Raw genomic sequence first — 224,957 nt, 5'->3', positions numbered from 1 at the left:
CGCCGACAGCTCCAACGAGGTGCGCCTGCGCATCAAGCTGGCCCAGGGCGGCGATGCGCATACGCTGTCGCAGGGGCTGGAGGGCGTGGAGCTGGAGGAATCCCGCGATCGCCAGCAGTTCGGCGGTGGATTGCTGCAGCGCTGACCGGCTCGCGCCGTCGGCAAGGAAAAAGGCGCCCCGGAGGGCGCCTTTTTCATGGGCGGATGCCGCCCGGTCAGTCGTCGTGGCCGGTGATCTTCAGGCCGCTGGTGTCGACGCTCTTCACGCCCTTCACCTTCATCGCCACCTCCTTGGCTGCGGTGATCTCCGAGTCGCCGGAGACGGTGCCGCTCAGCGTGACGTGGCCGTGCTTGGTGGTGACCGAGATGTCGGTGGCGTCCACGCCCTTGGTGGTGGCGAACTCCGACTTCACCTTGGTGGTGATCCAGGTGTCGGACGTGGCGCGCTCCATCTGGTGCATGTCGGACTTCATCTCGGTCTTGGCCGAGGTGTCCTGCGCGCTTGCCTGTGTCACGGGCAGGGCGCCGAAAGCCGCGATCAGGGACAGGGCGATCAGGTTCTTGCGGATCAGGGAATGGCGCATGGGGACTCTCCTTCTGTCGTGATGGCTTGGCCCGGAGGCCACCGGATGCCCGGTTGGCGTCCGTGGAGCCATGGCAACAGCGGCGCCGTGAAGGCCTCGTCGCCCGCCACCGGCGGCGTTCAGCGGACCATCAAGCATGCGAAGACGCCGGTCACGCCGTGCTCACGAAAAAACAGGGGCGCCCGAAGGCGCCCCTGCAGTGCGTTCCAGCGAGGCCGGAGTGTCGTTATTTCCACTCGGTCTGGCTGGTGATCACCAGGCCGTCGCCATCCACGTGGGCTTCCGAGGAGATCGACTGGACGCGTGCCGCCTGCGCCTGCATCGCCGACAGCTGCGCGTGGGTGCGGGCGGCTGCCTGCTGTCGTGCGGAGGCCGCGGCGGCGGCGTCCGCATCGTTGCCGCCGGCCTTGGCCATCGCCTCGCTCATCGCCGCCAGGCTGTCGGCCTTGTCCATCATCAGCTTCACCCAGGACTGGTACATCGCGCCGTCCAGGTGCAGTCGCATCATCTGCCCGGCATCGCCACCGGGCTGCTTGAGCGTGTCGGCCAGCTTGGCGTCCTCGCCCGTGCCGATGCCCAGTGCGAGCGCCTTTTCGCCCATCGCGATCCAGCCCGGCTGCGACAGGATGCGGGTCATGTCCGCTGGCAGGGCGACCGGCGTGCCATCGGGGCTCACCTTCAGCTGCGCCAGCGCGGGCGTCATCATCTGGCCCATCGCCAGCAGGCCGGTCGGGTTCTTGGTGCCGACCACGATGCGGCCAGTGAAGCTGGGCATACCCTGGCCTTTGCCGGCATCCAGGCTGTCCAGCGCGATGCGCACGCCAAGCAGGTCGCCAAACGGCGGGATCGCGGCTTTCTGCATCGACGGGCCGAGCTTGGCGAAGCCGTCGTTGAGGTCGGCCAGGGCCGGGCAGGTGAACGGCTTGGCCGCCACCGCATCGGCCTGTGCGCTCCAGAACGTGCGCAGTTCGGTCACCGGCAGCGCGAAGCTGACGTCGAACGGCGCGCTGCCGTCGGCGCCGAGGCCGGGCAGGGCGACCTTCAGCCCGGAGAACGCCTGGGTGATGTCGCTGGCCAGCGACAGGTCCATGCGCATGTCCTGGTGCTTGGCGTCCAGGCGGGTGTAGCCGAAGCTCAGCGCGGGCACGCGCGCGGCGATGCGCGTGGCATCGGTCTCGCACGAGGCCGGGATCTGCATCTGATTGGCCACCGGCTCGCCGGTCTTGGCCGACTCGGTTTCGGCGTGCGCCTTGAACATGGCCAGGAACAGCGGATCCTTGCCGCTGGCGATCAGCGGCAGCAACCGGGTCAGATCGACCAGGCCGACGGCCTGCTTGCCGTAGCCCTTGGCCTTGGCCAGCGTGGCCAGACGGCCGTCGTCCTGCAGGCTCTTGGCCGGACGATCCAGCCCGAGTGCCTCGCGCAGCAGGTGGTCGGAGACGTCGGCCGGCAGCAGCGCGGCGACCGCCTGCTTGCCGACCACGGCGAGGATCAGCTCGGTGCCGGATTCCTTCGACACGTAGCGGCGATAGCTGGTGCTGCCGACCTTGGCGACCTCGAGCTTCTTGCCGTAGGCGGCCTCAAGGCGACCGACAAACGCGTCGAAGGCGGCCGGGTCGCTCAGCTGGAAGCGCGCCACCGGGGCCAGCCCGAGACCGTAGAAGGCCGAGTAACCCTTGGTGTCCAGCCCGGTGTTCTTGGCGAACTGCTCGATGGTCTTGCCGTCGAATTCGCCGGCAAAGGCGTGCAGCAGATTGGCGGCATCCGGATCCTTGGCCTTCAGCTCGTCGGCCGCCGCCTTCATCTGGGCAACCTGGGCCGGCAGCTGGGCGTTGGCCTGGGCGAACAGCGCCTCGCGCGTGCTGTCGTCGAGCACGTCGAGGTTGGCGGCCACGTACGGCGTGTCGGCCGGCACGAACGCCAGCGGTGCATCCTTGTCCTTGTGGCTGCAGGCGGCCAGCAGGATGCCGGTCACGCCCAGCGCCAGTGCGCGCTTCATCGGTCGCATAGTCTTCCCCAGTTGAGTGTGGTCTTGCGGCATCCATTATGCCGCCTCGTGGTTTGCCCTTCGTGTCTCAGCGTGCGAGCAGCTCGCTGAGCACCGCCATGCGGGTGAACACCCCGTTGCCCACCTGTTCCAGGATGCGCGACTGCGCACCGTCGGCGACATCCGGCGCGATCTCGATGCCACGGTTGATCGGCCCCGGATGCATCACCAGGCAGCCCTTCCGGGCCAGCGCCAGGCGGCGGGTGTCCAACCCGAACTGGCGGAAGTAGGCCGCTTCGTCGGGCAGTTCGGTCTGCGCCATGCGCTCCTTCTGCAGGCGCAGCATGATCACCGCGTCCACACCTTCGATCGCCCGGTCGAAATCGTCGAAGAAGCGGCACTGCGGGAACTCGGCCGTCTCCGGCATCAGCGCCGCCGGGCCGCACAGGCGGATGTCGGGTACGCCCATGGCGGCCAGTGCATGCACATCCGAGCGCGCCACGCGCGAGTGCTTGACGTCGCCGCAGATGACGACGCTGAGGTTTTCGAAATCGGGGCGGTGCTGGCGGATGGTCAGCAGGTCCAGCAGGCCCTGGGTGGGGTGGGCGCGGTTGCCGTCGCCGGCATTGATCACCGACACGCCGCTCATCGCGTGGCGCACCAGCTCGTCCGGGGTACCGGACTCCTTGTGCCGCACCACGATCGCGTCCAGGTGCATGGCCTCCAGCGTGTGCAGGGTGTCGTACAGCTCCTCGCCCTTGTTGGCGGAGGAAAAGCCGATGTCGAAATTCACCACGTCGGCACCCAGCCGGCGCGCCGCCAGCTCGAACGAGGTGCGGGTGCGGGTGGACGGCTCGAAGAACAGGTTGAGCACGGTGCGGCCGGACAGCATGTCGATCTTGCGGGTGCCGTGCGCGCAGGCGTCGCGCAGCGCCACCGCGCGGTCCAGCAGGCGCTCGATGGTCGAGCGCGACAGGTTTTCCAGCGTGGTGAGGTGGCGCAGGCGTGAGCTCATGGCGGTCCGGTCGGCGATGTAAGGGTCAGTGGGAAGAGCCGGCTTCGGCCAGCCAGCGTTCGAGGATGACGGCGGCAGCCTCGGCGTCGATCCGTGCGCCGTCGCGTCGCCGCTTGAGCCCGGCGGCGCGGGCGTCGGCGAAGCGCCGCGAGGCTTCGCGGGAACTGTGGCGCTCGTCGACCAGGGTGACCGGCATGCCGTAGCGCTCATGCACGGCTTCGGCGAAACGCCGCGCCAGCCGGCTGGCCGGCTGCTCACGGCCTTCCAGGTCCAGCGGCAAGCCCACGACCAGGGTATCCGGCGACCAGCCCTGTTGCAGGCGGTCCAGTGCGTCCCAGTCCGGCTGTCCTTCACGCATGGCGATGGTGTCCAGCGCGCGCGCGTTGCCGGTGATGCGGTTGCCGACGGCCACGCCGATCAGCTTGCTGCCGACGTCGAAGCCCAGCACGCAGCTCATCGGGATGCGCTCACGCGTGTCCGGCGTAGCCGGGCAGCTGCAGCGGGTCCAGGCCCATCAGGCCGGCGGCCGCGCTCCAGCGTTCGTCCAGCGGGGTGTCGAAGATGACCCGGTCGTTCGCCTCGACGGTGAGCCAGGCGTTGTCCTTCAGCTCCTGCTCGAGCTGCCCGGCGCCCCAACCGGAGTAGCCCAGCGCGAGCAGCGCCTGGCGGGGTCCCTCGCCGGCGGCCATCGCCACCAGGATGTCGCGCGAGGTGGTGATCGACCAGGCCTCGTTGACGCGGAAGCTCGACTCCCAGTGTCCGTGCTCGCGGTGAAGCACGAAGCCGCGCTCCTGCTGCATGGGACCGCCGATCAGCACCGGGGCGTCGGCCAGGTCGAGATCGGCGCATTCCAGCTTCATCTGCGCCAGGATGTCACCCAGGCGGTATTCGGACAGCTGGTTGATCAGCAGGCCCAGCGCACCGTCCTCGTCGTGCTGGCACAGCAGCACCACGCCGCGCGCGAACGGCCCGTCGGTGAGGCTGGGCATGGCGATGAGGAAATGCCCGGCGAGGGAGGAGGGAGGCGAGAGCTGCATGGCCGGCATTGTAGTCGCCGGCGCGCCGCGCTGCCTGCATGGCGGGAAAATCACTTGTTGCGCAGAACGTCGCCGGGCAGGAACTGCCAGGTGCGGGTGATGTACAGCTCGTCCACCCCCTTGTCGCTCGGAATCGGCGGGAACGGTGCGGACAGCCGCACGATGCGCTGGGCCGCGGCGTCCAGCAGCGGCGAGCCGGAACTCTGGATCACCTTGATGCTGATGACGCTGCCGTCCCGGTCCAGACCGACGGTGAGGATCAGCTCGCCGTGCAATTGGCGTCGCCGGGCCTCTTCCGGGTAGTTCAGGTTGCCGATCCGCTCGACCCGGTCGGACCAGCCTCGGATGTAGCTGGCGTAGGCGTATTCGCGGGTATTGGCCGAGATGTATTTCTTGCGCGGCCGCTTGGCGTAGGCCTCGTTGCGGTTGCGCAGTTCGGCGGCGAGCTGGGCGATCTCCTGGCGGCGCTGCAGTTCCGCCGCGCGGTCGGCGGGATCGCTGTCCACCGGGCGCCGCTCGCTGCCGGCATCCACGGTGAAGCGGCTGTCGCCGCGGGTGGTGACCATGCGGTCCGGCCGCGGCGGCTGAGGCACGGGGTTGGCGTCGTCCACCGGCGCCGGTGCCACGCCCGGGGTCGGCTTGGGCAGCGGCCCGCTGAAGGCGTTGGAGGGGCGCTCGGCGCGATCGCTGGTGCCGCCGCCACGGTTGTTCGCCTGGGCCAGGAAGTCGGCCTTGTCCGGCGCTTCCCGGTTGGCCACGTTGACCAGGGTCACGTCCAGCGTGGGCAGGCTCGGCTTGGGTTTGACGAAGTCGAACGTGATGCCGAGCAGCAACACGCCGTGCAGCACCAGCGAGAAAAGCAGGGTGGCCCCGATCATGTCGGGACCGGTGGCGCGTTGGACGGGGCGACTCACTTAGGCACGGCTTCCTGGGATGTCCGTTCGATCGCGTCGAACAGGGTCCCGGCAATGTTAAGGCCGAACTGGGCGTCGAGCTCACGCACGCAGGTCGGCGATGTGACGTTGATCTCGGTCAGGTAGTCGCCGATCACATCCAGACCGACAAACCGCAGGCCGCGGCGGCGCAGTTCCGGGCCGATCTCGGCAGCGATCCAGCGGTCACGGTCGGACAGCGGCACGCCCTCGCCGCGGCCGCCGGCCGCCAGGTTGCCGCGGAACTCGCTGCCCTGCGGGATGCGCGCCAGCGCATAGGGCACCGGCTCGCCATCGACCAGCAGCACGCGCTTGTCGCCGGCGCTGATCTGGGGAATGAATTTCTGCGCCACCGCGAACTGCCGCCCCTGCCCGTGCGAATCGCCGCCCAGCAGGGTCTCCAGCATCGAATTCAGGTTCGGGTCGCCGGCTTTCACGCGGAAGATCCCCCGCCCACCCATGCCGTCCAGCGGCTTGAGCACCGCCTCGGCGTGTTCGGCGACGAAGGCGCGCAGTTCGGCCGGATCGCGTGCCACCAGGGTCGGCGCCATGCATTGCGGGAAATGCAGGGCGAACACCTTCTCGTTGCAGTCGCGCAGCGAGCGCGGGTCGTTGATCACCTGGGTGCCGGCGCGCTGCGCAGCCTCCAGCACCATGGTGTCGTAGAGGAACTGCTGGTCGACGGGGGGATCCTTGCGCATCAGCACCACGTCGATGTCGCGCAGATCCTGCCACTGCGCCGCTTCCAGCTCGAACCAGCCGGTGGGATCGTCCTTCACCCTCAGTGGGGCCAGTCGCGCCCATGGCAGGCCATCGCGCAGGGCGAGGTCACCCTGTTCCATGTAGAGCAGCCGATGGCCCCGCCGCTGCGCTTCCAGCAGCATGGCGAAGGTGGTGTCCTTCACGATCTTGATGGCGCTGATGGGGTCCATCAGCACGGCGACCGAGAGCGGCATGGGCTTCTCCGGGGTGGGGCAGGGCCGTTGTGGGGACGGGCATGTTCGCCGACCCGCCGGTGCCGGGCAAGGCGCGCCGGCCCCCTCGAAGGAGCCGGTTGACCGTTTTCGCAAGCGCGACACACTGGGCAGCCAGCAGCCTTTCGGCTTGACGGGCCGGGGGGCAAGCGGTAAACAGCAACGACTGATCGGCGTTCTACGAAAAAACGCGTCATAACAACACCAAGCTGGACATTTTTAATCTGCTGCGATAGCGCCGAAGGCTGCCAAGGCGCTAACGCTGCTTCACCTGAGCCTGGGGCGGGCCGCAGGGGGATTGAGTGAACTTGAACGTGAGTGCTAACGGTCTGGCCGGTCTGAAGGTCATGGTGATCGACGACTCCAAGACCATCCGGCGCACCGCCGAGACCTTGCTGAAGAAGGAAGGCTGCGACGTGCTGACCGCCGTCGACGGCTTCGAGGCGCTGGCCAAGATCTCGGACCAGAAACCGGCGATCATCTTCGTCGACATCATGATGCCGCGCCTGGATGGCTATCAGACCTGCGCGCTGATCAAGAACAACCCGCTGTTCCGCTCCACGCCTGTCATCATGCTCAGCTCGAAGGACGGCCTGTTCGACAAGGCCCGCGGCCGCATCGTCGGCGCCGAGCAGTACCTGACCAAGCCGTTCACGCGCGACGAGCTGCTCGGAGCGATTCACCGTCATGTCGGTGCGGCGGCCTGACATGCACGACTACGGCGTCTGAGGGGAGGCCTGTGGCAAAGATTCTCATCATCGACGACTCGCCGACCGACGTGCGGGTCTTCACGACCCTCCTGGAGGGGGCCGGCCATGCCGTCTCGGCGGTCAGTACGGCCGAGGAAGGCATCGAGCGGGTGCGCGGCGACATGCCGGACCTGGTGATCATGGACGTGATCATGCCGGGCATGAACGGCTTCCAGGCGACTCGTACGCTGACGCGCGATCCGGCGACCTCGAACATCCCGATCGTGATGATCACCACCAAGTCGATGGAAACCGATCGTGTCTGGGGGTTGCGCCAAGGGGCCCGGGCCTTCATCACCAAGCCGGTGAAGGAAAAGGAATTGCTGGCCTGCATCAACGACCTTTTGCCGAGTGCTGCATGAACGAGGCGGCCAATCTCTCCCCATTCGAGGTTCTTGCCCGCTACGAGCGTCTGTCGCTGGCCCACACCTCCGATACCCGGCAGACGATGGAGGCGCCCGGTCTGTGGCGCGGCATCGGCTATCGCGTGGGCTCACGGCTGTTCGTGAGCAGCATCGACGAGATCAATGAACTGCTTGCGGTACCCGTGATGACCACGGTGCCGGGCACGCAGCCCTGGCTGCTGGGCGTGGCCAATGTGCGCGGCAACCTGGTCCCGGTGATCGATCTGGGCCGGTTCCTGTTCGATGCGCGCACCCAGGTCACCGAGCGCACCCGCCTGCTGATCGTGCGGCAAGGCGGCGGCAACGTGGCTTTGATGGTCGACGAGGTGTTCGGCCAGCGCACGGTGGACGAGATCCAGCGCCGTGATGCCGAGCCGGAAGACGATCCGCGCCTGGCACGCTTCGTCGACGATCGAGTCGGCGAGCAGAAACTGGCGCTGTTCAGCATGGGGCGGCTGGTACGCGCCCCGGATTTCCGTCAGGCCGCGGCTTGACGGACGGAACGATGGTTGGGACGGCGTCTACCGACGCCGGAACAGGGGCGGCAAGTCTCGGGTTCGGGCACCTGGCAGGGCTGGCGCGCAAACCCACAAGCTGTGGAAGGGTGAGGTGAACATGAGCACTACAGGGGGCATCGGCAAGGAACGCGGCTATACCGGCCTGATCGTTCTGCTGCTGATCTCGATCGGTTTGGCGGCCGTGGACTTCGTGCTGCTCAACCAGAAGAACGCCGAGGATCGCGAGGCGGTTGGCCTGACCACGCAGATCCAGGTGCTTTCGCAGCAGACCGCGAAGTACGCGATCGAATCGGCGGACGGTAACGTCAATTCCTTCCAGGAGCTGGCCAGCACGCGCAATGCCATCGACTCGGCGGTGCAGCGGTTGACCAAGGGCGATCCTGCCGGCGGCATGCAGCCATACGCGGACAACAACACCTCGCCGGCCGGCCGGGCGGTGACCGCACTGCAGAATGCCTGGTCCCAGCTCGACGGCGATATCGGCAAGATCCTGTCGAACAAGGCGGTCGTGCTCGATTCGGCGAGTCGCGCCGACACCCTGTCCAAGCAGATCCCGCTGCTCAACTCCAGCACCGAGCAGGTGGTGAACATCCTGCAGCAGCGCAACGGCAGCGCCGACCAGATGCTCGGTTCGTCGCGCCAGATGCTGGTGGCCGACCGCATGATCCGCCGCGTGCAGGAGGTGCTGCAGGGCGGCGACTCCGCGCAGTCGGCCGCAGACGGCCTCGCCCGCGACGCCCAGCTGTACGGAACGGTGCTCAACGGCCTGCTGGAGGGCGACAGCGCCGCCGGCATCCGGGCGATGAACGACGCCAACGCGCAGAAGATCCTCAAGGGCATGCAGCAGAGCTGGACCCAGCTGCAGGACCCGGTGTCCAAGCTGGTGTCCGCCGCCGGCAACATCATCGACGTGAAGAGCGCCGGCAACCAGGCTTCGCTGGACTCGCAGAACGTGCTGCTGCGCGCCAACGAGCTGGCCGACCAGATCGGCAAGCTGCCGCTGCGGCGGCTGTTCCCGAACCTGTGGTGGGGCATCTTCGGTGCGATCGGCACCGTCGCCTTCGCCCTGCTGCTGGTGTTCCAGCTGGTGCGCGACCAGCGCCGCCGCTTCCAGGACTCGGCCGAGCTGAACCAGCGCAACCAGGAGGCGATCATGCGCCTGCTGGACGAAATGGGCTCGCTCGCCGAAGGTGACCTCACGGTGAAGACCACCGTGTCGGAGGACATCACCGGTGCCATCGCCGACTCGGTGAACTACGCCATCGACGAGCTGCGCACCCTGGTGACCACCATCAACGAGACCTCCGAGCAGGTGTCCTCGTCGGCACAGGAAACCCAGACCACTGCCCGCCAGCTGGCCGAATCGGCGCAGGCGCAGGCGCAGCGCATCAGCACCGCGACCTCGGCGATCAACGAGATCGCCAGCTCGATGGACGGCGTGTCGAAGGATTCCGCCGAGTCGGCCGAAGTGGCCGAGCGCTCGGTGCAGATCGCCTCGCGCGGTGCCGAGGTGGTGCGCGAGACGATCTCGGGCATGGACTCGATTCGCGACCAGATCCAGGAGACCTCCAAGCGCATCAAGCGCCTGGGCGAGTCGTCCCAGGAGATTGGCTCGATCGTGGAACTGATCAACGACATCGCCGAGCAGACCAACATCCTCGCCTTGAACGCGGCCATCCAGGCGGCGTCGGCCGGTGAAGCCGGCCGCGGTTTCGCGGTGGTGGCGGACGAAGTGCAGCGACTGGCCGAACGCTCGGCGAGCGCGACCAAGCGCATCGAGACGCTGGTGCAGGCGATTCAGTCCGATACCAACGAAGCGGTGAGCTCGATGGAGCAGACGACCGCCGAGGTGGTGTCCGGGGCCCGCAAGGCCGAGGACGCCGGCAGCGCGCTGGGCGACATCGAACGTGTGTCGCACGATCTGTCGGCACTGATTCAGAACATCTCCACCGCGGCGCGCGAGCAGTCCGCGGCGGCGACCGACATCTCCCAGTCGATGAACGCGATCCAGGAAATCACCTCGCAGACTTCGCAGGGTGCCAGCCAGACCGCGGACTCGATCGGTTACCTGGCGCAGTTGGCGAGCGATCTGCGCCGCTCGGTGGCTCACTTCAAGCTGCCGGGTTGATTCGGGCATTCACGACAGGGGGCAACCTCGCCGGTTGCGCTATGCCTTAAAGGCGCAGCCGCAGAGAGGGGCGCATGAGACTTCAAGACCACATCGATTTCACCACCCTGCAGTGGGTCAAGCCCGAGCTCGACGACACGCTCGCGGCCGCCCGTGACGCACTGGAGTCGTACGTCGACAATCCGGGCAACCGGGATGCGATGCGCTCGTGTGCGGACAGCCTGCACCAGGTGCACGGCACCCTGCAGATGGTCGAGCTGTACGGCGCGGCGATGGTTGCCGACGAAATGGAGACGCTCTCCATCGCCCTGCTCGAGGACCACGTCGCCGAACGCGAGGAAGCCTACGCCGCGCTGATGCGCGGACTGATGCAGCTGCCGGACTACCTCGAACGCCTTTCCAGCGGGCATCGCGACGTGCCGGTGGTGCTGCTGCCGCTGCTCAACGATCTGCGCGCCAGCCGCAAGGTGGCCGCGCTGACCGAGGTGGCGTTGTTCAGCCCGCGGCTGGACAATCCGCTGCCGGCCGAGGCGCCGCCGGCGGTCAGCGAGGCCCAGGCACATGCGCTGCGCAGCCGGGTCGCCGACCTGCGTCTGCGTTTCCAGCAGCATCTGCTCGGCTGGTTCCGCGGCCAGAATCCGGCCCAGCAGCTGCAGGGCATGCGCGACACCCTCAACGCCATCACCGGTTGCTGCCACAGCACCGCCGGTCGCCGGCTGTGGTGGATCGCCGCCGGTACCGTCGAAGGTCTCGAGCAGGGTTGCCTGAAGGAACAATCGGCCGAAGTACGCCAGCTGATCGGCAAGGTCGATCGCAGCATCCGTCAGATGCTCGAGCATGGCGAGGAAAGCCTGCGTGGCGGCGATGCCGACGATCTGGCCCGGAAGCTGCTGTTCATCGTGGCGCAGGCCAAGCAGCGCAGCCCCCAGATGGAGCTGCTGCGCAGGACCTACGCGCTGGACAGCCTGCTGCCGGACGCCGCGGAGCTGGAGCACGCGCGTGGCTCGATGGCCGGCCACAACCGGGCACTGCTCGATTCGGTGTCGCGGGCGCTGAAGGACGACCTGCTGCGCGTGAAGGAGGCGCTGGACCTGTTCCTGCGCCAGAGCGACGCCGACCCGTCCCAGCTGGCCGCGCAGAGCGAGGTGCTTGAGCGCGTCGGCGACACACTGGGCATGCTGGCACTCACCGTGCCGCGCCGGGTGGTCAACGAGCAGCGCCGCGTGCTGGAGGAAATCGCCAGCCGCATGCGTGCACCGGAAGACGAGACGCTGCTCGATGTCGCGGGCGCACTGCTCTATGTCGAGGCGTCGCTGGACGATCACATCGAAAGCCTGGGCAGCAACGAGGACGAGCTGGCTTCCGACGCCCAGGCAGCACCGACGCTGCCGCGCAGCGAGGCCCGTCATATCCTGTCCACGCTGATGCAGGAGGCCACCTCCAACACCACGCGCGTCAAGGATGCGATCGTCGGTTTCGTGGAATCCGGGTGGCAGCACCAGCACCTGAAGGACGCGCCGGCGCAGATGGACGAGGTGGCCGGCGCCCTGCGCATGCTCGCCAACAGCCGCCCGGCCGAACTGGCCGAGGGTATCGGTCGCTTCATCGGCAACGAGTTGCTGGTCGACCGCCGTGTACCCGGCAGCGCCCAGATGGATCACCTCGCCGACGCGCTGGCCGCGCTGGAGTACTACCTCGAAGCAGCGCGTGAGCATCGCGGTGGACTCGAGCACATCCTCGATGTCGCCGAACACAGCCTGCAGATGCTCGGTTACTGGCCTGTGCCGCCGGCACGCGAGCCGCTGGTCGCCGAAGTGGACGAAACCGACGGTGTCGCCGTTGGCGACCACGGCGCGAGCGAAGTTCCCTCCGCGCTGGCCGGGCTCGACGAAGAGCTGGCATCCCAGCCGGCACTTTCGGAATCGGTCAGCCTGGCCGGTGGCGATGATCTTGGGGCGCTGCTCATCGGTGAGGCCTCTGCGCCCGCCGAGCCGGCAGACGACGTGGCCGGTCTGCGCCTGGCGGAGACCGAGCACTCGGTGATGCCCGGTGACACGACACCGGATGGCGGCGACGAGTGGGTGGAGGTCGAGGAGGAGGTCGTCGAGCAGCAACAAGCCTCCGATCCGCTGGCCTCCCAGGCCGGTTTCCAGGACTCCTCCGACGGTATCGACGACGACATCCGCGAGATCTTCCTGGAGGAGATGCAGGAAGAGATCGACAACCTGATCAAGGCCGAGCAGGCCTGGCTGGCCGATCCGTCCCAGATTGCCGCGCTGACTCCGATCCGCCGCTCCTTCCACACCCTCAAGGGGTCCGGCCGGCTGGTCGGCGCGAGCGTGCTGGGCGAGTTCGCCTGGCGCGTGGAGAACATGCTCAACCGGGTGCTCGACCATACCGTCGAGCCGCACGAGGGGGTCGTCGCGGTGGTGCGTCACGCCATCGAGGCGCTGCCGCAACTGCACGTGGCCCTGCGCGGCGAGGGCATGCCGACTGCGCCGCTGAGCGGGATCATGAAGGCGGCCGATCAGGTTGCCGCCGGGGAGCACCCGGATCTGGCCGACCTGCTGGCCACCCGCAGCGAGACGGTTCGCCGGGTCGTGCGTCGCCGCGTGCCGAGTTCGGCCGCTGCCGCCGCCGAGATTCCGGCGGCCGCGCTGACCCATGTGGAGGATTCCGCGCCGCCCGCGACCGCCGCACCGGAAGAGAGCATTCCGTTGCCGGTGCTTCCCCCGGTGGACTCGGTCCTGCTGGAGATCCTGCGCAGCGAAGTGGCGCAGTACCTGCAGACGATCCGCTCCTACGTCAGTCGCAGCAGCGACGAGCTGCGCGTGGAAGACGGCCTGTTGCGCGCGGTGCACACGTTGCACGGCGCGATCGCCATGGTCGACATCCCGCTGCTGACCCAGTTGCTGTCGCCGCTGGAGAGCCTGCTCAAGCGCCTGCGCGCCGCGCGGGTTCCGCTGTCTTCGGAAGGCGTGCACCTGTTGGCGCAGTCGGCCGATGCGGTGGATCAGGTGATGGCGCAGTTCGATGCCGCCGATCCCCAGCTGCCCGATTGCGACACGCTGATCGCGCGACTGACCGAGCTGCGTGACGCCCAGCCCGAGCCGCAGGTGGCCCACGCGGTATTCGATGCGCACGAGGACGAGGAAGCACACGAGGAAGAGGCCGCCGCCACCTCCGCGGAGGAGGCGGAGCGCGATCAGGCACTGGAAGACGCCCATCACGACCAGTTGGCCAGCGAGATGCTGGCGGCGCTGGACGCCTTCGACCCGCGCGGACAGGCCGAGCCCACGCCGGAGCCGCCGGTCGCGCCGCCTGCCGCCGAGGACGATTTCGCGTCCATGTTCGCCGGGCTGGTCGACGGGCGTGAATTCGGCGAGACGCCGGAAGCCGCCCCGGCCGACGCTGTGTCCGAGAGCACAGCGCCCGCCGCCGACGAAGTCCTCGAGTCTTCCGGCTCTGCCGATATGGCGGAGCTGGACGACGGCGCCGGATCGAGCGAGGCCCCCGAAGCCGTTGAGCCCGATGCCACGGAGCCGCAGGAGTCCATTGGCCAGTTCGACCAGGAGCTCGCCGCGGAGCCTGTCGCCGAGAGCGAGCCTGAAGCCGAAACTGAAGCTGAGGTTGAAGCAGAGGCTGAGACTGTCGATGCCCGCGAGCCGGAGTCCGTCGCCGAGTCGGCGCCCGTCGCGATCGAGCCGGTGCCCGACGCCGGCGAAAGCGAGGACGAATCGGGCGAACTCTGGCATGGCGACATCGATCCGGACCTGCTGGAAGTGTTCACCGAAGAGGCGCGCGAGATCCTCGACCACGCCGACGGTGCGCTGGCCGAGTGGCGCGCCGATCCGGGCGACCTGGCCCAGGTCCCGGTGCTGCAGCGCGACCTGCATACGCTCAAGGGCGGTGCCCGCATCGCTGGCTTCGTGCCGGTGGGCGACCTGGCGCACGCGATCGAAACGCTTCTCGAGAAGCCGATCAGCGGCGATCCGGAGCAGGCGGCGGCGCTGATCGGTGCGCTCGAGGGCGGCTTCGATCAGCTGCACGCGCTGGTGCAGCGGATTGGCCAGAACAAGGGCATCCGCTACCCGCAGGCCATGATCGACCGGCTGCTCGTCCTCGCCGGCGAGGAGGCCCTCGTCGAACGCGAAGAGGCGCCGGCGGCTGCCGCGCCGGTGTCCGCGCCGACCCCGGTTCCGGCGGCGGAGAACCTGCCCGAACTGCTGCCCGACGTGGCCGCCGAAGGCTACGACGAGTCGCGCTCGCCGCAGGAACAGATCCGCGTCCGCGCGGAGCTGCTCGACAACCTGGTGAACCACGCCGGCGAGGTGGCCATCTACCGCTCGCGCCTGGAGCAGCAGGTTGCCGGCTACCGCTTCAACCTGGTCGAGCTGGATCAGACCGTGGTGCGCCTGCGCAGCCAGCTGCGCATGCTGGAAATCGAGACCGAGGCGCAGATCATCGCGCGCTTCCAGCGCGAGCACCGCGAAGCCGGCATGGCGGTGTTCGATCCGCTCGAGCTGGACCGCTTCTCGCAGCTGCAGCAGTACTCGCGTGCGCTGGCCGAGTCGGTCTCCGACCTTGTGTCGATCCAGAGCATGCTCGACGAGCTGACCCGTCAGTCCGAGACGCTGCTGATCCAGCAGTCGCGCGTGAGCGCCGACCTGCAGGAAGGCCTGCTGCGCACCCGCATGCTGCCGTTCGACACGATGGTGCCAAACCTGCGTCGCACGCTGCGTCAGGCGGCACAGGAAGAAGGCAAGCGCGCCCAGCTGTTCGTCGAGGGCGCGCACGGCGAAATGGACCGCAACCTGCTCGACCGCATCAAGGCGCCGTTCGAGCACATGCTGCGCAATGCGATCGCCCATGGCATCGAGTCGCCGGAAGACCGCCGCAAGGCCGGCAAGCCGGAAGAGGGATCGGTACGCATCCGCGTAGCCCGCGAAGCCACCGAGGTGGTGATCCGTGTCACCGACGATGGCCGTGGCCTGAACCGCGAGGCGATCCGCAAGCGCGGCGTCGAGCGCGGCCTGCTGCGTGCCGAGGCGAAGCCGAGCGACGACCAGCTGCTCGCCCTGATCACCCAGCCGGGCTTCTCCACCGCCAGCGCGGTGACCCAGCTGGCCGGTCGCGGCGTGGGCATGGACGTGGTGGCCAACGAGATCAAGCAGCTCGGTGGTTCGCTGTCGATCGAGTCGCAGGAGGGCAAGGGCACCACCTTCGTGCTGCGCCTGCCGTTCACGCTCGCCGTGACCCAGGCGATCCTGGTGCGCATCGGCGAATCCACGTTCGCGATCCCGATGACCTCGGTGCAGGGCGTGGCCCGGATCACCCCGGACGAGCTGGCGATCCATCTGGCCTCGGACGAGCCGTCGTTCCTGCACAACGGCGAGGACTACGGCATCCACGACCTGGCCGAGCTGCTCGGCCTGCCGTCGAGCTACGCCGCGGACGAGCCGCAGCTGCCGCTGCTGCTGACCCGTGCCGGCGACCTGCGCGCGGCGATCCGCATCGATGCGGTGATCGGCTCACGCGAGATCGTGGTGAAGTCGGTCGGCCCCCAGGTGAGTTCGGTGCCCGGCCTGCTCGGTGCCACCATCATGGGCGACGGTTCGGTGCTGATGATTCTCGACCTGCCGCCGCTGGTACGCCACGGCATCGCCCGACGCGAGCAGCGCCTGGCCGAGGGTCTCGCGCCGGTGATGGCACCGGTGGTGGAGGAGGTCCGCACCAAACCGCTGGTGATGGTGGTGGACGACTCGATCACCATGCGCAAGGTCACTGGCCGCGTGCTCGAGCGCCACGACTTCGAGGTCAACACCGCGAAGGACGGCGTCGACGCCCTGGAGAAGCTGCACGAGCAGCGGGTGCCGGACCTGATGCTGCTGGATATCGAGATGCCGCGGATGGACGGCTACGAGCTGGCCGAGCACATGAAGGCGGATCCGCGTCTGCGCGATGTGCCGATCATCATGATCACCTCGCGTACCGGCGAGAAGCACCGCCAGCGCGCGTTCGATCTCGGTGTGGACCGCTACCTCGGCAAGCCCTATCAGGAGGTCGACCTGCTGGCGCAGATCCACGAGATACTGGAGCAGAAGGCGATGGAGCTGGCCAATGGCTGAAGGTACGGCCGTCGTCCTGCTGTTCGGTGACACGGATCTTGGGGCGCTGCTGCGCGACGTGCTGCAGGAGCGTGGCGCCCGCATCGTCCACGAAGGTGGCCCCGACGAGCTCGATCGCGCGCTGGTCGAGCGGGTCGGTGCCGACGTCGTGGTCATCAACCTGGGCGACGACGTCGACGAGGTGATGGACCGGCTCGATGCGGCGATCGAGGGAGACCACCCGCGGGTGGTTTTCAACGAGGCCGAGTCCAGCCGTACGCTCGATGGCTGGGCGAGGGCGCGCTGGGCGCGTCACCTGGCGGCCAAGGTGCTGGCCAGTCAGGACGTCGATCCGCCGCGTCCGCCGGGCGTTGTCGACGTTCCCGCCACGGAATCGTCGGAGGCGATGCAGTCCGGCATGCACGGGGCCGGGGACGCCGCGGAAGACGAGAGCTCACCCAGCGGCCATGATGCCGAAGTCGCTGCGGAGTCCGAATCGCTCGAGGCGGAACTGGAGGCGTTGCTTTCGGGCGAGCCGCTGCCCGGCGACGATCCGGCTGCGGGCGACGCCGCCACGGCGACCGCGCCGGTCACGGCTTCGCAGCCACCGGAAGGGGACGATGCGCTGGACGACTTCGAGCTCGATGAGCTGCTGCTCGATTCCCACGACCATCCGCCGCTGTACGACGGCAATTTCACCGATGGCGTTGCCGAAGCGACCCCGCAGGAGAGTCCGGCATCGCCTGCCACCGATGGTGTCGATGATGGCCTGATCGAGGACGTGCTGCGGCTGGCCGATGCGGATGATGACAGTCCCCACGCCGTGCAGGCAGCGCCGCCGGCCGGTGGCGCCGCCGAGCTTTTCCAGCGAACCGACAGCTGGTCGCTGATCGACGATGAGGATACCGTGGGGCCGCCGCCGCTTCCGGCCTCGCCGAAGCCTTCGGCCGACGAATTCGGGATCGAGAAGATCAGCGCGCTGGATTTCCTTGCGCCAGAGTCCGGGGACGAGGCACTGCACGTCGAGCCACGCATGACGCTCGAGCTGGTGTCGATGGAAGAGGCGGTCGCGCCGAAGCCCTATGAACCCGTCGGCGGCGGCGAAATGATGCTCGAGGAGCTCAGTGGCGGACTCAGCCGGGTCGTGCTGCTGGGTGCGACGTTCGCCAGCCACGATTCGGTGCGCTCGTTCCTGTCGCAACTGCCGGCGGGCATGCGGGCGACGATCATCCACGTGCAGCACCAGGGCGATCGCCCGGTGGACGAGCTGCTCCAGTCGCTCGCTCCGTCCTGCCCGCTGAACAGCCGCGTTGCGCAACAGGGCGAGCAGGCCCGGGCCGGCGATCTGATCGTGGTGCCCGCCGATCACCAATTGCGCGTCACGCGCGATGGCCGGATGGAGCTGAAGCCGGCGCAGGCGACGCCCTCGGCGACGCCCTCCATTGACGCGACTTTCAGCGCCCTGGCCAACGTGTTCGGCGTGGACGCATTGGCGATCGTCTTCGCCGGGCAGGCCAACGATGCGGTAGCGGGCTGCCAGGCCGTGCATGATCGCGGCGGCCGGATCTGGGTGGAGGATGCCCCGGGCGAACATTTTGCCGACATGGTCAGCGGAGTGATGGCCGAGCACCTGGTCGACTTTTCCGGTACGCCGGCCGAACTGGCGGCGCGCCTGATCGAGGAATACTGATGAGCGAACAGCCCCTACCGCGCGAGATCCGCTGCGTGCTGGTGCCGGCCGGCGACCTGCGCCTGCTGCTGCCGAACGCCACGATCGCCGAAGTGATCACCATGCCGGCGCTCGAGCCGCTCGAGGGTGCCCCTGAGTGGGTGCTCGGACGCATCGCCTGGCGCGGCTGGAGGGTACCTCTGGTGGCTTTCACCAAGCTGGCCGGCGCCGGCGAAGGCGACCAGGAGCTGGCCGTTCGCGTCGCCGTGCTGAAGGCACTGGGCGACAACCCGGAACTGCCGTTCATCGCCGTGGTGACGCGGGGCTTCCCCCGCCTGACCACACTCAACGCCGAACTGATCATTCCCACCCACGATGGCACGGCGCTGCCCCCCGGCGTGCGCGCCCAGGTGCTGGTGCGCGACGATCTGGCGGTGATTCCCGACCTGGAGATGCTCGAGCGCGAACTCACCGGCGTGCTCGTCTCCGAGGCCTGAGCCGGCGACAGTGCTCGTGGACGGCGCGCCCTCGGGGCGCGCCGTTCGTCTTTCCGCGATCAGAGGTCGCCGTGCAGCGCCTGCAGTGCGGCCAATGCCGCCAACCCCGCGGTCTCCGTGCGAAGGATGCGCGGACCCAACTGCAGTCCGCGGAAACCGTGTGCCGTGAGGCTGGCGACATCGCGTTCGCCCAGACCACCCTCCGGCCCCACGACCAGAATCGCCCCTGCGGCAGGTGGTGCCAGATCGCGCCCGCGCCCATCGCCCTCCGGCAATAGCGCGAGCCGCAGGGCACCGTCATCCGGGAGCGTGCTCAGCCAGGCCGTCAGTGGCAGGGGGGCGACGATGCGCGGCAGGACGGCTCTCCCGCACTGCTCGCAGGCGCTGGCGATCACCGCCTGCCAGTGCGCCAGCCGTTTGGCGGCCCGTTCGCCGTCCAGCTTTACCTCGGAGCGCTCGGTGATCAGCGGTACGATCGCCGATACGCCCAGCTCGGTGGCTTTCTGCACGATCAGGTCCATCTTCTCGCCGCGTGCCACGCCCTGGGCGAGCACCAGTGGCAGCGGCGATTCGCAGGTGACCGGTGCGCGGCTCTCCACGGCCACCGTCACCTGCCGCTTGCCCACCTCGGCGAGGCGCCCGGCGTAGTCGTGGCCGTCGCCGTTGAACAGCACCACCGGCTCGCCGGCGGCCAGTCGCAGCACGCGTGCGACATGCTCGGCCGCCTGCGCCGGCAGCGTGACCGCGGAGCCGGGTGCCAGGGGCTGTTCGACGTGGATACGAATCGTGCGCATGAAGGGGCCCGGAAAAGTTCAGCGTGCGAGCGCGTGTTCGATGCCCGCGAGAGCGGTGTCGACCAGGTGATCGAGTTCCGCCTGCGTCGTGACGTAGGGCGGCATGAAATAGACGATGTTGCCGAGCGGACGCAGCAGCGCCTCGTGCTCCAGGCCGTAGAGGTAGACCTCCAGTCCGCGCCGCTCGCCGGCCGGGAAAGGCGTGCGGCTGGCCTTGTCGGCGACCAGTTCGACCGCGACGATCATGCCTGTCTGGCGCACGTCGGACACGTGGGGATGGTCGCGCAGCGGCGCCAGCCGCCCGGCCAGATGCGCAGCCAGTGCGCGGTTGCGCTCCAGCACCGGCTCGTCGCGGAAGATCGCCAGCGTCTCCAGCGCCACCCGGCAGGCCAGCGGATTGCCGGTGTAGCTGTGCGAATGCAGGAACGCCTTGCCGGCGCTGTACTCGGCATAGAACGCTTCGTAGACGTGGTCGGTGGTGAGCACCACCGCCAGCGGCAGGGTGCCTGCGGTGAGGCCCTTGGAGAGGCACATGAAATCCGGCGACACGCCGGCCTGCTCGCAGGCGAACATCGTGCCGGTGCGGCCGAAGCCCACCGCGATCTCGTCGGCGATGAAGTGCACGTCGAACTCGTCGCACAGCGCGCGCAGGCCGGTGAGGTAGTCCGGGTGGTACATGCGCATGCCGCCGGCGCACTGCACCAGCGGCTCGACGATCACCGCACAGGTTTCGTGCGCGTGCCGCTCCAGCAGCATGCGCAGTTCGCCCAGCCGGCGCGCGGCGATCTGCTGCGGGGTCTCGCCGGGCTCGCCTTCGTAGGTATCCGCCGAGGGTGCCAGGATCGGCGTCAGCAGCAGCGGTGCGTAGGTCTTGCGATACAGCGCCACGTCGCTGACGGACAGCGCGCCCAGGGTCTCGCCGTGGTAGCTGCCGGTCAGCGCGATGAAGCGGGTCTTCTCGCCGTGGCCCCGGTTGAGCCAGTAGTGGAAGCTCATCTTCAGCGCCACTTCGATCGCCGCCGAGCCGTTGTCGGCGAAGAACACCCGTTCCAGCCCCGGCGGCGTGATGCGTACCAGTTCCTCGGCCAGGCGGATCGCCGGCTCGTGGGTGAAGCCGGCGAAGATCACGTGCTCGAGCTGGGTGGCCTGGTCGGCCAGCGCCGCGGCGATGCGCGGGTTGGCGTGGCCGAACAGGTTGGTCCACCAGGAACTGATGCCGTCGAGGTAGCGGCGGCCGTCGGCATCGATCAGCCAGGCGCCTTCGCCGCGGACGATCGGCAGCATCGGCACGCGTTCGTGGTCGTGCATCTGGGTGCAGGGGTGCCAGACGTGGCGGAGATCGCGCGCGGCGAGCGCGCGGTTGCTGCGGTCGTGCTTGTTCATCCGGCTATGATCGTGGGCCGGCGCCGGGCACTCAAGCCGCGGCGCCTGTTCCGTTTCCGGAGTCCGGCCCGTTGAAGTGGTGGAAAGTCCTGCTGCTGTGCCTCGCGACGCTGCTGCTGGCGCTCGCGCTGCTGGTGTGGTCCGCACCGGCGCGCTGGGTTGCGCCCTGGCTCAATGCACGCATGCACGGCGTTGCGCTGCGCGGCGTTTCCGGCAGCGTCTGGGATGGCCACGCGGAGGCGCTCGTGGCGGCCGACGGCACCGATCTGGGGCGACTGCGCTGGACGCTGTCGCACCGCGCCCTGCTGGGTCGGCCGCAGGGCAGTGTCGAGCTCGCCGGGTCGATGCTCGATGCACAGGGCGGTTTCGTCCGAGAAGGCGACACGCTGCGCTGGCATGACGTGCGGCTGCGGCTGGCGCTGGATCACCTGATACCGCCGCCGGCCACGCCGTTCGGACGGCCGCGGGGCGAGCTGCGCGGCCAACTGGCACATGCCACCCTGCGTGGCGGCTGGCCGGTATCGATGGATGGCGACCTGCGCTGGCAGGACGCGGCAGTCGACGGTGCGGATGGCCTTCTGCCGCTGGGCAACCTGGCAGCGACGATCACCGCCCGCGCGGGGGTGATCCAGGTGAGTCTGCAGGATGAAGGGCAGGGGCCGCTGCGGCTGGACGGACACCTCCAGGCCAGTCCGCTGGGCTGGCGTCTGCAGGCCGAGCTGGCGCCACGCGGCGACCATCCTGCGCTGGCCCGCTGGCTGGCCCGCTTCGGTCCACCGGACGCCCAGGGCGTCATTCACCTGCAGCGCGGTGCCGGACTCGGCGCCGTCCCCGCTTCCAACGGAGTCTCCCGATGAGCCACCTCGATCTTGCCCCCGCGCTGGCCGCTGCCCGCGAAGCCGCTGCCGCCGCCGCCGAGGTGATTCTGCACTACTGGCAGCGCGGCGTGGCCGTGGAGCTGAAGTCCGACGACACCCCGGTCACGGTGGCCGATCGCGAGGCCGAGCTGGCGATCCGCGCCATCCTCACCAAGGCACTGCCGGAAGCGGCGATCTACGGCGAGGAGTTCGGCCTGGAGGGCAGCGACCAGGGCCTGCTGTGGCTGGTCGATCCGCTGGACGGCACCAAGAGCTTCGTCCGCCGTACGCCGTTCTTCTCCACCCAGATCGCGCTGATGCACGCCGGCGAGCTGGTGCTTGGCGTCTCCAGCGCGCCGGTCTACGGCGAAACGATGTGGGCGCACACCGGCGGCGGTGCCTGGCTGGACGGCAGCCGGGTGCAGGTCGGTCCGGCGGCGACGATGGCGCAGGCGGCGATCTCCACCGGCAACATCAAGACGCTCACCGGCGACGGCCGCTGGGCCGCGCTGGGCCAGATGATCCGCGACAGCAACCGCATCCGCGGCTACGGCGATTTCTGCCACTACCACCTGCTGGCGCGTGGCGGCGTGGACCTGGTGATCGAGTCGGACGTGAACATCCTCGACGTGGCGGCGCTGGCGGTGATCGTGCGCGAGGCCGGCGGCGTGTTCACCGACCTGGAGGGTGCGCCGCTCACGCTGGATACGCGCAGCGTGCTGGCCGGGGTGCCGCCGCTGCACGCCGAGGCGCTGGTGCGGCTACGCCGTTGAGCCGCAGCCGGGCGACAGGCGACCGGCTACAATCGGCCAATGGCCAAGCTCCCGATCATCCATGCCCGGCGCGATGTCGCGCAGAGCACCTTCCTGCGTGCCGAGCAGCTCGACCTGGAGTTCTCCAACGGCGAGCGGCGCATCTACGAGCGGCTGAAGTCGCATGGCCTCGGCGCGGTGATCATCGTGCCGATGATCGACGCCCGGACGGTCCTGCTGGTCAATGAGTACGCCGCCGGTCTCGGTCGATACGAACTGGGATTGCCCAAGGGGCGGCTGGATCAGGACGAGACGGTGGAGCAGGGTGCCGACCGCGAGCTGAAGGAAGAAGTGGGCTACGGTGCGCGCAAGCTCACCATCCTGCACCACCTGTCGCTCGCGCCCGCCTACATGACCCACATGGCGCACGTGGTGCTGGCGCAGGACCTGTATCCCGAACGCCTGCAGGGCGACGAACCGGAGGAACTGGAAGTGGTGCCCTGGAAGCTGGATGAACTGCATACCCTGATCGCCCGCGACGACGTCACCGAAGGGCGCTCGATCGCCGCCCTGTTCATGGCGCGCGAATACCTCGCCGGCCGGTTCGAGCGCTCATGAGCGCCGCGCCTTTTTCCCCGCTGCTGGCCCGTGTCGCGGCGATCGCCCGCCAGGCGGGCGAGGCGATCATGGCGGTCTACGCCGGCGACTTCGACGTGGAGCACAAGGACGACCGATCGCCGCTGACGGCCGCCGATCTCGCCGCGCAGACGGTGATCGCCCAGGGCCTGGCGGCGCTGGACGAGGTGCTGCCGGTGATCTCCGAGGAAGCCCGCGCCAGCGACTGGGAAGTGCGAAGGGGCTGGGATCGATACTGGCTGGTCGATCCACTCGACGGCACGCGCGAGTTCGTCAAGCGCAACGGCGAGTTCACCGTGAACATCGCGCTGATCGACCACCATCGCCCGGTGCTCGGCGTGGTGCTGGCGCCGGCGATGGACGAGGTTTATGCCGCCGAGCGCGGTGGCGGTGCGTGGATGCGCCGCGACGACGAAGGCTGGCTGCCGATGCGCAGCCGGGCGCTGTCCGACCCGCCGGTGGTGGCCGGCAGCCGCTCGCACGGCGGCAGCGATGCGGTGCTGCTCGAGCAGTTGCTGGGCGGCCCGTTCACTACGCTGGCGATGGGGTCGTCGCTGAAGTTCTGCCTGATCGCCCGTGCCGACGCCGATCTCTACCTGCGCCGCGGCCCGACCAGCGAGTGGGACACCGCCGCTGCGCAATGCGTGCTGGAAGAAGCCGGTGGCGCGGTGCTCGACCTGGAAGGCATGCCGCTGCGTTACAACCGCGGCGAGTCGCTGCTCAACCCCGAGTTCGTCGCCGTCGGCGACTCGGAAATCGATTGGGCCGAGCGCCTGGCAAGAGCTCAGGAGTGAGTGGAGGGGAGCGAGGTGTGAGTGGAGAGGAGTGAGAATTGAGAGAGCAGGTGTCCGGTGTTGATGCTGTTTCCTTGACTCGCATGCGGATGCGACGCTCCACTCTCACCCCTCACTCCTCACTCCTCTTCACTCACTTCTCCCCACTCATGACTCAACGCCACAGCCTCGACGATCTGCTCGCCATCATGGCCCGCCTGCGCGATCCGCGGGGCGGCTGCCCGTGGGATCTGCAGCAGGATTTCGCCACCATCGCCCCGTACACGATCGAGGAGGCCTACGAGGTCGCCGACGCGATCGATCGGCGGGACTGGTCCGACCTGCGCGACGAGCTCGGCGACCTGCTGCTGCAGGTGGTGTTTCATGCGCAGATGGCGCGTGAGCGGGGATTGTTCGGGTTTGCCGATGTCGCGCATGCGATCAGCGACAAGATGATCCGCCGCCATCCGCACGTGTTCGGCGACGTCGCCTACGATGACGTCGAGGCGCAGAAGGCCGCATGGGAGGTGATCAAGGCCGGGGAGCGTGCGGCCAGGGGCGAGACGCACGATGCCAGCGCGCTGGCCGGCGTGTCGCGCGGCCTGCCGGAGTGGAAGCGGGCGCAGAAGCTGCAGGAAAAGGCCGCCCGGACCGGCTTCGAGTGGCCGGATCCGGCGCCGGTGCTGGACAAGCTGGCCGAAGAGGTCGAGGAGGTGCGCGCGGAGTTTGCCGCCGGCGCCGATACCGGACGGCTGGAGGACGAGATCGGCGACGTCGCCTTCATACTGGTCAATCTCGCCCGGCATGCGGGCGTGGATTTTTCGCAGGCCCTGCGCCGCGCCAACGCCAAGTTCGAGCGGCGCTTCCGGCGCATGGAGGCCTTGGCGGAAGAGGCGGGCCAGCGGCTGGACCAGCGCGACCTGGCCGCGCAGGAACTGCTCTGGAACGCCGTCAAGCGCGAAGAGGATCGCGGCGGCCAGGCGTAGGACGCAGGTATCGTCCGCACCCGCACCCGCACCCGCACCCGCACCCGCACCCGCACCCGCCGCCGCTGTCCGCTGCTTTACCTGCCGCCGCCATCCTTTGCCGCCTGCCCCTGCTTCTGCTGCCAGCGCGCGCGCATCTGTTCCATCTCGGCCCGATGCTTCGCCTCGTTGGCCAGGCTCTCGTCGAGGCTCTTGCGCATGGTCGCGATGGCGGCATCGAGATTGGTCGGCTGCGCCTGCACGCGCGCCAGTTGGTGATAGGCGTAGGCACGCACCCGTGGATCCTGCGACCGGGCCAGCACTTCGTTGTACACGGCGGCGAGGTCGCGGGTGCGGCCGGCCTGGCGGTACAGGTGCTCCAGTCCGCGCAGGTCGGCGATCACGCCGCTGCCTTCGCCACCCATCCGACGCATACCGGGACCGTGGTGCATCCAGTCGCCGTGCCGGCCCGTGCCGGGTGCCCCCGGCAAGCCATGCGGACCGGCCATCGGTGCAGGCGGAGCCGAAGGCGTCTTGTCCTGCGCGAAGGCGAGGGATGCGCCGCCCGCGATCAGCAGGGTCAGGGTGGAAGCGAGCAGGGTCTTGTGCTGCATGGGGATCTCCACGGGAATGCGTGGACGTCATGAACGTGGTGCTTCCGTCGCCGTTGACCGGTCGCAGCGATTGCAACCTTTCGGCGCCGGGGTGCATCTGAGCGGGGTATTCCTTCCACCGGAGATCGACATGCGCCACCTCCTGCTGTTCGCCGCCCTGCTCGCCCCGCTGCCCGTGCTGGCGGCCAACCAGTGCAAGTACGAGGCGCCGCGCCAGCTGCACGACGACCTGAAAGGCGTGCGCAGCGTGCAGATCGCCGTGCATGCCGAAGACCTGCACGTGACGGGCAGCCCGTCCGCCACGGCGCTCACCCTGGATGGCCGCGCCTGTGCCTCCAGCAAGGACGTCCTCGACAGCCTCACGGTGGAGTCGCACCGCGACGGCGACCAGCTGATCATCGAGCTGGCCCGTCATGAGGGCATGCACTTCAACCTGTTCGGCAGCTCGTACAGCAGCCTGGACGTCAACGTGCAGCTGCCGGCCGGCATGCCGCTCACCGTGGCCGTGGGCTCGGGCGACGCCGATGTGAGCGACGTGCAGCAACTGGACAGCCAGGTCGGCTCCGGCGACCTGCACGTCAAGCGCATCGCCGGGCGCTTCGCCACCAGCGTGGGCTCCGGCGATGTCGACGCCAACGACGTCGGCAGCCTGTCGATCGGCTCGGTCGGTTCGGGCGATGCCCGCATCGACGGCGTGCGTGGCGATGCCCGCGTGGGCAGCATCGGTTCGGGCGATGTGACCCTCGAGCGCGTCGGTGGCAGTGCGCGTGCCGATACGCTCGGCTCGGGCGACCTCAACGTGCGCGATGTCACCGGTGATCTTTCGCTCGGCGCCAAGGGCAGCGGCGATGTCGACTACAGCGGCGTGAAGGGCAAGGTCAGCGTGCCCCGCGACGACGACTGAGCCGTCGGCCTCAGGCCAACCAGCGCGCCGTCAGGTAGACCAGCGGCGCGCACACCATCAGGAACGGGATCGACACGCGGTGGAATTGCCGCAGGCCCTGCGGCAGGCGCGCCAGCCGCAGGGCGATCAGGTTGGCCAGTGAGCCGACCACCAGTCCGAAGCCGCCGACGTTGACGGCGGTGGCCAGGGCGAGCGGATCGTGCGCACGGTCCAGCAGCAGCACGGTGGCCGGCACGTTGCTGATCACCTGGGAACCCAGCAGCCCGCCGAGGAACAGGGTCAGCGGCTGGCCGAAATCGAAGCGATCCAGCACTGCGCCTACCACGGGCAGCGCGGCGAAGTGGCCGAGCCCGGCGAAGATCGCCGCGAAGGTCGCCAGCAGCGGCCAGTCGATCCGCTTCAGGCTGTCGCGCGCCAGCAGGGCGAACGGCAGCAGCAGGCCGAGCGCGCCTTCCAGCGCCAGCCCGTGTTCCATCATCAGCACCATCGAGGCCAGCGCCACCAGCGACAGCACCGCCAGCGGCGGGAACAGCGGCCGGCTGTCCAGGGCATTCCGGTCGAGCTCGACCCGGCCTCCCGGCAGCCACAGCGCGGTGAGCGCCAACAGCAGCAGCGACGCCAGCGCCGACGCCGGCGCCATGCCCTGAACGAAGTGCAGGAACGGCAGGTGCGAGGACTGCCACAACAGCAGGTTCTGCGGATTGCCGATCGGGCTCAGCATCGATCCGGCGTTCACCGCCAGCGCCTCCAGCACCACCATGCGCGCCAGCGGCAGGTTGGACAGGCCGGCGATGGCGACGGTCAGCGGCACCAGCAGGAACAGGCTGACGTCGTTGGTCAGGACCATGGCCAGGATCTCGGCGCCGGCCACCAGCATCAGTCCCAGCCCACGCAGCGAGTGCGCGCGGGTCACCAGCACGATCGCCGCCCGCTGCACCAGGCCGCTGTCGCGGATGCCCTGGATCGCGATCATCAGCCCCATCAGGCCGGCCAGGGTCGGCACCTGCAGCCAGTCCTGGTAGCGGTCCAGCGGCTGCGGATCGGCCAGCGCGAGCAGGATGGCGAGCGAGCCGAATGCGGCCAGCAACCACTCGGTGCGCAGCCAGGGCAAGAGATGCGACGCCAGACGGTCGCGCAGGAATCTCACCACCCGCTCAGGCCCTCGACGGCATACACCTGCTGCCAGCTCGGGCGGGCACGGATCAGGTCGGCCAGACGGGCCAGTGCAGGCCACTGGCTGGCCGGGCGCGGCATGTTGCGCGACCAGCGCATCAGCATCGCCAGCAGCAGGTCTGCGGCGCTGAAGATGTCTCCAAGCAGATAGGGGCCTTGCGCGGCCAGCGCGCGGTCGAGGTAATCCCACACGCCCTCGATCTTCGCCGCCAGCGCTGCTCGGACCTGCGGCGGATGCTCGGCCGAGCCCAGCTCCGGCGGGTAGAACCAGAAGCGGAACGTCGACATCAGGGTGTTGCTCAGATAGACCAGCCACTGCTCGAAGGCATCGTGGGCGGCCGTGCCGGGCGCCGGGGCGAGTCCGGCTTCCGGATGACGGTCGGCCAGCATCATCAGCAGTGCGGCGGACTCGTGCCGGGGCTGGCCGTCGATCACCAGGGTCGGCACCACGCCACGCGGGTTCAGTGCGAGATACGCCGGGTCGCGCTGCGCGCCGCGCTCGATGTCCACGAGCTTCAGCTCGAACGGCGCACCGCTCTCGATCAGGGCCATGTGCATCACCATGCTGGCGGTGCCGGGGGAGTAGTAGAGGGTGTACACGGCCTGCTCCGGGCGGGGGAATCCGTCGATGGTGGCTGGCGGCTCAGCCCTCGCGCAAGAGTCGCATGGGCGACGTGCGGGTCACCCGCCGCGTGCCCGCCAGGCCGAGCAGCATCACCACGACCGCGGCAACCAGCGCGTCCAGCGCCAGCGCACCCAGCGGCGGCACGAAATGCTCGATGTGGAACACCGCGCGCCCCAGCCACCAGCCGGCTCCGGCTGCACCGATCGCCGCAGTCAGTCCGGCCACCGCGCCGAGCAGGGCGAACTCGCAGGCCGCCGCCACGCGCAGTTGCCCCCGCCGGGCGCCCAGCGTGCGCAGCAGGGCCGCTTCGTGCCGGCGTTCGGCGGCGCTGGAGGCCAGCGCCGCGGCCAGCACCAGCGCACCGGCGAGCAGGCTGAAGCCGAGGATCCAGCGCACCGCGTTGCTCACCCGCTGCACGATCTCGCGCACCCGGTCGAGCAGCGAGTCGACGTCGACCAGGCTGAGGTTGCTGTAGTCGCGTGACACGCGTGCCAGACCGTCCGCCTGGCTGCGTGGCAGATAGAAGCTGGCCAGCCAGGTGTGCGGCAGACTGTCGGCATGCGCCGGGTCCAGCAGCAGGAAGAAGTTCACCCGGAACGAGCTCCAGTCGACCTGACGCACGCTGCTCACGGTGGCGTCCAGGCTGCGCTCGCCGATGGTGAAGCGCATCGTGTCGCCGAGCTTCAGGTGGAACATGTCGCGCCACATCGTATCCACCGAGACCTCGGCGTGTGTCGGCTGCGCAGCGAACCAGGTACCGGCGACCACCTGGTTCGATGGCGGCAGCGCGCCTGCCCAAGACACCCGCAGCTGGCGGTCGATCCAGTCCTTCGCACGAGGGTCGGCGAAGTTCAATTGATCCGCCGGCACGCCGTTGATCGCGGCGAGCTTGCCGACCGCCAACGGCAACATGTTCAGTTCCCTTGCGCCCAGCTTCTGCAGGGCGGCGTCGAAGCCGGCACGCTGGTCGTCCTGCAGGTTCAGCACGAACCAGTTCGGCGTGTCTGCGGGCAGTTCGCGGCGCCAGCCATCCAGCAGCGAGGGCGCGACCACGGCGAGCAGCAGCAGGGCGACCAGGCCCAGGCTCAGCGCGGTGGCCTGGATCAGGCTGAGGCCCCGGCGCCGGGCCAGCGCGGCGAGGCCGAGGCGAAGGGCGGGATGCGCGCCGGGCGCCACGCGCCGTGCCAGCCACAGCAGCAGCGCCGCCAGGGCGGCGGCGAAGGCGGCCACCCCGAGCAGGCTGGCGGCGAGGATGCCGGCCATCTTCAGCGAATCGCTCTGCAGCCAGATGAGCACGGCGGCCACCGCCAGCGGCACCAGGTACAGCACGTCGAAGCGACGTACGCGGCGGGCCAGGCTGGCACGGAACACCGCCACCGGCGGTACGTCGGCCAGCCGCGCCAGCGGCGGCAGGGCGAAGCCGGCCAGCACGGCCAGGCCCACCGCCGCGGCGGCGAAGGCAGGTAGCAGCGGCAGTGTGGTCGGCACGTTGCCGAACAGCTGGCTGGCCACCAGCCAGGCCCCCTGCGCCAGGGCGAGGGTCAGGGCGATACCCAGCATCACGGCCGGCAGCGCCAGCGCGCCGAGCGTCCCGAGCAGCAAGGCCAGCACGCGGCGTCGTGGCGTGCCCAGGGCGCGCAGCAGCGCCACCTCCGGCGTCTTGCGGCGGGCATAGCGCTGCGCCGCCAGGGCGATCGCCACGCCGGCCAGCAGCGCCGAGAGCAGGGCGGTCAGGCGCAGGAAGGCGCTGGCGCGGTCGAACGCGGTACGCATGCGCTCCTGGGCCTGTTCCGGCGTGATCAGCTGGGCTCCTTGCGGCAGCGTCTGGGCCTTGGCCCAGCGCCGCCAGCGCTGCACCTGGTCCGGCTCACCGGCCAGCAGCAGGCGATGTCGCGCGCGGCTGCCGACACCGAGCAGGCCGGCCGCTTCGGCGTCGGCCAGGCTCATGATCGCCCGCGGCGCCAGCGCAAAGAGTTCGCCACCGTCGGGCTGTCGAACCAGTTCCGCGGCGATGCGCAGGTCGCGCCCGCCCACCTGGACGGTGTCGCCGATCTGCAGGCCCAGCGCGACCAGGGCGCGATGATCGAGGTAGACCAAGCCGGTGCCAGGGGCATGTCCCGTGCGTGTCCGGCCCTGCCGGTCGGCCAGTTCCAGCGTGCCGCGCAGCGGATAGGCCGCATCGGTGGCCTGCACGTCGAGCAACTGGCTGTGGCCGTCGTGGAAGGCGACGCTGGGGAAGCTGGCGACATGGTTGCTGCGCAGACCGTCGCGGCGCGCCTCGTCGACGAAGGTGGGAGGGAGCGCCTGGGGCGCGCTGATGCCGACATCGCCTCCGATCAGCTCCGCCGCGCTGGCCAGCAGGCCGCGTTCGATGCGGGTGGCCAGCGTGGCCACCACGCCGAGCGCAACCACCGCCAGCACCAGCGAGGCCGCCAGCGTGCGCAGTTCCGGCAGATGCCACTCGCGGCGCAGGCTGCGCAGGGCCAGCGGCATGATGTTCATGCGGTGGTGCCCTCGACCGCATGCACTACGCGCCCTTCGGCCAGTTCAATGCGCCGCCGGCAGCGCGCGGCAAGCGCGGCGTCGTGGGTGACCAGCACCAGCGTGGTGCGCCGGTCCTGGTTCAACGCGAACAGCAGATCGGCGACATGCCGGCCGGTGCGCTGGTCGAGGTTGCCGGTGGGTTCGTCGGCGAACAGCAGGCGCGGACCGTGCACGAAGGCGCGGGCGATCGCCACGCGCTGCTGCTCGCCGCCGGACAGCTGCGCCGGGTAGTGCCGTCGCCGCGGCGTCAGCCCGACCGCCTCCAGCGCGTCGCGCGCCTTTGCCCGCGCGTCGCGCGCACCCTCCAGTTCCAGCGGCAGCATCACGTTCTCCTCGGCGGTGAGTGCGGGGAGCAGATGAAAGGACTGGAACACGAAGCCGACCAGTCGCCGACGCAGGTCCGCGCGGGCTTCCTCGTCGAGCGTCTCCAGCGACTGCCCATCGAGGCGGATGTGGCCGCTGCTCGGCAGGTCCAGGCCGGCCAGCAGGCCAAGCAAAGTGGTCTTGCCCGAGCCGGAGGCGCCGACGATGGCGAAGCTCTCGCCCTCGCGCACCGACAGGCTCACGCCGCGCAGAATGGTCAGAACGCCCTCGGGGCCGCTGACCGACTTGCTAACATCGTTCGCCTCGAGCACTGGAGCGGATGGATCACTCATGCGTCGTTTCCTCTACGCCTTGGGCCTGCTGCTGTGGGGAATGGCCGTCGCCCATGCGGCGCCGACCCGGAGCGTGCTGGTGCTGGGGGACTCGCTATCGGCCGCGCACAACATTCCGGTCGAGTCCGGCTGGGTGAGCCTGCTGTACGGGCGTCTGGCCAAGATGGAGCCGCCGTGGCGCGTGGTCAATGCCAGCATCAGCGGCGAGACGTCGCTGAGCGGTCGCAACCATCTGCCGGGATTGCTGGCGAAGGAGCGGCCAGCGGTGGTGGTGATCGAGCTGGGTGCCAACGACGGCCTGCGCGGCCTGCCGCTCGATGCGCTGCGCGACAACCTCGCCGCGATGATCGACATGGCCCACAAGGCCGGCGCGAGGGTGCTGCTGCTGGGGATCGAGCTGCCGGTGAACTACGGGCCGCAGTATCGCGACGGGTTGCGCGCCATCTATGCCGATCTCGCCCGGCAGAAACACGTGGGTCTGGTGCCGTTCCTGCTCGACGGCGTGGCGCTCGATCCGTCGCTGATGCAGGACGATGGCCTGCATCCCACGGCGGCTGGCGAACCGCGCGTCCTGCAGAACGTATGGCCGGCCCTTGGACCCTTGCTGCGCAAGGCTTCGCGTTGATTCCGTCCGTCCGTTTGACCGGCAGGTGAATGCGCGTCGAGGTCCTTCACATCGTGGTCACCGGGTCGCCCGCTAGCCTTTCACAAACGTGAAAACAGCAACTGCAGGACGAGCATATGAGCACACGTGACGAACAGGCTGGACTGGTGCTGCTGGTGGAGGACAACCGCCAGATCGCCGAGATGGTGGGTGAATTCCTGGAGCGCCGCGGTTACTCGGTGGATTACGCCGCCGATGGCGTCAGCGGCCTGCACCTGGCCGTGACCAACAGCTACGACGTGGTCGTGCTCGACCTGATGCTGCCGGGCATGGACGGCCTGGAGGTTTGCCGCAAGCTGCGCAAGGACGCCAAGAAGTCCACCCCGGTGTTGATGCTGACCGCGCGCGACACGCTGGAAGACAAGCTGGTCGGCCTGGAGGCCGGCGCCGACGACTACCTGGTCAAGCCGTTCGAGGTGCGCGAGCTGGAGGCCCGTCTGCGCGCCCTGATCCGTCGCGACCGCCGGCAGGTGTCGACCGAGGTGCTGACCGTGGGCGACATGACGCTGGACACCGCCACGCTGCGCCTGACCCGTGCCGGGCAGGAGCTGACCGTCTCGCCGATCGGACTGAAGCTGCTGGCGATCCTGATGCGCGAATCGCCGCGCGTGGTCAGCCGCCGTGACATCGAGCGCGAGATCTGGGGCGACACGCTGCCCGACTCGGACACCCTGCGCTCGCACCTCTACAACCTGCGCCGGGTGATCGACAAACCGTTCGACAAGCCGTTGCTGCACACCATCCATTCGGCCGGGTACCGCCTCGCCGACCTCGAGGCCGAGGTGGCTGCCGCCACACAGCCGGCTTGATGCGAAGGAGGCCGCGCCACTCGGCAACATCATGAAAAGCAGGGGTTCGACTCAGCTATCGGGGGCGTTTCGCAAAGGGGCTTTCCAGCGGCGCATCGCGGGTATCTTCGTGTTGCAGCTGGTAGCGCTGGTGATCTGCGTCACCTTGGGTATGTTCAGCATGGCGCCGGTAGGCGCCGTGCTTGTATTGATCGTCATCGTGACCGTGCTGGCCTGGATGGCGGCACGGCGCGAGTGGCGACCGGTCAGTGCACTGGCGCGGCTGGTGGAGGGGTGGGACGAACACCCGGACATCGCCGCGCTGTCGCCCGATCGCCTCGGACGCGGCACCGATGCCGACCTGGCCTCCCTGGCCGGCGGTCTGCACACTTTCGCCGAGCGCATCGCCGGTTACACCGAGCGCGAACGCAACTTCACCCGCGACGCCAGTCACGAGCTACGCAGTCCGCTCACGGTGATCAAGATGTCGGTGGACATGCTGGCCGAGGAGCAGTCGCTGAGCGGTTTCGGCGAGCGATCGCTGCAGCGGATCCGACGTTCGGCGCGGGAGATGGAGGCGCTGGTGGAAGCGTTGCTGATCCTCGCCCGCGAGAAGGACAACGGCGTCGACGACGAAGTGTTCGTGGTCAACGATGCGGTCGGCAGGGAGCTGGGTTTCGCCCGCGACATGCTGGCGGGGCGGCCGATCGAGTTCGAGCTGGAGGAGCCCGCGCGATTCGCCCTGGAGGGGTCTCCGCGGGTCTTCGCGGTGCTGTTCTGGCAGCTCATCCGCAACGCCTGTCAGCAGACCGAGCGCGGCCGCGTGGTGGTGACGGTCATGCCGGATGCGGTGGTGGTGGCCAACCGCACGGAGCCGACGCCGGCCGATGCCGGGGCCGGCGGCCCGGCCCGGCCGAACGCCGATCGCCACGGCTTCGAGCTGGCGATCGCACGGCGGATCAGCGAACGCTTCGCCTGGCCGCTGGAGCTGCAGACCCGCGCGAGCGGCGAGAACGTCGCCCGCATCCGCTTCCCGCAGGTGCAGGCGGCCTGAGGCTCCTGCGCGCGCCCGGGCGCGCGGGAGCTGGTGGCAATCACCCGCCGAGCGCGGGCGAGACGGCGAAACCGCAGCCGGTCTTGGCTTTCACTTCGTCGACCGTCACGCCCTGGTTGAGCTCGATCAGGGTCAGGCCCTGGCCCTTGGCCACCTCGAACACGCACAGGTCGGTGATGATCAGGTCCACCACCTGCTTGCCGGTGAGCGGCAGGTCGCACTGCTGCTTGATCTTCGGCGAGCCGTCCTTTGCGGTGTGCTCCATCAGCACTACCACGCGCTTGACGCCCGAGACCAGGTCCATCGCGCCGCCGGGGCCCTTGACCATCTTGCCCGGCACCATCCAGTTGGCCAGGTCGCCGGTGCACGACACTTCCAGGCCGCCGAGGATCGACAGGTCGATGTGGCCGCCGCGGATCATCGCGAACGAGTCGGCGCTGGAGAAGAAGCTGGAGCCGGCCAGGGTGGTGATGGTCTGCTTGCCGGCGTTGATCAGGTCAGCGTCGACCTTGTCATCGCTGGGGAATGGACCGATGCCGAGCAGGCCGTTCTCCGACTGCAGGGTCACATCCATGCCCTCGGGGATGAAGTTCGCCACCAGGGTCGGGATGCCGATGCCGAGGTTCACGTAGAAGCCATCGCGCAGCTCCTTCGCCGCGCGCTGCGCCATCGCGGTGCGCATCGGGTTTTCCTTGCCGGTGTTGGCGCCGGCGACGGTGCGGAACTCGATGCGCTTCTCGTACGCCGCGCCGTGGATGATGCGGTCGACGTAGATGCCGGGCACGTGGACCTGGTCCGGATCGAGCGAGCCGACCTCGACCAGTTCCTCCACCTCGGCCACGCAGACCTTGCCGCAGGTGGCGATCATCGGGTTGAAGTTGCGCGCGGTCTTGCGGAACACCAGGTTGCCCAGGCGGTCGCCCTTCCACGCCTTGACGATCGACACGTCGGCGTGGATCGCCTCTTCCAGCACGTATTCCTTGCCGTCGAAACTCTTGGTTTCCTTGCCCTCGGCCAGCTTGGTGCCGAACGCGGTGCGGGTGTAGAAGCCGGGGATGCCGGCGCCGCCGGCGCGCAGCTTCTCGGCCAGCGTGCCCTGCGGTACCAGGTGCAGCTCCAGCTCGCCGGCCAGCACCTGGCGCTCGAACTCCTTGTTCTCGCCCACGTAGGACGCGTACACACGCTTGACTTGGCGCGTCTTCAGCAGCGGGCCCATGCCGAAGTCGTCCACGCCGGCGTTGTTGCCGACGATGGTCAGGCCCTTGGTGCCGGCGTCGAGCAGGGCGCCGATCAGGTTTTCGGGGATGCCGCACAGGCCGAAGCCGCCGGCCGCGATCGTCATGCCGTCGAACAGCAGGCCGTCGAGTGCCTTGGTGGCGTTGGGGAACACCTTGTCCATCGCAGTGCCTTCTTCTGCTTGGGGAATCAGCCTTCAAGGATACGACGGATGGGTGTCCGGCCGCCTCGTACGAAGGTCCGATGGGATGGCAGCCGCCAGCGGCGCTTGCTTTCATCGTTTACGCGTGTAAACATCGATCATCGATTACGTGTGTAAACGGAGCGCCCCATGATCAGCGAAGCCGAAGCGGTGGTGATGGAGGTGCTCTGGCGCAACGCGCCGCGCAGCGCCGAGGAGATACTGGCCGAGGTCGGCCAGGCCCAGCAGTGGCAGGAGGGCACGGTGAAGTCGCTGCTCAACCGCCTGCTGAAGAAGAAGGCGGTGAAGGCCGAGCGCGATGGCCGTCGCTACCTGTACTCGCCGCTGCTGGCCCGCGAAAAATACGTGCACCAGACCAGCAAGAGCCTGCTCGATCGCCTGTTCGATGGGCGCGTCGCGCCGCTGGTGGCGCACTTCTCCGAGCAGCGCAAGCTGTCGAAGAAGGACATCGCCGAACTGCGCCAGCTGCTGGAGGAGCTCGACGATGAACAGCCTTGAGCTTCTCGCCGCGACCTGGATGACCCAAGCCGTGCGGCTGACCTGGATCTTCACGCTCGCTGTGGTGCTCGTGCTCTTCCTGCGGCGGCCGCTGCGGCGAGTCGTCGGAACCGAGGACGCCCCGGTGCTGTGGTTGCTGATGCCGCTGGTGCTTCTTGCTGCGCTGGCCCCGCACCCGGTCATGCCGTTGGAAGCGCTGCCACCGGTAGTGGTGCGCATCGCCGGTGGTGGAGCCTGGGTGGCGCCTCCTGCACCGGCCGGGTGGACGGTTCCGTGGCACATGCTGGCGATGGCGGCATGGCTGCTCGGTGCGCTGGCCGTGCTTGCCAGCGTGGGCATCGTCCAGCGGCGCTACCTGCGCCGGCTCGCCGGTGCCCGCGCAATCGATGTTGCAGATACCCGCACTCCGGTGTGGCAGGCCCTCGACAGTCATCTCGGGCCGGCCGTGGTGGGCGCGCTGGGCGTGCGCATCGTGCTGCCTGCTGACTTCCACACCCGCTACACCCCGGCCGAGCAGGTACTGATCCTCGCCCACGAGCAGGTGCACGCCCGGCGCCGCGACGGTCTGTGGCGGCTGCTCGCCCAGGGCCTGGTCGCACTGTTCTGGTTCCACCCGCTCGCTTGGTATGCGCTGGCTTGCCTGCGCCAGGACCAGGAGCTGGCCTGCGATGCCGCCGTATTGCGCGAGCGGGGCGCCCCGCGCCGGGACTACGCCGGCGCCATGCTGAAAACCCAGGCCTCGCCGCTGATGCTGCCGGTGGGGTGTTCCTGGTCTGCGCGTCACCCACTCACGGAGAGAGTCGCCATGCTGAAACTGCCCGTCCCCACGCGTGCCCGCCGTCTGGCCGGTCGCGCCGCGCTCGGCGCTATCGCGCTCGCCGGTTCGTTCGCCGTCTATGCCGCGCAGTCGGCGCCGCCAGTGCAGCACTCGCCAGTCGTGGCCTTCACGCTGGAGCTGGCGGTCAGTGTAGGCGGACAAGCTCCGCATCTGCACGCCACCAGTTGCCTGAAGGGTGCAGACGACACCTACCGCTTCGTCAACCACGAGGACAAGTCGCTGCCGCCCTGGCAAGGGCAGGTCGGGATCGTGCCTGCGCCCGACGGCCAGATGGAGATCCATGCCAGGATCGCGGGCGGCTCGCTCAAGAGCCCGGTGACGCCGATCCTGCGCACGCGCGTCGGCCCGAAGGCGGCGATCCAGATCGGCCGGGTGGTGGCGGGCATGGACCACACGCTTCGCCTGGAGATCACCGCCTGGCCGGGGTGCGGCACGCCGCGCCCGGTCGTCGATGACGGCAACGTGCATGCCCGGTTCGCAGGTCCCAGCGCCCGCGTGATGGCGTCCACCTTCGCCGAGCGGGCCGGACTGACCCTGGTCGATCCGGGATCGCTGGACAACGCCCAGCCGGTGGCCGGCAATTTCGAAGGGGTGCCGCCGCGCAGGGCATTGCAGCTGATCGGTAGCCTGGTCGGGATGAAGCCGGTGTTTTCCGGCCAAACCGTGCGCTTCGTTGCCCAGTAGCCGTCCGAGGGGGTCGATATACTCCCCGCATTGCCGGGGAGTATCCGCACGTGAAGTCGCGTCGCCGTCTGTGGAGCCTGTTTGCCGCCCTCGGGCTGGCCGCATCCGCCCACGCGGCTGGCCCGGTGCTGGTGATTCACGCCGGGGCCGGTGCGCCGCGCAAGGACATGCCGCCGGCGCGTGAAAAGGCCATCCGCGCCGCGCTCACCCAGGCGCTGCTCGCTGGCTACACCGAGCTCAAGGCGGGCAAGCCGGCCATCGACGGGGTAACGGCCGCGTTGGTGGTGCTGGAGGACGATCCGCTGTTCAACGCCGGTCGCGGTTCGGTGTTCACCCATGCCGGCACGCTGGAGATGGATGCGGCGATCATGGACGGCTACACGCTGCGTGCCGGGTCGGTGGCGGCGATCGACCATGTGCGCAACCCGATCCTGGCGGCCCGCGCGGTGATGGAGCATTCGTCGCACGTGATGCTGGTCGGCGCCGGGGCCGAGGCCTTTGCCAGATCGCAGGGCCTGGCCATGGAGAGCGATGCCTGGTTCCGCACCGAGGAGCGCTGGCAGCAACTGCAGCGTGCGCTGAAGGAGGATGCGGCCAAGCAACCGCATGGGGACGAAGCTACCGCCAAGCACTTCGGCACCGTGGGCGCGGTGGCACTCGATGTGGACGGCCACCTGGCGGCGGGCACCTCCACCGGCGGCATGAACGACAAGCTGCCCGGCCGCGTGGGTGATTCGCCGATCATCGGTGCCGGCACCTACGCCAACTCCGACTGCGCGGTGTCGGGCACCGGCTGGGGCGAGTTCTACATGCGCACCGTGGCCGCGCATGCGATCTGCATGCGGGTGACCCAGCTGCGCATGCCGATCGCCCGCGCCGCGGCCGAGGTGATCAACCAGGAGATTCCCGCGATGGGTGGCAACGGCGGCGCGATCGCGCTGGACGAGCGCGGCCATATCGCGATTCCGTTCAACACCGACGGCATGTTCCGCGGCTGGATCGACGGCTCCGGCAAGCCGCACGTGGCGATCTTCGGCGACGAGGACGACGGCACCGGCGAGCCCTTGCCGGCCCCCGCGCCGGACGATGCCGCCAGCGGCCGCTGAGCGGCGCGGATCAGTCCTCGCGGTCCGGCCGCTCGCGCACCGGGTGCTTGCTCAGCTTGCGCTGCAGGGTGCGCCGGTGCATGCCCAGTCGACGCGCCGTCTCGGAGATGTTGCCGTCGCACTCGGTCAGCACGCGATGGATGTGTTCCCACTCCAGCCGGCGCAGCGCCAGCGGTGCCTCGGGCGTCTCGACCACGTCGTCGTCGTCGGCCTGCGGGCCATCGCCCTCGGTGAGGGCCCGAACCACCGCATCGGCATCCACCGGCTTGGCCAGGTAGTCGTGGGCGCCGCGCTTGATGGCTTCCACCGCGGTGGCGATCGAGGCATAGCCGGTGAGCAGCAGGATGCGCATGTCCGGCACCAGCCGGTGCAGGTCGGGGATCAGCCGCAGGCCGCTGTCCTCACCGAGCTTGAGGTCGAGCACGCAGTAGCGCGGCTGGTGCCGGCGGGTCAGCGCACGGGCTTCGTCGGCATTGGTGGCGTTGATCACCTCGAAGCCTCGCGAGCTCATGGCCCTGGCCAGCACGCGGCCGAAGGTCGGGTCGTCGTCGACGATCAGCAGGGGGCGGGCGGAGGCGTTCAGATCGGTCATCACGGTATCCACGGTGGCGTATCGCTCTATTTTGACGGCTGCGGGGCCCTGCGTGCACCCTCGTGGCGCGATGGTGCGGGGCTGACCGAGGCCAGCGGCAGGCGCATGCGCACGCGGGCCCCGTCTTCGGTGTTCTCCGCGGTGAGTTCGCCGCTGAGCCGGTCGGCAGTGGCTTCGGCCAGCGTGAGGCCGATGCCGAGGCCGCCCTGCTTGCCGCTGTAGCCGAGCGCATAGCCCGGTTCGTCGGGCAGAAAACCCGGGCCGTGATCGGTCACGTCCAGCTCCAGCCAGCCGCGATCCCGACTCACGCGCAGCGCGACCCGATTGGATTCGCGCATCGCCGAGGCGTCCGCCGCGTTGTTGAGCAGGTTGATCAGCGCATGACGCAGTCCGGGCGGGCTGCTCAGCGCCGCGCCGGCTACCGTGTCGGCCATGTCCAGCTCCAGCTCGGCTTCCGGTCGCAGCAGCTGGAAGCGCTCAAGGCAGCCGTGCACGAAGCTGCCGACATCCATCTGCTCTTCTTCCTGCGACAACTGCGCCTTGCCGAAGGCGACCATCTCGCGAAGGATGCCGCGGCACCGCTCCACCTGCTCCTCGAGCAGTTCGAGATCCTCGGCCAGCGGCTGGTCGGTGGCGTGCTCGCGGCGCAGCTCGGGCAGCAGCATGCGCATGGTGGCCAGCGGGGTGTTGAGCTCGTGCGCGGCACCGGCGGCCTGGGTGGCGATCGCCAGAATCCCTTCGTCGCGCAGCGCACGTTCGCGCACCCGCTGCACCTCGTCCTGCTGCAGGCGCACGGCGGTGGCAAGGCGATTGACGAAGAAGCCCAGCAGCATGGCGGTGATCGCGAAGTTCACTGCCATGCCGAGCACGTGCAGCTCGAAGCCGGCGCGGCCTTCCATCATCGGTGGCAGCGGCAGGTAGTGCCGCAGCAGGAACACGTAGGCCAGGCAGGTCAGCGCAGCTACGGTCAGCAGCGCCGGGATGGTGAGCGCGGCGGCACCGAGCGCGATCGGGATCAGCAGCAGGGTGACGAACGGATTGGTGGCGCCGCCGGTCAGGTAGAGCAGGGCCGAGAGCACCAGCGTGTCGGCGGCGATGTGGCCGATCGTCTCCCATTCGCGCACCCGCCACGGCATGGTCAGCCGGAACGAGGCGAAGGCGGCGAAGATCGCGTAGAGGCCGATCACCACCAGCAGCGGCAGCACCGGGATCTCCATGCGCATCCACAGCGCCGCGAACAGCACGGCGCTGCTCTGGCCGGTGATCGCGCACAGGCGCAGCCAGGCCAGGGTGCGGGTCAGCGCCGACGGGGCGAAACGCTGGGGCGAAGCGGGATTGAGCAGGGGCATAAGTAAGAAGGCCCGCCGGGTGGCGGGCCTTGGTGGCTCACGGGGCGGGCGTATCGTAGCCCTCTTCGCTGCGCGATGCGGGCAGTGGATCGTGATTGGTCGCCACGTCGGAGTGGCTGGCCGACAGGCGGTTCATCAGCGGCAGCACCGCGACGGCAATTACGGTGCAACCCACGCCGACCAGGCCCAGCTTGTTGAACAGGCTGGTGTAGATGTCCAGCGACTGCACTGGATCGGTCAGGCCCTCCGGGATGTGCGCGTAGTTGGCCACCACGCTGCCCAGGTACTGCGAGATGCCGGATGCGACGTAGTAGGCACCCATCATGAAGCCGCCCATGCGTGCCGGCACGTAGCGGGCGATCATCGCCAGGCCCAGGCCGGAGACCAGCAGCTCGCCCAGCGAGTACAGGCCGTAGCCCCACACCATGATCCACGAGGACACCTGGCCGTCCACCGCCCAGCGCGCGCCGACGCCGTAGATGAAGAAGCCGGCGGCCACCGCGGCGAAGCCCCAGGCGAACTTGGCGGCGACCGAAATGTCCTTGCCGACTCGGCCCAGCGAGTTGTAGATCAGCACCAGCACCGGGCTCAGCAGCACGATCCAGATCGCGTTGAGCGACTGGAACTGCTCCGGGATCCACCTGAAGACGTGCCAGCCGAACAGACTGAAATCCAGGTTCACGTTCTTCTGCGCGAACAGGTTCAGCGACGTGGACATCTGCTGGTAGAAGATGAAGAAGAAGATCGTCTGCACCGTCAGCACCAGCGCGGCGGTGAGGCCGGCGCGCTCGTCGCGGTGGCTGGAGCGGATCAGGTGGATGAAGATGCCGAGGATCACCACGCCGGCGGCATACACGCACACGCGGGCCACACCCTCGTTCTGCAGGATGAAGGCCGATACGAACACCAGCACCACGCCGGCAGCCAGCACGCCGGCCAGTTTCTTCAGGTCCACGCGCTTGTCGTCCGCCGGCGAACCGATGTGGGCCAGCGTGCGGCTCATCAGGCCGTAATTGATCAGGCCCAGCGCCAGGCCGACGGCGCAGGCGCCGAAAGCGGTGTGCCAGCCCCAGTCGTCGCCGTAGCGCTGGCCGACGTAGTCGCGGATCCACGGAGTCAGCAGCATCGAGATCGTCGAGCCGATGTTCACCGCCATGTAGTAGATGGTGAAGGCGCTGTCGATCTTGGTGTCGTCGCCCTCGTAGATCTTGCGCACGAGGTTGCCGGCGTTCGGCTTGAACATGCCGTTGCCGACGATGATCACGCCCAGCGAGAAGTACAGGAACGAGGCGCTTTCGGTGGGGATCCACAGCAGCGCGTAGCCCAGCATCAGCACGATCGCGCCCATGCGCATGGTGCGCCGGGTGCCGATCAGCTTGTCACCGACCCAGCCGCCGATCGCCGGGGTCACGTAGATCAGCGCCGCCGCGGCACCCCATACCAGGTTGGAGCGGGTGTCGACGAAGCCGAGCTTCTTGATCATGTAGGTGACCATCAGCACCTGCATGCCGTAGAAGCCGAAGCGCTCCCACATTTCGATCAGGAAGACGGTGCTGAAGGAGCGGGTCTGCGAGACGGGAGGATTCTGGGTAGCCATGCCTTGTCCGTGCGGATTGATGCCTTGGTACCGCACGTGGCAGCACCTCTCGAGCGTGGCCCCGGGCGGGGCACAACCTCGGAAGGTTAACCGATCCCGGCTGGCCTTGTAGTTGCACCGCAATAGGGCAAAGGGCGCCCGCAGGCGCGTGTGGCATGATGCGCCCCACCTGAGTGCCCGCCCCGCTGCGGGATCCCCGTGTCCGTCCTGGAGTACCAACCCGATGCCCGGCAGTGGATTTCGCGGCAACCCGCGCCAGCTCTGGAACGCGTTCCGCTGGTCGATGAAGGGGCTGCAGGCGGGCTGGCGGCACGAGGCCTCGTTCCGGCTCGAGGCGATGCTGGCGGTGGTGCTGGTGCCGCTGGGCCTGTGGCTGGGTCACGGGCCGCTGGAGAAGATCGCGCTGGTGCTGCCGGCGGTGCTGGTGCTCTCGGCCGAGCTGCTCAATTCGGCGATCGAGGCGGTGGTGGACAAGGTCAGTCCTGACTTCCACGAACTGGCCGGGCGCGCCAAGGACATGGGCTCGGCCGCGGTGTTCCTGCTGCTGCTGCTCACCGTGCTCTGCTGGGGGCTGATCCTGGGGCCGCGCTGGTTCTGAGCGGGCGGCGCCCGCGTGGGCGTCGTATGCTTGAGGGGATCGGGGATTGCCCCGCCGTCTCCATTCACGGGAGTGAAGCCATGAAACTGCTGCGAACCTGCCTGATCCTCCTGCTGGTGGCCGGGCTGTCCGGCTGCGGCTACAACGCCATCCAGCGCCAGGACGAGGCGGTGAAGGCATCGTGGTCCGAGGTCATCAACCAGTACCAGCGGCGCGCCGACCTGGTGCCCAACCTGGTCGCCACCGTGAAGGGCTACGCCCAGCACGAGGAGAAGGTGTTCGTCGAGGTGACCGAGGCGCGCGCCAAGGTCGGATCGATCAAGGTGGATGCCGACACTGTCAACGATGCCGCCAAGCTCAAGCAGTTCCAGGCGGCGCAGGGCGAGCTTTCCAGCGCGCTGTCGCGGCTGATGGTGGTCAGCGAGAACTACCCGCAGCTGAAGGCCGACGGCCTGTTCCAGAATCTGCAGGCGCAGCTGGAGGGCACCGAGAACCGCGTCACCGTGGCGCGCAACCGCTACGTGCAGGCGGTGCAGTCCTACAACACCCTGATCCGCAGTTTCCCGAACAATCTCACGGCGAAGATGTTCGGCTACAAGGTCAAGCCGAACTTCAGCGTGGAGAACGAGCAGGCGATCTCCACCGCACCCAAGGTGGATTTCGGCTCCAGCGCGCCGGCCTCGCCCGCGTCGGCGCACTGATCCGATGCGGCGCCTGATGCGCCTGTTCCTGCTGCTTGCGCTGGTGTGCGTCGCGCCGGCGCATGCGGCCGACGTGCCGCACCTGACCCGCCACGTCACCGACCTCACCGGCACGTTGACGTCGCAGCAGGTCGATGCGCTGGATGCCAAACTGGTGGCGCTGGAGCAACGCAAGGGGGCCCAGCTGGTGGTGCTGATGGTGCCGACCACCGGCGACCAGGACATCGAGAGCTACTCGCTGGCGGTGGCCGAGGCCAACAAGATCGGTCGCAAAGGCACCGACGACGGCGTCCTGCTGCTGGTCGCCAAGAACGACCGCAAGGACCGCATCGAGGTCGGCTACGGGCTGGAAGGTGCGGTGCCGGATGCGGCCACTGCGCGGATCCGGCGCGAGTTCATCGAGTCGCGCTTCAAGCAGGGCGACTTCTACGGTGGCCTCGATGCCGGCGTCGACGCGCTGACCAAGCTGATCGACGGCGAGCCCCTGCCGGCGCCCAAGCAATCAAGCCGATCGCGGGGCGGTCTGGATATCGGGCATGCCATGCTGATCGGTCTGTTCGTGGCGTTGTTCCTGCGCCGGCTGTTCGGCCGGGCCCACGTGATCGTGCGCACGCCGCTGGGTGCGGCGCTGACCGGCGGCCTGTTGTGGCTGCTCGCCGCGACGGTGGGTGTGGGGGTGCTCGGTGCCGTCATCGGCGGCATCGTGATGCTGATGCCCGGCGGTGGTGGGCGTTCCATCGGTGGCGGTGGCTGGGGCGGCTGGGGCGGATTCGGCGGCGGCGGCTGGGGCGGCGGCGGGTTTGGAGGGGGCGGCTTTGGCGGCGGCAGCGGAGGTGGCTTCGGTGGAGGCGGCTTCAGCGGTGGTGGCGGCAGCTTCGGCGGCGGCGGTTCTTCGGGGAGCTGGTGATGGGACGGATCGAGCGACTGTCACGCAACCTGTTTGGCGCCTGGTTCCAGCTGCGACGCTGCTTTCCTTCCACGCTGCTCGACGAGATGGCCACGGCGATCCACGACGGCGAACGCCACCATCGCGGCGAGCTGCGTTTCGCGGTGGAGTCGCGCCTGTCGCCATCGGCAGTCTGGGCGGGAGTGACCGCACGCCAGCGGGCGCAGCAGGTGTTCTCCCAGTTGGGCGTGTGGGATACCGAGCTCAATACCGGCGTGCTGATCTACGTGCTGCTGGCCGAGCGCCGGATCGAGATCGTCGCTGATCGCGGTCTGGTCGAGCGGGTGGAGCGGGGTGCGTGGGAGCGTGTCTGCGCCGGGATGCGCGCGGCGTTCGCCGCCGGGCACTGGCGCGAAGGCAGCCTGGAAGGGATCGCCGAGATCCATGCGTTGGCCAGGGCGTGTTTCCCCAGCGATGGCCGCGACAATCCGGACGAGCTGCCGGATCGGCCCGTGTTGCTGTAACAGGGAAGGCCGCCCGAAGGCGGCCTCTTGCTGTTCGGGCGGTGCGGCTCAGCGGCCCTTGCCGATGTGATTCTCGAGGAAGGCCTGCAGTGTGTTGAGCAGGTCGATGTTGTTCTTCTCGTCGTAGAAGCCGTGTCCTTCGCCCGGCTTGACCAGGGTCTGGTAAGGCTTGTGCGCCGTATCGAGCGCGGCGGTCATGGCCTTGAACTGGGCAAACGGCGCACGCTGGTCGTCTTCGCCGTGGATCAGCAGCACCGGGACGTCGATCTGGTCGGCGAGCTTGTCCGGCGAGTTGGCGTCGAGGTTCTTTTTGTTGTCCCCCGTGATCGCGCGCATGGCGTTGCGTCTGGTCTCCCTGCGATTTCTTGTAGAGCAGGGCCATGTCGCGCCGCCGGGGCCGCCACCGCAGCGCGAGCGTGAGGTACCTCTCATGCGTTCTTCTTCTGGAGCTTCCGCTTGCTCGACTGGACACAGGGGGCCTTGCACCTGGCGGCCCGGCGGTGTCCGGGCTTTCCTTCATTCCCTGAAGCCTGAATGTATCTGGGTGCGCCGTGGTCGCGACCATTGTCCGCCCGGGCCGATCGGCGGCTAGACTTGCGCTTTTGCCGACGGCCGCCATGACCCAGCCCTTCGTCGTCCAGTTCGATCCCGTGGCCTTCAGGCTCGGGCCGTTGCAGGTGCATTGGTACGGACTGATGTACCTGTTCGGCTTTCTGCTGGTCGCGACGCTGGCCGAGTACCGCCGCCGCCGGGGCCGGCTGCCGGTGAGCCGGGACGCGCTGGGTGACCTGATGTTCTACGCCATGATGGGCGTGATCGTCGGCGGCCGGGTCTGGTACATGCTGTTCTACTACGCTGGCGGCCCCGGCTGGATCTGGCGCGACCCGCTGGCCCTGTTCAAGGTCTGGGACGGCGGCATGAGCTTCCACGGAGGCCTGCTCGGCGTGGTGCTGGCCGGATGGTGGTGGTCGCGCCGGCACCGGCTGCATCCGTTCGACACGATCGATTTCGTCGCGCCGATGGTGCCGCTGGGCCTGGGGCTGGGGCGGCTGGGCAACTTCATCAACGGCGAGTTGTGGGGCAAGCCCGGCGACGTGCCGTGGGCGATGATCTTCCCGGGCTCGCGTGACGAGGACCTGCAACTGGCCGCCGGCAACCCGACGCTGACCGAGCGGCTGCAGCAGTTCGGCGGCCTGCCGCGTCATCCCTCGCAGCTGTACGAGCTGGCGCTGGAAGGTGTGGTGATGTTCGCGGTGCTGTGGCTGGTGTCGCTCAAGCCGCGGCCGCGCTATCTCGTCTCCGGCCTGTTCGCGCTGCTGTATGGCTGCTTCCGCTTCGCGGTGGAGTTCGTGCGCGTGCCGGATCCGCAGCTGGGCTACCTGGCCTGGGGCTGGCTGACCATGGGCCAGGTGCAGTCGATCCCGCTGATCGTGGTGGGGCTGGTGCTGCTCGCGATGTCGCGCCGGGCACCCGTGCTGCCGCTGGCGGCCGGGTAGGAGCCCGCTCGCGGGCGATGTCTTTCCTGCTCGCGTCGATGTGGATCAGGAGCAAGAGCATCGCCCGCGAGCGGGCTCCTACAGCATGAACGGCGCCTGCGGGACCGGGCTCAGAAGTTGCTGTCGCCGCCGAGGATGTCGCCCAGCCCGCCGAGGATCGAGCCTTCGCCGCGACGCTGGCCGCCGCCCTGCGGTGCCGCCGCCAGCATGCGGCCGGCCATCCGCGAGAACGGCAGCGACTGCAGCCACACCGTGCCCGGGCCGGTCAGCGTGGCCAGGAACATGCCCTCGCCACCGAAGAACATGCTCTTGATGCCGCCGACGGGCTTCACGTCCATGCTGACGGTGTCGTGGAAGGCCACCACGCAGCCGGTATCCACGTCCAGCCGTTCGCCCGCCTTCAGCTCGCGCTGCATCATGGTGCCGCCAGCATGCACGAACACCCAGCCGTCGCCTTCCAGCTTCTGCATGATGAAGCCCTCGCCGCCGAACAGACCGGTGAGGATCTTGCGCTGGAAGAAGATACCCAGTTGCACGCCCCGCGCGCCGGCCAGGAAGGAATCCTTCTGACAGATCAGCCGGCCGTTGTGCTCGGACAGTTTCATCGCCATCACCGTGCCGGGGTAGGGCGCGGCGAACGCCACCTTGGCCTTGCCGCTGCCGTTGTGGGTGAACACCGTGGTGAACAGGCTTTCGCCGGTGATCACGCGTTTGCCGGCCGAGAGCAGCTTGTCCATCAGGCCGCCGCCCTGGCTGGCGGCCGAGCCGTCGCCGAAGACCGTATCCATCTGGATGGCGGACTCCTTGTACATCAGCGCGCCGGCCTCGGCCACGGCGCTTTCGCCCGGGTCCAGCTCGATCTCGACGAACTGCATGTCGGTGCCGACGATGCGGTAGTCGATCTCATCGGCGCCGGCACCCCGTAGCGGCGGGGCCGGCGGTGGCATCGACGTCGCTCCCAGGCCGGAGGCCAGCTCGCCGACCGCGCGGACCGGCTTCCACTCGGTGAACCCCTCCCGCCAGCAGTAGCCGTCGGGCTGGCGCCGCGCCTGCTCGCGGGCCGCCATGTCGTCGAGCGGGCCGATCCGTTCGGCGTCCTTGCCGTAGCTGAAGTACCACTGGGCCATCTGCGTTGCCTCCCTGGGAAAAGTCCGAGTCTAGGCCGGAACCGCCGAGCGGTGTAGGAGCGCACCCTGTGCGCGAACGCTTCTGGCTTCGATGCCGATCGGGAGCAAGGGCATTCGCGCACAGGGTGCGCTCCTACCGGATACCATGGAGGCATGCGCGCCTACCTCGATCTGCTTCGCCACGTGCTGGAACACGGCACCGAAAAATCCGACCGCACCGGTACCGGCACGCGCAGCGTGTTCGGCTGGCAGATGCGCTTCGACTTGGCGCGGGGCTTCCCGCTGGTCACCACCAAGAAGTTGCACCTGCGCTCGATCGTCCACGAGCTGATCTGGTTCCTGCGCGGCGACACCAACATTGCCTACCTCAAGGAGAACGGCGTCAGCATCTGGGACGAGTGGGCCGACGCCAACGGCGATCTCGGTCCGGTCTACGGCGCCCAGTGGCGCAGCTGGCCCACGGCCGACGGTGGCGCGGTGGACCAGATCCGCTGGGTGGTGGACGAGATCCGCCGCAATCCCGATTCGCGCCGGCTGATCGTCAGCGCCTGGAACGTGGGCGAGCTGCCGAAGATGGCGCTGATGCCCTGCCACACGATGTTCCAGTTCTACGTCGCGGACGGGCGGCTGAGCTGCCAGCTCTACCAACGCTCGGGCGACATCTTCCTCGGCGTGCCGTTCAACATCGCCAGCTACGCCCTGCTGACCCACATGGTGGCGCAGGTCTGTGGCCTCGAGGTCGGGGATTTCGTGCACACCCTGGGCGATGCGCACCTGTACAACAACCACGTCGAGCAGGCGGCGCTGCAGCTCACGCGCGAGCCGCTGCCGCTGGCGACGCTGCGGCTCAATCCCGGGATCCGCTCGATCTTCGACTTCCGCTACGAGGATGTCACCATCGAGGGCTACCAGTCGCATCCTGCGATCAAGGCCCCCGTGGCCGTCTGATCGATCGCCGTGCGGGCGTCTGCAGGATCCCTTTTCCGGTCGCGAAGGGTGCCGGGCCCGCCGGTTGCGCGTTAGAATCCTCTGGTTAACGGTGCGTCCCAGGCGCACTGCGTTGCCACTTTTGCAGCAAGGATTGTCATGGCCGTTTCGCTGATCGCCGCCCTCGACGAGAACTTCGCCATCGGCCGCAAGGGCCAGTTGCCCTGGCACCTGCCGGACGACCTGCGCTGGTTCAAGGAGCTCACCCTCGGCAAGTACGTGCTGATGGGCTACAACACCGCGCTGGCGATCGGCAAGGCGCTGCCGGGTCGGACCAACCTGGTGCTCAGCAGGCGCCACGAAGCGCCGTTCCCGGGGCAGGTCACGGTGCGCTCGATCGAGGAGGCGCGTGCGCGTGCCGACGGCACCGGTCTGATGGTGGTCGGCGGTGGCCAGGTCTATGCCGAGGCGCTTCCCGTGGCCCAGCGCCTGTACCTGACCTGGGTGAACGCCGCGGTGGACGGCGCCGACACCTTTTTCCCGGGTGTCCATTTCAGCGATTGGACCGAGGTTTCGCGGACCCACCACAAGGCGGACGCCGACCACGCGTACGACTTCGACATGGTCGAGTACATCCGCACCGCCTGATGGCTCCACCCGGACCGTTGCATGTGATGGCCGGCGTGCTGCGCCGGCCCGACGGTGCAGTGCTGGTCACCGAGCGTCCGCCCGGCAAGCACCTGGCCGGGCTGTGGGAGTTTCCCGGTGGCAAGCTCGAGCCGGACGAGATCCCTTTTGCCGGGCTCGTGCGCGAGCTGCGCGAGGAACTGGGCATCGAGGTGCGCGAGGCGTATCCGCTGCTGGTGCTGCCCTGGCGATACGACGTGTTTCATCTGTTGCTGGATACCTGGGTCGTAACCGCCTGGGACGGCATTCCCGGTCCGCTGGAGGGGCAGGGCCTGCGGTGGCATCGACCCGAGGCACTCGTCCCCGCCCAGCTGGCGCCAGCCGACCAGGCGATTCTCCGGACCCTGCTCGGGACCTGACCTCTCAGGTGCGGGCGAGCGCGAGGTAGCGCGCATGCAGCGCGCGCACCTGCTCGTCCAGGGCGTCTTCGGGGCCGCCGTTGTCGATCACGTCGTCGGCGATCGCCAGTCGTTGTTCGCGCGATGCCTGGTTGGCCAGCATGCGCCGGGCGAGTCCCTCGTCCACGCCGTCGCGCCGGATCAGCCGGCGCACCTGTTCCTGCGGATCCACGTCGACCACCAGTACGCGATCGACCCAGCGGTAATGCGCCAGGTTCTCTACAAGCAGGGGGATGGCCAGGATGCAGTAGGTCCCCGGATCGTCGTCGGCGCGGTCGCGCAGCCACTGGCGGACGCGCGGGTGGATGATCGCCTCGAGCGTGTGGCGGGCATCGCGGTCGGCGAAGATGCGACGTCGCATGGATGGGCGGTCGAGGCGCCCGTCGGGGCCCAGCACTTCCCTGCCGAAAGCCTCCACGATGGCGGCCAGGCCCGGGGTCTCCGGCTCGATCACCTCGCGTGCCGCGCGGTCGGCGTCGTGCACACCGACACCGAGGGCGCGGAAGCGGTCTTCCACGGCGCTCTTGCCCGCAGCGACGCCTCCGGTGAGTGCGACCACGAAGCCGGACATGGGTACCTCAGTGCAGCCCGGTGAGGTGGGCGTAGGCCGCCCACAGCTGGTCGCCCGCGACGAACCAGACCCAGCCCGCGGCCGCGATGAAGGGGCCGAACGGCATCGGCACGTCGCGGTCGTGGCGCTTCAGCGCCATCAGGGTGCCGCCCACGATCGCGCCGATCAGCGACGACAGCAGCACGACCGGCAACAGGCAGCCCAGCCCCATCCAGGCGCCGAGGGCGGCGAGCAGCTTGAAATCGCCGTGCCCCATGCCCTCCTTGCCGGTGAGCAATTTGAACCCCCAGTACACGCTCCACAGGCTGAGGTAGCCGATCGCCGCGGCGAGGATGGCCGGGCCCGGTTGCACGAGGAAGGGGGCCAACGACAGCAGCAGGCCCAGCCACAGCAACGGATAGACGATCTGGTCGGGCAGCAGCTGCGTGCGCAGGTCGATGCCGGACAGGGCGATCAGGGCCCAGGTGAAGGCCAGCCCGGCCAGTGCCGGCCAGCCTGCGCCAAAACGCCAGACGATCGCTGCGCTGCACAGGCCGGTGACCAGCTCGACCAGCGGATACTGTGCCGAGATGGGTTCGCGGCAATACCGGCAGCGCCCTCGCAGCATCAGCCAGCCGAAGACCGGAATGTTGTCGTAGAACGCCAGCCGGTGCTTGCACTTCGGGCAGTGCGAGGGCTCGAACACGATGCCGGGGGGCGGTGCCGCCGGCGGCTCTTCCTCGCGTTCGAGGATGGCGATGGCATCGGCCCGCCACTCGGCCTCAAGCCTGGCGGGCAGGCGCAGGATCACCACGTTGAGGAAACTGCCCACCAGCAGGCCGAGCACACCGGCGGAAAGGATCCACATCCAGAGGGGCAGGTCGGTCATGGGTTGCCTGTCGCGGAAAAGAAAAGGCCCCTTCCCGCCGGGGAAAGGGGCCACGAGACCCGGGCGGGTCTTCCTAGACGGTTGCCGCCAGCTTGAAGATCGGCAGGTAGAGCGAGATCACCATGCCGCCCACCAGCACACCCAGGATCACCATGATCAGCGGCTCGAGCAGGGTGGAAAGGGTATCGACGGCGTTGTTGACCTCTTCCTCGTAGAACTCGGCCACCTTGAACAGCATGCTGTCCAGGGCACCGGACTCCTCGCCGATGGCAGTCATCTGCACCACCATGTTGGGAAACAGGCCGGTCTGGCGCATCGCCAGCTGCAGCTGGTGGCCGACGGCGATGTCATCACGCATGGCCTTCACGGCGTCGCTGTAGACCACGCTGCCGGTCGCGCCGGCCACCGCATCGAGTGCTTCCACCAGCGGTACGCCCGCCTTGAAGGTCACACCCAGCGTGCGGGCGAAGCGGGCGATGGCCGACTGGCGCAGGATGTTGCCGATCACCGGCAGCTTCAGCATCAGGCGGTCGAGGAAGTGGGCAAACTTGACCGAACGCCTCTTGCCCATCACCAGCGCCACGACGCCGCCGACGATGCTGCCGATCACCAGCCACCAGTACGCTTTCATGAACTCCGAGGCGTTGATCACGATCTGGGTGGGGGCGGGGAGCTCCGCTCCGGCGTCGCGGAACGTCTGGGCAAACACCGGCACCACGAACAGCAGCATGATCATGCTGACCAGCAGCGCCACGGCCAGCACCATCACCGGGTAGAACAGGGCCTTCTTGATCTTGGCCTTGATGCCCTCCATCCGCTCCTTGTAGGTGGCCACCGTGTCCAGCACGGTATCCAGCACACCGGCCGATTCGCCGGCACGGACCAGGTTGCGGTAGAGCTCGTCGAACTGGATGGGGTATTTGGCCAGGGCCTCGTTCAGCGAGGCACCGCCTTCGATACCCTGCTTCACGTCCGTCAGGATGTTCTTGAAGCGGACGTTCTTCTGGCCGTCGGCGATGATTTCGAAGGACTGCACCATCGGCACGCCCGAAGCCATCATGGTGGCGATCTGGCGGCTGAAGATGGCCACGTCGCGCGGCTTGACCGTGCTGCCGGTGGCGCCGAACAGCGGCTTGCCCCGTTCCTTCACCGTCTGCGGGTTCATGCCCTGGCGGCGCAGTTCCGCCTTGACCAGCGAGGCGTTCTTGGCGGGCATCTCGCCCTTCATGCGCTTGCCGCGCTTGTCCAGGGCCACCCAGTCGTACACGGTCGCCTGACTGACCTGGGCCCGCTGGGCGCCCAGATCCCGCGGATTCTTTGCCGTCGCCGTAGCCATGCGTCTCCCCCTCATCCCACCTTGAACCGGCCGGCGGCCGGCGGTAACTGGTACAGCTTATTGCATTTCCGATGCCGTTTTCCGTGGCCGGACGCGCATCCGCAATGTGTCGCGGGCCACGGAACCCGGTGCTTCAGTCCTTGGTGACGCGGTCGATTTCGGTCAGGCTGGTCAGGCCGTTCTTCACCTTGAGCAGGGCCGAGGCGCGGAGGTCGTTGATGCCGGCCTCCTTGGCGGTCTCAGCGATCTGCAGCGCATTGCCGCCCTTGAGGATGATCTTCTGGATCTCCTCGAGCATCGGCATCACCTGGTAGATACCCACGCGCCCCTTGTAGCCCTCGTTGCAGCCATCGCAGCCGACCGCTTCGTAGATGGTCATGCCCTCGTCGATGTCCTTTTGCGTGAAACCGGCAGCCAGCAAGGTCTCGGGCGGCAACTCGATCGGCTTCTTGCAGTCGTGCAGGCGTCGCGCCAGGCGCTGCGCCACGATCAGGGTGACCGACGAGGTGATGTTGTAGGGCGCGATGCCCATGTTCATCAGTCGCGAGATGGTCTGGGAGGCGTCGTTGGTGTGCAGTGTCGACAGCACCATGTGACCGGTCTGCGCCGCCTTGATGGCGATCTCGGCGGTTTCCAGGTCGCGGATTTCGCCGACCATGATCACGTCCGGATCCTGGCGCAGGAAGGAGCGCAGCGCCGCGGCGAAGGTCATGCCGCGCTTGGTGTTCTGCTGCACCTGGTTGATGCCCTCGACGCGGATTTCGACCGGGTCTTCCACGGTGGAGATATTGCGCTCGGCGGTGTTGAGCATGTTGAGCGCGGTATACAGCGACACCGTCTTGCCCGAGCCGGTGGGGCCGGTGACCAGCACCATGCCGTAGGGCTTGTGGATCGCGTCCACGTAGAGTTTCTGCTGTTCCGGCTCGTAGCCGAGCTTCTCGATACCGATCTTGGCGGCCGAGCCGTCCAGGATACGCAGCACGATCTTCTCGCCGAACAGCGTGGGCAGGGTGCTGACACGGAAGTCGACCGCGCGACTCTTGGACAGGTTGAGCTTGATGCGCCCGTCCTGCGGCACGCGCTTCTCGGCGATGTCCAGCTGGGCCATCACCTTCAGGCGCGAGGAGATCCGGCTGGCCAGCTTCATCGGCGGGCTGGCCACGGCGCGCAGCATGCCGTCCATGCGGAAGCGGACGCGGTACTGGCTCTCGAATGGCTCGAAGTGGATGTCCGAGGCGCCCCGGCGGATCGCGTCGACCAGCACCTTGTTGACGAACTTCACCACCGGGGCGTCATCGCCCCCGGTCGCGTCGATGCCTGTCTGGTCGGCCTCCTCGTCGCCACCGGAAGTCTCGAGCTCGAGGTCGTCGAGATCGCTGCCGCCCATGTCGGAGATGTTGGCGTTCATGGCGCTCATCGCGCCGTCGATCGCCCGCTGCAACTGCCCGCGTTCGACCAGGATCGGCTCCACCATGCAGTTGGAGTGGAACTTGATCTCGTCCAGCGCGTGCGACTGCATCGGGTCGGCGATGCCGACGTACAGGCGCTTGCCGCGACGGAACAGCGGCAGGGCGCGATGCTTGGTGACCAGCGCCTCGCTGATCAGGTTCAGCGGCATGCTGGCCGGAGCAAGGGAGGTCACGTCCATCATCGGCATGCCGAACTCGACCGACGCCACCTGGGTGAAGCGCGTGCTGTCGACCAGCTGGTGGTCGAGCAGCCAGGTGGCCAGCGTGGCCTTGGCCTGGGTCGAATCTGCCACGGCCTTGCGGACATCAGCCTCCGGCACCACGCCCTCCGAGACCAGCCTGCGGGCCATGCCCGAGAGACCGGCAAGGGATGCCTGCACTTGAGATGACATGGTGAAATCCGCCCCAGCCTGCTGATTAACGTGGAATTTACCCCACTCTAGCAGGGCGGTCATCACCCGCAAGGCCCTCGCGGGGGCCTGCCTCCGCAAGATGCGAAGTCGCCCCGGCTTTGACCGGTGTGGGGCGCAGCGGCAGGCGAGGTCGCCGCGCTATGATCACCAGCCATCGTCGGGGGAATCCAGGTTTGAAGACAAGCATCATCCTTCCCGCCAAGAACGAGGCGCTTGCGCTCGCCCATCTGCTGCCCTCCCTGCATGCGCTGCACCCGGAGGCGGAAATCATCGTGGTCGACGACGGCTCGACCGACGATACCCGGGAGGTGTGCGCCCGCTCCGGTGTCACCTGCCTGTCCTCCCCCTACTCGATGGGCAACGGCGCGGCGATCAAGCGCGGCGCCCGGGCGGCCACGGGCGAGGTCCTGGTGTTCATGGATGGCGATGGCCAGCACGATCCGGCCGATGTCGCCCGCCTGCTCGCACGGTTGGAGCAGGGCTACGACATGGTGGTTGGAGCCCGCTCCTGGGAGGGGCAGGCGGGGGTCGGGCGGGGCGTCGCCAACACCCTCTACAACTGGCTGGCCACGCAGATGACCGGCCACCGCGTGATGGACCTGACCTCCGGCTTCCGTGCGGTGCGCGCGGACAAGTTCCGCGAGTTCCTGTATCTGCTGCCCAACGGTTTCAGCTACCCCACCACCAGCACCATGGCGTTCTTCCGCAGCGCCTATCCGGTGGCCTACGAACCGATTCACGTGGCGCAGCGCGACGGCACCACCAGCCATATCCGCCCGCTGCGCGACGGCATGCGGTTCTTGCTGATCATCTTCAAGATCGCCACGCTGTACTCGCCCCTGAAGCTTTTCGTTCCGGCAAGCGCGGTCTTCTTTCTGCTCGGCTGCTTGAATTACGCGTACACGCTGCATGCGTACAACCGCCTGACCAATATGAGCACGCTGTTGTGGAGCGCTGCCGTCATCGTCTTTCTGATTGGCCTGGTGTCGGAGCAGATCACGAGCCTGATCTACCGTCAGTCGAACTGACATGAGTGCGGTACAACCTTCCGGCCTCCACGAACGGGGTTCACACCGATGACGCGAGTCCAGCTCGTTTGTCAGTTCGGGCAGCCGGTGCGCGGGCTCAGTCCATACGGTGATGCGTTGTTCGGAGGCCTGTCGCGGGAAGAGGGGCTGCAGGTCGACAAGGTGGACTATGTCAGCGCCTATCCGTCCGCGCTTCATCCCGCGGAGCGAGGGGGGGCGAATGGGTCGGGCGGAGCCCTGCATTGGGCTAGCCCCCTCAGTTGGTACCGGGTTGCGCGGGGGGCGGCGGATGTCATCCACATCCAGCACTGGGCCCCGCCCCTGTCGAGCTACCTGTGGCCCCTGGCGGCGATGGCCCGCCGCCGGGGGAAGAAGGTCCTCGTGACGGTCCACAATCCGCTGCCGCACGAAAAGTCCGGCATTTTCCGGATGCTCGAGGACCGGCTGCTGCGCACTGCCGACGCGCTGGTGGTGCATGGGGAGGCGGCGCGCGAGGACTTGCTGCGACGATTGGGACGCCGCACGCCACCCGTGCACGTCGTTCCGCATGGCCTCGCACCACTCCGGCAGCCAGCACCGGCCGGCGGGGAGGATTACCGGCGCCTTGGCCTCTCTCCCGCCCAGCGGCATGTGCTGCTTTTCGGCAATCTTCGAGGCTACAAGGGCCTGGATGTGCTGCTCGAGGCCTGGTCGAGTGTGCGGTCGGAACTCGATGACGTCGCCCTGGTGATCGCGGGGCGGTTGTGGGGTGGTCGGCAGGGCATCAGCGGGAGACTGGCCGCTTCCCTGGCGGGCACCGGCGACGAAGCAGTCGGCATCCGGGCGATGCTGGAAAGCCGCGCCTCGCGTGACCGGATCGTTCTGCTGGAGGGGTTCCAGAGCGATGAGGACATCGACGCATTGATCAGGGTCAGCGAGTTGTCCGTGTTCCCCTATCGTCGCCTCTCCGGCCAGTCCGGCGCAGCCTGTCGCGCCGCGGCGATGGGTTGCCCCGTCCTGGTCAGTCGGGTCGGCGCGCTTCCCGACCTGGCCATCGACGATACCTGGATAGTCCGCTCTGGGGACGCGGACGAGCTTGCCCGCAGGCTTGTCGAAAAATTGCGTGCTCCCGATGCGCTGGCCGATGCCGGATATCTCCAGCTTCGTGCTGTCAGCGGCTACGACTGGTCCACGATCGCACGTGTGCATCTGGATCTTTACCGGAGGCTTGCATGAATACGGGTAGTGCAGATCGTGTTCCGGAGCCTCTGGTCAGCGTATGCATAGCGAATTTCAACGGAGAGCATCTACTCGACGAGTGTCTTGAGTCCGTCTATGCGCAGACGCTTCCAGCCTCCGTTGAAATTATCGTGCACGATGATGCGTCCAGCGATGCATCCCTGGCGGTCCTGAGGTCACGCCACCCACGTGTGGAAGTCATCGAGAGCTCGAAGAATGTCGGGTACTGCCTGGCGAACAACCGCATGGCCTCGAGGGCAAGAGGGCGGTTTCTGCTCTTGTTGAACAATGATGCGACCCTCAGGCCCGATGCGCTCGAGGTTCTCGTCGATGCGGCGGGGGGGCAGCCGGGACTGACGGTCCTCTCGCTACCGCAGTACGACCCGGAGTCCGGGGCGCTTGTCGACAGGGGCGTGCGGCTGGACGTGTTCCACACGCCGATGCCTTCGCGGCTTCCGGGCCGGGCCGATCTGGCGTATGTCCAGGGTGCCTGTCTGTTCATCGGCAGGAGCGCGTGGATGGCTCTCGGCGGTTTTCCCGAGTGGATGGTCTCGAACGTGGAGGATACCTACCTGTGCCTGCTTGCACGCTTGAAGGGAGGCGTCGTGTCCGTAGTGGAACGCAGCGGCTATCTCCACCGGCAGGGAACAAGCTTCGGCGGCAATCGCGTCGTCGACGGCAAGTTGCGGACGAGCTATCGGCGGCGTTTTCTCAGCGAGCGCAACAGGGCGTGCCTGGTGCTGGTCTGTACCCCGACCTGGGCTGCCTGGCCCTGGTTCCTGATCCATCTCGCGGTGCTCGCTCTCGAAGGCTTCGCCCTGTGTGCGTTGATGCGTGACGCCGGTGTCTGGACGCGCATCTACTGGCCGGCGATCAAGGGGGCCGTTGGCCTCCTGCCCACGCTGATCAAGGCGCGCAGTGCGGCGCAGGCCGGGCGCGTCATGGGCTTCTGGAGTTATGTCGGGTTGCTGGACAAGATTCCCCAGAAACTCCGCGTGCTCGCCCGGCATGGCCTACCCAACCTGAGCTAGTCGGTTGACCTTTTGCGGAACAGGAAAAACGGTTCGGCCGGATTGACGCCGGTATGCAAGGTGTCAACACCGGGCAACAGTTCGTCGTGTCGCCCGACCAGGTTGTCGAAGCCCTGCGATGCGATGCGATCGAAGATATCCCGGCCAAACAGGCGGACATGATCGGCTTGGCCGTAAGCCTGCAGCCGCGCAGCATCTGTGTCGATGCCCGGGTCCTGCCAAGTACGATGCAGTTTTTCGCTGTACGGCGTCTGCAGGATGGCATACCCCCCGGGCTTGAGCACGCGACGAACTTCGTTGAGAGCCCTCATATCGTCGTCGACGTGCTCTAGTACGTGGTTTGCGATGACCAGATCAAACGACTGATCGGCGAACTGCATTTGAAGCATATCGACACGCTGTACATCGGGGGAGCTCGGGTAGAGGTCGCAAGGAACGTATCGAGCGGGCGCCACATCGATAATGCGTGGTGCAAGTCGCTTTTCCGGTGCGAAATGCAGCACGGACTTACCACGCATGCCCGCCAGCATGTTGGTCTTCTTCAGATACATCAATAAGTGCCGCTCTCGATCGTGAGCTCCGCAACGCGGGCATTCAAACCAGTCGGGGTCGCTGCCAACAGTGTCGATTACGCGCATAAGTTCAGGTACGCCTGCCGACCCATGCATGTAAGGCATGAAACGCCATACTCGATGGCCACACAACACACACTGGCACCGGCCGCCAGGTACCCAGCCTGCTAGCACATATTTGGCGATTTTGACGAGTTTCATCATGTTCCAGTGAGGCACGCTAGCGACGGTATAGCACTTTGGATTGATTGCCGTGAGCGTCTTTGCGGATTCGGCCGATGACCTCCTTGTAAGCAATGCGCAGAATCGATCCAGCTGCCAGTAAACTGGTCCGTGTCGTTCCATATGGCGATGCGCGCAACGCGCATGGCAGCCACTCCCTCAGCAGTTTGATCTGGCGCGTCCGCAGCGACCGATAGAACACACGTCGGATGAAGTCGGCGATGCCGTGTGCGAGGTCATCATCTGTGACCATCTCACGAGGCACGCTCATGATCGCCTCCCAGTAGAGCTGGCGAACACGGTTGTTATCGTGTGCCACCATCGATCCAGCCGAACCGATGCGGTAGGAAACCAAAGGTTCTGACAAATGTGCCAAGAAGCCGTTTCTAGCCAGCAGTAAATGTCCACGATAGTCGATTGATGCAACTTCGATCTCGAGCAGGGCTGGGCGAGATGTCGCGCGATAGACCACCGAGCTGTTGTTTAGAAAATTGCCTCGACGCAAAAGTGCACCCAGGCCGAACTGCCCATCTCCGACATCATTGAATATACCGATGGTTTGGCTGTTCTCATCGACCGTCTGGGCATTGGTAAAGACTGCGACACAGTCGGAATGTTCGCGCAAGTATTTGACCTGACGCAAAAGCTTTCCCGGAAGCCAGTAGTCGTCACCGTCGAGATAGGCGTAAAACTCACCTCGTGCAGCGAGCAGAATTCGTCGATGATTCAAGGTCGAGCCAACGTTCTTGTCGGCAGTGATGACCCGGATGATGTCCGGATGCGCCTCTTGATACCGCAGCGCGACGTCACGGGTGTTGTCGGTCGAGCAGTCTTCGCCGATAAGCAACTCGATAGGCAGGTCGGTTTGCTGGGCCAACACGCTGTCGATCGCTTGCGCCAGGTAAGGGCCGTGGTTGTAGGCGAGCATGAGCACGCTGACAACAGGTTGCTTGACCAGTGCAAGGTGGTCACTGATTTCGTGGCTATCGTGCGATACGTCGCCGTTGGACGCTGGCGTCATGTTGCGGTCTCGTTGACAGGCATCATTGGGTCGGTGTGTTGGACCTCTCGCGCAGCGTACGCAGGATAGTCAACAAGCCGTTCAGCGCAGTATTGCGCGTAAGAACGGCCAGCGTGCCATAAACCATGCTTGCCGCCGCAATGGCACCAAGCATCGACGTGGGTCCGGGCGTCGCCCGTTGCAGAATCATCCAGCCAACCAGTGCCGCCACCAGCGACAATGCGAAGGTCCCGGACTGATCCAGCAACTGCGCGAATGCGCCGTAATCGAGCAGTCTTTTCGAGTAATAGGCGTTGATGCCTACGCCAAAAAGGCTGGAGAAAAGTACGGCCCAGGCGATGGCAAGCGGCCCCCAGGGTGAGGCAATGGCAATCAGCAGGATACCTATGACCTGCTTGATAACTTCTACCCTCAGCAGCAGATTCGATCGCCCCTGTGCACCGATGGCTGCCAGGTTGAGTACGTGGATGGGCCACAGTGCGGCGCTCAGGGACAGAATGCTCAGGATGGGCGACGCGGGGCTCCAGCGCGCTCCGTAAACCAGTTCGATCAGCGGCTTGGCGACTAGAGCGATACCCACCATGCAAGGGACAAACAGGAACATCGCCATGCGCAGCGACGCCCTGAAGGCAGACCGCAGCCTTGCCCGGTCCTGCGCGATCGTGGAAAAAACCGGCAAGCCCACCCGTTTGAGAATGCCGTCGATCAACGAGGCGGGAGCCTGTTGGGTATTCTGCGCGAGGGTGTAGTACCCCAGTGAGCTTGTATCGAACAACTTGCCGATCAACAGCGATTGCAGGCGCATGGCAGCCGCGTTGAGCAACCCCGAGAGCAGCATGTAGCCACCGAACCCGAACAGGCTGCGGAACGATGCTCCGCGATAGCGACCGCGCGGCCGCCATCCGGAATAGAGCCACAACAGGATTCCTCGTGTGCCGATCGAAACGATGCTCTGCCACGTCAGGCTCCATACGCCGAACCCACGCAATGCCAGCACCACCGCCACGGCTCCCGAGCACAACGAGGCAATCACTTCCGCACGTGCGCGCGCCTTGAAATCGAGCCGCATCGTCAACAGCGCATCGGGCACCGAAGCGAAAGCTCCGAGCGGCAATACCAGCGCCATGACGCGAGTCAGGTCTACCAGCCTCGGCTCGTTGAAAAAGACGGCAATGGCCGGAGCGGCGAGCACCAGAATGCTGGCGGTGAGAATGCCTGCGCCGACCGTGAAGATGAAAACGGTAGTCTCGTCGTCAGCTGTTGTGCGCTGGCGCTGTACCAGTGCCGCCCCGAAACCCGAGTCGACCAGCAGCGTGCCGACGCTTGTGAATACCAACAAGATCGCAATCAGGCCAAAATCGGCGGGCGAGAGCAGGCGCGCCAACACAACCATGACGAGAAACTGCACGCCATAGCGTGCCAGGATCTCCAGCGTGCTCCACCATGCTGCATTGGCCGCACGTCGTTCGAGATTTGACATATGTGTAAGCGCCGTGAGTAGCAGGTTCAGTCGTTGCCTACATACTCAAACAGCGCCCCCCCCCAGGACAGACCTACGCCGAAGCCTATCGCCAGAACCAGATCACCACGCTTCAGATGATCCTGCTGGTCCAGCAACAGCAGCGGGATGGATGCGGACACCGTGTTTCCCAGTTCCGCGCTGTTCTGCGGAACTTGGTCATTCTCCAAGCCCATCTTGTAGGCAAGCTTGCCGAGAACAAAACTGTTCGCCTGATGAAAGGCAAACATCCGAATATCGCTCTTGTTTAGCCCGTTGTCCCTCAATGCGGAATCGACAGCATCTGGCACCACCCGCAGAGCGAATGACAGGATGCCCGGTCCATTCATATGGATACCCTGGGCAACGCCACTGTCAGGCTGGATAGCCGAGCCACGGGCGATGAAGTCCTCATAGCCGGTACCGTCCGCATAGCAGCGGGAATAAAGCAATCGAAAGCCACTGGGCTGGGTCGAGAAAATGGTTGCTGTCGCCGCGTCGCCGAACAACACGCGGGTTGTGAGGTCATCGTGCCGAATCAGCCGCGTGTAGCAGTCGGCGTTTACCAAGACTGCCTGTTGCAACGCCTTGCTCCGAACCATGGCAGCCATGAGATGGGCGCCATAGATGAATCCGCTGCAACCTTGGTTGATATCCATGGTGTAACAGTCTTGTCTGAAGCCAAGCTTGCCGTGTACTCGCGACGAGACGCCGGGAATCAAGTGATCGGGCGTCTGCGTGCAAACGATCAGTCCGTCAAATTCACTGGCAGTACTCGTGCTTTGCAGAAGCAATTGCTCCGTGGCACGTAGAGCCAGGTCACTGGTGTATTCGCTCTCCCCAACGATCGGTCGGCTTTGTACCCCAGTCTTCTTGACGATGCGATCGCAGTCTGCGGCGGACTGTCCCAACGTGTCGGCGTCGTTGAACTCGGTTTGCGAGCCATGTGCGGAGGCAATCAGGTTGAGATAGACGTCATTCATGAGGCTTGCCGTAGGCAATGACCTTGGCGGGTGAGCCGAAGACGGTGGTGTATGGCGCGACGTCCCTGATTGCCACGGCTCCTGCGCCAACGACGGCCCCCTCTCCGACCACGATATGCGGCAACACCACGGCGTGTGGGTGAATCGTGCAGAACGGCTCCAGCCTAGCGTGGCCGCCAATGAAGGCATGCGAGCTGATGGTGACGCCGGTGCCGATGGCGACGTCGTGGCCCACCACGGCGAACCCCTGCACCAGCAGGTCGTCACCCAGCGTCACGCCGGCGGAGATGCTGCAGGCGCCAAGGAAAATGCTGTTGATTGCATCCTCCAGCGGCGTCGCGGTCATCGCGTCGGGGGAAACCAGGCTGGCGAAACGCGCGCCGCGCGCCTGCAATTGCGTGCGGACCTTGTGCCGTGCACGCCCGTCACCGAAACAGGTGAGGTAGCTTGCGTCCTGCCGTGGCTCATGGCCCTGGATCGGTCCCAGCACGTCGGACTCGCGGGGGTTTTCATCGTCGAGAAAGCCCAGGACGGTGAACGGCATGGCCCGCGCCGCGATCCACGCGGCCACCTCGCGGCCAAAGCCGCCACGACCCAGCAGCAGTAGAGACTTTGCGCTCATTGGGCCGTGAATCCGCCATCGACGACAAGCGTCTGGCCAGTCATGAAGGCTGCATCGGACGAGAGCAGGAAGCGGATAGCGGCGGCGACCTCGTGAGCCGTCGCGTAGCGCTTGCCCAACGGGTAGCGGGCGCGATCGGCCTGCAACGCCTCCTCCGACAGTTGATGGAGATCGTCCACGAGCTCGGTCTGCACCATGCCGGGAGCCACGCAGTTCACGCGTATGTCCTTATGCGCCAATTCCAGTGCCATCACCCGCGCAAACGCAGTCAATGCCGCCTTGGTGCCGGCATAGCTGGCTGTGCCCTTGATGCCTACTTCCGGACCGAGGATGGAGGAAAGCAAGACGATCGCACTGCCGGCATTGAGCTTGTTGCCGCGCGCGAGCTCGGCCACCAGGGCCAGTGGCGCCGTCTGGTTGATCGCCACGATGCGCTGGTGCGTTTCCAGCGAGAAGAAGCGTAGCGGGTTGTTCTCCACGATGCCGGCGGAATGGACCAGGCCGTCCAGTGCGGGCACCGGCGCCAGCACTTCGCGATAGCGCGCGAAATCGGTGAGGTCGAAAGCCAGCGGAAGCACCGCGTCACCGCCATGCTGCACAAGCTCCGCCAGGCGCTGCGGATTGCGGCCGACGGCCACTACCCTGGCACCCTCGGCCAGCAATCGCCGTGTCGTGGCGAAACCGATCCCCGAAGTCGCGCCGGTGATGAGCAGGGTCTTGCCTTCAAACATCGTTCGTCCTCGCCAGGTAAAGCGCATGGAAGTGCGCGATGCGCGCCTCCTGGGGCTGCAGCTGCACCGCGAAGCCGTCCGCCTCCAGCCCCTGCTGGCAGGCTTCGACCAGGATCTTGTCTTCCGCCAGCGCTTGCTGCGTGAAGGCGATCGCCTCCTCACGCATGTGCTGCCGCAATGCAGGCGGCAATGCCTTGAGGGCTGGCAGCTCGAACAGCTGCCAGGCCAACTGCGCGCGCGTCGCGTCCACCGGGATGACGTGGCTGAGGAAACCGACCAGGCCATTGGTATTGGACAGGAACAGGTCCGGGAAGACGTAGCCATGGCGGTAGAAGTGCCCGGCCTTCGGCGCAAGGCGACGAAGCGCCGCGGTCTTGTCCGCTGCGTCGACGGGAAGCATCTCGTTCCACGAGGTGTATCGGCCGCCATGCCAGGCGTAGCGACCGGTGGACGTGAAGCCCGCGGGCCTGAAGCTGTCGCCGTGGACGAAACTGAGGTGGTAGCCCTCGAGCACGTTCTCCACCAGCAGCTTCCAGTTGCAGGCATGCTCCATGACAGCAGCATGGAACGGTGTATCCGGCACGACGCCGGTGTCGGCCAGTACCTGCGCCACCTCGTCGACAACCGGGGCCGCACCACGCAGCCCCAGGAAATGCAGGCCGCCCGATTCGCTGACCGGGTAACTGCCCAGCCGGCACCTGGCGATACTGGCCTTGTCGACCAGCGGGGCCGCGGCGAGTGCGCCATCGTCGGCGTAGCTCCAGCCGTGGTAGCCGCAACGAAACGGCCGGTTGCCGCAACCCGGCAGGTCGATCAGCGCGTTGCGGTGCAGGCAGACGTTGTCGAACGCGCGCACGCCACTGCGCGTACGGCGAATGGTCACCGCTTTGCGGCCGATCCGCAGGCTGCGATAGTCGTCGGGCCGGGCAAAGTCGGCCCGCGTACCGGCGAACAACCGCTCGGCGAAAATCGTCTCCAGCTCGCGCGCGAAGACGCCGGGATCGCCGTAGCAGCGCCGATCAATAGACATCGTCGGTGTCGATGCAGGGGAGCACTGCAGCCGCCGGCAGCTGGAAGGTGGCACTTCCCCAAGACAGGCCCACGCCGAAGCCCGAGGCAACCACCCAGCGGGGCACATCGAACAAGGCGGCGTTGGCGCACAACGTCACCGGGATGGACGCCGAGCTGGTGTTGCCATAGTGCTCGATCGACGTGGGTACCCGGTCCGGCGCGAAGCCGAGCTTGCGGGCGATGGTGTCGTTGATCATCCGGTTCGCCTGGTGCAGCAACAGGAAATCGAAGTCCTGCGCCTCGCGGCCGCTGCTGGCGATGGCACGCTGGATGCTGCCGGGCACGCGCGAGATGGCGAAGCTGAAGATGTCCGCGCCGCGCAGTACCAAGTTGTCGGCGCGGCGCGGCACGCCGTCGCCGCCTGTGGCATCGGCAATGCGTCCGTCGACCGGCGGCTGCCGGGAGGCCAGACCGCCGCCGGGAATGATGATGGCCTCCCTGCCGGAACCGTCTGAACACAGGTCGAGATGGATGGGGGGCGCGTTTTCGTCAAGCTCCAGTGCGGTGGCGGAACCGGCATCGCCGAACAAGGGCCAGGCGCTCTTGTCATGCTCGGCGCAAACACGGCTGGAGACGTCGCCGATCAGCAGCAGTCCGCGGGCGATGCCCAGCGTACGCATCACCGAGCCGGCCACGGCCAGCCCATACGGGTAGCTCGAGCATCCTAGGTTGATGTCGAACGCCATGCAGGTCGACGGCAGGCCGAGCTTGTCCTGCAGGACGATGCTGGTAGCCGGCACCGGCTGGTCGCCGGTCTGGGTGATCAGGATAAGCGCGCCGACGCTGGCCGAATCCCAGTCGAGGTGGGCCAGCGCCGCCTTGGCTGCCGCCAGGCAGAGGTCTGACGCGCACTGTCCCGCGGCCACAATGCGGCGCTCGACGATGCCGGTAGCCTTCTGGAAGCGACGGCGTTCCTCGGGTTCGAGATAGGCGTAGTCCGCTGTGCGCGCCACGCGGGTCGGCGTCGCTGCCGTCACCGCGCGAAGCGCGACGCCCGTCACTGCGTTCATTTTGCCGCCGTGCTCTTCGAAGAAACGATGGCCCAGATATCGTTCACCGTTGAGGACGCCTCGATGTCACGTCCGGTCACGGTCACGCCATAGTCGGCATCCGCCATGGCGATGACCGCCAGCGTGTTGAGCGAATCCCAGCTCGGGAGCTCCTTGAAACGGGTGTCCGGCGTGAGCGTGTCGGCTTCGACCTCAATGGCGAAGGCGAATTTCTCGATGAAGTCGTCGATGGTCACGATATGGGCCTTTTGTCGATAAGTGCGACGATGACGTCGCGGATGGTGGACACCGCGACGTCATCCACCGCGGCGCCGTTCGGGAGCACGATAACTCGACCGGCTACGGCTTCGCTGTTGGGCAACAGCAAACCAGCGTGGGGATATAGGTCGCGATAGGGTTTCATCTTGTGGCAGCCAGGCCAGAAGTACTTGCGTGCCAGAATGTTTTCAGCTTGGAGAGCGGCAACAATCTCATCACGGTCTGCCGGGCAACGCGCGCCCACCTCTACTACTAGGTAGTGATAGCTGTTCCTCTCGGAGGATCCGTATTCCAGCACTGATATGCCAGGAATGTCGTTCAACGCGAGCTTGTAGGCCTCGTGATTGCGTCGGTTGATCGCAACGATGTCACCGAAGCCGTCGAGGTTGGCTAACCCCATGGCGGCGCATACCTCGATCATCTTGCCGTTGGTGCCGGGGTGGATGACGTTGTCATAGCCGTTGAAGCCAAAATTGCGCATCAGGCGGATGGTTTCGGCGAGCTCGTCGTCATTGGTGACGACGGCCCCACCCTCCATGGTGTTGAAAGCCTTGGTTGCATGGAAGCTGAGCACCTCGCAGGCGCCAAAGCTTCCGATGGTCTGCCCCTTGTAGGTGCTGCCAAAGGCGTGCGCGGCATCGAACATGAGCTTCAGCCCATGCTCGTCTGCAATGGCCTGTAGCTCATCGACCGGAGCAGCGCGCCCCCACAGATGCACACCGATGATACCCGTGGTGCGCGGGGTGATCATTCGCCGCACCGCGTCCGGGTCAAGGTTGTGCGTGGAAGGGTCGATGTCGGCGAAAACGGGTGTGATCGCCTGCCAGTGCAGGGCGTGAGCGGTGGCGATGAACGTGTAGGAAGGTACGATCACCTCGCCTTCCAGACCCAGTGCTCGAATGGCGATTTCCAGCGCCACGGTGCCGTTGCACATGGCGATGCAATGCTTCACGCCGAGCAGAGACGCGACTCTCGACTCCAGCTCGCGAACCAATGGGCCGTTGTTGGTCAGCCAGCGGTTATCGAGGATCTGGCTGGTCAGCTCGAGGAAGCGCTTCTGGTCGCCGATGTTTGGACGACCGACGTGCAACGGCTCCTCGAAAGCGGGGGGCGCCCCGTTGATCGCCAGGTCTTTGGTGGTTTGAATGCGCTTGGTTGCCACGCGATCGATTCCGGTTTGGGCGGATGGTTCAGTGATCAACAGGGAGCTCAGCGGTCAGTTCGTGGATGTCCGCATCCAGGGAGCCAGCCACATCCAGCTTTTCGAGCTCCCGAATCTGGATTCGCGCTTCGCTGACCTGATCCAGCGCCAAGGCTTCCCGCGCCAAGGTAATCCGATAGGCTGGTTCGTGTGGATCGGCAGCACTGGCAGCCTTTGCCATTCTGAAGGCCAGCTCGTGGTCCTTCAGAATATTCCAGGCGTAATCGCCATAGCTCGAAAGCAGTCTGGGGCTGGGTGCTGCGTGGGAAATGGCGGCTTGGAATGCTGCGACCATCTTCTCCGGTGGCAGTGGGCAGCGTCCATCGCGGGCGCACTGGGTCAACGCTGCAAGCGAGCTCTCGTCCTGCACACCCGGCTTCCGGGCCCTCAATTTGCCGATCAGGCTGTCCCACCACGCATCCTTGATCGGGAGATGCATCCGGGAGTTCATGAAGATCAGCGCCTGCTCCGGCAGGATCGAGCTGTCGGGCAGTTTCATGGCGCGTTCCAGCGGCGCGTACGCCAGCCGGGTGAAGCGGGATTCCGGGTCGTAGCGCGAGTAGATGATGTAGGTCCGGCCCAGCTCGTACTGCGCGCGGGGCGAGTGGGGGGCCCGGTCGGCCAGCTCCACCGCCAGCGACAGCGGGTTCCCCCAGGCCTGTGCCGTCATGGCGGTCAGCAGGGCCCACCAGGCGAGCAGGGCGCCCAGCAGTGCGCGGCGGGTCAACGCGAAGGGCGGGCGCGCTGCCGAAGCAGGCATCGCGGCAAGCGCCGGTATGACCGCCAGCAGCAGTCCGAAGCTGGCGAAATAATTGCGGTGCTCGTAGATCAGCTCCAGCGGCAGGATGGTGCCGGTGAGCAGGTGGCATCCCAGGAACAGCGCGATGCCCAGCGAGGCCAGTGGATACCGTCGGCGCAGGCGCACCGCTATCCAGCCGAGCGAGACCAGCACGAGTGCGCTCGGCAGCGTGGTCCATGGCTGCAGCCAGCCTTGCGAGACATGGAAATCGTCGTGATAGAACGAGAGGTCGCCCGGCGTGGGCGCCAGTGTCCATCCGATGTAGTCCGTGACGATGCGTGCCTCGCTCAGCAGCCTGGTCCGCAGGGTGAAATCCCGCGTGGCCCAGGTCGCCGGTTGCAGCAGCCCCGGAAGCAGCCACGCCAGGCCGAGCACCAGCGGCAGCAGCAGCGTGACTACGAACAGGCCCAGGACCGGAAGGCTGCGGCGCCGTTGATGATCGCGAAAATCGAAAAGCACCCACTCTGCCAGGGCGGCATAGAGCGGGAGCATGGCGGCGGTTTCCTTGGCGGTGAGCCCGATGGCAGTGCCGGCGATCACGCTGGCGCAGCACAGCCACAGGCCGGAGGTGGTGCGGCCCTCGAGCATCCTCTGGCGGCCGGCGACATACCCGAGCAAGCCCATCAGCACGAACAGGTTCGCCAGGCTCTCCATGCGCTGCACCACATAGAGCACCCCGGTCAGGTTGACCGGCAGCAACAGCCAGGCCGCGGCAATCAGCCCGGCGAGGATCGTTTCGCGGGCGGGGTCGCCAGGGTCGTCCGGCGAGGCGCAGCGAAGCAGTCTTCGCGACAGGGCGAACACGAGTGCCCCGTTCAGCAGGTGGATCAGCAGGTTGGTGACCTTCATCCAGAACGGATCGAGGCCGGCGGCGAGGTAGTTGGCGGCGAACGTGAGGGACGACAGCGGGCGCTTGAACTGGCTCGACGGCGAGGAGAGCGCCGCACGCGTCAGGGTGGCCACGCTGGCGTGATCGGGCTGGACGCCATGGTTGTCGACGATGTTGGGGTAGTCGTCGAACAGCCAGCCGCCGGACAGACCCGGCCAATAGACGCAGGCGGTAACCAGCATGGCCAGGTACAGCGGCCATGCCCTGAGCATGGGCGGAAGCTTGGTATGGCGCATCGGAGCCGTGGTAGACGAGCGGCGACCGAAGGGGTCGCCTCGGGCCATCTTAGTGGCCCGCCTCGCTCTTGGCTTGCATCTGGCGGATGGTCGCGATGTCTTCCGCGTTGATCGCCCGGTCATCCACCAGCAGCCGGCGCAATTGCGGCAGCCGCCGGTAGTCCGCATGCTGCAGGGTGTCGATCGCCCGATCATAGAGTCCTGCACTGACTAGGTACTTCGCCTCCAGCCGCGGGATCTCGGCGTCCGGGTCGTTCTGGTAGGCCGCCTGCAGTTCGGCGATGGTCAGCGGCAGGTTGCCCTCGCTCACCGCCCAGAAGTGCCTCTGGTAATGCAGGAAGCCGGCGGCCACGCCGTTCTGTGCATAGGCTGGGTTGGCCAGCATGGCCTCGCTCAGCGACCACCAGCGTTCTGGGGTGAGTGCCGTGCACTGGTGGGCCGCCGCCAGGTTTCGCAGTTGCTCCATGTTGCTGAAGCCGGCGCGATCGAAGGGGGCCTCCCTGAAAATCCGATCGAGAAGATCGAGGTCTGACTCGTCGAGCGTTCCCTGCAGGCAACGCAGATACACGCGGTCACCGGCTAGATTGCTGTTGAGTGGATACTGCCGGATGGACCGGTCCAGTACATCCAGTGCGGCCCGCAACTGGCCGTGTTGGGTGAGGCGCTCGACCAGGAAGGTCTGTGCGCGGATCGAGTGCGGGGATGTGTTGGCCCAAGTCAGCGCCAGCCGGTCGGCTGAGCTGTAGGTGCGTGCACTGAGCGCCGTGGTCAGGGCGCAGGCGGCCAGCCAGGCCAGCGCCAGCACCGAGGCCAGGCGCCGTGCGGTGCCCGGAGCCCTGCGTGCCAGGGCCAGTCCCAGCGCCACGAACGGGCCGATGATCGGCACGTAGTTGCGATGCTCGAAATACAGCTCGAGCATGATGGTGGAGCTCTCCAGCAACTGCCCGCCCAGGTACCACAGCACCGCCAGCGCGAACAGCGGCCAGCGGCGCCGGCCGAACAGTGCGGCGCCCGCTGCCGCCAGCACGAGGGCGAGCGCCGGCAGGGTGGTCCACGGCGAGAGCAGGCTGCGCGAGACCACGAAGTCATCGTGGTACAGCCCGTACAGGCCGAAGCGCGGCAGGAAGATCTTGCCGAGGTAGCTGGCGAGCACCCGTGGCTCGGTCAGCAGCCGGTCGCCAAAGGAGAAGTCGCGTATCCCGGCGTGTAGGCTGATGGGGATGATCCACAGCAGGAAGCCGACCACGAACAGCGCGATGGGCCAGATCAGCAGCCGGCGCCACCAAGCCAGTGCGCGCGGCAGTCGCTTCACCTGGTCGCGGGCCAGCGTGCTGTCGATCACCAACGCGTAGAGCGGGAGCAGCAGGCCGTTTTCCTTGCTGAGCAGCGCCAGGCCGGTGCCGACGCCCAGCCCGAGCGCCATCCACGCGCCACGACGCCATGAGGGGAGGTCCTCGCGCAACAGGCCGTGCAGGTACGTCAGCAACCCGGTGAGGGTAAACAGCGCCATCAGCAGGGTCATCCGCTGCACCACCAGCAAGACACCGGACAGCTGGATCGGGTTGAGCAACCACGCCGCGGCGGCGAACAGCGCGGCCCAGTCGGCGCGTGCGGCCGTTTCCGTATCTCCGCCCTGGCGGGCGAACCAGAGCCGGGCCAGGCGCCTGGCCAGCAGGTACACCAGGAGGCCCACCGCCAAGTGCAGCGAGAGATTCACCAGCTTGAAGGGAAACGGATGATCCGGCCAGTCGGCCTTCTGCAGCAGGAAACTCAGCATCGCCACCGGGCGGCCGGGAAAATCCCGCGGCTGCGACAGGTAGATGCCCAGGTCGCGCCAGCTCGACACATGGTCGATGCTGGTAAGGGCGGCGAGGTTGGGGAAATCGTCGAACAGGAAGGGGCCATGCATGGCTGGCCAGTACAACAGTGCACAGATGAGTAGCGTGATCGTCAGCCCGAGAAGGGCGCGTATTCGGATAGACATCAAATTCCCAGGTGAACGAAGCGAGGAGGCGCGGCCATCCGGGCGCCATGAGCCAAATGGCTATTGGCAGGTCTTGGGAAGGTAAACAGGGTCTACGTCGCTGCTACATTGCCAGCTTATGGCGCCATCAACGCTTCCGGCCATGGTGAGCGTGACCTGTTTGCTTTGTAGCCTGGGCGCCACGGTGTGGCTTCGCATCAGGGCTGTTATAGCGCATCCAGCGCCTCCAGGGGAGATGCTGACGCTGGCTACGTAATTGCCGCTATAGCTGACGGCCGCAGCTAAACCATCTGCGCCAAGCGTCGGGCAGGTGCCAGTTTGCTCGTAATAGCCGGACACATCGACCTTCAGGCCATCGACTACAGAGAAGGCTTCGCTTAGTTGGGCTTTGGCAGTCGAATTGGCGTAAACGGAGATCGCAATGCTGGCAAGGGTGGCGATGATCGCTACCACAATCATCAATTCGATTAGCGTAAAGCCGCGAGTGTGTTTCATGGCGGAGCCCCTGTGACTTCAAATCCAACAGCAAGCGCTGTGCCAGCTTCTTGCGGCAATCTTGATGAGCCTCGCAAAAAAAAGAACCCCTCAGACGAGGGGTTCCGTGTTCAAGCCAAATCCAATGTGATGCGTTTACTGACAGGCCGTCGGCTTGTACTTGGCAGCGAGCGATGCATCCGAGCAGGCCCAAACAAACGTGCCCCCATTATCCTTACCCGTAAAGAGAACGCCAGAGGTGTTGGCGGCGAGTGGGGCAGAAATCGAGCCGGCGGTGGACTTGAAATTCACAGTAACGGTACAGGTTGGGTAGGTACCGCCAAGAGTTGCCCCCGATACGTACTTGCCACTGTAGCTGGCTGCTGCCGAGAAGCCGGTAGTGGAATTGGTCGGGCATGCGCCACTCTGATTGGCGTACTCCACAATTGGGGTCTTCAGGCCGTCGGCCACGGTCTGCGACTCGGAGAACTGCGACTTGGTAACGTAGTTCTGGTACTGCGGGATGGCGATGGCCGCCAGGATCGCGATGATCGCAACCACGATCATCAGTTCGATCAGGGTAAAGCCCTTCTGCATGCTCTTCATGGTGGTTCCTCTTCTTTGGTTAGCTAACCGGATGATGCCCCCTGAGCCCCAGTCCCATATCCCCCTAGGCGGGATCGGACCCCTTTCACGGTCAGGAACGACCAGGAAGCTCGCAGGATGACAAGCACTGAGCATGCCAGCCTGCGGCGCCAATTTCTCCACATTGGCGACCGCGCCGATTGTGCATGCGGTCACGAAAGACTTACAAGGGAATAGTCGGGCCAAACGGGATCCGCAAAGCGTGAACTGTGAGGCAGGCACATATCTGCCCCTTGACGTCACATTCTGACAATCCGTGTCGACGCGAACCTGGAATCCGTGGGGTTTGCGGCTGGCAGACCATGGCTATGGGTCGGAGCTTCACCCGTCGTCGCGGTTTCAATACCGGGACAACCGGCATTCGCTGCCTGGTGGGGTGACATCGCCTTGTTGAAGCCCGGGCGGCACGGATCAGTCGCCGCGGGCCGCTTCACCCGGATCTTCCCTGGATCCTCGGGCCGCGGGCGCCGTGTCCCCTCTGCGCTGGCGCAGGAGCCAGTGAATGATCACATGCAGCCCCAGGCCGGCTAAGAGAATCTCGAATCCTCGATAGGGAATCGCGTAGCGGGGTTCGGCCTGGAGAATGGAGTGGACCAGGGTCACGTAGACAAGCAACAGCGCTGCCGCCTGGCTTGCCGGACATTTGCGGGCACCCCGCCACAAGAGGCTGATGCAACCGACGAGGGCGAGCAGCATCAACAACGGATTCAATGCCCAGCACAGCGATGCCAGGATGCGCAAAGCCGGGTTCCGCAGAAAGGGGGATGCATAGGTCGGGTAGACGTAGATGTCCCCCTGGCCGATACGGATGCTCCAGTCCCACAGCAGGGCGGGCTTGCTGAGGTACCAGCGGAGATAGTGCATGGGTGCCCCGGCCATGCGCGTGCCGATGCGCGAAAGGCCTTCCCTCGGGTTGGCTGCGGCGACATCGGCCTCGTGCTGGATCGCGCGGTAGGTTCTCAGGCCTCCCGGATCGCCATCGGCCATCGCGCGAAAGCTGCTGTGATAGTCGGGCCGTGAGCCCTGCACCAGGTTGATCAGGGCACGGCCGCTCGACGACGCGTCTGCCGGAAGTTGCATGTTGCGCGCGCTCCAGCATGCCGGAATCAGCAGGGCCGACAGCGCAAGCGTCATGGTCAGCCGCCGTGGCGACAGCTTCCGGATGGCCATGTAGATGGCCAGCAGGATGGCGAATGGAACCAGCACGGCGTTCGTCAGTGCCGCCAGGCCGAATGTCAGGCCGGCAGCGGTCATCCAGCCGACGCTTGCGCTGCGCAGCGCGAGGCGCAGTAAAACGAAGGCCAGGGCGCAGAGAAATCCGTAGAGGGTTTCCGTCAGCAGATAACCATTGATGCTCACGTTGTGCGGCCAGATCGCCATCAAGAGTCCGGCGGCCACCAGCCATCGATCCGGCAGCCAGCCGCGTGCCGCGTTGACCAGCAGCACCACCGTCAGCGCTCCCATTGCGCCCTGGCTGGCCAGCACATGCCAGTACCAGCTGTTGGCGTCCGTGCTCGCCTGCATCCAGACGGCCAGAAAGGCCGGGTAGCCCGGGTCGCGGAAGCTGTCCGGGAGCACCTGCCCGGAGCCTGGGGGGGCCATGGAGAAGGTGCCGTGGTGCACCAGATTCCAGGCGTAGGCGTAGTACTGGCTGGCATCACCGCGGATGGGGTGATCCACCATCGCGTGGCTCAGGTAGTACCAGCGGATCAACAGAGCGCAAAGTCCGATGGCGGTCACGGCCAGCCACCAGGTGCGGTGGCTGAGGCCCGCGTTGTCCGTGCCCGCCTCGGTAAGAACCGGATCCCGCATGACCTGCTCCCCTGTTGAAGCGAGGCACCTTACCCGCTCTCCGCCGGTAACACGAGGCGTCGCTCTTGCACCCGTACCTCCGTGCGCCCTACCGTCTGCGGCCATGGCCAAGACCGAGGGAATGCGATGAAACCGCTGGGATTGATCCTGCTCTGCCTCTCCGTGGCACCCCTTGCCGCGCTTGCCAGAGATGTCCGGTCGGAGGGGGCCCACCCCTTCACCGTCCACGACCTGGTCATGCTCGACCGTGTCAGCGACCCGCAGCTGTCGCCCGATGGCCGCTATGCCGCCTTCAGCGAGCGGAGGACCGACTATGCGGCGAACAAGGGCATCACCGCCGTGTACGTGCTGGACCTGAAGGGCTCGCATGAGCCGGTGCGGGTGGCCGACCATGCCGGTTTGGCGCGCTGGGCGCCGGACGGGCGCAGCCTGTATTACGTGGCGCCGGCCGATGGGGTGGCGCAGCTGTGGCGGGTGACGATGGACCGTGCCAAGGGTATCCAGGCCGGCACGCCGGTGCAGGTGAGTCACGGGGTGCTCGATCTCGGCGGCTACATGCTCTCGCCGGATGGCCGCGCCGTGGCGCTGGACTACGAGGTGTACCCGGACTGTGCCGACCTGGCCTGCACCAAGGAGCGCATGGACGGCAACGCCTCGGACAAGTCCACCGGTACGCTCTACAAGAAGCTGTTCGTGCGGCACTGGGACGCCTGGGCAACGGGTCGCCGCAATCAGTTGTACATCGCACGCTTCGACGCGCAGGGCCAGTTGCCGGCCGAGCCCACGTTGCTCAGCAAGGGCATCGACGGCGACGTGCCGAGCAAGCCGTTCGGCGGCATGGAAGAGATCGCGTTTTCGCCGGACAGCCGCAGCGTGTACTTCGGTGCGCGTATCGCCGGCACCACCGAACCGTGGTCGACCAATTTCGACGTCTACCAGGTGCCGGCGGATGGTTCCGCACCGCCGCGCAACCTCACGGCGGCCAACCTGGCCTGGGACGCCTACCCTGTGCCTTCGCCCGACGGTCGCACGCTGTACTACCTGGCGATGAAGGAGCCGGGCTTTGAGTCCGACCGCTTCGCGATCATGGCGATGGACCTTTCCGGCGGCGCGATCCGCGAGGTCGACCCGCACTGGGACCGTTCCGCCGGAAGTCTGTCGATCTCCGCCGACGGCAAGACCCTGTTCGCCACCGCCGACGACGAGGGGCAACATCCGCTGTTCGCCATCGACGCGGCCAGCGGTGCCGTGCGCAAGCTGGTCGGCGACGGCACGGTCGACGGCTATTCGATGGCGGGCGACACGCTGCTGCTGGCGCACGACGACCTGAAGCATCCGGCCAACCTCTACACCGTGAGGGCCAGCGGTCGCGGCCTGCGCCAGGTCACCCACGCCAATGCGGCACGCCTGAAGCAGACGCGCATGGGCGACTTCGAGTTCTTCACCTTCGCCGGGGCCGGTGGCCAGACGGTGCAGGGCTATGTGGTGAAGCCGGCCGATTACCAGCGCGGCAAGCGCTATCCGGTGGCCTTCATCATCCACGGTGGTCCGCAGGGCGCGATGAGCAACGGCTGGAGCTACCGCTGGAATCCGCAGACCTACGCCGGCCAGGGTTTTGCCGTGGTGACGGTGAACTTCCACGGCTCCACCGGTTACGGCCAGGCCTTCACCAATGCTATCTCCGGCGACTGGGGCGGCAAGCCGCTGGAGGACCTGAAGCTCGGCTGGAAGGCGGCACTGGCGAAGTACGCCTTCCTCGATGGCGATCGCGCCTGCGCGCTCGGTGCCAGCTACGGGGGCTACATGGTGTACTGGATGGCCGGCGTGTGGAACCAGCCGTGGAAATGCTTCGTCGACCACGACGGCGTGTTCGACGCGCGGATGATGTACTACGCCACCGACGAGCTGTGGTTCGAGGAGAAGGAAAACGGCGGCACGCCGTTCGAGCACCCGCAGAACTACGAGCGCTTCAATCCGGTCGACCACGTCAAGGACTGGCGCGTGCCGATGCTGGTGGTGCACAGCGGCCACGATTTCCGCATCCCGATCACCCAGGGCCTGGGCGCGTTCACCGCGTTGCAGCGCCGTGGCATTCCCAGCGAGTTCCTCACCTTCCCGGACGAGAACCACTTCGTGCTGAAGCCGCAGAACAGCGTGCAGTGGCACGAGACGGTGAATGCGTGGCTGAAGAAGTGGACGGCGCCGGAGGCGGGTGACTGAGGCGACTCGCGCACAGGGTGCGCTCCTACAGCGTATATATCGTGTAGGAGCCAACCTTGTGGGCGACCTGTCCGGTGTGGGTTGGTGACTGGGGTGCCTCGCTCACGGCGTTGGCCCCATACGGACAATAGGGCGGGACTTTTTACAGCCAGCGCGATTTGCGCAGCCAGCCGTAGATCCCACCGACCACCAACACCACGATCACGATCATGGTCGGGTAGGCCCAGGGTTTGTCCAGTTCCGGCATGTGGTGGAAGTTCATGCCGTACCAGCTGGTGATCAGGGTGGGCGCGGCCAGCATGGCGGCCCAGCCGGCGAGCTTCTTCATCACCTCGTTCTGGCCGAAGGTGACCAGCGACAGGTTGATGTTGATGGTAGCGCCGAGCATCTCGCGCATCGCGCTGACCGACTCGTTGACGCGGAACACGTGGTCGTAGACGTCGCGGAAGTAGGCGCGCAGGTCGTCGGGAATCAGGTTCGGGTGCAGCCGCACCAGCTGGCTGATCACGTCCTGCAGCGGGGCCACCGCCAGGCGAAGGGTCATCAGGTCGCGCTGCATGTCGTACAGGCGCTTCACCGTCTCGCGGTTGAAGGTCTCGGCGAAGATGTCCTGCTCGAGTTCCTGCAGCTCTTCGCGGAAGTCGCGCACGATCGGCATCAGGTTGTCGACGATGAAGTCGAGCACACCGTACAGGCCGTAGCTGGGTCCATGCGCCAGCAGCTCGGGTGAGTGTTCGCAGGTGCGCCGGGCCGGGGCGTACGAGAGCGAGGCGCCGTGGCGCACCGTCACCAGGTAACGCGGTCCGAGGAAGATATGGGTCTCGCCGAAGGCCAGCTTGCCGGCGACCAGCTGCGCGGTCTGCACCACGATGAACAACGAGTCGCCGTACGACTCGATCTTGGTGCGCTGGTGGGCGTGGTGGGCGTCCTCGATCGCCAGGTCGTGCAGGTCGAATTCCTCCTGCAGCTTCTCCAGCAGCGGCTCGTCCGGTTCATGCAGGCCGACCCAGACGAAGCTGTCGTCCTCGGCCAGCACATCGCTGATCGCATCCAGCGTGATGTCGCCGATGCGGCGACCGTCGCGATGATAGGCGACGCAGTTCACCACCATCTGGCCGGGCGAAACGGGAGTGTCGGTACAGGCGGGCGTGGGTAGCGGCATGGCCGAATCATGCCCGCCCGATGCGTGAAGGGGCAATCACGCCACGCCGGTGGTCGCTCCTCGTGCTGCACGCAGCGACCACGCCAGCGCAAGCCACACCGGCAGCCCCAGCAGCAACCAGGGCTGGTTCTGCTGCACCACGCCCGGCAACAGGTGCAGCGCAAGCGCGACCAGGCCGGCCAGCAGTTGGGCGATCAGCAAGGGGTCTTCCCACTTCCTCGCCGGGCGTAGGCGTGCCGCGCGCCAGACGGCGGGGATCAGCGCGAATGCGAACGGGTTGAACAGCAGCAGGTTGGCGTTGGCCCATGCCGAGTGATGGGTGGTCAGCGTCCACAGGCCGAGCATCAGCAGTCCCGCCAGTCCGGACAGCAGCAGCCACAGCGTGCCGAGAATGGCGAACATGACCGGTGCCCGGCGGCGGGCGAGCGCCAGCAGCAGCGCGATCGTCGCTCCGGCCAGCCCCAATGGACCGCGCAGGTCGGGCGCCTGCGGCGGTGGGGCCTGGACGCGGTTCGGCGAGACTTCCCGCTCGTCCACGACCAGCGGCTGCTCGCCGCCGCGGCCATCGGGCACCTTCACCGAGCGCAGCTCGCGCTGCAACACCATCGGGATGAAGCTCTCCTGCCAGCCGGTGAGCGGCTGGTCGGCGTAGGGGCCGAGCCCGAAATCGAGCAGCAGCATCAGCCATGGCTGCGCGCTCATCAGGCGGTCGGTCTGCTGACGGAAGGTCATGCCGCCCGGGCGGGCATCCAGGGTCGCCTTGAGAATGCCGCCGAGCGCCCTGTCCAACGCATCGCGTACCCGCGTGCTGCAGTTGTCGACGTAGTAGTCGTAGTCGTAGCGGGCGTTTTGCGGGCGCAGGTTCCACAACAGGAAATCTCGCAGTGCCGCCGCCTGTTCGGGCGTGAAGGCGAGGCGCTGGCGGGTGATCGAGCGGCCGGCCTGCACGTACCAGGCGGTGTCGACGTCGGTTGGCTCGGCGTCCATCAGGTAATGCATGCGGCCGCGGGCGAAGTTGAGCAGGAAGCCCTTTTCGTCGAAGTCGAACACACCGTAGTTGAAGCTGATCGCCTCGCCGTCCCGGGTGTCGCGCAGTTCGATGGCGATGTGCCCGAAGCGCTCCCAATACGTGTCGCCCGGGCCGTAGGTGATCACCGTGACCTGCAGCCGGTCGCCCGGGGCGTCGGCGATGCCGGCGCGGGCGGGCAGGGCGATGGCGCCCAGGAGGACCAGCAGGAACAGCGCGAGGCTGCGGCGTAGCAGGAGGGACATCGGGGGCGCGCCGTGGAGCGGGAAGGACGCCACTCTAGAGGGCGTCCGCCGGGGTGTCGACGTAGGAGCGCACCCTGTGCGCGATGGCTTTCGGTCACGTAACGAAGAGCCATCGCGCACAGGGTGCGCTCCTACACGGGTCAATCCTGGGTCGGCTTCGGACTCACGCGGAACTGCTGCACGCGACGGTCGTCCGCCTCGGTGACGTGGAACAGGTAGTCGCCGATGGCGATCTCCTCGCCGACTTCCGGCAGGTGGCCGAACTCGGAGGTGACCATGCCGCCGATGGTGTCGAACTCCTCGTCGGAGTAGGTCGAGCCGGTCTGCTCGTTGAAATCGGCGATCGGGGTGAGTGCGCTGACCAGCCAGTGACCGCCCGGCTGCGCGTGCATCAGGGCGGGTTCTTCCTCATCGTCGTGCTCGTCGTCGATCTCGCCGACGATCTGCTCGAGCACGTCCTCGATGGTGATCAGGCCGGCGACGCCGCCGTATTCGTCGACCACCAGCGCCATGTGGTTGCGGGTGAGCCGGAACTCGGCCAGCAGCACGTTGAGGCGCATCGACTCGGGGATCAGCACCGCCGGTCGCAGGATCGCGCGGATGTCGAAGTGCTCGCCGTCGCCGAAGTACTTCAGCAGGTCCTTGGCCAGCAGGATGCCGAGGATCTCGTCCTTGTCCTCGCCGTGCACCGGGAAGCGGGAGTGGCCGGATTCGACTACCGCGGCGAGGATGTCGCTCAGCGGGGAATCGGCCGAGATCATCACGATCTGCGCGCGCGGGACCATCACGTCGTCCACGCTCAGTTCGGTGACCTTCAGCGCACCCTCGACCATGGTCAGGGTGTCTTTGGAGAGAAGGCCGTTGAGCTGCGCCGAACGCAACTCCTCGACCAGTTCCTCGCGATTGCGCGGCTCGCCGGAAAACATGTGGCCCAGTCGATCCCACCATGATCGGTGGGCCGGGCCGCCGGTACTGCCAGGGTCGTCGTTCATTACCTTGGAAAGCTCTGCCCGAAGCGGGGCGGAAGCGCCAGTCTAGCGGAAATATCGTGTCGATTCAGGGCTCAGGGGGGAGTGGCCGGGATGGCCCGGCGGCCGTCACGGCCGCATTCTGCCGGCCACACGGCAGCCCTCGTAGGAGCGCACCCTGTGCGCGACCACTGTGCGGACAGCTCAACCGGCGTACGGATCGGCGATGCCCAGCCCGGCCAGGATGCGCGTCTCCAGCGCCTCCATGGCCGCGGCCTCGGCTTCCTCGATGTGGTCGTGGCCGAGCAGGTGCAGCACGCCGTGTACGGTGAGGTGGGCCCAGTGGTCGCGCGGGGTCTTGCCCTGCTCGGCCGCTTCGCGGGCCACCACCGGGGCGCAGATCACGATGTCGCCGATCAGCGGCAGCTTCAGCTCCGGCGGGAGGTCGGCCTCGAACGAGAGCACGTTGGTGGCGTAGTCCTTGCCGCGGTAGTCGCGGTTGAGGGCGCGGCCTTCGTCGGCATCGACGAGGCGGATCGACAGCTCGGTGGCGCGGCGTCGTTTCGCGCCGCGCAGCGCAGCCTCCACCCACTGGCGGAAGCTGGCGGCGGACGGCACGCCGGCGCGCGGCACGGCATAGCCGACGTGCACCACCGTGTTCGCGCTCATCCGCCGTTGCCCTTGGCCGCCTCGGCCGCAGCCTCGAACGATTCGTAGGCGCGCACGATCTTGGCCACCAGCGGGTGGCGCACCACGTCGCGCGAGGTGAAGAAGGTGAAACTGATGCCGTCCACGCCGCGCAGCACCTCGATCGCATGGCGCAGGCCGGAGCGCACGTTGCGCGGCAGGTCGACCTGGCTGACGTCGCCGGTGATCACCGCGACCGAGCCGAAGCCGATGCGGGTGAGGAACATCTTCATCTGTTCGACGGTGGTGTTCTGCGCCTCGTCGAGGATCACGTAGGAGTCGTTGAGGGTGCGTCCGCGCATGTAGGCCAGCGGCGCGATCTCGATCACGTTGCGCTCCATCAGCTTGGCGACCTTCTCGAAGCCGAGCATCTCGTACAGCGCGTCGTACAGCGGGCGCAGGTAGGGGTCGACCTTCTGGCTGAGGTCGCCGGGCAGGAAGCCGAGCTTCTCGCCGGCCTCCACCGCCGGGCGTACCAGCAGCAGGCGCTGCACGCGGTTCGCTTCTAGTGCCTCGACGGCGCTGGCCACGGCCAGGTAGGTCTTGCCCGTGCCGGCCGGGCCGACGCCGAAGCTGATGTCGTGGCTGGTGATCGCGTGCAGGTAGCGCGCCTGGTTCGGACCGCGGCCCTTGATCACGCCGCGCTTGACCTTGATCACCACCTCCTGCGCCGACTCGGCGGCTTCGGCCGCCATCGCATCGATGCCCGATTCGGCCAGGTGCAGGTGGATCACTGCGCCGGTCAGCGATTCGGTCTCGGTGGCGTCGTACAGGGCGCGCAGCACCTTTTCGGCCGCACCGGTGGCGGGCTCGTCGCCGATCACCTGGAAGATGCCGCCGCGGTGGTTGATCTCCACGCCGAGGCGCAGCTCGACCTGGCGCAGGTGCTCGTCGAACGGGCCGCACAGGTTGGCCAGGCGGGCGTTGTCGATCGGGTCGAGGGTGAAGTCGCGTTGGTTCAGGGGGCTCATAGACCCGCCAGCATAACGCGGAAGCGGGCCGCTCCGCCGCCGCGCCGGGCGGCGGCATGGGGACGGAGGCGGGCTCGCTTGCATTTAATTTAATCATTGAATTAATTTATCCGCATGCCCGCCCAGACCACCCCCAAAACACGCCGACGCCGCGTCGGCCGCCCCGCCGGCGACGACGGCGACCTGCGCGGCCGCCTGCTCGACGCGGCCGCGGCGCAGTTCGCCCGCACCGGCATCGCCGCGGCCTCGCTGCGCAATATCGCGCAGGCCGCCGGCGTGACTCCGGCGATGCTGCACTACTACTTCGGCAACAAGGACGCGCTGGTGCGCGCGCTTGTCGACGAACGCCTGCTCCCGAACGTCCGGCCGCTGGTGGAGACACTGGCTTCGGCCGGCGAGACGCCGCTGGAGCTAGCGCAGGCGTTCGCCCAGGGCGTGTCCGGCATCGTCGCGAAGCTGCCCTGGTTGCCCGCGCTGTGGGTGCGCGAGGTGCTGTGCGAGGGCGGCGCCCTGCGCGAGTTCGTGTTCCGCGAGGTGATGCCTTCGCTGCCGCAGGTGCTGGCGCAGCGGTTCACCGCGGCGCACGGGGCCGGCCAGCTCGCGCCGGGCATCGACCCGCGGCTGCTGGTGGTCTCGCTGGTCGGACTGACCCTGTTCCCTGCGGCCGGTGCGCCGATCTGGCAGAAGGCCTTCGGCATGCCGGGGCTGGACATGCCGGCCCTGGTTTCCCATACCCTCGCGCTGCTCGCCCACGGCCTCGCGGTGCCCAACCCGGAGAGATCCCGATGACCGGCCGACTGTTCGCACTGGGCCTTCTCGCGTGCATGCTGGCCGGTTGCCAGCGTTCCGTCGAGGAGGCCCCCGGCACGCTGGAGTACGACCGCATCACCCTCCCGGCGCCGGCGGCCGAGCGCATCGTCGCCGTACACGTGCGCGCTGGCGAGGCGGTGAGGGCGGGGCAGCCGCTGCTGGACCTCGATCCGGCCCACACCCAGGCCAATCTCGATGCCGCGCTGGCCGAGCTGCACCGCCAGCGGCAGGCGCTCGCCGAGGGGGTGGCCGGCCCCCGCCGGGAGGACATCGCCCGCGCCCGCGCCACGCTGGCGGCGGCCGAAGCGCAGGCGCACGACGCAAACAGCTACCTCGAGCGCCTGCAGGCGGTTGCCCGGCAGGACCGCGACGCCGTGGCCGCCTCCGACCTGGACCGCGCCCGTGCCAATGCCCAGAACACCCGCGGCCAGGCCGATGCCGCCCGCGCCGCGCTCGACCAGTTGCTGCACGGCACGCGCAGCGAACAGCTGGCACAGGCGCGTGCCGCGGTCGATGTCGCCCAGGCGCAGGCCGATGCGCTGCGCGTCACCCTCGGCAAACTGCACGTGGTGGCGCCGCGCGACGGCCGCATCGATGACGTGCCTTACCGGCTCGGCGACCAGGCTCCGGTCGGCGCGCCGCTGGCGATCGAGATGGTCGGCGATCGCCCGTACGCGCGGATCTACGTACCGGTGGCGATGCGCGGCGCGCTGAAGGTCGGCAGCGCGGTGCACGTACGCGTGCAGGGGCGCGACGAGACCCTGGCCGGGCATGTGCGCCTGCTGCGCTCGGAGCCGGTGTTCACGCCGTACTACGCGCTGAGCGGCGATGACGCCACGCGGCTCAGCTATCTGGCGGAAGTCGCGCTGGACCGGCCTTCCGATCTCCCGGCTGGCCTGCCGGTCCACGTCACTCCGGCCGCGCCGTGAGCGAGGCCCCCGCCATCCACGTACGCGGCCTGACCAAGCGGTTCGGCCAGTTGCTCGCGGTCGACCATGTCGACCTGGATGTGCCGCGCGGGCGCGTCTACGGCTTCCTCGGGCCGAACGGCTCGGGAAAGTCCACCACCATCCGCATGCTCTGCGGCCTGCTCACCCCGACCGACGGCGACATCGAGGTGCTCGGCCTGCGCGTGCCGCAGCAGGCGGAGGAGCTGCGTCGGCGGATCGGCTACATGACTCAGAGCTTCTCGCTGTTCACCGACCTCACCGTGGGCGAGAACCTGGATTTCATCGCCGAGATCCTCGGCGTGCCGCGGGAGCGCAAGCGGGCGCGCATCGCCGAACTGATGGACCGCTACCGCCTGGCCGATCGCCGCGACCAGCTGGCCGGCACCATGAGCGGCGGCCAGAAGCAGCGCCTCGCGCTGGCCTGCGCGGTGATGCACGAGCCGGAGCTGCTGTTCCTCGACGAGCCGACCAGCGCGGTCGATCCCGAGTCCCGCCGCGAGTTCTGGGAGGCGCTGTTCGAGCTCACCGATGCCGGCACCACGCTGCTGGTATCCACGCATCTGATGGACGAAGCCGAACGCTGCCACCGGCTGGCGATCCTCGATCGCGGCCGGCTGGTGGCCGACGGCACCCCGGGCGCACTGACCGGGGCGCTGGAAGGGCGTACGTACCTGGTCGAGTCGGACGACCCGCGGCGCGCGCAGCGCGCGCTGGTCGATGCGCCGGGCGTGCTCGGCATCGCCCAGGTCGGTCATGCGCTGCGCCTGCTCGCCGACGAGGGGCAGGGCGACGGCTTCGCCGCGGCGCTGGAGCGGCGGCTGGACGGCGCCGGGCAGGCCGCGCGGCTGCACCCCACGCCGCCCAACCTGGAGGACGTGTTCGTCGCCGCCACGCGGCCCGGCGAACGGGAGCGCGCGGCATGAACGGGCGGCGGCTGTGGGCGATCATGCAGAAGGAGATCCGCCAGATGCGGCGCGACCGCATCACGCTGGCGATGATCATGGTGCTGCCGATCGTGCAGCTGGTGCTGTTCGGCTACGCGATCAACCTCAATCTGCGCGGACTGGATGCCGCCATCGTCGACCAGGCGCAGACCAGCGCCTCGCGCGCGCTGGTGATGGATATGCTGGCCACCGACGTGATCCGCCCGGTGGCCACGGCGCATACGCCGGACGAAGTGGTCGACCTGATCCGTCGTGGCCGGATCAACGTCGGCGTGGTGATCCCGCCGGACTTCGAGGCGCGCCGGCAGGCCGGTCGCCCGGTGGCGCAGGTGCTGGTCGACGGCAGCGACGCCACGGTGGCGGGCGCGGCGGCGCAGCTCGCGCAGACGCCGCTGGACAGCCGCCTGCCCGATGCGCACGCGCCCTACGCCAGCACGCCGCCGGTGCCGCGCATCGTGGTGACCGCGTTCTACAACCCGGAACGCCGCTCGGCGATCAACATCGTGCCCGGTCTGGTCGGGGTGATCCTGACCATGACCATGGTGCTGTTCACGGCGATCGCCATCGTGCGCGAGCGTGAGCGCGGCAACATGGAGCTGCTGATCGCCATGCCGCTGACCCGCAGCGAGCTGATGCTGGGCAAGGTGGTGCCGTATGTGCTGATCGGGCTGATCCAGACCACGGTGATCCTGGCGCTGGGACGCTGGCTGTTCGATGTGCCGATCCGCGGAAGCCTGCTGGACGTCTACCTCGCCGCGCTGCTGCTGATCGCCAGCAACCTGACGCTGGGTCTGCTGATTTCCTCGCGGGCTCAGTCGCAGTTCCAGGCGATGCAGATGACCTTCTTCATCTTCCTGCCGTCGATCCTGCTGTCCGGCTTCATGTTCCCGTTTTCCGGCATGCCGCGGCTGGCGCAGTGGATCGCCGAGCTGCTGCCGCTGACCCACTTCCTGCGCTTGATCCGCGGCATCATGCTGCGCAACGCCGGCCTGCTCGATTTGTGGGGCGACGCGCTGGCGCTGGTGGTGTTCATCGCGGTGATGATGACCGGCGCGATCCTGCGCTTCCGCAAGCGGCTGGACTGATCCTGCTGCCTTTTTGCAGGATCCCGCTTACGGGCGATGCTCCTGTTCCTGATGCACATCCAAAGCGAAAGGCATCGCCCACGAGCGGGCTCCTACGGAAAAAGATCGTTGCCCATTCTGGCTGCCTTGACGATGGCGTTCGCCGCGAAAGCTGCGTTTCGGCCAGCGGCTGGACTGATCGAACCGTGTAGGAGCGCACCCTGTGCGCGACCGCTTCTGGTCCGATCTCGTCGCGAAAAGCCATCGCGCACAGGGTGCGCTCCTACACCGCGGCGGCCATCTCGGCGCTGTGCAGGCGGCCACGCAGCGAGTTGCTCATCGCCTCGGTGATCAGCACGTCGACGAACTGGCCGATCAGCCGCGCCGGACCGGGGAAGTTCACGTAGCGCATGTTCTCGGTGCGGCCGCTGAGTTCACTGGCGTTCTTGCGGCTGGGCTTCTCCACCAGCACGCGTTGCACGCTGCCGACCATCGCCTCGTTGATCGCGCGGGCGTTGGCGTTGATCGTCGCCTGCAGCCGGGTCAGCCGGGCGTGCTTGACCTCGGCCGGGGTCGGATCGGGCAGGTTGGCCGCCGGGGTGCCGGGGCGCGAGGAGAAGATGAAGCTGAAGCTCTGGTCGAAGCCGACGTCGTCGATCAGCTTCATGGTCTTCTCGAAGTCCTCGTCGGTCTCGCCGGGGAAGCCGACGATGAAGTCCGAGCTGATGCAGATGTCCGGGCGCACCGCGCGCAGCTTGCGGATCTTCTGCTTGAACTCCAGCGCGGTGTAGCCGCGCTTCATCGCGGTGAGGATGCGGTCGGAACCGGCCTGCACCGGCAGGTGCAGGAAGTTGGCCAGCTTCGGCACGCTGGCGTAGGCCTCGATCAGCGAGTCGGAGAATTCCAGCGGGTGCGAGGTGGTGAAGCGGATGCGGCCGATCCCATCGATCTGCGCGATGGCGTGGATCAGCACGGCGAGATCCGCGGTGCCGCCGTCGTGGGTGGCGCCGCGGTAGGCGTTGACGTTCTGGCCCAACAGGTTCACCTCACGCACGCCTTGTTCGGCGAGCTGGGCGACCTCGACGAGCACGTCGTCGAACGGGCGGCTGATCTCCTCGCCGCGGGTGTAGGGCACCACGCAGTAGGAGCAGTACTTCGAGCAGCCTTCCATGATCGAGACGAAGGCGGTCGGGCCCTCGGCGCGCGGCTCGGGCAGGTGATCGAACTTCTCGATCTCGGGGAAGGAGATGTCCACCTGCGGCTTGCCGGTGGCGCGGCGCGACTCGATCAGTTCCGGCAGGCGGTGCAGGGTCTGCGGGCCGAACACCAAGTCGACGTAGGGCGCGCGCTTGACGATCGCCTCGCCCTCCTGGCTCGCCACGCAGCCGGCGACGCCGATCAGTACCGGCTTGCCGTCGGCCTTGTGCTCCTTCCAGCGGCCGAGCTGGCTGAACACCTTTTCCTGCGCCTTCTCGCGGATCGAGCAGGTGTTGACCAGGATGACGTCGGCCTCGGCCTCGTTGTCGGTCAGCTCCAGGCCGTGCGATGCCTTGAGCACGTCGGCCATCTTGGCCGAGTCGTACTCGTTCATCTGACAGCCGTGGGTCTTGATGAAAAGCTTGCCGCTCATGGGGCGAGGTACCGTGGTTCGGAGTGGGGCGGCGGGCGTCCGCTGGACCGCGCAGTTTACCCGCGCCAACGCATGGCGGCCACTGCCGGATCAAGCACTTGCGCCCGGGTCGGGCCGGCCCGGCCGCTCGCCCGGTGGGGCCGGATGCGAAGCACCGCACGCCACCGGCGTCGCGGACTTGGCGCTGCCGGGCGATCGCTGCACACTGCCGGCCATGATTGCCGCCTTGCGCCAGTGGGGAAGCGCCGGTCGGACCCGCCGCTGCTTCCCGCATTCGCCGATCCCTCGCCGGGTCGGGTTGCTCTGCATCCTGTTTCTGGGATCGCTGGCGCCGCTGCGCGGACATGCCGAGGCGATGTATCGCTGCACCGGGGCCAGTGGCGAGGCCGTGTTCACGAGCAAGCCGGCGGGATACCGGGGCTGTCACCGGATCGGGTCCTACGCTGCGCCCTCACGTCGGGCTCCGCGCAGGGCGCCGCCGTCGGTTCGTGCTTCGTTCGAGGGTGTCGCTGCTTCGGTCGACACCTCGGCGCGCGTGCTCTCCGGCCGACTGCCGATGCGCGGAGCCTTTGCCGACGTGCAAACGTCGGTGCGCACCACCGGTCGGGCGCTTGCCGATGCGCCACCGCCGGCGGCCCCGCGCGGCAAGCCGGGAGACTGGGCTTACAGCGAATCCCGTCCGGTCGCGACCACTGCGTCGGCGCGGCCCGGCGATCGCGTGCTGCGCGGCGCGGTCTATCGCGTGAAGCGTGCCGACGGCAGCGTGGAGTACACCAATATTCCTCCGGCAAGCGGCAAGGGCCGGGCGGTGACGATGCTGTTCACCTACATCGCCACCTGCATGGCCTGCGACCTGCATTCGCCGATCCACTGGAATTCGGTGCGGCTCAACCTCGAGGACTACGCCAGCGTGACCCGCCGGGCCAGCGTCGACTACGGCGTGGACGAAGCCTTCCTGCGGGCGATCATCCATGCCGAGAGCGCGTTCAATCCGCACGCCCTCTCGATCAAGGGCGCCCAGGGCCTGATGCAGCTGATGCCGGCCACCGCCAGCGACATGGGGGTGCTGGATGCATTCAATGCCGAGCAGAACATCCGCGGCGGCGCGCGTTACCTGGGCCAGCTGCTGCAGACGTTCAAGGGCGACGAGCGCCTCGCTGCGGCGGCCTACAACGCCGGCCCTGGCGCCGTGGAGCGCTACAAAGGGGTTCCTCCCTACGCCGAGACGCGGGTTTATGTGGCCCGCGTCGAGGAACTGCGCCAGCGCTACGGCAAGGCGTTGCATCGTCCGCTGGCCTCCAGCGGTGCCGGGAGCGGCTCAGCCGTCCAGTGAGCCATCGTCCAGTTGGGACGGTCGCTGCGCGATGGTCAGGTCGACATGGAACGGCACGCCGTTGCGCAGCCCGGACACCTCGACCTTGCTGCCCGGCTTCAGTGCGGCTTCGCGCTTGCGCAGGTCGGACGGGTCGGTGATGTCCTGGCCGCCGATGCTCAGCAGGATGTCGCGTGGCTGGATGCCGGCGAGGGCGGCCGGACCGCCGGGGTAGACGTCGGCCACCATCACGCCGCGGGCCGCGGCCGGCAGCCCGCCGTTGGCGGCCACGGGTACGAAGGTGTAGTCCGTGCCGAGCCAGCCGCGCACGACGTGGCCGGTGTCGATGATCTGGTCCAGCACCTTCTTGGCGCTGTCCACCGGGATCGCGAAGCCGATGCCTTCGGCGTTGGCCGCCTTGCCGATCAGCAGGGTGTTGATGCCGACCAGGTTGCCGTGCGCATCGACCAGCGCTCCGCCCGAGTTGCCCAGGTTGATCGCCGCGTCGGTCTGGATGAAGTCCTCGGGACTGGAGCTGCTGAGCTGACGTCCGATCGCGCTGACGATACCCATGGTCACCGTCTGGTTGAGGCCGAACGGATTGCCGATCGCCAGTACCACGTCGCCGGGGCGCAGGGTGGTGTGCGGCAGGATATGCGCGACCGGCAGGTTGCCCGCGTCGATCTTGAGCACCGCCAGGTCGGTTTCCGGATCGGCGCCGACCAGGGTCGCCTTGGCCACGCGGCCGTCGTAGAGCAGCACCTGGATGTCGTCCGCGTTGGCGATCACGTGGTTGTTGGTCAGCACGTAGCCGTCGGCACTGACGATCACGCCCGAGCCCAGGCTCTGTTCCTTGCGTTTGACCGAGCCCACCGGGACGCCGCCGAACACCTGCTGCATCCACGGATCGGTGTACATCCGCAGCGCCTGCTCGGTCACCGTCTTGTTCGCGTAGATGTTCACCACCGAAGGGGCTGCGCGCGCCACGGCGTCGGCATAGGACAGGGTCGGCGCGGCGGCTGCGCCTGGCGCGGGTGCCGCGACCTGGGCCACCCCGCCGGCATCCAGTCCGAAGCGTTGCCGAAGCCGCTCACCGGTGCCCGGCCACAACAGGCCCACCACGAAAGCCAGCGCCAGCCCCAGGACCGCGAATCGGGCGACAAAGGCGAGCAGGCCGGCGGCGTGTTTCATGGGGTCGGCTTTCGTAAAATGGTGCGTGGGGTACGAGATCAGGGATGCGCGGCTGCTTGCACAGAGCCGTGGGTTCGATTGTACGGGCGGGGGGCTGACGCTACACTAACGCGATTTTTGCGGGTGCCGGATTTTGACCGGTGCTGGCGAAGCGGCCCGACCGGAGCTCCCGGTCGGTCCGACGGCGGTTCTCGGGGGAGGATGATCGCTTCTTAAGTGGTCGACCCACTCCGTCCGGACCCCGGCGGATCGTTTCGCACGCGCCTGCCGAAGCCCTTCGCTCGTGTCTCAATGGCAATGCAAGTTCCGGAGAGCCTGATGGCGAACGAAGTCGTCGACCATGGTCGCCGCCGCTTCCTCACCGCAACCACTGCGGTGGTTGGTGGTGCGGGAGTCGTGGTAGCAGCCGTGCCTTTCATCAAGACCTGGGAGCCCAGCGCACGCGCGAAGGCCGCCGGTGCCCCGGTGACCGTGGACATCAGCAAGGTCGAGCTCGGCCAGAAGGTGACCTATCCCTGGCGCAGCCTGCCGGTGTTCGTGGTCAACCGCACGCCTGCCCAGCTGGCGGCGCTGCCGAAGGTGGACTCCCGTCTGGTCGATCCCAAGTCGGACGGCACTTCGGCCGCGCAGCAGCCCAAGTACGCACAGAACGAGACGCGCTCGATCAAGCCGGAGTGGCTGGTGGTGATCGGCATCTGCACCCACCTGGGCTGCGTGCCGGACTTCTTCCCCGAGATCAAGCCCGAGCCGTTCGATCCGAACTGGGAAGGCGGCTTCTACTGCCCCTGCCACAAGTCGCGCTATGACATGGCCGGCCGCGTCTTCAGCGGCGTTCCCGCGCCGAAGAACCTGCAGGTGCCGCCGTATCACTTCGTGAACGACACCACCATCCAGATTGGCGTGGATCCGAAGGAGGCCGGCTGATGGCTAACGTCTTCACCCGCATCGGCGACTGGGTCAACGAGCGCGCGCCGAACATGATGCCTGCCTACCGCAAGCACATGACCGAGTACTACGCGCCGAAGAACTTCAATCTCTGGTACTACTTCGGCTCGCTGGCGATCCTGGTGCTGGTCAACCAGATCGTCACCGGCATCTTCCTCACCATGAACTACAAGACCAGCGCGGCGGAAGCGTTCGCCTCGGTCGAGTACATCATGCGCGACGTGGAGTGGGGCTGGCTGATCCGCTACATGCACTCCACCGGTGCCTCGCTGTTCTTCGTGGTGGTGTTCCTGCACATGTTCCGCGGCCTGATGTACGGCTCGTTCAAGAAGCCGCGCGAGCTGGTGTGGATCCTCGGCATGCTGATCTTCCTGGCGCTGATGGCCGAGGCCTTCATGGGCTACGTGCTGCCGTGGGGCAACATGTCGTTCTGGGGCGCCAAGGTGATCATCTCGCTGTTCGGCACCATCCCCTACATCGGCGACTCGCTGGTGCAGTGGATCATGGGCGACTACATCCCGGCCGACGCCACGCTCAACCGCTTCTTCGCGCTGCACGTGATCGCGCTGCCGCTGGTACTGCTGCTGCTGGTGGTGCTGCATATCGCCGCACTGCACGAGGTGGGGTCGAACAATCCGGATGGCGTGGAGATCAAGAAGGGGCCGAAGGGCAACCGCTGGGATGCGCTGAAGCCGGCCGACGGCATTCCCTTCCATCCGTACTACACGGTGAAGGACCTGTTCGGTGCGGGCTTCTTCCTGATGATCGCCGCCTTCATCATCTTCTTCGCGCCGACCTTCGGCGGCTGGTTCCTCGAGCACGACAACTTCATCCCGGCCAACAACCTGGTGACGCCGTCGCATATCAAGCCGGTGTGGTACTTCACTCCGTTCTACGCGATTCTGCGCATGATCCCCTCGTTCTTCGGCACTGCCGTGTGGGGCGTGCTGGGGATGTTCGGCGCGATCGCGCTGCTGTTCGCGCTGCCGTGGATCGACGTTGGCCAGGTCAAGTCGATCCGCTACCGCGGCACCGGTTTCAAGGTGGCGCTGGGGCTGTTCGTGCTGTCCTTCATCATGCTCGGCGCCGTGGGTGCCGGTGTGACGGCCGAGGTGATTCCCGCATGGTTCGGCAACGTCGACGTGACGTTCTGGGAAAACCTGTTCGGGCGCGCGATGACCTTGTTGTATTTCGGTTTCTTCGTCTTCCTCGGGTTCTACACGCGCCTGGGCTGGGAGAAGACCAAGCCGGTTCCGGAACGGGTGACGATGCATGACTAAGCGCTATTTCTCCTCCATCGCGCTGGCCTTCGGCCTGCTGGTCGGCAGCACCTCGGTGCTCGCCGCCGAAGGTCCCGAGCTGCCCAAGGCCGGCAACAACATCAGCGACCAGGCGTCGCTGCAGCGTGGCGCCAAGCTGTTCTTCAACTATTGCGTGGGCTGCCACTCGATCAAGTTCATGCGTTACTCGCGGATCGGCGAGGACCTGGGCCTGACCGAGCAGGAGGTCATGCAGAACCTCAACTTCACCGGCGTCAACTACGGGCAGACGATCGAGTCGCACATGCCGCCGGAAGATGCGGCGAAGTGGTTCGGCAAGGCGCCGCCGGACCTCTCACTCGAGGTGCGTGCCAAGACCGCCGACTGGGTCAATGCCTACCTCAATTCGTTCTACCTCGATCCGAGTCGTCCGGTCGGCTGGAACAACACCGTGTTCCCGAACGCTTCGATGCCGAACCCGCTCTGGGAGCTGCAGGGCATCCAGACCGCGGTGCGGAAGGACGGCAGCGAAGAGGTCGAGAAGCTCGAGTTGTCCAAGCCCGGCAAAATGACCCCGGAGCAGTACCAGCAGGCCACCCGAGACCTGACCAACTTCCTCGAGTATGTATCCGAGCCGGCAGCGCTGCAGCGCAAGCACTACGGCATCTGGGTGCTGTTGTTCCTGGCGGGTTTCACTCTCCTGGCCTACATGCTCAAGAAGGAATACTGGAAGGACGTCCACTGACCGCAAGGTTGGAGGGCACGCATGCGGCGGCCTCCGGGCCGCCGCATTCCGTTGTCTGAAGGGGAGATCGCGCATGGTTCAAAGCGCCCGCTCGCGTACGGTGCTCACTCTTTACACCACGGCGGATGACATCCAGTGTCATCGTGTCCGCCTGCTGCTCGCCGCGAAGGGCGTCAGCTACGAGCGGGTGATGGTCGAGCCGGGCCAGCCGCCCGAGGATCTGGTCGACCTGAACCCCTATGCCGGCACGCCGACCCTGGTCGACCGTGACCTCGTTCTCTACGACACTTCGGTGATCTGCGAATACCTCGACGAGCGCTATCCGCATCCTCCACTGATGCCGATCGATCCGCTTTCGCGCGCACGTCTGCGCCTTGCCGCGGTACGGATCGAGCGCGACTGGCTGCCGGAGGTGGACACGATTCGTGCCGGGGGTCGTCCCGCCGATGCCGCCCGGAAACGTCTACGAGAGCAGCTGCTGGCTTCGCTGCCGCTGTTCAAGGCGGCCCGGTTCTTCCTCAATCCGGAAATGAGCCTGGCCGATTGCCTGGTCGCGCCGGTAGTCTGGCGTCTGCCGTGGCTCGGCGTGGATCTTGGCAAGGAGGGGCGCCCGATAGTCGACTACGGCGAGCGTCTGTTCAACAGCCAAGGCTATACCCGAAGCCTCACCGCGGAAGAAAAGGCGATGCGACCCTGATGGGACAGTCCGACACACCTGCGATGAGCTCGAATCGCCCCTATCTGCTGCGGGCGATCTACGACTGGATCACCGACAACAATCTCACGCCCTACGTGCTGGTCGATGCGGCCCGGGAGGGCGTTCGCGTTCCGCCGCACGTGATCAAGAACGGCCAGGTCGTGCTCAACCTCGCAATGCGTGCGGTGGCCAATCTCGACCTTGGCAACGAGTGGATCAGCTTCCAGGCGCGCTTCTCCGGGGTGAGTCATTCCATTCTCGTCCCCGTATCTGCCGTGCTTGCGCTCTACGCACAGGAAAACGGCCAGGGGATGATGTTCCCCGCCGAGGACTCGGATGCCGAGCCACCGCCCTCTCCGCCGGATGGCGGGGAACCGGCAGGCGCACCCGAGCCTGCGCCGGACGACGACAAGCCCCGGCGTGGCGGTCACCTGCGTATCGTGAAATAGGTCGCCGGCCTCGGCGACTCAGTCGCCGGGCGGCATGCGCCGCCGGAGCGGGACGACATTGTCCGCGCGGGGTTGCCCTGCGGAGCTCTGTCGCGGCAGCGGAGGGGTGGTGTCCGGAAGCGCGTTGTCATTGGCGGGGACTCCGGCCAGCCAGTGGACGGTCGGCAGGCTCAGTCCGGTGACACGGCGGCCCTGCATCCAGATCCGGCCCGGCTCGCGGTCGTCGCCATCGATGCTGACTTCGAACGCATAGCCGTGCTCGAGCCCACGGCTTCCGTTGACCGTACGCAGTCGAAGCGAACGCAGGCCCACCGTCTCGTCCAGGAGCTGCAGGCCCTGCAGCTCGCAATGCCGCCGCGCCGCCGCCACGGCCAGTTCGCGGGCGCGGGCAAGCTCCATCCAGGCGGCCACTACGGCACCAAGGATCAGCAGCAGCGCGAGATCGTGCAAATTCCCCATGGCCGAAGTGTGTGTGCGCGCCACCCGGTTCGCAAGGTGGCGCGGGGCGGCACTTCAGTCCAGGTGCAATCGCAGCGACAGGTCGATGGCGCGCACGTGCTTGGTCAGGGCGCCGACTGAAATGAAGTCCACCCCGGTGGTGGCTATCTCGCGAATCGTGGCGAGCTCCACGTTGCCGGAAACCTCCAGTGGAACCCGGCCGCCGGCGACGTTGACGGCTTGCCGCATGGAGGCCAGGTCGAAGTTGTCCAGCATCACGCGGTCGACGCCGGCGGACAGGGCCTGGTCGAGTTCCTCGAGGGTCTCCGCCTCGACCTCCAGCGGAAGTCCGGGATGCAGCCGGCGCGCTGCGGCGACAGCGGCAGCGATGCCGCCCGCGGCGATGATGTGGTTCTCCTTGATCAACACGCCATCGTAGAGGCCGATGCGATGGTTGACGCCCCCCCCGCAGCGCACGGCGTATTTCTGCGCAAGCCGCAGGCCTGGGACGGTCTTGCGTGTATCGAGCAGCCGGGTACCGGTGCCGGCCAGCGCGGCCGCATAGGCGGCCGTCGTCGTCGCGGTGCCAGAGAGCAGCTGCAGGAAATTGAGGGCGGAGCGCTCCGCCGTCACCAGTGCCCTCGCGCGGCCGGAGATCTCGCAGAGCTTGGCGCCGGCGGGCACGGCGTCACCGTCGTCGAAGAACCACTCGATCGAGACAGCGGGGTCGCGCGCCCGGAAGCAGGCATCGAACCAGGGCCTCCCGGCGAGCACGGCCGGCTCGCGGCAGGTCAGCGTGGCACGGGCCGTGGACTCCGCCGGGAGTAGTTCGGCGGTGGCGTCTCCGTCGCCGACGTCCTCGGAAAATGCCCGTTCGATATCAGAAAGAATCTGCTCCCGTGAGGGGGCGGAGAAGCGTCCCGCCTGGGTCATTCCTGCTCCGTCGTCGTGGCCGGCTGGCTGAGCTTGCCGACGATGGCATCCATGGCCCGGTCGAACAGGGCGTTGGACGCCAGGACACTGGCCCGTCCCTCGGCCAGGGTTGCGGCGAGCTCCTGTGGGGAATAGTCGCCAACCTTCAATCCGCGGCGGTTCACGAACAGATAGCGACCGCTCATCGGGCTGATCCAGGAGAGCTTGGCCCGCTCCGGAGCCCCTTCCGCAGGCTTGAACTCCAGCCAGATCCCGGGCCGCATCGCCTGCACCTGTTCGAGCTGCGCGCGCATCTCGGGCGGCAGGATTTCCAACTGCTCCGCGGTATCTTCCGGCGTCAGTGGCGCCGTGTCCGGAACATTCTCCACCAGCGACTGGATGCTCTCCGGTATCGCCGGCGTCACGACCTCCCGGGGGGCGGTGGCGGGGGCTTCGCCCAGCTGTCCGGCGTAATGGGAGCGCAACTGATCGAGCAGGCGTTCGACGTCGTGCTCCTGGAAGGCAACGTTGGCCAGTCCCTTGCGCAGCGCCCGCTCGATGTTGGGCAGCATTTGCCGCAGCGTCTCGCGTCCGTTGGCATCCTTCGGCAACCGGGTGCTCGCCACCAGCTCGTTGACGAAGCGCAGCGCCTCGGCGAACTCGGGCGAGTCGTCGCCCTGCCGCAGCAGGATCAGCACCAGGTAGTTTGCCCAGGCGCGTGCGAGCACGCCGTGCATGAGCGGCGGCAATGGCTTGCCGTCGATGCGGTCGAGGATTTCCCGGGCCGCACGCCGGCGTGCCTGTTCCAGCTTCTCGCGACCGCGGGTCGATTCAGCCACCCGCTGTTCTGCCAGCTCGGCACGCTTGCGCGCGAGATCCTGGAACTCCTGCAGCTCGCCGAGCAGCCGGTCGAAGATACCCATGTCGTCGTCGAACTCGTTCAGCAGCTGCTCGACGACGGACTTGATCTTGTCGTATAGGCGGCGGTCCTTGTCGGACTCCTCCGACCAGCCCTTGGCGGCATCGGCGAGGCTGTCGAGCAGACGGCGCGCGGGATGCTGGCGATGCGCGAACAGCTTGCGGTCGAGGATTGCGGCCTTGAGGTAAGGAATCTGCAGACGGGCAAGCAGCACCTGCATCTGCGGAGGCAGATTCCGGTCCTCGAGGATGAACTCGAACAGCATGCCCACCAGGTCGATGGTGTCCTCGTCGATGGAGGACACGTGACTGGGTCGTTCGCCTCGCAGGGCCCCGATCTGGTTGAGCAGATGGTCCTTCAGGTGGGCGACTTCGGCGGAAATGTCGCCGGCGCCACTCTCTCCGATGGCGGGCAGGCCGTGGCTGACGATCTGGCCCTGCAGCACGCTCAGGGCGCCGAGCAGTTCGTTCGCCGTGGGAATCGACTGCGGGCCCAGCGTGACGGACGACGAGCCGACGCCATGACCGCGACGCGCCGTAAACAGGGCCTGGAGGGTGGTCAGGATGTTGCCGGCCTCGTCGGTGGCCGAGCTCGCCGCCGCGGGGTGGTCTTCACCCACCGCCTGCGCGCGAGGTGCACTGGCCGTGCGGGCGACGGCACCGCGTGCGTGCTCGTGCCTGAGGTTGGGGAGCACCCCGGCCTTGGCCAGGAGATCGTTCAGTTCGCCGTAGAGCTCTTCCATGCCGGAGAGGACATAACGGTCGAACAGCTTGTAGATGATCAGCTTGACGCGCATGTCCGCCTGCAGCTCGCGCATCGCCTGGCGGAATGCCTGGGTCAGCACGGCCGGTCCCACCGGGCTGGTGACCTCGGAGACCTGGATGCCGCCGCAGATGACGGCCAGCCGCTGGTTCACTGCGAACAGGTCGCGCGCAAGGCGGGACTCGTTCTTGCTGATCATGCTGGTGATGGCGAGCGATTCCTCCAGCTCGTTGTCGGCCACCAGGGTGAGCTCCACCGCGCCGAGCGTCTCGGCCTCGACCGGGGGCTTGCGGCGTTGCGCGGCGAAGTCGGTCAGCTCCCGGCTGAACTGGGCGAGGTAGCTGCGCTCCACCGCCGGCCGACGCTTGCGCACTTCCCGCATGCCGTCGAAATAGTGCATCTGGGCGGCGTTGTTCTCCGCCTTCTCGGCCAGGTCGAACAGCGCATCGTCGACGTGCTCGAACATGTTGCCGAGAAGCTGCTGCAGCCGGCGACTGGAAGTGTCCCGTACCGCATGCAGCAGATCACCGCCGCGCTCCGGCGCGTTGGGATGCTGGTTCAGGTTGACGATCCTGCTCGGTTCGATCGCGTCTTTCATCGCCGCCCCCTGGGGCGTTGGCCGCCTGGACAGTCGCGCCCGCCATGGGCGCAAGCCGTTTCACGATAAGCCCAAAAGCCACCCCAAACCATGTGTCAGCCCGCAGTTTTCCGATTACTCGTGCGGGAAATCGGCGATCTGCAGGGTGCCGATGCCCTCCTCGGGAAGCATCACCGGAATCCCGTCCTCGACCCGATACACCACCTTGCGGTCGACGGTGATCAGTGCCTCGGCGACCTTTGCCGTGACCGGCGTCCCCGCGACCGTCACCAGTTGCCCGGCGGCGACCGTGCGATTGATGCTGTCCAGCTCGCTCCGGGTGGCCGGTCGGATGGGAGTCTTGCTGACCGGGCAGCACAGGATGTCGAGCAGGCGCTTGTCCATGGGTCGGGATGTAGGGCGGCGGGAAAGCTTTTACAATAGCGGTTTTTGGATGGCCCAGCCATGACGATTACCGCCGTGCCGCCGCGGGTGGGCGTGGTCATGGGATCCCGGTCCGACTGGGAAACCATGCAGCACGCCGCCGACTACCTGACCCAGTTGGGCGTGCCCCACGAGGTCCAGGTGGTTTCCGCCCACCGCACCCCGGATCTGCTGTTCCGTTATGCCGATGAGGCGGTGGGACGCGGGATCCAGGTGATCATTGCCGGTGCCGGCGGCGCCGCCCACCTGCCGGGCATGCTGGCGGCAAAGACCCGGTTGCCGGTGTTCGGCGTGCCGGTGCAGTCGAAGGCGCTCAACGGGATGGACTCCCTGCTGTCGATCGCGCAGATGCCGGCGGGCATCCCGGTCGGGACCCTGGCGATCGGCCGGGCCGGTGCGGTGAATGCCGCGCTGCTGGCGGCGGCCGTGCTGGCGCTTCATGATCCCGAGCTGGCCCGGGCGCTCGAGGCGTTCCGCGACAACCAGACCCGCCAGGTGCTGAACCACCCGGATCCGCGCGCATGAGCGATCGTCGACAGCCGGTGCTCGGCATCCTTGGGGGTGGCCAGTTGGCGCGGATGCTTACGCTCGCCGCGGCTCCGCTGGGCATCAAGACGCTGGTGGTCGATACCTCCGCCGAGGCCTGCGCCGGCCAGGTGGCGCCGCTGATCGTGGCCGACTGGTCCGATCACGAGGCGCTGGCGGAGTTCGCCAGCCACGTCGACGCGGTCACCTTCGACTTCGAGAACGTGCCGGCGAGTACTGCCGAGTGGCTCGCCGGGCGGGTGGCGGTCTACCCCAATCCGGGGGCGCTGGCGGTGGCGCAGGACCGGCTGACCGAGAAGACCCTTTTCCGCGAGTGCGGCCTGGCCACGCCCGAGTTCGTCGCCGTGGATACCCGCGAGGACCTGGATCGCGCGCTCGCCGTCACCGGCGCCCCGGCGATTCTCAAGACCCGGCGTCTGGGCTACGACGGCAAGGGCCAATTCCGCCTGCGCTCGGGCGCCGATGCCGATGCGGCCTGGGAGGCGCTTGGCGCCCAGGCGGCAATCCATGGCCTGATCCTCGAGGCCTTCGTCCCATTCGAGCGCGAGTTGTCGGTGATTGCCGTGCGTGGTCGCGATGGCGAATTCCGCACCTGGCCGCTGACGCGCAACTGGCACACCGATGGTGTGCTCAGCCTCAGCCTGGCGCCCGCGCCGGACATCGAGGCGCTGCAGCCGCGCGCCACCGCGCTGGCCCGGAAGCTGGCCGAGCGGTTGGACTACGTCGGCGTGTTCGCGCTGGAGTTGTTCGTCAAGGACGGTGAGCTGCTGGGCAACGAGATGGCGCCACGGGTGCACAACTCGGGGCACTGGACGATCGAGGGAGCGCACGCCAGCCAGTTCGAGAACCATGTGCGGGCCGTGCTCGGATTGCCGCTGGGCGACACCGGGGCCCGTGGCGCGTCGCTGATGTTCAACTGGATCGGCGCGCTGCCGGATCCGGCGCCGGTGCTGTGCACCGTGGACGGCCATTGGCACGACTACGGCAAGCAGGCACGTCCGGGGCGCAAGGTGGGGCATGCCACGCTGTGCGCTCCGGATGCCCAAGCCCTGCTTGGTCGCGCCGAAGCGCTGGCCCAGACGATCGGCTGGGAGTCGGCGGTGGCGAGTGTGCGCGAAGCCTGCGGCGGCTGAGACGGCGACCTTGCGCATGCCGGGCACAAAAAAACGGAGCCGTTGACGGCTCCGTTTTTCATGACTGCCCGGAAGTCGGGAGTCAGGCCAGGTTCTTGGCCGCGAAGTCCCAGTTCACCAGGTTCCAGAAGGCCTCGATGTACTTCGGGCGGGCGTTGCGGTAGTCGACGTAGTAGGCGTGCTCCCATACGTCCATGGTGAACAGCGGCTTGTCGCTGCCGGTGATCGGCGTGGCGGCGTTGGAGGTGTTGACGATGCCGAGCGAGCCGTCCGGGCGCTGCACCAGCCAGGTCCAGCCCGAGCCGAAGTTGCCGGCGGCCGACTTGGAGAACTCCTCCTTGAACTTCTCGAACGAGCCGAACGCCTTGGTGATCGCGTCGGCCAGCTTGCCGGTCGGCTCGCCGCCGCCGTTGGGCTTCATCGAGTTCCAGTAGAAGGTGTGGTTCCAGACCTGGGCGGCGTTGTTGAAGGTGCCGCCGGAGGACTTTTTGACGATGTCCTCGAGCGCCGCGCCTTCGAACTCGGTGCCCTTGATCAGGTTGTTGAGGTTGGTGACGTAGGCCTGGTGGTGCTTGCCGTAGTGGTACTCCAGCGTCTCGGCCGAGATATGCGGCTCGAGGGCGTTCTTTTCGTAGGGCAGGGCGGGTAGTTCGATCGCCATGGCGATGGCTCCTTGACGTTGGCTGGAAAGGGGGGAAAGGGAGTGGCCGCCCCCGAGCGTGGCCGGGGAAGCGGCTGATACACTAGCGGCTTGCCTGCATTGTAGTGATGAAATCCAGAGCTATGGACGTTAACGAACGAATCAAGGCGGTGCTCGCCGAGCACTCCATGGTGCTCTTCATGAAGGGCACGCCGCAGTTCCCCATGTGTGGATTCTCCAGTCGCGCGGTGCAGGCGTTGCAGGCCGCCGGAGCCGCGTTCCACGCGGTCAACGTGCTGGCCGACCCCGAGGTGCGTGCCGCGCTGCCGCACTACGCCAACTGGCCGACCTTTCCGCAGCTCTACATCCAGGGCGAGCTGATCGGTGGTTGCGACATCATCGAGGACCTGCAGGTGGCCGGCGAGCTCGAGCGCATGGCCCAGGACGTGGCCGGGGTCGTGCACTGATGGCCTTGCCGCTGGTCCGCCTGCCGGTCGACGAAGTGCCGGCAGGGTTGCTTGCCGGAAGGGTCGTGCTGGTGACCGGAGCCTATGGCGGCCTCGGCTCGGCGGTCGCCAAGGCTGCTGCGCGCGCAGGGGCCACGGTGATCCTCGCCGGCCGCCGCAAGCGCCAACTCGAACAGCTCTATGACGAAATGGTGCGGGCCGGGCTGCCGGAGCCGGTGATCCATCCGGTCGATCTGGAGGTCGCCACCCCGGTCGACTACGAAGCGCTTGCCGATGCGGTGGAGCGTGATCTGGGGCGACTCGACGGCATCGTGCACGCCGCGGTCAGCTTCACCGGGTTGACGCCGCTGGCGATGCACAAGCCCGATCACTTCCTGCGCGCGATGCACGTCAACGTGTCGGCGCCGTTCGCGATCACCCAGGCCTGCCTGCCCCTGCTCAAGCGGGCGGACGACAGCGCGGTGGTGTTCGTGCTGGACGATCCGGATCTGCTGTCGCGCGCCCACTGGGGCGCCTACGGTGCCTCCAAGGCGGCGCTCGAGCGGATGGCCGCGATCCTCCACGAGGAGCACGACAAGGGTGGCTTCCGGGTGCAGGCGATATTGCCGGCGCCGATGCGCACGGCGCTGCGCCGCGAGGCGTATTTCGGCGAGGACACGCTGAAGCAGCCGCCGCCGGATGCCACCGCGGCGGCCATCGTCCATCTGCTCGGCCCCGGCGGCGGTGCCGCACGCGGCGCCGTGCTCGATCTTCGCAAGCATTGATCCATGTCCGGCCCGGGCGCCGGATGCCACGCAATACCGAGGTTTATTCGATGGAAACGCAGATGACCACGTTGTCGGCGGGAATCCTGCTGTTCCTGATCATGGATCCGCTGGGCAACATCCCGTTCTTCCTCAGCCTGCTCAAGGACGTGCCGCCGCGTCGCCGGCGGATCGTGATGGTGCGCGAGCTGCTGATCGCGCTGGGCGTGCTGCTCGGCTTCCTGGTCGGCGGACAGCTGATCCTGAAGGCGCTGCAGCTCCGGCAGGAGTCGATCAGCATCGCCGGTGGCATCGTGCTGTTCCTGATCGGCATCCGGATGGTATTCCCGCCGGCCGATGGCGGCGGCATCTTCGGCAAGCCGGGTCAGGCCGAGCCGTTCATCGTGCCGATGGCGATCCCTGGCGTGGCTGGGCCATCGGCGATGGCTGCGCTGTTGCTGCTGACCAACACCCAGCCGGGCCGCACCGCGGATTGGGCGACCGCGCTGGTGCTGGCCTGGCTGGCGACCTCGGTGATCCTGCTCAGCTCCACCTACCTGTTCCGCTGGCTGGGCGAGAGCGTGCTGACCGCGCTGGAGCGGGTGATGGGCATGCTGCTGATCGCCCTGTCGGTGCAGATGTTCCTGGGCGGCGTGGCGGCCTACCTGCACCTGACTGTCTGAACCGTTCCAGTCTGCGGCGGCCCGCCGCAGACATTTGCGGGTTTCGAGCGGCTGTCATAATTGGACGCCAGCATGTAGGCAGTCCAAGGAGATGGTCATGCTCAGCATCGACAAGAGCCTTACCGAACGCTTGCCCTGGCTCGCCCAGCATCCCCGCCTGCGCCGTCCCGTCGCGGGCATGCTGGGGCGGCTGGCGGACGAGGCCGGGTTCAACCGTGCCCTGATCGCCTCTGGCGGCGTCGAGGGACTGCCTTTCGTCAGCCGTGCCCTCGGGGTCCTGGGTGCCAGCTACCGGGTCAACCCGGACGGCCGCGAGAACATCCCCGTGGATGGTCCTCTGGTCGTGGCGGCCAACCATCCGCTGGGGATCGTGGATGCGCTGGCCCTGCTGGATCTGGTCGGTTCGGTGCGCCCCGACGTGAAGATCCTGGGCAACGACTGGCTCACCCTGGTCGAACCGTTGCGTCCGCTGCTGTTGCCGGTGGACGTGTTCGGCAAGGGCGCCGCCTCGAAGCTCCGCGACATCTACCGCGCGCTGGACAACGGCGAGGCGTTGATCGTCTTCCCGGCTGGCGAAGTGTCTCGCCTGCGTGCCGACGGCCTCAGGGACGGCCGCTGGTCGGACGGTTTCGCCCGGCTGGCCCTTCGCAGCCGGGCGCCGGTGCTGCCGGTGCACGTCGCTGCGCGCAATTCCGCGATGTTCTACGGCGTCTCGATGCTGGCCAAGCCGTTGTCGACGGCGATGCTCCCCCGCGAGGCGGTGTCGCCGGCGGGTCACCGCATCGGTTTCACCGTCGGCGCACTGGTGGGTGCCGACGAGCTCGATCAGCGCAGCGGCGGCGATCCGGTCCGGGCGGCGAAACTCATGCGCCGGCATGTCTATCGGGTGGCTCGTCGACGCGGGCTGCTCTTCGGTGGGCAGGCACCGCTGGCTTTGCCGGAGCCCCCCGAACAGGTCGCCGAGGCGCTGGCATCGCGTGCGGACAAGCTCGCCGATCTGCCGGACGGCAAGCAACTCATGCTCTTCCAGGGCGAGGCCGACAGCGTGGTGATGTGCGAAATCGGTCGGTTGCGCGAACTTACTTTCCGCAAGGTCGGTGAGGGCACCGGCGCCCGCTGCGATCTCGACGCCTATGACGCCTACTACGAGCATCTGGTGCTCTGGGACCCGGAACCGCAACGCATCGTCGGCTCCTATCGGTTCGGCCATGGCGGACGCATCATCGCCGAGCGCGGACTGGCCGCCCTCTACACCTCCAGCCTGTTCACCTACTCGCCAGCCCTCGAGTCCCGTCTCGCACAGGGGTTGGAGCTGGGTCGAAGCTTCATCGCCCCGGCCTACTGGAAATCGCGTGCGCTGGATCAGCTGTGGCAAGGCATCGGCCTGTACCTGCAGCGTCACGGGGATCTGCGCTATCTGTTCGGGCCGGTCAGCATGTCGGTCAATCTGCCACGCGAGGCGCGGGAGTGGATCGCAGCGGCGCACCGGCACTATTTCGGCGCGCCGGGGCTGGCGTCGGCACGGCAGCCTTTCGTGGTGTCCGACGGGGTGCTGGATACCGTCCGTGCCACCCTCGACGGTCTTGCTCCCGCCGAGGGGCTGGGCAAGCTCAAGCACCATCTCGATGCGCTGGGCGTGAGCCTGCCGGTGCTTTACCGGCAGTACGTCGACCTGGTCGAGCCTCAGGGCGTCCAGTTTCTGGATTTCGGCGAGGATCCGGGCTTTTCCGGCTGCGTCGACGGACTGGTCATGCTCGATCTGGCGAACCTCAAGCCGGCCAAGCGCGCCCGTTATCTGGGGCGGCGCTGAGTCGTCCCGCCCCCGGCGGCGCGGCGTGTTGTCCACGCGAAGTGAAACCGTTACAAATCTGTCATACACTATCGTTAAAGTCGGTTTAACAATCAGTTGGCGGTTGTCGCTGCGCCGCCGCAGACCGAAACAAACAACAAGCGTCAAAAAACCGGGGAAAACACGTCCGTCTGGGAAGCCTGGCCTTGGCCGGGCCCACGTACGTTCTTGCTTTCACCGCCGATTTCCGTTGCGAACTCAAGGGTCGATACCGTAATGAACAATCGAATCCGCACCAAGCTTCTGCCACTGGCGATCGCCAGCCTGCTGGTCTCTGCGCCGGCATTCGCGCAGAACGTGACCTCTGCTGCCGTGTCCGGTCGCGTGGTCGATGCCAATGGCCAGCCGGTCGCCGGCGCGACCGTGCAGATCGTGCACGAGCCCTCGGGTACCACCAAGGTGGTCACCACCGATGCCGACGGTCGCTACGCCGCGCAGGGCCTGCGCGTGGGTGGTCCGTTCGACATCACTGCCAGCAAACAGGGCATGGCCAGCGCCCAGCAGGACAACGTCTACCTGCAGCTCGGCCAGGCCTCCGCGATCAACCTGCAGATCGCCGGCGCCTCGCAGGCGAAGGATCTCGGTGCGGTGACGGTGTCGGCCTCGGCACTGGCCCAGACCTTCTCGCCCGACAACAAGGGCCTGTCGACCAACGTGTCGCAGCGCCAGCTCGACACCACGCCGCAGGGCAACCGTTCGATCGACGACATTGCACGCCTCGATCCGCGCATCAACGTCACCGACCAGGGCGACGGTTCGATCTCGATGGCCGGCCTGCCGAACCGCTACAACAACATCAGCGTTGACGGTATCTCCCAGGGCGACCCGTTCGGCCTGAACGCCAACGGCCTGCCTTACCAGGGCTCGCCGATCTCGGTCGACACCATTGCCGAGTACAACATCTCGACCGCCAACTTCGATGTCGCTTCGGACGCCGTGGGCGCCGACATCAACGCGGTGACCAAATCGGGTACCAACCAGTTCCACGGTTCGGTGTACTACGCCTACCGCAATGCCAGCAGCATGGTCGGCAACGCCGGCTGGCTGGGTTCGTCCGACCCGGGCTACGGCTACACCGGCTACAAGCGTGACTGGACCGGCGGCTTCACCGTCGGCGGCCCGATCATCAAGGACAAGCTGTTCTTCTTCGTGTCGGCCGAACAGGAAAAGACCACGGGCATCGGCGCCGACTCGGCCAATGGCCTGGATTCCTCGCTGGGGAGCGGCGCATCGACCTCGAACAAGATCTCCCCGGGGGATCTGCAGAAGGTGATCGACACCGCCAAGGCACTGGGTCTGAACCCGGGTTCCTTCGGCTCCGGCGGCTCCGAGCTCAATGACAAGCGCTACCTGGCCAAGATCGACTGGAACATCACGGACAACCACCGTGCCAGCCTGACCTACCAGCGCACCAAGGAAAGCCAGCCGATCATCCAGGGCAACAGCTCCAGCAACATCGGCCTGAGCAGCTACTGGTACACCAAGAACAGCCTGACCGAGAACACCGCGCTGCAGCTGTTCGACGACTGGTCCGACAACTTCTCCACCGAAGCGAAGATCAGCTACCAGAAGTTCACCCAGAACCGCGCCGGCTTCGCCGACCAGCCGCAGGTGCAGGTCTATCTCAGCGACACCGGCAAGGGTCCGTCGGTCTATCTGGGCGAGGACCAGTACAGCCACTACAACGCGATCCAGACCAAGAAGTGGTCGCTGTTCCTGGCCGGCACCTACTACCTGGGCGACCACACCCTCAAGGGTGGCATCGACTACCAGCGCAACGACATCTACAACCTGTTTGGCCGCACCGAGTTCGGTTCGTACACGTTCTACGGCCTGGACAACTTCCAGAACGCGGCCTACGACTCGTACTTCCTGTACCAGCCGGCTGCCGGCTACACGCTCAACGACGTGGCGGCGAAGTGGGTGTACAGCCAGTACAGCCCGTTCCTGCAGGACACCTGGCAGGTCAACAACAACCTGTCGGTGACCTACGGCGTGCGCGTCGATATCCCGCACTCCGACCATCCGCCGTTGTACAACGCCGCGTTCGAGCAGGCGTTCGGCTACCCGAACAACTCCACGCTGGGTTCGAAGAACCGCGTGGTCGAGCCGCGCTTCTCGTTCAACTACAACTTCGACACCGAGCGCATGCTGCAGCTGCGCGGCGGCTTCGGTCTGTTCCAGACCTTCCCGCCGACGGTGTGGATGACCAACCCGTACCAGAACAACGGTCTGACGGTAGCCAGCTACAAGTCCTTCGATCCGACTGCCACCCCGTTCAGCCCGGACGCGCACAACCAGAACCTCCCGGCGGGCAATGGCAGCGTGAGCGGTGTGGTCGACACCATCGACCCGAACTTCAAGCTGCCGACCGTGTGGAAGACCACCCTGGCGCTGGACAGCGAACTGCCGTGGTGGGGGCTGATCGGCTCGGTCGAGCTGCAGCACATCCAGACGCGTGACGGCATCCTCTACCAGGCGCTCAACATCGGCACGCCGACGACGGACGCCAACGGCAATCCGATCCTCCTGCCGGATGGCCGCTACCAGTACTGGAAGACCCCGGGCGCGACGTCGAGCAAGTTGGCCAACAACGGCAGCAATCCGGCATTTGACCGTTACTCGACCCTGCTGACCAACACCCACAAGGGCAAGTCGGACAGCCTGACCCTGGCGCTGTCCAAGCCGTTCTCCGAGAGCTGGTTCGGCAACGTCAGCTTCACGCTGAGCCATGCCACCGAAGTGAATCCGGGCAACAGCTCGCAGGCGTCGTCGGGCTACAAGTACGTGGTGCGCACCAACGCCAACGAAGTGGTGGCCGGTACCGCCGACCGCGACATCCCGAAGGCACTCAAGGCCTCGCTCACCTGGCAGCACGCGTTCTTCGGCGACTACAAGACCAGCGTCTCGGCGTTCTACAACGGTCACTCCGGCCTGCCGTACAGCTGGATCTTCTCCGGCGACGTGAACGGTGATGGCATCACCTACGAGGATCCGGCCTACATCCCGACCCTCAACGATCCGCGGGTGAGCTACGGCAATGCCAGCCCCGAGCTGATCCAGCAGTTCCAGGACTACATCAGCCACGACAAGTACCTGAGCAAGCATCGCGGCCAGATCGCGGCTCGCAATGGTGCGCGCCTGCCGTGGGTGAATGAGCTCGACATGAGCTTCCAGCAGGAGATCCCGGGCCTGTTCAAGGGCAACAAGGGCATCGTCCGCCTGGACGTGTACAACTTCCTGAACATGCTGGACAAGAACTGGGGCCAGACCCAGACGATCCAGTACTTCACCCGCACGCTGGCCGGCTACGACGGCGTGAATGCCCAGGGCCAGTACGTCTACTACCTGCCCACCGACAAGAACGGCAACTACCAGCCGCAGCAGCGGAGCGTCTACGACGGCGGCTCCAACCCGACCCGCGTGGTGTCGCGCTGGTCGGCGATGCTGACCCTGAAGTACACGTTCTAACCGGCCCTGCGGGGTTGTTCCAAGAGCCGGCGCCCGCAAGGGCGCCGGTTTTTTATTGCCTTGACCGCGTCATGTGCCCGCGGGATGCTTGGCGGTCCGCCACGGCGCTGCATGAGGCAGCGGAACCGTCAGCGGCAGGAGATTTTCCGGATGAACGACATTCACGCCGGCACCGCCGGCCGGCCTGCAACCGTCAGCGCGCGCATCTCGCCCGCCGGTGGGCTGGACATCCTTTCCCGCAACGAGGTTGCCCGCCTGCGCGATGCCAGTGGCTCGGGCATGCACGCGCTGCTGCGACGCTGCGCGCTGGCCGTGCTGACCTCCGGCAGCATGAGCGACGATCCCCGTTCGATGTTCGAGCTGTACCCCGAGTTCGATATCCAGGTGCTGCAGCAGGATCGCGGCATCAAGATCGAGCTCACCCACGCGCCGGCCCAGGCGTTCGTCGATGGGCAGATCATCCGCGGCATCAACGAACTGCTGGTGGCGGTGGTGCGCGACATCGTCTACGTGTCGACCCAGCTCGAGCAGGGCGGTTTCGACCTGGACGATACCGTCGGCATCACGCATGCGGTGTTCGAGATCCTGCGCAACGCGCGCACGCTCAAGCCGCAGGTCGACCCGAACCTGGTGGTCTGCTGGGGCGGCCATTCGATCTCGCGCGACGAGTACGAATACACCAAGCAGGTGGGCTACCAGCTCGGCCTGCGCGGCATGGACATCTGCACCGGCTGCGGCCCGGGCGCGATGAAGGGGCCGATGAAGGGCGCCACCATCGCCCATGCCAAGCAGCGTCGGCGCAACAACCGCTACATCGGCATCACCGAGCCGGGCATCATCGCGGCCGAGTCGCCGAATCCGATCGTCAACCAGCTGGTGATCATGCCGGACATCGAGAAGCGCCTGGAGGCGTTCGTCCGCACTGGCCACGGCATCATCGTGTTCCCGGGCGGCGTCGGTACGGCGGAGGAGATCCTCTACCTGCTGGGCATTCTGTTGCACCCTGAAAACGCCGGCGTGCCGTTTCCACTGATTTTCACCGGCCCGCGCAAGTCCGCCGCCTACTTCGAGCAGATCGACCGGTTCCTGCGCCTGACCCTTGGCGACGAGGTGGCCCAGCACTACCAGATCGTGGTCGACGACCCGGCCGCCGTGGCGCGGGCGATGGTCAAGGGCGTCGACAAAGTGCGCAATTACCGTCTGGACAACAAGGACGCGTTCTTCTTCAACTGGGCGCTGCATGTCCCATTCGCGTTCCAGGTGCCGTTCCGCCCCACGCACGATGCGATGCGTTCGCTTGCGATCCATCGTGATCGTCCGCGGCACGAACTGGCGGCAGACCTTCGTCGGGCCTTCTCGGGCATCGTCGCCGGCAACGTGAAGGAGGAGGGTGTGCGCGCGATCGAGCAGCACGGTCCGTTCGACATCGATGGCGAACCGGACATCATGCGCTCGCTCGACCAACTGCTGCAGGCCTTCGTGTCCCAGCACCGGATGAAACTGCCCGGTGGCACCGCCTACGAGCCCTGTTATCGGGTGCGATCGGCCTGACGTTCGAGCGGTGCCGCGATCTCTTGACAGTGTCCCCGTACCTCGACAAACTATCGAGCTCACGCCCGAATAGCTCAGCTGGTTAGAGCACTTGACTGTTAATCAGGGGGTCGTTGGTTCGAGTCCAACTTCGGGCGCCATATCTGACAAGGCCTTGCAGCGATGCAAGGCCTTGTTTTTTCGTGTGCGTGTAAAAAGTTGTGTAAAAATTCATCAAATTTCGCTCAACTGTGGGACACTTAGGCCGAAAAGGTGAGCGGAACACCGTGTTGCCCCCAGCAGTGGGCCCGCAGCGAAATCAGTTGCCGTGAATAGCTTCGTGTTGTCATCGTCAGGAATGCGGTGCTTGCGAAGGAACTCTGCCAGTGCCTAGCGCAAAAAAGTTTGCCCAAGTGGCAGCCTACTTCCTGATGAAGGATGGTGGGACGTCCCCGTACATGAAGGTTCTCAAGCTGATGTACCTCGCTGACCGGCGGTACATGCAGCTATACAACGACTCGATCACGGGCGATCGTGCCGTGTCGATGCCGCACGGGCCTGTCTTGACCAGGGTTTATGAGCTGATGAACGGCTCTGCCACCGACCTCCATTGGGCAGGGTGGATTGCTCCAAACGGTCGCTATGACCTTCGAGTTGTCGAGGGACATACTCCCGAAGAACTTGATGAGATTCAGGGGGCGGAGTTCCACGTTCTCGACGAGATCTACAATGCATTTGGACATCTAAACCAGTATCAGCTTAGGGATTTCACTCACGAGAACTGTGGGGAGTGGACGGATCCGCATGGAAGCAGTTACCCGATTTCTGCGCAGGAGGTATTCCTTGCCCTAGGTTCTGGGGAAGAGGAGGCCAAGGCCAGGGCAAGCCTGTTTAATGAGCGACGGGCCCTTGACGAGGCACTGGCGCGATACAGGTAGCTCGCGATGAATGCATGGATGCATGTGGTCCAGCGTGGAACGCTGTTGATTGTCACCGGATCAGCAGGGCAACATCTTCATATCGTGATGAACGATCCCGTGTTCGACCCAATTCTCGGGTATGACGCAGTTTTGGTTGTCGGGATGTGCAGTGTCACGCCTCATGCTGCTGTGGATATGACATGCATTCTTCGGCAGGGGTGCGGGGTCGATTTCGTTCGACACGATAGCTATATCGATTACCGCCATGCTGGAATTCTCCGCGCCCATCCATTGGAGTTGGACGCTCGAAGCGGTGTTGTTCCCGTACTTGACCCAGTACCACCTGTAATTTTCGAAACGATCAGGGATGGTCTATTTGTCTCTCCGTTTTCTTCGAGCAACATGAAGGTAATGCGCTTCTGTAGGCACCATCAGATATAGCTTGGATCATGGTGATGTCGGTTCGATCCAATATCGGGCGCCGCACGTGCCAAGGCCCAGAGGCGATATGTCGTCATTTGTCTTGCGCCGCGTGAAAATTTGGGCGAAAAGGTCAAGCTCTGGCGCTTAGGCGCTACCCATCCAAGGAGTGGATATGCGCATTTCCCCTGCAGCAAGCCTTCGTGGCCTCCACCAGGTTGAGCCTGGTCGATTCCTCGTCGACGGCAGCGGCCGAATTGGTGTCGCCGCCATGTGGAAAGGGGAAAAGCCAAGTGCTCGCGGCAGCTGCTATGTCCCTCTCATCGGACCAGACGCATTCACGGTTGTCTGGGTTCAGCGGCATTTTGAAGACCAAATGCCAAAAGTTGTCGATATTGGGCCCTGCGATGCAAGAGCTACTTTCGATACCTTGATGGAAGCGGCCTTCGGCTACGAGCATCCTGAGATGCCGTCTGTACAGCCAGGAGATCTCTCAATTTTGGAGCATGGGGTCTACATCTGCGTCGACAGCTCTTCTCGGCATCTTCTCCTATCACTCGCTACCGGTGGGCTTGAAGATTTGGCGACCAGGAATTTCATGGTGGCTCGCAAATGGGCCATTTCCGGCATTGCAGGTATTGAAGAAGTCTTCTCTCTCACCTTCGGCGGCGCATGAGGGAGTAAGGCAGCTTCGTTATGCCTAGTGCTTGTCACCTGCTGGTGCCACGGATGGGAGCTCATGGTCGTAGACATTGAGCATCCGCTCCTCCCGGTGACCGCTGGCCAGCTGCTTGTCGGCGCGCGTGCCGACCGTGTCCGTGATGCCGCGGTGCTTCAGCCCGTGCAGGGCGAAGCGCTGATCGGAGGTGATCACCCCCGCTTCGATCGCCACCTCCATCGCCCGGCGCCATGCGCTGCTCAGGGCGGACTTCTTCAGGGCGGCGCCGTCCTCAGCCACCACCAGCGGGCGGTCGGCCGGGCGCAGCGGGATGGGCCCGGCCTTCTTCTTCCAAATTCCATCGCGCCGGCTCGCCAGCCAGTCCCAGGCGTTGCGCAGCTCCGGGCTCCAGCGGGTGAGGTTGTCCCGGCTGCCCTTGCGCCGGCGGACCACGATGCCGTCCTCCTGGGCGTTCGCGTCGGTCAGGTCGCGCACCTCGACGCTGCGCATGCGGCAGCGGTAGGCGATCTCGGCCACGGCCCAGACGTAGGGCACCACGGATCCCTTCTGGCGGCTCGGCAGCGCGCCACGCTCGCGCAGGTGCGCCACCACGGCGGCCATCACCGCCCGGTCGGGCATCTTCGCGTCCCGCTTCTCCTTCGCCGCCCTGATGCCCCGGGCGGGGTTCTCCGTGGCGAAGCCGCGCTGGCGCGCCCAAGTGAAGGCCGCCGACAGGTACCGCTTCACGTGGTTGGCCTTGCTGGGGTGGGTAGCCGCAATCTCGTCCACCAGCCGCTGCAGGAAGGGCGTGGTGATGCCGGCGCGGCGGAGGCCGGTCACCGGCACGCCCAGTTTGGTCGGGGAGCGGTCCAGCGCCAGCCGGCAGTAGCCGTAGTCGTCCTGGGTGGCCTTGGCCAGCTGCTTGAACTGCAGCGAGGCGTGGAACTGGGTGAGCATGTAGTCCAGCGAGTCCCGGTCGACGCCGCGCAGAGCCTCCATCGCCTGGTGCAGCTCGGATAGCATCGCCTCGGGCCCGGCCAGGCGCCGGCGCGACGCCGGCGTGTACCAGTAGCGATCGCGCCGATTCCAGTAGCAGCCGGTCGGCAGCCTCTTCTGGTCGATGTGGCCCGGGATCGTCGGGTCGTGCTTCCGCTTGCGGCCTCGGGTCATAGGATGCCCGGGGAGTAGGCGCGGTCGTTGGAGGCCGAGGATACGCTCAGGGCGGCGTTCACCGCCTCGACCGCGGTCCACGGGCCGCCGGCACCATCCAGCAGACGGATGCCCTGGGCGCTGGTCCGCCGGTGCAGGGCCGCGGCCGCCTTCTTGCCTGACAGAGCCTTCAGCTGCTCGGCGTCCAGGATGTGCGGATTGTTCGCCATGCTTAGCGCCCCGGCTTGCCCTTCTCTCGCGCGGGGAATAGGCGCAGCTTCCCATCCCACCAGCTACCGGCCGGCAGCTGCTGGAGATCCGCGTTGAAGTGGCCGCTCTCCAAGCCCATCGCGGTGCCGGCCGGCACCCAGCGGGTGCGGCGCTCCGGGCCCTCAGCGCTCCTCGCGGCGACCACGTCGAACCGGCTGGTGATGGTGGGCGAGACGCCTCCCTCCACGTCCTCGGGCGTGATCGTGACGCCGCCGCTCCACCAGGAGCACACCGGCACGGCGTCCAGCTCGGGCACGATGTCCTTCCCGTCCCACTCCACGGCCTTGCCGAGCCCGATGGTTTCGACCTTCATCTGGGTGGGGTGATGCTTGGTCGTCGTGATGGCGGAGCGGCTGGTGATTTCAGCCATAGGTTGAGCACCGATGGTTGCGGCAGATGTGAATCAAACGGACCATTTGGGATTACCGTCAGACTAGGTGTGCACGGATGAAGAAAGTTCGTTTTCGTTGGAGTGCGCTGCCTCGCTATTTGGCCGCCGTAGCAGTCGGGTTTGTTACGGCCTTCTGGGTTGCTGGTGCTGCCGAAGGGTGGCTATCGAGAAGTGACGCCCCTGCCTGGGTGCAGGCCGTGGGTTCGATTGTCGGCATCTTGGTTGCGGCAGCCATTCCCACGTGGGATGCCAGGGTTAAGCGTGCAGCTGAAAAGCGCCATTTGATTGCTCTGCTCGGAACATTGGGAAATGAGCTGAGGGACTTCGGAACGGAAGTTCTTAGCCTGACGCAAGACGATGCAAAACTGGTTGGAGTAGCAGAATTTGGTAGCAGGGATGAGTTCGAGCCACTAGTAGCTGCCTTGGACAAATTCCCGGGACATCTACTCAGCGATCCCTCCCATATTTCGACACTCTTGATGCTGCAGCGGCTATCGCTGTGGGGTGATCGGCTTTGGAAGTTCGCATGCGACCACGGAGGCGGTGGTGATGATTCAATTGATTGGGGCGGGTTTGGTGACTTTGCGTTGCAGTTCTGCTCAGAGGCTGAAGATGCTGCAGACATTGCATCTAGATTTCGGTGATTGGTAGCCGTCACGGCTGGCATAGAGTTGCTTCTATCTACGGCGCTAGTCATTCCTGCATTTCGTGCTCGCGGCAGCAGAGGTCGTAAGCGCGGTTGAGCTCGGTGAGCTGCTCCGGCTCGGTGGTGTCGTCGGCCAGCAGGGCGGCGTGCAGCTCGCGGTAGGCCGCGCGCGCTTCGGTAGTGCTGCAGTCGCGCGGCACGCCGAGGATCTCGCTCCAGTGGCGATCGGGCGGCGTCTCAGCGGTGATCCTCACGCCGACCGACGCCCCCTGCGCGCTGAGTAACGGGACGACTTAGAGTCCAGGTTCGGGCCGGCGCCAAAGCAAGGGGGGGGGTGGCCTGAGATGGACTGTGAAGCACAAATCGTTATCACAGGTGCGGAAGCATCGACTGCAATCGATGGATGGCATCGGGCAGGTACTGCAACCCGGCTTCAAGGAGCTTGGTCGTCACCGTCTTCAGTGCCTCTGCAGGCAGGGACCGAACTTGCTTGACCAATTCGCCCTTGATTGTTGGCTCGGCATCGGAGTTCTGAATCTTCTGGATCAGAAGGCTGCGAATGGTGTCGTCGTGCAGCTTGATAGTGACCACGCCCAGAACAGCCGACAGACCGCCGTCGTCCGTAAGAAAGTCGATACCAGCTTTGGTGGCTTGGTATTGGTGAAACGAAATGTGGCCGTCAACCCCGAGCAGCGGTGGATTGCGGATCAACCCATGCTCAGCCAAGTAGAGCAGCTGGGCGGCGATGTGGCTTTTGTCCACAAGGCTCAGTCCCTCGAAATCTGGATAGGTCTCGTGCGGGTAAGCCCGTACGGCAACTTCAAGAAGCTCCCTCTGCAGCGCTCGATCCATCTTCATCAGCAAATCCCCAGATTTGGCGAGTGGCACGCCGCGCCAGCTTACTGCTGAGTGGGCTTCGCCTTTTCTTTGATGCGCGTGATCCAAGCCACCACCGTGCCCGCCGCCCGCGCGGCCTTCCACGTTCGGCCAAATGGCAACGGCGACTCTCTAAGAGCGTGTCGGGCCGCCTCGGGCTGGACATCCACTTCATGCTCAGCGGTCCTGGCCAGCTCATACCGTCTGAATACCGCTCGCTTACCAGTCATCCTATCCCGACATGGTGTTCCGGGTCGGAACAGTGACCCAGCCCCATTACCGGTCGCTAATCGTACGTAGCCGGCTGCCGGCGACGTCGCCCCGTATCGCAGGGGCCTCTCGGACACCGCCAACTGTCCCGATCCGGAACACTGATCCGGGCACACTGCAAATCGCTAATGGTGCACAGCCAGCTGCCCATATCGCAGGGGCCTCTCGGACACCGCCAAGTGTTCCGATCCGGAACACCGATCCGGGCACACTGCAAATCGCTAGTGGTGCTCAGCCAGCTGCCCATACCGCAGGGGCCTCTCGGACACCGCCAAGTGTCCCGATCCGGAACGCCGATCCGGGCATACTGCAAGTCGCCAGTGGTGCACAGCCAGCTGCACTTACCGAAGGGGCCTCTCGGACACCGCCAAGTGTCCCGATCCGGAACACTGATCCGGGCACACTGCAAATCGCTAATGGTGCACAGCCAGCTGCCCATATCGCAGGGGCCTCTCGGACGCCGCCAAGTGTCCCGATCCGGAACGCCGATCCGGGCATACTGCAAGTCGCCAGTGGTCCACAGCCAGCTGCCCATGCCGAAGGGGCCTTTCGGACACCGCCAAGTGTCCCGATCCGGAACACCGATCCGGGCACACTGTTAATCGCTAGCTTTAGTCGCTCAGTAGGTTGTTTACCCGGGGCGATCCCGGGATTCTGGAGATGCGACCCAACCAGCACACCAGGAGCCCCGGATGAACCTGCATAAACATGTCCGCCTTACGCCCCCTAGGTCGAGCCCTGCTCGCTGAGCGAGTGCTTGAACACAGCCTGCGGGTGGAGGAGGCGGCTCATGCCGCTGGGCAGGTGTGCGCACGGAGGACAAGTGGCAGACGCGCTTCCAAATGGCTAGGTAAATCGGCGTGATCTTCCAGCCGGGTTGACGGTCGGGACCTCATGGTCGTAGAGCTCGACCATCGCGTCGGACTTGTGCCCGCTGGCTAGCTTCTTGTCGGCCTTCGTACCTGGGGTGTCAGTGACACCGCGATGTTTCAGGCCGTGCAGGCCAAAGCGTTCATCGGAGCCGATCACCTTAGCCTCGATGGCGGCAGCCATGGCGCGCTTCCAGGCGCTGTTGAGCGCCGATTTGCTCAGCGGGCTCCCGTCTTCAGCGACGACAAGTGGACGTAATAGCTTCGCTTGTGGTGTGCCCTTCTTGAGCCAGATCCGGGCGCGGCGGTCGACCAGCCAGCCCCACGCCTCACGAAGCTCCGGAGACCAGCGTGTGATGTTGCCTGCGCTGCCCTTGGTACGCACGACGATGATTCCTTCATCCGTCGCGCTGTCATCAGTCAGCATTCGCACTTCCACGCTGCGCAGGCGCAGCCTGTACGCGATCTCTGCCACTGCCCATACATAGGACGCTACCGCCCCTGCGCGGCGCCCTGAGAGCGCACCTCTCTCTCGCAGGAACGCAATCACGTTGTGCATGGTGTCCTCGCTAGGCATGCGATGTGCCATGCGTTCCTTCGCCTGCTGGACCACTTTGGCCGGGTTGCTCGAGACGTAACCGCGCTGCACGCCCCATTTATAGGCCGCAGATAAGTACCGCTTGATGTGGTTGGCTTTGCTCGGATGAGTGCTGGCGATGGTGTCGATCAGCTTCTGGATCAGTGGCGTGGTGATCTTGGCTCGATCCAGTTCGGCGAAGCTGCAACCGAGCTTGGTTTTGTAGCGCTGCAGTGCAAGTCGGCAATACGCGTAGTCTTCTCGCGTTGCCGAAGCAAGTTCTTTGTATCTGCCGGACTCGGCAAAGTGACCGAGCATGTGGTCAAGGGTTTCGTGTCGCACCCCACGCAATTGTTCGATCGCCTTGTTCAACTCGGACATAAGGGCGTCGGGGCCAGCGATACGCTGTCGGTGGGGCTTCGGTTCGCTAAGGATGGTGTACCAGTTGCGATCGCGCCGGTTCCAATACACACCCGTTGGCAGCTTCTTCTGATCGATATGGGATGGGATTGTTGGGTCGTAGCGTCGTTGACGCGGCATGGCTAAGCGGTCCTACTGCGTTTGGCGTCTTTGGGGCATGAGTGAACTGGAATACGTTGCCAGTCGGGGTGCTTCGGCCTGGTCGCTTCGCGCCGTCGTGTGCGTGGGTCGACCAGGACAAGTAGTCACTCGCCCCAGGTGTTACAGAATGTCGCCACCGTAACTATCGTTGGCGGCAGGCGAGATCGGCACTCCCAGTGCGAAGTTCAGCGCCTCAAGCGTCGTCCAGGGCCCTGCGGCGCCATCGCCGCAGCGGATGCCTTGTCGGCTTGCCCAACGGCGAATGGCCGCTACGCTTTTTTTTCCGCTTATCTTGCGCAGGTGGTCAGCATCGATGATGTGGTTTGGTTGATCCATGAGGTGTCTTGTCCGGAAGCCGGCTCACCAGTCGGCTGAGGCAGTTCGCGGGGCATATCGATTCGGCCCCACAATCTGTGCCGCCGTGATCTCCGCGGGGGAATCCACCGTAGTGGGGGCGGGCCGCGGGGCGCAGGAGAAACCTCCCAGTTTCAAGGGCTCGTTTCGATTTGGTGGCTTAGCAGGCCGCTACTGGTGTGTATGTCGTTCTGCGCTGCCTTGGCCGGACCAAGCGCCTTTCTGCACGAGGTCTCTTGATCGCCCCATGTGTGATTGCCAGTCCTAGCCAGTGCTGCTGAAGGATTGAGGTGTGGTGCAGATTCCGACCTGAGCCGCGGTCTTTCAGGCTAATGATTCGCATAGTGAAAATGTGCCTCGCCGCGCTACAGAGCTCAGCGCTGGTGCAGAAACGATCCCATGAGCTTCCCAGCGGCGAAATTCAGGAGGAATCTGCACCATGAAAAGCCGGCGGTGCCCACGCATCGCATCGCAATGCCGTTTCTTGGGAACCGAATCTGCACCAAGGTGCTTTGCCGTTTAAGCCAATGCCGTTCGCGTCCTGTCCTGCCAGGTGGGCTGCGGTTGGAGCGCAGGGGCACCTTGCCAATCGCGTCAGTAGCAATAACGCCAACGGCTATGTGGCGACGAATCGCGCATGCTGGTCAGACCCCATGGGGAATAGGGGTGCTTCCCCATATCTATCATGGGGAAAGGGGGCATTTCCCCATGAGGGGGGCGTGAGCCTTTTCGTGCTGCTAGTTCCCTGATTGGGGAAACCACCTTTCCCCATGATAGATAGATGAATGGGATTCGCCCCAAAACACCAATGTCTCTTTGCCCCTGCCGACACCCTTGATGCGCTGAGCAAGAGGCCGACGAAGCACGAGGGTTGACCTACGCAGTTGACCTGGTTCGCGGCAAGGCGGTCTTGAGCGATACCTGGTCACCGTCTTGTGGAGGAGATAAGCCACCTGGTCGCCATCTGAGAGGCCCCTTGGTGAAAAGGCTCATGGCTGCTCGGCTCTCCAGCAGGTGGCTCAGCTAAGGTCATGCCGGGATGGCCAAGCTGGCGCCCAGATCTCGATCACCGGGGCGCGCTGCTCTTTGACTCGCGGTTGGGCGCGATTCGGTCGCTATCAGTCGGGTACCAGAGACCTGCAGATTCCGGTGCGGTTGATCATTGATTCAGCTGACCGCCGATCACCTCGGTTGCAAGTGCACATTTCCACATCACCCCCCCAAAGCCAGGCGCTCCCACCGGCATGCTCAGCGGGCAGCGTGCCACCCAACGCAGACATCGCGGCGGCGCGGTTGCTCGGTGCCGCCCTCTCTCTTACTTGGGCGCCAGTTGCCGGAGGGAACAGAATCCACGCAAGGTGAAGTAACCAACGCAGAGGAAGTTCGGCCGCCTTAAGATCCCCTTGGAACAAGGTGGCGCTGCCAAATGTTGCTCTCCCTACATATCCAAGTCGTACAGAAACTGGTGGGTCTGTCGCCCGCGTCGTACTTTGAGTATGCGACTGGCCTGAGTCGTATGACGTTTCAACGCGGCCGCGCTTACGAGGCGGTGCTCGCTTCAAGCGCACGAGTTCAGGCGCATGTCGACTCGCTGTTGTTGGGAGCGTTTCGGAAGCGCGGCGCTACCGACGCCGACTATCAGTTCTGCAAGGACCGGATGCCTGATGGCGTTTCGGCGATGATGGTCTTCGGACTCGGTCTGCTTGGCGACAAATGCGCACCCGCCACGAGAGAGCTGGTCGCGCAGCTGGATGCGTCGGACCGGTGCCTATTCGAGCTAGGGGATTGCGGTGCCGCGGAAGCCTTGTCCAAGCTCCACCGGGATCCCCATCTCGGTCCGGCCTATTCTGCGCCGCTCTCTGTGTCAGGGGTCCGTCGCCCGCTCCAAGAGCTGCCGGGCGACGACGAGCGAGCCCTGCTTGAGCTCGTATTGACTCGGCGCGCGCATATGGCGCTGTCGCTCTTGGCGGCGATTGACCATGAGTTAGGTCGCTGGAACACCGAGGTGACTGGTTCTGATTCGATGGGGCGGCGTCCTCGGTTTGCCGTTCTTCTCGCGAGGCCTGATCCGGCAGCCCGTGTGCGCTGGCGGCCTAAGGATCCCATCGCGCGCCTGGTGGATTTTGTCGGCTCGGCCGGATACCTGGTCCGAAATGGTCACTGGCCCGAAGCAACGCCAACGATCGCCGAAATGGGCATGCGTGTTGAGCTTTCGAGGTCCGTCGTCGGCGACGGATCCCGCTTCATCCAAGCGTTGAGGAGTGGGAAACATTCGATGACGGGTCGGGCATTCCAGACACTGGTTTACTCCCAGTTCTGGACGCCCGACACGTCCCCCGATGCCCTCGACGTTGCAGCCGACTTGGCTGAGCCGTATCTGGTGGCGGCCCACTTCTTAACCCTCCTCATGCCCGACCATTCGGTGGCCAAGGGCCACTTGGATCGCGCGGGCTGGCGTGAGGCCTATCTGGAATGGTGGGCTCGCCACTCTGATAGCTACTGCCCGGCGACGCCGCGCGACGATGCGGCCCCGCCGGACTGGTTGCTGGACCCTTGAGCTAGCGGCCGCGAGCAGGGCCCGTGCTTCTATTGACGCCTGATTTCATGCCGTGATTGCCCGAGGGCCACCCCGCCCGGGCATTGCCGGGGCCGCGACCGCGGCTGCCAGCTGGTGCGGTCTTGCCGCCCGCCCCGGGGCCTGCCGACCGGCCGCTACCTGATCCGTTGCTTCCCTTTGCCATCTCATCTTCTCGTCATCGCCCCGATTGGGCACCGTGAGGTTGCACCGCAAAGGCGCTGGAATAAGCCCGTTTTTTGCACTGACACGAACGCTGCGCGCTCCCAGGGTCCGAGGCACTGGCGGTACGCAATCGCGCCGCCCTTCTGCGCCGCAGCATTGCAAATTTGACTTTTACATCAAATAATGGGCCTTGGTGCCGAATTATTGATGTATATATCAAAATGCAAACCGTGCTGGAACTTGGCGAAGCTGTAGCCACTAAGCGGCGTGCCCTGGGCTTGAAGCAGGGCGACGTCGCCTTGCGTGCTGGCATTCCCCAGGAAACCTTGTCCCGCTTCGAACGGGGCAAGCTGGCTGAGCTTGGTTCGCGGAAGTTACTGGCGGTGCTTGCAGCCCTTGGGATGGAGCTTCAGTTCGTGGAGTTGGGATCATCCGGTTCATTGGATGAGCTGCGCCGTGAGCGCGGGGGACAAGCATGAGCCTGGCCGTGCATGTACTCGGTCGCGAAGTGGCCACGCTGGAAGCGGTCGGCGACTTCAAAAGCACCATGACGTATCACGATGACGTCGCCACAGATGACTTCGTGTCGCTGACCATGCGCGTTCGACGTGACGCTTGGGTCTGGGACGATGTCCTGCACCCCATCTTCCAGATGAACCTTCCCGAGGGATACCTGCTCCAAGTGCTACAGGAGCAATTCGGCCCCCATATCGGCGCAAGCCCCATGGCCCTGTTGTCGGTGATCGGCCGGAACATGATCGGGCGTGTCCAGGTGGCCCCAGCTGGCGCGAGGCTGGATGAGCCCGCCACTCCAGTGGACGTCGCAGCCCTGCTACAGGGCGACAACTCAGAGGAAGCCTTTGCGGAACTGGTGCGTCGGCACGCGACCAGTGGCGTATCAGGCGTGGTGCCAAAGTTCCTCGACGATGCGGCCGAACATGTCCAGCTCGGACCGCACAAGAAGGTCACCTTGCTCACTCACAGGCACATCATCAAAGGCTCTTCGCAGCGACTGCCCTTCGTTGCCTTGAACGAGCACCTGTGCATGCAGGTCGTGCGCCAGGTCATGCCTGCCGCGGTAACGGAAGTCTCCCTCGACGGCCAAGCACTCGTCGTCACTCGCTTCGACGTGGACGAACATGGAGCCCGCCACTGGGGTATGGAGGACTTCTGCGCGCTACTTGGCCTGCGCCCGGCAGCCAAATACGAAACCACCTGGGAGCGCATCGCCAAGGCCGTGCGCGACCACGTGCCGGCAGCGAACCGCACGGACGTGTTCCGCCAGATGGCGAGCTTGCTGCTGCTCAGCTACGCCGTGCGCAATGCCGACTGCCATGCCAAGAACCTGGCGTTGCTCTATACCCGTCACGACGACGTGCACTTGGCACCCGCCTACGACATGATCACTACGGCCGCCTATCCCGATTACGTGAAGAATCCCCCGGGCATCTCTTTCATGGGCAAGAAGACCTGGAGTCCGGGCAAAAGCTTGCAAACCTTCATCGCCGCCACCTTCGGTCTGCCGCCGCGCGAGCAGGCCGGCATCGTTGAGCGGATCGGGGATGCCATGGCCGACGTCGGCTCTCAGGTCCGCGCAGCGATGGCCGAGCACCCCGAATTCACCGAGATCGGCAAGCGCATGCTGCGCGCCTGGCAGGAAGGCCTTGAAGGACTCCGCGACAAGCGGGTCTATGCCTTGGGCAGCATGGCCTGGGGTGAGGCATACAGCGGGTTTTCGGAACCAGAACCTGTCAAGACGAAGCGCCAAGTCATCGGTCGCTCTGATCTGCTGGCAAAACACTGAGCCAAAGCCTCATTACTATGTGGGACCAGCCCGGCAGCGATCGAATTGCTTTGATGTATTGGATTTGGGCTGACCCACCCCGGTTTCGGCCTGAATATCCAGGAGGCCAACCACGTCATCCATTTCGCCTGGACATGGAACCCGGCCAAGGAAGACCGGGCGACCGATCGCGCTTACCGCATTGGTCAGCGGCGTGACGTGTACGTCTACTGCCCGACCGTGGCTTGGCCCGGATTCGCTTCATTCGAAGAGCGGCTGGCGGAACGGCTTGATTACAAAATGGAGTTCTCCCGCGACATGCTGGCGGGTTCGAAAGAGCTTTCGGTCGAAGACTTTGACGATCTCTGATCTGGCATGGGTTCTACCCGGTTTGCCTATATGCCACGCAGGATCTTGCCGGGGATGTCCGACTGATCCGTAACCGGGCGCTGATTTGGAAGGGGATGTACGGGGGTGATCGGCGTCCCGCGGATACTGCGTTAGTATCAGAGTAAACCGAATAATGGACTTGGTATGGCGACAGCCGGTAATGGCCTCGGGGAGGCGGATTCGGGAGGCTTCGCCTTTCTTGGCGAGCATGATCCGGTGCTTTTGCAGCTGGCTCGGACCGCCGAGCAGATCTTCGCCAGCGACCCCAATACGACGCTGATCAAGCTCCGGCAGCTGGGCGAAGCACTCGCGCAGGACCTGGCTACCCGCTCAGGCATTGAATTTGACGCGGCGACCTCGCAGGCCGAACTGCTCTACCGGATCCATCGCGAGATTCATCTGGATCCTGCCATCCATGGTCTGTTTCACACACTTCGCGTGGAGGGCAACAAGGCGGCGCATGGTTTCAACACCCGTCATCGCGAGGCGCTGGATGGGCTGAAGGTAGCTCGCGAGTTGGCGGTCTGGTACCACCGCTCGTTCGGCAAGGCTGGTAGCGGCTTCAAGCCTGGCCCTTTTGTCGCTCCGCGAGATCCCAGCGAAGCGTTGCGTGAGTTGAGGGGTGAGATCGAGCAGCTCACGGCTGCCTTGCGCGATTCGCACCAAGAGCTTCAGCACAACCAGCAGCTGATCGAGCTGCAGCGGCGTGAGGCGGCTGAGTCCATGGCGCTCGCGGAGGCGATGGATGCCGAGGCGCGCGACTATCAGGGGCTCGCCACTGCGCGCGAAGCGGAGCTCACCGCGCTCAAGGCTGAATTCGAGCAGCGATTGGCGAGCGAGCGAGCCAAGCTGGCGGCAAGCCCGAAGCTCACGCAACAAGTACAGAAAAAAACTCAGCGCGCCAGCCATGCCTTCGATCTGACCGAAGATCTCACCCGCATCCTCATCGATCAGCAATTGCAGGCCGCGGGCTGGGAAGCCGATTCGCTGGACCTGGTCCATGCCAAGGGTGGTAGGCCGGAAAAGGGGCGCAACATGGCCATTGCCGAGTGGCCGACCAGCAGCATGAAGGCCTGCGCGGACTACGTGCTGTTTGCGGGTATGACGCCTATTGGCATCGTCGAGGCCAAGCGCAAACGCCTCAATGTTGCCGAGCGCATCCCGCAGGCCGAGCGCTATGCGCGGGACTTTCAGCTGACCGGGGGACTGGACCCCGCGTGGCCGATCGTAGCGAAGGATTCGGGCTGGCCGGACGGTCAGGGCGGTCTTTTTAAGGTGCCGTTTGCTTTTGCGTGCAACGGACGGCCCTACATGGCCCAGCTAGCCGAACAGTCCGGCACCTGGTTTCGAGACTTGCGCCGCCCGTCCAATCAGCGGCGCGCTCTGCAGGACTTCTACACGCCCGCCGGGTTGCTGGACCTGCTTGCACGTGATCGCGCCGCGGCCGAACAGAGGCTGCGGGAAGAGGGGTTTGCGTATCTCAAATTGCGTGACTACCAATGCAAAGCCATTGGCGAAGTCGAGCGGGCGCTGGCAGAGGATCAGCGGCGCTGTCTGCTTGCTATGGCCACCGGTACCGGGAAGACCCGCACCATCATCGGTTTGATGTATCGCTTGCTCAAGGCCGAGCGCTTTCGTCGCATCCTTTTCCTTGTGGATCGCAGCGCATTGGGCAAGCAAGCGTTGGACGCTTTCGACGAGGCGACCCTAGAGCAGAACCACACGCTTTCGCAGATCTACGACATCAAGCAGCTCGGCGACATGGCCGCCGAGGCGGAAACGCGCATCCAGGTAGCCACGGTACAGGCGATGGTGCGGCGTATCTTCCAGTCCGACACGCCCCCGCCGGTGGATCAGTTTGACTGCGTCATTGTCGACGAGGCCCACCGCGGCTACACGCTGGACCAGGAGATGACCGAGGGTGAGCTGGCTGTACGCGATCACCAGCAATATTTGTCGCAGTACCGCCGCGTGTTGGATTACTTCGACGCGTGTCGCATCGGCCTCACCGCCACGCCGGCCAAGCACACCACCGAGATCTTCGGGAAGCCGGTATTCACCTACAGCTACCGGGAGGCGGTGGCGGATGACTGGCTGATCGATCATGAGCCGCCGATCCGCTACGAAACCCAACTCGGTCGCCACGGCATCCACTTCGACAAGGGTGAGCAGGTCAGTGTGGTCAACGCGCGTACCGGCGAGCTGGATACCGCAGAGCTTGAAGACGAGCTGGATTTCAACATCGAGTCGTTCAATCGCCGGGTCATCACGCCTGAATTCGATCGCGTGATCTGCGAGGCGCTGGCCCAGGAGCTGGATCCGGAAGGGGAGGAAAAGACGCTGATCTTCTGCGTCAACCAAGCCCATGCCGTGCGTATGAAGCACCTGCTGGATGCGGCCTTCGAGGGGCTTCACGGCGACAGCTACAACCAGTCGGCGGTGGAGGTGATTACGGGGCAAAGCGACAAGGTCGACCAGCTCATCCGTCGCTACAAGAACGAGCGATATCCCAATATCGCCATTACGGTCGACTTGCTCACTACAGGCATCGATGTGCCGAAGATCGGCAATCTGGTGTTCATGCGTCGGGTGCGCTCGCGAATTCTCTATGAGCAGATGAAGGGGCGTGCGACGCGCCGCTGCGACGAGATCGGGAAAACCGTGTTTCGCATCTTCGATCCCGTGGGCCTGTACGCCACGCTCGAAGCTGTCGACACCATGAAGCCGCTGGTCAAGGATCCCGACATCTCGATCGAGCAGCTCATGCGCGAGTTGCAGGATGAGCGCAGTCTGCAGGCACCGGGTAGTCGCCAGGGCCACTCGCATGCCGATGACGTGCTCGATCAGTTGGGGCAACGCGTCATGCGCATTCTGCGCCGCGCCAACCACAAGGCTGAAAGCCGGCCGGAGCTAAGGCAGCGGCTCGATCGGCTGGAGGAGCAGTGGGGCGTGCCACCCAAGGACCTTCACCGGCACCTGCGCGAACTCGGGCCGCGGGGCGCTGCCCAGTTCATGCAGGACCACGTCCAGTTGCTGGACCAGCTGAATGAACTTCAACTGCTGGGTTCGGAAGACTATCCGGTCATTGCGCCCCATGCGGACCGCTTGCTGGCGCGCGAACAGAACTACGGCGTCCACGACAAGCCAGAGGATTACCTTGAGAGTTTCCACCAGTTCATCCATGAGCAGCTCAACCAGTCCGTGGCTTTGGGAGTGGTGGTGAACCGGCCACGCGATCTCACGCGGGAGCAGCTGCGCGAGGTGCGCTTGCTGCTCGATCAACACGGCTACAGCGAGGCGAGCTTGAGCACGGCTTGGCGGGATCAGACGCACCAGGCCATCGCCGCCAGCATCGTGGGCTACATCCGGCAGGCTGCGCTGGGCGAGGCGCTTGTCCCGTTCGATCAGCGCGTCGCCAAGGCGATGCAGCGGATCTATCAGGAGCACAGCTGGACTCCCGTGCAACGGCGTTGGCTGGAGCGTCTGGCGCAACAGCTGGTGCACGAAGTGGTGGTGGATCGCCCGGTCGTGCAGCGCAATTTCGAGCAGGACGGCGGAGCTGCGCGGCTGGACAAGCTGCTGAGCGGTCGGCTGGACGACGTTCTGCAGTCGTTGAACGACCATCTTTGGGATCAGGTCGGCTAGGTTTGTCGGTGAGGTGGTGGTAGTTGTGGGCTGTCCCATGAGCCGAATATGGGGCATAATTAGCTCAAATCATGAGCCGAATAGTGAATTTAATCGGCTCACACCTCGGAGCACGGCGCTTGGATAACCCCCGCTGGATCTGGCAACAACCGGACTGGCCGCAGTTTCATTGGCAGGCCGATGCGCTGGCGCCGCTGCTGCGAGCCTGCCAGCAGGCGCAGGGACGTCTGCTTGGCATGGCCGGCGCTATTGCCGGGGACGCGCAGGCGCAGGGCGAGTTGGACACCCTGCTGCAGAACATCATCACCTCGTCGGCGATCGAGGGCGAGACCCTCAATGTCGCCTCCGTCCGTTCGTCGCTGGCTCGACGGCTTGGTGTGGTGGCGGACGAGGGCGTGGGTATCACGCCCCGGAGCGAAGGGCTGGCCGAGCTGATGCTTGATGTCATCCAGCGCTACGACGCCGCTTTGGACATGTCGCGCCTGCTGGAGTGGCACGTTTGGCTGTTCCCGCAGCAAGACACGTTGCTCCAGCACCCCATTCGGGTGGGCAGCCTGCGCGGCGACGAACCCATGCAGGTCGTCTCTGGGCGCGTCGACCGCCCCATCGTGCATTTCCAGGCACCACCCCGCGAGGGGCTGGAGGCGCAGCTCGACGTCTTCCTCGACTGGTTCAACCGCAGCCGCCATGACACGGCGCTCGATCCGTTGCTGCGCGCTGGCATGGCCCATTTCTGGTTTGTCACCCTGCATCCGTTCGACGATGGCAACGGCCGCCTGACCCGCGCGATCACCGATCTGGCGCTGGCCCAGGCCGAGCACCAGGTCATCCGCTTTCATGCGATGTCGGCGAGCATCCTGGCCGATCGGGCCGGCTATTACCGCATCCTGGAATCCAGTCAGAAGGCCGGTTTGGACATCACGGCCTGGCTGCACTGGTTCCTCACCACATTGCTAAGCAGCTTGCAGGAAGCGCTTCAACGCATCGACCGGGTGCTGGCAAAGGCGCGATTCTGGCAGCAGCATCAGCATCACGGCCTGCTGCCTGAGCAGATCAAGGTCCTCAACCGCTTGCTCGATGGTGGCGAGCGTGGCTTCGAGCAGGGCATCAGTGCCGCCAAATATCAGGCCGTGGCCAAGGTCTCCAAGGCCACCGCCACGCGCCATCTGGCCGATCTGCTGGAGAAGGGGTGTATCGAGCGCCTTCCAGGGGGAGGCCGCAGCACCCGTTATCAGATCAACAGCCACCACCATCATTCGCTGGCCGGCATCGCGCTGCCGCCGGCCAAACCTTCCGTTACGAGTAAGCCATGACCCAGAACGACATCGTCCAGAAGCTGTGGAACCTCTGCGACGTACTACGCGACGACGGCATCAACTACAGCGACTACGTCACCGAACTGGTACTGCTGCTGTTCGTCAAGATGGAATACGAGCAGGTGCAGAACAACACCGGCTTCGAGCACAAGCTGCCCGATGGTTGCCGTTGGCCCGATCTCACCAGCCAATCCGGCCTGAACCTGCTCACCCACTACCGCCAGATGCTGCTGGATCTCAGCCTGAGCCACGACCCGATGATCGCGGCCATCTACGCCGATGCGCAGACCCGGCTCAAGGAGCCGCGTCACCTGGAGACCCTGGTGAAGGCGCTGGATGGACTGGACTGGTTCAGCGCCCGCGAGGATGGCCTGGGTGACCTCTACGAAGGCCTGCTGCAAAAAAATGCGAACGAGACCAAGTCGGGCGCGGGGCAGTACTTCACGCCGCGTGCGTTGATCGATGCCATCATCCGCTGCCTCCAACCGCAGCCGGGCGAAACCATCCAGGACCCGGCCGCCGGTACGGCGGGCTTTCTCATCGCCGCCGACAACTACATCAAGCAGCATACCGACGATCTCTATGCCCTAGACGACAAGGCCCGCCGCTTTCAGCGCCGCAAGGCCTACGTCGGCATGGAGTTGGTACCCGGCACGCGCCGGCTGGCGCTGATGAACTGCCTGCTGCACGGCATCGAGGGCGAAGGCGAGGGCGTGGTGCAGTTGGGCAACAGCCTGGGCAACCCCGGTGCCAGCCTCAAGCCGGTCAACATCATGTTGTCCAATCCGCCGTTCGGTACCGCCAGGGGCGGTGGTGGCCCGACGCGTGATGACCTCACCTTTCACACTAGCAACAAGCAGCTGGCCTTCCTGCAGCACATCTACCGCGGCTTGAAGCCCGGTGGACGCGCTGCGGTGGTGCTGCCCGACAACGTGCTGTTCGAGGCCGGCGTCGGCACCGATGTACGCCGCGACCTGATGGACAAGTGCAATCTGCACACCATCCTGCGCCTGCCCACCGGCATCTTCTACGCCCAGGGCGTGAAAACCAACGTGCTGTTCTTCCAGAAGGGAAGCCCCGCCAACCCGCGCCAGGACACCGGCTGCACCGAGCACGTGTGGATCTACGACCTGCGCAGCAATATGCCCAGCTTCGGCAAGCGCACCCCATTTGGGCCGGTGCACCTCAAGCCGTTCGAGGACGCCTACGGGGACGATCCCAATGGGCGTAGTGCGCGCACCGACGATGGGGAGGAGGGGCGCTTCCGTTGTTTCACCCGCGCGCAGATTGCCGAGCGCGGCGACGCGCTGGATATCAGTTGGCTCAAGGACGCCGACAGTGTCGATGCCGCCAGCTTGCCCCCACCCGAGGTGCTGGCTGCCGAAGCGATGGCAGAACTCAGTGAAGCGCTGCGCGAACTCGACGCGCTGATGCAGGCACTGGGCGCCGGTGACGAAGCGATGGAACAGAAGCGGCTGCTGGTCGAAGTGATGGGCCTGGAAGTGACTAGCGGCGAGGTGGGCGGTGAGTGAGTTGCCGATCGGCTGGGAATCATCCTCACTCGGGGACATAGCCGAATTTGTCATGGGCCAGGCCCCCAAATCGAATGAGTGCAACGTTGATGGAATTGGAGCGGTATTCGTAAAAGCCGGGGAGTTTGGAAAAAAAACGCCAGTCATTCGCGAGTGGACTACCAATCCACTAAAATTTGCGAAAGAAGGTGACGTGTTGGTCTGCGTTGTGGGGGCTACTGCGGGCAAGATCAATCTTGCCATTGACTGCGCAATTGGCCGAAGCGTCGCAGCGGTTCGCCCTGAAGAATCCATTTCAACCGAGCTTCTCCACTATTTCCTCAAAAGCAAAGTTGCATTTCTGCGTAGTGGGAGCACAGGATCGGCTCAAGGGGTTATCAGCAAAGAAGATCTGGGAAGCTTGGAGATTTCACTCCCTCCGAAAGAAGAGCAAAAGCGCATCGCGCAAAAGCTGGATGCGCTGCTGGACCGGGTCGATACCCTCAAGTCCCGCATCGACGCTATCCCCACCCTGCTCAAGCGCTTCCGCCAATCCATCCTTGCTGCCGCGGTCGCGGGATCCTTGTCAGAAGACTGGCGGAACGCCCATGGTGACGCGATCGACGGGAGGAAACTGCACGACTTGCTGCGCGCACTGCATGAGAAGGCGGGCGGTCATGCGCGTGGCAACGCTTCTGATCCGTCCGACGAAGCCCATGACTTGTCGCGTGATGACATGCCGCCGCAGTGGGATATCGCTGTCTTGCGGGACATTTGCGAGCCAGGGCGGCCCATCACCTACGGCATTCTGAAGCCAGGTCCGGAGCTGGAGCATGGGATCCCTTACATACGCGTTGCCGATTTTCCCGGCAACAAGTTGAGGCTGGAAGGCATAAAAAAGACCAGTGAGGAAATCGACCAGTTGTTCAAGAGGGCCAGACTGAGGGCTGGAGATCTACTTCTATCCATTCGTGGCAGCGTGGGTCGCCTAATCAAGATTCCCGCCGAGCTAGAGGGTGCAAACATCACGCAGGATACGGCGAGGCTGTCGATCTCCCCGACTGTTTCCACGGATTACGTCTACTGGGCACTTCTTGCCGAGTCGACCCAGCGCCGGATGCGTGCGGCGACCCGTGGTGTAGCCGTCCGTGGGATAAACATCGGCGATGTCCGAGCACTGCAGATACCTCTCCCATCGAGAGACGAGCAAGACGAAATCGTTCGCCGCGTCGAACAGCTCTTCGCCTTCGCCGACCAGCTGGAAGCCAAGGTTGCCATCGCCAAACAGCGCATCGACACGCTGACCCAAAGCATCCTCGCCAAAGCCTTCCGCGGCGAGTTGGTGCCGCAGGACCCGAACGACGAACCGGCCAGCATGCTGCTGGAGCGTATCCGCGCCCAGCGCGTCGCGGCACCGAAACCCAGGCGCGGGCGTAAACCCATTTCCTCCACCTAGAAAACATCGCATTATCCGGAATGCTTACAGGGGGCACGTATGGACACGATCGATATCAAGGGCGACACCGCTCTGCTGGACCTTCTGTCCAGCGTTCCGGCCACTGAGCTGGCTCCGCTGGTCGACCATCTCACGGATGCTGGCCAGGGGCGTGTGACGCTTCCGGCGGCCATCAAGGAACTGCTGCTGGAAGCCAAGGCGCGGGGTATCTACAGCCCGTTGACCTTGAAGCTGCTTATCCGCGAGATACAGCAGTTTGGCGGCAATACCGTGGTCAACCTGGTGCGGCGGTCCGGCGTCTCTTACGCAGAGATCGTGCAGGATGCGCTAAAGCATTTCGAAGTGCCCGGTTACGCCGAGATGGCTTTGGAGCGGCAGGAACTGGCCGTCGTGGCGGCGCGGCTGGCCCGCGTATGGCCGGAGCTGGACAAGGCTGGCCGGGACGAATATCTCGCGGAGTTGAAGCCAGGGAGTGGGCGGTCGGGTGATCTACCCGACCTGCAGTCGGCGGTGTTGGCGGGTGGACGCGTATCTTCGGCCATCGCTAGGCGCCTCGCGCGGCGCGCCTACACACCGTTAGATGTAGTCGGGACAGTTAAAAAGTCTCTCTTTGGCGGCGCTTTGGCCAGCCTTCCCAAGGCGGCCATTGCGGCAGCCACTACCAGCGCCGCCGACGCTGCGTACCGTGTGACCATCCCTTGTGTGCTGCACGTGGCGTCTCTACGCCAAATGCGTGCCGCTGCGGAGCTGCCGGATTGCCCACAGTGCGGCGTTGCTGTGGCCAAAGACGCGCGTTTCTGCGGTGACTGTGGCTTCGATCTTCGATCGCAAGCCGCAGGCAAGTCGGATGCCCCGCCGCGGCTGCAACCATTGGTCGTCAGCCATGAAGGCGCGGACATCATGATTGCGGGCGCGGATGGTTTGCCGGCGCTCAGCGCCACCGCGCTCACCTCGCTGGATATCTCACAGCCGAGGCAACCGATCGATCTCGGGTCGGCGGGTGTCGATCGACTGGCGCCGCTGCTGCAGCTTGTTCCCACGGCCATGATCGGCGGGGAGGTGGCCGCGAACCGCTATCTGAAAGTGGTGGTAAATGGTCCACTGGCACCGGCCGCGGACGGAAATGGCTTACGTGGTTTTGTCCGAGGCCCGGATGGTCGATTCGCCGAACACGGGCGCTTCTTCGAGGACGACCGCCTGAAGCATCTCGTGAGTGGTGCGGCCATCTTCCAGCTCGCCTCTTTCGTGGTGGCACAGAAGCATCTGGCGGACATCAGCCGCAAGCTCAGCGAGATCCAGGAGGGGGTCGCGCGGATCGAGGCATTCCAGCGCAACGAGCGCAAGGCAGGGATCAACGGCACATTGACCTATCTGCAGCAGGTCGCGCCGGTGGTCTTGGCCGGAACACTGTCGTCTTCGGTGCGCGACGAGTTGGAAGCCAGCGAACGCGCTTTGTCTGCGATCCAGGATCACATCCACACGGATATGAAGACTGCCATCGCGGAGGTGGCGACCCTCAAGAATCCAGGTACTTTCAGCACCAATGATCTGACCAAGACGCTGAAGGGCCGCCAGAGCGACTTCGAGGAGCTTGCCCAGCAGTGGAACCTTTGTCTGGCGGCGCGCTACGTCGCCTGTCGACTGGTGTGCAGCTATCCGGGTGAGCAGATGCTGGTTGAGCGGCGTCAGCAGACACTCGATCGACTGACCAAAGTGCTGCCGGGGCCCGATGGTCTGCTCCGGCAGTTCTCAGCGACAGTGTCTGCGCGCGGAGCGCAGCTCAAAGCGCTCACGGATACCCAGGCGGAAATTCAGGCCAATCAGGAGCGCCTGCGCCTGTGGGATATGGATCGTGCTCCAGCCATCGAAAGCCATGGGCATGCGACCTTCGGGCAGCTAGGCCGCCTGTTGCAGGAGAACGCCCAGCCGGTCGCTCTGGTGCTGGAGATGCGTGGTGATGAGGTTGTTCGGGCGCTGGCAGCATGACGACGTGATAGACCGCGATCGATGCTGACCAATCTGCAGCTGCGCCCCGTTTTTCGCGGGATGCAGGGAAGGTCAAAGTGACCCCGGACTTTAAACCGTACCGCTACTCAAGGCGGTGGGGCGTCGCCCGGTCCGCGTAAACGGGGTGAACCCGTTGGACGGGCGGGGGCCGTCTCAACATGTGCGATGCAGGGGCGTTACGTTACGAGCCGGGGAAAAATCTTGCCTTAGGGAGCCGTATGCAAGTCAGTCACCAGTTGTCGAATGCATTCATGAAGGACTTGCTCGGTGGCACCCTCAGCCCCCTTTTGCGCGAGGTAAAGGAAGACGACACGTTGCTACTGGGCTTGCGAGGCGCGTACATCTCTGTCTATTACCGGGGTGGTCAGTTACTCAAGATCACCCCAGGCGGTGATGGTTACAACGTGACGTTCGATCGCAATTACGATTCGACCAATGTCCTGCAAGAGCGACTCACCCGATACGGATGCCCTGACGTGCTCGATCGCGGCATCCGTTCGTCTGAGGATACGTCCCAGCTCGTCGACGTCCTCAGCGAACTCAAGCGCTTGATGGACCGTCACACGAAAGTGCAGTCTGGCTTGGAACGCGAGTTTCAGCAGGTGGCCGCCCGAGTCAATACTCGAACAAAGTCATCGAACTCGTCACACTATTTCATCACGGATATCGAGCATGCCTACGGCAAAGCGCGCTATGACATGCTGGGCGTTCGATGGCGGCGCAATGTAGAGCACCGGGATCACAAATGCCTTGTGCCGGTTATCTTTGAGGTGAAGTACGGTCTCGATGCTCTGGAGGGTACCTCCGGTGTTCTTGGGCATCTGGAAAAGACGCTCGCAGATCTACAGGATGAGACCTTCCGCAGGGGGCTTCGGGAGAATGTCATTGCCCAGTTCTCCCAATTGAGCGAGCTTGGTTTGATCAAATACGAGAGGGGTCGCTCGAAGGATCTGTTTGAGGCCGTCGACGGACACGTGCAGATCGTCTTTTTGCTGGCCGAGTATGTACCCCACTCCATAAAGCTCGCCGGGATCCTCGACGAATGTGATCGCCTGATGGCCAGCTCGGCTGAGGCGTTTGAAGCCGCCGGGCTCAATGTCGAGCTTCTGTTTGCCAGTGCGAGCCTGTGCGGATACGGCATGCATGAGCGCACGATGCTGACGACCTCAAAAGTGCGCGAGCTGGTGCGCACCTGGAACGCCTGAGTACGACCGATCGCAACAATGACCAGTTTCAGGGCGCGTTTGTGCCCTGTGACGTTTGAGCTCGTCCGGAGAGAGCACAGATCATGAGAGCCTGCATCCGTCGTGGTAGTAAACAGATCGGTGGGAGCTGTATTGAGGTAGAGCATGGCGGTAAGCGCCTACTCATCGACCTGGGGTTGCCGCTCGATGCACGTGAGAACGTCGCGGGGCTGATCCCCGAAGGACTGACCCTCGATGGCAGTGACCCAAACCTGCTTGGTATCCTGATCTCTCATCCGCATCTGGACCATTATGGTCTGCTCGCGCATGTTGACGGCTCCATCCCCATCGGACTCGGTGCCGCGGCGCGCAGACTTCTGGCAGCAGCAGCTCCGTTCTTGCCTGGCACATGGCCGGTACCTGCACAGGGGTGGGATTACGAGTCTGGCCGACCGATCAAGATAGGTCCTTTTACGGTTACCCCGTTTCTCGTGGACCACTCGGCGTACGACGCCTATGCACTACTTATCGAAGGCGGCGGTGACCGTCTGTTCTACAGCGGCGATTTCCGCGGTCACGGTCGTAAGGCAGCGCTTTTTGAGAGACTGGTGGCCAATCCGCCTGCGGACATCGACGCGCTACTGGTTGAGGGGAGCTCGCTCACCCGGCTGGAGTTGGATGCGACTTTCCCCACCGAGGGCGATGTCGAGGCGCGGCTGCTCAAGGAGCTCGCGCAGACCGACGGCCTGGGCGTGTCCTAGATTTTGTGTAACCGGGTCCCAGGCAGGACACTGCCGCCAGACCCGGAGAGACCATGAGTCCACGCAAACACGAGGTGCCCGACGAGCTGCTTAGCAGCCTGTTGGCGAACTACAAGAAGCCCGAAGACCTGATCGGCGAGAACGGCCTGCTCAAGCAGCTGACCAAGCTGCTGGTCGAGAAGGCGCTGGATGCGGAGATGACCGAGCACCTCGGTCACGATAAGCACGAGCCGGTGGCCAACCCGGCCGGCAACACCCGCAACGGCCGCAGCCGCAAGACGCTCAAGGGCGAGTTCGGCGAGCTGCCGATCGAGATCCCGCGCGACCGGCACGGCAGCTTCGAGCCGAAGCTGATTCCCAAGCACCAGACTCGCTGGAGCGGCTTCGACGACAAGATCCTGTCGCTCTACGCCCGCGGCATGACGGTGCGCGAGATCCAGGCGCACCTGGAAGAGATGTATGGCACGGAGGTCTCGCCGAGCCTGATCTCCTCGGTCACCGATGCAGTGATCGACGAGGTGAAGGCCTGGCAAGGCCGGCCGCTCGATCCGGTGTATCCGATCGTCTACCTGGACTGCATCCATGTGAAGGTGCGCGAGGGCGCGGTGCGGGTGAAGGCGGTCTACCTGGCCATTGGCATCACCATGGCCGGCGAGAAGGAGGTCCTTGGGCTGTGGCTGGCGCAGACCGAGGGCGCCAAGTTCTGGCTGCAGGTGGTGACCGAGCTGCGCAACCGCGGGGTGCAGGACATCTTCATCGCCTGCGTCGACGGCCTGAAGGGTTTCCCCGAAGCGATCGAGACCGTATTCCCGCACACGACGGTGCAGTTGTGCCTCGTACACATGGTGCGGCACAGCCTGAACTACGTGTCGTGGAAGCGACGGCCGGAGGTGGCCGCCGACCTCAAGCGCATCTACACCTGTGCCACCGCCGAGGAGGCCGAGCAGCGGCTCGCCGAGTTCGAGGCCCGCTGGGACAAGGAATACCTGCCGATCGGGCAGTCCTGGCGACGCAACTGGCCGCGCCTGATCCCGTTCTTCGACTACCCGCCAGAGATCCGCAAGGTGATCTACACGACCAACGCCATCGAGTCGGTGAACATGAGCCTGCGCAAGCTGACCAAGCACCGCGGGGCCTTCCCGAGCGACGAGGCACTGGTGAAGCTGTTCTATCTGGCCCTGCGCAACATCAGCAAGAAATGGACGCTGCCGATCCGTGATTGGAAGGCCGCGCTCAACCGCTTTACGATCCAGTTCGAGGAACGACTCCCTCAGCTGTAACTCGAATCCCGGTTACACAAAATTCTGCACACGCTCGACGGCCTGGCTCTCGTCCATACGTCGGCCCAAAATATCGATCGGATTGTGTCTATCTTCAGGGCTTCGCGGCAATCAGGCCGGCGAGTCGTCCTGGATCTTTATGTGGCCGCGATTCTCGAAGCAACGGGCAATTTCAACCTTCCTCAGTCTAACTGGCCTGACATTGCCCTTTACGTGCCGCATCGGCAGCGGATCCAGGTCAAGCAGGCAGGAATGTTCGATCTGCTACAGCGGCACTCGGGCAACCGCATCTACATCGAGGATCTCGCCGAAATGCCGGCTCGCTCTACTTTGCTCTTTCGCCCACTTCACCAGCCCGATCTGGAGCGAGCCGGGTGTCTCACCGGCGCGCGATATCTGTATTCGCAGTGGGAGGGTTATTGGGAGAGTGGAAGCTACGTGCAGATCGAGGAATTTCTGAAGCGCAACGGAATCTCCAAGGTATCGATCCATACGTCTGGTCATGCCAGTCCGGTCGATCTCAAGCGCTTCGTCAATGCGCTCAACCCGAGGAAGGTGGTTCCCATCCACAGCTTCCGGCCCGATCGGTACCCTGAGCTTTTCAATCAGGTGGAGCCGCAGCCAGATGGCCAGTGGTGGTCGGTCGGGTGAGGTCGTCCCGGAGTTCCGTAGGCTCCCCGTCAAGCAGACACTTCAAAAGTAGAAGCGCTGGCGGCTTTGACCCCGAAATTACGGATAGTCTCCGCTTGGCTCAGCCCACGGCGACCAGACTAGTATCAGCGGGGTCACTTGTAAGACGCGTCTTACACTGGGGTTTTTCCCTTGCGTATGAGGCACATGCGGCAGCTGCGCCACGCTATGATCATCGGGGCAAGGCATGTGCGTCATCGTGCCACCACCGCTCCCCAAATTTCGTTGAAACTGCGGCGAAAAATCAAATTTGGGGGTTTCTGTAACTTTGGGGGGGAATAGTGACTACACCGAACGAAAGGACCCGATCGCTGATCCAGGCTGGTGGGTTCTTGATCGAGTTGGCTCAAGATACGAGCTTGCCCCTCTCTGTCCGGCGTAAAGCTGTTGCTATCGCACGGCACTTCCCAACCGCTCACCATGTGTCGCTCGCGGCCTCGCATTCGCCTTCCTGTAGGTTGGATTTGGAGCTCGAATCTCCCGGCGATGTCGCGGCTTGGGCCAAGGATTATCCGCTGGGTTTGTTGCTTGGATCCACGCGTCTCACGTGGCCGGAGGAGGAATGAGTCGTGTCGCATAGGCTTCGGCCATGAAACATCTCCTTCCACAGGCTGCTGCTGCGCTTTGGGATGAATTGTTGGCGCTTGGGTTGGCTGGCTTCGGCCCAAGTTGGTCGAGCAAACTGCAGTCAAAATGCCGATCAGGCGGACGAGCGCGTCCGTAAATTCAAGAGTTAGTCGCCATCAGAGGAAGGAGTAGTCGTGGCTAAACGAGCAGGAAAAAACGGAGGTTCGCCGCTCGCACGGCTTGCATTCTTCAAGGCAAAGCCCGTCAACCGGGATGCGTTGCGAATTCTTGACCTCGCGCCAGGCAAGGGTGCGCGTAAGGCAAAGGGCACCAGTAAAACCCGCCCTCAAGCGCTTCTAACCCCAAAGCCAATCACGGGAAAGCCCAAGGTGCGTCTCGTAACAGCGGAAGAAGTAGCTGAGCGCAAGGCTAAGACTCGTCGTATGTTTGGCTTCGGCAAGACGATCACAGTCGCCCCCAGCAGTTCATCCAAGCGGACGCGATAGTTCCGGACAACCTGGTTTGACTTTTCAGTAATGCCCCATCCCAAGCCTGGCCCAGGAGCGACCACGCGCTACAGCGAGCAATTCAATGCCACCGCCGTGTGCCTCAGCAGGCTCCCAGGCGTCCAGGTGCAGGACGTCGCCGCCTCGCTTTACAACCCATCCTTTGTGCTGTCGCGTTGGCGCGAGCAGCCCCACCTGGGGCTGCCAGGTTGCGTGTAAAACGTCGCCATAACTCATTGATTCGCTATTGGCGAAGAGGCTGTTTTGTGTAAGCCAGTTTCATCTAAATTGTTGTTTCTGTTGTAGAATCAACTTGACTGTTAATCAGGGGGTCGTTGGTTCGAGTCCAACTTCGGGCGCCAGATTTGAAAGGCCTTGCAGCGATGCAAGGCCTTTTTTTTTGCGGCCGGGCTGTCGATCGGCCGCCTGTGCGGCTTCGTGCGATGGAGGGTGCGCCCGATGCGATGAGGGGCGCTTATCCTTCCGGCGTGGCGCAAGTTCATGCTCTTAGATGGCTGATTTCACAGCTATTTGCGAAATGTCGAGGTGGTGCTCAAGTTGCGCCTGATATGGCCGACGCCGGTCATGGAGCCTTTTCGCTCCGCTCCCAGGCAATTGGAGGTTTTGCATGAACGTTTCATCCGTTGGCTCGAATTTCCCGGCCCCTGCCACAAGCCGGCCTGAGTCCGCCGAAGCGGCGGGCGTGGCCGATCATGATGGCGATCAGGATGATGGCGGCGCAGCTGCCGCCGCAGCGGCGCCGACCCCGCAAGCATCCGTCAATCTTTCCGGTCAGGCGGTTGGCCGGTTGCTCAACGTCAAGGCCTGAGTCGTCCCGGCAGCTGCGGCCCGGGATGGCCGCAGCCTTCAGCCATCGGTCGCGCCGATCTCGCCGGAAGCGGGGCGGGTCGTGTGCCTTCAGGTGCGGCCGATGCACGCCATGGTCTGGGCTTCGGAAGCCCGTTCACCGCGAACCCGCCCTGCGTTGGAAACCACCACGTTCAAGGCTTTCGCATCGCGTCCCGGCAGGCACAGGGTGATGGTCAGGTTCGTCCCCGCGGCGCTTCCGTCCGGATGGAAGCGCACCCGGTATCGCCCGACGCTGCTCCTCACATGCATACCGGCCGGCGCGTGAGGCCCCGTGACGATCGCCGACTGGTCCGGGTGGTTGTCGCCGTTTCGGTCCATTCCGATCAGCCAGCCGTTTTCCCAGCGGGAAGTGCGTACGCAGTCCGAGCCGTCCCTGCTCGGGCAGAACACTGCCGGCAACCCCTTGGAGACGGCGATATAGCGGGCATGTTGCAGCCCGGCCATCAGGTCCATCTGCGCGCTCTGCAGCCGGCTCCTGGCCAGCACGTTGCCCATCGAGGGTAGTGCGATGGTGACCAGTACGGCGACGATGGCCAGGACCATCAACTGTTCGATCAGGGTCCAGCCCTGCGACGTTCGTGTACGGCGAAGCTGTCCTGCGTGCGTGGGCTGCCGGTCCATGGCGGGCTCCATCGGGCGGGTGACCTGACAGAGGGTAGGCAACGCGCGGCACTGCGCATGCCGTCGCGTCGATGGCGACGCCGTGGGTGACTGCTGACGCAGGCTGTCAGCAGGGGCGATTTAAAATGCGCGTCGCCGCCCGCATGCTGTCAGGTCATGACCGAACGATTCGAGCTTGTTTCCCCCTACCAGCCCTCCGGCGACCAGCCGCAGGCGATCGAGCGCCTCAGCGAGGGCTTCGAGGCCGGGCTGGCGGCGCAGACGCTGCTCGGCGTGACCGGTTCGGGCAAGACCTACACCATTGCCAACGTGATCCAGCGGGTGCAGCGGCCGACCATCGTGATGGCGCCGAACAAGACGCTGGCGGCGCAGCTGTACGGCGAGTTCAAGGAGTTCTTCCCGCACAACGCGGTGGAGTACTTCGTCAGCTACTACGACTACTACCAGCCCGAGGCCTACGTGGTGGCGTCGGACACCTTCATCGAGAAGGACGCCTCGATCAACGAGCACATCGAGCAGATGCGGCTGGCGGCGACCAAGGCGCTGCTGTCGCGGCGCGATTCGATCATCGTGGCCACGGTGTCGGCGATCTACGGCCTGGGCAATCCGGAAGATTACCTCTCGTTGCGGCTGATCCTCGCCCGCGGCGAGCGCATCGAGCAGCGCCAGCTGATCCGCCAGCTCACCGAGCTGCAGTACAGCCGCAACGAGATGGAGCTGCGCCGCGGCACCTACCGCGTGCGCGGCGAGATCATCGACGTGTTCCCGGCCGAGTCGGAGACCGAGGCGCTGCGCATCGAACTGTTCGACGGCGAGGTGGAGAACCTGGCGCTGTTCGACCCGCTGACTGGCGAGGTGCTGCGCAAGGTGCCGCGCTACACGGTTTACCCCCGCACCCATTACGCCTCGACCCGCGAGAGCGTGCTCAACGCGATCGAGACGATCAAGGTGGAGCTGAAGGAGCGGCTGGATCAGCTCTACGCCGCCAACAAGCTGCTCGAGGCGCAGCGGCTGGACCAGCGCACCCGCTTCGACATCGAGATGATGGCCGAGGTCGGCTACTGCCAGGGTATCGAGAACTACTCGCGCCACCTGACCCGCCGCCTGCCCGGCGAGCCGCCGCCGACCCTGTTCGACTACCTGCCGCCCGATGGCCTGCTGGTGGTCGACGAGTCGCACGTCACCGTTCCCCAGCTCGGCGCCATGTACAAGGGCGACCGCTCGCGCAAGGAAACCCTGGTGGAGTTCGGCTTCCGCTTGCCGTCGGCGATGGACAACCGTCCGCTGCGCTTCGAGGAGTGGGAGCAGCGCGTGCCGCGGGCGATCTACGTGTCGGCGACGCCGCGCGACTACGAGCTGCAGAAGTCCGGCGACGCGGTGGTCGAGCTGGTGGTCCGCCCGACCGGCCTGGTCGATCCGGAAGTGGAGGTGCGGCCGGTGCGCACCCAGGTTGACGATTTGCTCGGCGAGGTACGCAAGCAGATCGCGCTGGGCGACCGCACCCTGGTCACCACGCTGACCAAGCGCATGGCCGAGAACCTCACCGAATACCTCGCCGAGCACGACATCAAGGTGCGCTACCTGCATTCGGACATCGAGACGGTGGAGCGCAGCGAGATCATCCGCGACCTGCGCCTGGGCGAGTTCGACGTGCTGGTGGGCATCAACCTGCTGCGCGAGGGCCTGGACATGCCGGAGGTCTCGCTGGTGGCGGTGCTGGACGCCGACAAGGAGGGGTTCCTGCGCTCCACCGGTTCACTGATCCAGACCATCGGCCGCGCCGCCCGCAACGTGCGCGGCCGGGCGATCCTCTACGCCGACGAGGTGACCCGTTCGATGCAGGCGGCGATGGACGAGACCGCGCGCCGCCGCGAAAAGCAGATCGCCTGGAACGCGGCCAACGGCATCACGCCGCAGACCGTGGTGCGGCGTATCGCCGACATCATGGAGGGCGCCCGCAGCGAGGCGCCGGCCCGCGGACGGGGCAAGCGCGGTGCCGGGCGCGACCGAGACAAGGCGGTGGCCGAGCCGGCGGCGGGCTACGAATCGCTCAGTCCGCAGCAGCTGTCGGCGGCGATCAAGAAGCTGGAAGGGCAGATGTACAAGCACGCCCAGAACCTCGAGTTCGAGGAGGCGGCGCGGATCCGCGACCAGATCGGCAAGCTGCGGGAGCAAGCGCTGCGCTAGCCGGTCTGGCCGGTCCGGGCGTGGCCCTGTTGCGCCGGTTTCAGGGCTTTGGCTATACTTCGCGGCTCTTGGGCGGTTAGCTCAGCGGTAGAGCACTACCTTGACATGGTAGGGGTCACAAGTTCGATCCTTGTACCGCCCACCAAGATGCCGACGGTTCCGGTTCCTGCCGGGGCGGTTGCAGCAAGATCCAGCAAGACGGCGCCGCCCGCGAGGACGGCGCCGTTTTTGTTTGCCCGTTGCCGAGGTGTCCCGGAGCCGATGCGATGACCTACCTGTGGATCAAGTCCCTGCACCTGCTGTTCGTGATCGCCTGGATGGCGACGGTGTTCTACCTGCCGCGGATCCTGGTGAACGTGGCGGAGGCGGGGGACGATGCGGCGGTGCGGGCTCGGCTGCACCTGATGGGGCGGCGGCTGTACAAGTTCGGGCACAACATGTTCGGCATCGCCTTCGTGTTCGGCCTCGCGCTCTGGCAGGGCTGGCGGGTGTTTCCGCGGCAGTTGCCGAATGTCGTGGCGGGCATGCACTGGATCGACGCCAAGCTCACACTGGTCGCCGTGCTGCTGGCCTACTTCATCTGTGCGGGCCGGTTGCTCAAGCGCAGCGAGAAGGGCGGCCCGCTGCCGTCGTCGCGGGCGCTGCGCTGGTTCAACGAGCCGCCGGTGCTGCTGCTGCTGGCGGTGATCTACCTGGTGCTGGCCAAACCGTTCTAACCGACTCTGTAGGAGCGCACCCTGTGCGCGAATGCCCTTGCCGGTTTACCGGTCAGAAGCATTCGCGCACAGGATGCGCTCCTACCGGTGGTCAGTGGGCGGAATATTCGCGGTACCACGCGACGAACCTGGCCACGCCATCTTCGATGGACGTGCTCGGCGCATAGCCCACGTCTCGCCGCAGCGCCGAGACGTCCGCCCAGGTGTCCGGCACGTCGCCCGGCTGCATCGGCAGCAGGCGCTTCTCCACTGTGCGTCCCAGCGCCTGTTCCATCAGCTCGATGAAGCGCAGCAGCTGAACCGGCTGGTCGTTGCCGATGTTGTAGACCCGGTAGGGCGCAGCCGAGGTCCCCGGGTTCGGCTGCATCGGGTCGTCGGACGGATCCGGCTGCGCCGGATGGTCGAGGGTGCGGATCACGCCTTCGACGATGTCGTCGATGTAGGTGAAATCGCGGCTGTGGTTGCCGAAATTGAACACGTCGATCGGTTCGCCGCGGCTGATCCGGTCGGCGAACAGCATCGGCGACATGTCCGGCCGGCCCCACGGGCCGTATACGGTGAAAAAGCGCAGGCCGGTGGTCGGCAGGCCGTAGAGGTGGCTGTAGGTATGCGCCATCAGCTCGTTGGCCTTCTTGGTCGCCGCGTACAGGCTGACCGGATGGTCGACGGCGTCCTCCACCGCGAACGGCAGCTTGCGGTTCGCCCCGTAGACCGAGCTGGACGAGGCGTAGACCAGGTGCTGCACGCCGCCATGCCGGCAGGCTTCGAGGATGTTGCCAAAGCCGACCAGGTTGCTCTGGATGTATGCCTGCGGGTTCTGCAGCGAGTAGCGCACGCCGGCCTGGGCGGCCAGATTCACCACCCGCTCGGGCCGGAAGGTCGCGAACGCCTGGTTCACCGCTCCTGCGTCAGCCAGATCCGCCCGCTGGTGGGTGTAGCCGGGATGGTCGGCGAACAGGGCCAGACGGGCTTCCTTGAGCGCCGGGTCGTAGTAATTGTTGTGGTTGTCCAGCCCCCATACCTCGTCGCCCCGTGCGAGAAGGCGTTGCGCCAGGGCGGCGCCGACGAAGCCGGCCGTTCCGGTGACGAGGATACGCATGCGACAGGATTTCCTTTCGTTATCCGATCATTGTACCGCCGTGCACTGCGCCTTCCCCGGCGGTGGCGAAGCCGGGCCGGTTCCGGGTTAGACTAGCAACCGTCTTCCACCTTCCTCATAGGCCCAGGGTGGCCCGCGCCAAGCGCCGGCCGAGCGTGCGACATGTCCACTATTAGCTCCCAACGCTGACTTTCCGCGCACTTCGAGTCTTTGATGAAAAGGGCCGCGTGCCCTTTTCTGCTTTCTGCGAGAGCTTCCCATGATCCAGATCACCCTTCCCGACGGCAGCCAGCGGCCGTTCGACCATCCCGTGACCGTGCAGGACGTGGCCGCCTCCATTGGCGCCGGCCTGGCCAAGGCCACCCTGGCCGGCAAGGTGGACGACAAGCTGGTTGACGCCAGCCACCTCATCGACCGTGACGCCAGCCTGCAGATCGTCACCGACAAGAGTCCGGAGGCGCTGGAGATCCTGCGCCACTCCACCGCGCACCTGATGGGCCAGGCCGTGCAGCGGCTGTTCCCGGGCGCGCAGGTGACCATCGGTCCGGTGATCGAGAACGGCTTCTACTACGACTTCGCCTACGAGCGGCCCTTCACTCCGGAGGACCTGCCGAAGATCGAGGCGGAGATGCACAAGATCGTCGACGAGCAGCTGGCGGTGACGCGCAGCGTGAAGTCGCGCGACGAGGCGATCGCGTTCTTCCGCGGCCTTGGCGAGGAGTACAAGGCGCAGATCATCGAATCGATCCCGTCGAACGAGGAGCTGTCGCTGTACTCGCAGGGCGAGTTCACCGACCTGTGCCGCGGCCCCCACGTGCCCAACACCGGCAAGTTGCGCGCGTTCAAGCTGATGAAGGTGGCCGGCGCCTACTGGCGCGGCGATTCGAACAACCAGATGCTCAGCCGCATCTATGGCACCGCCTGGCTCAACGACAAGGACCTGAAAGCCTACCTGCACCAGCTGGAGGAGGCCGAGAAGCGCGACCACCGCAAGATCGGCAAGGCACTGGACCTGTTCCACCAGCAGGAGGAGGGTCCGGGCATGGTGTTCTGGCACCCGAAGGGCTGGGCGATCTGGCAGCAGGTCGAGCAGTACATGCGCAACGTGTACCGCAAGTCCGGCTACCAGGAAGTGCGCTGTCCGCAGGTGCTGGACGTGTCGCTGTGGAAGAAGTCCGGCCACTGGGACAACTACGCCGAGAACATGTTCTTCACCGAGTCGGAGAAGCACACCTACGCGCTGAAGCCGATGAACTGCCCGGGCCACGTGCAGATCTTCAACCACACGCTACACAGTTACCGCGACCTGCCGATCCGCTACGGCGAGTTCGGCGGCTGCCACCGCAACGAGCCCTCCGGCGCGCTGCACGGCATCATGCGCGTGCGCGCGTTCACCCAGGACGACGGCCACATCTTCTGCACGCCCGAGCAGATCGAGCCGGAGGTCACCGCCTTCCACCAGCAGGCGATGCAGGTCTATGCCGACTTCGGTTTCGACAACATCGCGCTGAAGATCGCCCTGCGTCCGGAGAAGCGGATCGGCGCCGAGGAGGTCTGGGACAAGGCCGAGGAGGCGCTTCGTGCCGCCTTGCGTTCGGCCGGCGTCGAATGGGAAGAGCTGCCGGGCGAGGGCGCCTTCTACGGCCCCAAGATCGAGTACCACATGAAGGACTCGATCGGCCGTGCCTGGCAGGTCGGCACCATGCAGGTGGATTTCATGATGCCCGAGCGGCTGGGGGCCGAATACGTCGACGAGCACTCGCAGAAGCGCCATCCGGTGATGCTGCACCGGGCCATCGTCGGCTCGATGGAGCGCTTCATCGGCATCCTGATCGAACACCATGCCGGCCTGCTGCCGGCCTGGCTGGCCCCGGTGCAGGCGGCGGTCTTCTCGATCACCGACGCCCAGGCCGATTACGTCCGCGAGGTCACGCAAACCCTTGTCGACAAAGGTTTCCGGGTGGAGGCCGATTTGCGCAACGAGAAGGTCGGCTATAAAATCCGCGAGCATACGTTGCAGAAGGTGCCGTACCTGCTTGTCGTGGGTGATCGCGAGAAGGAGGCCGGCGCCGTTTCCGTGCGTACCCGTTCGGGCGAGGATCTGGGCAGCATGCCGCTGGCCGCCTTCGTCGAGCACCTGAAGGCCGAAGTGGAGCGCTGAGGCGCTCCTCCCGGTCAACCGAAACTTCTTCTGGAGGATAGTGGTATCGCTACCACCGACACTAAGGGCAACCGCCGCAACCTCGAAATCCGCGTCCCGCGGGTTCGAGTCATCGGTCCGGATTCCGAGCAGATGGGCATCCTCACGCGTGACGAGGCGCTGCGTGCTGCCGAGGAATTCGGCCTCGACCTGGTCGAGATCCAGCCGAACGGCGACCCGCCGGTCTGCCGCATCATGGATTACGGCAAGTTCAAGTTCGAGGCCCAGAAGAAGGCTTCGGCCGCCAAGAAGAAGCAGAAGCAGGTCGAAATCAAGGAAGTGAAGTTCCGCCCGGTCACCGACATCGGCGACTACCAGATCAAGCTGCGCAACATGCTCCGCTTCCTGGAAGAGGGCGACAAGGTCAAGGTGACCATCCGCTTCCGCGGCCGCGAAATGTCCCATCAGGACCTTGGCCAGGCGCTGGCCAAGCGCATCCAGGAAGACGTCGGCGAGAATGGCCAGATCGAGTCCTTCCCGCGTCTGGAAGGTCGCCAGATGGTCATGATGATCGGGCCGAAGAAGAAATAAGTACGTCGGCGCCCCGGGCGCCGGTGGCTTCCCGTAGGAGCGCACCCTGTGCGCGAACGCTTTCCGTCAGGCGACGAAGAGCATTCGCGCACAGGGTGCGCTCCTACTGGTATCGGGGACCACAAGCCCGTATAATCGCCGGTTCGACCCACCAGGACGGGTCGTGCACCGATCCCGGCAGGATGGAAAGCGTGGCCCGCAAGGCCGCCGCCGGCTCAGTCAGAAACCGGGCCCCCGGGCCCACCCAGGAAGCATTCCCATGCCCAAGATCAAGACCAACCGGGCGGCGGCGAAGCGTTTTCGCAAGACCGCATCCGGCAAGTTCAAGGCAGGCCACGCGTTCAAGTCGCACATCCTGACCAAGAAGTCGACCAAGCGTAAGCGCGGTCTCCGTGCCACCAACCACGTCAAGGCGTGCGACACCAAGGGTGTGGCTCGCATGTTGCCGTACCTCTAAGGCAGGAGACCTACCATGGCTCGTGTAAAGCGTGGCGTCACCGCCCGTCGTCGTCACAAGAAAATCATCGGCCGCGCCAAGGGTTACTACAACGCCCGCCGCAAGGTCTTCCGCGTTGCCAACCAGGCCGTCATCAAGGCCGGTCAGTACGCCTATATCGGCCGCAAGCAGCGCAAGCGCCAGTTCCGTGCGCTGTGGATCGTGCGCATCAATGCGGCTGCCCGTCAGTTCGGCCTGTCCTACAGCCGCCTGATCAACGGTCTGGCCAAGGCCGGCATCACGGTCGACCGCAAGGTGCTGGCCGACATCGCCGTGCACGACATCAAGGCCTTTGGCGCGATCGCGGAAAAGGCGAAGGCCAGTCTGGCCGCTTGATCGTCGAGGCGCTCGCGCGCCGGCGATATGATGTAAAGCAAGCGGGGAGGAGGCCAACGCCTCCTCCCCGTTTTTGTTTGGGGCACTCACCGGAACCGCATCGATGGACGATCTGGACCGCCGCGCCGCGCAGGCGCTGGCCGATATCGAACAGGCTGCCTCGCTCGACGCGCTCGACGCCCTGCGCGTCGGCCTGCTTGGCAAGAGCGGCATCGTCACTGCCGCGCTGAAGTCGCTGGGGGCGCTGGCGCCGGACGAACGCAAGGCGCGCGGGGCCGAGGTCAACCGCGTCAAGGAGCAGCTTGCCGACGCATTGGCCATGCGCAAGGCTGCGCTGGAACAGGCTGAACTGGACCGCCGGCTCGCCTCCGAAACCATCGACATCAGCCTGCCCGGCCGCGACGGCGAGCGCGGTGGCATCCACCCGATCACCCGCACGCTGGAACGCATCGCGTCGATCTTCGCGCGGCTGGGCTACCAGCGCGCCGACGGCCCGGAGATCGAGGACGACTGGCACAACTTCGAGGCGCTGAACTTCCCGCCGCACCATCCGGCGCGCGCCATGCACGACACCTTCTACTTCGGCGACGGGCGTCTGCTGCGCACCCACACCTCGCCGGTACAGGTCCGCTCGATGCAAGGGCGGCAGCCGCCGATCCGCATCATCGCGCCGGGCAAGGTCTACCGCAGCGATTCGGACCAGACCCACTCGCCGATGTTCCACCAGATCGAGGGCCTGCTGGTCGACGAGACCTCCAGCTTCGCCGACCTCAAGGGCACGCTGGCCGAGTTCGTGCGCGCGTTCTTCGAGCGCGATTTCGAGATGCGCTTCCGCCCCAGCTACTTCCCCTTCACCGAGCCCTCGGCCGAAGTCGACATCCGCTGGGAGACCGAGGATGGCCAGAGCCGCTGGCTCGAGGTGCTCGGCTGCGGCATGGTGCATCCGAACGTGCTGAAGAACTGCGGCATCGACCCGGAGCGTTACACCGGCTTCGCCTTCGGCCTGGGCGTGGAACGCTTCGCGATGCTGCGCTACGGCGTCTCCGACCTGCGCGCGTTCTTCGAGAACGACCTGCGCTTCCTCAAGCAGTTCGCCTAAACGCGGCAGGAACCGATACGCATGAAATTCTCCGAGAACTGGCTGCGCCACCATGTGCCGATCGAGGCCTCGCGCGATGAACTGTCCGCCACGCTGACCGCGATCGGCCTGGAGGTCGAGGACGTCACGGCGCTGGGCGACTCGCTCGATGGCGTGATCGTGGCGCGCATCGTCAACGCGCAGAAGCATCCCGAGGCGGACCGCCTGCAGGTGTGCGAGGTCGACACCGGCAAGGGCCTCGTGCAGATCGTCTGCGGCGCGCCGAATGCACGCGCCGGCCTGGTGGCGCCGCTGGCCACCGTGGGCGCCACGCTGCCTGGTGGCATCGCCATCAAGGCGGCCCGGCTGCGCGGCGTCGAGTCGTCCGGCATGCTGTGCTCGGCCAGGGAACTGGGCATCGATGCGGATGCCTCGGGCCTGTTCGAGCTGCCGGCCGATGCGCCGGTGGGCGCCCCGCTGGCGGACTATCTCGGCCTGCCGGATGCCAGCATCGAGATCAAGCTCACGCCGAATCGCGCCGACTGCTTCAGCGTGCGTGGCATCGCGTTCGACGTCGCGGCCGCGCTTGGCGGCGAGGTGCGCGCGCTCGATGCCGTGGCCGTTCCCGCGGGCAGCGCCTCTGCGATGGAGGTCGCCCTCGAAGCCGGCCCGCGCGTGCCGCGTTTCACCGGTCGCGTGATCGAAGGCATCGACGCCCATGCGGCGACGCCCGTGTGGATGGCCGAACGCCTGCGGCGCAGCGGGCTGCGTCCGATCAGCTTCCTGGTCGATGTCACGCAATACGTGATGCTGGAACTTGGCCAGCCGATGCATGCCTTCGACAAGGACAAGCTGGAGGGCGGAATCGTCGTGCGCCCGGCACGCGCGGGCGAATCGCTAAAGCTGCTCGACGGCCGCAGCGTGGAGCTCGATGCCGATTTCCTCGTCGTCGCGGACAGCCAGGGCGGCGGCGGCGCGCGTGCCGTGGCGCTGGGGGGCATCATGGGCGGCGCGGATACGCGCGTCACCGACGTCACCCGCAACGTGTTCCTCGAGGCCGCACACTGGATCCCGTCGGCGATCATCGGCCGCAGCCGCCGGCTCGGCATGCACACCGACGCCGGACATCGCTTCGAACGCGGCGTCGACCCCAGCCTGCCACCCATCGCGATCGAGTACGCCACCCGGCTGATCCTCGACGTGGCCGGCGGCGTGGCCGGTCCCCTGCTCGACGTGACCCTGCCGGGACACCTGCCCGAGCCGCAGCCGATCGTGTTGCGGCGTGCCCGGCTGCAGCGCGTGCTCGGCCTGAAGGTGGCCGACGCCGAGGTCACGCGCATCTTCACGGCGCTGGGCATGCGGGTCGAGTCCCTGGCGGAGGGCTGGCAGGTCACCGCACCCAGCCGCCGCTTCGACATCGAGCGCGAGGAGGACCTGATCGAGGAGGTCGCGCGCATCTTCGGTTACGAACATATTCCTACCGCCACGCCGGCCGGTGCCCTGACACTGGCGGCCGAGCCCGAAGCACGCCTCGGTGAACTGGCCGTGCGCGAGCAACTGGCCGCCCGCGGCTACTTCGAGGCGGTGAACCTGTCGTTCGTGCCGGCCGAGCTGCTGGCGCGCTGGGGCTTCGACCGCGATCTGGTGCCGCTGGCCAATCCGCTCTCCGCGGATCTCGCGGTGATGCGGCCGTCGCTGCTGCCGGGGCTGATCGAGGCACTGCGGCACAACCGCGCCCGCCAGCAGGATCGCGTGCGTCTGTTCGAGCTGGCCCGCGTGTTCGCCGCCGGCGATCCGCCGGTCGAGACGCCGAGCCTGGCGATCGCCGCCTGCGGCAGCGCGCGCGCCGAGCAGTGGGGCGAGCCGGGTCGCCCGTTCGATTTCTTCGACCTGAAGGGCGAGCTGGATGCCCTGGTCGCCTGGGGTGGCGAGCCGCAGCGCTGGAGCATTCACGCGGACGGCCTGCCCGGCTGGCTGCATCCGGGGCGCGGTGCGCGGGTCGCCCGCGACGGCGCGACGGTCGGTTACCTCGGCGCCCTGCATCCGCAGCTGGCCAGGGCGCTGGACCTGGGCCCCGACGTCCATGTCCTGGAGCTGGCGCTGGAGCCGCTGCTGGCCCGTCGCCTGCCCCGTGCCACGGCGGTGGCGCGCTTCCCGGCGGTCCGGCGCGACATTGCCGTGGACCTGCCTGAAGCGGTCGCCTGGTCACAGATCGAACAGGTGGTCCGTGCCACCCTCGGCGGGCTGCTGCGCGAGCTCCGGCTGTTCGACCGGTACAGCGGCAAGGGGGTCGAAGCCGGCCGAAAGAGTCTCGCTATGGGCTTGATTTTGCAGGACGCTTCACGCACGCTTACCGACGACGACGCGGACCGCTGCGTACGTGATGCGGTCTCTGCGTTGGAGAAGTCATGCAAGGCAAGGTTGCGGGGTTGAAATGGCGCTGACCAAGGCGGAAATGGCCGAGCGCCTGTTCCTCGAGGTGGGCCTCAACAAGCGTGAGGCGAAGGAGTTCGTGGACGCCTACTTCGAGGTGGTCCGCGAAGCGTTGGAAAAGGGGGAGCAGGTCAAGCTGTCCGGTTTCGGCAACTTCGACCTGCGCATGAAGAACCAGCGTCCGGGACGCAACCCGAAGACGGGCGAAGAGATTCCGATCTCCGCCCGCAGGGTGGTGACGTTCCGTCCGGGTCAGAAACTCAAGGTGCGGGTCGAGGGCTATGCTGGACCAAGGGAATAACACCGAGCTTCCAGCCATCCCGGCCAAGCGCTATTTCACCATCGGTGAGGTCAGCGACCTGTGCGGGGTGAAGCCGCACGTCCTGCGCTACTGGGAGCAGGAGTTTCCTGCCCTCAATCCGGTCAAGCGCCGGGGCAACCGCCGCTACTACCAGCGCCATGACGTGCTGATGATCCGCCAGATCCGCTCCCTGCTTTACGACGAGGGCTTCACCATTACCGGTGCGCGCGCCCGTCTGGAAGGTCCGCAGGCGCGAATGGAGGCCAGCATGTCCCACCAGATCGTGCGCCAGGTGCGCATGGAGCTGGAGGAGATTCTCGGCCTGCTGCGCCGCTAGGCTTCCGGCACCACCGGGCAAGCTGTTAGACTTGCCAGCTTGTTTGATCGTCGGGGCGTAGCGCAGCCTGGTAGCGCATCTGCCTGGGGGGCAGAGGGTCGTCGGTTCGAATCCGGCCGCCCCGACCAATCAACCGCTCAAGGAAAACGGCGCCCAGAGGGCGCCGTTTTCGTTTCCGTGGGTCAATCCTCAGGCGGCCTTTGCCAGTCCGCCATGGTCCTGGACCCTGAAGAACGCCACGCTGTCGACCAGCGAGCGGGCACGCTGCTGGACCGCGTCCGCGGCGGCGGCGGCCTCTTCGACCAGGGCTGCGTTGCTCTGGGTGACCTCGTCCATCTGGCCGATCGCCCGGTTGACCTGCTGGATGCCGGCCGCCTGCTCCTGGCTCTGCGAGGCGATCGCGCCGACCGTGTCGACCACCTGCCCGACGCTGTCCAGCAGCTTGCCTACCATCGACTCGGCCTGCCCGATCATCCGGCTGCCACCGCCGATGATGTCCACGGACTCCTCGATCAGCGCCTTGATCTCATCGGACGCCGAGCGTGAGCTGCGGGCCAGCGCCTGTACTTCGGACGCGACCACGCTGAAGCCCTTGCCCGCCTCGCCGGCACGGGCGGCCTCGACGGAGGCATTGAGGGCCAGGATGTGCGTCTGGCTGGCGATGCGGGTCATCGTCGCGGTGATCTCGGCGATGCGGTCGGCCACGCCCTGCACACGGGCCATGGCGTCGACCGCCTCGGTCATTGCCATGCCGCTCTGGCGCGCGATGTCCGAGGCGGAAGCCGCGATCTGGCTTGCCTCGCGGGCCCGCAGCGCATTCGCATTCACGCTGCCGGTGAATTCCTGCATCGACGCGGTGGTCTCTTCCAGCGCGGCGGCCTGCTCGCTGGTGCGCGCAGAGAGATCCTGGTTGCCGCTGGCGATCTGCCGGGTCGATGCGGAGATTTCGTTCGAGCCCTTGCGGATCGTGCCCACGACGCCCGACAGCTGCTCGACCATGCGATCCAGTGCCGCCAGCAGCTGGCCGGTCTCGTCGCGGGTGGTCGCTTCGATCTGCATGCTCAAGTCGCCTTCGGCGACCGCCTCGGCCAGTTTCACGGCACGACCGATCGGCGCGGTGATGCTGTACGCCAGCAGCCAGATCAGCACGGCGCAGGCGACCAGCGCGCAGAGCACGACCATGGCGAGCAGCCGGCCGGCGCTGCGATAGGCGTCCTCGCTCTGGACGTCGATGCGGCGGCTCGCCGCCGTGGCCGCGGTCTTCATGCCGTTGACCAGCGCGTCGATCGCATCGGTGGGCGGTCGGTCCATGCCTTTGACCAGGCCATCGACCACATGCACGCTTTCCGGCTTGCGGCCGTCGTAATGCTGCAGGGCATCCTCGTAGCGCTTCTGCAGCTCGCCGTGGGTGGCCAAGGCGGCGTCGACGCCGCGGGTGTCCAGGCCGAGCGCGGCCATCTGCTTCTTCAGCGATGCCAGATCGGCGTCCACGCGCTCGCTCTGGGAGGTGAACTCGCCGTGGTATTTGGTGAACGCAGCCGGGTCATTGCCGCGAAGCAGCGTGTCCTTCCAGTTCTGCACCTGCTTCTTGAAATCCACCTGGGCCACGCGGGCTGTGTCTACCGCAGCGGCGAAGGCCGCGGCGGTCCTGGCGGAGTCCTGCTGCAGGGTGTGGGTCCGGACCAGGCCACGCCAGCCACCGATGCCGACCAGGGCGGTGGCGATCAGCATGATCAGGCCAAGCAGGCTCAGTCGTACGGCGATACGGAGGTCGCGAAAGCGGAAACGCATGGGGAGATCGCAGGAAAGCGGGGGAGACGGCCTATCGGCATGCGCCGCCCCGGGCTTGAATCCCGGAGCCAGGAACGACGTGCCTGTGTGAGCCACATCCCGGTTTCCGGCGCTTCCGGCCAGTGACCGTGGCCGCACCATACGCCGATGGATGGTGCCGGATGCCGTGCCTCGCGGGGCGGCGTCCGGCAACCGGCGTCAGTAGAGGACCCGCGTGCGCAAGGTGCCCTGGATCGAGGCCAACTGGTCCTTGAGCGCGCTGGCCTGGGCCTCGTCCGCCGAGACGTCGATCACCACGTAGCCGACGTCCGGATCGGTCTGCAGGAACTGCGCGTCGATGTTGATGTTGCCGGCCGAAAACAGCTCGTTGATGCGCGAGAGCACGCCGGGCACGTTGCGGTGGATGTGCAGCAGGCGGCGGCTGCGCGGATGCTCCGGCAGCGACACCTCGGGGAAGTTCACCGCCGACAGGGTCGAGCCGTTGTCGCTGTAGCGCACCAGTTTGGCCGCCACCTCGATGCCGATGTTGTCCTGCGCCTCCAGCGTGGAGCCGCCGATGTGCGGGGTGAGGATCACGTTGTCCATGCCGACCAGCGGCGAGACGAACGGATCGTCGTTGCCCTTCGGCTCGACCGGGAACACGTCGATCGCCGCACCGGCCAGGTGCCCGGCGCGCAGCGCCTCGGCCAGCGCGTCGATGTCGACCACGGTGCCGCGCGAGGCATTAATCAGCAGCGCCCCCTTGCGCATCATCGCGATCTGCGCGGCGCCGAACATGTTCTGCGTGGCCGGGGTTTCCGGCACGTGCAGGGTGACCACGTCGGACCGCTCCAGCAGGTCGTCCAGGTTCGCAGCAGCGCGGGCGTTGCCGAGCGACAGCTTCGATTCGATGTCGTGGAAGATCACCTGCATGCCCAGCGATTCGGCCAGCACGCCGACCTGGGTGCCGATGTGGCCGTAGCCGATCACGCCGAGCGTCTTGCCGCGTGCCTCGTAGCTGCCCAGCGCCGACTTGGTCCAGCCGCCGCGGTGGCACAGCGCGTTCTTCTGCGGGATGCCACGCAGCAGCATGATCGCCTCGGCCAGCACCAGCTCGGCCACGCTGCGGGTGTTGGAGTAGGGCGCGTTGAACACCGGCACGCCCAGCGTCTTGGCGGTCTGCAGGTCGACCTGGTTGGTGCCGATGCAGAAGCAGCCGATCGCGATCAGCCGCTTGGCCTCGGCCAGCACCTCGGCGGTGAGGTGGCTGCGCGAGCGGATGCCGACGATGTGCGCCTCGGCCACGCGGGCCTTCAGCTCGGCCTCCGGCAGCGATTTCTGGTGGTACTCGATCTGCGTGTAGCCGGCCTGGCGGAAGGTTTCCACGGCGTTCTGGCTGACGCCTTCGAGCAGCAGCACCTTGATGTCTTGCTTCGGGAACGAGGTCTTCATGCCGGGTCCGGACAGGCGGGAAAGTCACCACTATGCCAGAGCCGCGGCGGGAATGCGGCACCGCACCACTGGACCGGCCCGCGGCCCGATGTCACCCTAGCCGTCTGCGCCAGGACGATCCCATGACCGATGCCCGACTCGCCGACCTTGCCACCCGCCTGCCGGGCCTGCGCCTGCTTACCGACGCGGCGGACCTGGAGCACTACGGCCGAGACTGGACCCGTCGCTGGACGCCGGCGCCACTGGCCATCGCCTTGCCGGCGAGCGTGGAGGAAGTGCAGGGCGTGATGCGCTGGGCCAGCGGGCACGGCGTGGCCGTGGTGCCCTCCGGCGGGCGCACCGGGCTGTCCGGCGGCGCGGTGGCGGCGAACGGCGAGCTGGTGCTGAGCCTGGAGCGGATGAACCGCGTGCTGGCCTTCGACCCGGTCGACCGCATGCTCACCGTGCAGGCCGGCATGCCGCTGCAGGCCGTGCAGGAGGCGGCGAAGGCGCACGACCTGGTCTATCCGGTGGACTTCGCCGCGCGCGGCTCGTGCACCATCGGCGGCAACATCGCCACCAACGCCGGCGGCATCCGCGTGATCCGCTACGGCAACACCCGCGAGTGGATCGCCGGACTCACCGTGGTGACCGCCGCCGGCGAGCGACTGGAGCTCAACCGCGGGCTGATCAAGAACTCCAGCGGCTACGACCTGCGCCAGCTGATGATCGCCTCGGAGGGCACGCTCGGTATCGTGGTCGAGGCCACGGTCAGGCTGACCAGTCCGCCGCCGCCCTCGCAGGTGATGCTGCTGGCGCTGCCGGACCTGGGCGCGCTGATGCAGGTATTCGCGCTGTTCCAGTCGCGGCTGTCGCTGCAGGCGTTCGAGTTCTTCACCGACGTGGCGCTGCGCCACGTGCTGGCGCATGGCGCCCAGCGTGCGTTGGAGGGCGACTATCCGTACTACGTGGTGACCGAGTTCGACGCCGCCGGCGAGGCGGCGCAGGAGGCCGCGCTGGCCGCCTTCGAGGCGGGCGTGGAACAGGGCTGGATCCTCGACGGGGTGATTGCCCAGAGCGAGGCCCAGGCCGCTGCGCTGTGGCGGCTGCGCGAGGGCATCACCGAGAGCGTGGCGCCACGCAAGCCGTACAAGAACGACGTGTCGGTGCGGATCAGCGCGGTGCCGGCCTTCCTGCAGGCGATGCAGGAGCTGCTCGGCCGCGAGTACCCGCAGTTCGAGGTGGTCTGGTTCGGCCACATCGGCGACGGCAACCTGCATATCAATGTGCTCCAGCCGGACGACCTGGACGACGCGGCCTTCATCGCCCAGTGCGAGCAGGTCACCAAGCGGCTGGCCGCCACGCTGCACGATTTCGGCGGCAGCATCTCGGCCGAGCACGGCATCGGCCTGGTCAAGCGCCCCTACCTCGAGAGCACCCGCAGCGCGGCCGAGATCGCGCTGATGCGCGGTGTGCGCCGGGCGTTCGATCCGCAGGGCATCCTCAATCCCGGCAAGCTGTTCGCACCTGAGCCGACCTAGGGCCGGCTCAGGGCCTGACCCGATCCGACAAGGAAGCAACCATGAAGACACCCGTCGACCCCGAGTCCATCGAGGGCGTCCACCCGCCGCACGGCGGTATCCACCCGTTGCCCGGCACCCAGGTGCTGGAAGCGGAGAACCTGGCCGAAACCGATGAGGTACGGCATGACGAGGCGCTGCGGGAGTCGGCGCTGCGCGTGCCGCGATGAGCCCGATGGCGGCTGCGTGCTAGCCTAATCGGCCCCCACCCGCCGGAAGGAGAGCACCGCATGTCGCAGGAGCGTCGTTCGCTGTACCCCGAGATCGAGCCGTTCGACAGCGGCTTCCTCCAGGTGTCGGATCTGCACACGCTGTACTACGAGCAGAGCGGCAATCCGAACGGCAAACCGGTGGTGTTCCTGCACGGCGGCCCCGGTGGTGGCGTGAATCCGAAGTGCCGCCGCTTCTTCGATCCGGCCCGCTACCGCATCGTGCTGTTCGACCAGCGCGGCTGCGGCAGGTCCACGCCGCACGCCGAGCTGACCGACAACACCACCTGGCACCTGGTGGCGGACATCGAGCGGCTGCGCGAAAAGCTGGGCATCGACCGCTGGCAGGTGTTCGGCGGCTCGTGGGGCTCGACGCTGGCACTGGCCTACGCCGAATCGCATCCGGACCGGGTCAGCGAACTGGTGCTGCGCGGCATCTTCATGCTGCGCCGCTGGGAGCTGGAGTGGTTCTACCAGAAGGGCGCCGACGCGCTGTATCCGGATGCCTGGGAGACCTACCTCTCGGCGATTCCCGAGGCCGAGCGCGGCGACCTGATGAGCGCCTACCACCGCCGCCTGACCGGTGGTGACGCAGCGGCCCGCGTGGCCGCTGCGCGCGCCTGGTCCGTGTGGGAGGGCGCCACCAGTTTCCTGTGGCAGGACCAGGGCCACATCGAGGCCAGCGGCGAGGACGAATTCGCGCTGGCCTTCGCCCGCATCGAGTGCCACTACTTCGTCAATGGCGGCTTCTTCGAACATGACGACCAGCTGCTGCGCCATGTCGAGCGCATCCGCAGGATCCCGGCGGTGATCGTGCAGGGTCGCTACGACGTGGTCTGTCCGTTGCGCAGTGCGTGGGACCTGCATCGCGCCTGGCCGGAGGCGGACCTGCGCATCGTGCAGGACGCCGGCCACTCGGCGTTCGAACCCGGCATCCTGCACGAGCTGGTGGAAGCCACCGACCGCTTCGCCGCCCAGGGGTAACCCAGCAGGCTGACGCCGTTCGCGGTCGTCGCAGGCAAGGAAAAGGCCACGCCCGTCGCCGGGCGTGGCCTTTTTGCGTCGAGGCGCGGCCGGGTCAGTGGGCGTGGTGTCCGCGATCCCCGTGAGCCTTGCCGTGGTCGTCGTGGCGGTCGTGGCCGCGGCCGTGGCCGATCATCAGCGACGGATCGAGCAGCTCGACCACGAAACCGTCGTGGTCGGAGACACCGATCGCCTTGTCGATACCGCTGGCGCTGGCCGCGTCATCGGCCGTCTGCACCGGCGCGTCGAGGTCGGCGCGGCCGTACTGCATGCGCATGAAGCGCCAGCGGGCCGGCAGGTTCAGCAGCGCGTGGTCCAGCACCTGGAAGGTCGGCACCGAACGGCCGGAGTTGCCCGAGCCGGCCTTGGTGTAGCCCTGGATCTCGCCGAAGTTCTGCGTGAACTGGAACGAGTAGCGATCGTTGCTGGGCACCGACTCCACCGCATTCCACAGCGCCGGATGCACGATGTTCGGCTCGCCCAGCTTCAGCAGGTTCTGGCTGTCCTGGTAGCGGCCGGAGATCAGCCCGACCATGTCGACGAAGCCGTCGCTGAACTGGTAGCTGTTGAAGTCGCCCACCACCATCAGCGGGGTCAGCGGCGAGGCCTGCTGCAGCAACTGCACCTGGGTGGCGATCGACTTGGCCTGCAGGAAACGCTTTTCGCGGTCGCGATCGGTGGCGCTGCCGCTGCCATCGACCTTCTGCCGTGCCTTGGTGTGCACCGAGATCACCTGGAAGCGCATCAGGCCGGCCTGGGCGGTCAGCAGCAGCGGCGGATGGTCATGGATGTACGCCGTGCTGCCGTTGTCGTCCCAGGTCTCGTCGGCGGCCAGCTGGCGTACCGAGAGCACCTTCACGCGGTCGGTGCGGACCAGGAAGCCGACATCGATGCCGCTGGGGTCGTGACCCTCCATCAGGTAGGCGTCGTAGCTGACGCCATAGTCGTCACCGAGCTGCTTGGCCAGGCGCTGCAGCAGCGGCAGGTTCTTCACCTCCTCCACCGACAGCACGTCCGGCAGGCGCAGCACGCCGCCGATATAGGCCGACAGCCGCTCGATCTTCAGCTGCACCTCGGCCTCGGTCGGCTCGGAGCTGCCGCCGCTGCAGGTGTAGGTGGTGTCGAAGGTCGAGTCGCAGAAGCGCTCGGTGTTGAGCGCGCCGATGCGCAGGGCGACCGGCGGCGCCTTGTCGACCGGGCGCGGCAGTTCGGCCGCATGGGTCAGGCGGAACGTGGTCGGGATCAGGGTGTAGGCGCCGAAGTCGTAGGAGATGACGCCTGTGGCCTCGAAGGTGGAGCCGGCGTTGAACGGCGTGTTCAACGGCACCGCGCCGAAGTCGGCGGTGTTCATCTTGAACACTTCCGGGTTGCCGTCCCAGTTCGGCAGGTCCACGCCTGCCGGTACCGGCACGCCGTAGACCACGCCCGGCTCGCGCAGCGAGCGCCGGCCGTTGGCGGTGATGCTCACCTCGGCATACGGCTCGCCGCTGAAGCGCTTGTTGCCGGTGTTGATCATGCCGTGGCGCACTCGTACGCGCATGCTCATGAAGCACTGGAAATTGGTCGCGCCGCAGGACAGATGGTCCGGGTCCATCGACGGCGTGCCGGCGTCGAACTCGACCGCCCGGGGCAGCCTGGCGCCGTGCGAGACCACGGTGATCTCCGGGTTCTTCAGCTCGGTGAGGTGGTAGTAATCGTCGATCCGGCCGTTGACGTCGACCATGTCGCCGACCGCCACGGTCGGGGCACTGCCGGTGAACACGTACAGGCCGTTCGAGGTCAGCGGATCGGCGTCGGCGCGCGCGTCCGGCGTCTGCATGGTGAAGCCGGCGGGGCCGACCGCGGTGACCACGTTGTCGTGGGTGATCACGCGCTTGCCGAGCAGCGGCGAGGTCTGTTCGCGGCCCTGGATCTCGTACAGCTCGGCATTCACCGGGATGTCGTAGAGGATCGCGCCGATCGCGCTGGCACGGGCCAGGGTGTAGCCGCCGCTCGGGTGGCTGAGGCTCACGGTGAACGTGCGGTCGGTCTTGCCGACGCTGCTGCCGTGCACGGTGACGTCGAAGCTGGCGCTGCTCGCGCCCGGTGCCACGGTGACGTCGGTGTCCAGCGCGTCGTAATCGCCCGCGGCCGCCGAGGCGGTGTCGTCGGCGGTAGCCACGTGCACGGTGACGCCGCTGCCGGCCGGAGCCGGTTCGGACAGGGTCACGGTGAACGGCATCTGCACGTCGCCGGCGCCGGTCACGGTGGCGCTGGCGTCGGCGATCGACACGCTGGCACCCATCGCCACGCACGGGCTGGCGCTGTTGTGCGGCGCGCTCGGGCTCAGCGTGACGAAGTCGGCGCTGTTGTCGCCGCTGTTGTTCGGCAGGCCGGCGGCGTTGGTGGTGCGGATGTAGGAGGTGTCCGAGTTGCTCGAACCCAGCGAGGCCAGCGGCGTGCCGGCCTGGTAGGCCGAACCACTGCTCAGGCCGACCTGGTCGAGCACGGTGCCGGAGGCGTCGAGGATGGCCAGGCCGCCGGTGTCGGTGACGCCGGTGTTGTAGGTCAGGTCACCTGCCACGCTGCCGGAATAGCCGCTGCTGGCCGCATTGGTCAGCAGCAGGTGGCAGCCTGGCGCGATGCGGGTGCCGGCCGGCAAGGTCAGCCGCGTGCCGACCGTGCCGCTGGCGTTGGAGGCATTGAGCTTGTAGCCCGACACGTCGATGGCGGTGGGGCCGGCATTGATCAGTTCGACGAATTCGTCGTTGCCACCGGCCGGTCCGCGGACGCGGAACTGGTTGATTTCCAGATCGCTGGCGTAGGCCGAAAACGACAACGCCAATCCGGTCAGCGTCGCCATCACGGCGCGCCGCACGTTCATTCCCTGCATGTTGTAGTCCCCTCTGGCGGGATCCTTTGTGGATCCGTGACGCGCCGGACGCTAGCAACTTATTGCGACAGTTTCGCTAAAGCTCCCCCCGGAGCGTCGCGTACGGCGATGCCGACGCCCGTCGACATCGCAACACTTTGCGCCGAGTCGGCGGCGGAGGAAAGGGGGTGTCGGTTCAGTCCCTGTCGGGCAACTGCTTGGTGCCGAAGATCTTGTCGCCGGCGTCGCCCAGCCCGGGCAGGATGTAGCCGTGCTCGTTGAGCCGCTGGTCGATGGCGGCGGCGAAGATCTCGACGTCGGGGTGCGCGGCTTCCATGCGCGCGAGGCCTTCCGGCGCGGCGACCAGAAACAGGCCCTTGATCCGCTTGCAGCCAGCCGCCTTGAGCATGTCCACGGTGGCCAGCAGGGTGCCGGCGGTGGCGAGCATCGGATCGACGATCAGCGCGATGCGCTCGTCCATGCGCCCGGTGAGCTTCTCGTAGTAGGTGACCGGCTTGAGGGTTTCCTCGTCGCGCTGCAGGCCGACCACGCTGACCTTGGCCGCCGGGATCAGGTCGAGCACGCCCGGCAGCATGCCCAGGCCGGCGCGCAGGATCGGCACGATGGTGATCTTCTTGCCCTTGATCTGGTGCACCGTGAGCGGGCCGGCCCAGCCGTCGATCGCCTGCTCGACCGTCTCCAGGTCCTTGGTCGCCTCGTAGGTCAGCAGGGCGGCCACTTCCGAGGCCAGCTCGCGGAACTCCTTGGTACTGATGCCGGCCCGGCGCATCAGGCCGAGCTTGTGCTGGATGAGCGGATGGCGGACTTCGACGACGGGCATGCGGGCGGGCCTGGCAGTGGGGCGACGCAGAGCGTCGCGGGCAGCGCCCAAGCTTATCGACGCAGGCCGGCGCGTGCATCCGCACCGGCCTGCGCGGATGACCTCAGCCCTTCAGGCAGGTGCTCATGAAGCTCTTGCGGGCATCGCCCTTGAGCGCCTTGGCCTTGGCGTCGGCGTTGCACTTCTTCATCTTTTCCTGCTGGGTCATCTTGCCCGGCGCCGCGGCGCCACCCTTGAGGCAGGACTTCATGAAGGCCTTGCGCTCATCGCCCTTCTTGCCGGCAGCCTGCTTGTTGCAGTCGGCCATGCGCTGTTGCTGCGTGGTCATCGGCTTGGCGGCCGCGACCACCGGCGTGGACAGGACGAGGGCGCCGGCGACGGTGAGCGAGGCGGCGAGCAGCAGACGGAACGGTTTGCCCATGGTGCGATCCTCCCGAAGAGACCGGCGGTTGCCGGCAGCGCAGTCTCGCGCCGGAAGCCCGGCTCGCGCTACCGCAATTTCATGCGGAACGGCGGGGGCGCCGGCGAAGAGGCCGGTCCATGCCGCCGGCCGCCCGTCGGTGCCGTACCGGGCATGAAAAAGGGCGCGCCCGGCCGGGCGCGCCCTTCGTCGGAACAGCTGGGGAGGGCCGTTACGCCGCCTCGGCCTGCGCGCGCTTGGGCCCGTGCAGCAGGGCGTGCTTCACGTGCGCCACCACCAGGTCCACTTCCGCGCTGGTGACGTGGAAGTGCGGAGTGAAGCGCAGCGAGTTGGTGCCGCCGTGGATCACACCGATGCCGTGCTCGCGCATGTACTCCTCGGTGGAGTTGTCGCCGTAGCACTTGAACTGCGGGGCCAGCTCGCAGGAGAACAGCAGGCCGGTGCCCTGCACCTTGGTGATCAGGCCGCCCAGCTCGTCCTTCAGCGCATTGAGCTTGGCCACGAACTCCTGGCCGCGCTCGCGGATGTTGGTGCGCACCGCGTCGCTCAGCTCGCCCAGTGTGGCGCAGGCTACATCGAGCGCGCGCGGGTTGGCGGTCATCGTGTTGCCGTAGATGCCCTTGCGGTACAGGCCGGCCGTGTGGGCGTTCACGGCGAGCACCGACATCGGATACTGGCCGGCGTTGAGCGCCTTGGAGTAGGTCTCCATGTCCGGCGCCTCGAGCTTCTCGAAGCCGGGGTAGTCGACGAACGACAGCACACCATGGGCACGCAGGCCGGCCTGGATCGAGTCGATCATCAGCAGGGTGCCGTGCGCCTTGGTCAGTTCGCGGGCGACCGCGTAGAACTCAGGCGTCACCGAGCGGCCCGGGTCGCCTTCGCCCATCACCGGCTCGAGGAACATCGCCTCGATGAACCAGCCGTGCCTGTCGGCATCGGCGAACGCGGCCTTCAACTGCTCCACGTCGTACGGGGCGACGGTGATCAGGCTGTCCTCATGGCGGTAGCTGGCAAGGTGCTGCTGGTAGGTCTTGCGCGAGGAGTCGGAAAACAGCGCCGGCTTGTCGGTGCGACCATGGAAGGCGCCCTTCACCGCCAGGCGCTTGATCGCACGGCCTTCGTAGCGACCGCCGGCGTCGGTCATCAGCTTGGCGTTGACGTCGGCGATGCGGCAGGCCAGGCCCACGGCCTCGGAGCCGGAGTTCAGGCACAGGAAGCGGTCGTACGGGAAGCCACCACGGCGCTGGCCGATTTCCTTGCGCAGCGCTTCGTTCATGCGCATTTGCGCGATGCTCGGGGTCATCACGTTGGCCATCACCTGCGGGCGGCTCATCGCCTCCAGGATCGCCGGGTCGTTGTGGCCGAAGCCGAGCATGCCGTAACCGCCGTTGTCATGGACCACGGCGCCCTTCAGCGTGACGATCCACGGGCCACGGGCAGCCGCCGGCAGGTACGGGTTGATCGCGTCGTCCGGGTAGAAGTTGACGTAGCCGGCCTGGGCGCGGGCCAGCTGCTCGGCCTCGTCGAGCTTCAGGAAGTCGGCCAGGTCCGCGCGCAGTTCGCGATGGCGCGACACCGCCTCGGATACCGCCTGCCCGAGCATCGGATCCTGCGCGGCCATGCGCTCGATGGTGGCATCGTCCAGACCGGTGGTCCGCGGCTTGCCGCCGAAATCGCGCAGTTCGCGCAGCTGTTCAATGACGTGCATAACGCTCCTCCTCAACCTCCACCGGCGCCTCGCTCCCAACGCAAAGCAGGCCGGTGGATTCGTGATATGGGCGGGAACGCCGCACCGCGCACGGCGCGCTTCCCGCTGCCCTTTCGGGCCGTCTGACGCACCGCCGCATAAGGGTTGGCGGGCTTCAGGCATCCCTCAAGGATAGCGCGAGGGGCCATTTCCCGGTACCCCGCATGACGGCTGTCAGGTGCGTCGGCTGATGTCCGCGAGTGGCCGCAAGTGCCTGCCATGGCTAGTTTTGTGGCCATCCCAAGGAGGCCCCATGAACCCTTCGATGCCCCCTGTCGCCGAACTCGTCGGCGTCACCCAGCGCTACGGCGCGCTGACCGCGCTGGACGGGCTCGACCTGGCCGTGCGCCCGGGCGAGCTGCTGGCCCTGCTCGGTCCCAACGGTGCCGGCAAGAGCACCTCGATCGGCGTGCTGCTCGGCCTGATGCGGCCGCAGTCCGGCCAGGCGCGGTTGTTCGGTGGCGACCCGCAGGATGTGGTCTCGCGCCGGCGCATCGGCGTGATGCTGCAGTCGGCGGCGCTACCCGCCACCCTGCGCGTGGGCGAGCTGCTGCGGCTGACCGCCAGCTACTACCCCGCACCGCGCCCGCTGGCCGAGAGTGCCGCGCTGGCCGGCGTCGACGACCTGCTGACCCGGCCCTACGGCAAGCTCTCCGGCGGTCAGCAGCGCCGGGTGCAGTTTGCGCTGGCGCTGTGCGGCCGACCGGCCCTGCTGTTCCTGGACGAGCCCACCGTGGGCATGGACATCGAGGCCCGCCAGAAGCTGTGGGCGGCGATCCGCAGCCTGGTCGGCGAGGGCTGCGCCGTGGTGCTGACCACGCATTACCTGGAGGAGGCCGAGGCGCTGGCCCAGCGGGTGGTGGTGATGGGGCAGGGCCGGGTGCTCACCGAAGGCAGCGTGGACGAGTTGCGCGGTCGCGTCGGCATGACCCGCATCCGCTGCCTGAGCGACCTCGACGCCGATGCGGTGGCCGGGTGGACCCACGTCACTGCCGCCGGACGCGAGGAGGGCCGGCTGGTGGTCACCACCGCCGCCGCCGAATCGGTGTTGCGCCGCCTGCTCGATGCCGACACCACATTGTCGGAACTGGAAGTGCGTCGCGCCGGCCTGGCCGAAGCCTTCGTCGAACTCAGCCGCCAGGACAAGGAGGCCGCCTGATGGACGCCACGATCACGATGTCGCCGCGCCGCGTCGCCGGCGCCTACCTGCAGGAGATCCGCAGCGAGTGCCTGCGCTACCTGCGCGCACCCTCGTTCATCCTGCCGGTGACGCTGTTCTCCACCGTGTTCTACCTGATGTTCGGCGTGCTGCTGAACCACCCCGGCAGCGATGCGTCGCGCTACCTGCTGGCCAGCTACACCACCTTCGGCGTGATCGGTCCGGGCCTGTTCGGCTTTGGCGCCTCGCTGGCGATCGAGCGCGAGGGTGGCCTGCTCACCCTCAAGCGCGCCCTGCCGATGCCGCCCGGGGCCTACCTGCTCGGCAAGATGGTGATGGCGATGGGCATGGCCACGCTGGTGGCGGCGCTGCTGCTCACCCTTGGCCTGACCCTCGGTGGCGTCACCCTGTCACCGGTGAGGGTGCTGGCGATGCTGGCCGCCGGTGCCTTCGGCGTGCTGCCGTTCTGCGCGCTGGGCATGTTCGTCGGCACCCTGATCAAGGGCCAGGGCGCGCCAGGCCTGCTCAACCTGGTGTACCTGCCGATGGCCTTCCTGTCCGGCCTGTGGCTGCCGTTGAGCATGCTGCCCAAGCCGCTGCAGGCGATGGCGCCGGTGTGGCCGAGCTACCACCTCAACCAGCTCACCCTGGCGGCGGTGGGCATGGGCCACGGGGCACTGTGGCCGCACGTGCTGGCGCTGGCCGCGTTCGCGGCGGCTTTCCTCGTGCTGGCGGCCCGCCGCCTGCGCCGGGTAGGCTGATGGCTTCCGCCTCCGCACGCCTGACTGGCAGGGGATCGACCATGCGCCTTGCGAACCTGCCTGCCTGGATGAAGCCGGCGCCCGACTCGCTGGTGGCCGAAAGCGTGTCTCGCGGCAAGTCGCCGTGGACCGATGCGGTGCACCTGCTGTGGTCGGCCTGGATCTTCATCACCCCGGTGTTCGACCGCGACGCGTGGAACCTGCGTTGGGTACTGCTCACGCTGCTGTCCTACCCGGTGTTCCTGGCGCTGTACGGTATGTGCTGCATCGCCTCGCGCCGCGCTTCGCCCATCTACGCGGCGGGCATGCTGGTGCTGTGCATGGTGCTGCTGCCCTGGTATCCCAGCGGCATGACCTACTTCGTGTTCGGCTGCGTGATGCTGCGCGTCTGCCGGATGTCGTTCCGCACCTACATGCTGGCTCTCGCCGGGCTCAACGTGGCCTTGCTTGCCGAGGCCTGGCTGCTGCACTACCCGTGGCAGGCCACGTTCACGATGCCGATCGTCACCTACATCATCGGCCTGATCATCAACGCCGAGACGACCAGCAGCGAAAAGGATGCCGAGCTGCGCCTGTCGCACGAGGAGGTGCGCCGGCTTGCCGCCACTGCCGAGCGCGAGCGGATCGGTCGCGACCTGCACGACCTGCTCGGCCATACGCTGTCGCTGATCACCCTGAAGCTGGAGCTGTCGCGCAAGCTGTTCGACCGCGACAGCGAGGCGGCCCGGCGCGAGATGAGCGAGGCAGAAGCCGTGGCCCGGCATGCCCTGGCCGAGGTGCGCGCGGCGGTGACCGGTATCCGCGCCACGGACCTCGCCGCGGAGCTGGCCTCGGCGCGCCTGTTGCTGGCCTCGTCGCGGGTGCACCTGGATTACGAGCTGGGCGTGTCGGCGTTGCCCGAAGACGTGGAACGGCACCTGGCACTGGTGATCCGCGAGGCCTCGACCAACATCGTGCGGCATGCCCGCGCCAGCGAGGCGCGGATCCGTCTGCGCTGCGACCACGGCGACGTGGTGATGGAGATCTGCGACAACGGCCGCGGCGGCATCGCCGAGGACGGCAACGGTCTGCGCGGCATGCGTGAGCGGGTGCGTTCGCTCGGTGGGCAACTGGCGATCGATTCGCCGCGCGGGCGCGGCACCCATCTCACCATCCGGGTGCGCGCGCCGGCGGTCGAGCCGATCGTTGCGCCGGAACAGGGCGAGGCAGAGGCATCGGCCATCGTGTCGCTCCCCGCCGCGGGCAGGAGCGCCGCATGAGCACGCCGATGCATTCCGTGGCGCCGTGCATGCGGCAAGGGCCTTTCGCCGCGGCCTTCCACCGCCTGTTCCGGCCCGATCCCGAGTCGCTGCTCGGCCGGTTGCGCTCGCCCACCTACCTGCGCTGGCAGGCCGGGCTGCAGCTGTTTTCGTTCATCGCGGTGATCATGCTCCCCCTGGAGAAAGGCTTCAGCTGGCACTGGATGGCCCCGACCCTGCTCTCGCTGGTGCTCTACCTGTTCTTCTACATCCGCATGTACATCATGCCGGTGCGGCAGATGATGGTGAATGCCGCCGGGCTGGTGGCGGTCGGCCTGTTGCTGTGGCCGCTCAACAGCGCCGCCTTCATCTACCTGATGATCGCCAGCATCAACCTGGCGCTTCATCCTTCCTGGCGGTTGTGGCTGCTTACGGTGGCGGTGACGTCGCTGCTGGCCGTGCCGGTGGTGCTGCTGATCGACGCCCCGAAAAGCCTGCTGCTGGTGGTGCCGATGACCTCGCTGTTCGGCGGCTTCAGCAATTTCATCTATATGCGCGGCGTGCGCCGCGACGCCGAGCTGCGGCTGTCGCAGGAGGAGGTGCGCCGGCTGGCCACGCTGGCCGAGCGCGAGCGCATCGGCCGCGATCTGCACGACCTGCTCGGCCATACGCTGTCGCTGGTGGCGATCAAGTCGGAACTGGCGCGCAAGCTGGCCCTGCGCGACGCGAGCGCAGCGCAGCGCGAGATGGAGGAGGTCGAGCGCGTGGCACGCCACGCGCTGGGCGAAGTGCGCGCGGCGGTCACCGGCATGCGCCGCGGCGACCTGGCCGCCGAACTGGTTTCCGCGCGCCTGATGCTCGAGGCGTCCGGCATCCTGCTCGGCGGCGGTACGCCCGAATCGCTGGCGCTGCCACGCGAGGTCGAGGCACCGCTGGCGCTGGTGCTGCGCGAGGCGGTCACCAATATCCACCGGCATGCGCGTGCCACCGAGGCGCGCATCGAGATTTCCAGCGAGGAAGGCGAATTCAGGATGCGGATCAGCGACAACGGCTGCGGCGGTCTGGCCGCGCATGGCAACGGCGTCAGTGGCATGCGCGAGCGGTTGCGCGCGCTGGGAGGCACCCTCGCCATCGATTCCCCGCTGCGCAAAGGCACCACGATCACGGTTGCCGTACCGATGGCGATCTCCGCACAACCGCCAGCCGCTGCTGGCACGCGTCGTCAAGCGGCCGGGAGCGCCGCATGATCCGCGTGCTGCTGGCCGAGGATCAGGCGATGGTGCGCGGCGCGCTGTCGGCGCTGCTCAACCTGGAAAGCGACATCGAGGTGCTCGGCAGCGCACCGGACGGCGAGGCGGCCTGGCGCGAGATCCAGCGGCTGAAGCCGGACGTGCTGGTCACCGACATCGAGATGCCCGGGCTGACCGGGCTGGAGCTGGCCCAGCGCATCCAGCGCCACGAGCTGCCGATCAAGGTGATCATCGTCACCACCTTCGCCCGCCCCGGCTTCCTGCGTCGTGCGCTGGAGGCCGGCGTGTCCGGCTACCTGCTCAAGGACGCGCCGGCCGAGAACCTGGCCGAGGCGCTGCGCATGGTCCATCGCGGCGGCCGCTCGATCGATCCGCAGCTGGCGCTGGACGCCTGGTCGGAGGCCGATCCGCTGAACGACCGCGAGCGCCAGGTGCTGCGCCTGGCCGGCGAAGGGCAGAGCGCCAGCGACATCGCCACCCAGCTGCACCTGTCTCACGGTACGGTGCGCAATTACCTGTCCGAGGCGATCGGTAAGCTCGGTGTCGGCAATCGCATCGAGGCCTATCGCCTGGCGCGGCAGAAAGGCTGGCTCTGACCGGCTCCTAGCGGGCCTGCGCCACCCAGCCGCCGCGATGGGCGATGCGGCGGGCGATCCACGCCATCGCGCCGGCCCGCACCGCCATGAAGCCGAGGAAGGCCAGCCACAGCCCGTGGTTGCCCAGCGGGTGCAGGGCGGTCGCCAGCGCCAGGAACGCTGCACCGGCGAACAGCATGGTGTCGCGCATCTCGCGGGCACGGGTGGCCCCGACGAACAGGCCGTCGAACAGGTAGCTCCACACGCCGACCAGCGGCAGCACGGCGAGATAGGGCAGGTAGGCGTAGGCCACCGCACGGACCGGGGCGATGTCGGTCTGCAGGTCGACGAACGCGTGCCCGCCCAGCGCGAACAGCAGGGCGAACGCCAGGCTGCCGAGCAGCGACCAGCCGCCGGCGACCACCAACGCGCGGCGCAGCGCGTTGCCGTCGCGCGCACCCACGGCATGGCCGGCCAGCGCCTCCACCGCATTGGCCAGCCCATCCAGCGCGAACGCGGCGACCATCAGTCCGTTCAGCAGCAGCGCGTTGGCGGCGACCACCGTGTCGCCCAGCCGCGTGCCCAGCACGGTGACGGCGAAGAACACGCCCTGCAATGCCAGACTGCGGATCAGGATGTCGCGGTTGACCCCGAGCAGCGGCCGCCAGGCTGACCAGCGACGCAGCGCCGACGGATGCAGATGTCCCGGGAAGCGTTGCAGCTGGCCGCGGATGGCGGCGAGTCCGGCCAGCGCGCCCAGCCATTCGCCGCAGGCCGAGGCGGCCGCGATGCCGGGCACGCCCCAGCGCAGTCCCAGCACGAACAGCAGGTTCAGCGCGATGTTCGCCAGGTTGGTCAGCACGGTCACCCGCAGTGCCAGCCGAGGCCGGTGCATGCCGAGGAACCAGCCGGCCAGGGCCGCGTTCATCAGCGCGGCGGGCAGGCCGAACAGGCGGATCTGCAGGTAGCTGCGGGTCAGCGCATCCAGCGTCGCCGAGGGCTTCATCAGCTGCAGCAGCGGGCCGAGCAGGGGCAGGGCGAGCCCGATCGTGAGCAGGGCCAGGCCGACCGCCAGCCCCAGCGCCTGCACCAGCAGCCGGCGCAGCGCATCGCCGTCGCGCCGGCCGCCGGCCTGCGCGGCGAAGCCGATCGTGCCCATGCGCAGGAAGCCGAAGATCCAGATCGGCAAGCCATACACCGCGCTGCCCACCGCCACCGCGCCGAGCTGGCCGGCGTGGGCGAGATGCCCGGCCACGGTGCTGTCCACCAGCGCCACCAGCGGCACGGTGAGGTTGGAGGCGATCATCGGCGCGGCCAGCGCCCACACCTGTTGGTGGGTGGGGCGGTCGCGCCAGTCTGCGAAGAGTCGGGACATGCGGCATGCAATGGCGGGGGCAGCGGGCATTGTTCCACGCGTGCGTGCCCCGTACGGCGCGGTGCGGGATAATCCCCGCTTTCCCGCGCCCGGCGGGGTTGTTGGTGACGTAACCCGTGAAGAAGTCCGATTTCGATTTCGACCTGCCCAATGCGCTGATCGCCCAGGCGCCGCTGCCCGAGCGCTCGGCCAGCCGCCTGCTGCATCTGGATGCCGCCGCCGGCACGATGAGCGACCGGATGTTCCGCGAGCTGCCGGAGTTCCTGCGTCCCGGCGACCTGCTGGTGTTCAACGACACCCGCGTGCTGCCGGCGAGGCTGTACGGCCGCAAGGACACCGGCGGCGCGGTGGAGATCCTGATCGAGCGCGTCACCGGTGCGCACGAGGCGGTGGTGCAGCTGGGCGTGAGCAAGAAGCCGAAGGAAGGCGGGCGGATCGAGCTGGGCGACGGCAGCCACGCGGTGGTGCTGGGCCGCGAAGATGCGTTCTTCCGCCTGCGCTTCGAGTCGCACGAGCCGCTGGAGAAGCTGCTGCACAAGCTCGGCGAGATGCCGCTGCCGCCGTACATCGAGCGCAGTGCCGAGGCCAGCGACCTGGAGCGCTACCAGACCGTCTATGCCCGTGAGCCGGGGGCCGTGGCCGCGCCCACGGCCGGCCTGCACTTCGACGAGGAGATGCTGGCGCGCCTGCGCGAGAAGGGCGTGCAGTCCGGCTACGTGACGCTGCACGTGGGCGCCGGCACGTTTCAGCCGGTGCGGGCCGACGACATCAAGGACCACCACATGCACCGCGAGTGGCTCAACGTCGGCGCCCACCTGGTGGAACAGGTGCGCCGCACGCGGGCGGCCGGCGGACGGGTGATCGCGGTCGGCACCACCGTGGTCCGGGCGCTGGAAAGCGCCAGCGTGGACGGCGAGCTGCACCCGTTCGCCGGCGAGACGCAGATCTTCATCTTCCCCGGCTACCGCTTTTCCAGCATCGACGGGTTGATCACCAATTTCCACCTGCCGCAGTCGACCCTGCTGATGCTGGTGTCGGCGCTGGCCGGGCGCGAGTTCATGCTGGCGGCCTACCGCCATGCGGTGGCCGGGCGCTACCGCTTCTTCTCCTACGGCGACGCGATGCTGATCCTGCCGCCGGTGCCCGAAGCGCTGCGCTGACGGAACGCTGACGCCGGGCCTGCCGGGTCCGGCGCGATACCGTCGCGAAGTCGACGCGCGGGCTTTCCGGCGGGCGTCAAGAAACTGCCGCGACCGCCGCCATGGCGCATTCCCGTGCGGTTCCTCGCGCATGGCACGCCGTTTGCTAATTTCCCCTCGGAATGTCCCGCCCGGCGCGGGACCCGTTACATCCGCATCCATCCGAGGGTTACATGGACAACGACGCACCCGAATCCGCCAGCGCTCCGCCCAAGCCGAAGCGCGGCCGGCTGATCATTCTCATCATCGTCGCCCTGCTGGTGCTCGGTGGTGCGGGTGCCGGTCTGTACGCCGCCTTCGGGCCCAAGCACGCGCCGGCGGACAAGGCCGCCGAGCAGGCCGCCGAAAAGAAGAAGCCCGAGCTGTTCCTGCCGCTGGATCCGGCCTTCGTGGTCAATTTCCGCGACGACCAGTCCGCGCGCTACCTGCAGGTGGGCGTGACCCTGATGAGCCACGAGCAGTCGGCGCTGGACGCTGCCAAGGAGGCCCAGCCGGTGATCCGCAACCAGCTGCTGCTGCTGTTCAGCGGCCAGAGCTACACCAGCCTGATCGATGCGGCCGGCAAGGAAAAGCTGCAGGCGCAGGCGCTGGCCGCGGTGCAGAAGATCGTGCAGGAGCGCACCGGCAAGCCGGGCATCGATGCCCTGTACTTCACCAGTTTCGTGATGCAGTGATCGACGGAGACCGGCGATGAGCGACCTGCTTTCCCAGGACGAGATCGATGCCCTCCTCAACGGCGTGGAGGGCGGCGCGGTCGAGACCGAGACCGACGAGCCGATGCCGCGCGATGCCGTCATCCAGTACGACTTCACCCAGCAGGACCGCATCGTGCGCGGCCGCCTGCCGACGCTGGAGATGGTCAACGACCGTTTCGCGCGCTACTTCCGCACCGGCGTGTTCAACGTGCTGCGCAAGACCGCCGAGGTCTCGGTGCTGGGCGTGAAGATGGTCAAGTTCGCCGAGTACGTGCACGGCCTGGCCGTGCCCAGCAACCTCAACCTGGTGCGGATCAAGCCGCTGCGCGGCACCGCGCTGGTGGTGATGGAGCCGCGGCTGGTGTTCACCGTGATCGACAACTTCTTCGGTGGCGACGGACGCTTCCATGCGCGCATCGAGGGTCGCGACTTCACCGCCACCGAGAACCGGGTGATCCAGATCATGCTGGTCGAGCTGTTCGCCGCCATGGTCGAGGCCTGGGCACCGGTGCTGCCGCTGGAGTTCGAATACCTCAATTCGGAAATCAACCCGCAGTTCGCCAACATCGTCAGCCCGACCGAGACGGTGGTGGTGTCGCGCTTCCACGTGGAGCTGGACGGCGGCGGCGGCGAGATCCACCTGACCCTGCCGTACGCCATGGTCGAGCCGATCCGCACCCTGCTCGACGCCGGCGTGCAGAGCGACCGCGTCGACCGCGACGACCGCTGGAGCGAGACCCTGCACGAGGAAATCCTCGATGCCGAGGTCGAGATCACCTCGCTGCTGCTGGAGACCGAGCTGGCGATCGGCGACTTCCTGCAGCTGCGCCCGGGCGACGTGATCCCGGTGCCGATGCCCGACCTGACCACCGTATTCGCCGAGGACGTGCCGATCTTCCGCGGCCGCTACGGCCAGACCAACGGCCACAAGGCCGTGCGATTCCAAGCCCCCGCCGGCCGCCGCGAGGCGCGCCTGAACAGTGATTTCTCCATGGAGCAGAACCCGTCATGAGCACCACGCCCGAAGCCGCCCAGGCCGCCGCCGAGCGCGTTCCGCTGGAAAACATGGACCACCACGACGTCAACCTCGACATGATCCTCGACGTGCCGGTCACGTTGGCGATGGAGGTCGGCCGCACCCGCATCAGCATCCGTAATCTGCTGCAGCTCAACCAGGGCTCGGTGGTGGAGCTGGATCGAGCCGCCGGCGAGCCGCTGGACGTGTTCGTCAACGGCACCCTGGTTGCCCACGGCGAGGTGGTGGTGATCAACGAGAAGTTCGGCATCCGCCTGACCGACGTGATCAGCCCCGCCGAGCGCGTGCGCAAGCTGCGCTGAGGCGGACCGCACCGTGCTCACCCTTCTTGCCCAGGCCGCGCCGGCCGCGGCCGCCGCCGCCAACACGGCGACCGACTTCAACGTCGGCGCCGAGCTGCTGCGCGTGGTGCTCAGCCTGGCCGGCATCATCGGCCTGATCTTCGCCGCCGGCTGGCTCAGCAAGCGCCTGCAGGCGCGTACCGTGCCCGGCGGCCGGCGCATCCGCTGCGTGGAGACGCTGGCAGTCGGTGCGCGCGACCGCGTGCTGCTGCTCGAGGCCCACGGCAAGCGCCTGCTGGTCGGGGCCGGCCCGGGCGGGTTGCGCACCCTGCACGTGTTCGATGGCGAGCTGCCGCCGCCGGAAGAGGCCGCTCCGCCGGCCGTACCGGTGCCCGGTTTCGCCGAACTGCTCAACCGCTGGAAGCGCACGCCATGATCGCGCCGCGCCTCTCCCTCCGTCTCGCGCAGCTGGTGCTGCTGCTGGTGCTGGCGCTGCTGCCGCTGGTTGGCCATGCCGCGCCGCAGTCCACACCGGCGACCGCCCCCTCCACGTCGGCGATCAGCATGCCGACCCTGCCGTCCGCCACCGGCGCCGGCATCCCGGTGCTCACCGTGAAGGCCGCACCGGGCGGCGGCCAGAACTGGACCCTGTCGCTGCAGGTGCTGGCACTGATGACGGTGCTGACCCTGCTGCCGGCCGTGCTGCTGATGATGACCTCGTTCACCCGGATCATCATCGTGCTCGGCTTCCTGCGCCAGGCGCTGGGCACCCAGTCCACGCCGCCGAACCAGGTGCTGCTGGGACTGGCGCTGTTCCTGACCCTGTTCGTGATGTCGCCGGTGATGAACAAGGCGTACACCGACGGCGTGAAGCCGTACATGGACGGCCAGCTCACCGCCGAGCAGGCGCTGCCGGCGGCCACCGCGCCGTTCAAGCGCTTCATGCTCGACCAGACCCGCGACGCCGACCTGCAGATGTTCACCCACCTGGCCGGCGACCAGCCCTACGCCAGCAAGGATGCCGTGCCGCTGCGCGTGGCGATGCCGGCCTTCGTCACCAGTGAGCTCAAGACCGCGTTCCAGATGGGCTTCCTGCTGTTCATCCCGTTCCTGATCATCGACCTGGTGGTGGCCAGCGTGCTGATGTCGATGGGCATGATGATGGTCTCGCCGATGATCATCTCGCTGCCGTTCAAGATCATGCTGTTCGTGCTGGTCGACGGCTGGACGCTGCTCATCGGCACCCTGGCCGGGAGCTTCTACACATGAGTCCCGCACACCACCGACGCCCGGTAGGAGCCCACCCTGTGGGCGACCGTTCCGGCTACGCAGCACCATCCATCGCCCACAGGGTGGGCTCCTACAGGGGATGTCGCGACGCTCCTGAATCCGTCATGCATTTCGGCCCGATGCCCGCACGCCTTGTAGGAGCCCACCGTGTGGGCGACCGCACTGGCTGCGTAGCACCATCCATCGCCCACAGGGTGGGCTCCTGCCGGGGTATCGCACGGCCATGACTCCCGAATCGGTCATCCAGTTCGGCCAGCACGCGCTGTACGTCGCCATGCTGGTCGCCGCGCCGCTGCTGCTCACCGCGCTGGCCGTCGGCCTGCTGATCGGCGTGATCCAGGCGGCCACCCAGATCAACGAGATGACGCTGAGCTTCATCCCGAAGCTGATCGCGATGGCCGCGGTGGCGCTGATCACCGGCCCGTGGATGCTGCGCACCCTGGTGCGCTTCACCCACGACCTGATCACCGGCTTGCCCGGGGCGATCAAGTGACCGAGATCGACCTGGTCCAGCTGCAGCAGTGGGTCGGCTCGCTGCTGTGGGCGCTGGGTCGGGTCGGTGGCCTGATGCTGGTGGCGCCGGTATTCGGCAACCCCATGCTGCCGGCGCGCATCCGCGTCGGCATCACCGTGATGCTCACCCTGGTGATGGCCCCGTTGTCGCCGGCCGCGGTCGATCCGCTGTCGGCCGCCGGCGTGGGCACCATGGTCGGCCAGGTGCTGATCGGCGCGGCGATCGGTTTCGTGCTGCGGCTGGTGTTCGAGGCGGTCGCCTTTGGCGGCCAGCTGGTGGCGCAGAGCATGAGCCTGGGCTTTTCCGAGGTGGTGAACCCGGAGGGCGGTGGCAGCACGCCGTCGCTGAGCCAGCTCTACATGATCCTGGTGACCCTGATCTTCCTGACGATGAACGGCCACCTGCAGCTGGTCGCGCTGCTGGCCGAGAGCTTCCGCACGCTGCCGCCGGGGCACGGCGTGCTGGGGCCTGACGCGCTGCATGCGGTGGTGATGTTCGGCACCCAGCTGTTCGCCGGAGCGGTGCGTGTGGCGCTGCCGGCGGTGACCTCGCTGCTGGTGGTGAACATCGGCTTTGCCGCGATCAGCCGTGCCGCGCCGTCGATGAACCTGTTCGCGGTGGGCTTCCCGATCACCGTCACGCTGGGCATGGTGGTGCTGTGGCTGTCGCTGCGCAGCCTACCCGGTGCCTTCGAATCGTTGACCGACAAGGCCTGGTCGCTGATGGGTGACCTGGCGAGGGGCGCGCCGTGAGCGACGAGAGCAGCGCCGAAGACCGCACCGAACAACCTTCCGAAAAACGCCTCAAGGAAGCACGCGAAAAAGGCGACGTCCCGCGATCGCGCGACCTGTCCGGTGCGCTGGTGGTGCTGGCCGGCGTGGCCGCGCTGATGGCCACCGCGCCCTCGGCGATGGAGCACGCCCGGGCCATCTATGGCCTGGGACTGCATTACAGCCGCGACGCGCTGTTCTCCGAGGCCTTGCCCGGGCGGGCACTGCACGAGGCGTTGAGCGAGGCGCTGGCGATGTTCGCACCGGTGGCGATCGCCACAGTGCTGGCCACCCTGGCCGGGCCGATCCTGCTCGGTGGCCTCAACTTCAGCGCCGAGGCGCTGCAGCCGAAGTTCGAGCGGATGGACCCGATCGCCGGCCTGGGCCGGATCTTCGCCATGCGCGGCGTGGTGGAGCTGGGCAAGGCGCTGGTCAAGCTGACCCTGATCGGCTTCGCGCTGGTGCTGCTTTTACGTCACTGGGAAGGCGAATTATTGACGACCGGCCGCGGCGATGTCGGCTTCGGCATCGCCTCGGCGATCGGCCTGCTGGGCCGCGCCGCGCTCACCTTCGGGGTGATCCTGGGACTGATCGGCGGCTTCGACGCGCTGTACCAGCGCTTCGACCACAACAAGCGCCTGCGCATGACCAAGCAGGAGCTGAAGGACGAAGCCAAGGAGACTGAGGGCAACCCCGAGCTCAAGGGCCGCATCCGCCAGGTGCAGTACCAGATGGCGCAGCGCCGGATGATGCAGGACCTGCCCACCGCCGACGTCGTGGTGACCAACCCGACCCACTTCGCGGTGGCCCTGAAATACGACGAAAACCGCTTCGGCGCGCCGCGCGTGATCGCCAAGGGCGTGGACGTGATGGCCCAGCAGATCCGCGCCGTGGCGAGCGGCCATCGCATTCCGCTGGTCGAGGCGCCGCCGTTGGCACGCGCTTTGTATGCAACGACCGAGCTGGGTCGGGAAATCCCCGCGTCGCTGTATGTCGCGGTGGCGCAGATTCTGGCCTACGTCTTCCAGCTGAAGACGGCCACGGCCCGGGGCGACGCCCCGCCGAAGCCGCCCCAGCCGGACATCGATCCGGACCTGATGGGTCCATACAAGCTCTAGGGATACGCGCATGGCCACCGTCGCACTCGATAACCTCAAGCAGATCGGACGACGTGGCATAGGGGCACCGGTGATCCTGCTGGCGGCGCTGGCGATGATCATGCTGCCGCTGCCGCCGTTCCTGCTGGACATGCTGTTCAGCTTCAACATCGCGCTGTCGCTGGTGATCCTGCTGGCGGTGATCTACGTGATGCGGCCGCTGGAGTTCGCCGCCTTCCCGACCGTGGTGCTGATGGCCACGCTGCTGCGCCTGGCGCTGAACATCGCCTCCACCCGCGTGGTGCTGATGCACGGCCACGACGGCCCCGGCGCCGCCGGCAAGGTGATCGAGGCGTTCGGCGAGTTCGTCATCGGCGGCAACTTCGCGGTCGGCCTGGTGGTGTTCGCGATCCTCACCATCATCAACTTCGTGGTGGTCACCAAGGGCGCCACCCGCGTGTCGGAAGTGACCGCCCGCTTCACCCTGGACGCGATGCCCGGCAAGCAGATGGCGATCGACGCCGACCTCAACGCCGGCCTGCTGACCCAGGAACAGGCGCGCGAGCGCCGCCAGGAAGTGCGCGAGGAAGCGGACTTCTACGGTTCGATGGACGGTGCGTCGAAGTTCGTCCGCGGCGACGCCACCGCCGGCATCCTGATCCTGATCATCAACATCGTCGGCGGCTTCTTCGTCGGCGTGCTGCAGCACGGCCTGTCGGCCAGCGAGGCGGCCAGGACCTACACCCTGCTGACCATCGGCGACGGCCTGGTGGCGCAGGTGCCGTCGCTGATGCTGTCGATCGCTGCCGCGGTGATCGTCACCCGCGTGTCCAAGGCGCAGGACATGGGCAAGCAGCTGGTGTCGCAGATCTTCGGCCAGCCGCGCGCGCTGGCGGTGGCCGGTGCCGTGCTGGGCGTCATGGGCCTGGTGCCGGGCATGCCGAACATCGCCTTCCTGCTGCTCGCCTGCACCTGTGGCGCGGCCGCATGGCTGATGCTCCGGCGCGAGCGCGATGCCGCCGCGCGCGTGGCGCAGCAGGCCGCCGACGTACCGGCACCGGCCGCGCCCACCGAGCGCCTGGAGCTGGGCTGGGAGGACGTCGCCAGCGTCGATCCGCTGGGCCTGGAAGTGGGCTACCGGCTGATCCCGCTGGTGGACACCCACCAGGGCGGCGAGCTGATGGGGCGGATCAAGTCGGTGCGCCGCAAGCTGTCGCAGGAGCTGGGCTTCCTGGTGCCGCCGGTGCACATCCGCGACAACCTGGACCTGGGCCCCAACACCTACCGCATCACCCTGATGGGCGTGCCGATGGGCGAGGCCGAGGTGCACACCGAGCGCCTGCTGGCGATCAACCCCGGCCAGGTGCACGGCCAGGTGCCCGGCATCGCCACGCGCGATCCGGCGTTCGGGCTGGAGGCGGTGTGGATCGAGCAGGGCCAGCGCGACAACGCGCAGTCGCTCGGCTACACGGTGGTCGATCCGGCCACCGTGGTCGCCACCCACCTCTCGCACATCCTGGGCAACCATGCCCACGAGCTGCTCAGCCACCAGGACGTGCAGCAGCTGCTCGACCGCCTGGCGCAGAGCGCGCCGAAGCTGGTCGAAGACCTGGTGCCCAAGCGCCTGCCGCTGGGCACGGTGGTCAAGGTGCTGCAGAACCTGCTGGCCGAGCGGGTGCCGATCCGCAACATGCGCTCGATCGTCGAATCGTTGGCGGAGCACGCCAGCCAGAGTCAGGATCCCGGCGTCCTCACCTCCGCCGTCCGCGTCACCCTGGGCCGGCAGATCGTGCAGGAGATCACCGGGCTGGGCACCGAGGTGCCGGTCATCACGCTGGCGCCGGAGCTGGAGCAGATCCTCACCCAGTCGCTCACCGGCAGCGGCGGCACCGGCGCCGCGGTGGAGCCGGGCCTGGCCGACCGCCTGCAGCAGGGCGTGGCCGAGGCCGCGCGCAAGCAGGAAATGAGCGGCGAACCGGCCGTGCTGCTCGTTTCGCCGCCGCTGCGGCCGTGGCTCGCGCGCTTCACCCGCCACGTGGCACAGAACCTGCACGTACTCGCTTACAACGAGGTGCCTGACAACCGCCGGGTGCGGCTGGTGCAGGCGCTGGGACGCTGAGCGAGGAATCCGACATGAGCACTGACCGACACGTCACGAGCGGGCCGAACGCGGACCACCGCCGTCCGGCCGCGCAGGACTGGCACCGCGTAGCGGGTCATCCCGCCGGGATCCTCGTCCTGACCGACACCCCGGTTCGCCGCGCCGCCACCCGTGCGCCGGCGCCGATCCTTCGGCCTTCGCCGCGGAGCAAGCACGCATGAAGATCAAACGTTTCGTCGCCCCGGACATGCGCCAGGCCATGCGCCTGGTGCGTGAGGAGCAGGGCCCCGATGCGGTGATCCTGTCCACCCGTCGCCTGCCCGAAGGCATCGAGATCATCGCCGCACTGGACTACGACGAGGCGCTGGTGCGCGAGGCTGCCCGCCACGGCGCCCCGGCCGCCAGTGACGTGGCACCGACGCCGGAAGTCAAACTGCCGACGCCGGCCGAACACGTGCCGGCCGCCCGTCACGGTCGCCTCGGCCGTCGCCTGCTGCAGGACACCCCGGAGCCGACCGCCGAGGCAACGCCCGCCGCCGTCGCTGCGCCGGCCGATCGGCTGCCGCCGGCATCCCGGCCCGCTGCGCCGGCGCGTCCCTATGGTGAGGATGTGGCGGAGGACACCGTGGCCCTGTCGCAGGCGGTCCGCCGTGCCCCGGTCCCGCCGGCCGCACCCGCATCGAACGCCTCGAACGCGCCGGCACGCGTCGCCATGCCGGTGGCGCGTCGCAGCGCCGCCCCGGTGGCCGCGGAGACCGCGCCGGCGCCGAAGCCTGCCGCGGCGACCCCATCGGCCCCGGCTCCGGTCCCCGCCCCGGCGCCGGCCGAGGCGAAGGCTGCCGCGAACGAGGCCCCGACCGTGCACCCGGCCATCGAGCGCGCCATGCAGGACACCGCGCGCATGCGCGCCGAGCTGGGCTTCCTGCGCGAGATGCTGGAAATGCAGCTGTCCAGCCTGGCCTGGAACGACATGGAGCGCCGCCACCCGCTGCGCGCCCGCGTACTGCGTGAACTCACCCGCCTGGGCATCGACGCCGACGTCGCCCGCAAGCTCGCCGACGACCTGCCCGAACAGATCAGTGCCGAACAGGCGCGCTACCTGCCGCTGGGCATGCTCAGCCGCAGCGTGGCGATCAGCGGCCGCGGCGACAGCGATGGCGGAATGACCGCCCTGGTCGGTCCGACCGGCGTGGGCAAGACCACCACGATTGCCAAACTCGCCGCCAGGGCGGTGGTGCGTCACGGCGCCGCCAACGTGGCGCTGGTCAGCACCGACCACTACCGCATCGGCGCCGCCGCCCAGCTGGAGCACTACGGCCGCCTGATGGGCGTGCGCGTGTACCCGGCCGACGACGCGGCGAGCCTGCGCCAGGTGCTGGAGATGTTGAAGGGCAAGCACACCGTGCTGATCGACACCGCCGGCGTGTCCGGCACCGATCCGCGGCTGGAGCAGCAGATGGATGTGCTCAACGAGGTCGCCCACAGCGACGGCATCGCGTTGCGCATCTCGCTGGTGCTGGCGGCCAATTCGCAGTCGCAGTCGCTGGAGGAATCGGTGCGCGCCTACATGCCGCTGGAGCCGGCCAGCGTGGTGCTGACCAAGCTCGACGAGGCGCCGAACCTCGGTGGCGCGTTGTCGGTGCTGATCCGCCACAGGCTGCCGCTGGACTACACCACCGACGGCCAGCGCGTGCCGGAAGACCTCGCCGTGGCCGACGCCCGCGTGCTGGTGCTGCGCGCCGCGCACGCGCTGAAGACAGCCGCGCCGCCGCTGGACGACGGCATGCTGGCCGAGCGCTTCGGTTTCCAGGTGGCCCACGCATGAGCGCGTTGTCCACCCTCAACGACTTTTCCGGCGCCGCGGCGGATGCGCATGCGCCTTCCATGAATCAGGCCTGGGGACTCAAGCAGATGGTTTCGTCGATCACCGACACCGGCATCGTCACCCCCGACCATGGCGTCGGGACGCAGGCGGCCAATCTCGATCGGCGCATCTCCGGCCACCGCTGCCGCACCATCGCCGTGTGCGGCGGCAAGGGTGGCGTGGGCAAGACCACGGTGGCGGTGAACCTGGGCATGACCCTGGCGATGATGGGGCGCGACACGCTGCTGCTGGATGCCGACGTGGGCCTGGCCAACGTCGACGTGCTGCTCGGCCTGGCGCCCTCGCGCCACCTCGGCCACATGCTCGACGGCCAGTGCAGCCTGCAGGACCTGGTGATGGAGGCGCCGCACGGGCTGAAGGTGATTCCCGCCGGTTCCGGCGCGCGTCGGCTGGCGCAGATGGGCTCGGGCGAGCAGGCCGCGGTGATCCGCGCCTTCGACGAGCTGCCGCAGGTACCGGATTTCCTGCTGGTGGACACCGCCGCCGGCATTTCCGACTCGGTGTCGATGTTCGCCGCCGCGGCCGACGACGTGCTGCTGGTGGTGTGCGACGAGCCGGCTTCGATCACCGACGCCTATGCGATGGCCAAGGTGCTCAGCCGGGATTTCGGGGTGAAGCGGCTGCACATGGTGGCCAACATGGTGCGCAACCTGGGCGAAGCCCGCGCGCTGCACCAGAAGCTGGCCCGGGTGACCGACCGGTTCCTCGATGTGATGCTGGATTTCATGGGTTGGGTGCCGCAGGACGAGCGTCTGCGCCAGGCCATCCGCCGCCAGAACGCGGTGGTGGACATGGCCCCGGGCAGTCGCTCGTCACAGGCATTCAAGCAATTGGCAGGTGCGGCCGATACATGGGCAGAACCCGATCGTCGGGGGCTCGGCCGCATCGCTTTCTTCAGTGGTCAGGCTGCACCGGCGACGGGGTGGTGAGATGAGCGTGGCAACGGAATATCTGCAACTTCAACGGCAAAGCGCCGACGAACTGGTGAAAACGCATGCGCCGCTGGTCAGGCGCATCGCCTATCACCTGATGGGGCGACTACCCCCGAGCGTCGACGTGGGCGATCTCATCCAGGCGGGCATGATCGGCCTGCTGGAGGCGGCGCGTAACTACGCGACGGATCGTTCGGCCAGCTTCGAGACGTATGCGGGCATCCGCATCCGTGGCGCGATGCTCGACGAGTTGCGAAGGACCGACTGGACCCCGCGCTCGGTTCACCGCAAGGCGCGTGAAGTCGCCGACGTGGTGCGCCAGGTCGAGATCGAGACCGGTGCGGACGCCGACGATGCGGAGGTCATGAAGCGACTGGGCATGACCGCCGACGAGTACCACCAGGTGCTGGCCGATGCCGCCAGCGCCCGGTTGCTGAGCCTCACGGCGCCGGATGACGGCGACGGAAGCCCGGCGATGGACGTGGCCGATGCCAGTGGCCTCGGTCCGGCGGAGGGACTGGAGCAGCAGGGTCTGCGTCAGGCGTTGATCGACGCGATCACCACCCTGCCGGAACGCGAGCAACTGGTGATGTCGCTGTACTACGAGCAGGAACTCAACCTGAAAGAGATTGGCGCGGTGCTTGGCGTCACCGAGTCGCGGGTCTGCCAGATCCACGGCCAGGCCATCATCCGGTTGCGCGCGCGCATGACCGGGTGGCGGGACGACGACTGAGCAACGCACGGAAACACTAGGGCTGGCGCACGACCGCGAGGCGTGCAAGTGGAGACGGGCTTGAACAAGAACATGAAAATCCTGGTGGTGGACGACTTTTCCACCATGCGGCGCATCGTGAGGAACCTCCTCGTCGAGCTCGGCTTCGCCGGCAACCTGATCCAGGAAGCCGACGACGGCGAGGCGGCCATCGCGATGCTCAAGGCCCAGCCATTCGACATGGTGGTGACCGACTGGAACATGCCGAACATGACCGGCATCGACCTGCTGCGCGCGATCCGCGCCGAGCCCACGCTCAAGACCATGCCGGTGCTGATGGTCACGGCGGAAAACAACCGCGACCAGATCATCGCCGCCGCGCAGGCCGGCGTGAACGGCTACATCGTCAAGCCGTTCACCGCTGCCACGCTGGAAGAAAAACTCACCAAGATCTTCGAGCGGCTGGCTGCCGCAGGAGCAGCCGCATGAGCGCCCAACTTTCCCTGACCCGCGAGACCCTGCCGGACGAACTGCACCAGTTGCTGACCAGCCCGGACGGCCCGGCGTTCGAACACGCGCTCGACTCCCTCGTGCGCCAGCGCGAGCAGAAATTGTTCCGCGCCCTGGGCGTACTCGCCCGCGACCTGCACGACGCGGTCAGCCGCCTCGGCGGCGACCTGGTGCAGGACGGCTATCCCGACAACGTCACCGACGCGCGCAAGCACCTGCAGGACGTGCTGGAGATGAGCTCGCAGGCGGCCCACCGCACCATCGACTTCGCCGAGCGCATGCGCCCGGAGGCCGAGTCGCTGGCCAACGACGCCAAGGTCATGCTGGACGCCTCCGATGAGATCTCGTCCGCGCCGGTGAAGGCACTGGCGCAGCAGGCCACCGAGTTCGCCGAGCACTGCACCGCCGGTCTCAACGACATGGTGCTGGCGCAGTCCTGGCAGGATCTTTCCGGCCAGCGCATCAAGAAGGTGGTCGGCTTCATCAGCTCGGTGGAGTCGGCCATGATCGAGCTGGTGCGCCTCACCGGCGCGCTGTCCGGTCGCGAGACCGAAGAAGCGGTCGAGAAGATCAACAGCCAGGACGAGGCCGACCGCCTGCTCAGCGAATTCGGCTTCTGAGGCGCCCATGATGCCGATGCCGCCCTTGCCGCGACGTCCGACCGCCGCCACGGCGGGGGGCGAAGCGATGCGCCCGTCGGGGAGGGAGATCTAGATGGATCCCTCCTTCGATGCCGAATTGCGCGACGACTTCCTGGTCGAAGCCGGTGAGCTGGTCGAGCGTCTCGGCGAGCAGCTGGTGGACCTGGAGGCGACGCCGCAGGATGCCGAGCTGCTCAACGCGGTGTTCCGCGCGTTCCATACCGTCAAGGGCGGTGCCGGCTTCCTCAACGTCGAGCCGATGGTGCAGCTGTGCCACCACGCCGAGGATCTGCTCAACGCCGCCCGCAACGGTGCGCTGCTGATCGATCCGCCGCGGATGGACGCGCTGCTCGAGGCGCTGGACCTGCTGCAGGCGATGATGGCCGCGCTGGCCGCGGGCCAATCGATGGACATGCCGCCGGCCGACCTGCTGGCGCGTCTGACGCCCGGCACCGCGAAGCCCGCCCAGGCGCCCACGCCCAAGCCGGTGGCGCCGCCGCCCCAGGCGGGTGACGGCACCATCGACGACAGCGAGTTCGAGGCCCTGCTCGATTCGCTCTACGGCACCGCCGCGCCCGGCGCGGTGACGCCCGAACCGGTCGCTGCCGCGCCGTCCGGCAGCATCGGCGATGACGAGTTCGAAGCCCTGCTGGACCAGTTGCACGGTGGCGCCGTCCCGGGGGGGCAACCGCCCGCCGCTGCCGCGGCCGCGGCGACCGCCTCCGGCGCGATCAACGACGACGAGTTCGAGGCGCTGCTCGATTCGATTCATGGCACCGGTGCTCCCGGCCAGGTTGCGGCGGCATCCGCGCCGGCCGCGGCACCCGCTCCCGTGCCGGCGCCCACTCCCGCACCGGCAGCGCCCGCCGCCGCACCGGCCCGCGCCGCGGCGCCGGCGGCCGAGGCCACGGTGCGCGTGGACACCCACCGCCTCGACGCCCTGGTCAACCAGGCCGGCGAGCTGCTGCTGCTGCGCAACCGCCTGCTCACGCTGGCCTCGCGCAACGGCGACAACACCCTGTCGTCCACCGTGGACGAACTCAACCGCGTCGCCGACGACCTGCAGAACGCCGTGCTCGGCATGCGCATGCAGCCGGTCGGTCGCCTGTTCCAGCGCTTCCCTCGCATCGTCCGCGACCTGGCCCGCCAGCTCGGCAAGGACGTGGACCTGGTGACCGAAGGCGAGGGCACCGACCTGGACCGCAGCCTGGTCGAGGCGTTGGCCGATCCGATGGTGCACCTGATCCGCAACGCCCTCGACCATGGCCTGGAAGGGCCGGAAGACCGCGAGCGCGCCGGCAAGCCGCGGCGCGGTACCGTCCGCCTGGGTGCCGCCCAGCGCGGCGAGCGCATCGTCATCTCGGTGAGCGACGACGGCCGCGGCATGAACCCCGACGTGCTCAGGCGCAAGGCGGTGGAGAAGGGCGTTATCGACGAGGCCCAGGCCGCTCGCCTGACCGAGAACGAGTGCTACGAGCTGATCTTCCGCGCCGGCTTCAGCACGGCGGCGACGGTGTCGGACATCTCCGGCCGCGGCGTCGGCATGGACGTGGTCAAGACCCGCATCACCGAACTGGGCGGCACCCTGCAGGTGACCTCGAAGCTCGGTCGTGGCAGCACGCTGGAGCTGGCGGTGCCGCTGACCCTGGCGATCCTGCGGGTGCTGATGGTGCGCGTGGGCGACCGCCTGCTGGCGCTGCCGCTGAGCAACGTGGACGAAGTGTTCGAACTGCGTCCGGGGCAGGACAGCCTGCTCGACGGCCGCATGGTCGCCTCGCATCGCGGGCGTGCGCTGGTGCTGGGCGATCTTTCCGGCTGGGCCGGTGTCACCGGCGCGTCCGGTCGGCACGTGGTGGTGCTGCACATCGGCCACCTGCGTCTGGGCTGCCTGGTGCACGAGGTGCTCGGCCGCGAGGACGTCATGGTCAAGCCGCTCGGCCACCTGTTCGAGGGCGTCGCAGGCGTGGCCGGCGCCACCGTCACCGGCGACGGCCGGCTGGCGCTGGTGCTCGACCTGGCCGGGCTGGCCGACGACAGCGGCGAGCTGCTGCCCTCGATGAGGATGACCGCCTGATGGATCTGGTCAGCATCATCGGTACGATCCTGGCCTTCGTGGTCGTGGCCGTCGGCACGGTGCTCAAGGGGTCCACCCTGGAGTCGCTGTGGAATCCGGCGGCCTTCCTGATCGTATTCGCCGGCACCTTTGCCGCGCTGATGGTGCAGACCCCGGGCAAGGTACTCAAGCGTGCCGCGGCGCTGCTGCCGATGGTGTACCGGCCGCCGGTGCACTTCCCGCAGGACCTGATCAGCCAGATCATCGGCTGGAGCGAGATCTCCCGCCGCCAGGGCCTGCTCGGCCTGGAGCCGCAACTAGGCAGCCTCGAGGACGGCTTCGCCCGCAAGGGCTTGCAACTGCTCATCGACGGCGGCGAACCCGAAGCCATCCGCAGCGTGCTGGAAGTGGAGCTGGGTACGCGCGAACAGAGCGACATCGACGCGGCCAAGGTGTTCGAGAATGCCGGCACCTACTCGCCCACCATGGGCATCATCGGCGCGGTGATGGGCCTGATGGCGGTGATGCAGAACCTGGCCGATCCCAGCAAGCTCGGCCACGGCATCGCCGCGGCCTTCGTCGCCACCATCTACGGCATCGGCCTGGCCAACCTGCTGATGCTGCCGATCGCCTCGCGCCTGAAGGGCACCATCCACAAGCAGAGCGAGATGCGCGAGATCCTCATCGAGGGGCTGGTGTCGATTGCCCAGGGTGACAACCCGCGGCAGATCGAGAGCAAGCTGCAGGGCTACCTGCCATGAGGCGCAAACGCCACGAAGAGCACGTGAACCACGAACGCTGGGCGATCCCCTACGGCGACCTGATCACCCTGCTGCTGGCGTTCTTCGTGGTGATGTACGCGATGTCCGCGGTGAACGAGGGCAAGTATCGCGTGCTGTCGCAGTCGATGATGGAGGCCTTCCACGGCTCCAGTCGCGTGATCGCCCCGAGCAACCTGGCGCCCGAGGCGCCGGCTACCGTGGCGCCCGCCGTGGATCCGCAGGCCAGCGGCCACGGTTCGGCGCTCACGCCGATTCCGCTTCCCGGCTCGGCCGCACAGCCGGCGCATTCGGACGAGCAGAAGAATCTCTCGGCCATCCAGCACAGCGTGGAAGACGCGCTCAAGCCACTGATCGAGAAGAACCTGGTGGTGCTGCGCCGCGCGCCGAACTGGCTGGAAATCGAGATCCGCACCGACATCTTGTTTCCCAGCGGCGTGGCCCGCATCGCGCCACAGGCGCAGAGCGTGCTGGACAACCTGGGCGGCATCCTCGCGCCGTTTCCCAATCCGCTGCGGATCGAGGGCTACACCGACAACAAGCCGATCAGCACGCCGCAGTTTCCCTCCAACTGGGAGCTTTCCGCGGCCCGCGCGGCGAGCGTGGCGCGGCTGTTCGCCGACCGCGGCGTGGCGCTCGACCGGCTCGGCATCATGGGCTGGGGCGAGGTACGCCCGATCGCCGACAACAGCACCGAGGAAGGTCGCAACCGCAACCGCCGCGTACTGGTGGTGGTGCTGAGCGATCGCGACGGCCCCAGTCGCTTCACCGATGACGCCAAGGGCCAGTCGGCCGATGCCGCACCGCCTGCCGGTCCGGCCGCCGCCGATGGCCATGTCACCGCCCGCGCTGCCGCAACCGGCGCCCCCGGTGCCGCCTCCGGCCCCGCCGCCGTCGCCCCCACGATCACCGTGCACGGCGACGGCGTTGCGGTGGCCAGCAACCCGCCAAACCGCGAGTCACCCCGATGAACACCGCATCGCCCCGCACCCGCATGCCGCCCGTGGAGGCTACCGACCAGTCGTGGCTGGTGTTCGCCCTGGCCGGCCAGCGTTATGCCGCACCGCTGGCCCAGGTGGGCGAAGTCCTGCGCGACGGCGAACTCACGCCCGTGCCCGGCGCAGCGCCGGACCTGCTCGGCATCCGCCACCTGCGCGGACAGATCGTGCCGGTGATGGACGGCCGTCGCCGCCTCGATCTGGCACAGCAACCGCCCGCCGACGCCGCCAGCATCCGGGTGGTCATGCTGCAGGTGGCCGGCCAGACCGTCGGCTTCCGGGTGGACGCGATCGGCGAGCTGATCCATCCCGCCGCCGACGCCATCGAGCCGCCGCCCGCCGGCCGCGGCCCGCGCACGGGCGACCCGGTCAAGGGCGTGGTGCCGGTCGACGGCGGCTTCGTCGCGCTGCTGGATGTCGCCAGGCTGTGCCGGGTGCCCGGCGAAGCGTGACGCTGGGTGGATCCCCTGCAGGTCGAAGACGCAGGGGGGGGGCGGAGGGCAGCTATCGCGGCGGTTCGGGCAGCAGTGGAGGCGTGGAATCCGGGTAGGTGAGATAGGCCTGCCACACCTCGTGCGTGCGTTGCTGCGTCAGCCGGAGCATGCACTCGGCATCTGCGATCGTCCGGTACGTGCCTTCGGCCCAGTAGTCGAAGACATCCCCGCACTCGATCCGGCGATAGGCGACCCACGCCGCCTGGGCGGCGCCGAGCCTGGGTTTGCCGCCGAAATCCCTGTCTATCCGCGCTTGTGCCTTGGCCAGGTATCTGGCGAGCAGGGCGTCGGCTGCATCGATCTTCTTCCCCAGGCACACCTGGATTTCCGTCGTGCTGCCGTCGCATGGCGGCGACGAGGCGTACGCCAGGCCAGCGGGGCAGAGCCCGAGAACAATCAGAAGGGCGTTTCGCGGGATGCGCATGGGGTTCCTCCGGTGACCTGACGCCTGGGCCGAGCGGCGTGCCCGCCGCTCCGCGTGGGGGACTCGCCGCAGTTTCTACTCGACCACCACCTGCCTGGCGTCCGTGACGTTGACGTGTGTCTGGTAGTAGTACTTGTCCGTCATTTCCCCATCGGCGAAGAAGTAGATCTTCGTACGGATCGCAGACCCCGTGACCAGAATGTTCCGGCCCTTGAGGGCGACCAGCGGGTCGGCGCCGAGACGCTTCCACAACTGGTCGGCGGCACGCGGGCTGAGTGCGACGGTCAGGTTGCGCTGGTCACGGTAGTCCGGCTCCGAGTTCAGGAAGGTGCCGTTGCCCTGGGCCCCCGTGGCCTGGACCCTCATGGCGAAGGTGCCATGAACGCCGCGAGGGGCCGCATCCGCCGCCAGAAGGATGGCCTGCACAGGAGTGATCCAGGCCCTCGAGGCCGGGCTTGCCGCCGGTTTTGGTGCCGAAGCACAGCCGGACAGGGCAGCGAGCCCGAGGACAAGAGGGAGCAGAAGCTTCTTCACTGGGCGAGTCCTTTCATTTGATAGCCGATGCTCAATTGGAGCACCGGCGTAAGGCATGGATATGTCTGTGGGTCTGGGGGCTTCTTCCACGTGTCCATGGCGACGGGGTAGTGCCCGCCAATGGCTAGTTGCGGTATGAGCGCCACGCAAGCCAGCAAAAACCAATGAACCCGGCGATGTACGTGAAGAGCATGAAACCAAACTGCGAGGGATGCGCAGTGCGGGAGTATTGGGTGTCGGTGACCCATGAGGCGAGACTCGGGCCTGGAGTCGCACCGGACTTCAGTGACGCGATGATCAGTGCGCCACTGGAGATTGCCCCGAGCACGCCGATCACGACCAGGAACCATCGCTTTATTGAGTCGTTCATTTCCGACGCCTTCCTTGTTCTTGACCCCTGACGCTGCAGTTGGGCGGCACGCTTTAGCGCGTCCGCTTGAACGACTCAGTGAATTACGCGGTGTGTCGTACTTCGAGTGTTAATTCACCCCTTAGTGTTGCGCAGCCCGCAGCGAATGACTATGGCTGTTACAAGAACAGCGAGGCCAGTGAGTAGCAGCGCGTAGGGGAAGTAGTGATGGCCCTGCGACACCGTGGGCACTGCTCGAAAGTGCTGGTGAAGGCCGCGATCCTCGGCGGGAAACATCCAGCTGGCGGGTAGCAGATCTTGGACAGCTGGGGTGTCCATGAGGCCCCAGGCTGCTAGCACTGCACCCAAAGCTACGGCCAAGTTTGCGAGGAGCTTTTTCATGTGGCCTAACGCTGGAGTTAAGCGGCGCCGGTACGGCGTCCGCTTGGACGACTGGTTAGGTGCCAGCACGACCGTACGGATTGACGAGCCAGAACCTACAGTGTGGACAGAAATCAATGCGATTGAGCGGAATTTGCCCAGCGGTAGTTGGAGTTTCACCGCAGTTTGGACATGAGATGCTCGCAAGAGCGACGCCATGCAGCATAGCGACCGCGAAGACAGTAAAACCAACTACCCACCCCACGTAGGGGAAATAGTCAGTGCTGCCAAAGAGCGGCGGCAGTAGCGCAACAAGGAAAAGAACGGCCAATAAGTACCAAAGAACACGTGACCTGCGCCGACTTTTGGCGCATCGCCGCTCCCATTCAGCGACTACCTCAGGATCTAGGGTTGCACGTAGTTCCATAGCACCTAACGCTTGAATTAAGGCGCCGACCGCTGGCGTAGCCAGTGGGCGGTCGGCTTGAATGAGTAAAAAGAGACTTCCTCCCCTTTCGGCCTCGAGGGCCATGATGGTGTTGCGACACAACCGTCAGCAGAGGAGGAAGTCTCCATGGGCACTATAACCCTGGGTGTGGACCTGGCGAAGCGGGTGTTCTCGGTGTGCGAGATGGATGCCGTCGGACACGTGCTGCGGCGGCAGGAGGTGAAGCGCGACGCCTTTGCCGCGTGGCTCGGCCAGCAGCCGGCCGGCACCGTGGTGGCGATGGAGGCGTGCAGCGGAGCGCATCATTGGGCCCGGCACTGCCTGGTGCTGGGCTTGCAGCCGAGGATCATCGCCGCCCAGTTCGTTGGCCCGTTCCGCAAGAGCCGCACCACCAAGAACGACCGCAACGACGCCGAGGCGATCGCCACCGCCGCCCGGCAGGGCAACATGCGCTTCGTGCCGGTGAAGTCGGTGGAGCAGCAGGCTCGGCTGGCATGGCACCGGGTGCGCGAGGGCTACAAGGCCGAGGGCCTGGCCATCGGCAACCGGCTGCGTGGCCTGCTGGCCGAGTTCGGCATCGTGGTGGCCAACAGCGACGTGGCGTTACGCCGGGTGCTGGCCGACCTGGAGGCCTACGAACTGCCCGGCGAGCTCCGCGAGCTGCTGCGCGACCTGGCCGCCCACTGGGCGCAGGTGCGCGAGCGCATCGAGGCATGCGATGCCCGTATCGACGCCCACGCGCGAGACGATACGCGCTGCATGCGGCTGCGCTCGATCGTCGGCATTGGGCCGATCACCGCCGACGCGGTGGTGGCGACGCTGGGCGCCGCGACCGACTTCCGCAACGGTCGGCAGCTGGCCGCCTGGCTGGGTCTGGTGCCGATGCAGCACTCCACGGGCGGGCGAGCGCGTCTGGGCACGATCAGCTGCCGTGGCGATGCCTATCTGCGCACGCTGCTGATCCAGGGCGCGCGCAGCAGCCTGCAGCGGGCCAAGGCGGTGGCGACGGAGCAGGCCACGCCGGAGCAACTGTGGATACGCACGCTGGATCGCCGATTGCCGTTCGGCAAAGTGCTGGTGGCGATCGCCAACAAGCATGCGCGGCAGGCGTGGGCGATGCTCGCCCGGGACGTCGACTACGACCCGCACGCCTGCCTGCAGCATCCGAGGCATCAGCGAACCATCGTCACCGTTTGAGAGATTCGTTTCACCGTCCGTGCGACGCGGTAGACAACGGGTCAGACCGACCCGGCGAGAACCTGACTAACTATTTGGACGTCCATCCCGCGTCGCGGCCGATCCCCGCACGCCGGTCAGTCCGATGAATGAATGAGGTCGCCGGGTGCGGTTTATACCCTGGTCCGGGTCGGCAGCATCGACCCCACAAGACCGTTTACGGAAATGCAGTCTGGCATCCGTTGAAGCCGCATCGCATCGACACGCAATACGCACCATCGGAGGACAACATGATGATTGGCAGTGGCCCGAACGCCTGGGGCAAAAGCGTCATGCACCCGGGATTGATCGGAAGTCTCTTACGGAATTGTTAGGCCGCACGAGCCTTAACCACGACGGGGAAAATAGCTGGCGCTGGCCAGAGCTGTACAAGATAGCTCTCCTCACCGGAGAGGCAATAGCTCACTCGGACCCGGTAGGTTTGCGCAGCTATAGGGATACGCACTGCCTCTGGAAAGTAGTCCGTACACCCAGCTACGACAAGAGGACCCTCCGCCACTTCTAGAGAACACTCATTGATCTGGTCGTAGCTCGCGCCTGACTGGGCCGGCTCATGGTCAAGAACTTGGATGGTGACTGGAACATTACCGTTTGTGATGGTGCCGACGCCCACGACCCCCGGCGCGACAGCCAGCAACCTCTCAACCGCGTCCTCTGTCCAAGCGTCCGACAAATCGCCGCTTGCTGGCTCGTCTTGCAGATAGAACTGGAAGTAGTCGGCAAGGAGCTCAAGATCGCGGTGCTGCATGTGTGCGGCCTAACGCTGGAGTTAAGCGGCGCGCGTCAGCGCGTCCACCTTGAACGATTGGTTAGGCCGCATGGTGTGCCAGCGGAGCGCCTACGACAAGCCAAGCGACAAGCAGAACGACCAAAATCTTGATCGCCAGCTCGCCGACCGACTGGAACCAAACCTGCGACGAGTCACCTGTGTTTGACCAGCCGCCCGCCGCCTCGTCGTCAAGTGCTACGAGGTGGCCCAGTGCCGCCCACGCCGAGATAAGAAGTGCGGGCATGCCGCAACAAAGTGCTGCTCGTGAACCGAAAGCAGACGCCGCCACGAGCGACGCCGCCAACGAGGCGACGAAGAAACCAACAACGACACGGTGGAATGTGCGCATCTTTGGCGGCCTAACGCTTAGTAGACCCCATATCGGGGCATATGCATCGATGGTCTGCGCTGTTTGGGCAGTTCGTCAAGCGAAGAATTCCTACCTTCAATCAGCCGCTTGCCGACTATCTTGGGCGCCTTGGCGCGGTCAAGATGCCCGGTGCATATCTGGCGAAGCGAGGCGCTATGTCTTATCAGCGCGAGAGTGGGGAAATAAACCGTATGGTGTCGGGGAGCCGGGCGCCGCGTCTGCTGGAGGAAGTTCGCCGTGTGCTGCGTCTGAAGCACTACAGCCTGCGGACTGAGCACGCTTACGTGGGGTGGATCAGGCGCTTCGTCCTGGCCAACGGCCGCAAGCATCCACGGGACATGGGGGCAGTGGAGGTCGAGGCATTTCTGTCGCACCTGGCGGTGGATGCCAAGGTATCTGCAAGTACCCAGAACCAGGCGCTGTCCGCGCTGCTGTTCCTTTATCGGGACGTGCTCGGCGTCGACCTGCCATGGCTGGAGGATGTGGTGCGCGCCAAGCGCCCGAAGCGGGTTCCGACCGTGCTCTCCGTCGGCGAGGTGAAGGCGCTGCTGGCAAGGATGGACGGCCGCCCCTGGCTCATCGCCTCACTGCTCTACGGTACCGGCATGCGCCTCATGGAGGCGCTGCGGCTACGGATCAAGGATGTCGATTTCGGCCGCAATGAAATCACCATTCGCAACGGCAAGGGTGGCAAGGATCGGCGCACCATGTTGCCCCGGTCCTTGATCGAGCCGCTGCAACGGGAGATTGAGCGCGCGCGCCTGCTGCATGCGCAGGATCTGTCCGAGGGTTTCGGTGCGGTCTGGCTTCCGTTTGCGCTTGCCCGCAAATATCCGAATGCTGCGCGCGAGACCGGGTGGCAGTACGTGTTTCCTTCGGTGCAGCGTGCCACTGATCCGTCCAGTGGCCTGATCCGCCGGCATCATGTCGATGACGGTCTGCTGTCGCGAGCTCTGAAGCGGGCTGCGCTGTCCGCGGGCATCGTCAAGTCGATCAGTGCGCACACCCTGCGCCACTCCTTTGCGACCCACCTGCTGGAAGCGGGGCAGGACATCCGCACCATCCAGGAGCTGCTCGGCCACAAGGATGTGGCGACCACGCAGATCTATACGCATGTGCTCAACCGGGGTGGGATGGGCGTGGTCAGTCCGCTGGATCGGTGAGGGTGGCGGTCCGGGCGATGGGGTGCGATGAAAAGGGTGTCGGGGGCTGAAGCCCCTCCCACAGGGGATCGCCGCGCGCGGTCCGGCAGAGAAACGAGCTGGCGCATGCGGCCCTGCGCAGTCTTCGCGGGTGTTGTAGGAGCCCGCTCGCGGGCGATGCTCCTGCCCCTGATCCACATCGAAGCAAAAAAAGCATCGCCCGCGAGCGGGCTCCTACAGGGATGAGGTGGCCTAGAGCTTTTCGCCGGAGGCTTCGTACACGCAGGCCAGCACCGAGGCGGCGGCGGCGTAGAGCGTGCCGGGCACGTCGTCGCGCAGGCGCAGCGAGGCGAGCAGGGCGGCGATCTGCGGGTCCGGATGCAGCGGGATGCCCTGGTCGCGGGCGCGGGCCAGCAGCAGATCCAGGGTTTCGGCCGGGACGCGCGGCGCAGCGGGCGCGTCCTTGCCGCCGGTGCCCAGGCGCAGGGTGACGCGGCGTTGCGGGTTCGGTAGCGACTGGGTCATGCCTGGGCCTTCAGCAGGTTGGCGGTCGGGCGGCCGGTGCCGCGCGGCAGGCCGGTCTGGCAGGTGAGCTGGTCGAGCAGCAGGCCGCAGGCGGCCAGCCGCTGGCGCAGGGCGGTGAACTGCTGCTCCAGACGGTCGGTGGTGCTGGCGCGCTCGGCCCACAGCCGCACCGACAGGCGCAGGTCGTGCAGGTGCAGCTCGCCCTGCACCGGTCCGAGCGTGGGCAGGTCGATGGCGAAGCCGAGTGTCCATTGTCGCGGCGGTTCGCCTTCCGGGCCGGGCACGTAGTCCAGCTGCATCTGCAGCACGTCCTTGCCGTCGCGGCCCTTGATCGGGATTTCGGTCATCCAGGCCGGCACGGTGGTGGCTTCGAGCTGTGCCACCTCCACCCGGGCCAGCGCGGCGCGCACGGCGGTGTGCAGTTGCGACAGCAGGGGCGCCGGATCGTCCTCGCTGCCGAGCCGGATCAACTGGTGGGTCAGCTCGGCCGCGCGTGCCTGCGGCTGCACGCCACGCTGGAGCAGCGGTGGCGGTGTGTCCAGCTCGGATCCGGGCAGCGCCGGTCGCGCGGTCTGAGCACTGGCGCTGGCGCTGGCGCTGGCGCTGGCGCTGGCGCTGGCACTGGCACGTGGCGGGGCGTAGCTGGCAAGCAGGTTGGACAGCTTCAGCAGCACCGCTTTCCAGTCCTCCTCGCCCACGTGGGAGGCCAGCAGCGGCCCCTGGGTGAGGCTGGATTCCATGAACAGTCCGCTGCGCACGATCGCCTCGCGCAGGCCGGCGCCGGTGGTGACGTCGGCCGGCGTACGGATCGCCTGCTCCAGCTGGGCCAGCACCGGGCGGAGCTCGGCCGGAATCTGTCGCATCACCGGCCGCTGCGAAAGCGCCTGCACCGAGGCCAGCAGCGGAGCGAAGCCGTTCTGCTGGGGCAGCCGTTCGCGCATGGCGATCTGCGCGGTGGACTCGGCCACCTGCGGCAGCATCACCTCCAGCGTGGGCTGGCTGCCCAGGCTGAGCACGCGCACCTGGAACTGCGCCGGCAAGGGCCCCTGGGCCTGGCCGGGCAGCAGCATCGAGCGCGGGTCGGGCGTGCCACCGCCGGCCTGGCCGGACAGGTCCGCCTCCACGGTCATCCCGCCCACCTGCAGCAGGATCTTGCCCTGGTCGGTCGTGCCCAGCGGTCGCGCGGACAGCACTACCCCGATGCGCCAGCTCTCGGCCGTGGTGCCGGAGGCGGCGCCGAGCCAGGTCAGTGCGGCAAGGCTGGTGGGTTGGATGATCAAGCGAGGCTCCTTCGCCCCACGGCGGAAATCAGGCCGTCGGACGGCGGCTTGTCGAGGGCTAACGGCCGCGCGCGCGGGAACTTTAGCCCCGTGTGCGCAACCGCACGAAACCCGGCCCTAAAGCCCCGGCCGAAGCCGCCGATAAGCCCCCGAGCGAAATCACCGGCCACACCGGCCAACGGGGCAAGTGCATGGGCAGCAAGGCGTCATCCAAGGGCAAGGCGGCCGCGGCCGCGACGGGCATCGTGCTTCCGGCGGACTGCCGGCTGGGCGCGCTCGACACCCTGGCGCCGCAGTTGCGCGAGGCCGCCGATGGCAGTGCCGCGACGCTGGACGGCGCGGCGGTGGAAAAGGTCGACGGCGCGGCGATGCAGCTGCTGGTGGCGTTCCGCCGGGCGGCGGTGGCCGCCGGCGGCAGCGTGGCCTGGGCCGGGGCGAGCGACGTGTTGCACGAGGCGGCCAGCCTGTTGGGGCTGGGTGCGGAACTGGATCTGCCGGCCGTGCGGTCGGCCTGAAACGAGGTGGAAGATGGCAAAGATTCTTGCAGTGGATGATTCGGCGTCGATGCGCGGCATGGTGGCCTTTACCCTGCGTGGCGCCGGTCACGAGGTGAGCGAGGCCGAGAACGGCCAGCTGGCGCTGGACCAGGCCAAGGGCGGCAAGTACGACCTGGTGCTGGCCGACGTGAACATGCCCGTGATGGATGGCATCTCCATGGTGCGCGAGCTGCGCACGCTGCCCGAGTACAAGGGCGTGCCGATCCTGATGCTGACCACCGAGTCGCATACCGACAAGAAGATGGAAGGCAAGGCCGCCGGTGCCACCGGCTGGTTGGTCAAGCCGTTCGATCCCGAACAGCTGCTGGCCACCGTCAACCGCGTCCTGGGCTGATCCGGAGAACACCGATGGCCAATGTCAGCATGGCGCAGTTCCACCAGGTGTTCTTCGAGGAGAGCCTGGAAGGACTCGACAACATGGAAACGGCGCTGCTGGCGCTGGACGAGGGCGGCGACAAGGAGCTGGTGCACACCATCTTCCGCGCTGCCCACTCGATCAAGGGCGGTGCGGCCACGTTCGGCTTCCCGGAGATGTCGGCCTTCACCCACGAGGCCGAATCCCTGCTGGACGAGCTGCGCGACGGCCGTCGCCCGATCGACAAACCGATCATCGAGCTGCTGCTGCGCAGCGTGGACTGCCTGCGCGGCATGTTCGCGCGTGCCCAGGCCGGGCAGCCGTTGAATGATGAGGCGGCCGAAGCCTTGCGCGGGGAGCTGGCGGCGGCGATGGGGCGCGAGGCGGCCACCGAGGTGAAGGCGCGTCGCTCCGGCGACCACGCCGACGCCTGGGTGATCCGCTTCCGCCCCCACCCGGGCATGGCGGCCAGCGGCAACGACCCGCTGCGGCTGATGCGCGAGCTGAAGGCGCTGGGCGAGATGAAGGTCACCGCCGAGCTCGACAAGCTGCCGACGCTGGACAAGCTCGAGCCGGGCGAGTGCCACATCGGCTGGACCATCGAGCTGCGTGGCCAGACCAAGCGCGACGCGATCAAGAGCGTGTTCGACTGGGTCGAGGACGAGTGCGACCTGACCATCGAACCGCTGCACGTGGTGGCCCCGCCGGCCGCCGCCGAGGCGCCGAAGGCGGCCGTGGCCGACGTAGCCACCGCGCGTGCCGCGCGCGAGGGCGCCCCGGCGGCCAGCGCCGAGTCCAGCTCGGTGCGCGTGTCGATCGACAAGATCGACAGCATGATCGACCTGGTCGGCGAGCTGGTGATCACCCAGTCGATGCTCGACCAGTTCCGCGAGAATTTCGACATCGCCAAGCTGGCGATGCTGCAGGAAGGGCTCACCCAGCTGGCGCGCCACACGCGCGAGCTGCAGGAGAGCGTGATGGGCATCCGCATGCTGCCCATCGGTTCGGTGTTCAACCGCTTCCCGCGCCTGGTGCGCGACCTCAGCTCCAAGCTGGGCAAGAACGTGCGCCTGGACATGCACGGCGAACACACCGAGCTGGACAAGACGGTGCTGGAGAAGATCGGCGATCCGCTGGTCCACCTGGTGCGCAACGCCATCGACCACGGCCTGGAAATGCCCGACAAGCGGCGTGCGGCCGGCAAGGTCGAGCAGGGCACGCTGCGCCTGGAGGCGTTCCATCGCGGTGGCTCCATCGTGGTGGAAGTGGCCGACGACGGCGCCGGCCTGAACCGCGAGGCGATCGTCGCCAAGGCGGTCCAGCGCGGCCTGATTTCCTCGGGTGAGGGCATGAGCGACGAGGCGGTGGCGGAGCTGATCTTCCAGCCCGGCTTCTCCACCGCCGCCGTCACCACCGACCTCTCCGGTCGCGGTGTGGGCATGGACGTGGTCCGTCGCAACGTCGCCGATCTCGGCGGCTCGGTGACCATCCGCTCCACGCCGGGCAAGGGCAGTGTGTTCACCATCGTGCTGCCGCTCACCCTGGCCATCATCGATGGCCTCAGCGCCGCGGTGGGCGAGGAGAGCTACATCGTTCCCTTGGTGTCTATCGTCGAATCGGTCCAGCTGAAGACCGAGGCGATCCGCAGCGTGGCCGGCGGCGGCGAGCTGTTCCGCTTCCGCGGCGAGTACCTGCCGGTGATCCGCCTGCACGAGGTGTTCGGCTGTGCCGGCGCGGTCAGGAAGATCGAGGACGGCCTGATGATCGTGGTCGAGGGCGACGGCTCCCGCGTGGGCCTGTTCGTCGACGGCCTGAACGGCCAGCAGCAGGCGGTGGTGAAGTCGCTGGAGGCCAATTACCGGCGGGTGCAGGGCGTCTCGGGCGCCACCATCCTGGCCGACGGCTCGGTGGCGCTGATCGTGGACATCGCGGGACTGGTGCGTCTGCAGAGCCGTCGCAAGGCGGCCTGACATCGCGCGATGTGGCGTGGGGGCGCCGCGGTTTCTCGTTGGGGGAATCTGCCGTCGTCGGAAAACGACGGCAACCGGCTCGGTCCGGTCTTGCGTGCGCAAGGAACACCCGGGGTATGCGCATCACCCCGCTCATGAAAACCGCTGGTGGACACAATGCGTAAGCTTTCCCATTTTCTCGACCGCCTGAGCCTCAATGCGCGGGTCTGGCTGGTGATCGTCCTGGTGATCGCCGGTTTGGCCGCGTTGACGGTCGTCACGGCGATGGAAATCCGCAAGCAACAGATGGCCTCGCTGGAAGTGGACCTGGCCAATCACGTGGCGAGTGCGGTTGCGGTGGCGGACAGCTTCCACAAGCGTGCCGCCGCGGGTGAGTTCGACGATGCCGAGGCGCGAAAGCGTGCGTTGGCCGCCATCCAGGCGATGCGCTGGGACAACGGCACCGGTTACCTGTTTGCGTTCGACTCCAAGCTGTTCATGCGGATGCACCCGGTATCGCCGGCCCTCGTCGGTCAGGACGTGGGTGGCAAGACCGATCCGGATGGCAAAAAGCTGTTCCAGGCCATGCTGGCAGTGGACCAGAAGAGCGGCGCGGGCCTGACCGAGTATGTGTGGCCGCTGCCCGACACGAAGGAGCAGGCGCCCAAGATCAGCTACACCGTCTGGTACAAGCCGTGGGACCTGCACTTCGGTACCGGTGCTTACTACGTGAATATCGACGCGGCGTACCGCGCGAACCTGGAGTCGCAGCTGCTGCGCGCCGGCATCATCGGCCTGCTGGTGATCCTGGTGGTGTGGCAGTCGATGCGCTCGATCCGCAACAACATCGGCGGCGAGCCGCGCTTCGCGGTGGCGATGGCCTCGCGGATCGCCGATGGCGACCTGCGGCGACCGGCGGACGAGCCGGCGTTCGGCGCCGACAGCCTGCTCGGCGCACTGCAGCGCATGCGCGACAAGCTCACTGGCATCGTGCACGAGGTGCAGCGCGGCTCGCAGGTGGTGTCCACCGCCGCGCAGCAGATCGCCAGCGGCAACGACGACCTGAGCCAGCGCACGCAGGAACAGGCTTCCTCGCTGGAGGAGACCGCCGCTTCGATGGAGGAGATGACCTCCACCGTGAAGCAGAGCGCGGAGAACGCCAGCCACGCCAACCAACTGGCAGCCAGTGCCCGCAAGCAGGCCGAGCACGGCGGCGAAGTGGCCGGCCGGGCCAGCGAGGCGATGCGCGAGATCGAGGCGGCCAGCCGGCAGATCACCGACATCGTGCAGCTGATCGACGAGGTGGCCTTCCAGACCAACCTGCTGGCGCTGAACGCGGCGGTCGAGGCCGCGCGTGCCGGCGAGCAGGGCCGCGGCTTCGCGGTGGTCGCCACCGAGGTGCGCAATCTGGCCCAGCGTAGCGCGGCGGCGGCGAAGGACATCAAGACGCTGATCAACACCACGGTGGACAAGGTGCAGGCCGGCAGCACGCTGGTGGACGAATCGGCGGCGGCGCTGGGCGAGATCATCGGCAGCGTGAAGCGGGTGACCGACATCGTGGCGGAGATCGCCGCGGCGGCACAGGAGCAGTCCACCGGCATCGACCAGGTGAATCACGCGGTGACGCAGATGGACGAGGTGACCCAGCAGAATGCGGCACTGGTGGAGGAGGCCTCCGCCGCGGCGCGCGCGATGCAGGAACAGTCAGCCGTGCTGGCCGAGCAGATGCGTTACTTCCGCACCCGCGAGGCCGACGTCCCGGCGATGCGGGAGGACATCCCCGCCCGGGCACCGGCTCCGCCGGTGACACGGGCGGCCCGGGTGCCCGCGGCACCCCGGGCACCGGTCACGCAGCCGGTCGCCGCCGGCGCCTGGCAGGAATTCTGAATCCGCTTCAAGCACCGCCGGCCGGGTCCGGCGGTGCCGCTTTTCGGCCCCAAGGAGGACAGCTCATGAGCGACACCCCCGACACCCTGCGCACCCGGTACCTCACCCTGATCCTGGGCGACGACCTGTACGCCGTGCCGCTGGGTGCGGTGAAGGAGATCCGTGGCAGCTGCGCCAGCGTGGCGCTGGAGGGCGTGCCGCCCTACGTCGTCGGTCGACTCGACCAGCCTGGCGTGGCCGCACCCGTGGTCGATCTGCGTCGCCGGCTCGACATGCCGCAGGCGCACGCCGGCGCGCCGTCGGTGCACGTGCTGCTCGAGCGCGGCAAGCGCCCGCTGGTGGTGCGTGCCGACGCGGTGGCCGATGTGGTCGACCTGGGCATTCCCGACGAGCCGGGCACGACCGAGGGGCCGGATGCCCGCGCCGACCTGGCGTGGCTGCGCGGCGCCGCGGCGGCCGCCGACCGGATGGTGCTGATGCTCGATGTCGACCAGCTGGTCGCGCCCGCCGACCGTGCGGCGGTGGATGCTGCGATCGCGGCCGATCGGGCCCGCGCGGCCTGATTTTGCTGTCTCGAGTGGCCGCTCGCGGCCACTCAAGTTCCTCGCCCTGCGGCCGATCTGCTCCCTGATAGCAACAAGCGCCAAGCGCCCTGCGCGCTCCCCCGCACGAGGTCCTTCCATGTCTGACGCTGCATCCCACGACGCCCCGACGTCGCAATACCTCACCCTGAACCTCGCGCAGGAGGAATACGGCGTGGACATCCTCGCCGTGCGCGAGATCCGCGGCTGGACGCCGGTCACGCGCATTCCCCAGGCGCCGCCCTACGTGCTGGGCGTGCTCAACCTGCGCGGTGCGATCGTGCCGGTGATCGACATGCGCCTGCGCTTCGGCCTGCCGCGCGAGGAGTACACCCCCAATACGGTGACCGTGATCGTCGCCGTGAGCGGGCGCAACTTCGGCGTGGTGGTCGACGCCGTGTCCGACGTGCTGGACGTGAAGACCTCCGAGCTGCGCCCGGTGCCCGACATGGGCACCACCGTGGACACCGAGTACCTCAAGGGCCTCACCGCGGTCGAGGACCGCATGGTGCTGCTCCTGGACGTGGACAAGCTGCTGCAACCGCAGGACGCGCAGATGCTCGAGGCCGCGCTTCCTCCGGCCGCTGAAGTCAAAGCCGTTGCCTGACAGGAAATTCCATGAAACTGCCCAAGCTCTCGTTCAAGCTCCCTTCCCTCAACCTGCGCTGGCGCCTGCGGCTGGTGCTCGGCCTGCTGATGCTGATGCTGGTCATCGGCGCCGTCATCGGCTTCGGTTCGATGCAGCTGCAGAACGAGGCGCTGCGTCGCACGTACCAGGAAGAGTTGATTCCGGCCAACGTGATCAGTTCGCTCAACCGTCATTCGCTGCTGTCGTTCGTGACGCTGGGTGAGGCGGTGAGCAGCGTAGCCAAGCCGGACCAGGTCAAGCAGAAGATCGCGGACTACCAGAAGGAGGCGGAGCAGATTGCCGCCGACGAAAAGGCGTTCGATGCGGTGCCCAAGAGCGACGCGATCAAGAAGCAGTACGCCAAGTACAAATCCAGCGATTCGGACTACCAGAGCGGCATCAAGGACATCATCGATGCGCTCAACCACGGCGATACCGGCGCCGGCGACGTGCTGGACATGGAGGTGCGTCCGTTCCTGATGGACCGCCAGGAACAGCTCAGCAAGCTGATCGACCTGCAGCGCAGCGAGGCCCAGGGCATCTACGAGGCGCAGATTTCCCGCGTGAAGGTGGTGCGGGCCTTCAGCCTGGTGGCACTGGGCCTGGGCATGGCGTTCGCCCTGTTCCTGGCACTGGCGCTGAGCCGCTCGATCATCGGCACCCTGGCCTACGCCGGCAAGATCGCCCGCGAGATCGCGCAGGGCAAGCTGGGCCACGACATCCAGGTCAACCGTAAGGACGAGCTGGGCGAACTGCTCGACGCGTTCCGCACGATGGACCTGCGCCTGTCCTCGATCGTCAGCGAGGTGCGCAGCGGTTCGGGCGAGGTGAGCACGGCCGCGCAGCAGATCGCCCGCGGCAACGACGACCTCAGCCAGCGCACCCAGGAGCAGGCCTCCTCGCTGGAGGAGACCGCCTCGTCGATGGAGGAGATGACCTCCACCGTGAAGCAGAACGCCGAGAACGCCAGCCACGCCAACCAGCTGGCCCGCGGTGCCCGCGAACAGGCCGAGCGCGGCGGCGAGGTGGTGACCCAGGCGGTGGTCGCGATGAAGGCGATCAACGAGTCCAGCCGCAAGATCTCCGACATCGTCAGCCTGATCGACGAGATCGCGTTCCAGACCAATCTGCTGGCGCTGAATGCGGCCGTCGAGGCGGCCCGCGCCGGCGAGCAGGGCCGCGGCTTCGCGGTGGTGGCCACCGAGGTGCGCAACCTGGCCCAGCGCAGCGCGAATGCGGCCAAGGAGATCAAGGGCCTGATCAAGGACAGCGCCGAGAAGGTGCACAACGGCACCACGCTGGTCGACCAGACCGGCAAGTCGCTGGCCGAGATCGTCGACAGCGTGAAGAAGGTGACCGACATCGTCGCCGAGATCGCGGCGGCCAGCGCCGAGCAGTCCGCCGGCATCGACCAGGTGAACCACGCCGTGATGCAGATGGACGAGATGACCCAGCAGAACGCCGCGCTGGTGGAGCAGGCCGCCGCCGCTGCCCGCGCCATGCAGGAGCAGGCCGGCGAGCTGTCGCAGCAGGTGGGCTTCTTCCAGCTCGACGAGTCGGTCAGCCAGGTGGCGCCGTCGGTGACCACCCGCGCCAAGGCCGTGGCGGCCGAGGCCGAGGCGGTGTTCGCCGCAGTGCGCAGCACCCCGGCCCAGCCGGCCGCCCCGAAGGCTGCCCCGCGCTCGACCGAGGCGGTCGATTCCGGCGCCTGGAAGGAGTTCTGAGCCATGGCCGCGCCCGTCATGACCGATGATCGCGTCGCCTCGGCGGGTTCCTCGGCGGCGGGCCTGAATGGGCCGACGCTGCAGGACACCGAGTTCGCCTTCCTGCGCCAGTTCGTCTACGACCAGTGCGGCATCGCACTGAGCGACCAGAAGCGGCAACTGGTGCAGGGCCGCCTGCAGCGGCGCCTGCGCGCCCTGCGACTGCGCGATTTCAGCGAGTACTGCGAGCTGCTCAAGCACGACCCGGCCTCCGAGCTGGGTGAGCTGGCCAGCGCGATCAGCACCAACGTCACCGCGTTCTTCCGCGAGATGCATCACTACGACCTGCTGATCGAGAAGCTGCTGCCGGAGTGGATCGAGCAGAAGCGTCGCGACGGCGGACGCCTGCGGATCTGGTCCGCCGGCTGCTCCACCGGCGAGGAACCCTACGCCATCGCCATGGTGCTGGCCGAGGCGCTCGAGCGCACCGGCGCCAAGATCGACGCGAAGATCCTCGCCACCGACCTGTCGCCGCAGGCGCTGGAGCAGGCACGCCGCGGCGTGTACGCCTTCGACCGTCTGGGCGGGGTCAGCGACGAGCGCCGCAAGCGCTGGTTCCTGCGCGGGCAGGGCGAGTACGACGGGCTGGCCTCGGTGCATCCGCGCCTGCGCGAGCTGGTCACCATCCTGCCGCTGAACCTGTTGCACGACTGGCCGATGCAGGGTCCGTTCGACGCGATCTTCTGCCGCAACGTGGTCATCTATTTCGACAAGCCGACCAAGGAAAAGCTGTTCGCCCGGTACGCACGCATGTTGCCGTCCGGCGGCTACCTGTTCCTGGGCCATTCCGAGTCGATGCACGGACTGAGCAACGATTTCGAACTGATCGGACGCACCGTCTACAGGAAGCGCACATGAGCGCTGTCGCCCAGGTTGCCACCGTCGTTCCCGCACTGAGTCATTTCGACCCCGGCCGGGTCATGCCGGGCTTCGAGCACATGCGCCGGTTCTGGGACCCGTCGCTGTCGCGCTACAACGTGAAGGTGCTGCCAGGCGAGTACTACATCAGCCGGCAGGACGAGATGATCTCCACCGTGCTCGGCTCGTGCGTATCGGCCTGCATCTACGACCGACGACTGCGGCTGGGTGGCATGAACCACTTCATGCTGCCCGAGCCCACCGGCGAGCGCAGCGCCGAGCGCGACAGCTGGTCGGCCACCGTCGGCCGCGCCGCGCGCTACGGCAACGACGCGATGGAGCACCTGATCAACGCCCTGCTGAAGGCGGGTGGCCGGCGCGAGGACTGGGAAATCAAGATCTTCGGCGGCGGCAAGGTGCTGACCCAGATGACCGACGTGGGCCAGCGCAACATCGCCTTCGTCAAGCGCTACCTGGAAACCGAGGGACTGCCGGTGGCGGCGTCCGACCTGGGCGACATCTATCCGCGCCAGGTGCAGTTCTTCCCGACCACCGGCAAGGCACGCGTGCGCCAGATGCGCGGTCGCGACGAGGCGGCCCTGGTCGATCGCGAGAAGCAGTACCTCAAGCAGTTGGCAAACGATCCGATAAAGGGAGAGGTCGAGCTGTTCTGAGCGGGGATCCCTGCGGGGTCCCGGTGTGGCGCCGATGGCGCCGGAGCAGCCGATCGGTCGGCCGCAGTCGCGGCGCAGACGAGACAAAGTCGAGAGAGAACGGGCAATGGAAAAAGTGCGAGTCCTGGTGGTCGATGATTCCGCGCTGGTGCGGAAGCTGATGTCGACCATGCTCTCGAGCGATCCGCGCATCGAGGTGGTCGGCACCGCGCCGGACCCGCTGATCGCGCGCGAGAAGATCAAGCAGCTCAACCCCGACGTGCTCACGCTGGACGTGGAGATGCCGCGCATGGACGGCATCACCTTCCTCGAGAACCTGATGCGGCTGCGGCCGATGCCGGTGGTGATGGTGTCCTCGCTGACCGAGCAGGGCGCCGAGGTGACGCTGCGCGCGCTGGAGCTGGGCGCGGTGGACTTCTTCACCAAGCCGAACAGCGACCTGGCCAGCACGTTCTCCGACGGGGCGCAGGAGATCTGCGCCAAGGTGATCGCCGCCGCCGGCGCCAAGCCGCGCGTGCGCACCGAAGTACGCAAGCTGGACGTTCCGCCGCGGCTCTCGGCCGATGCGGTGCTGCCGCGCGCCCAGGGCGCCGGTACCCGTGGCGGCAGCCCGCTGATCGCGATCGGCGCCTCCACCGGCGGCACCGAGGCGATCCGCGTGGTGCTGGAGCAGATGCCGCCGGATGCGCCGCCGGTACTGATCACCCAGCATATTCCGGCGGCCTTCAGCGGCCCCTTCGCGACCCGCATGGACCATTGCTCGGCGATGCGCGTGTGCGAAGCCCAGGATGGCCAGCCGATCCAGCCCGGCCACGCCTACATCGCGCCCGGCGGCCAGCATCTGCTGGTGATGTGGGACGGCGCCAAATATGTCTGCCGCCTGCACGACGGCCCGCCGGTGAACCGGCACAAGCCCAGCGTCGATGTGCTGTTCCGCTCGATGGCGGCCAGCGCCGGCGCGGCCACGGTGGCGGCCCTGCTCACCGGCATGGGCGACGACGGCGCGCGCGGCCTGCTGGAACTGAGCCAGGCCGGCGCCCGCACCCTGGTGCAGGACGAGGCGACCTCGGTGGTGTGGGGCATGCCCGGCGCCGCCTGGAAACTCGGTGCGGCGCGCGAGGCGCTGCCGCTGGACGAAATCGCCGCGCGCCTGCTGCAGATGGCGCGCCAACCCCTCAAGAGCGCCGTCGGCGCATGATCGAGCCCAATCCCATGCAAGCCATCCTCCGCTTCTTCCATTCGCGCCTCGCCGTTGGCCTGCCGGCCAGCATCGTGGCTCTGCTGGTCAGCCTGTTCTGGCATCCGGCCTGGCTCGCGCCGCTGCTGGTGGTACTGCTCACCGCGGTGTGGATTGTCGAGAGCCGTCGCGTGCCGCCGGCACCGGAGGTGGAGGCTACGTCGCCGGCCCACGTCGAGCCGGTGCGTGAGGCACTGGAAGACGTGCGCAGCGCGCTCGTCGACGAGCTCGGCCACGCCACCCGCGAGCTGCACCAGGCGATGGACCTGCTGCGCGACGCGGTGCTGGAGCTCGGCGGCGGCTTCGATGGCCTGTCGCGCAAGACCGGCCAGCAGCAGTCGCTGCTCAAGCAGATCATCGACGTACAGAACGGCGAGGTGTCGGTGCAGGACTTCGCCGGTCGCACCTCCGACCTGCTGGAGCACTTCGTCGGCATGATCGTGCAGATGTCGCGCGAGAGCCTGCGCATCGTCTACCGCATCGACGGCATGGCCAAGGAGATGGACGCGGTGTTCGGTCTGCTGAAGAACGTCAACACCATCGCCGAGGAAACCAACCTGCTGGCACTGAACGCCTCGATCGAGGCGGCGCGTGCTGGCGAGGCCGGTCGCGGCTTCGCGGTGGTCGCCGGCGAGATCCGCAACCTGGCCAGCCACTCCAATCAGTTCAATGACCAGATCGGCAGCCACGTCGAGCGCGCCCGCGGCGCGATGGAGCAGCTGCGCGGCCTGGTCGGCACGATGGCCTCGCAGGACCTCAACGTGGCGCTGTCCGCCAAGGGCGGCATCGACGCGATGATGAGCCACGTCACCGAGTCCGACGCGCGCACCAGCGCGGTGGCCGACCAGGTGGTGGAGATCAACCGTGGGCTGGGCAGCGACGTGTCCACCACGATCCGCTCGCTGCAGTTCGAGGACATCCTCAGCCAGCTGATCAACCAGACCCGCACCCGCCTGGTCGAGCTGCAGGAGGTGATCTCCGACAGCACCCGCGACATCGAGGACCTGGCCTGCGGCGGCGTGGAGGACGATGCGATCGCCCAGCGCGCCGAGCAGGTGCGCAGCCGGCTGGCGATCCAGCGCGAAAAGGCCCGCCTGCGTGCGCGCGGACCGGCGCTGCAGAGCTCGATGGATGCCGGCGAAATCGAACTGTTCTGAGGTAATAGCCATGAGCCTGACCGTCCACCACGACAGCGAGAACGACAGCCTGACCCTGCAGCTGGGCGAGCGCTTCGACTTCTCCGTGCACCGCGATTTCCACGACGCCTGCCTGGGTGCCCAAGTGCGCGCGCGCAGCTATATCGTCGACATGAGCGACGTCACCAGCATGGACAGCTCCGCGCTGGGCATGCTGCTGCTGCTGCGCGAGCACGCCGGTTCCGACAAGGCGGAGATCCGCATCGTCAATGCCGGCAGCGAGCAGCGCAACACCTTCAAGGTGGCCGGCTTCGACAAGCTGTTCGTATTGCATTGAGACGGTCCCGGCGCTGGTGGCGCCGGGCCGGTTCTGGCATCGTGCCGGGACTTCGCGGTCGGGGCAGGGAAGGCCTGCCGCCCGGCGACGCGCGTCCAGGGAGGAACACGATGCGACGTTCCATCATTCGGGCCAGCCTGGTGCTGGCCTTTGCTTTTCCGGCGGCACCGGCTGCCGCGGGCGCACTGCAGCCGATGCGCGTGCCGCTGCACCTGCAGGCCGGCCTGCCGACCACCCCGGCGACCATCGGCGGCAAGCCGGTCACGCTGTTCATCGATGTGGGCAACTACCAGGTCGTGGGCCTGAAGACTGCCGTTCTGGCGCGCCTGCCGGTGAAGTTCACTGGCGACAGCGAATCGTGGCGCGATGCCGACGGGCATGTCTTCACGTCGCGCATCTTCCGCGCCGCAGATCTGGAGGCCGGCGCGCTCACGGCGACGCAGTTCGACGGCAACGAACTGGTGGGAGACACCGGCAAGGCGGGTTACCCGCAGGACGGCCTGATCGGCTTCGGCCTGCTGCATCGCTACCAGATGGTGTTCGACGAGGCGGGCGGCGAGCTGCGGCTCTACCCGGCGTCGGCCGAAGGCGTCTTCGACGCCGAGTGCGGCAACGCCGGTGGTCCGCTGCGCCTGGAGAATGGCGTGATGGTGTCCGAGGTGCAGACCGGGCACGGGTCGCTGCGGGTGCAGTGGGACACCGGAGCCGCCGCCGACGTGCTGCGGCCTTCAGCGATCGCCGGCCGGGACAAGGATGCCGACCTGCTGCGCCGCTTTACCTTCCAGCGCTTCGACGTGGCCGGCCAGCCGGCCGGCCCGCAGGCATTCATGATGCGCCAGTTCCCGGCGCCGGACGTGGATGCGGTGCTGGGCACCGGCTTCTTCGCCAGCCACGTGGTGTGCCTGGACCCGTCACATGGCCGGGTCGCCTTCCGCACAAAGAAAACGGGGGCCTGAGGCCCCCGTTTTCCGGCAGTGGGTCTGGCGGGATCGTCTTACCAGGTGCGCACCGAGGCGATGCTCACCGTGTAGGTGGCCATGTCGGAGGAGTAGCGGAACAGGCGGCCCAGGTCGAAATCGACCGACTGGCCCGGGGCGATGTTGGTGGTGCCGGCCGGCCAGCCCTTCTTCTCCTGGATCACGTTGCCGTTGGCATCCTTCGCGGCGATGGTGATCTGGGCGGCAGCCGGCTCGGCGCAGTGGTTGACCACCTGGCCCTTCATCATCATGCGGGTACCCATCCCGGCGCCGGAGGCGGCGACCTTGAAGTCCTGGATGGCGAAATCGGTCGGCGCGCAGGCGGCATGGGCAGCCAGCGGGGCCAGCAGCAGCACGGCGGAGGCGAGCAGGGTCTTCATGAGCAGGATTCCCTCGGGGATGGATGGAGACAGTTGCTGAGGGAATCGGCGCTACGCGGGAAATCTTTAGCCTCCATCGCGCAACTTGTGTGATGCGAATCACATTTTCCGTGTGATGTGTTCGGCCTGCCCGCCATGTTCCAGGAACCACAGGCCGGCGAACAGCTTGGGGTCGATCGAATAGCCTTCGGCCGCCCGGGCGAACAGCCAGGTGCCGGCCTCGGCCCTGGGCACCTCGTGGACGGTGATGTCCTCGCTCTCGTCGCCGCCTCCGGGGCCGACCTTTTCCAGCTCCCAGGCGCGCGCGAAGGCGATCATCTCGGTGCTCATGCCGGAGGACGACGGCCCCTCGTGGATGAACTCCATGCGGCCGCAGCGGTAGCCGGTCTCTTCCTCCAGCTCGCGCGCGGCGGCGATCAGCGCGCCTTCGTCGGCCTGTTCGGCCAGATCGCCGACCAGGCCGGCCGGCATCTCGATGGTCCGCTGCAGGATCGGCACCCGGTATTGCTCGACGAACAACACCCGGTCCTCGGGTGTCACCGCCAGGATGATCACCGCACCACCGGGGTTGTTGCGCTCCACGTACTCCCAGCGACCGCGCTGGCGCAGGGTCAGCCAGCGGCCCTGGTACAGGGTTTCCACTGGGGCGTGCGCGTCTTCGGGGGTGCGGCCTGCCGTGTCGTTCATGCGTGGCTTTCCGTCGTCGGGGCGATCCGCGCATGGTGGCGCGGCGTCATGACAACGACAACCGGGCCGGCTCAGTCGGCCAGCGCGCGCAATCGGGAGCGGGTCAGCGGGCCGAAGCGCAGGCGCTCGCACAGGGCGTCGAGCGTGGTTGTATCGACCGGTGCGCGGCGCAGACCATCCACGTGGTCGGTCACCGGTGCGTCCAGTGCGATGCGGGTCAGCCGGCGGTACAGCCGTGCCATCTCGCCGTGTTCGCGCAGGCGGGCGGCACAGCTGGCGGCGCCGCGCAGGCGCAGGAACGCCACCTCGTCGACCCGATCCAGCAGCGCATCGAGGCTGCCGAAGTGGGCCAGCAGCGCGGCGGCGGTCTTCGCGCCCACGCCGGGCACGCCGGGGATGTTGTCCACCGCGTCGCCGCACAGCGCCAGGTAATCGGCCACCTGGTTCGGAAGCACGCCCAGTTTCTCGTGCACGCCCTCGGGGCCCCAGCGCAGGTTGCGGGCGAAGTCCCATTGCCGGTCGTGCTCGCCGAGCAACTGGCCGAAATCCTTGTCGGCCGACACGATCACGCTGGAAATGCCGTGGCCGCGCAGGTGCCACAGGGCGCTGCCGATCAGGTCGTCGGCCTCGAAGCTGTGGTCGATCAGCACTGTCACGCCCAGCGCCGCGGTCACTTCGCGGCACAGTACGAACTGATGCTCCAGGTCCGGCGGCGGCAGCTCGCGGTTGGCCTTGTAGGGCGGATAGATCGCGTTGCGGAACGAGCTGGTGAGCGAGGCGTCGAAGGCCACCGCGACGCGCTCCGGCCGCGTCTTCTCCAGCAGTTCGCACAGGAACCGGGTATAGCCGTGCACGGCGTTGACCGGGTGGCCGTCGACGTCGTGGAACTCGTCCGGCATCGAGTGCCAGGCGCGGAACACGTAGAGGCTGCCGTCGACCAGGTGCGCCGGCGGATGGGCGGCGGTCGCGTTCACACCGGGTCGCGCCATTCGCTGAGCAGGTCGTCCACCGGCGGCCGCTCGCGGTCGGGGACTTCGGCCTGCAGCGTGCCGATATGCACGAAGCCGACCACCTGTTCATGCTCGCCCAGTCCCAGCAGCGCGGCGACCTCGCTGTCGTAGGCAGCCCAACCGGTGAGCCACTGCGCGCCGAAGCCGAGCGCCTGTGCACCGAGCAGCAGGTTGTAGGCCACGCAGCCGGCGCTGAGCTGCTGCTCCATCGGCGGCACGCTGCTGGTGGTGTCGATGCGGCAGACCACCACCAGCACCAGCGGCGCGAAGGTGTAGCGCGTACGTTCCTTTTCGCGCTTGGCCTCGGACAGTTCCGGGTTGCGCGCGATCGCCCGCGAGGCCAGCCGTTCGCCGAAGCGCAGCTTGTGCTCCCCGCGCAGGGCGATCAGGCGGAACGGCACCAGCTTGCCATGGTCCGGCACGCGCACCGCGGCCTCCAGCAGGGCATGCAGCGTGGCCGGATCGGGCGCCGGTTCGCCCAGCTGGCGCGACGGCGGCGAGTGGCGCCGGTGCAGCAGGTCGAGCGCGTCGGCAGGGGTATCGGTCATGGCATTACTCGGGGGCATGGGGAAGGCTGAACGAGCCCGGCAGCAGTTCGGCCACGGTGACGCGCTGCACGCGCTCGCCCAGATGGCCAAGCAGCACCGGCATCGCCTGGTCGCACAGCTCGGCCATCACCTGGCGGCAGGCGCCGCAGGGGCTGACCGGCGCCGGGGTGTCGGCGACCACGGCCAGCCCGGCAAAGTCGCCGGGGCGGCAGCCGGCGGCGATCGCGCTGAACAACGCAGTGCGTTCGGCGCAGTTGCACAGGCCGTAGGCGGCGTTCTCCACGTTGCAGCCGCGGAAACGGCGTCCGTCGCGGGTCAGCACCACGGCGCCGACGCGGAAGCGCGAGTAGGGGGCGTAGGCAAGCAGGCGGGCGGCGCGGGCGTCTTGCAGCAGTTCGTCGACAGGCAGCTGGTCTGGATCCATCAGGGTCTCCGCGGTGACCCCGCCGGACGCCTCCGGGCAACCGGCGGCGGGCCAGTCTACTGCGCCCGGGGCGACCGGTTCATCCCTGCCGATCGGCATCCGCGGGCAGGGTCGCCAAGCGCCTGGCGCCGGACTACGATGCCCGGATCTTTCCCTGGGGGAGTGCACGATGCCGATCACCGTGGCCGCATTGCGCGAAACCGCCGCCGGCGAGCGCCGGGTGGCGATCACGCCGGAAATGGCGAAGAAGATGCACGGCCGCGGTTGGCGGGTGCTGCTCGAGCACGGCGCCGGTGCTGCGGCAGGCTTCCCCGATACGGCTTATCCGGAGGCGACGTTCGCCCCGGCGAACGAGGTCTGCGCCCAAGCCGATGTGCTGGCCTGCGTGCTGCCGCCGACGGACGCCGCAGTGGCGGCGCTGCGCGAGCAGTCGGTGGTGGTCGGTCAGCTGCGTCCCTACGGCGCTGCCGCACGGCTGGCGGCGATGGGCGCGCGGCGACTCGCCGCGTTCGCGCTGGAGCTGCTGCCGCGGACCACGCGGGCCCAGGCGATGGACGTGCTCAGTTCGCAGGCAGCCGTGGCCGGCTACCGCGCGATGCTGATCGCCGCCGAAGCGGCGCCGAAGTTCTTCCCCATGCTCACCACGGCGGCCGGCACCATCCGTCCGTCGCGAGTGCTGGTGATCGGTGCGGGTGTCGCCGGCCTGCAGGCGATCGCCACCGCCCGCCGGCTCGGCGCGCAGACCGAGGGCTACGACGTGCGCCCGGAAACGCGCGAACAGGTGGAGTCGCTGGGAGCCAAGTTCCTCGACCTTGGCGTCAGTGCGGCCGGCAGCGGCGGCTATGCGCGCGAGCTTTCGGCCGAGGAGCGCGCGGCGCAGCAGCAGGCCCTGGCCGACCACCTGAAGAACATCGACGTGGTCGTTACCACGGCGGCGGTACCCGGGCGCCCGGCGCCGAAGATCATCAGTGCGGCGATGGTGGCGGGCATGAAGCCCAGCGCCCTGATCGTCGACCTCGCTGCCGAGGGCGGCGGCAACTGCGAGCTGACCCGGCCGGGCGAGCGGGTGGAGCAGGGCGGGGTGGTCATCCTCGGCCCGCTGAACCTGCCGGCCGGCGCGCCGCTGCACGCTTCGGAGATGTACGCACGCAACGTGTTCAACTTCCTCGAGCTGCTGGTGCGCGACGGCGAACTCGCGCCCGACTACGAGGACGAGCTGGTCGCCAAGAGCTGTGTGACACGCGACGGCCAGGCCCACTTCGGCGGCTGAGCCGCCGGCGGCCGCTCAGAACGGGTGGTGCCGGACCCCTGCTCCAGGAGTTGGCGGGGGCGGCGGCGGGGGCATGCCCCCGTGCGGCATGCCGCCATGGCGCATGTGGTCGATCCACTGCTGTCGCTGCTCGATCGAGAGCGAGCGCCACTGGCGCAACAGCGCCTCGCGCCGATCCGGCGGCATCGCCTGGAACTGGCGGAACGCGTCGTGCAGCTCGCGCCGCTGCTGCGGCGGAAGTTCGTGGAACTTGCGCATGTTCTCGCGGGCCAGTCGGCGCTCCTCCGGCGTCATGGCCTGCCAGCGGGCGATCCGTTCGCGGATCTTTTCCCGCTGTTGCGGCGGCAGTGCCAGCCAGTGCTCGCTCTTCTCCAGCATGTGCGCCTGCTTGCGCGGAGGCAGCGTGTTCCAGTCCTTGTGCAGGGGAGCGAGCAGGTCGCGCTGTGCCGGCGACAGGCTCTGCCACGGCCGCGGCGCCGGCGCAGCCGTGCGCAGGATATCGGGTACCCCCTGGGGAGAGGAGTCCTGCGCGTACAGCGCCGACGGCCCGGCGGCCAGCAGCAGGCCGAAGGCGAGGATCAGGCGCACAGCGGGGGAGCGGGAGGCGTGCATGGCTCAGCGCCGGGTGGTGGCAGGCGGGTCGCTGGCGGCCAGCCAGCCGTAGAAATCGAGGTTCTGGTATAGCGCCGGATCGGCGCTGTCGGCATCCGGCGGCAAATCGCCGTCGTCCGGTGCCCGCGCCGCCGCAGCAGCGACCATGGTCGCGGGGGCGCCCACCGGTACCGGATGGCGCGGCGACCAGATCATCAGCGCGGCCAGCGCGACCGCGGCAAAGGCGCCGGCCGGCAGCAGAAGCAGGCGGACTGCTCGGTGTGCGGGTGTTGCCGTCTGCAATGCATCCCGCCGTGCGGCGCGGAGGCGACCGGCCATGGCCGGGTCCAGCGAGTGGCTGGCCTGCCGGAACAGCGCACGGGCGCGTTGTTCGATGCGATCGTCGGGCGAGTTCATCGCCAGTCCTCCAGTTGGTCGCGCAGGTGGTGCATGGCGCGCGACAGGTGGGTTTTCACGCTGCCCTCCGAGCAGCCCATGGCGCGGGCGGTCTCGGCGACGTCCAGTCCTTCCAGCACGCGCAGCATGAAGGCTTCGCGCTGGCGCTGCGGCAGCCTGCGCACCGCCTCGGCCATGTCCCGGTAGGACTGCGCGTCCTGCAGGCGGTCCAGTGGTCCCGGCGAGCGATCGGCCGGCTCCCAGGCCGGCAGTTCCTCGCCGTCGCCATCACGGCCGCCGCCGAGCCAGCCGACCACGATCGAGCGCACCTTGCGACGACGCTGCAGGTCGACGATGCGCCGGCGCAGGATGCCCCAGAACAGCGGGGCCCACTCGCCGGCCGGCTTCTCCCGGTAGTGCCGCACCAGCCGCAGCATGGCGTCCTGCACCGCGTCGAAGGCGTCCTCGCGGTGACCCAGCTGCAGCTCGGCCATGCGAAAGGCGCGGCGTTCGACCTGGGCCAGGAAGGCGTCCAGCGAGGCGGGCACGGCACGGGCGTCGGCACCGTCGACCAAGAGGTCGTCGGCCAGGGGCTGGGCGAGGCTGCTCATCGTGTCGGCGTCCACGGGTCCCGGCAGATCATCGTCCGGCTCCATCGGTTCGGTCTCCCCGCTCAACGCGGCACGCTCGCACACGTTGACGGCCACCCGTATGATGCCCGAACCACATCGTGCTGGCGGGGAGGAGTCATGATCGACGGTTTCCTGGCGCTGTACATCTTCATGCTGGCCGCGTTCACCGGCTACGAGATCATCGCCCGGGTGCCGGTGATCCTGCACACGCCGCTGATGTCGGGGTCCAATTTCGTCCACGGCATTGTGCTGGTCGGCGCGATGATCGCGCTAGGACATGCCGACTCGACCCTGGGTATCGCGATCGGATTCATCGGCGTGCTGCTGGGCGCGGGCAATGCCGCCGGGGGCTACGTGGTGACCGAGCGCATGCTGGAGATGTTCAAGTCCAGCAAGCCGGGCGGCGGCAAGCCGGGAGGCCACTGATGAACTGGCTGCCGACACTGATCAAGGCCTGCTATTTCCTGGCCGCCCTGCTGTTCATCCTCGGTCTGAAGCGGATGAGTTCGCCGCGCACCGCGCGCGGCGGCATCGTCTGGGCCGGTTACGGCATGTTGCTGGCGGTGCTCATCACGTTTGCCCTGCCGGGCCTGCATCATCGCGGGCTGATCGGCGTGGCGGTGCTTCTGGGAGTATCGGCCGCCTGGTGGACCGGTCGTCGCGTCGCGATGACCGACATGCCGCAGATGGTGGCGCTGTACAACGGCATGGGCGGCGGCGCCGCGGCGGCGATCGGCGCGTCTGAACTGGTCGGTTTCGCCGGCAGCGCGGTGGTGCTGCTGGACGGGGCCAAGTTCGCGGCCGACCCGACCGTGGCGCCGGACGCGGCCCAGCTCGCGCTGGGGGTGATCGGCGCGCTGATCGGCGCGGTGAGTTTCTCCGGCTCGCTGATCGCCTTCGCCAAGTTGCAGGGGTGGCTGGACAAGCGCTTCGTGTTCCCCGGCCAGCGCGCGGTCAACCTGTTGATCCTGCTGGCGGCGCTGGTCTGCGGCGGGATGCTGATCGCCGGGCAGCTGACGATGCCGCTGATCGTGGCGTTCTTCGTGCTGGCGCTGCTGTTCGGGCTGATGATGACGCTGCCGATCGGCGGTGCCGACATGCCGGTGGTGATCTCGCTGTACAACGCCTTCACCGGCCTGGCCGTGGCGTTCGAGGGCTTTGTGCTGCAGAACGAGGCGATGATCATCGCCGGCACGGTGGTGGGTGCGGCCGGCACGCTGCTGACCCAGCTGATGGCCAGGGCGATGAACCGCTCGATCGGCAACGTGCTGTTCGGCAGCTTCGGCGCCGCGGCCGGCGGCGAAGCCCAGGCGATCTCGGGCAGCCAGAAGCCGATCGAGGCCAGCGACGTGGCGGTGATGATGGCCTACGCCGAGCGCGTGGTGATCGTGCCCGGCTACGGCATGGCCGTGGCCCAGGCGCAGCACAAGGTGTGGGAGTTCGCCAAGCTGCTGATCGAGCGCGGGGTGAAGGTGAAGTTCGCGATCCACCCGGTGGCCGGGCGCATGCCGGGGCACATGAACGTGCTGCTGGCCGAGGCCGGCGTGCCGTATGACCTGATCGCCGACATGGACGACATCAACCCCGAGTTCCCCAATACCGACGTGGCGCTGGTGATCGGCGCCAACGACGTGGTCAACCCGGTGGCCAAGACCGATCCGGCCTCGCCGATCTACGGCATGCCGATCCTCGACGTGGCGGCCGCCAGGAACGTCATCGTGATCAAGCGCGGCAGGGGCACCGGCTTCGCCGGTATCGAGAACGCGCTGTTCTACGCCGACAACGCCCGGATGCTCTACGGCGACGGGCAGGCGGCGGCCGGCGAGCTGGTGGCAGCGCTCAAGACGCTGGACGGCTGATCCGGCGCGCGGCCAGCGCGGCTACCGCGGTGCCGGCAGCGAACCAGATCCAGTGCGCAGGGCGTGCGCCCAGTCCGCCCAGCGCCCACAGCATGCCCGGGCCGGCGGTGCGCATGGCCTCGGTCAGGCCCATGCCCAGCGAGCCGGCAAGCTGGAGGCCGGTGATCAGCACGTTCACGTAGACCGCTGCGAGCAAGGTGGCCGTGGCGGCCAGCCATGGCGCAGCCTTGCGACGGGGACTGATCCAGCGGGCAATCGCCCAGCCGAGCATGATGCCGACCGGTATCGCGAGCCACGCGACGCGGCTGTGCAGGTAGGCGGCGACCAGCATCCACAGGGCGCCGGCGGCCAGGCCAAGCATGGCCGCACTGATCAGCGAGAGCGCGAGAGACAGGAAGCGGTACAGCCGCTTCATGGGGCGAGAATTCGGGCCGGACGGGGCATCGGGTGATTGGCTTCGGCGCAAAGCGGCCATGATAGCGCGGGCCCGCGGCAGCCTGGTCCGGGCTTGATTCGGGCAAGAGGAGACCTGATCTGCTGCGGGGCGTCATAATGGAGCCCTTGAAAGTGCGTCCTCGGCGCATGGATCTCACCACGGGACAAGCATGAGCGGTTTCAGTCTGAGCAGCGAGCCTTTCACCCTCGAGCGGGATTGCCCGGCCGTCATGGTGCCGCAGGGGGAGACCGTGGTGCTGCCGGCGGGCCAGGTGGGCTATATCACCCAGGCCCTGGGCGGAAGCTTCACCGTGTACGTCGAGGGCAACCTGTTCCGGATTGCCGGCGGCGACGCCGATGCACTGGGCAAGGAGCCGCCGCCGGCGATCGAGCTGGCCGATGGCGCCGGCGACGCGGAGGTCGAGAAGCTGGTGTGGGAGCAGTTGCGCACCGTGTTCGATCCGGAGATCCCGGTCAACGTGGTGGAGCTGGGACTGGTCTACGACGTGAGCATGGAAGGTACCGAAGACGGTCAGCGCAAGGTCTACGTGAAGATGACCCTGACCGCGCCCGGCTGTGGCATGGGCGACATCCTGGTCGACGACGTTCGTACCAAGCTCGAACTCATCCCCACCATCGCCCAGGCGGATGTCGATCTTGTGTTCGACCCGCCGTGGAACCACTCGATGATGTCCGAGATCGCCAAGCTCGAGACCGGGATGCTCTGATCCCCTGGTGATTGGCGTGGGCGCAATGGCGCTCGCGTGGTCCTGTTCGGGTGTTTCCGGTGCCGAGGGTGCGGCTGCATGCCGTCGTTGCCCGGCGCCTCCTCACGCGTGAGGAGGGTCACACCCCCTAGGAATAATTCCCCTTGTTTCGTAATTTCTTGCCACCTATCGTCGTGGCATCCGTTGGCGGGGAGGTTGACGGATGATCCTGTGGAGGCATTGGGAATCTCCCACCTCATCGTGATGGTCCACGCGCTGCCCTGACAGGACGTCACGGGGGAGGCGGCCTTCGGACCGGCAGGCATCGCTAGGCAAACCGACGAAATCCAAAGCCGCTCTCGTGCGGTTATCCATAAATGGGGCTTATGTAGCCGCATCAGGTAAGTGCGCCCCGATTAATGTCAAGGAGTAAGCAATGCGCAGCAATCTCCGCTTGAAGGTCCTCGTCGCCGCGATCGGCTTGGCGTCGGCGTCCGTCGCCACCGCCGCCACCACCCACAGCGTGCACGGGCAGAGCCTGGCCGCCGTGCCCGCCGCCTCGCTGTCGGCGCACTTCGGCCTGGGCGCCAACAGTGCCCTGGTGGCGCGCAGCTCGGTGCCGCTCGGTCTGGGCCGCCATGTCGTGCGTCAGCAGCAGTTCTACCGGGGCGTGCCGGTGTATGGCCGCAGCGTGGCCGTGGTCGAGGATGCCGGCGGCAACGCACTGCGCGCGACCGGCGAGCTGGCGCAGAACCTCGACTCCGACCTGGTCTCGGTCTCCCCGAAGCTGAGCGCCGCCAAGGCCCTCAACGCGCTGAAGTCGCACGCGCACACCAGCCTGGTGGGCGGCAACACCATCAGCAACCAGCAATCCGACCTGTTCGTCTATCCGCAGGACAACGGCCCGGCGCGCCTGGTTTACCGCACGTCGTACGTGGCGCATGAAAACGGCCAGGTCTCGCGTCCCACCGCCATCATCGATGCCAACACGGGCGAAGTGATCCAGAGCTGGAACGGCCTGACCTACGCGTCGGCGACCGGTCCCGGCGGCAACCAGAAGACCGGCGAGTACTACTACGGCACCGACTACGCCGCGCTGGACGTCACCCAGTCGGGCAGCACCTGCACGCTGAACAACTCCAACGTGGTGACCTACAACCTCAACCACGGCACCAGCGGCGGTTCGATCGTCAGCTTCACCTGCCCGAACAGCAACACCGACGCGATCAATGGCGCCTATTCGCCGGTGAACGATGCCCACCACTTCGGTGGCGTGGTGCACGACATGTATGTGGCCTACACCGGTGCGGCGCCGCTGAACATCAAGCTGCGCATGAACGTTCACTACAAGAGCAACTACGAGAACGCGTTCTGGGATGGCACCGCGATGTACTTCGGTGACGGCGCCAGCACGTTCTATCCGCTGGTGTCGCTGGACGTGACCAGCCACGAGATCAGCCACGGCTACACCGAGCAGAACTCCGGCCTGCAGTACTCCGGCCAGTCCGGCGGCATGAACGAGGCGTACTCGGACATCGCCGGCGAAGCGGCCGAGTTCTACGACCGCGGCGCAGCCGACTTCCTGGTCGGCGCCGACATCGTCAAGACCAGCGCCGGCATCGGCAACGCGCTGCGCTACATGTGCAACCCGCCGCAGGACGGTGGCTCGATCGACAACGCGGCCGACTACACCTCGAGCCTCGACGTGCATTACAGCTCGGGCGTCTACAACAAGGCGTTCTGCCTGCTGGCCAAGACCGGTGGCTGGGACGTGAAGAAGGCCTTCCAGGTGTTCGCGCTGGCCAACAAGTCGTACTGGACGGCGACCTCGACCTTCAATTCCGGCGCCTGCGGCGTGGAATCGGCGGCCACCGATCTGGGCTACAACGCCAACGACGTGATCACCGCGTTCACCGGCGTGGGTGTGACCTGCCCGGGCACGGGCGGCGGCGGTGGTGGCGGCGGTGGTTCGACCGCCCTGCAGAATGGCGTCGCGGTGACGGGGCAGTCGGCTGCCTCGGGCGCGGATCTCAACTACACCGTGGCGATTCCGTCCGGCGCCACCAACCTGGTGATCACGATCTCCGGTGGCAGCGGCGACGCCGACCTGTACACGAAGTATGGCTCGGTACCGACTTCGACCAGTTACGACTGCCGCCCGTACAAGACCGGCAACAGCGAGAGCTGCTCCTACGCAACCACCCAGGCCGGCACGTACTACGTCCGCCTGCACGGCTACGCGGCATTCTCCAATGTCACCGTCAAGGCGACCTGGAGCACCGGCGGTGGTGGTGGTGGTGGCGGCAGCAACGTGCTGCAGAACGGTGTGCCGGTGACCGGCCTGTCCGGGTCGAAGAACACCAAGCTCTACTACACGGTGCAGATCCCGGCTGGTGCCAAGAACCTGGCCATCACCACCTCCGGCGGCTCGGGCGACGAGGACCTGTACGTGAAGTTCGGTTCCACGCCGACCACCAGCAGCTACGACTGCCGTCCGTACATCGCGGGCAACAGCGAGAGCTGCACGGTGGCGTCGCCGTCCACGGGCACGTACTACATCATGCTCAACGGTTACAGCGCGTTCTCCGGTGTCACCTTGAAGGCGACCTGGAACTGATTGCCGTGACAGACGGGGCGGAGCCCCCGCTGGATTGACCCGAAGGCCCGGTCAGGATGACCGGGCCTTTTTTGTCCGCGCGACGCCAGCCTGGCGGCTCCGCCGGGTCCCGGGCGCGCCGGGGTGTCGGCGCGACAGACTCCGGGTAGTCCTCGACTCGCGTGTGTCATCGATGGGCAGGTGCGGATTCAAGCGAGGCTTTCCACTCGCTTCTCGCTGGTCAAGGGAGCCGATTGCCAGCATTTCATTCGTATTTTATTGCGAATGCGCAAAATGCGCCCATTGCAAGTAACTGTGTGAATTGGTTTTCGAAATTACTTGCGGATATTTTGAGAAGTCGCGCACTACCCCACAGGAAAAATTCCCATTGTCCGCTCTTCGGAAGAACGCCTAATGTCGGGTGATTCGCCATCCGAACGGGTGGCGAGTGGTTTCGTTCAAGCTGACACGCGGGGCGGCGCGCCAAGGGCACAGGCGAGCCGGGCCGGACAGGACGTCATATGGCCGGGCTTTGAACGGGATGGTTGGGCAAATCCATGAGTTGATTGGCCGCATGACGCGGCGATTAAACACTGCGGCCATTCGGCCGCGGCGGGGATTGTTTGTCCTGAATAATTCAATTGGGGAGTGACATGCTTAATACGCAGAAAAATCGTTTGCTGAAAACCGCAATTACTTGCGCGCTTTTCGGCCTAGCTGGCAGCGCCACCGTGGCCTATGCCAATGGGCAGCAGGTCGGTAATCCGTATGCGCCCGCCTATGGCCACCACTACCGCCACGGTGCTGTGCCGACCCGCGAGGCGCATTCCCGGATGAAGCAGTTCGCCGCGGCCCACGCGGCCAATGCCGCCACGACGGCGGCGACCGGTACCGAGACGCTGAGCTACGGCGGCGGCGTCGATGGCATCGGTGTCACCAGCGGTACGCCGAAGGTGTATCTGGTCGTCTACGGAAGCCAGTGGGGCAGCGCCGGCACCGATGCCAGCGGCAACATGACCCTGTCGGGCGACTCGGTCGGCGCCGTGCCGTACCTGGAGAAGCTGTTCAAGGGCCTGGGTACCGGCGGCGAGCTGTGGTCGGGCACCATGACCCAGTACTGCGATGGTCCCACGGTCTCCAACGGCGCCACTTCCTGCCCGTCGGGCGCACCGCACATCGGTTACCCGACCGGTGGCGCCTTCGCCGGCATCTGGTACGACAACTCGGTGTCCTCGCCGTCCAACGCGACCGGCGCCCAGCTGGCGCAGGAAGCGATCAAGGCGGCGCAGCACTTCGGAAACACTACGGCGGCCTCCAACCGCTACGTGCAGTACGTGATCCTCTCGCCGAGCGGCACCCATCCGGACGGCTTCAACACCTCCAGCGGTCAGTTCTGCGCATGGCATGACTGGAACGGCGACCAGAACGTGTCCTCTTCGGTGGGCGACGTGGCGTTCACCAACATGCCGTACGTGTACGACATGGGTTCGAGCTGCGGCACTGGCTCGGTGAACGGCAGCTCCGCCGGCAATCTCGACGGCTTCTCGATCGTGGAAGGCCACGAGTACGCCGAGACCGTGACCGACCAGAACCCGGCCGGCGGCTGGACCAACCACACCGGCAGCTCCTACAACGGCCAGGAGAACGGTGACGAGTGCGCCTGGATCTCCTCCGGCCAGGGCGCGACCGCCAACGTGACCATGGGTACCGGCACGTTCCCGATGCAGTCGACCTGGTCGAACGACACCAACGAGTGCGACCTGTCGCATCCGATCGTGTCGGGCGGCACCACCAACAACCCGCCGGTCGCCAACTTCAGCGACACCATCAGTGGCCTGACCGTCAGCTTCACCGACAGCTCCACCGACAGCGACGGCAGCATCTCGTCACGCTCGTGGAACTTCGGCGACGGCAGCACCTCGACCGCGACCAACCCGAGCCACACCTACTCGGCAGCCGGTACCTACTCGGTCTCGCTGACGGTGACCGACAACGGCGGTGCCACCAACACCAAGACCGCCTCGGTGACGGTGAGCAGCTCCGGCGGCGGTGGCGGCAACGTGCTGCAGAACGGCGTGCCGATCACCAACCAGTCCGGTGCGCAGGGTGCGCAGCTGTTCTACACCGTGACCGTTCCGGCCGGTGCCAGCAACCTGGTGATCTCCGAGTCCGGCGGTACCGGCGATGCCGACCTGTACACCAAGTTCGGCTCTGCTCCGACCCTGTCCAGCTACGACTGCCGTCCGTACATCACCGGCAACAACGAGAGCTGCACCGTGGCTTCGCCGCAGGCCGGCACCTACTACGTGATGCTGAACGGCTATGCCGCGTTCTCGGGCGTCTCCGTGCAGGCCAGCTGGAGCACCAGCAGCGGCGGCGGTGGTGGCGGCAACGTGCTGCAGAACGGCGTGGCGGCCACGGGCCTGAGCGCCACCAAGGGCAACTCCGTGGCCTACACCATGGTGGTGCCGGCCGGTGCCACCAACCTGAGCTTCAAGATCGCCGGCAGCACCGGTGACGCCGACCTGTACGTGAAGTTCGGCTCGGCGCCGACCACCTCGAGCTACGACTGCCGCCCGTACCTGGTCGGCGACAACGAGACCTGCAACATCTCCAACGTGCAGGCCGGTACGTACTACGTCATGGTCCGGGCCTATGCGACCTACTCGGGCGTCAGCCTGACCGGTAGCTACACCCCGTAATCGATCCACGCTGCAAGCAACAGGACTCCCGGTCCGCGAGGGCCGGGAGTTTTTCTTTGGCCCCCGGTGTCGCTGCTGGTCCCGTCCGGTTCGCTCCGGCACGGCCTCGAGCGGGCGCACGCGGGGCGCCGATCCTCTCCGGTTGATTCCCCGGAATCTGGCGCTGCATCGACGATCCGCTCGGGGCAGTGGGTGCCGGTCCGAATGGTGGCGCCCGCACCGGAATGAACGCGGGAAATGAATTCAGACGAAACGCAAGATATTGCACCGTCTTTCTGCTGTCGGGGTTGCGGCTTTTTTTGCGTTAGGCGAACTTTCGCGATCCGCCGCGAATCAATATCGAAAGTATTTGCGATACATTAAATGTGAAATCGCACGACATTAATTTCAATGGCATTTCCGATTTAAGCGGCCGTTGCAGGAATTAGTCCTATTGACGATTTATTCCGGCCAAACCTAATTTCGAGGACGTCCTCGGCGGGATCCGCCCAAGGATGATCCACGCCCCACCGGACCCCTGTCTGTCCCGATGAGGCGCCGCGCCCACGAAGGGCTTTCGATCGCCATGCCATGTGGCCGGCAGGATCGCTGCACCCAACCCGCTAGATGTCGCCCAGCGGCGACCACCCGAAGCCATGGGGCCTAACGGCCGCATCAGGTTGCTGCATCCCAAATTCAGGTCAGGAGACCATCCACATGCCCAGCCCGATTTGTTCCAAATCCCTCGCTATCGCCATTGCCCTCGCCATGAGCCCGTTCGCCGCAGGCGTTGCGGTGGCGGCCGACACATCCATGTCGCACCTTGCCGGTCCGATGTCGTTGCATCCCGGCGACACCGTCATTGGTGCCGTCCCCGCTTCGCAGCCCATGCACATCGAGGTGGCCCTGAAACTGCGCAACACCGGCCAGCTGCACGCGTTCATCGCCCAGACCCATGCCCTCGGCGTGATGGCGACACGGCCGGTGATGAGCCGTGCCCAGTTCCGCAGCCAGCATTCGCCGACCGACGCGCAGGCGCAGGCCGTCGCGGCCTATCTGACCAGGGCGGGGTTCACCCACGTGAACATCGCTCCGAACAACATGCTGGTGTCCGGTGACGCGACCGCTGACGTGGTCAAGGCAGCCTTCAACACCAGCTTCGAGCGGGTGCGCACGCGCCACGGCCGTGAAGGCTTCATCAATACCGGCGACGTCAGCATCCCGAATGCGCTGAAGAGCAGCGTGCTGTCGGTGATCGGCCTGCAGGACGCCCACGTGCCGCACACCTTCGTCCAGTACTCGACGCAGTCCGGCCTGCAGCCGCAGGCGGTGACCGGCCACAACCCGACCGAGTTCGCCTCGATCTATGGCGGCAGCGGCGCGCCGACGGCCTCCGGGGTGACGGTCGGCATCATCACCCAGGGCAAGCTCAGCCAGGTCGTTACCGACCTGAACACCTTCACCTCGAACAACGGCCTGCCCACCGTCAGCACCACCACGGTAAACACCAACGGCACCAGTACCGACACCTCGGGCCTGGGCGAGTGGGACCTGGACAGTCAGGACATCGTCGGCATGGCCGGCGGGCAGATCGGCGGGCTGATCTTCTACAACATCCCCACGCTGTCCAACGCCAACCTCACCGCCGACATCAACAAGGTGGTCTCGGACAATGCGGTGAAGATCATCAACGTGTCGCTGGGCGAGTGCGAGACCAGCGCCCAGGGCGACGGTTCGGCGGCTGCGCAGGACCAGGCCTTCCAGCAGGCGGTGGCGCAGGGCCAGACCTTCTCCATCTCCACCGGCGACTCCGGTGCGGACGAGTGCGGCACCGGCGGCACCACCCCGAGCTGGCCGGCGGCCTCGCAGTACGTGATCGCCGTGGCCGGCACCAAGCTCGATGCGTCCACCACCACCTGGAACAGCGAGGTGGTGTGGAACGAGCTGAGCATCAACGAGGGCGCCACCGGCGGCAGCGAGAGCACCTTCGAGCCGAAGCCGAGCTGGCAGACCCTGTGGTCGGGTACGCATCGTGGCGTGGCCGACGTGGCGTTCGACGGCGATCCGCAGTCCGGCTCCAAGGTGATCGTGCAGGGCGCCACCCAGCAGATCGGCGGCACCAGCCTGGCGGCACCGCTGTTCGCCGGCTTCTGGGCCCGCGTGATCGCCGCCAAGGGCAGCAGCGTGGGCTTCGCCGGTCCGATCCTCTACGGCCTGCCGGCGAGCGACTTCCATGACGTCACCTCAGGCAACAACAGCGGCGAAAGCGCCGGTCCGGGCTATGACCTGGCCAGCGGCCGCGGCAGCATCATCATGGCCAGCGCGATCAACGACATCGCTGGCGGTGGCGGCGGCACCAACAACCCGCCGGTGGCGAACTTCAGCGACAGCATCAACGGCCTGACCGTCGCCTTCACCGACAGCTCGACCGACAGCGATGGCACCATCGCCTCGCGCTCGTGGAACTTCGGCGACGGCAGCACCTCGACGGCGACCAACCCCAGCCACACCTACGCCGCGGCCGGCACCTACAGCGTGGCGCTGACGGTGACCGACAACGGCGGCGCCACCAACACCAGGACCCAGTCGGTGACGGTGAGCGGCTCGGGCGGCGGTGGCGGCAGCCAGCTGCTGGGCAACACCGGCTTCGAGACCGGTTCCGCCTCGCCCTGGACGACGACCAGCGGCGTGATCAACAACAACAGCGCCGAGCCGCCGCACGCCGGTTCGTGGGATGCCTGGCTGGACGGCTACGGCTCCAGCCACACCGACCGCGTCGCGCAGACCGTGACCATCCCGAGCGGCAAGACCTCGGCCACGCTGAAGTACTACCTGCACATCGATACGTCGGAGACCACCTCGACGTCCAAGTACGACAAGCTGAAGGTGCAGGTCTTCAATACCTCGGGCACCCTGCTGCACACCTACGCCACGTTCTCCAACCTGAATGCGGCCGGTGGTTACAGCGTGCATACCGCCAACCTGTCCAGCTACATCGGACAGACCGTGGTGATCCGTTTCACCGGCACGGAGGACTCGTCGCTGCAGACCTCGTTCGTGCTGGACGACATCACCCTGACGGTGCAGTAGGGAGCGGCCCGCCGCAGGGATGCGGCATGCCTGAACGCAAAGGCCCGGCGCGCGAGCGCCGGGCCTTTGCCTCTCCCGGATCGGGATCGGGCCGGATCAGGCCTGCTCGAAGCGGTTGGCCTCGCGGTTCTTGCGCACCCTGGCCGGGTCCCACACGCGACCGTTCATGGTGATGTAGACGCCGTCCGGCAGGGTCTGCACCGCGGCCACCGCGCAGCCGATGTTGAATACCGCATCCGAGCCCTGGAAGCGTGCGGGGTTCAGCGCGCCGGTGAGCACGATCACCTTGCCGGGGATGCCGGCCAGCACCCTGGCGGTCTCGACCATGGTGTCGGTGCCGTGGGTGACCAGCACGTGGCGGTGCGGTTGCGCCTCGATGGTGGAGCGGATCAGCGCGCGGTCCTCGTCGGTGACGTGCAGGCTGTCCTTGCGCAGGATCGGGATCACGTCGTACTGGAATGCCACGCCGAGCTGGCCGAGGATCTCGCCGATCTGCGGCGCACCGATCTTGTAGTCCGACTTGTCGTCGAAGTAGATCTTGTCGATGGTGCCGCCGGTGGTGACGATGGACAGGTGCTGCATGCTGGCTGCGCCGATGGGGAACGAACCGGCATTTTAGCCGCGTGCGGCCGGCAACCCCAGCGCGCCGGCGCCGGACTCAGTCCGCCAGCAGGCGCGCGGTGTCCCCGGCGTCCGGCCAGCGCAAGCGATCCAGCCCGAGCTGGACGAAGCGGCGCAGCGCCGCGGCCGGGCGCGTGTCTCCCCGCGCCGAGGCCCAGGCGGCCTGGCGGGCCAGCAGGGCCGCGGCAGCGCAGCAGGCGAGGGTGAAGGCCAGGCCGCGCGCGCCGGCCTCCAGTGCGTCGCGGTGGCCACCCTGGCGATCGAGGAAGGCGCTGGCGTCGTCCAGCGCGATGCGGATGGCGCGGGCGCTGGCCGGATCGTCGCCCGCGGCGAGCCATTGCGAGACCGCCGTGCGGAGCGCCCCCAGTCCCTCGCCGATACCGCGCAGCGTATCCAACGACAGCACGTTGGTGGTGCCCTCCCAGATCGCGTAGACCTGCGCATCGCGCAGCAACTGCGGCAGGCCGGTGTCCTCGACGTAGCCGGCGCCGCCGAAACATTCGAGCGCTTCCGAGCAGGTTTCCACCGCCAGCTTGCCGGTCCACAGCTTGGCCAGCGGGGTGAGCAGGCGCAGCAGGGCTGCCTCGTGTGGCTCGGCGGCGCCATGCTCGACCCGGCCCAGCAGGTGGGCGACTTCGAAGGTGAGGGCGAACGCCGCCTCGAACGAGGCCTGCAGGTCGGCCAGCGTGTGCGCATGCAGCGGCAGCTCGATCAGGCGGCGACCGAAGGCACTGCGGCGTCTGGCGTAGTCGCGGGCCAGCGCGATCGCGCGCGCCATGCTGGCGACGGCGCACACCGCGTTCCAGGTGCGCGTGACGTTGAGCATCGGCGCTACCTGGCGTACGCCGTGGGCCAGCTCGCCCACCGGCCATGCCGGCAGCCCCTCCAGGCGGATCTCCGCGGTAGGCAGCTCATGCGTGCCGAGTTTGTCCTTCAGCCGGTCGATCACCAGCTCGGGCCTGCGTTGCGTGCCGTCCATCGTCTCGACGTAGAACAGCGCCAATGCACCGGCGCCCTCGCCGGCCCCCTCCGGACGGGCCAGTGCCAGTGCAGCCTCGCCGACCACCGCCGAGCTGAACCACTTGCGGCCATGCAGGCGCCACTGGCCATCGGTGTCACGCCGCGCCACGGTGCCGGTGCGGCCGACGTCCGAGCCGCCGGCGGTCTCGGTCATCCACTGGCCGCTGAGCCAGAAGGTGGCCGGGTCGCGGCTGAGGAAGCGGGGCAGGGCGCGTTCGATCAGTTCGCGATGGCCGGAGGCTTTCAGCGCGGTCGCTGCGCCGTCGGTCATCGCCAGCGGGCAGGTATAGAACTCGCTGGCCACGTGGTAGAGGTAGACCCGGGCGAATTCCTCCAGCCGGGCGTGGGGCGAATCGGCATGGCCGGCGGCGAGTATCGCGTGGCGGGTGGTCAGGGCCGCGCCCTCCTGCCAGGCCGGAGTCAGCTCGATGCGGTCGACCCGGCGCCCCCAGCCATCCCAGCGGATCAGCTCCGGCTTGCGGCGCGTCGTCGTCGTGGTCCGCTCCCAGGCGGTCAGCGCGTAGTCGCCCAGCGCATCCAGATCGGCGTCGAGCTCGGCGCGTCGATCCGCCGGCAAGGTACGGTCGAGCGTGGACCGCAACGTCCGATCATTGCGGAACGGGTGCGAGAGCACCGGCGCGTCCTGGAGGAAATCCATGGTCGGCTCCGTTCGGGAAACGGGGCGAGTATACGGATGCCGTGTGACGACGCTGGCGCGGCGGACGGTGTCGGCCCGCCCGGGCGTTTCAACTGGCGGTGCCGCCGCGCGCCGCGCGGCGCCGCACGCCGGCCCCGAGGCTGCCGATCAGCAG

213 protein-coding genes, 3 tRNA genes and 3 pseudogenes (2 of these 219 only partly in view) are annotated in these 224,957 nt (G+C 66.9%); 133 read left to right on the top strand and 86 right to left on the bottom strand.

What is annotated here, in order from left to right:
- Positions 1-145: the 3' end of a PilT/PilU family type 4a pilus ATPase gene (locus tag ATSB10_RS10605; RefSeq protein ID WP_017461545.1), read on the top strand. The gene continues 1,022 nt to the left of window position 1, outside the view; only the last 145 of its 1,167 coding nucleotides appear in the window; its start codon lies beyond the left edge, outside the window; it ends in the stop codon at positions 143-145.
- A 70-nt stretch (positions 146-215) separates the two neighbouring features.
- Here the strand turns inward: ATSB10_RS10605 and ATSB10_RS10600 are convergent, their stop codons facing one another.
- From ATSB10_RS10600 to gshB, 7 genes are all read right to left on the bottom strand, one after another.
- Positions 216-584: a BON domain-containing protein gene (locus tag ATSB10_RS10600; protein ID WP_063672671.1), complete on the bottom strand. Its 369-nt coding sequence runs from the start codon at positions 582-584 to the stop codon at positions 216-218.
- Positions 585-810: 226 nt separating this feature from the next.
- Positions 811-2,592, bottom strand: coding sequence for a hypothetical protein (locus ATSB10_RS10595; protein ID WP_063672669.1), 1,782 nt, complete (start codon positions 2,590-2,592; stop codon positions 811-813).
- Positions 2,593-2,659: 67 nt separating this feature from the next.
- Entirely contained in the window at positions 2,660-3,586 is a 927-nt protein-coding gene (locus ATSB10_RS10590; protein WP_063672667.1) for an aspartate carbamoyltransferase catalytic subunit, read from the bottom strand.
- Positions 3,587-3,611: 25 nt separating this feature from the next.
- Complete coding sequence (ruvX, locus tag ATSB10_RS10585; protein ID WP_063672665.1) at positions 3,612-4,043, bottom strand: Holliday junction resolvase RuvX; 432 nt, start codon at positions 4,041-4,043, stop codon at positions 3,612-3,614.
- Positions 4,044-4,053: 10 nt separating this feature from the next.
- A complete protein-coding gene (locus ATSB10_RS10580) occupies positions 4,054-4,632 on the bottom strand; it encodes a YqgE/AlgH family protein (protein WP_063672663.1) in 579 nt (192 codons plus the stop codon).
- A gap of 41 nt (positions 4,633-4,673) precedes the next feature.
- Entirely contained in the window at positions 4,674-5,537 is an 864-nt protein-coding gene (locus ATSB10_RS10575) for an energy transducer TonB (protein ID WP_236886401.1), read from the bottom strand.
- On the bottom strand, positions 5,534-6,511 hold the full coding sequence (gene gshB, locus ATSB10_RS10570; protein ID WP_063672659.1) for a glutathione synthase: 978 nt from the start codon (positions 6,509-6,511) through the stop codon (positions 5,534-5,536). Before gshB ends, ATSB10_RS10575 begins: the two co-directional genes overlap by 4 nt.
- Before the next feature lie 365 nt (positions 6,512-6,876).
- On the opposite strand from gshB, the gene pilG reads away from it, so the two are divergent.
- From pilG to ATSB10_RS10535, 7 genes are all read left to right on the top strand, one after another.
- Complete coding sequence (pilG, locus tag ATSB10_RS10565; RefSeq protein WP_052329397.1) at positions 6,877-7,236, top strand: twitching motility response regulator PilG; 360 nt, start codon at positions 6,877-6,879, stop codon at positions 7,234-7,236.
- Between the two features lie 32 nt (positions 7,237-7,268).
- Positions 7,269-7,640: a response regulator gene (locus ATSB10_RS10560; protein WP_017462746.1), complete on the top strand. Its 372-nt coding sequence runs from the start codon at positions 7,269-7,271 to the stop codon at positions 7,638-7,640.
- Complete coding sequence (locus ATSB10_RS10555) at positions 7,637-8,176, top strand: chemotaxis protein CheW (protein WP_017462745.1); 540 nt, start codon at positions 7,637-7,639, stop codon at positions 8,174-8,176. The genes ATSB10_RS10560 and ATSB10_RS10555 overlap by 4 nt, the downstream gene beginning before the upstream one ends.
- Positions 8,177-8,297: 121 nt before the next feature.
- The gene (locus tag ATSB10_RS10550) at positions 8,298-10,328 is read left to right on the top strand and encodes a methyl-accepting chemotaxis protein (protein WP_063672657.1); all 2,031 of its coding nucleotides are present in this window, start codon (positions 8,298-8,300) and stop codon (positions 10,326-10,328) included.
- 74 nt (positions 10,329-10,402) lie between these two features.
- Entirely contained in the window at positions 10,403-16,456 is a 6,054-nt protein-coding gene (locus ATSB10_RS10545) for an Hpt domain-containing protein (RefSeq protein WP_063672655.1), read from the top strand.
- On the top strand, positions 16,449-18,125 hold the full coding sequence (locus ATSB10_RS10540; RefSeq protein WP_063672653.1) for a chemotaxis protein CheB: 1,677 nt from the start codon (positions 16,449-16,451) through the stop codon (positions 18,123-18,125). The genes ATSB10_RS10545 and ATSB10_RS10540 overlap by 8 nt, the downstream gene beginning before the upstream one ends.
- The gene (locus ATSB10_RS10535) at positions 18,125-18,601 is read left to right on the top strand and encodes a chemotaxis protein CheW (protein WP_063672651.1); all 477 of its coding nucleotides are present in this window, start codon (positions 18,125-18,127) and stop codon (positions 18,599-18,601) included. The genes ATSB10_RS10540 and ATSB10_RS10535 overlap by 1 nt, the downstream gene beginning before the upstream one ends.
- Before the next feature lie 59 nt (positions 18,602-18,660).
- Here the strand turns inward: ATSB10_RS10535 and ATSB10_RS10530 are convergent, their stop codons facing one another.
- Complete coding sequence (locus tag ATSB10_RS10530; protein WP_063672649.1) at positions 18,661-19,395, bottom strand: 16S rRNA (uracil(1498)-N(3))-methyltransferase; 735 nt, start codon at positions 19,393-19,395, stop codon at positions 18,661-18,663.
- Positions 19,396-19,413: 18 nt separating this feature from the next.
- Positions 19,414-20,778 (bottom strand): adenosylmethionine--8-amino-7-oxononanoate transaminase, encoded by a 1,365-nt coding sequence (locus ATSB10_RS10525; RefSeq protein ID WP_063672648.1) that lies wholly within the window; start codon positions 20,776-20,778, stop codon positions 19,414-19,416.
- A gap of 71 nt (positions 20,779-20,849) precedes the next feature.
- Between ATSB10_RS10525 and ATSB10_RS10520 the strand changes: the two genes are divergently transcribed.
- The 5 genes from ATSB10_RS10520 (at position 20,850) to mazG (ending at position 24,782) form a co-directional block, all read left to right on the top strand.
- Entirely contained in the window at positions 20,850-21,635 is a 786-nt protein-coding gene (locus ATSB10_RS10520; RefSeq protein WP_063672646.1) for a type II secretion system protein N, read from the top strand.
- Positions 21,632-22,408, top strand: coding sequence for an inositol monophosphatase family protein (locus tag ATSB10_RS10515; RefSeq protein ID WP_063672644.1), 777 nt, complete (start codon positions 21,632-21,634; stop codon positions 22,406-22,408). Before ATSB10_RS10520 ends, ATSB10_RS10515 begins: the two co-directional genes overlap by 4 nt.
- Positions 22,409-22,447: 39 nt before the next feature.
- Positions 22,448-23,005, top strand: coding sequence for an ADP compounds hydrolase NudE (nudE, locus tag ATSB10_RS10510; protein ID WP_063672642.1), 558 nt, complete (start codon positions 22,448-22,450; stop codon positions 23,003-23,005).
- Positions 23,002-23,817, top strand: coding sequence for a 3'(2'),5'-bisphosphate nucleotidase CysQ (gene cysQ, locus ATSB10_RS10505; protein ID WP_063672640.1), 816 nt, complete (start codon positions 23,002-23,004; stop codon positions 23,815-23,817). The genes nudE and cysQ overlap by 4 nt, the downstream gene beginning before the upstream one ends.
- A gap of 149 nt (positions 23,818-23,966) precedes the next feature.
- Positions 23,967-24,782: a nucleoside triphosphate pyrophosphohydrolase gene (gene mazG, locus ATSB10_RS10500; protein WP_063672638.1), complete on the top strand. Its 816-nt coding sequence runs from the start codon at positions 23,967-23,969 to the stop codon at positions 24,780-24,782.
- A 77-nt stretch (positions 24,783-24,859) separates the two neighbouring features.
- On the opposite strand, the gene ATSB10_RS10495 is transcribed toward mazG, so the two are convergent.
- The gene (locus ATSB10_RS10495; RefSeq protein WP_063672636.1) at positions 24,860-25,375 is read right to left on the bottom strand and encodes a tetratricopeptide repeat protein; all 516 of its coding nucleotides are present in this window, start codon (positions 25,373-25,375) and stop codon (positions 24,860-24,862) included.
- A 130-nt stretch (positions 25,376-25,505) separates the two neighbouring features.
- On the opposite strand from ATSB10_RS10495, the gene ATSB10_RS10490 reads away from it, so the two are divergent.
- On the top strand, positions 25,506-26,279 hold the full coding sequence (locus tag ATSB10_RS10490) for a DUF4097 family beta strand repeat-containing protein (RefSeq protein ID WP_063672634.1): 774 nt from the start codon (positions 25,506-25,508) through the stop codon (positions 26,277-26,279).
- 10 nt (positions 26,280-26,289) lie between these two features.
- Here the strand turns inward: ATSB10_RS10490 and ATSB10_RS10485 are convergent, their stop codons facing one another.
- The 4 genes from ATSB10_RS10485 to ATSB10_RS10470 form a co-directional block, all read right to left on the bottom strand.
- On the bottom strand, positions 26,290-27,429 hold the full coding sequence (locus ATSB10_RS10485) for an SLC13 family permease (RefSeq protein ID WP_083966182.1): 1,140 nt from the start codon (positions 27,427-27,429) through the stop codon (positions 26,290-26,292).
- Positions 27,423-28,016 (bottom strand): glutathione S-transferase family protein, encoded by a 594-nt coding sequence (locus ATSB10_RS10480; RefSeq protein ID WP_236886554.1) that lies wholly within the window; start codon positions 28,014-28,016, stop codon positions 27,423-27,425. The genes ATSB10_RS10485 and ATSB10_RS10480 overlap by 7 nt, the downstream gene beginning before the upstream one ends.
- 79 nt (positions 28,017-28,095) lie before the next feature.
- Entirely contained in the window at positions 28,096-30,579 is a 2,484-nt protein-coding gene (locus tag ATSB10_RS10475; protein WP_063672630.1) for an ABC transporter permease, read from the bottom strand.
- Entirely contained in the window at positions 30,576-31,277 is a 702-nt protein-coding gene (locus ATSB10_RS10470) for an ABC transporter ATP-binding protein (protein WP_063672628.1), read from the bottom strand. Before ATSB10_RS10470 ends, ATSB10_RS10475 begins: the two co-directional genes overlap by 4 nt.
- On the opposite strand from ATSB10_RS10470, the gene ATSB10_RS10465 reads away from it, so the two are divergent.
- From ATSB10_RS10465 to ATSB10_RS10455, 3 genes are all read left to right on the top strand, one after another.
- Entirely contained in the window at positions 31,276-31,902 is a 627-nt protein-coding gene (locus ATSB10_RS10465) for an arylesterase (protein ID WP_063672626.1), read from the top strand. The two genes, ATSB10_RS10470 and ATSB10_RS10465, sit on opposite strands and share 2 nt — an antisense overlap.
- 116 nt (positions 31,903-32,018) lie before the next feature.
- Positions 32,019-32,750, top strand: a complete 732-nt coding sequence (locus tag ATSB10_RS10460) for a response regulator transcription factor (protein WP_017462726.1) — start codon at positions 32,019-32,021, stop codon at positions 32,748-32,750.
- Positions 32,751-32,859: 109 nt separating this feature from the next.
- Positions 32,860-33,783 (top strand): sensor histidine kinase, encoded by a 924-nt coding sequence (locus ATSB10_RS10455; RefSeq protein WP_083966181.1) that lies wholly within the window; start codon positions 32,860-32,862, stop codon positions 33,781-33,783.
- Positions 33,784-33,823: 40 nt separating this feature from the next.
- On the opposite strand, the gene ATSB10_RS19725 is transcribed toward ATSB10_RS10455, so the two are convergent.
- On the bottom strand, positions 33,824-34,465 hold the full coding sequence (locus ATSB10_RS19725) for a 3-oxoacid CoA-transferase subunit B (protein WP_236886553.1): 642 nt from the start codon (positions 34,463-34,465) through the stop codon (positions 33,824-33,826).
- Between the two features lie 129 nt (positions 34,466-34,594).
- A pseudogene (locus ATSB10_RS19720) lies at positions 34,595-35,125 on the bottom strand (CoA transferase subunit A); the annotation flags it as partial.
- Positions 35,126-35,350: 225 nt separating this feature from the next.
- Here ATSB10_RS19720 and ATSB10_RS10445 point away from each other — a divergent pair.
- Genes ATSB10_RS10445 through ATSB10_RS10435 form a run of 3 tightly spaced genes read left to right on the top strand, consistent with a single transcriptional unit; the run spans position 35,351 to position 38,347 of the window.
- Complete coding sequence (locus ATSB10_RS10445) at positions 35,351-35,719, top strand: BlaI/MecI/CopY family transcriptional regulator (RefSeq protein ID WP_063672620.1); 369 nt, start codon at positions 35,351-35,353, stop codon at positions 35,717-35,719.
- Positions 35,706-37,241, top strand: coding sequence for a M56 family metallopeptidase (locus tag ATSB10_RS10440; RefSeq protein WP_063672618.1), 1,536 nt, complete (start codon positions 35,706-35,708; stop codon positions 37,239-37,241). The genes ATSB10_RS10445 and ATSB10_RS10440 overlap by 14 nt, the downstream gene beginning before the upstream one ends.
- Positions 37,242-37,291: 50 nt before the next feature.
- Positions 37,292-38,347, top strand: coding sequence for an isoaspartyl peptidase/L-asparaginase family protein (locus tag ATSB10_RS10435; protein WP_083966179.1), 1,056 nt, complete (start codon positions 37,292-37,294; stop codon positions 38,345-38,347).
- 10 nt (positions 38,348-38,357) lie between these two features.
- Here the strand turns inward: ATSB10_RS10435 and ATSB10_RS10430 are convergent, their stop codons facing one another.
- Genes ATSB10_RS10430 through ATSB10_RS10420 form a run of 3 tightly spaced genes read right to left on the bottom strand, consistent with a single transcriptional unit; the run spans position 38,358 to position 41,885 of the window.
- Positions 38,358-38,939, bottom strand: a complete 582-nt coding sequence (locus tag ATSB10_RS10430) for a response regulator transcription factor (protein WP_063672616.1) — start codon at positions 38,937-38,939, stop codon at positions 38,358-38,360.
- Positions 38,940-38,965: 26 nt separating this feature from the next.
- On the bottom strand, positions 38,966-40,288 hold the full coding sequence (locus ATSB10_RS10425) for an ATP-binding protein (RefSeq protein ID WP_063672614.1): 1,323 nt from the start codon (positions 40,286-40,288) through the stop codon (positions 38,966-38,968).
- 37 nt (positions 40,289-40,325) lie between these two features.
- Positions 40,326-41,885: a peptide MFS transporter gene (locus ATSB10_RS10420; RefSeq protein WP_063672612.1), complete on the bottom strand. Its 1,560-nt coding sequence runs from the start codon at positions 41,883-41,885 to the stop codon at positions 40,326-40,328.
- Between the two features lie 223 nt (positions 41,886-42,108).
- Here ATSB10_RS10420 and ATSB10_RS10415 point away from each other — a divergent pair, with 223 nt between their 5' ends.
- The 4 genes from ATSB10_RS10415 to ATSB10_RS10400 all read left to right on the top strand — a co-directional run bounded on the left by ATSB10_RS10415 (position 42,109) and on the right by ATSB10_RS10400 (position 44,594).
- Positions 42,109-42,483, top strand: a complete 375-nt coding sequence (locus tag ATSB10_RS10415) for a diacylglycerol kinase (protein ID WP_063672610.1) — start codon at positions 42,109-42,111, stop codon at positions 42,481-42,483.
- An 80-nt stretch (positions 42,484-42,563) separates the two neighbouring features.
- Positions 42,564-43,184: a LemA family protein gene (locus ATSB10_RS10410; RefSeq protein WP_063672608.1), complete on the top strand. Its 621-nt coding sequence runs from the start codon at positions 42,564-42,566 to the stop codon at positions 43,182-43,184.
- A gap of 4 nt (positions 43,185-43,188) precedes the next feature.
- Positions 43,189-44,091: a TPM domain-containing protein gene (locus ATSB10_RS10405; protein ID WP_063672606.1), complete on the top strand. Its 903-nt coding sequence runs from the start codon at positions 43,189-43,191 to the stop codon at positions 44,089-44,091.
- On the top strand, positions 44,091-44,594 hold the full coding sequence (locus tag ATSB10_RS10400; protein WP_063672604.1) for a TPM domain-containing protein: 504 nt from the start codon (positions 44,091-44,093) through the stop codon (positions 44,592-44,594). Before ATSB10_RS10405 ends, ATSB10_RS10400 begins: the two co-directional genes overlap by 1 nt.
- A 48-nt stretch (positions 44,595-44,642) precedes the next feature.
- Here ATSB10_RS10400 and ATSB10_RS10395 read toward each other — a convergent pair whose 3' ends face one another.
- Positions 44,643-44,930: an alpha/beta hydrolase family protein gene (locus ATSB10_RS10395; RefSeq protein WP_063672602.1), complete on the bottom strand. Its 288-nt coding sequence runs from the start codon at positions 44,928-44,930 to the stop codon at positions 44,643-44,645.
- 281 nt (positions 44,931-45,211) lie between these two features.
- Here ATSB10_RS10395 and lgt point away from each other — a divergent pair, with 281 nt between their 5' ends.
- Positions 45,212-46,090: a prolipoprotein diacylglyceryl transferase gene (gene lgt / locus ATSB10_RS10390; protein WP_063672601.1), complete on the top strand. Its 879-nt coding sequence runs from the start codon at positions 45,212-45,214 to the stop codon at positions 46,088-46,090.
- A 110-nt stretch (positions 46,091-46,200) separates the two neighbouring features.
- On the opposite strand, the gene ATSB10_RS10385 is transcribed toward lgt, so the two are convergent.
- Complete coding sequence (locus ATSB10_RS10385; RefSeq protein ID WP_063672599.1) at positions 46,201-47,217, bottom strand: TIGR00266 family protein; 1,017 nt, start codon at positions 47,215-47,217, stop codon at positions 46,201-46,203.
- 153 nt (positions 47,218-47,370) lie between these two features.
- On the opposite strand from ATSB10_RS10385, the gene ATSB10_RS10380 reads away from it, so the two are divergent.
- From ATSB10_RS10380 to ATSB10_RS10370, 3 genes are all read left to right on the top strand, one after another.
- Positions 47,371-48,165 (top strand): thymidylate synthase, encoded by a 795-nt coding sequence (locus ATSB10_RS10380; protein ID WP_063672597.1) that lies wholly within the window; start codon positions 47,371-47,373, stop codon positions 48,163-48,165.
- A 138-nt stretch (positions 48,166-48,303) separates the two neighbouring features.
- Positions 48,304-48,792 (top strand): dihydrofolate reductase, encoded by a 489-nt coding sequence (locus ATSB10_RS10375; RefSeq protein ID WP_063672595.1) that lies wholly within the window; start codon positions 48,304-48,306, stop codon positions 48,790-48,792.
- Positions 48,792-49,190 carry an NUDIX domain-containing protein gene (locus tag ATSB10_RS10370; protein WP_063672593.1) on the top strand — a complete coding sequence of 133 codons (399 nt, stop codon included), beginning with the start codon at positions 48,792-48,794 and terminating at the stop codon, positions 49,188-49,190. Before ATSB10_RS10375 ends, ATSB10_RS10370 begins: the two co-directional genes overlap by 1 nt.
- 4 nt (positions 49,191-49,194) lie before the next feature.
- On the opposite strand, the gene coaE is transcribed toward ATSB10_RS10370, so the two are convergent.
- The 4 genes from coaE to pilB all read right to left on the bottom strand — a co-directional run bounded on the left by coaE (position 49,195) and on the right by pilB (position 53,865).
- Positions 49,195-49,800: a dephospho-CoA kinase gene (coaE, locus tag ATSB10_RS10365; RefSeq protein ID WP_063672591.1), complete on the bottom strand. Its 606-nt coding sequence runs from the start codon at positions 49,798-49,800 to the stop codon at positions 49,195-49,197.
- Between the two features lie 7 nt (positions 49,801-49,807).
- Positions 49,808-50,668: a prepilin peptidase gene (locus ATSB10_RS10360; protein ID WP_063672589.1), complete on the bottom strand. Its 861-nt coding sequence runs from the start codon at positions 50,666-50,668 to the stop codon at positions 49,808-49,810.
- Between the two features lie 73 nt (positions 50,669-50,741).
- Complete coding sequence (locus tag ATSB10_RS10355; RefSeq protein ID WP_063672587.1) at positions 50,742-52,004, bottom strand: type II secretion system F family protein; 1,263 nt, start codon at positions 52,002-52,004, stop codon at positions 50,742-50,744.
- Between the two features lie 133 nt (positions 52,005-52,137).
- The gene (gene pilB, locus ATSB10_RS10350; RefSeq protein ID WP_063672585.1) at positions 52,138-53,865 is read right to left on the bottom strand and encodes a type IV-A pilus assembly ATPase PilB; all 1,728 of its coding nucleotides are present in this window, start codon (positions 53,863-53,865) and stop codon (positions 52,138-52,140) included.
- A 161-nt stretch (positions 53,866-54,026) separates the two neighbouring features.
- Here pilB and ATSB10_RS10345 point away from each other — a divergent pair, with 161 nt between their 5' ends.
- From ATSB10_RS10345 to ATSB10_RS10335, 3 genes are read left to right on the top strand one after another with little or no spacing between them, the layout of a single operon-like run.
- On the top strand, positions 54,027-54,914 hold the full coding sequence (locus ATSB10_RS10345) for a glycosyltransferase family 2 protein (protein WP_063672583.1): 888 nt from the start codon (positions 54,027-54,029) through the stop codon (positions 54,912-54,914).
- A gap of 48 nt (positions 54,915-54,962) precedes the next feature.
- Positions 54,963-56,129, top strand: a complete 1,167-nt coding sequence (locus ATSB10_RS10340; RefSeq protein ID WP_063672581.1) for a glycosyltransferase family 4 protein — start codon at positions 54,963-54,965, stop codon at positions 56,127-56,129.
- Positions 56,126-57,163: a glycosyltransferase family 2 protein gene (locus ATSB10_RS10335; RefSeq protein ID WP_063672579.1), complete on the top strand. Its 1,038-nt coding sequence runs from the start codon at positions 56,126-56,128 to the stop codon at positions 57,161-57,163. The genes ATSB10_RS10340 and ATSB10_RS10335 overlap by 4 nt, the downstream gene beginning before the upstream one ends.
- Here ATSB10_RS10335 and ATSB10_RS10330 read toward each other — a convergent pair.
- From ATSB10_RS10330 to ATSB10_RS10265, 15 genes are all read right to left on the bottom strand, one after another.
- Complete coding sequence (locus ATSB10_RS10330; RefSeq protein ID WP_236886400.1) at positions 57,160-57,714, bottom strand: class I SAM-dependent methyltransferase; 555 nt, start codon at positions 57,712-57,714, stop codon at positions 57,160-57,162. The two genes, ATSB10_RS10335 and ATSB10_RS10330, sit on opposite strands and share 4 nt — an antisense overlap.
- A 241-nt stretch (positions 57,715-57,955) precedes the next feature.
- Complete coding sequence (locus tag ATSB10_RS10325; RefSeq protein WP_063672575.1) at positions 57,956-58,978, bottom strand: glycosyltransferase; 1,023 nt, start codon at positions 58,976-58,978, stop codon at positions 57,956-57,958.
- 22 nt (positions 58,979-59,000) lie between these two features.
- Positions 59,001-60,458, bottom strand: coding sequence for a lipopolysaccharide biosynthesis protein (locus tag ATSB10_RS10320; RefSeq protein WP_083966177.1), 1,458 nt, complete (start codon positions 60,456-60,458; stop codon positions 59,001-59,003).
- 26 nt (positions 60,459-60,484) lie between these two features.
- Positions 60,485-61,459 (bottom strand): 3-oxoacyl-ACP synthase III family protein, encoded by a 975-nt coding sequence (locus tag ATSB10_RS10315; protein ID WP_063672571.1) that lies wholly within the window; start codon positions 61,457-61,459, stop codon positions 60,485-60,487.
- The gene (locus tag ATSB10_RS10310) at positions 61,452-62,081 is read right to left on the bottom strand and encodes an LbetaH domain-containing protein (RefSeq protein WP_063672569.1); all 630 of its coding nucleotides are present in this window, start codon (positions 62,079-62,081) and stop codon (positions 61,452-61,454) included. Before ATSB10_RS10310 ends, ATSB10_RS10315 begins: the two co-directional genes overlap by 8 nt.
- Positions 62,078-62,839: an SDR family NAD(P)-dependent oxidoreductase gene (locus tag ATSB10_RS10305; protein ID WP_083966176.1), complete on the bottom strand. Its 762-nt coding sequence runs from the start codon at positions 62,837-62,839 to the stop codon at positions 62,078-62,080. Before ATSB10_RS10305 ends, ATSB10_RS10310 begins: the two co-directional genes overlap by 4 nt.
- A complete protein-coding gene (locus ATSB10_RS10300; RefSeq protein ID WP_063672566.1) occupies positions 62,805-63,842 on the bottom strand; it encodes an aromatic ring-hydroxylating oxygenase subunit alpha in 1,038 nt (345 codons plus the stop codon). The genes ATSB10_RS10305 and ATSB10_RS10300 overlap by 35 nt, the downstream gene beginning before the upstream one ends.
- Entirely contained in the window at positions 63,832-64,893 is a 1,062-nt protein-coding gene (locus tag ATSB10_RS10295) for a 3-oxoacyl-ACP synthase III family protein (protein ID WP_083966174.1), read from the bottom strand. Before ATSB10_RS10295 ends, ATSB10_RS10300 begins: the two co-directional genes overlap by 11 nt.
- Positions 64,890-65,129, bottom strand: coding sequence for an acyl carrier protein (locus ATSB10_RS10290; RefSeq protein WP_017462692.1), 240 nt, complete (start codon positions 65,127-65,129; stop codon positions 64,890-64,892). Before ATSB10_RS10290 ends, ATSB10_RS10295 begins: the two co-directional genes overlap by 4 nt.
- Complete coding sequence (locus ATSB10_RS10285; protein ID WP_063672564.1) at positions 65,126-66,313, bottom strand: DegT/DnrJ/EryC1/StrS family aminotransferase; 1,188 nt, start codon at positions 66,311-66,313, stop codon at positions 65,126-65,128. Before ATSB10_RS10285 ends, ATSB10_RS10290 begins: the two co-directional genes overlap by 4 nt.
- A gap of 28 nt (positions 66,314-66,341) precedes the next feature.
- A complete protein-coding gene (locus tag ATSB10_RS10280) occupies positions 66,342-68,276 on the bottom strand; it encodes a tetratricopeptide repeat protein (protein ID WP_063672562.1) in 1,935 nt (644 codons plus the stop codon).
- Between the two features lie 49 nt (positions 68,277-68,325).
- Positions 68,326-70,185 (bottom strand): hypothetical protein, encoded by a 1,860-nt coding sequence (locus ATSB10_RS10275; protein ID WP_063672560.1) that lies wholly within the window; start codon positions 70,183-70,185, stop codon positions 68,326-68,328.
- Positions 70,186-70,320: 135 nt separating this feature from the next.
- Positions 70,321-70,755: a pilin gene (locus tag ATSB10_RS19825; protein WP_083966330.1), complete on the bottom strand. Its 435-nt coding sequence runs from the start codon at positions 70,753-70,755 to the stop codon at positions 70,321-70,323.
- Between the two features lie 135 nt (positions 70,756-70,890).
- Positions 70,891-71,340, bottom strand: a complete 450-nt coding sequence (locus ATSB10_RS10270) for a pilin (protein ID WP_063672558.1) — start codon at positions 71,338-71,340, stop codon at positions 70,891-70,893.
- 450 nt (positions 71,341-71,790) lie between these two features.
- Positions 71,791-73,191 (bottom strand): ArnT family glycosyltransferase, encoded by a 1,401-nt coding sequence (locus ATSB10_RS10265; protein ID WP_063672557.1) that lies wholly within the window; start codon positions 73,189-73,191, stop codon positions 71,791-71,793.
- Positions 73,192-73,317: 126 nt separating this feature from the next.
- Between ATSB10_RS10265 and ATSB10_RS10260 the strand changes: the two genes are divergently transcribed.
- Entirely contained in the window at positions 73,318-75,411 is a 2,094-nt protein-coding gene (locus ATSB10_RS10260; RefSeq protein ID WP_063672555.1) for a dipeptidyl-peptidase 5, read from the top strand.
- Between the two features lie 142 nt (positions 75,412-75,553).
- On the opposite strand, the gene corA is transcribed toward ATSB10_RS10260, so the two are convergent.
- From corA to ATSB10_RS10235, 5 genes are all read right to left on the bottom strand, one after another.
- A complete protein-coding gene (corA, locus tag ATSB10_RS10255; protein WP_063672553.1) occupies positions 75,554-76,573 on the bottom strand; it encodes a magnesium/cobalt transporter CorA in 1,020 nt (339 codons plus the stop codon).
- Positions 76,574-76,609: 36 nt separating this feature from the next.
- The gene (locus ATSB10_RS10250) at positions 76,610-77,845 is read right to left on the bottom strand and encodes a lipoprotein N-acyltransferase Lnb domain-containing protein (protein ID WP_063672551.1); all 1,236 of its coding nucleotides are present in this window, start codon (positions 77,843-77,845) and stop codon (positions 76,610-76,612) included.
- 140 nt (positions 77,846-77,985) lie between these two features.
- Complete coding sequence (locus ATSB10_RS10245; RefSeq protein WP_063672549.1) at positions 77,986-78,837, bottom strand: CorC family transporter; 852 nt, start codon at positions 78,835-78,837, stop codon at positions 77,986-77,988.
- A 180-nt stretch (positions 78,838-79,017) separates the two neighbouring features.
- Positions 79,018-79,482, bottom strand: coding sequence for an rRNA maturation RNase YbeY (ybeY, locus tag ATSB10_RS10240; protein WP_063672547.1), 465 nt, complete (start codon positions 79,480-79,482; stop codon positions 79,018-79,020).
- The gene (locus ATSB10_RS10235) at positions 79,479-80,471 is read right to left on the bottom strand and encodes a PhoH family protein (RefSeq protein ID WP_063672546.1); all 993 of its coding nucleotides are present in this window, start codon (positions 80,469-80,471) and stop codon (positions 79,479-79,481) included. Before ATSB10_RS10235 ends, ybeY begins: the two co-directional genes overlap by 4 nt.
- Before the next feature lie 114 nt (positions 80,472-80,585).
- Between ATSB10_RS10235 and ATSB10_RS10230 the strand changes: the two genes are divergently transcribed.
- Genes ATSB10_RS10230 through ATSB10_RS10215 form a run of 4 tightly spaced genes read left to right on the top strand, consistent with a single transcriptional unit; the run spans position 80,586 to position 84,260 of the window.
- Positions 80,586-81,260, top strand: coding sequence for a TetR/AcrR family transcriptional regulator (locus ATSB10_RS10230; RefSeq protein WP_063672545.1), 675 nt, complete (start codon positions 80,586-80,588; stop codon positions 81,258-81,260).
- Positions 81,257-82,210, top strand: a complete 954-nt coding sequence (locus ATSB10_RS10225; protein WP_063672544.1) for an HlyD family secretion protein — start codon at positions 81,257-81,259, stop codon at positions 82,208-82,210. The genes ATSB10_RS10230 and ATSB10_RS10225 overlap by 4 nt, the downstream gene beginning before the upstream one ends.
- 14 nt (positions 82,211-82,224) lie before the next feature.
- The gene (locus ATSB10_RS10220; protein ID WP_063674435.1) at positions 82,225-83,154 is read left to right on the top strand and encodes an ABC transporter ATP-binding protein; all 930 of its coding nucleotides are present in this window, start codon (positions 82,225-82,227) and stop codon (positions 83,152-83,154) included.
- Positions 83,151-84,260, top strand: coding sequence for an ABC transporter permease (locus ATSB10_RS10215; protein ID WP_063672543.1), 1,110 nt, complete (start codon positions 83,151-83,153; stop codon positions 84,258-84,260). The genes ATSB10_RS10220 and ATSB10_RS10215 overlap by 4 nt, the downstream gene beginning before the upstream one ends.
- 262 nt (positions 84,261-84,522) lie before the next feature.
- On the opposite strand, the gene miaB is transcribed toward ATSB10_RS10215, so the two are convergent.
- Positions 84,523-85,869: a tRNA (N6-isopentenyl adenosine(37)-C2)-methylthiotransferase MiaB gene (miaB, locus tag ATSB10_RS10210; RefSeq protein WP_083966173.1), complete on the bottom strand. Its 1,347-nt coding sequence runs from the start codon at positions 85,867-85,869 to the stop codon at positions 84,523-84,525.
- Positions 85,870-86,446: 577 nt separating this feature from the next.
- Here miaB and ATSB10_RS10205 point away from each other — a divergent pair.
- On the top strand, positions 86,447-87,202 hold the full coding sequence (locus ATSB10_RS10205; RefSeq protein ID WP_236886399.1) for a lytic transglycosylase domain-containing protein: 756 nt from the start codon (positions 86,447-86,449) through the stop codon (positions 87,200-87,202).
- On the opposite strand, the gene ATSB10_RS10200 is transcribed toward ATSB10_RS10205, so the two are convergent.
- Positions 87,188-88,372 carry a S1C family serine protease gene (locus ATSB10_RS10200; RefSeq protein ID WP_063672539.1) on the bottom strand — a complete coding sequence of 395 codons (1,185 nt, stop codon included), beginning with the start codon at positions 88,370-88,372 and terminating at the stop codon, positions 87,188-87,190. The two genes, ATSB10_RS10205 and ATSB10_RS10200, sit on opposite strands and share 15 nt — an antisense overlap.
- A gap of 318 nt (positions 88,373-88,690) precedes the next feature.
- Between ATSB10_RS10200 and petA the strand changes: the two genes are divergently transcribed.
- From petA to ATSB10_RS10175, 5 genes are all read left to right on the top strand, one after another.
- The gene (gene petA, locus ATSB10_RS10195; protein WP_063672537.1) at positions 88,691-89,296 is read left to right on the top strand and encodes a ubiquinol-cytochrome c reductase iron-sulfur subunit; all 606 of its coding nucleotides are present in this window, start codon (positions 88,691-88,693) and stop codon (positions 89,294-89,296) included.
- Positions 89,296-90,597, top strand: coding sequence for a cytochrome b (locus ATSB10_RS10190; protein WP_063672535.1), 1,302 nt, complete (start codon positions 89,296-89,298; stop codon positions 90,595-90,597). Before petA ends, ATSB10_RS10190 begins: the two co-directional genes overlap by 1 nt.
- A complete protein-coding gene (locus tag ATSB10_RS10185) occupies positions 90,590-91,321 on the top strand; it encodes a cytochrome c1 (RefSeq protein ID WP_063672533.1) in 732 nt (243 codons plus the stop codon). The genes ATSB10_RS10190 and ATSB10_RS10185 overlap by 8 nt, the downstream gene beginning before the upstream one ends.
- A 73-nt stretch (positions 91,322-91,394) precedes the next feature.
- Positions 91,395-92,018, top strand: coding sequence for a glutathione S-transferase N-terminal domain-containing protein (locus ATSB10_RS10180; protein ID WP_063672531.1), 624 nt, complete (start codon positions 91,395-91,397; stop codon positions 92,016-92,018).
- 23 nt (positions 92,019-92,041) lie between these two features.
- Positions 92,042-92,467, top strand: coding sequence for a ClpXP protease specificity-enhancing factor (locus ATSB10_RS10175; RefSeq protein ID WP_157469190.1), 426 nt, complete (start codon positions 92,042-92,044; stop codon positions 92,465-92,467).
- Positions 92,468-92,485: 18 nt separating this feature from the next.
- Here ATSB10_RS10175 and ATSB10_RS10170 read toward each other — a convergent pair whose 3' ends face one another.
- The 4 genes from ATSB10_RS10170 to ATSB10_RS10155 form a co-directional block, all read right to left on the bottom strand.
- Positions 92,486-92,926, bottom strand: a complete 441-nt coding sequence (locus tag ATSB10_RS10170) for a DUF3301 domain-containing protein (RefSeq protein WP_063672527.1) — start codon at positions 92,924-92,926, stop codon at positions 92,486-92,488.
- A gap of 54 nt (positions 92,927-92,980) precedes the next feature.
- Positions 92,981-93,838, bottom strand: a complete 858-nt coding sequence (gene nadC / locus ATSB10_RS10165) for a carboxylating nicotinate-nucleotide diphosphorylase (protein WP_063672525.1) — start codon at positions 93,836-93,838, stop codon at positions 92,981-92,983.
- On the bottom strand, positions 93,835-96,096 hold the full coding sequence (locus ATSB10_RS10160; protein WP_063672523.1) for a DUF1631 domain-containing protein: 2,262 nt from the start codon (positions 96,094-96,096) through the stop codon (positions 93,835-93,837). Before ATSB10_RS10160 ends, nadC begins: the two co-directional genes overlap by 4 nt.
- A gap of 114 nt (positions 96,097-96,210) precedes the next feature.
- Positions 96,211-96,480 carry a Trm112 family protein gene (locus tag ATSB10_RS10155; RefSeq protein WP_063672521.1) on the bottom strand — a complete coding sequence of 90 codons (270 nt, stop codon included), beginning with the start codon at positions 96,478-96,480 and terminating at the stop codon, positions 96,211-96,213.
- Between the two features lie 60 nt (positions 96,481-96,540).
- Here ATSB10_RS10155 and purE point away from each other — a divergent pair, with 60 nt between their 5' ends.
- Together purE and ATSB10_RS10145 are read left to right on the top strand one after the other, a co-directional pair.
- Positions 96,541-97,044 carry a 5-(carboxyamino)imidazole ribonucleotide mutase gene (gene purE / locus ATSB10_RS10150; protein WP_063672520.1) on the top strand — a complete coding sequence of 168 codons (504 nt, stop codon included), beginning with the start codon at positions 96,541-96,543 and terminating at the stop codon, positions 97,042-97,044.
- Positions 97,041-98,198, top strand: a complete 1,158-nt coding sequence (locus tag ATSB10_RS10145) for a 5-(carboxyamino)imidazole ribonucleotide synthase (protein ID WP_063672518.1) — start codon at positions 97,041-97,043, stop codon at positions 98,196-98,198. The genes purE and ATSB10_RS10145 overlap by 4 nt, the downstream gene beginning before the upstream one ends.
- 82 nt (positions 98,199-98,280) lie before the next feature.
- Here ATSB10_RS10145 and sodB read toward each other — a convergent pair whose 3' ends face one another.
- Complete coding sequence (sodB, locus tag ATSB10_RS10140; protein WP_063672516.1) at positions 98,281-98,859, bottom strand: superoxide dismutase [Fe]; 579 nt, start codon at positions 98,857-98,859, stop codon at positions 98,281-98,283.
- 122 nt (positions 98,860-98,981) lie between these two features.
- Here sodB and grxD point away from each other — a divergent pair, with 122 nt between their 5' ends.
- The 9 genes from grxD to ATSB10_RS19370 all read left to right on the top strand — a co-directional run bounded on the left by grxD (position 98,982) and on the right by ATSB10_RS19370 (position 109,597).
- Positions 98,982-99,305 (top strand): Grx4 family monothiol glutaredoxin, encoded by a 324-nt coding sequence (gene grxD / locus ATSB10_RS10135; protein WP_063672514.1) that lies wholly within the window; start codon positions 98,982-98,984, stop codon positions 99,303-99,305.
- Positions 99,305-100,069, top strand: a complete 765-nt coding sequence (locus tag ATSB10_RS10130; protein WP_063672512.1) for an SDR family NAD(P)-dependent oxidoreductase — start codon at positions 99,305-99,307, stop codon at positions 100,067-100,069. The genes grxD and ATSB10_RS10130 overlap by 1 nt, the downstream gene beginning before the upstream one ends.
- A gap of 62 nt (positions 100,070-100,131) precedes the next feature.
- Positions 100,132-100,731, top strand: a complete 600-nt coding sequence (locus ATSB10_RS10125; RefSeq protein WP_063672510.1) for a YhgN family NAAT transporter — start codon at positions 100,132-100,134, stop codon at positions 100,729-100,731.
- 97 nt (positions 100,732-100,828) lie between these two features.
- Entirely contained in the window at positions 100,829-102,541 is a 1,713-nt protein-coding gene (gene olsF, locus ATSB10_RS10120; protein WP_063672508.1) for a bifunctional ornithine lipid synthase OlsF, read from the top strand.
- Positions 102,542-102,796: 255 nt separating this feature from the next.
- Positions 102,797-106,051: a TonB-dependent receptor gene (locus tag ATSB10_RS10115; protein WP_063672506.1), complete on the top strand. Its 3,255-nt coding sequence runs from the start codon at positions 102,797-102,799 to the stop codon at positions 106,049-106,051.
- 150 nt (positions 106,052-106,201) lie between these two features.
- Positions 106,202-107,602, top strand: a complete 1,401-nt coding sequence (ppnN, locus tag ATSB10_RS10110; RefSeq protein WP_063672504.1) for a nucleotide 5'-monophosphate nucleosidase PpnN — start codon at positions 106,202-106,204, stop codon at positions 107,600-107,602.
- Positions 107,603-107,665: 63 nt separating this feature from the next.
- Positions 107,666-107,742 (top strand) — tRNA-Asn (locus tag ATSB10_RS10105).
- Positions 107,743-107,994: 252 nt separating this feature from the next.
- On the top strand, positions 107,995-108,519 hold the full coding sequence (locus tag ATSB10_RS10100) for a Panacea domain-containing protein (RefSeq protein WP_063674433.1): 525 nt from the start codon (positions 107,995-107,997) through the stop codon (positions 108,517-108,519).
- Positions 108,520-109,096: 577 nt separating this feature from the next.
- The gene (locus ATSB10_RS19370) at positions 109,097-109,597 is read left to right on the top strand and encodes a hypothetical protein (RefSeq protein WP_157469188.1); all 501 of its coding nucleotides are present in this window, start codon (positions 109,097-109,099) and stop codon (positions 109,595-109,597) included.
- Between the two features lie 24 nt (positions 109,598-109,621).
- On the opposite strand, the gene ATSB10_RS10095 is transcribed toward ATSB10_RS19370, so the two are convergent.
- From ATSB10_RS10095 to ATSB10_RS10085, 3 genes are read right to left on the bottom strand one after another with little or no spacing between them, the layout of a single operon-like run.
- Positions 109,622-110,749, bottom strand: coding sequence for a site-specific integrase (locus ATSB10_RS10095; RefSeq protein ID WP_063672502.1), 1,128 nt, complete (start codon positions 110,747-110,749; stop codon positions 109,622-109,624).
- On the bottom strand, positions 110,746-110,958 hold the full coding sequence (locus ATSB10_RS10090; protein WP_063672500.1) for a hypothetical protein: 213 nt from the start codon (positions 110,956-110,958) through the stop codon (positions 110,746-110,748). The genes ATSB10_RS10095 and ATSB10_RS10090 overlap by 4 nt, the downstream gene beginning before the upstream one ends.
- A gap of 2 nt (positions 110,959-110,960) precedes the next feature.
- Positions 110,961-111,368 (bottom strand): hypothetical protein, encoded by a 408-nt coding sequence (locus ATSB10_RS10085; protein ID WP_063672498.1) that lies wholly within the window; start codon positions 111,366-111,368, stop codon positions 110,961-110,963.
- A gap of 77 nt (positions 111,369-111,445) precedes the next feature.
- Here ATSB10_RS10085 and ATSB10_RS19365 point away from each other — a divergent pair, with 77 nt between their 5' ends.
- A complete protein-coding gene (locus tag ATSB10_RS19365) occupies positions 111,446-112,033 on the top strand; it encodes a hypothetical protein (RefSeq protein WP_157469186.1) in 588 nt (195 codons plus the stop codon).
- Positions 112,034-112,082: 49 nt separating this feature from the next.
- On the opposite strand, the gene ATSB10_RS10080 is transcribed toward ATSB10_RS19365, so the two are convergent.
- Both ATSB10_RS10080 and ATSB10_RS10075 read right to left on the bottom strand, forming a co-directional pair.
- Positions 112,083-112,289: a hypothetical protein gene (locus ATSB10_RS10080; RefSeq protein ID WP_063672496.1), complete on the bottom strand. Its 207-nt coding sequence runs from the start codon at positions 112,287-112,289 to the stop codon at positions 112,083-112,085.
- Positions 112,290-112,404: 115 nt separating this feature from the next.
- Positions 112,405-112,893, bottom strand: a complete 489-nt coding sequence (locus ATSB10_RS10075) for a hypothetical protein (protein ID WP_083966171.1) — start codon at positions 112,891-112,893, stop codon at positions 112,405-112,407.
- Positions 112,894-113,873: 980 nt separating this feature from the next.
- Here ATSB10_RS10075 and ATSB10_RS19705 point away from each other — a divergent pair.
- Positions 113,874-114,023 (top strand): annotated as a pseudogene (locus ATSB10_RS19705) (leucine zipper domain-containing protein); the annotation flags it as partial.
- Between the two features lie 4 nt (positions 114,024-114,027).
- Here the strand turns inward: ATSB10_RS19705 and ATSB10_RS10070 are convergent.
- Positions 114,028-115,167, bottom strand: a complete 1,140-nt coding sequence (locus ATSB10_RS10070; protein ID WP_063672494.1) for a site-specific integrase — start codon at positions 115,165-115,167, stop codon at positions 114,028-114,030.
- Between the two features lie 141 nt (positions 115,168-115,308).
- The gene (locus tag ATSB10_RS19360) at positions 115,309-115,524 is read right to left on the bottom strand and encodes a hypothetical protein (protein WP_157469184.1); all 216 of its coding nucleotides are present in this window, start codon (positions 115,522-115,524) and stop codon (positions 115,309-115,311) included.
- A 1,444-nt stretch (positions 115,525-116,968) separates the two neighbouring features.
- Here ATSB10_RS19360 and ATSB10_RS10065 point away from each other — a divergent pair.
- The 17 genes and pseudogenes from ATSB10_RS10065 (at position 116,969) to ATSB10_RS19350 (ending at position 136,207) form a co-directional block, all read left to right on the top strand.
- Positions 116,969-118,099, top strand: a complete 1,131-nt coding sequence (locus tag ATSB10_RS10065; protein ID WP_063672492.1) for a hypothetical protein — start codon at positions 116,969-116,971, stop codon at positions 118,097-118,099.
- A gap of 404 nt (positions 118,100-118,503) precedes the next feature.
- Positions 118,504-118,761: a helix-turn-helix domain-containing protein gene (locus tag ATSB10_RS10060; protein ID WP_063672490.1), complete on the top strand. Its 258-nt coding sequence runs from the start codon at positions 118,504-118,506 to the stop codon at positions 118,759-118,761.
- Positions 118,758-120,086, top strand: coding sequence for a type II toxin-antitoxin system HipA family toxin (locus tag ATSB10_RS10055; RefSeq protein ID WP_063672488.1), 1,329 nt, complete (start codon positions 118,758-118,760; stop codon positions 120,084-120,086). The genes ATSB10_RS10060 and ATSB10_RS10055 overlap by 4 nt, the downstream gene beginning before the upstream one ends.
- A gap of 57 nt (positions 120,087-120,143) precedes the next feature.
- Positions 120,144-120,224, top strand: a pseudogene (locus tag ATSB10_RS19855) (hypothetical protein); the annotation flags it as partial.
- A gap of 60 nt (positions 120,225-120,284) precedes the next feature.
- Complete coding sequence (locus ATSB10_RS19605) at positions 120,285-120,434, top strand: hypothetical protein (RefSeq protein WP_205631044.1); 150 nt, start codon at positions 120,285-120,287, stop codon at positions 120,432-120,434.
- A 165-nt stretch (positions 120,435-120,599) separates the two neighbouring features.
- Complete coding sequence (hsdR, locus tag ATSB10_RS10050) at positions 120,600-124,100, top strand: type I restriction-modification system endonuclease (protein ID WP_063672487.1); 3,501 nt, start codon at positions 120,600-120,602, stop codon at positions 124,098-124,100.
- Positions 124,101-124,219: 119 nt separating this feature from the next.
- Complete coding sequence (locus tag ATSB10_RS10045) at positions 124,220-125,413, top strand: Fic family protein (protein ID WP_236886398.1); 1,194 nt, start codon at positions 124,220-124,222, stop codon at positions 125,411-125,413.
- Positions 125,410-126,948: a class I SAM-dependent DNA methyltransferase gene (locus ATSB10_RS10040; RefSeq protein WP_063672483.1), complete on the top strand. Its 1,539-nt coding sequence runs from the start codon at positions 125,410-125,412 to the stop codon at positions 126,946-126,948. The genes ATSB10_RS10045 and ATSB10_RS10040 overlap by 4 nt, the downstream gene beginning before the upstream one ends.
- A 52-nt stretch (positions 126,949-127,000) precedes the next feature.
- Positions 127,001-128,383 (top strand): restriction endonuclease subunit S, encoded by a 1,383-nt coding sequence (locus ATSB10_RS10035; protein WP_236886397.1) that lies wholly within the window; start codon positions 127,001-127,003, stop codon positions 128,381-128,383.
- A gap of 39 nt (positions 128,384-128,422) precedes the next feature.
- Positions 128,423-130,369, top strand: a complete 1,947-nt coding sequence (locus ATSB10_RS10030) for a hypothetical protein (protein ID WP_063672479.1) — start codon at positions 128,423-128,425, stop codon at positions 130,367-130,369.
- 272 nt (positions 130,370-130,641) lie between these two features.
- Positions 130,642-131,595, top strand: coding sequence for a hypothetical protein (locus ATSB10_RS10025; protein WP_157469183.1), 954 nt, complete (start codon positions 130,642-130,644; stop codon positions 131,593-131,595).
- 83 nt (positions 131,596-131,678) lie between these two features.
- Positions 131,679-132,335 (top strand): MBL fold metallo-hydrolase, encoded by a 657-nt coding sequence (locus ATSB10_RS10020; RefSeq protein ID WP_083966168.1) that lies wholly within the window; start codon positions 131,679-131,681, stop codon positions 132,333-132,335.
- A 53-nt stretch (positions 132,336-132,388) separates the two neighbouring features.
- Entirely contained in the window at positions 132,389-133,615 is a 1,227-nt protein-coding gene (locus tag ATSB10_RS10015; RefSeq protein WP_063670059.1) for an IS256 family transposase, read from the top strand.
- A gap of 141 nt (positions 133,616-133,756) precedes the next feature.
- Positions 133,757-134,266: an MBL fold metallo-hydrolase RNA specificity domain-containing protein gene (locus ATSB10_RS10010; RefSeq protein ID WP_063672475.1), complete on the top strand. Its 510-nt coding sequence runs from the start codon at positions 133,757-133,759 to the stop codon at positions 134,264-134,266.
- A 320-nt stretch (positions 134,267-134,586) separates the two neighbouring features.
- Positions 134,587-134,871: a BPSL0761 family protein gene (locus ATSB10_RS19850; RefSeq protein ID WP_083966167.1), complete on the top strand. Its 285-nt coding sequence runs from the start codon at positions 134,587-134,589 to the stop codon at positions 134,869-134,871.
- 537 nt (positions 134,872-135,408) lie between these two features.
- Positions 135,409-135,597: a transposase gene (locus tag ATSB10_RS19900; RefSeq protein ID WP_157469179.1), complete on the top strand. Its 189-nt coding sequence runs from the start codon at positions 135,409-135,411 to the stop codon at positions 135,595-135,597.
- A gap of 409 nt (positions 135,598-136,006) precedes the next feature.
- On the top strand, positions 136,007-136,207 hold the full coding sequence (locus ATSB10_RS19350; protein ID WP_157469177.1) for a hypothetical protein: 201 nt from the start codon (positions 136,007-136,009) through the stop codon (positions 136,205-136,207).
- A gap of 89 nt (positions 136,208-136,296) precedes the next feature.
- On the opposite strand, the gene ATSB10_RS10000 is transcribed toward ATSB10_RS19350, so the two are convergent.
- A complete protein-coding gene (locus ATSB10_RS10000; RefSeq protein ID WP_083966166.1) occupies positions 136,297-136,869 on the bottom strand; it encodes a GspH/FimT family pseudopilin in 573 nt (190 codons plus the stop codon).
- Positions 136,870-137,025: 156 nt separating this feature from the next.
- Between ATSB10_RS10000 and uvrB the strand changes: the two genes are divergently transcribed.
- The 3 genes from uvrB (at position 137,026) to ATSB10_RS09985 (ending at position 139,772) form a co-directional block, all read left to right on the top strand.
- Entirely contained in the window at positions 137,026-139,056 is a 2,031-nt protein-coding gene (gene uvrB, locus ATSB10_RS09995; protein ID WP_063672473.1) for an excinuclease ABC subunit UvrB, read from the top strand.
- 70 nt (positions 139,057-139,126) lie between these two features.
- Positions 139,127-139,201 (top strand) — tRNA-Val (locus tag ATSB10_RS09990).
- A 121-nt stretch (positions 139,202-139,322) separates the two neighbouring features.
- Positions 139,323-139,772, top strand: a complete 450-nt coding sequence (locus tag ATSB10_RS09985; RefSeq protein WP_063672471.1) for a CopD family protein — start codon at positions 139,323-139,325, stop codon at positions 139,770-139,772.
- A 91-nt stretch (positions 139,773-139,863) separates the two neighbouring features.
- Here ATSB10_RS09985 and ATSB10_RS09980 read toward each other — a convergent pair whose 3' ends face one another.
- On the bottom strand, positions 139,864-140,871 hold the full coding sequence (locus ATSB10_RS09980; RefSeq protein ID WP_063672469.1) for an NAD-dependent epimerase: 1,008 nt from the start codon (positions 140,869-140,871) through the stop codon (positions 139,864-139,866).
- Between the two features lie 259 nt (positions 140,872-141,130).
- Between ATSB10_RS09980 and thrS the strand changes: the two genes are divergently transcribed.
- The 9 genes from thrS (at position 141,131) to ATSB10_RS09935 (ending at position 148,711) form a co-directional block, all read left to right on the top strand.
- Positions 141,131-143,032: a threonine--tRNA ligase gene (gene thrS / locus ATSB10_RS09975; RefSeq protein ID WP_063672467.1), complete on the top strand. Its 1,902-nt coding sequence runs from the start codon at positions 141,131-141,133 to the stop codon at positions 143,030-143,032.
- Positions 143,033-143,077: 45 nt separating this feature from the next.
- Positions 143,078-143,602 (top strand): translation initiation factor IF-3, encoded by a 525-nt coding sequence (gene infC / locus ATSB10_RS09970; RefSeq protein ID WP_335645886.1) that lies wholly within the window; start codon positions 143,078-143,080, stop codon positions 143,600-143,602.
- A gap of 259 nt (positions 143,603-143,861) precedes the next feature.
- Positions 143,862-144,059: a 50S ribosomal protein L35 gene (rpmI, locus tag ATSB10_RS09965; protein ID WP_038615747.1), complete on the top strand. Its 198-nt coding sequence runs from the start codon at positions 143,862-143,864 to the stop codon at positions 144,057-144,059.
- Between the two features lie 15 nt (positions 144,060-144,074).
- Positions 144,075-144,434 carry a 50S ribosomal protein L20 gene (rplT, locus tag ATSB10_RS09960; RefSeq protein WP_017463630.1) on the top strand — a complete coding sequence of 120 codons (360 nt, stop codon included), beginning with the start codon at positions 144,075-144,077 and terminating at the stop codon, positions 144,432-144,434.
- Between the two features lie 103 nt (positions 144,435-144,537).
- Positions 144,538-145,533 (top strand): phenylalanine--tRNA ligase subunit alpha, encoded by a 996-nt coding sequence (pheS, locus tag ATSB10_RS09955; protein WP_063672463.1) that lies wholly within the window; start codon positions 144,538-144,540, stop codon positions 145,531-145,533.
- Between the two features lie 21 nt (positions 145,534-145,554).
- On the top strand, positions 145,555-147,945 hold the full coding sequence (pheT, locus tag ATSB10_RS09950) for a phenylalanine--tRNA ligase subunit beta (RefSeq protein WP_063672461.1): 2,391 nt from the start codon (positions 145,555-145,557) through the stop codon (positions 147,943-147,945).
- A 1-nt stretch (position 147,946) separates the two neighbouring features.
- The gene (gene ihfA / locus ATSB10_RS09945; protein ID WP_017463627.1) at positions 147,947-148,246 is read left to right on the top strand and encodes an integration host factor subunit alpha; all 300 of its coding nucleotides are present in this window, start codon (positions 147,947-147,949) and stop codon (positions 148,244-148,246) included.
- The gene (locus ATSB10_RS09940; protein WP_017463626.1) at positions 148,227-148,583 is read left to right on the top strand and encodes a MerR family transcriptional regulator; all 357 of its coding nucleotides are present in this window, start codon (positions 148,227-148,229) and stop codon (positions 148,581-148,583) included. Before ihfA ends, ATSB10_RS09940 begins: the two co-directional genes overlap by 20 nt.
- Positions 148,584-148,634: 51 nt before the next feature.
- Positions 148,635-148,711: transfer RNA gene (locus ATSB10_RS09935), tRNA-Pro, on the top strand.
- A 61-nt stretch (positions 148,712-148,772) separates the two neighbouring features.
- On the opposite strand, the gene ATSB10_RS09930 is transcribed toward ATSB10_RS09935, so the two are convergent.
- Complete coding sequence (locus tag ATSB10_RS09930) at positions 148,773-150,374, bottom strand: methyl-accepting chemotaxis protein (protein WP_063672459.1); 1,602 nt, start codon at positions 150,372-150,374, stop codon at positions 148,773-148,775.
- 198 nt (positions 150,375-150,572) lie between these two features.
- Complete coding sequence (gene serA, locus ATSB10_RS09925; protein WP_063672458.1) at positions 150,573-151,805, bottom strand: phosphoglycerate dehydrogenase; 1,233 nt, start codon at positions 151,803-151,805, stop codon at positions 150,573-150,575.
- 122 nt (positions 151,806-151,927) lie between these two features.
- Here serA and ATSB10_RS09920 point away from each other — a divergent pair, with 122 nt between their 5' ends.
- Genes ATSB10_RS09920 through pip form a run of 3 tightly spaced genes read left to right on the top strand, consistent with a single transcriptional unit; the run spans position 151,928 to position 154,557 of the window.
- Complete coding sequence (locus ATSB10_RS09920; RefSeq protein WP_063672457.1) at positions 151,928-153,325, top strand: FAD-binding oxidoreductase; 1,398 nt, start codon at positions 151,928-151,930, stop codon at positions 153,323-153,325.
- 41 nt (positions 153,326-153,366) lie between these two features.
- Entirely contained in the window at positions 153,367-153,534 is a 168-nt protein-coding gene (locus ATSB10_RS19345; protein ID WP_157469175.1) for a hypothetical protein, read from the top strand.
- Between the two features lie 60 nt (positions 153,535-153,594).
- Positions 153,595-154,557 carry a prolyl aminopeptidase gene (gene pip / locus ATSB10_RS09915; protein ID WP_063672456.1) on the top strand — a complete coding sequence of 321 codons (963 nt, stop codon included), beginning with the start codon at positions 153,595-153,597 and terminating at the stop codon, positions 154,555-154,557.
- Positions 154,558-154,651: 94 nt separating this feature from the next.
- Here the strand turns inward: pip and ATSB10_RS09910 are convergent, their stop codons facing one another.
- The 4 genes from ATSB10_RS09910 to ATSB10_RS09895 form a co-directional block, all read right to left on the bottom strand.
- Positions 154,652-157,468 (bottom strand): lamin tail domain-containing protein, encoded by a 2,817-nt coding sequence (locus ATSB10_RS09910; RefSeq protein WP_063672455.1) that lies wholly within the window; start codon positions 157,466-157,468, stop codon positions 154,652-154,654.
- 175 nt (positions 157,469-157,643) lie between these two features.
- Positions 157,644-158,288 carry a uracil phosphoribosyltransferase gene (upp, locus tag ATSB10_RS09905; RefSeq protein WP_063672453.1) on the bottom strand — a complete coding sequence of 215 codons (645 nt, stop codon included), beginning with the start codon at positions 158,286-158,288 and terminating at the stop codon, positions 157,644-157,646.
- 103 nt (positions 158,289-158,391) lie between these two features.
- Positions 158,392-158,709, bottom strand: a complete 318-nt coding sequence (locus ATSB10_RS09900) for a PsiF family protein (RefSeq protein ID WP_063672451.1) — start codon at positions 158,707-158,709, stop codon at positions 158,392-158,394.
- 211 nt (positions 158,710-158,920) lie between these two features.
- Entirely contained in the window at positions 158,921-160,417 is a 1,497-nt protein-coding gene (locus ATSB10_RS09895; RefSeq protein WP_063672450.1) for an aminotransferase class III-fold pyridoxal phosphate-dependent enzyme, read from the bottom strand.
- A 292-nt stretch (positions 160,418-160,709) separates the two neighbouring features.
- Between ATSB10_RS09895 and ATSB10_RS09890 the strand changes: the two genes are divergently transcribed.
- The 5 genes from ATSB10_RS09890 to ATSB10_RS09870 are packed head-to-tail and all read left to right on the top strand — an operon-like array spanning position 160,710 to position 165,460.
- Entirely contained in the window at positions 160,710-161,615 is a 906-nt protein-coding gene (locus ATSB10_RS09890; protein WP_205631043.1) for an ABC transporter ATP-binding protein, read from the top strand.
- Positions 161,615-162,376 (top strand): ABC transporter permease, encoded by a 762-nt coding sequence (locus tag ATSB10_RS09885; protein WP_063672449.1) that lies wholly within the window; start codon positions 161,615-161,617, stop codon positions 162,374-162,376. The genes ATSB10_RS09890 and ATSB10_RS09885 overlap by 1 nt, the downstream gene beginning before the upstream one ends.
- A gap of 41 nt (positions 162,377-162,417) precedes the next feature.
- Positions 162,418-163,635, top strand: coding sequence for a sensor histidine kinase (locus ATSB10_RS09880; RefSeq protein WP_169816712.1), 1,218 nt, complete (start codon positions 162,418-162,420; stop codon positions 163,633-163,635).
- Positions 163,632-164,861, top strand: coding sequence for a sensor histidine kinase (locus tag ATSB10_RS09875; protein WP_063672446.1), 1,230 nt, complete (start codon positions 163,632-163,634; stop codon positions 164,859-164,861). Before ATSB10_RS09880 ends, ATSB10_RS09875 begins: the two co-directional genes overlap by 4 nt.
- Complete coding sequence (locus ATSB10_RS09870) at positions 164,858-165,460, top strand: response regulator transcription factor (RefSeq protein ID WP_063672444.1); 603 nt, start codon at positions 164,858-164,860, stop codon at positions 165,458-165,460. The genes ATSB10_RS09875 and ATSB10_RS09870 overlap by 4 nt, the downstream gene beginning before the upstream one ends.
- A 7-nt stretch (positions 165,461-165,467) precedes the next feature.
- On the opposite strand, the gene ATSB10_RS09865 is transcribed toward ATSB10_RS09870, so the two are convergent.
- A complete protein-coding gene (locus ATSB10_RS09865) occupies positions 165,468-166,814 on the bottom strand; it encodes an MATE family efflux transporter (RefSeq protein WP_063672442.1) in 1,347 nt (448 codons plus the stop codon).
- 116 nt (positions 166,815-166,930) lie between these two features.
- Here ATSB10_RS09865 and queA point away from each other — a divergent pair, with 116 nt between their 5' ends.
- The 19 genes from queA to ATSB10_RS09770 all read left to right on the top strand — a co-directional run bounded on the left by queA (position 166,931) and on the right by ATSB10_RS09770 (position 184,759).
- A complete protein-coding gene (queA, locus tag ATSB10_RS09860) occupies positions 166,931-167,974 on the top strand; it encodes a tRNA preQ1(34) S-adenosylmethionine ribosyltransferase-isomerase QueA (protein WP_063672440.1) in 1,044 nt (347 codons plus the stop codon).
- Positions 167,975-168,186: 212 nt separating this feature from the next.
- Positions 168,187-168,687 carry a flagellar basal body-associated FliL family protein gene (locus tag ATSB10_RS09855; RefSeq protein ID WP_063672438.1) on the top strand — a complete coding sequence of 167 codons (501 nt, stop codon included), beginning with the start codon at positions 168,187-168,189 and terminating at the stop codon, positions 168,685-168,687.
- A 16-nt stretch (positions 168,688-168,703) separates the two neighbouring features.
- Positions 168,704-169,720, top strand: coding sequence for a flagellar motor switch protein FliM (gene fliM, locus ATSB10_RS09850; protein ID WP_063672437.1), 1,017 nt, complete (start codon positions 168,704-168,706; stop codon positions 169,718-169,720).
- 53 nt (positions 169,721-169,773) lie between these two features.
- On the top strand, positions 169,774-170,046 hold the full coding sequence (gene fliN, locus ATSB10_RS09845) for a flagellar motor switch protein FliN (RefSeq protein ID WP_236886551.1): 273 nt from the start codon (positions 169,774-169,776) through the stop codon (positions 170,044-170,046).
- 13 nt (positions 170,047-170,059) lie between these two features.
- Positions 170,060-170,461: a flagellar biosynthetic protein FliO gene (gene fliO, locus ATSB10_RS09840; RefSeq protein ID WP_063672435.1), complete on the top strand. Its 402-nt coding sequence runs from the start codon at positions 170,060-170,062 to the stop codon at positions 170,459-170,461.
- Entirely contained in the window at positions 170,458-171,294 is an 837-nt protein-coding gene (fliP, locus tag ATSB10_RS09835; RefSeq protein ID WP_063672433.1) for a flagellar type III secretion system pore protein FliP, read from the top strand. The genes fliO and fliP overlap by 4 nt, the downstream gene beginning before the upstream one ends.
- Before the next feature lie 244 nt (positions 171,295-171,538).
- Positions 171,539-171,808 (top strand): flagellar biosynthesis protein FliQ, encoded by a 270-nt coding sequence (gene fliQ, locus ATSB10_RS09830; RefSeq protein ID WP_017463600.1) that lies wholly within the window; start codon positions 171,539-171,541, stop codon positions 171,806-171,808.
- A complete protein-coding gene (gene fliR / locus ATSB10_RS09825; RefSeq protein ID WP_063672431.1) occupies positions 171,805-172,581 on the top strand; it encodes a flagellar biosynthetic protein FliR in 777 nt (258 codons plus the stop codon). Before fliQ ends, fliR begins: the two co-directional genes overlap by 4 nt.
- The gene (flhB, locus tag ATSB10_RS09820; protein ID WP_063672429.1) at positions 172,578-173,717 is read left to right on the top strand and encodes a flagellar biosynthesis protein FlhB; all 1,140 of its coding nucleotides are present in this window, start codon (positions 172,578-172,580) and stop codon (positions 173,715-173,717) included. Before fliR ends, flhB begins: the two co-directional genes overlap by 4 nt.
- Before the next feature lie 10 nt (positions 173,718-173,727).
- A complete protein-coding gene (gene flhA / locus ATSB10_RS09815; RefSeq protein ID WP_063672427.1) occupies positions 173,728-175,815 on the top strand; it encodes a flagellar biosynthesis protein FlhA in 2,088 nt (695 codons plus the stop codon).
- A 199-nt stretch (positions 175,816-176,014) separates the two neighbouring features.
- The gene (gene flhF, locus ATSB10_RS09810) at positions 176,015-177,622 is read left to right on the top strand and encodes a flagellar biosynthesis GTPase FlhF (protein ID WP_063672425.1); all 1,608 of its coding nucleotides are present in this window, start codon (positions 176,015-176,017) and stop codon (positions 177,620-177,622) included.
- On the top strand, positions 177,619-178,611 hold the full coding sequence (locus tag ATSB10_RS09805) for a MinD/ParA family protein (protein WP_083966164.1): 993 nt from the start codon (positions 177,619-177,621) through the stop codon (positions 178,609-178,611). Before flhF ends, ATSB10_RS09805 begins: the two co-directional genes overlap by 4 nt.
- 1 nt (position 178,612) lies before the next feature.
- Complete coding sequence (locus tag ATSB10_RS09800) at positions 178,613-179,347, top strand: RNA polymerase sigma factor FliA (protein ID WP_063672423.1); 735 nt, start codon at positions 178,613-178,615, stop codon at positions 179,345-179,347.
- 60 nt (positions 179,348-179,407) lie between these two features.
- Positions 179,408-179,815: a chemotaxis response regulator CheY gene (cheY, locus tag ATSB10_RS09795; protein ID WP_017463592.1), complete on the top strand. Its 408-nt coding sequence runs from the start codon at positions 179,408-179,410 to the stop codon at positions 179,813-179,815.
- Positions 179,812-180,456, top strand: coding sequence for a protein phosphatase CheZ (locus tag ATSB10_RS09790; RefSeq protein WP_063672421.1), 645 nt, complete (start codon positions 179,812-179,814; stop codon positions 180,454-180,456). The genes cheY and ATSB10_RS09790 overlap by 4 nt, the downstream gene beginning before the upstream one ends.
- 94 nt (positions 180,457-180,550) lie before the next feature.
- Positions 180,551-182,551: a chemotaxis protein CheA gene (locus ATSB10_RS09785; RefSeq protein ID WP_063672419.1), complete on the top strand. Its 2,001-nt coding sequence runs from the start codon at positions 180,551-180,553 to the stop codon at positions 182,549-182,551.
- Positions 182,551-183,291: a flagellar motor protein gene (locus tag ATSB10_RS09780; protein ID WP_017460463.1), complete on the top strand. Its 741-nt coding sequence runs from the start codon at positions 182,551-182,553 to the stop codon at positions 183,289-183,291. The genes ATSB10_RS09785 and ATSB10_RS09780 overlap by 1 nt, the downstream gene beginning before the upstream one ends.
- Positions 183,288-184,280 carry a flagellar motor protein MotD gene (gene motD, locus ATSB10_RS09775; RefSeq protein WP_063672417.1) on the top strand — a complete coding sequence of 331 codons (993 nt, stop codon included), beginning with the start codon at positions 183,288-183,290 and terminating at the stop codon, positions 184,278-184,280. Before ATSB10_RS09780 ends, motD begins: the two co-directional genes overlap by 4 nt.
- Positions 184,277-184,759 carry a chemotaxis protein CheW gene (locus tag ATSB10_RS09770; protein ID WP_083966163.1) on the top strand — a complete coding sequence of 161 codons (483 nt, stop codon included), beginning with the start codon at positions 184,277-184,279 and terminating at the stop codon, positions 184,757-184,759. The genes motD and ATSB10_RS09770 overlap by 4 nt, the downstream gene beginning before the upstream one ends.
- 52 nt (positions 184,760-184,811) lie before the next feature.
- Here ATSB10_RS09770 and ATSB10_RS09765 read toward each other — a convergent pair whose 3' ends face one another.
- The 3 genes from ATSB10_RS09765 to ATSB10_RS09755 form a co-directional block, all read right to left on the bottom strand.
- On the bottom strand, positions 184,812-185,225 hold the full coding sequence (locus ATSB10_RS09765; RefSeq protein WP_063672415.1) for a lysozyme inhibitor LprI family protein: 414 nt from the start codon (positions 185,223-185,225) through the stop codon (positions 184,812-184,814).
- A gap of 75 nt (positions 185,226-185,300) precedes the next feature.
- On the bottom strand, positions 185,301-185,591 hold the full coding sequence (locus ATSB10_RS09760; protein WP_205631042.1) for a hypothetical protein: 291 nt from the start codon (positions 185,589-185,591) through the stop codon (positions 185,301-185,303).
- 292 nt (positions 185,592-185,883) lie between these two features.
- The gene (locus ATSB10_RS09755; protein WP_063672413.1) at positions 185,884-186,129 is read right to left on the bottom strand and encodes a hypothetical protein; all 246 of its coding nucleotides are present in this window, start codon (positions 186,127-186,129) and stop codon (positions 185,884-185,886) included.
- A gap of 934 nt (positions 186,130-187,063) precedes the next feature.
- Here ATSB10_RS09755 and ATSB10_RS09750 point away from each other — a divergent pair.
- Entirely contained in the window at positions 187,064-188,134 is a 1,071-nt protein-coding gene (locus ATSB10_RS09750) for an IS110 family RNA-guided transposase (RefSeq protein WP_063672412.1), read from the top strand.
- A 349-nt stretch (positions 188,135-188,483) separates the two neighbouring features.
- Here the strand turns inward: ATSB10_RS09750 and ATSB10_RS09745 are convergent, their stop codons facing one another.
- On the bottom strand, positions 188,484-188,921 hold the full coding sequence (locus ATSB10_RS09745) for a hypothetical protein (RefSeq protein WP_063672410.1): 438 nt from the start codon (positions 188,919-188,921) through the stop codon (positions 188,484-188,486).
- 546 nt (positions 188,922-189,467) lie between these two features.
- Between ATSB10_RS09745 and ATSB10_RS09735 the strand changes: the two genes are divergently transcribed.
- On the top strand, positions 189,468-190,475 hold the full coding sequence (locus ATSB10_RS09735) for an integron integrase (protein WP_083966162.1): 1,008 nt from the start codon (positions 189,468-189,470) through the stop codon (positions 190,473-190,475).
- Between the two features lie 231 nt (positions 190,476-190,706).
- Here the strand turns inward: ATSB10_RS09735 and ATSB10_RS09730 are convergent, their stop codons facing one another.
- Complete coding sequence (locus ATSB10_RS09730) at positions 190,707-190,979, bottom strand: hypothetical protein (RefSeq protein ID WP_017463757.1); 273 nt, start codon at positions 190,977-190,979, stop codon at positions 190,707-190,709.
- Positions 190,976-192,259, bottom strand: a complete 1,284-nt coding sequence (gene fliK / locus ATSB10_RS09725) for a flagellar hook-length control protein FliK (protein ID WP_063672405.1) — start codon at positions 192,257-192,259, stop codon at positions 190,976-190,978. Before fliK ends, ATSB10_RS09730 begins: the two co-directional genes overlap by 4 nt.
- A 191-nt stretch (positions 192,260-192,450) precedes the next feature.
- Here fliK and ATSB10_RS09720 point away from each other — a divergent pair, with 191 nt between their 5' ends.
- The 13 genes from ATSB10_RS09720 to ATSB10_RS09660 all read left to right on the top strand — a co-directional run bounded on the left by ATSB10_RS09720 (position 192,451) and on the right by ATSB10_RS09660 (position 205,177).
- Positions 192,451-192,774, top strand: coding sequence for an STAS domain-containing protein (locus tag ATSB10_RS09720; RefSeq protein WP_063672403.1), 324 nt, complete (start codon positions 192,451-192,453; stop codon positions 192,772-192,774).
- 13 nt (positions 192,775-192,787) lie between these two features.
- Entirely contained in the window at positions 192,788-193,150 is a 363-nt protein-coding gene (locus ATSB10_RS09715) for a response regulator (protein ID WP_017463760.1), read from the top strand.
- A 14-nt stretch (positions 193,151-193,164) separates the two neighbouring features.
- Entirely contained in the window at positions 193,165-195,141 is a 1,977-nt protein-coding gene (locus ATSB10_RS09710; RefSeq protein WP_063672401.1) for a chemotaxis protein CheA, read from the top strand.
- A gap of 156 nt (positions 195,142-195,297) precedes the next feature.
- The gene (locus ATSB10_RS09705; protein ID WP_063672399.1) at positions 195,298-197,007 is read left to right on the top strand and encodes a methyl-accepting chemotaxis protein; all 1,710 of its coding nucleotides are present in this window, start codon (positions 195,298-195,300) and stop codon (positions 197,005-197,007) included.
- Between the two features lie 65 nt (positions 197,008-197,072).
- Positions 197,073-197,570 carry a chemotaxis protein CheW gene (locus ATSB10_RS09700; protein WP_063672397.1) on the top strand — a complete coding sequence of 166 codons (498 nt, stop codon included), beginning with the start codon at positions 197,073-197,075 and terminating at the stop codon, positions 197,568-197,570.
- Between the two features lie 118 nt (positions 197,571-197,688).
- A complete protein-coding gene (locus tag ATSB10_RS09695) occupies positions 197,689-198,195 on the top strand; it encodes a chemotaxis protein CheW (protein ID WP_063672395.1) in 507 nt (168 codons plus the stop codon).
- A gap of 11 nt (positions 198,196-198,206) precedes the next feature.
- Complete coding sequence (locus ATSB10_RS09690) at positions 198,207-199,940, top strand: methyl-accepting chemotaxis protein (protein WP_063672394.1); 1,734 nt, start codon at positions 198,207-198,209, stop codon at positions 199,938-199,940.
- Positions 199,941-199,943: 3 nt separating this feature from the next.
- Positions 199,944-200,837 (top strand): CheR family methyltransferase, encoded by an 894-nt coding sequence (locus ATSB10_RS09685; protein ID WP_063672393.1) that lies wholly within the window; start codon positions 199,944-199,946, stop codon positions 200,835-200,837.
- On the top strand, positions 200,834-201,511 hold the full coding sequence (cheD, locus tag ATSB10_RS09680; RefSeq protein ID WP_083966160.1) for a chemoreceptor glutamine deamidase CheD: 678 nt from the start codon (positions 200,834-200,836) through the stop codon (positions 201,509-201,511). The genes ATSB10_RS09685 and cheD overlap by 4 nt, the downstream gene beginning before the upstream one ends.
- Positions 201,512-201,617: 106 nt before the next feature.
- Entirely contained in the window at positions 201,618-202,709 is a 1,092-nt protein-coding gene (locus ATSB10_RS09675) for a protein-glutamate methylesterase/protein-glutamine glutaminase (RefSeq protein WP_063672392.1), read from the top strand.
- Positions 202,710-202,723: 14 nt separating this feature from the next.
- Positions 202,724-203,905: a methyl-accepting chemotaxis protein gene (locus ATSB10_RS09670; RefSeq protein ID WP_063674424.1), complete on the top strand. Its 1,182-nt coding sequence runs from the start codon at positions 202,724-202,726 to the stop codon at positions 203,903-203,905.
- A gap of 10 nt (positions 203,906-203,915) precedes the next feature.
- Complete coding sequence (locus ATSB10_RS09665) at positions 203,916-204,221, top strand: STAS domain-containing protein (protein ID WP_063672391.1); 306 nt, start codon at positions 203,916-203,918, stop codon at positions 204,219-204,221.
- A gap of 110 nt (positions 204,222-204,331) precedes the next feature.
- Positions 204,332-205,177: a hypothetical protein gene (locus ATSB10_RS09660; RefSeq protein ID WP_063672390.1), complete on the top strand. Its 846-nt coding sequence runs from the start codon at positions 204,332-204,334 to the stop codon at positions 205,175-205,177.
- A gap of 38 nt (positions 205,178-205,215) precedes the next feature.
- On the opposite strand, the gene ATSB10_RS09655 is transcribed toward ATSB10_RS09660, so the two are convergent.
- The 5 genes from ATSB10_RS09655 to cdd form a co-directional block, all read right to left on the bottom strand.
- Positions 205,216-205,578, bottom strand: a complete 363-nt coding sequence (locus ATSB10_RS09655) for a hypothetical protein (RefSeq protein ID WP_017463772.1) — start codon at positions 205,576-205,578, stop codon at positions 205,216-205,218.
- Between the two features lie 99 nt (positions 205,579-205,677).
- On the bottom strand, positions 205,678-206,265 hold the full coding sequence (locus tag ATSB10_RS09650; protein ID WP_063672389.1) for an NUDIX hydrolase: 588 nt from the start codon (positions 206,263-206,265) through the stop codon (positions 205,678-205,680).
- Positions 206,266-206,336: 71 nt separating this feature from the next.
- Entirely contained in the window at positions 206,337-207,254 is a 918-nt protein-coding gene (locus tag ATSB10_RS09645) for a 5'-3' exonuclease (protein WP_063672388.1), read from the bottom strand.
- Positions 207,236-207,823: a nitroreductase family protein gene (locus tag ATSB10_RS09640; RefSeq protein ID WP_063672387.1), complete on the bottom strand. Its 588-nt coding sequence runs from the start codon at positions 207,821-207,823 to the stop codon at positions 207,236-207,238. The genes ATSB10_RS09645 and ATSB10_RS09640 overlap by 19 nt, the downstream gene beginning before the upstream one ends.
- Before the next feature lie 4 nt (positions 207,824-207,827).
- On the bottom strand, positions 207,828-208,247 hold the full coding sequence (cdd, locus tag ATSB10_RS09635; protein ID WP_063672386.1) for a cytidine deaminase: 420 nt from the start codon (positions 208,245-208,247) through the stop codon (positions 207,828-207,830).
- 169 nt (positions 208,248-208,416) lie between these two features.
- On the opposite strand from cdd, the gene ATSB10_RS09630 reads away from it, so the two are divergent.
- Positions 208,417-209,517: an NAD(P) transhydrogenase subunit alpha gene (locus ATSB10_RS09630; RefSeq protein ID WP_063672385.1), complete on the top strand. Its 1,101-nt coding sequence runs from the start codon at positions 208,417-208,419 to the stop codon at positions 209,515-209,517.
- A gap of 15 nt (positions 209,518-209,532) precedes the next feature.
- Here the strand turns inward: ATSB10_RS09630 and ATSB10_RS09625 are convergent, their stop codons facing one another.
- From ATSB10_RS09625 to ATSB10_RS09615, 3 genes are read right to left on the bottom strand one after another with little or no spacing between them, the layout of a single operon-like run.
- A complete protein-coding gene (locus ATSB10_RS09625; RefSeq protein WP_063672384.1) occupies positions 209,533-210,129 on the bottom strand; it encodes a DUF3106 domain-containing protein in 597 nt (198 codons plus the stop codon).
- Positions 210,130-210,132: 3 nt separating this feature from the next.
- Positions 210,133-210,525, bottom strand: coding sequence for a DUF3619 family protein (locus tag ATSB10_RS09620; RefSeq protein WP_063672383.1), 393 nt, complete (start codon positions 210,523-210,525; stop codon positions 210,133-210,135).
- Positions 210,522-211,115, bottom strand: a complete 594-nt coding sequence (locus ATSB10_RS09615) for an RNA polymerase sigma factor (protein ID WP_063674423.1) — start codon at positions 211,113-211,115, stop codon at positions 210,522-210,524. Before ATSB10_RS09615 ends, ATSB10_RS09620 begins: the two co-directional genes overlap by 4 nt.
- Positions 211,116-211,253: 138 nt before the next feature.
- On the opposite strand from ATSB10_RS09615, the gene ATSB10_RS09610 reads away from it, so the two are divergent.
- Together ATSB10_RS09610 and ATSB10_RS09605 are read left to right on the top strand one after the other, a co-directional pair.
- Positions 211,254-211,562, top strand: a complete 309-nt coding sequence (locus ATSB10_RS09610) for an NAD(P) transhydrogenase subunit alpha part 2 (RefSeq protein WP_017463781.1) — start codon at positions 211,254-211,256, stop codon at positions 211,560-211,562.
- Complete coding sequence (locus tag ATSB10_RS09605; RefSeq protein ID WP_063672382.1) at positions 211,562-212,995, top strand: NAD(P)(+) transhydrogenase (Re/Si-specific) subunit beta; 1,434 nt, start codon at positions 211,562-211,564, stop codon at positions 212,993-212,995. The genes ATSB10_RS09610 and ATSB10_RS09605 overlap by 1 nt, the downstream gene beginning before the upstream one ends.
- Here ATSB10_RS09605 and ATSB10_RS09600 read toward each other — a convergent pair.
- Entirely contained in the window at positions 212,976-213,410 is a 435-nt protein-coding gene (locus ATSB10_RS09600; protein ID WP_063672381.1) for a hypothetical protein, read from the bottom strand. The two genes, ATSB10_RS09605 and ATSB10_RS09600, sit on opposite strands and share 20 nt — an antisense overlap.
- A 190-nt stretch (positions 213,411-213,600) precedes the next feature.
- Here ATSB10_RS09600 and sufT point away from each other — a divergent pair, with 190 nt between their 5' ends.
- The 4 genes from sufT to ATSB10_RS09580 all read left to right on the top strand — a co-directional run bounded on the left by sufT (position 213,601) and on the right by ATSB10_RS09580 (position 222,504).
- Positions 213,601-214,158: a putative Fe-S cluster assembly protein SufT gene (gene sufT / locus ATSB10_RS09595; RefSeq protein ID WP_063672380.1), complete on the top strand. Its 558-nt coding sequence runs from the start codon at positions 213,601-213,603 to the stop codon at positions 214,156-214,158.
- A 415-nt stretch (positions 214,159-214,573) separates the two neighbouring features.
- Positions 214,574-216,754 carry a M4 family metallopeptidase gene (locus ATSB10_RS09590; RefSeq protein WP_063672379.1) on the top strand — a complete coding sequence of 727 codons (2,181 nt, stop codon included), beginning with the start codon at positions 214,574-214,576 and terminating at the stop codon, positions 216,752-216,754.
- Positions 216,755-217,386: 632 nt separating this feature from the next.
- Entirely contained in the window at positions 217,387-219,435 is a 2,049-nt protein-coding gene (locus tag ATSB10_RS09585; RefSeq protein ID WP_236886538.1) for a pre-peptidase C-terminal domain-containing protein, read from the top strand.
- A gap of 696 nt (positions 219,436-220,131) precedes the next feature.
- Entirely contained in the window at positions 220,132-222,504 is a 2,373-nt protein-coding gene (locus tag ATSB10_RS09580) for a protease pro-enzyme activation domain-containing protein (protein ID WP_063672377.1), read from the top strand.
- 96 nt (positions 222,505-222,600) lie between these two features.
- Here the strand turns inward: ATSB10_RS09580 and ATSB10_RS09575 are convergent, their stop codons facing one another.
- From ATSB10_RS09575 to ATSB10_RS09565, 3 genes are all read right to left on the bottom strand, one after another.
- Complete coding sequence (locus ATSB10_RS09575) at positions 222,601-223,086, bottom strand: asparaginase domain-containing protein (protein ID WP_063672375.1); 486 nt, start codon at positions 223,084-223,086, stop codon at positions 222,601-222,603.
- A 76-nt stretch (positions 223,087-223,162) separates the two neighbouring features.
- Positions 223,163-224,803, bottom strand: a complete 1,641-nt coding sequence (locus ATSB10_RS09570) for an acyl-CoA dehydrogenase family protein (RefSeq protein WP_063672373.1) — start codon at positions 224,801-224,803, stop codon at positions 223,163-223,165.
- Between the two features lie 88 nt (positions 224,804-224,891).
- Positions 224,892-224,957 carry the 3' end of a DUF2069 domain-containing protein gene (locus ATSB10_RS09565; protein ID WP_083966159.1) on the bottom strand. It continues 306 nt past the right edge of the window, so only the last 66 of its 372 coding nucleotides appear in the window; its start codon lies beyond the right edge, outside the window; its stop codon occupies positions 224,892-224,894.

Source organism: Dyella thiooxydans (assembly GCF_001641285.1).
GTDB classification, from domain to species: Bacteria; Pseudomonadota; Gammaproteobacteria; order Xanthomonadales; family Rhodanobacteraceae; genus Dyella_A; species Dyella_A thiooxydans.
Note: the sequence above shows the minus strand (reverse complement) of the source record. Positions and strands in the feature narration are given on the sequence as shown.

Coding starts and splice junctions, on each gene's coding strand:
- ATSB10_RS10600 (WP_063672671.1), bottom strand. CDS start 584: ATGCGCCATTCCCTGATCCGCAAGAACCTGATCGCCCTGTCCCTGATC.
- ATSB10_RS10595 (WP_063672669.1), bottom strand. CDS start 2,592: ATGCGACCGATGAAGCGCGCACTGGCGCTGGGCGTGACCGGCATCCTG.
- ATSB10_RS10590 (WP_063672667.1), bottom strand. CDS start 3,586: ATGAGCTCACGCCTGCGCCACCTCACCACGCTGGAAAACCTGTCGCGC.
- ruvX (WP_063672665.1), bottom strand. CDS start 4,043: ATGAGCTGCGTGCTGGGCTTCGACGTCGGCAGCAAGCTGATCGGCGTG.
- ATSB10_RS10580 (WP_063672663.1), bottom strand. CDS start 4,632: ATGCCGGCCATGCAGCTCTCGCCTCCCTCCTCCCTCGCCGGGCATTTC.
- gshB (WP_063672659.1), bottom strand. CDS start 6,511: ATGCCGCTCTCGGTCGCCGTGCTGATGGACCCCATCAGCGCCATCAAG.
- pilG (WP_052329397.1), top strand. CDS start 6,877: ATGGTGATCGACGACTCCAAGACCATCCGGCGCACCGCCGAGACCTTG.
- ATSB10_RS10555 (WP_017462745.1), top strand. CDS start 7,637: ATGAACGAGGCGGCCAATCTCTCCCCATTCGAGGTTCTTGCCCGCTAC.
- ATSB10_RS10550 (WP_063672657.1), top strand. CDS start 8,298: ATGAGCACTACAGGGGGCATCGGCAAGGAACGCGGCTATACCGGCCTG.
- ATSB10_RS10545 (WP_063672655.1), top strand. CDS start 10,403: ATGAGACTTCAAGACCACATCGATTTCACCACCCTGCAGTGGGTCAAG.
- ATSB10_RS10540 (WP_063672653.1), top strand. CDS start 16,449: ATGGCTGAAGGTACGGCCGTCGTCCTGCTGTTCGGTGACACGGATCTT.
- ATSB10_RS10535 (WP_063672651.1), top strand. CDS start 18,125: ATGAGCGAACAGCCCCTACCGCGCGAGATCCGCTGCGTGCTGGTGCCG.
- ATSB10_RS10530 (WP_063672649.1), bottom strand. CDS start 19,395: ATGCGCACGATTCGTATCCACGTCGAACAGCCCCTGGCACCCGGCTCC.
- ATSB10_RS10525 (WP_063672648.1), bottom strand. CDS start 20,778: ATGAACAAGCACGACCGCAGCAACCGCGCGCTCGCCGCGCGCGATCTC.
- ATSB10_RS10515 (WP_063672644.1), top strand. CDS start 21,632: ATGAGCCACCTCGATCTTGCCCCCGCGCTGGCCGCTGCCCGCGAAGCC.
- nudE (WP_063672642.1), top strand. CDS start 22,448: ATGGCCAAGCTCCCGATCATCCATGCCCGGCGCGATGTCGCGCAGAGC.
- cysQ (WP_063672640.1), top strand. CDS start 23,002: ATGAGCGCCGCGCCTTTTTCCCCGCTGCTGGCCCGTGTCGCGGCGATC.
- mazG (WP_063672638.1), top strand. CDS start 23,967: ATGACTCAACGCCACAGCCTCGACGATCTGCTCGCCATCATGGCCCGC.
- ATSB10_RS10495 (WP_063672636.1), bottom strand. CDS start 25,375: ATGCAGCACAAGACCCTGCTCGCTTCCACCCTGACCCTGCTGATCGCG.
- ATSB10_RS10490 (WP_063672634.1), top strand. CDS start 25,506: ATGCGCCACCTCCTGCTGTTCGCCGCCCTGCTCGCCCCGCTGCCCGTG.
- ATSB10_RS10480 (WP_236886554.1), bottom strand. CDS start 28,016: ATGGTGATGCACATGGCCCTGATCGAGAGCGGTGCGCCGTTCGAGCTG.
- ATSB10_RS10475 (WP_063672630.1), bottom strand. CDS start 30,579: ATGAACATCATGCCGCTGGCCCTGCGCAGCCTGCGCCGCGAGTGGCAT.
- ATSB10_RS10465 (WP_063672626.1), top strand. CDS start 31,276: ATGCGTCGTTTCCTCTACGCCTTGGGCCTGCTGCTGTGGGGAATGGCC.
- ATSB10_RS10470 (WP_063672628.1), bottom strand. CDS start 31,277: ATGAGTGATCCATCCGCTCCAGTGCTCGAGGCGAACGATGTTAGCAAG.
- ATSB10_RS10460 (WP_017462726.1), top strand. CDS start 32,019: ATGAGCACACGTGACGAACAGGCTGGACTGGTGCTGCTGGTGGAGGAC.
- ATSB10_RS19725 (WP_236886553.1), bottom strand. CDS start 34,465: ATGCGCACCGCGATGGCGCAGCGCGCGGCGAAGGAGCTGCGCGATGGC.
- ATSB10_RS10445 (WP_063672620.1), top strand. CDS start 35,351: ATGATCAGCGAAGCCGAAGCGGTGGTGATGGAGGTGCTCTGGCGCAAC.
- ATSB10_RS10440 (WP_063672618.1), top strand. CDS start 35,706: ATGAACAGCCTTGAGCTTCTCGCCGCGACCTGGATGACCCAAGCCGTG.
- ATSB10_RS10430 (WP_063672616.1), bottom strand. CDS start 38,939: ATGACCGATCTGAACGCCTCCGCCCGCCCCCTGCTGATCGTCGACGAC.
- ATSB10_RS10425 (WP_063672614.1), bottom strand. CDS start 40,288: ATGCCCCTGCTCAATCCCGCTTCGCCCCAGCGTTTCGCCCCGTCGGCG.
- ATSB10_RS10420 (WP_063672612.1), bottom strand. CDS start 41,885: ATGGCTACCCAGAATCCTCCCGTCTCGCAGACCCGCTCCTTCAGCACC.
- ATSB10_RS10415 (WP_063672610.1), top strand. CDS start 42,109: ATGCCCGGCAGTGGATTTCGCGGCAACCCGCGCCAGCTCTGGAACGCG.
- ATSB10_RS10410 (WP_063672608.1), top strand. CDS start 42,564: ATGAAACTGCTGCGAACCTGCCTGATCCTCCTGCTGGTGGCCGGGCTG.
- ATSB10_RS10405 (WP_063672606.1), top strand. CDS start 43,189: ATGCGGCGCCTGATGCGCCTGTTCCTGCTGCTTGCGCTGGTGTGCGTC.
- ATSB10_RS10400 (WP_063672604.1), top strand. CDS start 44,091: ATGGGACGGATCGAGCGACTGTCACGCAACCTGTTTGGCGCCTGGTTC.
- ATSB10_RS10395 (WP_063672602.1), bottom strand. CDS start 44,930: ATGCGCGCGATCACGGGGGACAACAAAAAGAACCTCGACGCCAACTCG.
- lgt (WP_063672601.1), top strand. CDS start 45,212: ATGACCCAGCCCTTCGTCGTCCAGTTCGATCCCGTGGCCTTCAGGCTC.
- ATSB10_RS10385 (WP_063672599.1), bottom strand. CDS start 47,217: ATGGCCCAGTGGTACTTCAGCTACGGCAAGGACGCCGAACGGATCGGC.
- ATSB10_RS10380 (WP_063672597.1), top strand. CDS start 47,371: ATGCGCGCCTACCTCGATCTGCTTCGCCACGTGCTGGAACACGGCACC.
- ATSB10_RS10375 (WP_063672595.1), top strand. CDS start 48,304: ATGGCCGTTTCGCTGATCGCCGCCCTCGACGAGAACTTCGCCATCGGC.
- ATSB10_RS10370 (WP_063672593.1), top strand. CDS start 48,792: ATGGCTCCACCCGGACCGTTGCATGTGATGGCCGGCGTGCTGCGCCGG.
- coaE (WP_063672591.1), bottom strand. CDS start 49,800: ATGTCCGGCTTCGTGGTCGCACTCACCGGAGGCGTCGCTGCGGGCAAG.
- ATSB10_RS10360 (WP_063672589.1), bottom strand. CDS start 50,668: ATGACCGACCTGCCCCTCTGGATGTGGATCCTTTCCGCCGGTGTGCTC.
- ATSB10_RS10355 (WP_063672587.1), bottom strand. CDS start 52,004: ATGGCTACGGCGACGGCAAAGAATCCGCGGGATCTGGGCGCCCAGCGG.
- pilB (WP_063672585.1), bottom strand. CDS start 53,865: ATGTCATCTCAAGTGCAGGCATCCCTTGCCGGTCTCTCGGGCATGGCC.
- ATSB10_RS10345 (WP_063672583.1), top strand. CDS start 54,027: ATGATCACCAGCCATCGTCGGGGGAATCCAGGTTTGAAGACAAGCATC.
- ATSB10_RS10340 (WP_063672581.1), top strand. CDS start 54,963: ATGACGCGAGTCCAGCTCGTTTGTCAGTTCGGGCAGCCGGTGCGCGGG.
- ATSB10_RS10335 (WP_063672579.1), top strand. CDS start 56,126: ATGAATACGGGTAGTGCAGATCGTGTTCCGGAGCCTCTGGTCAGCGTA.
- ATSB10_RS10330 (WP_236886400.1), bottom strand. CDS start 57,714: ATGTATCTGAAGAAGACCAACATGCTGGCGGGCATGCGTGGTAAGTCC.
- ATSB10_RS10325 (WP_063672575.1), bottom strand. CDS start 58,978: ATGACGCCAGCGTCCAACGGCGACGTATCGCACGATAGCCACGAAATC.
- ATSB10_RS10320 (WP_083966177.1), bottom strand. CDS start 60,458: ATGTCAAATCTCGAACGACGTGCGGCCAATGCAGCATGGTGGAGCACG.
- ATSB10_RS10315 (WP_063672571.1), bottom strand. CDS start 61,459: ATGAATGACGTCTATCTCAACCTGATTGCCTCCGCACATGGCTCGCAA.
- ATSB10_RS10310 (WP_063672569.1), bottom strand. CDS start 62,081: ATGAGCGCAAAGTCTCTACTGCTGCTGGGTCGTGGCGGCTTTGGCCGC.
- ATSB10_RS10305 (WP_083966176.1), bottom strand. CDS start 62,839: ATGCGCTTTACCTGGCGAGGACGAACGATGTTTGAAGGCAAGACCCTG.
- ATSB10_RS10300 (WP_063672566.1), bottom strand. CDS start 63,842: ATGTCTATTGATCGGCGCTGCTACGGCGATCCCGGCGTCTTCGCGCGC.
- ATSB10_RS10295 (WP_083966174.1), bottom strand. CDS start 64,893: ATGAACGCAGTGACGGGCGTCGCGCTTCGCGCGGTGACGGCAGCGACG.
- ATSB10_RS10280 (WP_063672562.1), bottom strand. CDS start 68,276: ATGCGCCATACCAAGCTTCCGCCCATGCTCAGGGCATGGCCGCTGTAC.
- ATSB10_RS10275 (WP_063672560.1), bottom strand. CDS start 70,185: ATGCATGGCCCCTTCCTGTTCGACGATTTCCCCAACCTCGCCGCCCTT.
- ATSB10_RS19825 (WP_083966330.1), bottom strand. CDS start 70,755: ATGAAACACACTCGCGGCTTTACGCTAATCGAATTGATGATTGTGGTA.
- ATSB10_RS10270 (WP_063672558.1), bottom strand. CDS start 71,340: ATGAAGAGCATGCAGAAGGGCTTTACCCTGATCGAACTGATGATCGTG.
- ATSB10_RS10265 (WP_063672557.1), bottom strand. CDS start 73,191: ATGCGGGATCCGGTTCTTACCGAGGCGGGCACGGACAACGCGGGCCTC.
- ATSB10_RS10260 (WP_063672555.1), top strand. CDS start 73,318: ATGAAACCGCTGGGATTGATCCTGCTCTGCCTCTCCGTGGCACCCCTT.
- corA (WP_063672553.1), bottom strand. CDS start 76,573: ATGCCGCTACCCACGCCCGCCTGTACCGACACTCCCGTTTCGCCCGGC.
- ATSB10_RS10250 (WP_063672551.1), bottom strand. CDS start 77,845: ATGTCCCTCCTGCTACGCCGCAGCCTCGCGCTGTTCCTGCTGGTCCTC.
- ATSB10_RS10245 (WP_063672549.1), bottom strand. CDS start 78,837: ATGAACGACGACCCTGGCAGTACCGGCGGCCCGGCCCACCGATCATGG.
- ybeY (WP_063672547.1), bottom strand. CDS start 79,482: ATGAGCGCGAACACGGTGGTGCACGTCGGCTATGCCGTGCCGCGCGCC.
- ATSB10_RS10235 (WP_063672546.1), bottom strand. CDS start 80,471: ATGAGCCCCCTGAACCAACGCGACTTCACCCTCGACCCGATCGACAAC.
- ATSB10_RS10230 (WP_063672545.1), top strand. CDS start 80,586: ATGCCCGCCCAGACCACCCCCAAAACACGCCGACGCCGCGTCGGCCGC.
- ATSB10_RS10225 (WP_063672544.1), top strand. CDS start 81,257: ATGACCGGCCGACTGTTCGCACTGGGCCTTCTCGCGTGCATGCTGGCC.
- ATSB10_RS10215 (WP_063672543.1), top strand. CDS start 83,151: ATGAACGGGCGGCGGCTGTGGGCGATCATGCAGAAGGAGATCCGCCAG.
- miaB (WP_083966173.1), bottom strand. CDS start 85,869: ATGAGCGGCAAGCTTTTCATCAAGACCCACGGCTGTCAGATGAACGAG.
- ATSB10_RS10200 (WP_063672539.1), bottom strand. CDS start 88,372: ATGAAACACGCCGCCGGCCTGCTCGCCTTTGTCGCCCGATTCGCGGTC.
- petA (WP_063672537.1), top strand. CDS start 88,691: ATGGCGAACGAAGTCGTCGACCATGGTCGCCGCCGCTTCCTCACCGCA.
- ATSB10_RS10190 (WP_063672535.1), top strand. CDS start 89,296: ATGGCTAACGTCTTCACCCGCATCGGCGACTGGGTCAACGAGCGCGCG.
- ATSB10_RS10185 (WP_063672533.1), top strand. CDS start 90,590: ATGACTAAGCGCTATTTCTCCTCCATCGCGCTGGCCTTCGGCCTGCTG.
- ATSB10_RS10180 (WP_063672531.1), top strand. CDS start 91,395: ATGGTTCAAAGCGCCCGCTCGCGTACGGTGCTCACTCTTTACACCACG.
- ATSB10_RS10175 (WP_157469190.1), top strand. CDS start 92,042: ATGAGCTCGAATCGCCCCTATCTGCTGCGGGCGATCTACGACTGGATC.
- ATSB10_RS10170 (WP_063672527.1), bottom strand. CDS start 92,926: ATGGGGAATTTGCACGATCTCGCGCTGCTGCTGATCCTTGGTGCCGTA.
- nadC (WP_063672525.1), bottom strand. CDS start 93,838: ATGACCCAGGCGGGACGCTTCTCCGCCCCCTCACGGGAGCAGATTCTT.
- ATSB10_RS10160 (WP_063672523.1), bottom strand. CDS start 96,096: ATGAAAGACGCGATCGAACCGAGCAGGATCGTCAACCTGAACCAGCAT.
- ATSB10_RS10155 (WP_063672521.1), bottom strand. CDS start 96,480: ATGGACAAGCGCCTGCTCGACATCCTGTGCTGCCCGGTCAGCAAGACT.
- purE (WP_063672520.1), top strand. CDS start 96,541: ATGACGATTACCGCCGTGCCGCCGCGGGTGGGCGTGGTCATGGGATCC.
- ATSB10_RS10145 (WP_063672518.1), top strand. CDS start 97,041: ATGAGCGATCGTCGACAGCCGGTGCTCGGCATCCTTGGGGGTGGCCAG.
- sodB (WP_063672516.1), bottom strand. CDS start 98,859: ATGGCGATCGAACTACCCGCCCTGCCCTACGAAAAGAACGCCCTCGAG.
- grxD (WP_063672514.1), top strand. CDS start 98,982: ATGGACGTTAACGAACGAATCAAGGCGGTGCTCGCCGAGCACTCCATG.
- ATSB10_RS10130 (WP_063672512.1), top strand. CDS start 99,305: ATGGCCTTGCCGCTGGTCCGCCTGCCGGTCGACGAAGTGCCGGCAGGG.
- ATSB10_RS10125 (WP_063672510.1), top strand. CDS start 100,132: ATGACCACGTTGTCGGCGGGAATCCTGCTGTTCCTGATCATGGATCCG.
- olsF (WP_063672508.1), top strand. CDS start 100,829: ATGCTCAGCATCGACAAGAGCCTTACCGAACGCTTGCCCTGGCTCGCC.
- ATSB10_RS10115 (WP_063672506.1), top strand. CDS start 102,797: ATGAACAATCGAATCCGCACCAAGCTTCTGCCACTGGCGATCGCCAGC.
- ppnN (WP_063672504.1), top strand. CDS start 106,202: ATGAACGACATTCACGCCGGCACCGCCGGCCGGCCTGCAACCGTCAGC.
- ATSB10_RS19370 (WP_157469188.1), top strand. CDS start 109,097: ATGCGCATTTCCCCTGCAGCAAGCCTTCGTGGCCTCCACCAGGTTGAG.
- ATSB10_RS10095 (WP_063672502.1), bottom strand. CDS start 110,749: ATGACCCGAGGCCGCAAGCGGAAGCACGACCCGACGATCCCGGGCCAC.
- ATSB10_RS10090 (WP_063672500.1), bottom strand. CDS start 110,958: ATGGCGAACAATCCGCACATCCTGGACGCCGAGCAGCTGAAGGCTCTG.
- ATSB10_RS10085 (WP_063672498.1), bottom strand. CDS start 111,368: ATGGCTGAAATCACCAGCCGCTCCGCCATCACGACGACCAAGCATCAC.
- ATSB10_RS19365 (WP_157469186.1), top strand. CDS start 111,446: ATGAAGAAAGTTCGTTTTCGTTGGAGTGCGCTGCCTCGCTATTTGGCC.
- ATSB10_RS10075 (WP_083966171.1), bottom strand. CDS start 112,893: ATGAAGATGGATCGAGCGCTGCAGAGGGAGCTTCTTGAAGTTGCCGTA.
- ATSB10_RS10070 (WP_063672494.1), bottom strand. CDS start 115,167: ATGCCGCGTCAACGACGCTACGACCCAACAATCCCATCCCATATCGAT.
- ATSB10_RS19360 (WP_157469184.1), bottom strand. CDS start 115,524: ATGGATCAACCAAACCACATCATCGATGCTGACCACCTGCGCAAGATA.
- ATSB10_RS10065 (WP_063672492.1), top strand. CDS start 116,969: ATGTTGCTCTCCCTACATATCCAAGTCGTACAGAAACTGGTGGGTCTG.
- ATSB10_RS10060 (WP_063672490.1), top strand. CDS start 118,504: ATGCAAACCGTGCTGGAACTTGGCGAAGCTGTAGCCACTAAGCGGCGT.
- ATSB10_RS10055 (WP_063672488.1), top strand. CDS start 118,758: ATGAGCCTGGCCGTGCATGTACTCGGTCGCGAAGTGGCCACGCTGGAA.
- hsdR (WP_063672487.1), top strand. CDS start 120,600: ATGGCGACAGCCGGTAATGGCCTCGGGGAGGCGGATTCGGGAGGCTTC.
- ATSB10_RS10040 (WP_063672483.1), top strand. CDS start 125,410: ATGACCCAGAACGACATCGTCCAGAAGCTGTGGAACCTCTGCGACGTA.
- ATSB10_RS10035 (WP_236886397.1), top strand. CDS start 127,001: ATGGGCCAGGCCCCCAAATCGAATGAGTGCAACGTTGATGGAATTGGA.
- ATSB10_RS10030 (WP_063672479.1), top strand. CDS start 128,423: ATGGACACGATCGATATCAAGGGCGACACCGCTCTGCTGGACCTTCTG.
- ATSB10_RS10025 (WP_157469183.1), top strand. CDS start 130,642: ATGAAGGACTTGCTCGGTGGCACCCTCAGCCCCCTTTTGCGCGAGGTA.
- ATSB10_RS10020 (WP_083966168.1), top strand. CDS start 131,679: ATGAGAGCCTGCATCCGTCGTGGTAGTAAACAGATCGGTGGGAGCTGT.
- ATSB10_RS10015 (WP_063670059.1), top strand. CDS start 132,389: ATGAGTCCACGCAAACACGAGGTGCCCGACGAGCTGCTTAGCAGCCTG.
- ATSB10_RS19900 (WP_157469179.1), top strand. CDS start 135,409: ATGCCCCATCCCAAGCCTGGCCCAGGAGCGACCACGCGCTACAGCGAG.
- ATSB10_RS19350 (WP_157469177.1), top strand. CDS start 136,007: ATGAACGTTTCATCCGTTGGCTCGAATTTCCCGGCCCCTGCCACAAGC.
- ATSB10_RS10000 (WP_083966166.1), bottom strand. CDS start 136,869: ATGGACCGGCAGCCCACGCACGCAGGACAGCTTCGCCGTACACGAACG.
- uvrB (WP_063672473.1), top strand. CDS start 137,026: ATGACCGAACGATTCGAGCTTGTTTCCCCCTACCAGCCCTCCGGCGAC.
- ATSB10_RS09985 (WP_063672471.1), top strand. CDS start 139,323: ATGACCTACCTGTGGATCAAGTCCCTGCACCTGCTGTTCGTGATCGCC.
- ATSB10_RS09980 (WP_063672469.1), bottom strand. CDS start 140,871: ATGCGTATCCTCGTCACCGGAACGGCCGGCTTCGTCGGCGCCGCCCTG.
- thrS (WP_063672467.1), top strand. CDS start 141,131: ATGATCCAGATCACCCTTCCCGACGGCAGCCAGCGGCCGTTCGACCAT.
- rpmI (WP_038615747.1), top strand. CDS start 143,862: ATGCCCAAGATCAAGACCAACCGGGCGGCGGCGAAGCGTTTTCGCAAG.
- rplT (WP_017463630.1), top strand. CDS start 144,075: ATGGCTCGTGTAAAGCGTGGCGTCACCGCCCGTCGTCGTCACAAGAAA.
- pheS (WP_063672463.1), top strand. CDS start 144,538: ATGGACGATCTGGACCGCCGCGCCGCGCAGGCGCTGGCCGATATCGAA.
- pheT (WP_063672461.1), top strand. CDS start 145,555: ATGAAATTCTCCGAGAACTGGCTGCGCCACCATGTGCCGATCGAGGCC.
- ihfA (WP_017463627.1), top strand. CDS start 147,947: ATGGCGCTGACCAAGGCGGAAATGGCCGAGCGCCTGTTCCTCGAGGTG.
- ATSB10_RS09940 (WP_017463626.1), top strand. CDS start 148,227: ATGCTGGACCAAGGGAATAACACCGAGCTTCCAGCCATCCCGGCCAAG.
- ATSB10_RS09930 (WP_063672459.1), bottom strand. CDS start 150,374: ATGCGTTTCCGCTTTCGCGACCTCCGTATCGCCGTACGACTGAGCCTG.
- serA (WP_063672458.1), bottom strand. CDS start 151,805: ATGAAGACCTCGTTCCCGAAGCAAGACATCAAGGTGCTGCTGCTCGAA.
- ATSB10_RS09920 (WP_063672457.1), top strand. CDS start 151,928: ATGACCGATGCCCGACTCGCCGACCTTGCCACCCGCCTGCCGGGCCTG.
- ATSB10_RS19345 (WP_157469175.1), top strand. CDS start 153,367: ATGAAGACACCCGTCGACCCCGAGTCCATCGAGGGCGTCCACCCGCCG.
- pip (WP_063672456.1), top strand. CDS start 153,595: ATGTCGCAGGAGCGTCGTTCGCTGTACCCCGAGATCGAGCCGTTCGAC.
- ATSB10_RS09910 (WP_063672455.1), bottom strand. CDS start 157,468: ATGCAGGGAATGAACGTGCGGCGCGCCGTGATGGCGACGCTGACCGGA.
- upp (WP_063672453.1), bottom strand. CDS start 158,288: ATGCCCGTCGTCGAAGTCCGCCATCCGCTCATCCAGCACAAGCTCGGC.
- ATSB10_RS09900 (WP_063672451.1), bottom strand. CDS start 158,709: ATGGGCAAACCGTTCCGTCTGCTGCTCGCCGCCTCGCTCACCGTCGCC.
- ATSB10_RS09895 (WP_063672450.1), bottom strand. CDS start 160,417: ATGCACGTCATTGAACAGCTGCGCGAACTGCGCGATTTCGGCGGCAAG.
- ATSB10_RS09890 (WP_205631043.1), top strand. CDS start 160,710: ATGAACCCTTCGATGCCCCCTGTCGCCGAACTCGTCGGCGTCACCCAG.
- ATSB10_RS09885 (WP_063672449.1), top strand. CDS start 161,615: ATGGACGCCACGATCACGATGTCGCCGCGCCGCGTCGCCGGCGCCTAC.
- ATSB10_RS09880 (WP_169816712.1), top strand. CDS start 162,418: ATGCGCCTTGCGAACCTGCCTGCCTGGATGAAGCCGGCGCCCGACTCG.
- ATSB10_RS09875 (WP_063672446.1), top strand. CDS start 163,632: ATGAGCACGCCGATGCATTCCGTGGCGCCGTGCATGCGGCAAGGGCCT.
- ATSB10_RS09870 (WP_063672444.1), top strand. CDS start 164,858: ATGATCCGCGTGCTGCTGGCCGAGGATCAGGCGATGGTGCGCGGCGCG.
- ATSB10_RS09865 (WP_063672442.1), bottom strand. CDS start 166,814: ATGTCCCGACTCTTCGCAGACTGGCGCGACCGCCCCACCCACCAACAG.
- ATSB10_RS09855 (WP_063672438.1), top strand. CDS start 168,187: ATGGACAACGACGCACCCGAATCCGCCAGCGCTCCGCCCAAGCCGAAG.
- fliM (WP_063672437.1), top strand. CDS start 168,704: ATGAGCGACCTGCTTTCCCAGGACGAGATCGATGCCCTCCTCAACGGC.
- fliN (WP_236886551.1), top strand. CDS start 169,774: ATGGACCACCACGACGTCAACCTCGACATGATCCTCGACGTGCCGGTC.
- fliP (WP_063672433.1), top strand. CDS start 170,458: ATGATCGCGCCGCGCCTCTCCCTCCGTCTCGCGCAGCTGGTGCTGCTG.
- fliQ (WP_017463600.1), top strand. CDS start 171,539: ATGACTCCCGAATCGGTCATCCAGTTCGGCCAGCACGCGCTGTACGTC.
- flhA (WP_063672427.1), top strand. CDS start 173,728: ATGGCCACCGTCGCACTCGATAACCTCAAGCAGATCGGACGACGTGGC.
- flhF (WP_063672425.1), top strand. CDS start 176,015: ATGAAGATCAAACGTTTCGTCGCCCCGGACATGCGCCAGGCCATGCGC.
- ATSB10_RS09805 (WP_083966164.1), top strand. CDS start 177,619: ATGAGCGCGTTGTCCACCCTCAACGACTTTTCCGGCGCCGCGGCGGAT.
- ATSB10_RS09800 (WP_063672423.1), top strand. CDS start 178,613: ATGAGCGTGGCAACGGAATATCTGCAACTTCAACGGCAAAGCGCCGAC.
- ATSB10_RS09790 (WP_063672421.1), top strand. CDS start 179,812: ATGAGCGCCCAACTTTCCCTGACCCGCGAGACCCTGCCGGACGAACTG.
- ATSB10_RS09785 (WP_063672419.1), top strand. CDS start 180,551: ATGGATCCCTCCTTCGATGCCGAATTGCGCGACGACTTCCTGGTCGAA.
- ATSB10_RS09780 (WP_017460463.1), top strand. CDS start 182,551: ATGGATCTGGTCAGCATCATCGGTACGATCCTGGCCTTCGTGGTCGTG.
- motD (WP_063672417.1), top strand. CDS start 183,288: ATGAGGCGCAAACGCCACGAAGAGCACGTGAACCACGAACGCTGGGCG.
- ATSB10_RS09770 (WP_083966163.1), top strand. CDS start 184,277: ATGAACACCGCATCGCCCCGCACCCGCATGCCGCCCGTGGAGGCTACC.
- ATSB10_RS09765 (WP_063672415.1), bottom strand. CDS start 185,225: ATGCGCATCCCGCGAAACGCCCTTCTGATTGTTCTCGGGCTCTGCCCC.
- ATSB10_RS09760 (WP_205631042.1), bottom strand. CDS start 185,591: ATGAGGGTCCAGGCCACGGGGGCCCAGGGCAACGGCACCTTCCTGAAC.
- ATSB10_RS09755 (WP_063672413.1), bottom strand. CDS start 186,129: ATGAACGACTCAATAAAGCGATGGTTCCTGGTCGTGATCGGCGTGCTC.
- ATSB10_RS09750 (WP_063672412.1), top strand. CDS start 187,064: ATGGGCACTATAACCCTGGGTGTGGACCTGGCGAAGCGGGTGTTCTCG.
- ATSB10_RS09745 (WP_063672410.1), bottom strand. CDS start 188,921: ATGCAGCACCGCGATCTTGAGCTCCTTGCCGACTACTTCCAGTTCTAT.
- ATSB10_RS09735 (WP_083966162.1), top strand. CDS start 189,468: ATGTCTTATCAGCGCGAGAGTGGGGAAATAAACCGTATGGTGTCGGGG.
- ATSB10_RS09730 (WP_017463757.1), bottom strand. CDS start 190,979: ATGACCCAGTCGCTACCGAACCCGCAACGCCGCGTCACCCTGCGCCTG.
- ATSB10_RS09720 (WP_063672403.1), top strand. CDS start 192,451: ATGGGCAGCAAGGCGTCATCCAAGGGCAAGGCGGCCGCGGCCGCGACG.
- ATSB10_RS09715 (WP_017463760.1), top strand. CDS start 192,788: ATGGCAAAGATTCTTGCAGTGGATGATTCGGCGTCGATGCGCGGCATG.
- ATSB10_RS09710 (WP_063672401.1), top strand. CDS start 193,165: ATGGCCAATGTCAGCATGGCGCAGTTCCACCAGGTGTTCTTCGAGGAG.
- ATSB10_RS09705 (WP_063672399.1), top strand. CDS start 195,298: ATGCGTAAGCTTTCCCATTTTCTCGACCGCCTGAGCCTCAATGCGCGG.
- ATSB10_RS09700 (WP_063672397.1), top strand. CDS start 197,073: ATGAGCGACACCCCCGACACCCTGCGCACCCGGTACCTCACCCTGATC.
- ATSB10_RS09695 (WP_063672395.1), top strand. CDS start 197,689: ATGTCTGACGCTGCATCCCACGACGCCCCGACGTCGCAATACCTCACC.
- ATSB10_RS09690 (WP_063672394.1), top strand. CDS start 198,207: ATGAAACTGCCCAAGCTCTCGTTCAAGCTCCCTTCCCTCAACCTGCGC.
- ATSB10_RS09685 (WP_063672393.1), top strand. CDS start 199,944: ATGGCCGCGCCCGTCATGACCGATGATCGCGTCGCCTCGGCGGGTTCC.
- cheD (WP_083966160.1), top strand. CDS start 200,834: ATGAGCGCTGTCGCCCAGGTTGCCACCGTCGTTCCCGCACTGAGTCAT.
- ATSB10_RS09675 (WP_063672392.1), top strand. CDS start 201,618: ATGGAAAAAGTGCGAGTCCTGGTGGTCGATGATTCCGCGCTGGTGCGG.
- ATSB10_RS09670 (WP_063674424.1), top strand. CDS start 202,724: ATGCAAGCCATCCTCCGCTTCTTCCATTCGCGCCTCGCCGTTGGCCTG.
- ATSB10_RS09665 (WP_063672391.1), top strand. CDS start 203,916: ATGAGCCTGACCGTCCACCACGACAGCGAGAACGACAGCCTGACCCTG.
- ATSB10_RS09660 (WP_063672390.1), top strand. CDS start 204,332: ATGCGACGTTCCATCATTCGGGCCAGCCTGGTGCTGGCCTTTGCTTTT.
- ATSB10_RS09655 (WP_017463772.1), bottom strand. CDS start 205,578: ATGAAGACCCTGCTCGCCTCCGCCGTGCTGCTGCTGGCCCCGCTGGCT.
- ATSB10_RS09650 (WP_063672389.1), bottom strand. CDS start 206,265: ATGAACGACACGGCAGGCCGCACCCCCGAAGACGCGCACGCCCCAGTG.
- ATSB10_RS09645 (WP_063672388.1), bottom strand. CDS start 207,254: ATGGCGCGACCCGGTGTGAACGCGACCGCCGCCCATCCGCCGGCGCAC.
- ATSB10_RS09640 (WP_063672387.1), bottom strand. CDS start 207,823: ATGACCGATACCCCTGCCGACGCGCTCGACCTGCTGCACCGGCGCCAC.
- cdd (WP_063672386.1), bottom strand. CDS start 208,247: ATGGATCCAGACCAGCTGCCTGTCGACGAACTGCTGCAAGACGCCCGC.
- ATSB10_RS09630 (WP_063672385.1), top strand. CDS start 208,417: ATGCCGATCACCGTGGCCGCATTGCGCGAAACCGCCGCCGGCGAGCGC.
- ATSB10_RS09625 (WP_063672384.1), bottom strand. CDS start 210,129: ATGCACGCCTCCCGCTCCCCCGCTGTGCGCCTGATCCTCGCCTTCGGC.
- ATSB10_RS09620 (WP_063672383.1), bottom strand. CDS start 210,525: ATGAACTCGCCCGACGATCGCATCGAACAACGCGCCCGTGCGCTGTTC.
- ATSB10_RS09615 (WP_063674423.1), bottom strand. CDS start 211,115: ATGAGCAGCCTCGCCCAGCCCCTGGCCGACGACCTCTTGGTCGACGGT.
- ATSB10_RS09610 (WP_017463781.1), top strand. CDS start 211,254: ATGATCGACGGTTTCCTGGCGCTGTACATCTTCATGCTGGCCGCGTTC.
- ATSB10_RS09605 (WP_063672382.1), top strand. CDS start 211,562: ATGAACTGGCTGCCGACACTGATCAAGGCCTGCTATTTCCTGGCCGCC.
- ATSB10_RS09600 (WP_063672381.1), bottom strand. CDS start 213,410: ATGAAGCGGCTGTACCGCTTCCTGTCTCTCGCGCTCTCGCTGATCAGT.
- sufT (WP_063672380.1), top strand. CDS start 213,601: ATGAGCGGTTTCAGTCTGAGCAGCGAGCCTTTCACCCTCGAGCGGGAT.
- ATSB10_RS09590 (WP_063672379.1), top strand. CDS start 214,574: ATGCGCAGCAATCTCCGCTTGAAGGTCCTCGTCGCCGCGATCGGCTTG.
- ATSB10_RS09585 (WP_236886538.1), top strand. CDS start 217,387: ATGCTTAATACGCAGAAAAATCGTTTGCTGAAAACCGCAATTACTTGC.
- ATSB10_RS09580 (WP_063672377.1), top strand. CDS start 220,132: ATGCCCAGCCCGATTTGTTCCAAATCCCTCGCTATCGCCATTGCCCTC.
- ATSB10_RS09575 (WP_063672375.1), bottom strand. CDS start 223,086: ATGCAGCACCTGTCCATCGTCACCACCGGCGGCACCATCGACAAGATC.
- ATSB10_RS09570 (WP_063672373.1), bottom strand. CDS start 224,803: ATGGATTTCCTCCAGGACGCGCCGGTGCTCTCGCACCCGTTCCGCAAT.